Source organism: Vibrio sp. 1CM23M, from assembly GCF_023161755.1.
Classification (GTDB): Bacteria; Pseudomonadota; Gammaproteobacteria; order Enterobacterales; family Vibrionaceae; genus Vibrio; species Vibrio coralliirubri.
In genome coordinates this window covers 172,737-403,422 of the sequence record NZ_JALNTR010000003.1, presented here as the reverse complement: position 1 = coordinate 403,422, position 230,686 = coordinate 172,737, and the positions used below count along the sequence as shown (strand labels likewise).

The window sequence follows — 230,686 nt, the reverse complement described above, 5'->3', positions numbered from 1 at the left end:
CTTGGTCTGCGGTAAATGGCGTTTGTACGAACGCTGCATCACCAAACAAGATCAAACCGAGTCGGTCCCCTTTTCTGGTTTTCGCGAAATCGGCTAACACCTCTTTGGTCGCATCTAAACGAGAGATTTTATCGCCTTGCTGAGAGGTGAAATCTTGCTCTGCCATTGAGCCGGATAAATCGACCACCACCATCACATCACGACCTAATTGTTCGCGAATTTGTGGCTCACCAAGAATGGTTGGTTTCGCTAACGCACACACGACCAATACCCAAGTAATAATGAGCGTGGTTCGTTGCCACCAGCTTGGCGTTAACTGGCTTGCACCTTCTGACGGTGCTTCCCCAATCGCTTCAACCAATTCTCGAAAAAATGGCACCTTAATCGCCATTTGCTTAGTTCGATAAGCTGGCACGGCAAAGTAGACCAACAACGGCAGAGGCAGCGCGATAAACCATAGCGGGTGCGCAAATTCAAAGCTGGCAGATAAAACATCAAACATTATCTTGCCCCTCAGCCGTTACCTGTACATTCGGTTTCGCTTGTAGATCTGGTTTATGAAGTTTTAGCCACATCATCGCAGTTTGAATCACCTCTAAACGCTGTTCAAAGCTCAAACGGACATTAGGGTCAATTAAGCTCTGCATCCATAATTCCGAGACTTCATCAGCAAAGAACGCATTGCTGTTTTCACTCGTGTTAGCGCTAACAGGCAGGTAAGCGTTCAAACGGTTTACATAGGCTTGGCCAAACAGCTTGGCATTGCTGCTGTCTAGGTAACGAAGCACCACTTTCAGCACCTTGAAAGTTCGCTCGGTTGAGTTCTTGTCTCGTGCATCCAAAACCATGAGCTCTTGAAGCGCTTCTTTACGATAACGGTTATTCCACCATCTCTGCGCCAAACGATAAGCCAGATAGATAGCGACCAATAACAGAATAACGCCGAGGATCTTCCAACCAATGGTTTGCGGCATCCAGCTCACACTCTCGGGAATGGCGACATCGTGCAGATCGCGAAGAATATAAGTACTTGGGGGGGTATGTTCTACAGCCATCTAGCGCCCTCCCACCAGCTTTTGAAGCTGAGATATGTGATTGCCTGACGTGTCTAATTCGATATAAGGAAGGTTTTTCATCGCCATCAATTTAGCAAGCGACTGCTTCTGGAGTGCCGCTTTTTGGGCAAGGCTTTCACTTGCAAGGTTAACCTTAGATTGGCTATCCAGATTAAGTTGAAAGCGACCATCACCCACCACCCAGTTTGCGCTTGCCAGATCTTGAGGCAATGATTGTTCTAATGGATCGGTGACCATAATGGCTAAGATATCGTTGTGTTGTTGCAGTTGCTTGAGTCGGTCAAGGTGTTGCTCTTGGCAATCTCGCCAATCACTAATAAAGATTAAGGTCGATTGCTTCAATCTCATGCGCTTGATCAGTTCAATCCACTGGCTAAACCCAACACCTTCGCTGTCGCTCACACTGACACCTAAGCTTTGATTGGCTTTGGTGAGGTGTTTTAGTTGAGCCAATAAATCCGATTGAGAACGCTGCGCTTTAGTATGAAAGAGCTTTTGGTATGAGGCTAAAACGAAGCCAACTCGGTCACCATCTTTCAGCACTCGCCATCCACACAATGCCGCCACTTCGGCAGCCACAACGGATTTCATGGTGTTTTGAGAAGCAAAAAACATCGAACTGCGCTGATCAACACAGATCATCACATTACGGTCTTTCTCTTCGGTATAACTACGAACATGAGGTTTGCCTGTTCGCATCGTGACTTTCCAATCGAGGTTACGAATGTCATCACCAAGTTGGTAGTGACGTAGCTCCTCGAAATTCAAGCCTCGACCTCGGAACAATGAGTTGTGTCTACCCGACAGAACGCTGCCCGCCTTTAGGTGAGGCAGTAGAGAAAACGACTCAGCTTGAGCCTGAATTCGCACTAACCTTGAGTAATCACAATACAGTCGTGGATCAAGGCCTTGCGATCTGGGAGCTTGTGTTGGCTTCGCCATGACGCCCCCTAGTTATCCAATCTCAACATTATCGAGCAGTTCTTCAACCACTCTTTGATGGTCAACACCATCGGCCAATGCGTCGTAAGACAGCGAGAATCGGTGACCTAACACGGTTGGCAACATGGCACGCACATCGTCTAACGTGACGTGGTCACGTCCTTGTAGCCATGCATAAGCGCGAGCACATTTATCCAACGCGATGGAAGCACGCGGGCTTGAACCAATCTCAATCCATTTAGACAAGTTTGATTCTGGGTAACGCTCTGGCTTACGAGTCGCCATCACCAAGGCCACAATGTAGTTCTCAACTAAATCGGAAACGGCAATGTCTGGAAGTTGGCGGCGAGCCTCAAGCACCAACTCAGGTTCAATATGCTCCGGAGTGACTAATTCTGAACTGGTCTCGCTACCGAGTTCCTCACTGCGGACTAGTCGAATGATGTCACGTTCCGCTTCATCTTCTGGATAGTCGACCGTCACTTTCATAATGAAACGGTCCATTTGTGCTTCAGGCAGTGGATACGTTCCTTCTTGCTCAACTGGGTTTTGCGTAGCGAGGACCATGAACAGATCTGGCAGAATATGAGTTTGACCACCCACCGTAATCGTCCCTTCCGCCATCGCTTCAAGCAGAGCCGCTTGTACCTTTGCGGGCGCACGGTTCACTTCATCGGCTAATACAATGCTATTGAAAATAGGACCCGGTTGGAAATGCAGTTGAGGCTTTCCATCAAGCTCCTGATACACCTCCGTGCCCGTCACATCAGATGGCAGCAGGTCTGGCGTAAATTGAATTCGACCAAAACTGGTGTTCAGTAGATTCGCCAGCGATTTTACTGAGCGAGTTTTCGCTGTACCGGGAAGTCCCTCTAAAAGCACATGGCCATTAGTCAATAACCCTATCACCAGAGCCCGAACGACGTGGCTCTGACCGATAACACTTTTCTCTGTTTGTTCAATCAGTTGGTTTATTGCTTGTTGCGCATGGTTCATAGGTCTTCCCTTAATTCAATCTGGCTGCGTACATCCTACTCACAAGCCCCATAACTATTAGTTATAAACTCGATAGCCAAGCTCACCTTATCGCTTTATTTAAACCTAGCTTTCAATTGGTTAATGGCTTCCGGCGGTGCCACTTTGCTCAATGATAAAATACATTGCTCAAACGCCTTTGGTACGCCCGGTATATGACTGTTTCGCGCCAACACTTCACACTGGGCATACAGGTGCTGTGGGTTGCGGCTAAATTGGTAAGCCTTATGCAGTGATTGACTTGCCGCAAGCACATCCAATTTTTCCAAAGCCAATCCGTACACATACCAATATTGAGGGTCGGTTTGTGCAGTTTCAGCGGCTTGTTTAAGGTAGTCCGTTGCTTGTTCGTAATCTTTCACACGAAGCAGAGACAATCCTGTGCTGTATGGCAAAACACTCGATTTAGGCTGAGCTTCAATACCTTGCTTCAAGGTCGACAACGCTTTTGCTTCGTTACCTTGCGCTCGATACAAATCCGCCAAGTTGGCGTAGCTGTTTTCGAAGTAAGGCTCAATATCGATAGCACCTAAATAGAATTCAATTGCTTTATCGTGCTGACCTAAATCTCGGTAAACGTTGCCTAGGTTAGTGCGTCCAAACCCTCTGTCGGCATTAAATTGCTGTATCTCAATGTACTCTTGCAGTGCAGGTTTGATTTGGTCTTTCTGCAGAGGATTCATTTCTCCCCAGTAACGTACCAATGCACCTGCGGTTTCTGAACGGATCGACAATACAGGATCTTTCAGCAGCGGTTCTAGAATCTGCCAACGGTCGGTAAATGGGAAACCAGACGAGCCTTGCACCACACCCAAACGGATCATTTCATCATCGTGTTTCACCGCTCTTGCCAGCGAGATCAGCGTATTCTTGCCCGTATTACCGCCCAAACGTTCTAAGCTCGATGCTCGAATGATATTGCTTAAGCTGGAATCCTGAGCCGAATACGCCAACGCATCCTCTGCCCCTCGGTGCCCTATTGAGTCAGCATAAAAGGCAACGGCAAAATGCTGCTGGTTACGATACTTAGAATCTGGGAACCACTCACCGATTTGCTTATCTGCCCACTGGTCAGTTTGATCTTCATGACAGCTAGTACACACGTTCGGCGTTTTAATGTGTTGGCTAATATCAGGACGTGGGATATGCCAACTGTGATCACGTCTTGGGTCGACCTCCATGTAAGTCGTCTCTGGCATGTGACAAGTCGTACATTGTGAAGCCTCTGTATTCGCTTCGTGGAATGTGTGCTTCTCAGGCGTGTATTCTGATGCAATATGACATTGGCTACACACGGCTTCTTCCGCAATTTTTAGTTCAGCGGTATGGGGATCGTGGCAGTTAGTACACGTGACGCCTTTTTCAGCCATCACGGATTGAAGGAAAGATCCGTAGACATAATCTTCATCGTAGATTTGACCATCGTTATGGTAAAGCTCAGGAGTAATTAAGCTCAGGCGATACTTATCAAAGAATGACCCGTTCACGTGGTCGCCTGTTTCATTCAACTGAGTACGTCGGCTGTGGCATTGAGCACAGGTTTGAACTTGATTGGTATGGATGATGTCTTTTGGTTGCAGGGTTGAATTACCCTCTTGATAGATCCACTCTTTCACCGATTTCGACAAGTCACGGTCAAATCCGTAATGCGCCGAGACTGGAGCATCCTTTCCACCATTGGCTTTGGCTTTCTGGTGATTTGCTAACAAGGCCTGTTCAACGTGCTCGCTTGCAGGGCCATGACACGCTTCACAACCGACATTAATCTCCGACCATGTGGTGTTGTAGGTATTACTCGCGCTGTCGTAGTTTTTCTCTAGATTCGTAGAGTGGCAATCGGCACACATGAAGTTCCAGTTTTGACCGCTGTTGGTCCAGTAGAATTCATCAGTGTTGGTGGTGTCAGGATAGAGGTGATACCAGCGTTGGCCGCCTTCGCCTTCAGTTCGAGAGTCCCAAGCGAAAGGAATCAACTGTACACGGCCGTCTTCAAATTCAACCATGTATTGTTGTAGTGGTTCAAAGGCAAAGGTATAGCTGATTTTGTAATCTTTGAATCGGCCGTCTGGCCCTTCGATATTGACCCAGAACTCTTCGCCCTTGCGAAAAAATCGGTTGGGTTTACCGTCATGTGTGACTGTTTGATCGTTGAAGTCGCCTAATACCGATTCATCTGTAGCATGCTTCATCGCCATATCATGATGAGAGCCCTCCCACGCTTCGACTTCTGCACTATGACAATCAACACACGCTTTCGAACCGACATACGTGGCTTTAGAACCGATAGGTAAAGCGTCAGAGCTAACGTGTGAAGCTACAGAGTTGGCCTTTGAAATATCAAAGTTGATATTAGGATCTTGCTCGTTGGCATAGGCGTTCAAACTGAACAGCGACAACATCAGTGAAGACAAGATTGCGGATAATACTGCGACTCGCTGGTGTTTCAATCCGTTTACCAGTGAGCACAACCATGCAGACATAACATTCCTTGTTTTTATACATCCTTATGCTTAATAAGGTAGACGTAAAAACAACGAATTTACAATTATTTAGTGGCAATGAGCTCCATAGTTGTGACTCGTATTCACGACCGGGATTTACTCATCGATATGCGCATAAAAAAAGAGCTCCTAAGAGCTCTTCAATCTGTTCAGTCTCACTCAAACAATCACTTACTTGTTATGAGATTCCTGAAGTTTTTCCATTACCTGATCCAAGCTAAAGCTCGCGGCTTTTTGGCGTGGCGGGTATTCAGCAAAGGTTTCTAGGAACTTGCCTACATACGCTTGTGCTGGAACGAACATATAAGCATGGTCTAACAACCAGTCGTAGTATGTGTTCGATGTAATGTCTGCGTTTTCGTATGGATCCATACGCAGGTTAAACAGCTTAGGAAGACGTAACGTCACGAACGGTTCAGCCCAAATTTGCATGGTACCCGTTGCACGCTGCTCCATGAACACCGCTTTCCACTGGTTGTAACGAAGCGCCGCTAAATCACCATCATCGGTAAAGTAGAAGATCTCCGAACGACGGCCTTTCTCTTCTTCACCGGTTAAGTAAGGAAGGAAGTTATAACCATCTAAGTGAACCTTAAATGTTTTATCACCGGCAGTATGACCTTTGAGTAGTTTCTCTTTGATTTGGTCATCACCAGCAGCGGCAACGAAGGTCGGCATCCAGTCCATATGGTGCATGATTTCGTTGGATACGGTTCCTGGTTCAATCTTACCAGGCCAACGAACCATCGCTGGTACACGGTATGCGCCTTCCCAGTTGGTGTTTTTCTCACCACGGAACGGGGTTGTACCCGCATCAGGCCAAGAGTTCATGTGAGGGCCGTTATCCGTTGAGTAGAAAACGATGGTGTTGTCTTTGATTCCTAACTCGTCTACTTGCTTCAATAGTTGCCCAACGTGTCGATCGTGTTCAACCATACCATCAGCGTAGTTACCAACGCCGGTTACGCCTTTACTGTCAGCTTTCACGTGCGTTCTAAAGTGCATACGTGTTGCGTTCCACCAAACGAAGAATGGTTTGTCCGCTTTCACTGCGCGATCCATGAAATCAAGTGCCGCGTCTAGTGTTTCTTCATCAACCGTTTCCATACGCTTACGCGTTAGTGGGCCAGTATCTTCAATCTTGCCATCAGCAAATGACTTGATAACGCCACGAGGGCCAAATTTCTTACGAAATTCTGGGTCGGTTGGGTAATCTTCATTTTCTGGTTCTTCTTCAGCATTTAGGTGGTAAAGGTTGCCAAAAAATTCGTCAAACCCGTGTGCTGTTGGAAGGAATTCATCTTTATCGCCAAGGTGGTTTTTACCAAATTGACCTGTCATGTAACCCATAGGTTTCAGCATTTCTGCGATTGTCGCGTCTTGTGCTTGTAAGCCAATGTCTGCACCCGGCAAGCCTACTTTACTCAAACCCGTTCGTAATACACTTTGTCCCGTAATGAAAGTAGAGCGACCCGCAGTACAAGATTGCTCTGCGTAGTAATCGGTAAACATCATCCCTTCTTTGGCGATGCTATCAATATTTGGGGTTTTGTAACCCATGAGACCGAAAGTGTATGCACTCACATTGGATTGACCAATATCGTCCCCCCAAATGACCAATATATTTGGCTTTTCTGCCGCAAAAGTGGCGCTGGACGCGGCCATCATTGCTGTACCCAAAATCGCTAATCGACGTTTAGCGCCATATTTCGCTGTCATAGAAACCTCTTCGTAAGTTATTTGCATCCTGCCCTACAACGTATAGTCCATTTTTTGCACATGCGCGAGATTCCCTAAGCTATTAATCTTTTTGTCATTTTTATTGAGATACGGATACAGAAATCATCGATAGGGTTTACGCCAACAAACATGATAAGGATCACACATACAAACTAAGGCTTTATTCTAGGTACCCACTGGAGCTGATATTAATCAATAGGTTACCTAAGCATCATAACGATTGGTTATAAGCACTATAAAAGGACGGAACGGAATTTTGGGAATAACATTTGCTCATCGATGTGTTGTTCTAACGCATTAATCTTAAAAGTGAATCGGAGTCCTTATGGGTACTAAAATTAATAAACTAGCATTAGGTGTTGGCTTATTAGCAGCTTCTTCAGCGGCAACAGCAGCAGAAAAACCAAACATTCTTGCTATCTGGGGTGATGACATTGGTGTATTCAACATCAGTGCATACAACAACGGTATGATGGGTTACGAAACACCTAACATCGACCGTATTGCTAATGAAGGCGCACTATTTACTGACCACTACGGTCAACAATCGTGTACTGCTGGTCGTGCTGCATTCCTAACCGGTCAAGAACCTTTCCGTACAGGTCTACTGACTATCGGTATGCCGGGCTCTGACCACGGTATCCCAGATTGGGCTCCAACAATCGCTGACCTTCTTAAAGAACAAGGCTACATGACAGCTCAGTTCGGTAAGAACCACATGGGTGACCAAGATAAACACCTTCCAACGAACCACGGTTTTGACCAGTTCTTCGGTAACCTTTACCACCTGAACGCGGAAGAAGAGCCAGAGACATACTACTACCCTAAAGATCCTGAGTTCCGTAAGAACTTTGGCCCTCGTGGTGTAATCAAGTCGACTTCTGACGGTAAGATTGAAGATACAGGACCAATGACGCGTAAGCGTATGGAGCACGCGGATGAGGAGTTCCTAGAAGAATCTCTAGCGTTCATGGAAAAAGCAGTGAAAGCTGATAAACCATTCTTCATCTGGCACAACACGACTCGTATGCACGTGTGGACTCGTCTACAAGAGAAATACCAAGGTAAATCTGGTATCAGTATCTACGCAGACGGCATGCTAGAGCACGATGACCAAGTGGGTATCCTTCTAGACAAGCTTGATGAGCTTAAGATCGCAGACAACACAATCGTTATCTACTCGACCGATAACGGTGCAGAAACCGTATCTTGGCCTGATGGTGGTGCTACTTACTTCCACGGTGAGAAAGGTACAACTTACGAAGGCGGTATGCGTGTTCCTCAGCTAGTTCGCTGGCCTGGTACTATCAAACCGGGAACGAAGATCAACGACATCATGGGCCACCAAGACTGGATCCCTACTCTACTAGCAGCCGCTGGTGATGATAAAGTGGTTGAGAAGCTAGCATCTGACAAAGGTGCAACTTACAACGGTAAAAACTGGCGTGTACACCTAGATGGTTACAACTTCCTGCCTTACTTCCAAGGTAAAGAAGAGAAAGGCCCTCGTGACAGCATGCTTTACTTCTCTGCAAACGCTGAGTTAAACGCAGTACGTTGGAATGACTTCAAGATTTCATTCGCTGTGATGGACGGTAACATCACAGATGCCGTTCGCTTCCAAACAAACTGGCCTCAAGTAGTACACCTACGTGCTGACCCATTCGAAAAAGCACCACACGAATCTGGCATGTACCTACGTTGGATGGCAGACAACATGTGGCTATTCGTACCAGTAGGCGGCAAAGTACAAGAGTTCATGAACACGCTACCTGACTACCCAATGCAGCAAAGCCAAGTGCTGAACCCTGGTAACTTCAACCAAAATGCTTACATGCTTCAAGGTAAACTTAAGCAACTAGAAGCGGCAGCAGCGCAAGCTAAATAAGCCCCTCTAGACCATGTAATTCAAGTAGTTTAGAAAGTACATGATGTAATACCAAAGCCGTGGTCACTCTATGCAGTTACCACGGCTTTTCTACGTCTGGCACTTGTTTTCTGTATCTGTATCTTAAAATTCAAATTCTATACAACAAGGTCTTTTCGAATTCACCGTTAAGTCACTAACTTGCCCTACGTAACACGTTGTTTCTAACGATCCCTGCTCCTTGTCATTCAACGATTCAATGACTTCATCTTGCTCCTCTCCTCTTGTTACACCATCTTCTTGCAACATCACCACTATGAAACTAAGTTTATAAATATACACCTCTCATCCACAGGGTGAATAAGGTTTAAATCAGAAGGATTCTGACTTGCCCAAATTATCTAAACTAGATGGAACTGATGCTATGAAAACGCCATATTTAGCAGGAATAAGCATAACTGTCATTGTCGTTTCAGTCGCTATGCTAGTTTATGACGCGGCCTCTTCAAAAATGCACACCTCGTTCGAACACCAAGAAAATCACGTCCATGAAAGCGATCATGATGACTCTCATTCTTCAGGGCGCTCCGCCCATTCAGAAGAAAAGCACGCACATAAAACCGTCGCTTCAAGCCAGCCCATATCTCCGATTCCAAACTCTCCCGAGATAAATCATGAGATTGCCAAAATTGGTTGGGCGCTATTTAAAGACCCGAATCTCTCTTCTAATCGCAGTGTAAGCTGTGAAAGTTGTCATAGCCTGCAAACCAACGGTGCAGAGGTGATTCCTGTTTCGATTGGCGTAAACGGCGCAGGAATGAGAAATTCACTCACCGTTTTTAACGCAGTCTTTAACTATCGGTTCTTCTGGGATGGTCGAGTAAACAACCTCGGCGATCAAATTGATGGCCCAGTGCACAACGTCGATGAAATGGATTCAAACTGGCAACATATTACGGATTATGTGTCTCAATCGGAAACTTACATCGACTTATTCCAAGAACAATCAACGCCCATTGACGAAGCTTCAATTAAGGCTGTTCTTATTGAATTTATGCAGGGTTTGACCACACCAAATGCCCCTTTCGACCTGTATTTAAAAGGTGACAACGCAGCACTTTCTGAAACCGCCAAACGAGGTTGGGAAACCTTTCAAGAAGAAGGCTGTATTCGTTGCCACCAAGGTACCAACATTGGTGGAGGCATGGTGATGCGATTTGGTTACTTCGGGTTATCGAAAACAGGAGCCGAGCGAAGTGAAGACCAAGGTCGCTTTATGTTTACCGCTCAACCACAAGATAAGCATCTATTTCGTGTTGCTAGCTTAAGAAACGTGGCGATCACTGCACCCTATTTTCATGACGGCCAAACAGCCACACTCGAAGAGGCGATCAAAATCATGGGTGAAAGCCAACTCGGTAAAACGTTTGAAAAACAGACCATCAACGATATCAAGGTCTTCCTCGAATCCCTTACCGGTAACCGTCCTCAAATGTTAATGGAGTTTGAAAATGAATAAGATCAGACTCATATTTCTACTGTTTGTATCGCTTTTCATCGGCTTAATTAGCTTCATTATGCTGACCCACTCCGAGCATGAAAAGGTCACCGAATATGGAGTGCCTATTCGGGAGTTAGGCCACGAAGTATTAGAAATGCGTGATCACATCACCAATGCAGCGCTTGCGGGTATTTCCAACCCTTATCAAATGTCTGCAGATTTGGTGGCTTTAGAAAGAGAGTTACAACTGCTCAGAGAAAGTTATCAAAGCGAGAATATCCACTCTACGTTCTTTAAACACTTACCAACAGCGCAATTATTGGAGCGCTTCTACGATGCTTCAATGTCGAACTTAGATACGCTAGACAACCTAGTAGGACTTAGTGTGGCTCGTCAGTTTATTTTGCAATCTTTAACTCTACAACTCACAGAGAGCAGCTCAACTGATGCTGAGATAAACAATGCAAATATCGACATTCAAAGCGCGCTTCTTGCGAGTGTGTTGGTTGGGGGAATCGAAATTAACCATTCTGGTGTCAACTCCGAGCTGGCGAACCTTTATAAAACGTTTACCGAACTCAACCAGCAACAAAGTCAGCTGTTATCTCAAGTACTTTCAGCACACAGCATGGAGTACATTGAACATATTGAGCATGAGTTTACCGATCTGCAAGACCAACTTAAAAGTATCATCGTTAAGCTTATTATCGTTTTGGCGTTGCTGACTTTAGTGTTCTCATTCACCATGTTTTTCTTCCGAGTCTTCGAACTCAAAAGAAACAACCTCTCCTATCAAGAAGCCGCAGACAAAGCAGAAAAAGCCAGCGAAGCAAAATCTCTCTTTCTAGCGACCATGAGCCACGAGTTACGAACCCCAATGAATGGTGTGTTAGGTATCGCTCAAATCATAAAGGAAGACTCGCAAAGTTTAGATACTCGCAAACAGGCCCAAATCATCATTGATTCAGGACAACACCTTGTCACCATATTAAATGACATTCTTGACTTTTCTAAGGTGGAACAAGGCAAGATGGAGTTGGAATATAGCCCGTTCTCTGTCACCGACGTCGTGACACACCTTGATAAAACATTGACACCTCTTGCAGAAGACAAAGGCCTAGCTTTTATCATTAAAGATAACATTCCTACCAATATTCAGTTGATTGGTGACTCTGCACGTACCCGTCAGATCTTATTTAATTTAGCAGGCAACGCAGTCAAGTTTACTGAGTCAGGAAAGGTTGAAGTGGAATTCTTGATTGCACCGACAACCCCAACAAGCGTGAATATATTAGTGACTGACACAGGTATTGGCATTGCAGAAGACAAAATCGACCATATATTTACCGCCTTTGAACAAGCCGAGCTCTCAACAACCCGTAAGTTTGGTGGCACAGGGTTAGGGCTTTCCATTGTTCAGCAGTTAGTCGAACTGATGGGCGGAACAATTAAGGTTTCCAGCCAGCTTGGTTTGGGCACTCAATTTAAGATCTCTTTGCCGTTGGAAATGCATGAGCTTGAAGAACAAGTCATCGACCAAACGCCAACCAAAACCAATGAGACTCTCGATGACTTCTCAGTATTGTTAGTCGAAGACAACAAGATCAACGCAATGGTGATTAGGAAGTTCTGTGAGTCGATAAACTTAACGGTTGAGAATGCCTACGACGGTTTACAGGCCTTAGATAAGTTGGCGTCAAACCAATATGACCTGATCATAATGGACAACCATATGCCCAACATGAGCGGTATTGAAGCGATTCAAAAAATCCGTGGCGAACTCAAGCTGACTACGGTTGTTTTTGCATGTACCGCCGATGTATTCAAAGAGGCCCACGATGAATTCATCGAATCAGGCGCAGACTTTGTACTCACCAAACCGTTACAGAAAAACAGCTTACAAAACGCCATCAACGAGTTTCACCAACAGTTTGAGGTCAACCGCCATCACTCCGTTAACGCACACAATCTTCCAAACAAGGAAAAAAGTAACATCACGATGTTAACGCGTCACCCTAAGAACAAATTGCCACTCACAGAGGAAGAACTGTCGCGTAGCCAATTTTTAGCTAATGATGAGCTTAAAACAGACGAGAAGCTCAAATGCTTAACTTCTCTCGTTGATGAGCTAGAAAACGAAATCGATGAGTTGATAGAGCTATTTTCGGACGCTAAACAGGATGACCTATCCAGAACATTGAAGGCGGTTAAAGAGATTGCAGCAAGGTATGAAATGAACGAAGTGCTTGAACTCGCGAGCTCAGCCGAACAGATAGCCGATCAACACATCATGCCCGAAGCAGAATTACTTCAACAACTGATCAATCGATTGATGGTCAATAGTCATCAAGCCACTCGATTGATACACAAACTCCACCAGCAACGCAAAATGGGGTAAAGGAAGGTATCACATGATATGGAATTTGAACTTACCTAACACCGGCCCACACTTGTTCTTGGCTCTTGGTGCAACCATCATTTTTGTGGTCGACTATCATGTACCTTTGGGCATTGCTATGGCCGTTCCCTACGTTACGATAGTATTGCTTGCGGCAACAACGAAAGATCCAACCTCCACAGTGATGTGGGCTATCACCTGCACCTTGCTTACGCTCATTGGCTACTACCTATCTAGTACGGGCAGTGAAACCTGGTTCGTCGCCTTCAATCGCGTAATTACCATCTATGCTATTTGGATTTCGGCAATCGTTCCTATTTATGTCTCTTTAAAACCGCCTCAAGCGCCAACGAACGTCGATGAAGATGCTTTAACAGAAAATAAGGCAAGTCCACGCTCTCACCTGACTAGAAACCGCACAATAAACACGTTCAAAAACTAGGCTTAGGTTAAGTTTCGGTGAATTTTACCAAATCGAGACAAGGCAACTTGAAATACTTCTTTATGCATGCGAGTGTAGAACTACTCACCTAAATAACTGTATGACTATGAAAACATTACAATCCATTGCGCTGCTTTCGACAATTATCGCAGCACCACAAGTGTTAGCTGACGTAACAATTGAAGTTCCTTCTAGCGCAGATGCTTTAGTCGAAGTCTTAGCTGTAAATGAAGCTAAACCCGATCTTGACGGTGGTTTCTTCTCTTCGAGCAAAACGATCACCGTTCCAGATGGCGTAAACCAAATCGTTTTCAAATATCAACTTGCTTTCAGCCAAGGCAACGACCGTGAGTTTGTCGACAGCGATACCATCATTGCTACTTTTGACGCAGCAGACACCGCATTGACGTTCGACATGCCGAAGTTCCGTAACACCAACGAAGCGAAAAAAGGCCTTCAAAACTTAGATTGGAAACTGGTTGATGAAAACCAAAATGCAATCAGTGTTAAGCAAGATAAGCTAATCAAAGATGGCATGCAGATTGGTCGTAAGTACCCGCAAGAAGCGAAGGAATACAACCAGAAAGGTGGCATAGCTGCACTTACTGTAGGTGCTAGCGCGGGCGCAGCGGCTGCTGTAGTACAACCCGTAACGCTTCCAGCAAAGATTGACGGTAATGCAGCAAATACAGCTGAAGAGATGTTGTATTTCTGGTACGAAAAAGCGGATGCTGAAACGAAGCAGAAATTCAAAGACTACGTGAACAAGTAGATTTAATTACAAACAAGTAAACTAAGATCTCTCGTTCAAACGAAAGAAGCTGGCACTTTGCCAGCTTCTTGGTTTCTGTCTTTATCTAGCGAATTTAAGCTACGTAAACTAAACAGGCTCAGCCGATAACACTTTACCATCCACTTTAGTTGGCCATCCTAGCGCTTTATACTCAGCTGCTAGTAAATGGGCACAGCGGCTAGAAACCCTTGTTTTAATCCAGTCACCAAGTCCCAATACTTTATATTCCAATACAGCCATTTTCATAACAATTCTATTCCGCTCTAGTTCAATTTATAAATCTAGAGTGAACATTATAGATGTTCTCTTGTAATGTATGTTCCTAAAAGAACACTGTGCATAATTTTTTTAGATATCTAATAAACACTGAAAATCTAGTAATCCAAACGTTAGCTCGTAGTGTTAAAGATTCATGCCTTAATTTCAGCAACAGGGTCTCGTATCATCAAATTCATCGGTGAAATATGCTCATACAAGCCCTTAACATCGGTGATAAACACCTTTCCTCTTTGTATCTTAACCAAGCCTTGTTGCTCTATCCGTTTAAGAACTTCGTTTAGCCTAGGTCTTGATATGCCAGTTATCGAACTCAATTGAATTTGTGAAATATTAATGCTGACGGTTGCCCCCGCGATATTGGTCTGGCGAGCCGCAAGTTCCAACAAGACGTAAATGGTTTTCTGCTCTTTTTCATGAATCGAGGATAAGTAAGCCTGCATCCAAATAGATTGCGCTTTGGTTCCACAGTGAAGTAGCCATTTGTAAACCATGCACTTCCGCTCTGCGAGCTCTAATACCTTACTTGCAGGAAAAAGTACCATAGTGATAGGCTCTACTTCTTCTGCCACGGCAAAGAGGTTGTAGTCAGCATGTATAGACAAAGCCCCCATCCAATCTCCCCTTCCAATAACACCACCAGATAAGCTTTTCATGTTTTCTGTAGAAAAACAGATTCCAGCGGAGCCACTTAAAATATAAAAGACACCGGGCAAATTCTGAAACTTTTTTGTAATCTCAAAGCTGTCGACACCCGATTTAAAAACGGCAATATCAAGCAAGCTTTCTATCAAGTCCGCAGACAATTCACACGGCCATTGTATTTGTTCACTGATTGTTGGGTCTAACAACAGTTTGTTCCTCCTCAGACAATCTCTGTGTCTGCTTTTATACGCTTATGCTTAAGCTGATCTCTATTTCAATATAGCGTGACACTGTATATCTACACCTCGTTTAAATGTAGTTCATTAAAGCTTAAGACAAGATGTTTTTACCCAAATAAAATCATATTTCTTAATGTCTTAAGCCACTTATCTAGCTCAAAACCCGCTTGAGAACCAAAATAAAAACGACCAACACTTGTTGGCCGTTTAAGCTTTCTAAATCGCAGAATGCCGAGAGTTCGTTCGCATTCACCTATACCCTAAACTTCGCCTTTAGCTTCATACTGAAACTTTTGACTTTTGACTTAAGCGAGGTACGCCAAAACAACATCACGATATTGCTGTTTCAATGATTCTTCAATAAAGCTCGCTTCTATTGCATTTAAAGTAAATTGAGCAAGCTCTTGTTCCGTCATCTCATGAGCTTGGCTCACCGCGTTAAAGTTATCCGACATATAACCACCAAAGTATGCAGGGTCGTCCGAGTTAATCGTCACCGCTACGCCTCGTCTTAACAACTCAACAATATTGTGATCTTCCATCTCATCGAATACACGCAATTTAATATTAGACAGTGGGCACACGGTCAGCGGCATTTTGGTTTCAATCAATTCGGCTATCAGAGCTTCGTCGGTCATACACTGCACACCATGATCCACTCGGCTCACGCTGAGCATTTCAATCGCATCGACAATATTTTGAGCAGGCCCTTCTTCTCCTGCATGCGCCACCGTTAAGAAACCTGCTTGTTTTGCTTGTTGGAATACACGCTTGAACTTCTCTGGTGGGTGCCCTAATTCAGAAGAGTCTAGGCCAACTCCGATGATCTTGTCTTGATGCTTCAACACATCGGCGAACGTTTGAATGGCGCTCTCTTCAGATAAATGGCGCAGAAAACATGCGATGATTTGAGAGGTAATACCCAACTCTTTATGACCCTGTTCAAGCGCACGATGAATGCCGTTAATAGCGGTGTCGAATGCAATGCCACGATCGGTATGTGTCTGGGGGTCAAAGAAAATTTCAGTATGGATAACATTGTCGGCTTTACAGCGTTCTAGATAAGCCCATGTCAAGTCGTAGAAATCCGGTTCTGTGCGCAGTGCATCAGCACCTTGATAATAGATATCCAGAAATGACTGTAAATCATCAAATTCGTATGCGCGTCTTAGCTGCTCTGGGGATGAATAAGGCAGATCAATGCCGTTGCGTTGAGCAAGTTGGAAAAGTAACTCAGGTTCGAGCGAACCTTCAATGTGTAAATGCAACTCTACTTTTGGGAGCCCTTGAATAAATGCGTTCATATTTCACCTACTATGGATTTTAGGTGTGCACTTACTCTGAATAATAGACAGGAGGTTTTCTTGAACGCCATTACAAAGAGTAAGAACACAATTGTGATCTAAACCCTTCGTAATCAGCACTTTGCGGGAGCTGGTAGAGACCCCCAAACCATATCATTGGGGTTATACGAAGCAAACGGTTGCTACTATACAGAGTTCAGTGTGAATTTCACCAATCGTTTCTCCATAAAACTAATAAATTACTCAGTAGCATTTAAGAATACTCGCCACACTTTATTCAGAACATCATTCTAACATTAGGTTGACACACTTTAGCTATTGCCGCTATTTTGTCTAAAACCACAAAAGACGGTCAATATGAAAGATAACCAATTCGCGAGCTTTGAGGATCTCCTCTCTCACCAAACCAACACTTTGACCGCATGCCAACCCAAAGATTTCGATAGCACTTTTTTCTTACTGGCAAGAGAAGCGCTCGCTTGGTTTAAGCTCGACAGGCTTACCCTGTTTCCAAACTCAATGATTCTTCTGGATACAGGAAAAAGTATTTCCGTATCCCAAACAGATACTCCACCGCTTGAAATGGAACGCTTTCTAAAAGGTAATTATCTTGATTACCTAAAGCTTTTACGTTCAAAAGAGTGTTGGCAGTTATTCCCTGAGGAAACACTAAAGAACCATAAACTCGACCCGTTACGTGTACTTTATGAAGAAGGTGCTCATTGGCATGGGATTGTAAGCCTTTCGCTGTTTGGTCAACAGTGGGGAGCTATCGGCTTCTCACGGTTCAGTCGTTACGATAAGCCAATTGAAGAGGCTGACATGAAGCGAATCAAATTGCTGAGTGACATCTGGCTCTGTTTTTGGCAGCACTCCAAAATGACTCGTAGTGTCACCAGCGATGAAACCAATAATATTAACGAGAGTGAAAAGCTATTATTGCTGACCAAAAGGCAGTGTGCGGTTCTAACTCAATTGGCACAAGGTTACACCGCTAAGCAATGTGCGGAGATCCTCTTTTTAAGCCCTAGAACCATTGAGTCACACAAATACCGCATGTTGGATATTTTGGAACTCGACAACCATACCGAACTGATTCAATTTGCGCTGCGCAATGGTTTCGGTATCGACAACAAATAACGCTAGATTCGTATAAAAGCCCTCAAAAGCAATGATTTAAGGGCTTTGTTTAATCACTATCTTATTGGCCAATTTCAACTGAACTGAGTTAAGTCACTCTCAACGATAATCCGGTCGAATTCTCGACATCAGTAACATATCGATATACTTACCCGCTTTGAATGTACTCAGCCTTTTCGCGCCTTCTAACTGAAAACCTACTCGTTCATATAAAGCAATCGCGGAGTGGTTATCTGCATGGACCTCTAACTCAAGACGCACGAGGTTTAGCCAGTTATCGGCTTGATTGATCGCTTCTAGCATTAAAGCCTTACCGACCCCTTTGCCATGCATCTCCGGATTAATCGCTATCGCAAGACCAGCGCAATGTCTGTCTCTCACCTTCGTGGTCATGAATAAAGTAATGTGACCTACGACCTTGCCAGAAACCTCCGCAACTAAAGTGAAATGGTCTGAGTGACCAAACAGTCGCTCCACTTGATCAGAGCTAAGAAAAGGCTTTTGTGAGGTATTCTCTAATACTGACGAGTGTCGATAAATATCAAAAATATCTTGGTTATCGGTGGGTTCAAGATGTCTAATTTGTATTTCCAAAGCGCTTCCTTATCATATTATTTTTGTCCATAAGCTAATTTTCATATTACGGATAGCAACGAGCACCTACAACCTTTGAAGGTGTAAGTGCTCGAAATAATTAAACAAATAGAAAGGCTGCTCTTAAGCTTCTGCTTTGATTAGTTTTGTTGACGTAGTGTGAATATTAGAATTTGTAGTCAACACCAACACTCGCTAATGCTTGTTCAGAGCTGTAAAAGTCAATCTTAGAGTCAATCGACCTGACACCGAGTAATGAAATAAACGACCAATCTTCATAACCCATTAAGCCACCAAACTCATAAGCTAAGAATGCACCGAATTCATTCTCTTCACGTACTTGCCCGTAAATTGGATTCGACTCATCATATTCACGATCACTTGCATCTAGGGTAACAACAAAACCGTGGCGACCGACTCTCTTCGCGTAGTTTAATTCAATTCCATAACTATCGAAGCTGAGTGCTCCTCCTTCTGCGTCTGAGTGGAAATACACCATTGAAGGAACAAATAGACCTGCTTGGTTTGGTAAGATAAAGCGGTAACCTGCTTTGGCGTACACATAGGTTCTTTCCCTATCCAGCAGCACAGCATCTTCCGGAGATAAGACTTGGCTACCAGATAGCTCTTCATCAACATCAGATTGCCCAAATGCGAGATCCGTTCGAAAACCAGTTCCACCGATATTAGTGAGCTGCAGTCGTCCTACATTACCTTTCACATCCGTTTCATTTCGATTAACGCCAACAGCATACGGATCCGTCCAAGCCTTGCCCGAGATAAGCGTAGGAAGAACAGAAAAATCCAATATTGTGCCTCCAGATAGCTGATGTCGATAACCAATCTCAAAAGCAATGGTACCTGTTGCAATATCCTCTCGAGTGGTACCCGCATACACTTGATGAGTCAGTGACTCACCAAAGGTATATTGAACCGTACCCAAAAAGCCGAGTAGCCCTTGGTTTTCACTATCCCCCTCCTTGGTGTTGGTTACTTGATTCGCGTCTTGCTCGGTGCTCAAGTTACTGCTGTCAGAAGATACACCCGTCAAGACACTGAAGTTACCACTGAAACCTTCCGTTGGTGCAAGGCCACTATAAGCTGGCATTGAAGCGAATGCCGAAAATACAACTGGTAAAACAAACCTCATATTCACATCCATTAATTGAATAATCACCCGTTAACTATATGTATTAAATTGAAATTATAACAACTATTTAACGGAGACATTTATTCAACTGACGAATTGGGTATCTAAAAAATAGGTTCAAAGGTGCAATAAGTTGATCTATCGCTTTTAAGCTTTCGTAGTACTTCTCGAAAATAACGGACAAAACTCAAAGGAAGACAATATGTTTAACAAATTAATCAAAACCACATCAGTGCTAGTTGCGACGCTTCTTTTTACGGCTTTTGCTCACGCTAACCACCACGAGATGAAGAAAGACATCGTTGATGTTGCGGCGGAAAACGGCTCTTTCAATACTTTAGTGGCGGCAGTAAAAGCAGCGGACTTAGTTGATACATTGAAAGGCGAAGGCCCTTTCACCGTATTGGCTCCCACTGATGAGGCATTTGCTGCGTTACCAGAAGGAACGGTCGACATGTTGTTGAAGCCAGAAAATAAAGACAAACTAGTTGCAGTGCTCACATACCATGTAATACCAGATAAAATCATGGCAGCTGAAGTTATGAAGTTAAATAGTGCAGTGACGGTTCAAGGCAGTGCGGTAATGATAGCGATAGATGACGGCAACGTAATGATAAACAACGCCAAAGTTATTATGCCAGACGTTGAGGCTAGCAATGGTGTTATCCATGTGATTGACGCTGTGCTGTTGCCTAAATAAGAAATACAACATCAGTCAAAGGTTTTAAGAGGGTGCGACAGGTCACACCCTTTTCATCTTTTAATTAAAAAGTTAATAACGGTCTCCAGCCAACCGAGGCTGCCTTTATATCAACAAGAACTATATCGACAAGAACCCGAATTACACAAACAAGCGGCCGAATATTAGAAATGCCGCCATCGACACCACCTTCGTGAAGACCACCACCCAAATGCAATCACCAATACTAGAGTGCGTTGCTTTCCCGAGAAGGAACACAAACAGAATCAACCCCAACACCCAGCCCACTGTCGGAATCAATGACACCAAAGCAACGATTACAGCAATAGTAAGAAGGGATTTAAAATCTGCGACCACGAAAGACATTTTGGAGGCGATATACATGCAGCATGCGGTTATTAATGCGTCCATCACAAACGCTAAAGCTTCAATTCCCACGTGACTTCCTTCACTCAAATTAGTTGCAGTGAATATTATCGCTAAAGTGATGATGTTTCTTTAAGAAGAGAACCAAAAACAGGTGAAAACTGTAACAAAAATGAGATTACCGTTCGTCTGAAGACGCAGGTTTATTTGCTCGAGTCTTCTAAGCCTTTGACCAGTGCTCCCGACCGAGTCTGATTTGCTTTTTGATAGGCATCAAAGCCATCTTCGCGTTTACCTCCGAACAAACAAAGAAACGAGTTGATGACGAATGAAAAGAACGAAATGACGACAACAAAGAGAGGAAACAGCCCCGACACCCCAGCTTTTAAGGCTAGAACGCCAACACCGAAGGACAACATCGACATTAATGTATATAGTTTAGATCTACTCACATGACTCATGAACAACACTCCTTGTATTCACTCAATGTTTAGATTAGACAAATTATCTTGCACACAATTTGAACTCATCGACAATATCAATAGATCAGGAAAAGTTATCCTTAAAAAGGTTCATTAATATTTCAAACTCGGTTTCTGTATCCCTACGAACACTAGCCCGCCTATTCAACTACCTTTTCTATCTTCAACTACCTTTTCCATCACGTAATTGGTCAGCTTTACACCACGCATTTCGACTTCCTGTTCATTGACAACTTTAAAGCCAAGATGCTCATAGAAAGGCCTTGCGGTAATACTTACTTCAGAGAAATATCTCGATATACCACGAACTCGACCCACAGTGAAAACATGCTCCATCAAGGCTTTCCCTACCCCCTTCCCTTGATATTCGTGGTGACAGAAAAAGTGATCAATCAAGCCACTTGGTTGCAGGTCAGTATAGCCAACTACGCAACCATCGAGTTCAGCCACAAAGGGTTGTAACCCATTCATACGCTTTTGCCATAACGCAAAGTCAAAGCTACTGGGTGCCCAAGCTTCTACTTGCTGTTGAGAATAATCTCGAACATTCACGTTACGTACGGTATGAAAGAAGATCTCCCACAGTGCTTTATCATCACTCGCTTGATAGTTTCGAATTCTAACCACGACATACTCCTTTTTGTCTTAAGTTCTTTCAGAGGTGCAAATTGACAGCTGAATCAGCAGGCTCAATAGTCCAAGCTCAACAGGCTCTGTAACCTGTATTCAACAGCCTCAGCTTTAGAACAAGATATCAACGATAAAACACAGCCAACCAGATCGTCACCATGTCTTTGTCCGTACCAATGACCTTGTGCTTTTCTCGTGCAGCGATGTTGATGTAATCCCCTTTTGATAAAGTAACAACGCGTCCATCTTCAAACTCGATGACACCTTTACCTTCAATCACCATCACCCATTCATTCTCATCTTGGTCATACCAACCCTCTTCTGGTGAGCAATGTCCATGCGACAATATCCTTTCGATTCGAACACCGTCGTTGGCAATCAGGTCATTGAATATTTCATTGGGTATTGATGAAGGAACATCATTGTAAATGTTTGGCATCAAGCTCTCCTAGCTAACATTGAATTGATTGGAATTGAATTGATTAACAACCTGGGCCTTAGCTGCACTGTAAAACCTAAACAGCAGCACTCTTTCTGAAATAAAAACGGTAATAGCCCACCAAGTTGCTGCAGATAAACAGCGCTTCCATCAGAACCGCTGTTGGCGAGCCAACTAAGTAATTATGAACCAGCCAAAAACTGGTTCCGATGATCATCAATTCTCTTAATCGACGGTCATCTTTATTGAAGGCAGCAAAGGTTTGAAACACGGAAGCAAAACAACTCAATATGCTGGTCAGCCCCGAGTAAGTCACTGCAGTTGCGACCACCGACATCGAACAGAACAAATATTTAAACTTAGACGAGGTAGAAAATACGCTCGTCAAATAGCGTATCGTGGCAATCGTCATTAAGCTCGCCGCTGTCCATTGTTCGAGAAGGATAAAGTGACTCGAAATAAGAACGCCAGCAAAGAACAGACAAGTGACGATTTTCTTCCTTTCCTTGAATTGGAATGACAGAAGATCAAAACAAATGGCTATCGCGACTAATACTTGAGAAAGATAAAAGGCAGACACGGTGATTCCTTCAATAATACATTACGCCCTAACCGCCTCTTTTAACTGTGAACAGTCGAATAAAACGTACTAGGCGGTTCCAACGATACAGGTCAAACAGCGCTCTAAAGCTTCTATAGAGATCTAAAGCTTCAACACGCCACTAATCACAGTGGTCGCAGAACCGATTAACTTTATTCGCCCATTAGCTGAGAGCTCGGTCGACAGATAACCACCACGACGAGACGCCTGATAAGCACTGAAACTGCTTTTGTTGAGCTTATCTGCCCAGTGCTGCGTCAATGCGCAATGTGCTGAGCCGGTAACAGGATCTTCATTAACCCCAACCCAAGGTGCAAAGTAGCGAGAAACAAAATCAAGTTCCGTATTTGATGCCAGCGCTGTGACCACAACACCGCGACCTTGAATACCTTTTAACGCATCAAAGTTTGGTGAAAGCTCCAATAACACTTGTTCGTTGGAAACTTCGATTAACTGCTTAGAGTCAAACTCTTGGAATGATACGACTTGATGCGGCTCTAAACCTAGGTGTTCAAGCAGTGCGAGGTTGGGTTCAGAATCTAATGACAGTTTAGTGCTAGGAAAATCAAGCTCAATAGACGATTCACAAACTGCGGCAGATAACTCCCCAGATAAAGTGTTAAACACGACCTTATCACCAGTGTTGAGCAGCCCTTGTTCTTTCATTACATGAACAGTTGCCAGTGTGCCATGCCCACACAGCTTCACTTCGACTTCGGGAGTGAACCATTTAAGCGTCATCGTGTTAAGCGCAAGAAAAGCAGTTTCAGACACCGCCATCTCTTCTGCGATTGAAAACATTAACGACTCGTCCAACAGCTCTTTAGAGATACAGACCCCAGCAGGGTTCCCTTTAAACGCTTGAGTTGTAAACGAATCTACTTGATATATCTCTAAATCCACAATGGCTCCTAAATGCGAAACATTTCCCAAACCGGCAATCATGGCTCGTTGGGACATAACCTAGATACTGCTGACCACAATAAGCACAAACATCTTGTGCTACAAGTCTTTAGAAACAAATTTATCGATACTTACTCAGAAAAAAAAGAAATGATAAACAAAGAGTTATGAAAAGAATTGGTGGATAAAGCAAAAGGTTTAATATCGGGCAAGCACTAGATAAAACGTATCAGACAAGGCAGGAAACATACACACATTCGCGGCACATAAGCATTGTATCGTGCCACAAACGTGAGGTTACTCAGCAATAATGACTCAAATTGAACCTATTGACGTACTAGCGCAGATTTCACAATGGTCAAGCCAAGTAGCCCCAGCATTACTCCTGTCACTTTATCAATATAGTAAGCAACACGCGTAAACTCTTGACGTACTTTGGGCGCAGATAACAAGAAGATGATCGCCGCATCCCATATAAAGACAACCACCGTCATCCAAATACCTAGACCTAACTTAAACATGAAGCCCACCTCATTATTCAGTACAACCGTGAATAAGCTCAAATAGAACAAAAGGTTTTTAGGATTAAGGATTCCCGATAGAAAACCCGTAACAAATTCTTTAAGAAAAGTGGTTTGATTGGAGGCACCTTCTTCGTCAACATCGAAATTACTGTAATTGCTTTTTTTCGCTCTTATCGCTTGCAAAGCAAGATAAACAAGAAACACACCACCAATGATCTTGAGTGCAATCATAATAGAAACGGATGCTGCCAAAATCGAGCCTACACCAACTAGGCACAAAGTAATGTAAACCGCATTCGCACTGGCAATACCGAATGCAACGCCTAGTGCTTTTCTTCCCTTATTTCGAACAGCACTCTTCACTACAATCACAAAGTCTGGTCCGGGGCTCAACAACGCAAAAAAATGAGCAATCGCCACGGTAACAAAAATCCCAACTAAACCTGCATCCATAAATCAATGTCCTTATTGTAAAATTTAATGCATTATTATTGCATAATTAACTCATGGTTGGTTTTTTGGTTAATAATTAATGTTTCGATACTAAGAGAATTAGACAGACAACACGTTCTAATCAGCCTCATGAGGGAAAGACGACCTAAATTGCACGGTTTTCAATATTTAGATTGCTAAGCCATGATTTAACATAGTGTTTTTTATAAAGGCTCATTTACCCATAACTTGCGGGCCGCAAAGTACGTGTATGCATCAAATACATTAGGTTGCATTAAAATAAGAGGCGTAAATTTGAAGCAGGTCTCAAATTTTGGGCTACGATATAATTAAGCAAAGTAGGAAAGGAATCCGTCAGTGAAAGCATTTTATGTTTCAGTTCTTGCGTCAACATCCTTTTTAACTGGCACAGCCTTTAGCCAACAGAATGATATTTACCTCTACAATTGGGATGAGTTTCTATCCGATAACGTCGTGACCCAACTAAGCGACACGTACGGCATTTCTTTGAAGCAACAGTTCTTTTCTGACGAGTCGATCAGAGATGAAGTGTTATTAAGCGAACGTCGGGGGGCATTTGAGCTAGTGATTATAGAAAGTGTAAAGCTCAATGCGTTAGCCAAGCAGAACCTATTTCATAATCTCAGTGAGTTACAACAATCCATTGCAGGTAACATTGATTCGAGATGGGTTGATGGGTGTGGCGAATATGGCATCCCCTACGCTTGGGGAACATCGGGCATTTTGTACCGCAGTGATAAAATCAACACGCCAACTTCTTGGACAACCATTCTCGAACCTGATTCAAAGAGTAGTGGCCGCATAAGTATGTACTACGAACCAACGGATTTGGTGAGTACCGCATTGCTAGCTAATCAATTTGATCCCTTCACCAACAACGAGCAAGAACTTCGCCTCGCCTATAAAACTCTAGAAGCCCAAAAGCCTCATCTTGAAAGCAGTGAATACGTCATCGATTATATTCACCAACCCGAACGTCTCGCTAACATCGACCTCGCCTACGGGTATTCTGGTGACAGTTATCTACTCAATGATTTGGAGCCTGATGCCTCTTGGTCCTACGCTGTACCTCAAGAAGGCACCACGTTATGGTTAGAGTGCATTGCTGCAATTAATAACGGAGAGTTGTCTGCACAAGCAACAACGATTCTATCATTCTTGTCGCAACCCGAGATTGCCGCTCAAAATGCGATGGATTCATGGTTTGCGACACCAAGCTCAAAAGCAAAAGCGCTCACTTCTCTAGAGTATCAAAATGATCCTGAGCTTTTCCCTAGCAAAGAGGTATTAGAACGCAGTTATCTGTATCAGCAACTCGAACCCAATAGCATTCAAATTCGTAACCGTATTGTCGACAGTTTGAGATAATTAATGCCTGTATTGAAGAAGCTTTATTTTGTACTCATTCCCACGCTATTGTTCGTTTTTACAATTGGTGGGATGGTTACCTATAACTTAGCCTCTAACCACGCGAAACACATGTACTTAGATGAAGTGCAATCCGACGTAAATACAGCGCTAGTGGCGGCTGAGTACGAACAACTTGGTTTATCTTTGTTAGTAAAAGATATTGGTTCGTCACTGCAGTTCTTGCGATATATTCAAAACCCAGGTGACTACACCACCCTATCTCTATTAGAAAAAAGAGTGCTTCGAGTCTTAAACCAAAGCCACGTTAATCAATTTGGTCAACGTAATATCTATGTCGTTGACCCCAAGTTCACTCTCACACTTTCGACATTACGAGCTGACCCTTTCGAAGGCTTAAAGATCCCTGACAACATCTACGAGAAAGTCTTCGATATATATACCTCTCTGATTAATAAGAACGACTTATCCCAAGAAGGTTTCTCTTATATCTCGGTAAGCGGCGAACTAAGATACGCCTATGTCGCAGCCATCGACCCTTACTTACTCCCCCAAGACAAACGCGCAAACGAAAGCTTAAACCGATACATATTGATTGCAGATGGTCCGTTAAAACAGCTGTCTAACTTGCTTATAAAATACAACGATGATGACAATATGCAGCTTCTGATTGAACCTTCATCAGATACTGAACACATCGAAAACACTCAGTTCGTTATCAAGTCGTTTGAACAAACCAAAGACAGCATTAAAGTTGAGATGAACAGTCGCCACTTCCTTGCTCAAGTTAATATTCGCGAAAAAAAATTCAATGAAGAGAAATCGTCCATCGCTCAACAAACACTACTGGGAAGCTTCTGCACGCTTTTTACCATCATGTTGATTGTACACATGGTGGTGCGCTATCAATTAGTACGTCCACTCAAAGATTTGCTACACGAAATATCCATAGGTGGGCTTAAGCTGAGATATTTCAAACGTTCATCGGGGCAAAGTGAAATTGATGGCTTGAAGAACGCTTACATTGATTCACTTACGGAATTAAAGTTCGAAGCTGAGTTCGATCAGCTAACCAAATTAGCTAACCGACGCTCGTTCATCCGACACCTCGATGTGCGTTTAAAAAGCTCGATGAGCCCTCACTGCTATCTGGTTTGCTGGGACATCATTGATTTTCGTAAAATCAATGATTTATACGGTGCAAAAGTGGGCGACAATGTGCTGATGAGCTTAGCAAGGGCACTAAGGGAAACATTGCAGAACCAACAATCCTCGTTTGGCTTTAGTTACAGTGATTATTCACTCGCAAGGTTGGGCGGAAACCAGTTTATTACCATATTAGAAATAGACGAGCATCAGTCAATAAACGAAGAAATCGAAAACATTAACAACACTCTAACGGGGACAACATTTCTTGATTACTACGGTTTCAGGCTCTCGATTGCCACTGGTGTTTTGCCAGTCGACACCCCGAAATTTCAAGAAATATGGCACCGATGCATCGATGAGATGCTGATTAGTGCTAAAGCACACAGTGATGGAGAAAGCCGAATCGTTTACGGCGAAGAACTTCTCCACACACTAGAAAGACATGACGTTATTGAGAAAAGGCTATTGGAGTGTTGTGAAAGTGACAACTTTGAACTTCGCTTTATGCCTATTTTCAATGCTCAGACCCTGCAAGTCGATGGCGCTGAATGTCTCATTCGCTGCCCTGCATTGTTTGACATTAAAGCGGGCCCAGATGAGTTCATTCCAGTCGCGGAGAGGAGCAATCTAATATCCAAACTCGACATGTGGGTCATTAGCACAGCCATTAGGAGCTATAAAGAACTCTCCGAGATTCACAAGTACAAAGGTACTCTATCCATAAACATCTCAGCGATGGAACTCTACAATCGTAATTTTGCCGACAACATCCGCAAAGTGCTCGAACGTTATCAAGTACCACCTAGCAACATCATTATTGAGATTACCGAAACCAGTTACGTGAAAAGCACCAAACTGACCGTACAAACGATCGAGAGCATCCGAGCCCTGGGTTTAAAAGTGTCTCTCGACGATTTCGGTACAGGTTACACGGCCTTCAACCAATTGCTTCATTACCCTGTCGACGAACTTAAAATTGATAAGAGCTTTATCGACAATATCGTCGACGACAAAGCTGACCGCAAGATGGTTGAATCCATGGTTAACTTAGGACACTCTTGTAACACTTTCGTTGTAGGGGAAGGTGTAGAGTCTATCGAACAATATCACCATTTAAGAAAAGCTAACTGCGACCTTATACAAGGGTATTTCTTTAGCCAGCCACTAACATATATTGAGTTCATTGAATTCGTCCGTGACCATAACCCACAAGCTATCCTAGACCAGCAATTACTTTTAGAACCAAGCTCTAACGAAAGGATTGTTGCACTTAATCAGAAACAGTAGTCGTATCTAAGTAAACATGACTACTGAATAACCACGACCAAACTGCCTCTCTCTTATCATCTAAATAAGCCTCTGCAATGAACACAGATTCACCGAGGACGATTCAAATAACAATTCCTAAAGACAAAGCCAAATAAACAAAGGAAGGCCCCCTTTCTGCTCATAAGCCAACATATTAACGAGGGTAATAGCTAGTATGTTAGTTACCAACCTAATGGACTTAGCTGGGTCAGCTTCATTCAGGCTTATAACGTAGGAATTCAGGCGCCAGTAAGATGAGGTGTCAGTAGAGAGGAATTAAAACGAGACTAAGCCTTGTAGAAACTTAGCTTTGCATCGAGGTCAATAATTCCATCATATCTTGAGAACTTATGTTTTTCTTATGCCTTACTACGGCGTCAATCATCAACTCTAGGTTACCTGCAGAGATGTAATCACTGAGCACGTCGTTAAATTTTTCTTGAATTTCATCACTAGCGTACAAATCGTCAGGAATAAAAAATAAGAACTGACTTCCGCTACTGCGAAAAGAAATGGTGCTTTCTGGTATCTTAGCGGTCAGAGACTTTGCTGCCGAACTCACGACAAGATCCCCATATTCAAGGCCATATTTTTGATTAATTTCGGTAAGGTTTCGGATTCGGACAAAATAGAGGTCAAAGTTGTTGTCCTTCGAATAGCTATTCTTCACAAATTTCATCAATGAGATTCGATTGCGAAACCCTGTAATAAAATCCGTAGAGTAGAGTTTTCTTTTGATAGAGAAATCCACATAAAAAATAATCCCGGTCATCAACAAGATGACAACTAGAAACACGCTACTTATTCGATGGACGGTAACTAAGTTATCGACCATTGAAGTATTTTCTTCAATCACGGGGCTCTGTAAGCGAAACTTGTCGTTAATAAAATCTACAAGTGTTTGGTAGCAAATATCGACCTTTTTCTGCAATGACTCCTTAGTTAATAATCCTTCACTGACCAATTTTATCGAAGACTCCAAGCTCTTAAATTTATCAAATTCCGAAGTGAAATAAGGCTTAAAGTTTGCTGACTTGATGAAGTTAGAAGATTCAGTGCTATTAATCAATATATCAAAACGACTCCACGTAATATCGTACGCTAGCCATAACTCATCATAATCGATAGTTTCGGAACGACTTACCATCAGAAAATTGGCATATTCCTTTACTAACTGGAAAACAAACCAGGTGGCTTCATTTTGTCGAGTCGAAAAGCTTTTGTTAATGTCGTTAATGCGAGTGACACTGTAAATATTAACGGTGAGTACCACCGCAGCCAAAGATAACACGACGACTTTAATGACAGTCAACGACAACAGCTTTTTCATAGAGAACCTCTATAGGTGGATATCGCGTATCTGCCAGATCATCTTGGCGTGGAAGTCTGTGTTATCAATATCAGGCGTCGAGGAAAGAGGATATATCAACCAATAGGGCCCTTTGTCTCTAACCGACATAAATTGACCATTCTGTTTTATCGCAATGATCGGTTGGTAATCGTAAAAGTCTTCCTTAGGCACCGCAATTTTGTAGTCATTCAATGCTACGAAAGTTACTTGAGATGCAATAGGTAAGCCCATGGTTTCAAGCACTGTTTGCAAGGTAACCCCGCTATAGACTAGCTCTCCATCAACCCAAGGTAATGATGTAATAATCTCTTTTTGGGGAAGTTGTAACAGTTGCTCTCGGCTTAACTGGTGCTTTTGACCTAGATGGTCAAATACGGTGAGTTGCGATGCAGCGAAAATAGAAAATGAACACAATGAAAGCATAAACAACAGTGCAGTTCTCATTTTAAACTCCGTTTTAAAAAGGTTACTAATCTGAGTTTAGTCTATATTGGCCATTTGACTTGCTTGGACATTGCCTTATTTTCATTCATTCAACTCAACCCTGACTAAATGACATTTCAACCTTATAATCCAGCGCAAACACAACCTTTGCTCCTTCTCTGATAATCATTGGCTCACCTTATTTAGTAGAAACCTCTCTTTTTTAAACACCTTGAGTAATCCAATAAGCCCTATGAATACGTATCACACAACAAAATTAACAATAAATATGAGTAAGTAAGTAGCGAGAATGCTGGTTGCTGCATAACCTTTAATCGAACGTAAGCAGCTTTAAGAGACCTAATAACGAGTTCCAGTCGTTTCTACTTCACCAGTTGATCTCGTGCGTTGATCTTAAAAAGCTTACTCATTTCATAATCAAGGGAATCGAGAATGAGTTTGAATATAAAAAAATTTAACCCCATGGCGACACTTTCTACCCTGGTAATGACGCTGGTCATGTTTCCTGTTTCTGCCGAAGTTAACCAAGAACAATTCGAGTTAGGTAAACAAAAAGCCAAAGTGTGCATGACTTGTCATGGCGCTGATGGCATCTCAACACAAGATCCCTACCCGAACCTTCGCGGTCAAAAAGTGGGTTATCTCATCTCTTCATTGAAAGATTACCAGACTCGAGAAAGAACCAGTGGCTTAGCGATTCTCATGCAACAACAAGCCGATACGCTCTCAGACCAAGACATTCGTGACATTTCCTATTTCTATTCAGTGCTCGGCAACGAAGCAAGCTCGCTCAGCGATTCAAATTAAGTCAGCGATTCAAATTAAGTCAGCGATTCAAATTAAGTCAGCGATTCAAAATATCTAGGCAAGGAGCCTTGTTATGGAACAAGTAACAACGCAATACAGCATTAAGGTCGTGAAGTACTTCATTATCGCCTCCTTAGTGTGGGCGATTGTAGGTATGATCATCGGCGTGATTCTCGCCGCGCAATTATATTGGCCAGTCTTAAACTTTGATTCTCAATATTTCCAATTTGGTCGACTGCGTCCGCTACATACCTCTGGAGTGATTTACGGCTTCGTCGTGAATATCTTGATGGGGACGTCTTTATACATTGCCCAGCGAACAGGCCATTGTGACTTGTTCAATAAAAGCCTTTCATGGATGGTATTTTGGGGCTGGCAATTCATCTTGTTACTTGCGGTCATTTCCTTACCCGCAGGCCACACTACCTCAAAAGAGTATGCAGAGCTTGAATGGCCAATCGACTTAATGATTGTGTTGGTTTGGGTGCTGTATGCGGTGTTGTTCTTTGGCACCCTTGCTAAACGAAAGGTCAGCCATATCTTTGTGGCTAACTGGTTCTTTGCTGCATTCATTATCGTCGTTGCAATGATTTTCATCGTGAACAACCTCGCGATGCCAGTGCTAGCGATGAAGTCCTACTCTGTGTTTGCAGGCGCTCAAGATGCGATTGTTCAATGGTGGTGGGGACATAATGCCGTCGGCTTCTTACTGACCGCTGGTGTCATTGGTATGAACTACTATTTCATACCCAAAGCAGCGGATCGACCTATTTACTCGTACCGTTTGTCTGTGATCCATTTCTGGGGCTTGGTCGGCTTTTACACGTGGGCCGGCACGCACCATTTGGTTTATTCTTCCGTTCCTATCTGGATTCAGAACATCGGCATTGTGATGTCATTGATCCTGTGGCTCCCTTCTTGGGCCGGTGCGTTTAATAGCGCAATGACCCTTCTACAAAACAAAGAAAAGCTGAAGTCCGACTACATTCTTTTATTCTTTTTCTCAGCGATTCTTTACTACTGCTTGGCAACATTCGAAGGTCCGCTACTCGCTATTCGCTGGTTCAACATGGTGGCACACAACACCGAATGGATCATAGGACACGTACATTCCGCGGCTCTCGGATGGGTTGGAATGTCAGGGATAGCTGTTTTTTACTATTTCATTCCACGCTTATGGGGCCAAACCGATCTTTGGTCACGACGACTGATTAAATGGCACTTTTGGCTCGCTCATGCTGGCGTCGCCATTTATGCGATTGCACTTTGGATCGCAGGCATCGGCGAGGGGTATATGTGGCTCGCTCAAAATGAAAATGGCGAACTGATTTACAGTTTTGTAGAAGCTATGGACTTTAAAGCACCTTGGCTATTCATGCGCTTCTTCGGTGGTGCGCTGTTTGTACTTGGATTGTTCTTAATGGCTTTCAACTTGTACAAAACGGTTCGTATGCCCGCAGTACATGATGCTAAAACCACCGTTAATGAGGGGGCTTAAATGATGAGTAAAGACTTTACACATTCAATCGTCATTTTAATTTTGACCACTGTTGTCGTGGCTTCCTTCTCTTTATTGGTCTGGGTAGTGCCAAGCATTGTCCGTGGCGACGATATTGCCAAAGGCAGCTTAGCGATGCCACTCACACCAATTGAGTTAGCAGGCCGAGACATCTACATCAGTGAAGGCTGCCATGTTTGTCACACACAAATGGTTCGCCCTCTAGAGCCAGAGGTGAAACGTAATGGTCGCCCGAACCAAGAAGCAGACGATATCTATGAGTTTCCTAACTTGTGGGGCTCTAAACGTACTGGTCCTGATCTCACTAACTTAGGTAGAAAGTATTCTGACCAATGGCATGTTATTCACTTAATTGATCCTCGAAAAGTCGTACCGACCTCGATCATGCCCTCTTACCCGTGGCTATTTGAACAGACCCTGACTGGAGACGATATTAGCGCCAAAATGGAAGTGTTACGTACCTTAGGAGTGCCTTATACCGATCAAGAAATTGGTGACGCCCGTTTGCAAGTAAGAGGCAAAACCAAAGGTGAAGCGCTGATTCGCTATTTACAAAGCCTAGGTAAAGATACGTCACAGGAGGTATCAAAATGAGCACATTCTGGAATCTATGGGCGGTACTCTTAACCTTAATATTCTTTGTTCTGATGGTATCGGTTATCGTTAAATATTGGCGTAGCAATCATAAGGCCGATCACGACCACACCATTGGCACCTTTGATGGGATTGAAGAGAAAGATGCGCCTCCACCTAAGCTGTTATTTGTCAGCTATGCGGTCGCATTTCTTTTATCTGCAGGCTATTTGGTGCTCTACCCTGGGCTTGGCGAATGGGAAGGCTTAGTCGATTGGGAACAAAGCGACGATAAGCTCAGCTCACCATCCACCACTCTCAATGAGCAATTTGCACAAACCAGTGAAACCACGTTAGAGGGATTAGCTGCAGTCCCAGAGATCGTGAACAGCGGTAGAATTCTGTTCCAAACTCACTGTGCTGCTTGTCACCGAGATAACGCTCAGGGACAAAAGCACTTTCCTAACCTGATAGACCAAGAGTGGCTTTATGGTGGCAGTGATGAAGCTGTGATTCATTCGATCGCCAAAGGCCGGAACGGTGCTATGCCGGGTTGGAGTGAAATCATGCGCCCAGATGAGGTGGCAAAAGTTTCCTACTATCTAGCCTCTCTCAACCAACGTCATACCGATGTACCGGAGATTAAAGTCGAGCTCGGTAAAACCTTGTTCGTCCAATACTGTTCGTCTTGTCATGCCGATGGTGCTGTCGCTAATCCAGCGATTGGTGTACCTGATCTTTCCGATGACATCTGGCTTCACGGCGGCAGTATTGAAGAGATTCAGCACACTATCAATTACGGTTTGAACAACCTAATGCCTGCGTTTGATGAGCAGCTCACCGAGAACGAGATACTCGCGCTTGGGGCTTATATCCGACACGCTGGTGAAGTAGAACAACAAAGGCTCGCGAGTTTGAAAGCATCATCTGTTGAGCGCGGAGAATATCTCGCTTATGCCGGTGACTGTGTGGCTTGTCATAGTGCAGAAGGTGGCGAACCCTTTGCTGGCGGCCTACCGTTTGTGACCCCTTTCGGTACCGTGTATTCAACCAACATAACGCCACACACCACCGAAGGGATTGGGACTTATGACTTTGATGATTTCCGAGCCGCGTTAGTTGCAGGTAAAGGTAAGAATGGTTACCTGTACCCTGCAATGCCTTACACCTCTTATCAATACCTCACCGACCAAGACATGGTGGATTTATGGGAATACATGCAGTCAATCACCGCCGTGCCACGACGCAATGATGACAACAGCATGATGTTTCCATCCAATATTCGCTTAGGTTTGCTTGGCTGGAACATTGTATTCATGGATACCGACCCTATTGATTACGAAGTACCAGAGGAGCTCAAAGGAGAAATTGAGAATGTCGATAAGTGGCAACAAGGCAAATATTGGGTCGCAGGGCTTGGTCATTGTTCGGAGTGCCATACACCTCGAAACATTGCCCAAGCACTGATACCAGAACGTATTTTCCAAGGTAACTTGATCGACGGTTGGAACGCGCCTGATATTACAGCCAATGAGCTCTATATCGATGGTTGGGATGAAGCAACACTCACCGACTTTTTACACACAGGACATTCAGACAAAGGCACTGCTTTTGCGGGTATGGCTGATGTCGTGAAAAACAGCCTAAGCTTGATGACACGTGAAGATATCGAGTCGATGTCCTATTACCTACTCAGTGGGGATATCAACAACACCATTGCCAGTGATGCCGTTCAGTTACAACCTAAAGGGTTTGATGGAGCTGCGTATGCCAGTGAAATCTACACCACGTATCGTCAAACTTGTGGGGCGTGTCATGGCGACGATGGTAAAGGTCGTGACCCAATCGCGCCGACTCTGTTGAATAACGGTATTATCATGCACAGCGACCCATTCAACACCATTGCGGTAACCGTACGTGGCTTACAACCCACCTATCTCGACAAAGACCGAAACTTCATGCCGATGGCAAGTTTTGAAGATGTATTGTCGGATCAACGCTTAGCTGAGTTAATCACGTTTGTGCGTTTAAACCTTGGCGACCGAAATGAACCGGTCACGGCTGAGCATGTTAGAGAGGTACGAGAAACACTTGAAGCAGCAGGTTATGCGGGCGGATTACACACCACGCCTGAAATGTACGAAAATCGAGATAAGAACATTAACATACGATAGACGCTGTAGCTGTGCGTAGCCGATTGGCTCAATACGCAGCGAACAGCACGTACCTTTTATCTTTGCCTAACAAACCAAAAGGAGACCACAGTGTCTCCTTTTCTTTTGCCCAAACCCAAGTTTTCGATACTTTGCCGCACAACACAATTGTAACTAACTGATTACACAATTAAGCAGAGCTGCACATAATGCGATCAATCTCGCAGAACAAAGATGACACCAAGTGCATAATATGCAAAATTTTCTAAAGATGTACTAAGGACAGTTATGGATACAACTACACTCATCTACGATACGTTGGAAGGCCTATCGAGCGCAAAGCCACAGCAACACGCTCAAATCCGCCAAAATCTATATAACCAATTAGATTTATCATTTGAGAAGCAGTTGGCTTTGTATTCATCAGTTCTTGGTCCAGCAAGTGCTGGTAGATTGACCGATTTGGATAGTGCAGTGATGTCTGCACGCAAGATTGTTGGTTTAGAAAACAACTAAGCAATCTTCAACCTATCTCAACTTTAACGCTGCCATCGTGCAGCGTTTTTTTATGGATGTTATTTACGGTAAGTAAGGTTGGTTACGATAAACGCGGTTAAGAAGATAAGTGCAGTTGGGTCTGTTTTTCAAGTTACACGCATTCTCATTTGGTTAATCTTATGTTCCATTTTTAACAGGTGTGTAACCACAATAATGGCGCTAATGTTAGTAGCACGTTAACCACACATCGGATGGAAGAATCATGAGAGTACTAATTGAATATACACAAACAGGCAAATACCGTGATCATGCGTGGGAAGCACTAACTATTCGTTCAAAAGGCGAAATTCAAGCTGTGACTCCCTCTTATGCGGCTCAGCTTATCGAACAAAACCGCGCCAGCTTATCGACCACCGAAAATCAAGATATCGTCATCCAACCTTAATGGCTTCAAGGGCTACCCCTCCTAGTTCCTTAAATCGAATAGTTCGATGACATAAAAAAACGCTGCACGGATGCAGCGTTTTCTTGTTTCTGGCGTGCCTTGTCTCTAACGTAAAGAGCTTCTAACTTAGATAGCTTCTAACGTAGATAACCTACGCAGAGAATTTGATTATTTTGGCAAGTTTTCTAATGCATCAACCATCGTCATTAGCTTATCGACGATTCGCTCACCATCCACTCTCAAACCATTGTGCTCATACTCGTTGGTAATCCACGCTTTTGAGTTTGGAATATTAGCCAATGTTTCGCGGCTGTAATCCAGTTCTACGTACATGTCATCTGCGTAAACTGCACACGCCATCGGAACCGTATTCTTGCTCAGCTGCTCAGTGTTGTACAAAGTACCCCAATCCGATTTTTCAGCTAATAGATTGGCTGCTTCACGCAATGGCTTCAACGTTTCAAGTTGATCAAACATCCATGGGTAGACCATTTCTCCGGTAAACCAGAACTCACTACCCGATTGGTAGTTGAAGTGTGGGTACTGCTCACGAACTCGATGTGCAGACCAGTTAGACGCTGTACCTTGGCAGTAAATCGATTCATGCAGAATTGCGTAAATTGGGTTAGTTAAGTAACCCTGCTCTTGCTGCATTTGGTTTAGGAAGCTGTAGCTCAGCTGTCTGTTACCGTTCACTTCAACAAAAGCACTTTCCAGAGTGAAGTACATAGGAAGGTTCGCTTCACCGCCACCAAGGTTAATGCCAATAAGTTGAAATTGCTCAACCGTGAACACCTGTCCGTTTGGCAGTCTTACGTCGTTGTTAAGCAGGTAATCAGAGATCTCGCGGCACGTGGCTTGCGCTTGTGGGAACTGAGCAAAGAAGGCTCTGTTTTTGTCTTCCACACGCTTATATGTCGCACGATAAACATCGTCAGCTTCTCGCTCAATAGACGGAATACCACCCGTCACGTAGCAACGTTGCAAGCTCTGTGGGAACAGTGACAAATAGCTCAGTGTGCAGAAGCCACCAAAGCTTTGACCAATCGTAGACCATTGCTTAATACCAAACTGCTCACGAATCGCTTCAGCGTCTCGAACGATGTTATCCGCTCTGAAATGCGTTAAGTACTCAACCTGCTGTTCTGGTGACAAATGCGCCAAGGTTTCATGGCTAATCACTGTGCTGTTGCCTGTACCACGTTGGTCTAGAAGCAAGACACGGTAGTTTTGTAATGCACGCTTTAGCCAACCCGATTGACCACTCACTCGTGGAGAAGGAAAACCTGGCCCCCCCTGAAAGTAGATCAACCACGGCAGTTCTTGCCCATCTTTAGCGAGATCAACCAGCTCACGTGCGAAGACTTGGATCTGTTGTCCATCTTTTGCTTGATAATCGAGTGGCAACTCAAAAGAGTGCTGACGATACAGGGTGGTTCCATCAATAAAGTTAGCTTGCACGCTTCATTCCTTTTTTATCTGATTCTAAAGTCATCGGTACGAATAAAAACGGCGCCCTTTGGCACCTGACTTAGCAAGATACGCATACTAGCTTGTAAATGAAACCGTTTGTTTAACATGATTGTGAAGGTGCTTCATCTAATTGCTTAATTTACCTTCAACGCGTAACAACTTGCGTCAAAACAGAGAGTTTAAGGTGTGCTCTATTGAGAGGAAGAACAAAAGTAGAACACAAATAAAAAGAGCTTAACGAGGTGAGGATACGTTAAGCTCTTTGGTTTTATCTGTTATAGCGGGTGTTATCAATAATGCTATCGATTCAATAAGCACTAAGCACTAAGCACTAAGCACTAAGCACTAAATTATGAAGTCGTTAGCTCCCCTGCACCTTGAATCGAACGTTGGCTGCTTTCGACAAGAATGGCTGTTGCGGTTTCTTTCAACGCGCCCCACTCTGCCTCATCAACTTCAATGCCATCGTTCCACGCTTTCTCTTGAGTTTTAAAAAGCGCTTCCGACTCAATGTGTGTTTGGTAGCCATCTGACAAACGTTCGATATCGAAATCCTGGACGGAAAGTTCGATGGTCATATTGTGGATATGTTCGTCCGATGTCAGTGGCGAATCTGATAAAAACAGTTCTGGTGCAACGCAACCACGGTTAAGCACATACAAGGTGCTCTTAGGGTTTGAGCCATTATCCCAACGTGCGGTACACGCGATGCCTTTCGCTGCGAGTTTCACAAGCTCACTGTACGCTAACCAACGGTTATGGCAGTTGTTTAGCTCGATTTTCAGTGTCTTTTTGCCGACCATTTTTTCAATGGCGTAATCCATAACCACAGGAAGATGACACGCTAAGCTCGCCTTGTGCAGGTCCACTTCAACTGTGTTGTCGCTTGTCACTTGGATGTCTACAGGGCAATCGTCTTCTAACCCCATAAAGTTGCTCGCGTTGTTAAAATGACGAACACCATCCAAGCCAACCATTTGTAAATCTGCCACCATGTTCGCTATCACATCGGCTTCACCACATGTACGACGCATACCCAAAAAGGCTTTATTAACGGCCGCTACCAGTTCATTGTGAGAAACGATCATAACGATTTACCTCCATGTTGAGCGTTGATATGTGTAGGAACTTTATTTGAGTCAGCCATCTCCGCTTCACTTGGTAAGATTGGGAACACCCATTCGTCCTGATGAATTTCATCAAGCAGTGGTGCACCTTGGAAAAACGTCACTCGTACCCAACGGTCTGAGCGAGGATCAAACTTAGTCGCACCAAACATTGCTAGCTTGCAACGCAGCAAGTGCATTGGTGGTGAGTCTTGATGTAGCACATTCATTTGAATGTCGCCCATCGCCTTGTTACCTAGCGTCCATACACGCCGCGCAATGGCACGATGCTGCGGCTGCTTAACAAGAAACTCTGCCAATGAAAGCTCTGGCGCGAATTGCAATAAAGCATGGTACAAGCGGTAAGCTTGACGGCCGATATCCAACGGCAGTTCACGCTCTTCGCCGAGTTCCTCGCCTCGAACACCGAGTCTTGGCTCTTCTTTGTCTTGAGAGCGATACCAGAACCAGTAGTTATTTTCTGCTTTCGTAAAGTCAGTCGTAATCGCCCAACGGTACTTTTCTTCTAACACAACCAATAGGTCTTGGATCTTTTTGCCACTAGGAAGCGACAGTGTTTCACTGCAATTCATATGCTCTTGATGGGCGTCCACTAATTCTGGGTACAATTCCATCAAGCATGAGATAAGGATTTCTTGGGCTTCCATACTCATGTGCTTAGATTGTTCAACTAACTGCGCCCATGTATCGCAATGGTTCATAGAAGCTTCTAATGACTGTTCTGCGTGTTTTAACTCATCAACAGCGGTTTTGTTCAACTCTTGCTGGTTTTCATTGATGGTAACAACTTGTTCTAAATGACAAATCGCTTTTTTAACGTATCTACGTAGTGGCTCGATCAACGCCGTATCGGTCTGACTAGCCAACACGTCCGCCAATGCATGTTCACGGGTTGTCATCCATTGATCGACAATACTTGGGTGGTTAATAAGGTATGGCGCCATACCTAAACCAGTCGCATTACCAACACCAAGGTAACGTTGTAATCCTCTGTGCAAGGTAATAGCTTGTTCACCGCCCTGTTGCTCAGCTAGGTAATGAACCCAATCTAGGCTGAACTCACGCAGCATATAAACCGCACACATTTGCGCACTAAACGACTGATTAAAATCTTCATTTTTCTCTAAGATTTTAAAGTCAGCAATGCCAAATTTGCCATTACCGTATACCGCTGTCGTTCGCAGGATGTAACCCACTTCAGCCAGTTCTTTCGGCGTTGGTTGAACACCTTTAGCCAAGTGACTAACGATATGTTCAAACACACGTACGCTTTTGTTTGCACGCGCCAACACAAGTACGTTATTTGGATTACGGCCTGCTTCTTGAAGCGGTACATTCGCACGAAGTCTTTCAAGTAGGGCGACATCAACATCACCAAGAACAAGCGCAAACGTTACGTCCCACTTTTCAGCAATTACACGGTCATTTCGTTCGTCATCTGCAATCTCATCGCAGAAAACAACCAAATGATAAACATGGTTTGGCGTCGCAAGCTTATAGATAACATGACCAAAACCTTGAGCGTCTAATTGCCATTCATGTTTCGTCACTTTCCATTCTTGCTGAGCCATTTTACGAATCAGAGTTCTAACGAAGCTGATACGTGTTTGGTGCATTGCACCTAGCCTTTCCGGTGCCATGACGACAGTCGCGTCACGTAGTGCTGATTCAGTGTAGGTAGAACGATGTGCATCCATTTTGCTCACCACCTTATAGTTATAGGATTTTGCTAGCCATTCAGAACCGATCGTTGCCATCATTTGAAGCATTCGTTGTTACAGTGTGTTGGTTAGCTTTCACGTTATTTGGGGTAAGCGAGCTCACCCCTTATTATTTGTCCTGACTAGATCGATTGACCTAAATACGTGCCGCCCGATGTATCTTCACCAGTACGGTTTTTCTGTTCCTTTTGGAATCTTGCATCAGCCTTCTTTCAAAGGCTGATTCGTTCTTGTTTTACAGAGCCCTTTTGTTTAAAAACCCTGCTCTCTAAAAACCTTGCTCTTTTGCCATCTTGATTGCGATTTGAGGCGCGTTCCAAAGTGATGGCAGCAAGATTAAGGACACCGGTACCGCGGTGATAACAATGAAGGATTGCAGCGCTGAAATACCGCCAGAACCAAGGGAAATCAGAATTAACGCTGTTACCCCCATCATCACACCCCAGAAGGTACGAATAATTGCATTCGGTTCTGTCTCACCACTGATCACCACACTGATGGTGTAAGTCATTGAATCACCGGTCGTTACGATGAAGATCGTGGTTAAGATCAAGAACAGAATTGAGATAAGCATTGGCATTGGTAGCTGCTGAGTTACCGCCAGTAGCGCACCTGGTAAGTTAAAGCCTTCAAACGCTTTACTTACACTGCCTGGGTCTGCGATTTCGAACGCAAGACCAGAGCCACCAACAATCGTGAACCAGAAGCAAGTAACAAACGGTGCAATCAAGCTAATCGTTGATACCAATTGGCGAATACTACGACCACGTGAAATACGTGCGATGAAGATTGCCATCATTGGGCCGTAACCTAAGAACCAACCCCAGAAGAATACTGTCCACCAGCTCAACCAACCTTCGTCACCGCGGTATGTTGCCATCGGGATGAAGTTATCAATCATGCTGCCTACACCTTGGATGTAGCCATTGAAGATGAAGTTCGTTGGGCCAAAGATAAGGATGTAAACCATCAATGCCATCGCCAAAATTACGTTGTAACGGCTTAGCATTTGCATTCCGCGGTTAAGACCACTTAATGCCGACAGTGTGTAAAGAACGATAGCGAACAAGATGATGATCAGCTGTGTTGTGAAGCCATCTGGAATACCAAACAGTTCGTTCAGCGCGTAGCTCACTTGCAAGCCTAAGAAGCCGATAGGACCGATGGTGCCCGCCGCTACAGCGACAATACAACATGCATCAATCAGTGCACCTGTATGGCCTTTCAGTGCTCTTTCACCTAATACAGGGTAAAGCAGAATACGAGGTTTAAGCGGTAAGCCTTTGTCGTAGTGAAGGTGCATAACAACGATAGACGTTAAGCTGCCCACAATTGCCCACGCTAGGAAGCCCCAGTGCATGAATGACTGCGATAACGCGTTCACTGCACCTTGTTGTGCATTTTCTTGAGCACCATATAACGGTGGTGGATTAACGTAGTGTGCGATAGGCTCTGCTGCCGCCCAAAATACACCGCCACCCGCAAGTAGCGTACAGAAGATGATAGCCATCCAACGGAAGCCATCCATTTCAGGTTTAGCAATACCACCTAGGATAACCTTGCCTGTTCGCCCTGCCGCCAGGCCAAGACCAATAAGAAAAGTCAGAAGAAGAAGCATTTGCCAATAAGGACCGAATACTTTTACAGACCAAGCAAAGCCTGTGTTTACTAGGCTTGATAACAGCTCGCCATCAAATAAAGCAAGCGTTACGAACAGAGCGATAAAACCGCCGCTGTACCAGAGTGCTGGGTTGGTAAGTCCTAATTTGTCTGAAGTCGATTCAGACTGGTTTGTGTTACTTGTTTTATTACTTGTTGTGTGTGCTTGACCCGCATTTACGTTTGAAGATTTCACGCTATTGGTTAAATCAGACATACTCTGACTCCAGAGGTTTCTTTGCAGCTGTCATTTGAATGATGACTACAAGGGTGTATTTAACACCCGCCCTATTATTTTTGTGTTGGGCAGGCTAATCCATGTTTGGGTTACCGCGTTGCGAAATAGACCGTTGTTCCTTTTAAATAATGAATTTGATTAAAGCAGCACTGACTAAATGAAAGTCTGTTAGCAGGCTGCCTATTAGATGATGACTAGCGAGAAACGCTTAACCCTTGCTTTGCGGCTCTAAGCCATCTTTCAAGAAGTTAAACCAGTTTTCTCCCAAGACGTGCCCAGCTTCAGACTCACTGAAACCATGACGCATCAATCCGTTATAAATATTTTCCATGCCCGAACTACCACAGAACCAAGGCAGTGCATCTGGCCAACCTGAGTTGTTTGCAGAACCTTCGCCGTAGTCCATTGCCTTAGACCAACGACCATTTCGCATCCACTCTAGAACCGCTTGAGGCTGGTTTAAGCATAGGTCACTGCCAATACCGAGGTGCTCTACGCCGACCATGTCAGCCGTAGTCGCAACCATTTGGCAGAAATCCTCCAACGTACATTGGCTGCCGTTTGGTAGGTGGAATGGGTATAAGCTGAATCCGATTAAGCCACCGCGTGCGGTTAAGGCTTTAATCACATCGTTTGATTTGTTTCGTAGTGCATCATGAGCAAACGTTGGGTTCGCGTGGCTGATACAAATAGGACGAGAAGACAGGTCTATCGCTTCAAGCGTTGAACGCTCTGCACTGTGAGACATATCGATGATCATGCCCACTCGGTTCATCTCTTCGATAGCTTGTTTACCAAAGCGAGTGATACCGGTGTCGTTCTTCTCGTAACAACCCGTCGCCAATAAGCTCTGGTTGTTGTAAGTAAGCTGCATGATCAAAAGACCTTGCTTGCGCATCACTTCGATAAGACCAATCTCATCGTCGATTGGAGAACAGTTTTGAGCACCAAGGAAAATGCCGACTTTGCCGGTCGCTTTTGCAGTTTCAACATCAGCCATTGAATGAATCGGCATGATAATGTCTGCATTCTGCTCGAATCTTAAGTTCCACTCAGCAAAGCGAGATAAGGTTTCACGAGCTGTCTCGTGGTAAACCGCGGTAGCGTGAACTGCTGTAATGCCGCTCGCCTTTAGTGTTTGGAAATATTCTCTGTTCCAATTGCAGTATTGCAATCCATCTATAACAATCCGTTGCTGGTACATAACCACTCCTATTGAAAGCTCAGTGTTCTAGCTCGGTTTTGAAAACACGCTCAAATAACATGTTTTCAAAAATGGGTTAAATCACTCGTCTATGTTCGTTTGCTGCTTTGGTTTGGGTGTTGGCCTGACTCTGTGAATCAGGCCAATTCTTATTAATAGAGAGCTATCTAGTAAGGACGTTGATAAGCCGTCTTCACTACTGTGTAGAACTCTTTCGCGTATTGACCTTGCTCACGAGGACCGAAGCTAGACTCTTTGCGACCACCAAACGGTACGTGGTAATCAGTGCCTGCTGTTGGTAGGTTCACCATCACACAACCTGTTTGTGCTTGTTGCTTGAACATTGCGCTCGTACGTAGGCTTTGAGTAATGATGCCGCCCGTTAGGCCAAAGCGAGTATCGTTGGTTGTCGCAATCGCTTCTTCTAGGTCAGCCACTCGAATCACGCTTGCCATTGGTGCAAACACTTCTTCTTGGTTCACTTCCCAATCGTTCTTCGTGTTCAAGAACAGAGTTGGAGACATGTAGAAACCTTCGTGTTTCATGCTCAAGCGTTCGCCACCGAATGCCAGCTCACCGCCGCTTTGACGTGCTTTCTCAACCCAACCTAGGTTCGCTTCAAGTTGGTTGCCGTCAACAACAGGGCCCATGAACACGCCGTCTTCTAGTGCGTGACCCACTTTCAGCTCGCTCATACGTTTGATTAGTGCTTCAACGTATTGGTCGTGAATGCCATCCATAACCACTAGACGAGAAGATGCTGTACATTTTTGGCCTGCGCCAGAGAATGAACCTGCGATCGTTGCATCAACGGCTGTTTGGATATCCGCATCATCTGCAACCACTAGTGCGTTCTTACTGCCCATCTCGAGTTGGCAACGAACGAAGTTTGGCGCTGTAGCAGCGGCAACCTTACGACCCGTATCAACGGAACCTGTAAAGCTCACACCATTCACTTCTTTAGAGTTGATCAGTGCATCACCGACTGTTGAACCGCTACCTAGAACAAGGTTGAACGTGCCTGCTGGGATACCTTGACGGTGGATAATTTCAGTAAGCGCAACCGCACTTGCTGGTGTTAGGTTTGCTGGTTTCCAGATAACGCTGTTACCGAAAGCCAGTGCTGGAGCGATTTTCCAAGCTGCTGTTGCCGTCGGGAAGTTCCAAGGAGAGATGATGCCAATAACACCAACAGCTTCACGAGTCACTTCAACAGAAACACCTGGGCGAACTGATTCTGCGTTGTCGCCAATTTGACGAAGCACTTCAGCCGCGAAGTATTGGAAAAACTGACCTGCACGGTAAATTTCGCCTCGACCTTCAGCAAAAGGCTTACCTTCTTCACGAGAAAGTAACGTACCTAGTTCATCACAACGTGCAATCAGCTCATCACCAATTGCTTGAAGTAATGCTTGTTTACGCTCAATCGGCGTTTTTTCCCACTCTGGTTGAGCGTGCTTTGCTGCTGAAATCGCTTGTTGAACTTGTTCAGCACTTGCTTGTGCAAAGTTACCGATGTTTTCAGAAATATCTGATGGGTTAATGTTCGCTACGGTGCTTACACCCGCTTGCCATTCGCCGCCAATGTAAAGTGCGTTTTCTGCTTGAACATTCTGTAATTGAGTCATCATTCTGTCCTTGTAACGGTTAGGTTGCGGTTGAGTCTGGCAACCATCTGATTAATGAATAAAACGTTAATTTATATAAGTAATTACGTTTAAATCTTGTATCTAAAACTGAACCAAGTCGCTTGTATCAATAAACCGCTTTAATTCAAAACAGCTTTAATCCGCAAATTGCCTCAGTTCACAGTATCTTTATTCAGGTTGAGAGGCTGATGCGTAAACCACGAACTCAACCAACATCTCTTCTCTTGCTAACCCTGCAACGACGACCGCAGCACGATTTGGATAAGGTGCATTGAAGTATTCTCCATATACGCTGTTTACCGTTTTTAGGTATTCACGGTCTGTCACGTAAATTAGAACTTGCAGCACTGAATCCATAGATTCGCCTGCACACTCCAACGTATGAACAAGGTTGTTAAAAGTCTGACGCGTTTGCGCTTCAATACCGCCTTCTACTACTGCGCCAGTTTCATCAATTGGAATCTGCGCGGTGTATAGAGTGCCGTTATTAACGATTGCCCACTCTAGGGGTGCTTTTGAAGCGAAAAGCTCGGTTTTTACTGGGTGTTTTTTAGTTTGTGCGTTCACGATTCCATCCAACTTTGTAACAACTATGTTTCAAGATGGTTAAATACTGCACCTTGACGACTGATAAATCTAACGGTAAATTTTGTGCATTTGATAAATAAAATCTATCACCTTGCAAAAAGTAAGGTATAGCAAGGGCTAGAGAAGGATTCGCGCCATGAGTATTAAGCTACAACAGTTAAAACATTTTGTTTTGGTGGTCGAAGAAGGTGGATTTAGAGCGGCATCTCACCGTGCAAATCGATCGCAAGCGGCACTTTCGACTTCGATAAAAGAGTTGGAAAAAATACTCGGCCAGCCACTGTTTGAAACAGGCAACAAATCAACACTGACGCCTTTTGGAGAAATATGTTTACCAAAGATCATTCAATTTCTGAATGTTTACAAAGCATTAGACAATGATTTGCGCGCAGCGGCAGCAGGACAACAAGGAAGAGTTCGAATAGCGAGCGTGCCTTCGGTGGCCGCAAAACTAATCCCTAGTGTTTTAGGGGCTTTTTGTGAGCAGTACCCGAATGTAGAAGTGAGTTTGATTGATGATAATGCAGCAGGGGTAGAAGCAAGATTACTCTCTGGCGAGGTGGATGTTGCCCTCGGCAATAGCTCCCATTTAGAAGAAGAGAGCATCGACTTCACACCTTTGCTTTCTGATCCTATCGGTGTGGTGTGCCTCAAAGACAACCCTATTGCCTCTCAACGGGAAGGAATCGAATGGCAAACCTTGTTAAAGCAGCCCTTCATTCGTAACGGGACTTGCACCCTACTGGACCCAACACCTGCGCGAATGCTCAGCGAACAAGCCCTGTACTCTGTCGAGAACATTACCTCGCTGTTTTCGGTGTTAGAGCTCGGGATAGGCGTGACCACGCTACCTAAGCTGGCTTTCCCAACCAATGAAACCCGCTTGGTGTGGATTCCGTTAATTGACCCGCCCTTGCAACGACAAATCGGCATTTTCAGATTGTCTGATCGTACGATCTCGCCACAAGCACAGGCTTTTCATGACTTATGTATTCAATACCTCAGTTATGAAGAGTCATAACTGAGCCTAGATTAAGTAAATTAGGCAGCGTATTGCTGCCATTTACTTCTTCAAAGCTCGGTGTTTCTTCGCCACACCATGCTTCTCAAACACCCAGTCCCCCATTTCACTCCTATATCATCAACATTTAGGCGCTGAATTTTCACTCTCGCGCACGCAAATAGTGACAAGCTGACAACAATATAAAAAATATTCGCTTATTGATAAGGAGCGACGTACGTTTAATTTACCAGAAAAATGAGATCTTCCATCATTGCCTCAAACAAGCTTAACCCCTACCAAAATCACACTTCGCAATTCAGCTTGTAAATGAACCTAAGTGTTTGAATAGTCTTAATTGATAAGATAATAAGTTGATTATTTGGCTCGCTGAATCCGTCTAAAAAGACCCTCTTTTTCACAAGGATAAAGCATCTTAAATATTCATGAATAAAGTGATAGAACTATTACTTTCATAAATGAAAAACACTCATTTCAAAAATGGAATTATTGATGTCAATATTTGTCGTTTTGATCACATAATTTTAGGCGTAATTTATATTTTGTCGAAACGATAGTGAATTAGCTTAATTCGTTTCATTTCGTCAGGAGATATAAAACCAGCAAGGGTTTTTCTTTAAAGCAAATCAAGTGTTATTAACAAGTGAAATGTAGTAACAAGTTAAATTTAAACTGTGTTTTATATTAACTTACACTGTTTAGCATAAGGTTTTATTATGAGGCTTAATGGGATTAGTAGCGACATCCTTGTTGCCGCTAAAAGAGTTGTTCTCTGCCAAATAGTATTAGCCATCGGTGTAGTTTTATATGAAGTGTTTTTTGGTAATAAAGTAGATATGGAATCATCAGCTTTGGGCATCGTAATTGCAATGTTGCCTCCGCTGTTTGGATTTATATATGCAAGCCTAAAGGTGCGTAAGAATCCTAATTATAGTTTACGTGACTTAATGCAAATGAGTCGTGTCGTAAAAATAACATATACGTTTTTGATGTTTATCTTGGCGTTCCAGTTTTTCAAATTGGATAACCCAGTAATATTATATGCGTACATCTTTACTATGGTTGGATACTTCTTAACACCGTTTATTACCGCCTCTAATAGATCGGAGTACGCGTAGTATGGATCAAGTAACTACCGCTCACGAATACATAGAGCATCACTTAACCTTCTTAACTACAGGTGATGGTTTCTGGGCGTTTAACATTGACTCGATGTTGGTATCTTGGATTACAGGTTTACTTTTCATCGGTGCATTTCGCTATGTTGCCACTCGTGGCACTAGCGGCGTTCCAGGTCGTTTTCAATGTTTTATCGAGCTTGTCTTTGACTTTGTTAGTAATCTCGTCAAAGAGATTTTTCAAGCGGAAGATAAATTAATAGGGCCACTGGCATTAACCACTTTTGTTTGGGTGTTGTTAATGAATGCTGTCGACCTATTACCCATTGATTTAATCCCGGGGTTAACTCGAGCTGTGGGTCTAGAGCACTTTAGAGACCTACCAACAGCAGATGTAAATATACCAATGTCGATGGCACTCGGTGTGTTTATTCTACTGTTAACCTATACATTTAAAAATAAAGGTTTGAAAGGCTTTATCAAAGAGCTAACTACTCAGCCATTTGATAACCCTCTTTTATATCCTGTTAACTTAGTTCTTGAACTAATAACATTAATTTCAAAGCCAATATCACTAGGCTTACGATTATTCGGAAATATGTATGCAGGCGAGATGATATTCATCCTTATTGCACTAATGCCTTGGTGGATGCAGTGGGCACTGAGTGTACCTTGGGCCTTATTCCACATATTAATCGTATTCTTACAAGCATTTATATTTATGGTACTGACCGTTGTTTATTTAGGAATGGCAACAGAAGAACACCACTAATTAATAACTAAAAAATTAACTATCAAATTATTTTCGGAGATACAAATGGATATCGTAAGCGCAGTTTTATATGTAGCAGGTGCATTACTGATCGGTTTAGGTGCAGCAGGTGCAGCATCTGGTATTGGTAACTTAGCAGGTAAATACCTTGAAGGTGTTGCGCGTCAACCAGACCTTACTCCAATGCTTCGTACTCAATTCTTCATCATGATGGGTCTTGTGGATGCAGTACCGATGATCGGTGTTGGTATCGGTCTATACATCATCTTCGCCGTGGCTTAATCAAACCGCTTTGAAAGATCGATTTATACATAATCAAGATTTAGTGAGGAAGGTATGAACTTAAATGCAAGCATGTTTGGACAAGCAATCTCATTCGTGATTTTTGTTTGGCTCTGCATGAAATATGTATGGCCCCCTCTCACCGCGATGTTAGACGAGCGCCAAAAAGAAATCGCTGATGGTTTACGCCACTCAGAGAACGCTGCGAAAGAGCTAGAACTAGCAAAATCAAATGGCGCGCAACTCATCGAAGATGCAAGAAAAGATGTGACTGAACTGGTTGAACAAGGCCGAAAACGCCGCAATGAAATCATCAGCTTAGCGCAACAAGAAGCCGAGCAAGAAAAGGCACGCATCTTAGAACAAGGTAGAGCTGAGCTAGAAGGCGAACGCCAAAAGATACGCCGTGAACTTCAGGCAGATATGGCAGACGCAGTAATTCAAAGTGCACAGAAACTGATTAGCAAAAACCTAGATTCCGCAACGAACCGAGCGCTAGTTGACCAAATGATTAGCGAACTCTAAGGAGAGGCAATATGTCAGATTACACCAATATTGCTCATCCCTACGCCAAAGCATCGTTTGAATTTGCTTTAGGTGAAAACCAGTTACAAGAGTGGCAATCAATGCTGTCCATTCTTGTGGCTGTCGCGGAAGAAGAAACGATCGCTAGTCAGATTTCTTCAGCAGAAGGTGCTTCTACACACCAAACGGAAGAGCTGGCAAACCTCATCATTCACATTTGCCAAGGACTCGTTGATGACCACGTCATTAATCTTATTCGAGTCTTGGCCGAGAACGGCCGTCTATCTGTTGTAAGAGACCTGTTTGAATTGTACTGCGAGCTAAAGGACGAACATGAACGTGTAGTGCCTGTCACTGTCACCAGTTCAGAAATGCTGACACAAGATCAAGTTACGTCACTAACAGCTGCACTTGAGAAGAAATTAGAGCGTCAGGTTGAAATGAAGCAGGTTATTGATGACACGTTAGTAGGTGGAATGGTCATCAAAGCGGGTGAAACCGTTATCGATGGTTCTTTAAACACATCAATTGACCGATTGGCTCATCAACTTCACGCGAGATAGGTAACAATTATGCAATTAAATTCAAATGAAATCAGCGATCTAATCAAAGAACGCATCTCGAAATTTAATGTGAGCACCGAGGCTCGCAACGAAGGCACTATCGTATCGGTTCGTGATGGCATCATCACAATCAATGGCCTTGCTGATGTTATGCAAGGTGAGATGATTGAGCTACCAGGTGGCAAATACGCACTCGCACTTAACCTCGATACCCACTCAGTAGGTGCGGTGGTTATGGGTCCCTACACTGACCTCTCTGAAGGTATGAAAGTGAAAGGTACAGGTCGTATCTTAGAAGTACCTGTAGGTAACGGACTTCTTGGCCGTGTCGTGAACACATTAGGCGAGCCAATCGATGGCAAAGGTCCAGTGAGTTGTGACCGGCTCGACCCTGTAGAAGTGATTGCACCCGGTGTAATCGAACGTAAGTCTGTTGATCAACCTATTCAAACTGGCTACAAAGCGGTTGATACCATGGTGCCAATCGGTCGTGGTCAACGTGAACTTATCATCGGCGACCGTCAGACGGGTAAAACAGCGTTAGCTATCGATGCGATAATCAATCAGAAAGATTCTGGCATCAAATGTGTGTATGTAGCGATTGGCCAAAAAGCCTCCACTATCGCTAACGTGGTTCGTAAACTCGAAGACCACGATGCGCTTAAAAACACCATCGTCGTTGTTGCGTCAGCATCAGAGTCTGCAGCGCTTCAATACCTAGCCCCTTATGCGGGTTGCACTATGGGTGAATACTTCCGCGACCGCGGTGAAGATGCGCTGATCATCTATGATGACCTATCAAAACAAGCCGTTGCTTACCGTCAAATCTCGTTGCTACTGAAACGCCCACCGGGTCGTGAGGCCTTCCCTGGCGACGTATTCTACCTTCACTCACGCCTACTAGAACGTGCAGCACGAGTGAATGCAGAGTATGTAGAGAAGTTCACTAACGGTGAAGTGAAAGGCCAAACTGGCTCATTAACGGCGCTTCCGATCATTGAAACTCAAGCGGGTGACGTATCAGCGTTTGTACCAACCAACGTAATCTCAATCACCGATGGTCAGGTTTTCCTTCAAACCCAACTGTTTAACTCAGGCTTACGTCCTGCAGTAGACCCAGGTATCTCGGTATCTCGTGTGGGTGGTGCGGCGCAGTGCAAGATCATCAAGAAATTGTCTGGTGGTATCCGTACTTCATTAGCTCAATATCGCGAGCTGGCGGCCTTTGCTCAATTCTCTTCTGACTTAGATGAGATGACGCGCAAACAGCTAGACCACGGTGAGCGTGTTACCGAATTAATGAAGCAAAAACAATACTCTCCAATGTCAGTTGCTGAGCAAGCAACGGTTATTTACGCGGCAGAGAAAGGCTACTTGGTCGGTGTTGAGTTAAGCAACATTGCCCGTTTTGAAGAAGAGCTGATTGCTTACGCCAAAGGTCAAAACCCTGCGTTGTACGAAAAAATCAACGCGACAGGCGATTACAACGACGAAATCGACGGTGCTCTTAAAGAGATCCTAGAAGGTTTTGTTGGGATGAAAGCTTGGTAAGTGCTCCGGTTTGTTAGCTGGAAATCAAAACAAATAGGAGCAGATTATGGCAAGTACTAAAGAAATTCGCACCAAGATAGCCAGTGTTAGTAACACTCAGAAAATCACTAGCGCAATGGAAATGGTTGCAGCAAGTAAGATGCGCAAGGTTCAAGACAACATGACGCTAACTCGGCCCTACGCCGAGAACATGCGAAAAGTTATCTCTCATGTTGCATCGGGTTCACTGGAGTACCAGCACCCTTACCTGCAACAGCGTGAACCTAAGCGTGTCGCTTACATCATTATCTCGTCCGATAGAGGCTTGTGTGGCGGCTTGAACTCAAACTTGTTCAAGAAAGTGTTAGAAGAAATGGAGCAATGGCGCACCAAGGGAGTCGAGGTAGAAACAACCTTAGTGGGATCTAAGGCTATCTCGTTCTTCCACCGCGGCGGCAACGTTATTGCACAAACGTCAGGTCTTGGCGACACACCTAAGTTAGAAGACATCTTAGGTACGGTGAACGCGATGCTGGGGCATTACGACGAAGGCAAGATCGATAGCTTGTATCTCGTTTACAACCAGTTCGTCAACACCATGGTTCAAGCGCCAACGACCTTGCAGTTGCTCCCCCACCCTTCGGATTCTGAGGAAGGTGGTGAGCCTAAAAAAGCGCGTCGTTGGGACTACATCTATGAGCAAGCACCCAAAGACATACTCTCAGAACTGTTACATCGATACATCGAATCGCAAGTGTATCAAGGCATTGTTGAGAGCATTGCCTGTGAGCAAGCAGCCCGAATGGTCGCTATGAAAGCGGCGACTGATAACGCAGGCCAACTCATTGATGACTTGCAGTTGGTCTACAACAAGGCGCGTCAGGCTGCCATTACCCAAGAGCTGAGTGAAATAGTCTCAGGTGCCCAAGCTGTCTAGGGCTAGAAAAGACTGGGTCAAGAACAGAATTTGAGGATTTAAGAATGAGTGTTGGAAAAATAGTTAAAGTAATCGGCGCGGTGGTTGACGTCGAGTTCAGCGGCGGCAACAGCCCACGCGTTTATGATGCATTGAAAGTGACTAGCGACGAAGCAAGCTCGTTAGTATTGGAAGTACAGCAACAACTGGGTAGCAATATCGTTCGTTGTATTGCAATGGGTACTTCAGATGGCTTACGTCGTGGCCTAACGGTTGAAAACACAGGCTCTCCAATCACGGTTCCTGTGGGTGAAGAAACACTAGGCCGTATCATGAACGTGCTTGGTCAACCTATCGATGAGTGTGGTGAAATCGGTCAGAAAGAGAACTACGAAATTCACCGTGAAGCCCCCTCTTATGAAGAACAAGCAAACAGCACCGAGCTTTTAGAGACAGGTGTTAAGGTTATTGACCTTATTTGTCCGTTCGCTAAGGGTGGTAAAATCGGTCTATTCGGTGGTGCCGGCGTAGGTAAGACTGTGAACATGATGGAGCTTATCAACAACATCGCTAAAGCTCACTCAGGTCTTTCTGTATTTACTGGTGTAGGTGAGCGTACTCGAGAAGGTAACGACTTCTACTACGAGATGAAAGAAGCGGGTGTACTAGACAAAGTAGCCATGGTTTACGGCCAAATGAACGAGCCACCGGGAAACCGTCTACGTGTAGCACTTACAGGCCTTACTATGGCTGAGCGCTTCCGTGATGAAGGTCGTGATGTACTGTTGTTCATTGATAACATTTACCGTTATACGCTTGCCGGGACTGAAGTATCAGCACTGTTAGGTCGTATGCCTTCAGCAGTAGGTTACCAACCAACACTGGCTGAAGAGATGGGTGTGCTTCAAGAGCGTATTACTTCGACTAGACAAGGCTCTATCACGTCTATCCAAGCGGTATACGTACCTGCGGATGACTTGACTGACCCATCGCCAGCAACAACCTTTGCTCACTTAGATGCGACCGTTGTACTGTCTCGTAATATCGCGGCCTTAGGCCTCTACCCTGCGATTGATCCATTGGATTCAACCTCTCGCCAGTTGGACCCGCTTGTGGTTGGTCAAGAGCACTACGACATTGCACAAAAAGTACAAACAACGCTGCAACGCTACAAAGAGCTAAAAGACATCATCGCGATTCTTGGTATGGATGAGCTGTCTACTGAAGACAAACAGACCGTATCTCGCGCTCGTAAGATTGAACGTTTCTTAACTCAGCCTTACCACGTAGCCGAAGTGTTTACCGGTCAGAAAGGTGTCTTTGTACCGCTAAGCGAAACACTAAGAGGCTTTAAAGGTCTGTTAAGCGGTGAATATGACGATATCCCAGAGCAAGCGTTCTTGTACTGTGGCTCTATCGACGAAGTGCTTAACAAAGCAAAATCACTCTAAGAGGTAGGTGCACCATGGCTATCGGAATTACAGATAATACATTTCAACTTAATATTGTAAGTGCGGAAGGTACGCTGTTTTCAGGTCCAGCGTATGCCCTAGCCGTTTCTGGCGCTGACGGTGAGTTGGGGATTCGCCCCGGTCACTCTCCGCTTCTCAGTAAGATCAAACCGGGCGTGACCGTGTTTGTTACAGACCCTAAATCAGAAGGCCAAGTGCTGTATGTCTCTGGTGGGATGCTGGAAGTTCAGCCGGATGTGGTTACGTTATTAGCCGACACGGCCTTGCATGGTAAAGACATTGACCGCGCTCGCGCAGAAGAAGCGAAATATGCCGCTCTAGAGAACATCAACAAGGGCAACATAGACATTAACTTTGCACAAGCTCAGCTAGAATTAGCGAAAGCCGTTGCTCAGTTACGTGCATCAGAGCTAACCTCTTCTCACACAAGACACTGAGAATAGAACTTAGATGCTTAGTGCTTATGGCTTAGTGCTTAATGTGTAAATAGTCTACCCACTTAAACATGATTTAAGTGGGTAGACTACATCAGGAATCCTCCTCCTCTCTTTCAACTTCCCCACCCTTTTAACCGCTACTAATACATCCTTTTTCTCCCGAGCTTACAACATTACTTCTCTGCAAAGCGCGCTTGGTGCGGGTCAAGTTCATGACCTAGCGGCTGCGTCAGTGAATGATACAGTTCAGGTTTACGACCACGAATCCAGCGCCTGCCAGTACACATCTCCAACTCTTGCGCTTTCAGATTCGCAATCACCATATCGTTATCAACGCTGTCCGTCTCGGTGATGATTTCCCCATAAGGGCTTAGGATCATCGCGTTGCCTGTTCTCACTTCATCCATATCAACGCCCACACCATTACTGAACACCACAAACATACCGTTATCGTGTGCTCTTGCAGGCAACCAACGCATTAGCCACTCGCGACCATTCTTGCCCTGCATTTCAGCACGAATCGCTTCTGGGTTTTCATCTCGGTTAAACCATAAATCTGGGTCAATTCGCTTCATCGCATTGGGGCTACGTGACTGACAACCGCCCGTTTGGTGTGGCGCAATCAATATATCAGCCCCTTTCAAAGCAGTGATTCGGACGTTCTCGACCAAGTTGTTATCCCAACAAATCAAGATACCAACTTTGCATCCATGCGGCGTATCGAACACCGTGTATTGGTCGCCGCTACTCATATGAGGGCTCACAAAGGTGTGCAGTTTACGGTGTTTCTGAACTTCACCATTAGGCATGGCGAATACGTAGGTGTTGTATAACTCGCCATCCACACCCTGCTCTATCAAGCCTGCGCCAACACTCATTCCAAATTGTGCTGCCAGTGCAATCAGCTTTTGAGTCGATTCACCACTCGGCACAGGTTCCGCTAGCGCTTCAATTTCATCTCGCGCCAAAGCAGACACATGCCAGTAGCCAGTGATGCACATCTCTGGGAAGCTGATGATCTCCACACCACTCTCTGAAGCTTGTCGAACATATTCTTCTATCACAGATAGGTTATACGCCTTGTCACCTGCATGGTGGTTGAATTGAACCGACGCTACTTTAATATCTCTCTTCATGATTCGTCCTCGATTTCGCTTAATCTGATTGGGTATGAACTCAGTATAAAAAATCGATTCAATTCCATATAATGAAAGATATTCTTAATTCAATGAGCATTTGGAATGGAATTTGATTTACTGAAAGCATTTTGTCAGTTGGCTAAATCGGGCAATTACCGTTTGGCGTCAGAACAGCTATACATCACTCAGTCAGCTCTCACTAAAAAGATTCAACGACTTGAATCCAATATTGGAGCGAGTCTGTTTTCTCGTGGTAGGAATGGCGCAGAGCTAACGCACGCAGGCAAAACGTTACTGGCAGAAGCCCAACGTTTAGTTCATTCAATGCAGGCGTTTGAGCAGCTTTCAGGCTCTGTGGTGAAAGGAACTCAGGGACATTTGAACATAGGCTTTGGTGTGTCCACTTATCATGAAGCGCCCAAGCTTATTGCGGCTTATAAACAGCAATACCCAGACGTTCATGTCACTTTAAATGACACACCGTCTAAGCAGCAGACAGACGAGTTATTGAGCCATGAACTCGATATCAGCTTCAATCGAATACCCGACTCCACGGATTTAGATAGCCTAACCCTATTCAATGATTCCCTTGTAATAGCGATACACAAAGATCTTCTCAAACAAGCGCCAGGTAACGATCAGGTTCTCTTTGAGTTATCGAAATGGCCTTATTTAAAGCTCGCCCAACATCGCGGCCCCGGATTAGACAGACAGATTCAACAATATTGTCTTTCCAATAAAATCGACCTATCAAAAACACAAGAAGCCGACGATATTCTGACTCTGCTTGCCTTGGTTTCTGCCAATATCGGTTTCACCATCGTACCCAGCAGTGCGCAGTTCATTAGTAACACCGATGTGGAATTCATTGCGTTAGAAGGTGAACACGCCACTTGGCCTGTCGGGTTGATCTGGAATGGGAAGAGTGAAAAGCCACTCAGGGATAGGTTTGTAGAGTTTGTGGCTCATCAAGCTAAGCAAACATAAAGCCAAAGAGACAAGTAGAGCAAAAGTTAGGGCAGCAGTTGGTTGAGTTAAAACAGCAGTTAGTTGAATTAGAACAAATAAGGCTCTTGATGACTATGCGAATCGCACACCAACCAAGAGCCTAAGATTGTTTCTCACATCAAGTGAAGTTACTCGTTACTTGATCGGCAACGCAATAACACTGCCTTCAGAGCCCTCACCAATACCAACCGTAAACGGGAACGCGACATAGTGGAAACGTGTTGTTGTTTCGCCATCGTGAATCGCGATGTTCATGTCATAAGTGCCGCCAATTTCCATGATTTTATCATCTTCGGGGTGGCCAGTGTTCAACTTACGTTTGAAGATAACCGTGTATTTACCGTCTTCCCATGAAGAGAATACTTGGTTGTTATCACCTGCAGAGCCAGCACCCTCTCGGTTTAATCGTCCTTGAAGATATTGACCTTCTTCAATTTTACTTGCGTCGTAAGGCATCACGTTAACGCCTTCGACCATTGCAATCTTCTTGTTGAGGTCGTTGAAGTCTTCTTTATTCAACGCATAAAAACCGGTTACAGACTTATCGTACATATACTTAGGTAGGCCTGTTTTCTTGTCGAAGTTCCAAGTAAACACAGTAGTGCCTTTATCGTTCAAACGATACTCAAAAACATAACCATCATCAGCACTGTTGGTGGGTGCAGAACGCGTCGAACGCCATTGCATCAAATCAACAAACTGCCCTTCCGCTTTCAGCTTATCGATTTCTTCTTGTGGCTTCACTTTGTCCCAGTTTACACCGTAACGCTCAGTGCGAGACTCAGGAAGGTACTTACGAATGTCTTTCTGATCTAAGCCAAACGCGCCAACCACATCCAATGCTTGAACATCTCTCGCTGTTGCTTGGCCAATGTCTCGCGCACCACGGTGGCAAGACATCCAACAACCTTGTTCGCGGAACTGCAATACAGAGCCATCGTCAATCATCAACGAGAAGCGGTCTTCATAGATGGGAGTGTAAGGGTTTTTGCCTCGGTCACCGCCAATGATTGTCCATTTGCCTTCTTGGAAAAGAAGCGTGTCATGTAAGCGTGCTGGGAAAGGCGATTCCGTTTTCCACGTTCCTTTCACATAAAGATGTTCATCATCGTGTGCAAACTGGAACTCGGCAGGAATCGAGCCTTTCTTATCTGGGAAGTTACCTAGCCTGTCATCTTGCACCAACATTTCACCAAGGCCTTCTTCCTCCCCTTGGTGGCAGCTCGAACAGGTTTTGGTTTCAAAGCCTTTTTTGAGCGTGCCTTTATGCGCTGGTGAATTGATCCAATCGAAGGTCACTTTACCCGGGAAAAACATGGTTTTCTCAACCACAGGAATGTCGCTCCAATCGACGTCTAATTCCGTGTCATAGATACTCATATTGTAAGCATTGGCACTCAAAGACAGACCACTCAACGCAGCAAGTAAAACGCTATTTCTTATAGAGAACTTTGTCATATTATTTCTTCCCCATCATTCGGCTAAGGGTTTCATCTTTAAGGATAAAGTGGTGATAAAGCGCTGCACCAACGTGCATAGCGACCAGCAGGTAACAGATGATTTCTAAGAAAGAGTGGAGACCAGAAGCAAAATCGATCAAACCTGAATTACGCTCCGCAAGTCCAGGAATGGTGAATAAACCGAACACAACGGTATCTTTGGCTTTTGCCATCGCGATAAGCAGGCCAGATAACGGCATCAGAATCAAAATGCCATATAAGGCTAAGTGAGCCATGTGCGCCATAAATTTTTCGAACTTAGTACCAAGCGCATTCGGCTTTCCCGCCCAGTTCATCCAAACAATACGAGCCAAATACAGCACAATAACCAACATGCCCAAAGATTGGTGAACACCAAAAGCAAATGAATCAGGGTCTGGCGCAAGCAGCATGATCAACAGCGCACCGATAAAGGCAACGGCGGAGACGATGTGTATAAACTTACTGACAGGACTGAAATGCTCGGTAGGGACAAATACCTTCATAATTAATTCCTAAGTGTATCGTTAATAAAGAGAAAATTTTATTGATATGATTTTTATTATCTTCAGCAGCTAATACCACTAAAGTACTAATATTATATTTTCTACTCACACTCAGGACTTTTGATGACGGTCAATTTCCTTTCCGGACAGACGTTAATCTCCAACAAACCATTGAAATAGCTTAATATATCGATGAGAAACTGCAGATTAGAGTTATGTAAAAAAACAAGATAAATTTATTTATCAGATTTAATCTAGGCTGCTAAACATTGTTATCTAGAGGAAATTAATTTGAATTGAAGAGGAAGGGTTTAAATTGTAATAAGAGGGTTTTTCAACAATAAAATCTATTCAGAAAAAGAAAAGATGAACCTAACATGAGTAAAAATATTAGGTTCATTCATTGAAGCTAATCAATGCTGAATAATAATTAGCTATCCAAATTTCCTTACAGGAAACTCGTTAGCACTCAACCAGTCAGAGATGAATTTCGCGACCACCTTAGGCTGCTCCATTGTCGACAAATGGCCACAATCAGGAATGACGTGAAGCGATACCTGTTTGATGTGCTTTGCCATTAACAGGTGATTATCGATTGGACATAACAGGTCGTCTTTGCCTGTGATGATCAACGTCGGAATCTGAATGTCGGCCAGCAATGGTCTAGCATCGGGGCGAGTCGCTAGTGCTTGAGCGTGAGCCTCAAACCTTTCAACACCAATATTATTCGCCATTTGTGTGATTCTTTGAGTCAGTTCTTGGCTCGCTAACTGGTTCGGATGAATGAGCACTGGCATTAAGATGTCAGGGGTTATTGACTCAAATTCCCCTGCTTTTGCTTTATCGACCAAGGCGTTTCTTTTCTCCGATACCTCTGACTTTTCATCTGCGGAATTGGTGTCCATTAAGATCAAACCTTTCACGCGTTGTGGTGCCTGTCTAAACACTTCAAACGCTAGAATTCCCCCCATAGACAAACCTCCAAGCACGAAAGTTGCCGGTGCGTTCTCTAACACTTTACTCGCCAAGGCTTGCATGGATGTTTCCGTTCCTAAATCACAAGTAAAAGGAGCCACCCAATTGGGCAGCTCTTTATTGACGTCTTGGAACAACGTTTCATCACACAACAAACCAGGTAGCCATAACAGTGGTACTTCTGGTTTCATCATTCGTTACCCTATAGAGTTTGTGGCTGGTCAGAACCAAGAACAACGTAAGTAAAGCTAGTGCCTCTCAGGTTTTCAAGGCTGTATGAGGCGCCATCTGGAACACTGAACACATCACCAGTGGTGAGCACGACTTGCGCCTGCTCACCGTCTTGAACGATGTTTAACAATGTATCACCTTCAAAGTTAATCAGTACCTGCTTCTCACTACGTTTGTGTACTGGGATGCTTGCACCTTCAGTCAACTCATAAGCCATGATACTGACGTCATCAACGCTTTTAACTTGGAAGTCGTAGTCAGATGATGGGTGCCCTGTTAACGCAAACTGTTTAACGCCCGGCTTATCAAAATCACCAGAAACCTCTCGGTAATCCTTTTTCAGCGCAACAAAAGGCATCATCTGCTCAGCCGTGTAAGTATCAAATTTGCTCAACTCTTCGCTCGTTAGCAGAGGCATCAGCTCAGACTCATTTGGAATAGCATCGCCGTCAATGGTATCAACCAATGTACCGTCTGCTTTTAGGTATAAGCCGTAACCTTGGCTATCCGTAATTACGCTTGGGTGCCAAACCACACCACCACCAGAGTTATCGCCACCTAAAACAGAGTACATAAAGCCGTAATCACGCCCTACTACCTCAAAGCCTCTAAAAAGATTGGTCGGAATAGAGATGACATCACCGTGTGAAAGCACCGCTTCGTGTTCACCTTCGTTACCCCAATAGAATCTAAACTGACCTTTGAAGACCACGAACAGTTCAGCAGTGTGATGAGAGTGCAGCGAGTTCTTAATGCCAGGAGGCTGACCAGCAGCACCTATGTTAAAACCAGCCGTTTCACGAATATGAACGTGCTGACGGCTGCTTTCAGCCACACCAGCACCAATGATGCAGAAGTTATCTTTTAGATCGCTGCCTGGAGTACGTGCATCAATGAAAGCACTTGTACCTGGGATCAGCTCCATGTAACGAACGAGATTATTATTTATTGTATTTTGTAGAGTCATTCTAAATTCCTTCTTACCTAACCTAGCGGCCTGCCACCATCCACTGCGATGGTATTACCCGTTGAAAATGTCAGTAGTTCCGCAGCGGCATAAACAGCGTTGGCAACCTCTTCATCACTGGCTAATCGCTTTAGTGGTGTCGATTGCTCTTGTGCATTACGCCATTCATCATCTAGCCCTTTGACAAATTCGGTATCCACTAAGCCTGGAGCGACAGCGAGCACTCGAATGTCAGGAGACAACGCTCGACCTAATGATCGTGTCATATTCTCGACTGCAGACTTACTCGCACAGTAAGCCACGTTACTGCCCATTGCGGTTTGCGCTGCAATTGAGGTGATGTTCACCACGCAACCTTTAGCGCTACGAAGTAAGGGTTCAAACGCACGAACCATGGCGAATGGAGCACGAACATTGACGCGGAAGATCTTATCTATCAACTCATCATTCAAGGATGCTAAGTCACTGTGCGCGACAAACTTTGTCATGCCTGCACAGTTAACTAATAAGTCTAAAGAAGCTGACGACTCTTTAACTTGGTCCGCTAATGCGCCAATCGCAGAGCTGTCTTCAACATTAAGTTGATACATGGCATGACCTGAGCCTTGCAAAGTATCTAAGATAGTTTGAGCTGCGCTTTCATTACTGTTGTAGGTAAACACAACGCGGTAACCAGATTGCGCGAGCTTGTGACATATGGCGGCACCAATGCCGCCACTGCCGCCTGTAACTAAGGCGATTTTTGTCATGTTATGCCTCTACCGATTTTTCTTTGTAACGACGTACACGAATGTCTGCTTGCTCTTTATGGCCAGCGAAACCTTCTAGTGCACATAGGCGTGAACAGTACTCACCTACTTTTAGCGAAGCTGATTCCGTTACGCGCTGGTAAGTACATGTTTTAATGAATTTACCAACCCACAGACCACCGGTGTAGCGTGCAGCTTTATTCGTTGGCAATGTATGGTTAGTGCCGATACATTTATCGCCGTAAGAAACGTTGGTTTCACGACCTAAGAACAACGCACCGTAGTTGGTCATGTTATCTAGGAAGTACTTAGGATCTTTTGTCATTACTTGTACGTGCTCAGAAGCAAGATCATCGGCCACTTCAACCATCTCTTCGTAGCTGTCACAAAGGATAACTTGTCCGTAATTTTCCCAAGCCTTACCTGCGATTTCAGCGGTAGGAAGAATAGTCAGCTGACGCTCAACTTCTTTTACCGTCTCTTTTGCAAATGTTTCACTGTTCGTCAAAAGAACAGCTGGAGAGTTATAACCGTGTTCAGCCTGACCCAATAGATCCGCTGCTGCTAATTCAGGGTCACAACCTTCTTCATCAGCAATAACCAATGTTTCTGTCGGACCAGCGAACAAATCGATACCAACACGACCAAACAATTGACGTTTTGCTTCTGCGACAAATGCGTTACCCGGACCAACGATCATATCTACTGGAGCAATCGTTTCTGTACCAAGTGCCATTGCACCTACCGCTTGTACGCCGCCAAAACAGTAAATCTCATCCGCACCCGCCATCGCCATTGCCGCAACAATCGCCACATTTGGTTGGCCGTTAAAAGGAGGAGCGCAAGCAATAACGCGTTTCACACCAGCAACCTTTGCAGTAAGTACACTCATGTGCGCTGATGCAACCAATGGGTACTTACCACCTGGGATGTAACAACCAACACTGTTTACTGGTACGTTTTTGTGGCCCAGTACGACACCTGGCATGGTTTCTACTTCAACATCGTGCATTGAGTCACGTTGGATTTGAGCGAAGTTACGAACCTGTGTTTGTGCAAATTCAATGTCGTGTTTGGTTGATTCGTCCAATGCGTCCACACAGGCCTGAATTTGCTCATCTGTTAAGCGAAACTGCTCCGGAGACCAGTTATCAAATTTTTCTGAAAGCTCACGTACTGCACTGTCACCTTTCTTTTCAATGTCAGAAAGAATGTTCTCTACCGTTTGGCGCACTTGCGCGTTGTTTGATGCTGATGCTTCTTCAGTGATGCCGTGTTTTAGAATGCGAGCCATGCGTAATTCTCCTTGTGGCGTATGCCTAGTGTTTGCTGATTATTGGTTTTAACAGAGTTTATTCTTTGTTTTTGTATACTTTTGGATACGAATGCAAAATAAACATAAACATTTTTTTAACACTTGGCAAATCAAAGAGAAAATCAAACAAAAATCACATAAGCCTCTGTTAAATAATGACTTTAACCAAAAACACCATCAACACGGCATTCATTAATCGCAAAAAACAATCATATAATGTTGCATTGATCACATAGTTTTTACTCTTTTTTTACAACAACACATGTTAAGTTTTGCATACCTTTGCAATGGAGAGATAAAAAGAAATGGATAACTTTAAAAACACACTAAACCACGCAGAACTGCTCGGCACATTTGTCAAAACGCCCCACCCACACATCATTGAAGTGCTTGCGCTAGCAGGGCTGCCTTTCGTTGTATTGGATGCTGAACATGCACCTTTTGATCGTTCGACTCTGGATGCTTGTCTACTTGCTGCTCGTGCCAACCAACTGCCTTGCGTTGTTCGAGTCCAAGATAGCCAGCCATCGACCATACTGAATGCGCTAGATTGCGGGGCGACTGGAATTCAAATCCCACACGTATGCAGTGCAGAACAAGCAGAGAAACTGGTGAAGATGTCTCATTACGGTGAAGGCGGCCGAGGTTATGCCGGTTCAAGCCGAGCAGCAAAGTACGCAACTAAACCGATGGCAAACCACTTAGAAGATAGCCAAAATAACACCGTTGTAATTGCACAAATAGAAGACCCGGAGGGGGTGATAAATGCTGAATCTATAGCAAAAGTTGAAGGCATTGATGCATTGTTCATCGGTCAAGTTGATTTAGCCGTATCTTACGGATCAGCGAGCGTTAACGAAGAGTGCGTACGTGAAGCAAGCATCAAGATCATTGAGGCGGCTAAAAAAGCAAACAAACCTGTAGGTATGTTCGTCGCAAATGCTCAGGCTGCGCGTGACTGGAAAGAGCTTGGCGTGTCCTTCTTTTGTGTGGGTTCTGAACACAAAATGATCATTGATGGCTTTCGAAATGAGCAAGCCGTCATGAATTCATAATTTTTCTTTGTGATTTCAACGGTTACACGTATTGTAATTATCAAACCAGACTCATTGACTATGACGTTGCGCTTGGATTTATCGCGTTATAAGGAGATTCACCATAAAAGCGAAAGTTACTTCTATTGATGTCGCCAAGATGCTTGGCGTATCTCAATCTACCGTTTCTCGGGCATTTAGCCCGACTGCAAGTATCAGTGAGAAGAAGCGAAAAATGGTGATGGATGCCGCTACCAAGCTTGGCTATACACCCAACGCTATTGCTCGTAGCTTGATTTCTAATCGCTCAGGACTTGTAGCTATCGCACTCGATAGTGAATCGAACCCAATGTACGACTTGCAATCTCGTGCGCTCGCGATGGAAATTCAAAAGCGTGGCGGTCAAGTTGTACTCTGCCCTATCGACAAAGATGACCTCGATCTGGCTATCTCACGTGCAATTGAATATCAAGTTGATGGTTTAATCATCGCCACCAGCCGTCTCACCTCCCGAGCGTTTGCACAATGTGAAAAGTTTGGCGTTCACTTAAGCCTGATTAACCGCTATACAGAAAGCATTAATGCGAACAGCGCTGGTTTAGACAACCAGCAAGCTGGCACACAAGCGGCTGATTATTTACTTGATAAAGGCTACCAACAGCTGGCATACGTAAGTGGTGACGCAGGCTCCATGACCAGTGACAAACGTTGGTTAGGCTTCTCTGAAACCGCAAAAACACGTGAAGCGGCCTCCCCTATTTTCATCAACGCAAAATACAGTTTTGAAGCAGGATTAGAAGCAGCCAAAGAGCTGATGGAACACACATCAAAACCTGACGCCGTGTTCTGTGCCAATGATATTCTCGCAATGGGCGTTATGGATGGTTTAAGAAAGCTTGGGTGTAACATCCCACAAGACTTCGCAATCATGGGCGTGGATGATATCCCTATGGCAGCTTGGCCGAGCTATGACCTCACCACCATTGCCCAGCCTATCGATAAAATCGTGAAAAGTGCCGTCGAAGACTTGATGCAACGAATTAACGACAATGAAGATGCGAAGGGCGAGTACCTACTTGAACCCGGCACCATCATAGAGCGCGGTAGTACATCATTAAGTTAATAGAGGGTTTGGCTGACATGACCTACATTCAGCCTTATGAAAGTCTCTATTTTCCCATCAATAAAATCCATTCAATTTAGAGTAGAAGCCCTAATATCATATTAGGGCTTCTTTCTGTGATCTTGTCTAAAATTTCATCGATTCAAATTAACTTCTTTATCACTTTTACGGATTTGTTATTGACTTGTTAGTTGTGTGTTTATATTTTGGATTCGTATGCAAAATAAGGATATGAAGTGCGGAATAACAACCCACTGACCAACATGGCTCTAATGAATGCACATAAAAAGTCATGTGATGAATAAGGAAGAACAATGAAACGCGCAATCTTTACCTCGATAACTGCCCTCGGCTTAACCCTATCTAGCATGAATACGTTTGCAAGCAACGTGATCCGCCTTGCTCACGATAGCCAAGAAACATCACCCGTGCACAAAGCTATGCTGCACTTTGAAAAAGAGCTTGAAGCTCGATCAAATGGCGAACTTGAAGTAGAAATCTACCCAGCACGACAACTCGGCGACGTTCGTGAAACGACAGAACTCGTACAACAAGGCAACTTACAGATGACTTTTGGGGCATCGGTTTTGCTGTCGCCTTACGTACCAGAGTTCAACGTGCTTGACGTTTTCTACCTGTTTGAAGATGAAGAGCAAGCACACAAGGCATTGGACAGCGATAAAATCGGTAAACCACTTCTTACGTCAATGGAATCAAAAGGCTTTCACGGCTTAGGTTTCATGGAAGTTGGCTTTCGTAGCATCACAAATAACAAGCAACCTATCGAAACTATTGAAGATCTTAATAGTTTAAAAATTCGTTCAGCGTCAAACCCAACACAAATCAGTGCTTGGAAATCAGTGGGCACAGCACCTACACCACTCTCTTGGGGTGAGATCTTCACTTCGCTACAGCAAGGCTTAATCAATTCACAAGAAAGTGCAGTTTACTCCATCTATGCAGAGCGTTTTTACGAAGCTCAAGAGTACCTGTCACTCACCAATCACATCTACACCAACTACGTGTTGTTCATGAATAAAGAGTTCTGGGATTCTCTACCGAGCGATCAACAAACTCTTATCAATGAAGTGAGCCAAGAAACCATTGCAGTACAGCGTGATCTCGCGGCGAAGCAGAACCAAGAAGTCATTAAAGAGCTTGAAGCCAAAGGAATGACAGTGAATGTGGTACCAACCGACGTTCGAGCTCAGATGAAAGAAAAAATGAATGCCGCCGTTTACCAAGAACTGCGTAGTAAAACAGGTGAAGAGCTATTCGACAGCGTGATTACTGAGATTGAGCATCTGTAAATAGCGCCTCGTTTCATCGATTACCTGTCACCGACAAATAATTTTAACGATCTCACCATCGTTATCCCAGGTCTTGAAGGGCATTCTATAAACGAGTGCCCTAAAGCCTATTTAGTCGTGTATTCATTGGCATTCAATGCCCTTTTCAACATCTCCTAGGAGTGACGTATGAAATGGTTTCGCCTGTTCGACCGATACTTCGAACCAACACTTATTGTGTTCTCTATTTCGTTAATGACCGCTTTATTATGCTTACAGATTACATTGCGCCTATTCGACGCCTCAATTGCATGGGCAGAAGAGCTCGCTCGCTATCTTTTCGTTTGGGCAATGTACTTAAGTATCAGCTACTGTATTCGCGATGACCGACATATTCGTATTCGTCTATTCATCGACAAACTACCGGGGAACTTAACCCACTACAGCTTGATCCTTTCAGACCTTATTTACCTAGCTTTCAGTTGTACTGTGGCGTGGTTTGGTTTCAAGGTTATTGGTCGCAGTTTAAAGTTGGGCCAGATAGCGCCAGCAATGGAAATTCCAATCGCATGCTTATACGCATCAGTCCTTGTGTGTGCCGTCTTGAGTTCCATTCGCTTAGTGGTCAGTATCAACAAGCGTATTTCAATCATTGCTTACTCGCCAAAACCCATTCGACTCACTCAGCATCGTTACCGTCACTTGAAAGCAAAACATCGCACTTCTAATCGTTTGTTGGAGCTAAGCTTATGACCTCTGCTCTGTTATTTGGTAGTTTCGGATTACTGCTTCTTATTGGGGTTCCCGTTGGTATAGCACTCGCTGGCGCAAGCATGCTCGCTATATTGAGCCTCCCCTTCTTAAATGTTGAGTTTTTAGTTCAAGGGTTAGTCACAGGGCTAGATTCTTTCCCTCTATTGGCTGTTGTACTCTTTACATTGGCCGGTAACCTAATGAGCCAAGGCGGCATATCCAAACGCCTTCTCCATGTTGCTGAAGTCTTCTTTGGTCACTTCACTGGTGGTTTAGGTATTGTCGCAATCGTAGCGTGCATGTTCTTCGCATCGATTTCTGGTACTGGCTCGGCAACCGTTGCGGCTATTGGCTTAACAATGATTCCATCTATGGTCAAAAAGGGCTACGACCGCAGTTTTGCCGGCGCACTTATTGCCTCTTCAGGTGGCATAGGAGTGATTATCCCACCATCTGTGGTGATGATCGTCTACGCAATCACCGCCGAAGTATCCGTCACTAAAATGTTCATGGCGGGAATCGTACCCGGGCTTGTGGTTGGTTTAGTGTTAATCGGCTACTGTTTGATCGTATCCAAAATTCGCGGCTACAAAGGCAACGAAACAAAAGCGACATGGCCGGAGCGAATTACAGCATTAAAAGAAGCGATATGGGCAATGTTACTGCCTGTCATCATTCTTGGTGGTATCTACTCTGGTATCTTCACGCCCACCGAATCAGCCGCTATCGGTGTGTTGTATGGCTTGTTTTTCGGCATGTTTGTCTACAAAGAGTTGGATTACAAAAAGGTCGTGAAGATCATTTTAGAATCCTCGCTACTGGTTGGTGCCGTACTTGTTATTGTTGGCGCTTCGGTCACCTTTGGTCGAATCCTAACGCTTGAACGCCTGCCAACTGAAATCGCACAGTTCATCTTGTCGATTACAGACAACAAGTTACTTATTTTGCTTTGTATCACTGCATTGCTGCTGATTGTTGGCACCTTCATGGAAACGCTCGCTGCGATTGTTATCTTGACTCCAATCCTGTTGCCTATCGTTACAGCATTAGGAATGGATCCAATTCACTTTGGTATCGTGATGATAGTGAACTTGGCCATAGGCTTCGTGACGCCTCCACTTGGAGCCAACCTCTTTATGGCTAGCCAAGTCGGTAATGTGCCCATTGAATCCTTGTCTCGAGCCATAATAGGATGGATTGGTGCTCTACTAGTGGCTTTGATGATAATCACCTTTATTCCAGCCATATCACTGTTTCTTCCGGAGTTATTGTCTTAAACGTTTCCGAGAACAAAGCCACTTGATATTCACCTTTGAGTGGCTTTTTCAATCCAATCATTCTCAAACTTATTGTTGCATGCGAATTCATTCGCAGCCAGATAACATTAAACAAACAATTAACAACTCAAGTCAAATCTCATCAAAATAGAATCATTACTCTAAATTTCTTCTCGTCATCACGTCGATATTATAAATCGTCACAGAGCATTATCTAATTTGATACCCACTTCTTCACGAAAATTAAATATCAATTAAATACAATAAGTTAAATAATAAAGCGCTGTCTTTAAACCCAATTATGTTGTTCATATACACTCGTTCAATAATTAATATTCATTCAATTTATTTTAAGAGAGCTGTATTTAGTGAATTGTTAGAAAACAGATCCAACCCACAATAAAGAAACATATGCAATACACCTCATTGACACAATAGCAACAAAAGGCAATATTGGATACGTAACCAAAACTAATTCAATAACGAAACTTTTGACGCATCAGGAGGCGATAAATGGCTATGGTTGGCTTTGATTCTAAATGGCAAGATTTTCCAGACTACATATTAGGTATCACTAAAGAAATTTGGGAAGATCGAGGTCTGAGTACCCTGCATAACTATTACTCACCTGACATTATCGTCCGTACACCACTCTCCATCACAAAGGGAAACGAACAGGTCATTAGCGCGACCATGGGCACGCTAGCCGAGTTCCCAAACCGTACCTTATTGGGTGAAGACGTTATTTGGTCAGGAACTCCTGAGCAAGGCATGCTTTCATCACATCGAATCATTTCAACAGCAACTCATACTAATGATGGCGTGTTTGGTAAAGCCACAAACAAAACACTGAAGTTTCGAATTATCGCAGACTGCCATGCCATCAATAATCAAATCAATGATGAGTGGATGATCCGAGACATCGCTGCGATTGCAAACCAACTGGGTATGACCTCAGAAGAGTACGCCCGTCAACAAATTGAAATTGAGGGTGGCGTTGAACAATGCTCATACCCCTTCACTCCCCAAGACGACATACAAGGCCCTTATCTTGGCGTAGGTAATGACAGTGAATACGGTCAGCGCTATGAAGACATACTGCGACGTGTAATGAATGCTGAGTTCTCAGTAATACCAACAGAATATGACCGCGCATGTATCGGCGAATACACGGGTGGGCAAACAGCTCTCTCTCATAATGAAATAGACCAGTTTTGGATGTCACTTCGCTCTTCATTTCCGAACGCTGAGTTCAAAATTCACCACCGCATTGGTCGCAATGACGAAATGATGTCACCACGTGCTGCTATTCGTTGGTCGTTGCAAGGCAAGCATGAAGGCTACGGTATGTTTGGGAAGCCTACAGGAAAAGACGTTTACATCATGGGGATCAGCCATGCAGAGTTTGGACCCTGGGGTCTACGCAGAGAGTTTACGCTACTTGATGAAAGTGCGGTCTGGAAACAGATTTTAATCCAAATCGGTTAACTATATAAGGAAGTATTATTTTGAACAGCTTGATTGAGAATTTCTACAAAACGTATTTTAACGCTCACTCATCAGAACGTACTCAAGTAGTCCACGAGATGCTAAATGCTGATGTTAAATGGTGTGTCGCTCATCCGATTAATGACGTCTCTGGTGTCAAGGCGACCGAGCAAGCATTCCTATTGCCGCTAGTAAACTCACTACCTGATGTTGAACGACGCCCTTCAATCGTTATGCAAGGTGAATACGAAGGCCGCACTTGGGTAAACTCTACGGGTTATTTTGTCGGCACATTTACACAACCGTTATTTGGTATTCCCGCAACAGGAAAAACGCTCTACTTGCGCTACACCGAAATGATTTGCATCCAAGACGGTCAAATTGTTGAATCTTATCTAATCCCTGATTTTATTGATGCAATGAACCAAGCTGGCGTTAATCCGTTACGCAAAAGCCTAGGTCATGCTGGATTAGTCCCTGCCCCAGCGACTCAAGATGGCATATATACAGTTAACGTCGACACTGAAGAGAGTGAGAAAAGCCAAAAGTTAGTCCTAGATATGTTGGCTTGCTTGGGTCGATTTGACGGAAAGCGCCTTGACTCAATGGATCTAGAAAACTACTGGCATGACGATTTTATGTGGTATGGACCGGCTGGGATCGGTACGACACGTGGAATTCAAGGTTTCAGAGACCACCATCAAGGACCATTTGTATTTGCCTTCCCTGATCGAAGTGTCGATATAGAGCTCAACATTTTGTCCAAAAATGACTACGTATCCACAGGTGGTTGGCCACACATGCACGGTACACATACTGGTAGCAGTGGCTGGTTAGGTTTAGCACCTACAGGCAAGCACATCGAACTTCGTGTTATGGATATCTGGCGACGCGAAGGAGAATTACTCAAGGAAAACTGGGTCGCTATCGATATAGCACACATATTAAAACAGCTTGGTTACGATCTGTTTGAGCAAATGGATGAACAATTAAAAGGACGTGAGCATGTATGAGTTTGGAGCTTTAAACTGGACAATTCTTGGTACTTATATCGTCCTTACTTTAGTTATGGGTGCACTCGTTGGTAGACGTGTCACTTCCGCTAACCAATTTGCATTAGGCGATAAAAATATTCCATGGTGGGCGATCGGTATTTCCGTAGTGTGTACCTATGTCAGTGCTATGTCTTTCTTAGGAGGACCAGCTTGGTCTTACAAAGAAGGCTTATCAGTGATCGCTATCCACTTAAACTACCCGTTAGTGATCTTCTTTATCGTTGCTGTGTTTATGCCGTTTTTCTACAACAACGGTCTAACCTCAATTTATGAGTATCAAGAACGACGCTTTGGTAAAGCCTCACGTATCACTCTGTCTTTGATCTTCTTAATTAAACAAGCAATAAGCTCAGCTGCAGTCTTGTATGCAACCTCACTAATCCTCGAGTTCATTACCGGTATCGACGTTACTTACTGCATCGTCATTGTTACTGTTATCGCACTGATTTATACCGTAATGGGGGGAATTGCCGCCGTTATTTGGACAGATGTAATCCAAGCAGTCATTCTGTTTCTTGGCGCATTTATCATCATTGAAGCCGTCTGGAATGGCATGCCACAACCCATGACCGAAGTGATGCAAGATCTCAAGTCACAAGGCATGACGAATGCACTACAAACCAATTTAGATTTAAGCCAAGTGACTACTGTCTGGGCTGGCGTTATCGCAATGACAATGTTCCACACCACTGTGTATGGCGGTAACCAAATGATGGTTCAACGCTGTATGGCGGCTAAAAACATGGGTGATGCTAAAAAAGCGATGCTAATGATGGGTTACGTTGCTTTCTTCATCTACTTCGTATTCATTCTGTTAGGCGTGTTATTCAACGCTTATTACGATGGCAAAGAGTTCGAAAATGGCAATACCATTATCCTGCACTATGCCAGCGAATATGGTATGCCAGGCCTGATGGGAATCATCGCGGCAGCTATTCTGGCAGCAAGCATGTCTAGTCTAGATTCCGCTTTTAACTCTATGGCTACCGTCTCTGTTTCTGACTTCTACAAACGCTTTTACAAGAAAAACGAGTCAGAGGAACATTACCTCAAAGTATCGCGTTTCTTCACGGTTATGTGGGCGTTATGTATCATCATTCCAGCCTTCATGTTTGCAACCAGCACCGGCTCAGTTTTAGAAATATTAAGTAAAGCAGGTTCCTATTTTGTAGGTGCAAACTTCTGTATGTTCGTGCTTGGTTTTTATTCTAAACATATTACAGAGAAGGGACTATTAATCGGTGTTGCTGCAAGCTTCTTGGCGATTTGGTATGTTGCTGTTGCGACTGATATTGCTTGGCCTTGGTACTGTGTAATCGGTGTGTTAGTCAATGCGACTGTCGCGTACGCTGCAAGCTTGTTGCTAACCGGTAAACAGACAGAAATGCACCTCTACACCGTCAAAGGTCAACAAGCAGAATATGCTCGTTTGAACAAACCGCTCAAAGAAGATGGTTGGTATGTTGTGCCGGGTAAAGTCGATGCACCTTGTTGGGGGCTACTCATCATGTTTGTATTCTCTCTCGTTTTACTTTGGGGAATTAACGAGTTTATTGAGAACGCACCGATGTTGATTAACTTTATCCGAATCTGCTCTGTTATTGTTGCTACAAGCGTCATCGGTTATATGATTTACGCGTTCAAGCGCTCTAAGCAATCAAACAAAGTAGAACAAGTCAGTTAGGGTTCTATTTAAATTCAACCTAGCTCATTCAAAAAAGGCTCACTAAATAGTGAGCCTTTTGATATCTGCTTAACGTAAACCTAGGTCTAACCTTGCTTGCGTTTTGAAAGAATAGTTTTAGACCAGTAGTTTAGAGCTGTACTTTAGAACTATAACTTAGAAGAACTCAATCGAGTTACGGCCGCTTTTGTCGTCACGTGTTGGCTTCGGCGTGTCCGCTTTCTTTTTCGGTTTCTTCTCTTTTTTCTCTTTCTTTGGTTCAGCCTTTGCGCTTAGCATTTCTGCTTTGCTTTTCTTAGATTCTTTCTTCTTAGAATCCTTTTTAGACTGACCTTTCTTCGCCTTGTTCTCTTTTTTAAGCGCTTCTTTCTTTTTCGGCTTTTCTGATTCTTCTTGCACTGGCTGATCACACACCACTACATAGTATTCTTGGTTGAATTCAAAGAAGTCGCCATCGTACATTTTACGACGCTTACGGGTTTCTAGCTCACCATTTACCGCTACGTAGCCTTCAGAGATGATGTGCTTAGCTTCACCGCCACCACTCACTAGGTTAGCAATTTTAAACACTTTGTAGAGCTCGATTGGCTGTGATGAAACATCAATACCAATTGCTTCAATTTCAATCTCTTCGCCTTCTTCGCCCAGCTCTTGACCTTCGTAATCAGCGTCTTCGTAATGTTCTTGGTCCATGGTGACCTCTACCTAAATATGTACTTCTGAAATATTGGGCGCAGTGTAATCTTAAAACAACGAAATGACCATGTTGAATTATGGTTCAAGCATCGAGTTAACTGGATTAAAGCTATCTTTAACGCCATAAAACAAAAGAAGAGACCTAACATCATTAGCTCTCTTCTTATTTAAACCATAGCTCAGTTATCGCTTGTTAGGTCGCTAAACCATAGATAGTTAAACCATGGCTAGTTGAACCATAATTAGCTCACTCAGGTGTTTTAAAAGAACCACTTCACGCCGACTTCTGCTTTTAGCTCGTAGTCACCTTCTAGCGTAACGCCTGTTGGTAGAGTGACATCTGCAGATGCATATTGCAGTTTCGTCATTAGCCACTGAGTTCGGTCTTCCTTAATAGGAGCGTTCATCATGATGTTGAAAGACGTCGATTCAAGTTCCACTGTATCGCCAGAAACGTTCATGTACTCAGGCCATGCTTGAACGAACGCGCCAGAATCGCCCATTGGGATAGTAGCAAACAGGTTTAGCATGTAGCCGTCTGCCGTTTCACCAAACACTTCACCGATGGTGTAGTTTACGTTTGGAAACAGCATTGCACCGCCGGTATAAGCAGGGTTAATCAAGCCAATAGCACCGACAGACATCAAGGTATTGTCATCCAAGCCCAATGCCGAGTTCTTAGTGTGAATGAAGTCCGCCATGAAGCCAACACGTGGCATCAATGAGCTATCAATTGCTGATACTTGGAAATATTGAGCTCGGCTACCAAGGTAGTCAACGCCCATTGAATCTTTGCCCGGCTTAGCATCTGAGTCGCCAAAGTTACCTTCGATAAAGCCACCGAACTGAGTCGTTTCAGTCCATGATCCGGTTAGCATTGAAGACAAACGGATATCAGCGTCAGAAGTAACAAAAAAAGCAGCTTGTGTATAAACACGAGTTAGATCTGATGGATCAATCACTTGGCTTTCTTCTTCATTCGCAAAAGCAGTACCAGACATTGCAGCTAACATTGAAGCGGTCAGTAATAGTTTTTTCATGTGTAAACCTTATTCTCATTGGAGCCATAGCCGCTTCCGTACTCACATGGCTCATGTTTAATAACTTGGTCAGAGAAATACTCCCTGCCTCCCTCAATTATCAGACGGTAAAAACAATCTTTAAATTTCATAACGAGGGGTAAAAACCATCAATAAAGCAACAACACACCTTTGCCGTCACTTTATTGAGGCTATGGGTTACTGTTGTTTCGTTTTCAGCTTTTCACGGAGTGTTTGGAAAATGGCGTAGAAGCCCGGAGTCATCATCGAACCGACCATCAGCACCATCAACATGCCACCCAGTAGTGCCAATCCAGTGGTGTTCTGAGAGATAGCCCCTGCACCATTGGCAAACACCAAAGGCAAGATGCCAAGGATGAATGACCATGACGTCATGTTTACGGCTCTAAAACGCATCTTACCGCCTTGGATTGCTGCCTCTTCGATGCTTAAACCTTGAGTTTCACGCTTCAGCTTTGAGAACTCGACCATCAGAATCGCGTTCTTAGCTGCAAGGGAAATCAATAGAATCAAGCCAATTTGACCGTAGATAGACAAGGCCTGCCCACCCGCTAATAGCGCCGCGAAGGTACCCACAGCCGCGGTTGGAGCCACAATAATGATCGCAGCAGGCAGAGCCCACGATTCGTACTGAGCAACAAGGAACAAGTAGATGAATACCAGTGCTAAAACCAGAGCGATTTGAGCCGTGTTCCCCGCCAACTTCTCTTGATAAGCCATGTTGGTCCACTCATAGGTGTAACCCTGAGTGAGAACTTCCTCGGCGATACGCTCCATTGCATCAATCGCTTCACCAGATGAGAAACCTGGAGCTGGATTTAGCTGCAAACGTGCCGCAGGTAACATGTTGTAGCTTGTAACTAGGTCAGGTTCTAATGTCGGTTCGATCGTTGCGACAGCAGACAGCGGAACTTGTTCGCCAAGCGCCGACGGGACATGTATGCGTAGCACATCAGATAGATCATTTCGTTGTTCCCCTTTAGCTTGAACAAAAACTCGGTAGCTTCTTCCGTTTAGTGCAAAATCATTAACGTATGAAGACGCTAGATGTGTCGCCATCGCATCGTTAATTGCACTGAGTGGTACGCCTAACTGACGCGCTTTCTCGCGATCAATTTCGACGTTGTAATGTGGAACATTGGCACGATAAGTCGTCATCGCATTGGTGATTTCTGGCGCTTGATTGGCCGCTGCCATCATTGCGTAAGTCACTTGCGCGAGTTCTTGAGCAGTGCGTCCAGACGTGTCTTGCACCATGAACTCAAGTGCATCACCGATACCAATACCTGGAATAGGTGGTAGACCCATAGCGATGCTCATCGACTTATCAATGCCATACAATTGCATGTTGATGCGCTGGGCAACCGCAGCTTGTGTATGGTCGCCATCCATTGCAAGACGCTCATCCCAGTCTTTCAAATTGACGAACATGGTCGCTGAGTTAGCGGCAACACCACCGGTCAGAGCATTGAAGCCAATCGCACCTGCGAAGTCTTCAATTGCTGGGTCTTGGTTTAATACTGCTTCAGCTTGACGAATCAAGTCATGAGTACGCTCTTTCGATGCGTTATCTGGCAAGAACATCGCGAGCGCCAACACGCCTTTGTCTTCAGCTGGAACAAATGCCGTCGGTAGCTTGTCATTCATCGTCACCATCGCAGCAATAGCCACTGCGAACGAAACCAGAAGCACAGCTGATTTACGCACCAATAAAGAGACTGCTTTGCCATACGCGTTTGTTACTTTGTCGAACATTGCATTGAATGCCACAAACCACTTAGCAGGCTTAGGGTTACGCTTCATAACCATTGCACATAATGCAGGTGACAAAGTGAGTGCATTGATAGCGGATAGCACCAAAGCAATACAGATGGTGATAGAGAACTGAGCAAACATCAGCCCCGTAATACCTGGCAGCAATGCCACAGGAATAAACACCGCAAGCATTACCAATGTTGACGCGACAATCGGGCCGGTGACTTCTTTCATCGCTCGATTGGTGGCTTCTTTGGCATCAATGGTTTGGTTTTCATTGAGAATGCGTTCTACGTTCTCAACCACCAAAATGGCATTATCCACCACGATACCAATCGCCAGAATCAAGCCAAATAAGGTAACGGTATTGATACTAAAGCCACCCATTTGCATGAAAGCAAAAGTACCAATCAAAGACACAGGAATCGCAATCACAGGTGCAAGTGTTGTTCTGACATTACCTAAGAACAGGTAAGTCACCGCAATCACAAGCCCGACAGCAACAATTAAGGTTTCGACGATACTGCGAATAGACGCTTCAACCGATAATGTGGTGTCGTATGGGATCGCGTAAGTCATACCGGCAGGCATGATGCTTTCGATGTCTTCCAATACCGATTTAACCGCAGCGCCTGTTTCCAAAGCATTGGCATCTGGGTTAGCCTGCATTGCGACTAGAGCAGCATCTCCGCCATTGTAGGTTGCGTAGGCATCATAGAATTGGCTGCCAATCTCTACGTTAGATACATCTTTCAGATAGATTTGATTGCCGTCTGCTAACGTTTTTACAATAATTTGTTCAAACTCTTCTGCACTCGACAGTCGACCTTGAGTGATCAAGTTAAACTGCAATGCGGCATTTTCACGACTTGGACCTTGGCCAATTCGCCCTGCAGGCACTACTGCATTTTGTTCACGAATCGCGTTCTTCACATCAAACGTTGTCACACCTAATGACGCCATGCGGTCCATATCAAGCCACACTCGCATGCCATAGGTCGCACCAATCAAATCGCTGCTCGCCAAGCCAGAGATACGAGCGATACGCTCCATGAAGTTTGCTTCAACCCAGCTGTTAAGCTCTAGCTCTGACATCGATTGATCTTCAGAGTAGAAAGCAATCGCGAGCAAGTCATCCGGCGCGGCTTTACGAATACGCACACCACGAGCACGAACTTCAAACGGCAACATGTTTTCAGCAACAGCAACGCGGTTAGATACGTTAACCATCGCCATATCGGCATCAACACTGTTATCAAAGGTAATATTTAAGAAGTAACGGCCATCGTTGGTTGAACGCGACTGCATGTAAACCATGCCATCAACACCGTTCACTTCCTCTTCGATTGGATTACCAATCACCTCTTTTACAGTTTCAGCACTGGCACCCGGCATGAACGCGACGACACGAACTTGCGGAGGCGTCACGCTTGGGTACTCTGAAATCGGCATGGTTTTAATCGCAATCAAACCAATCAAGGTCAGGAAGATCGAGATAACAAACGCAAATTTCGGTCGGTCGATAAAAAATTTACTGATCATAATCTATTACTCCGCAACTGAAACAGGAGCACCAGGACGAATACGTTGCAGTCCGCCAACAATCACTGGTTCACCGGCGTCCAAGCCATTTGCGACGAAAACATCTTGTCCAATTCGATCACCTACAACGACATCACGACGTACCGCGTTGCCTTCTTCGATGGTAAGTACATATTGAGCGAGCTGATCTTGATGGATCGCTTTATGAGGAATTTGCACGCCGCTTAACGGTTCTGCACTCGTTAGACCAACACGAACAAATTGATTCGGCAGCAGACCCGCTTCGCTGTTATCAAAAGAGGCAGAAATCGTCACCGTACCGCTGGCTGCATTCACTTTGTTATCAACAAAAGCGATGTTGCCTTGGTAATCCGTCAATTGACCATCACGCTCAAGCAGTACTGATGTTGCTTGCTTACCTTGAAGCTGATATTGACTCAGTTCGCTTTCTTTAATCGAGAAAGTGGCATCGATCGGATCCATCTTAATAAGGTCAATCAATGGGCCAAAGTTAGGTCCTACCATGTCACCGATAGAGAAGTTACTTTTCCCTAACTGACCTGAGTACGGTGCTTTAACTTGAGTTTGGTCTAAGTTGTCTTGCTGAACTCTTACGTTTGCTCGCGCAGATACCACTCGAGATCTCGCCATCTCTAGCTCCGCAATACTCAAATCGAGCTGCGACTGTGAAATACCGCCCGACTTCAACATCTGAGTGGTTCTTTCATGGTTTAGCTGAGTCAAGCTCAGCGCCGATTGCGCTTCAGATAAGGTTGCTTTTGCTGCATCAAATGCCGCTTGGTATGACGTAGGGTCAATTTCAAAAAGCACAGCGCCCGCTTCAACAAAGGCACCATCATCAAAGAGTTTGTTTAACAAGAAACCACTGGTTCTTGGTGTCAGTTGAGCAGACTCAACCGCCTCCATTCTTCCTACATGGTACTGGATTGGCGAATGTGCCATTTCCTCTGCAAGCACCACAGTTACCGGTGTACTAGGTACTGGAGCTGCAGTTTGCTCCGTAGGTTGTGAATTACCACCACAGCCTGCAAGTAAGATACTTGCGGTTAATAACGTTATTGTTTTTTTCATCGTGTGTTCTCTACAAATACGTCGATACATTGAGTGACCGCATCCTGGATTCACTCTGAGGTTTAATCTCAGGTGCCATCACATTTGATCTGTTTTCTATTCGGCGCTTGCGCCATGATTTCGAGCGAGCGCTTTAACCCGCTTTTCGACTAGCGTTTCAAACCAGCGTTAATCGCACTGATGTCTTCAGGTAAAAGCTCGCCACCCAAGAACTTGAGCTGCAGTGACACCAAAATGAAATCAATTTGCGCTTCAGTCAGGTCTTGCTTCGCCGAATAGAGCTGACGAGTTCCGTTCAGCACATCGACAATCGTTCTGCTGCCAATTTCAAAACCTTGTTGAGTCGCAACAAGTGAACGTTCGGCAGAATGAACAGAGTTGGCATAGGCTTGCTGAGCACTAATAAGGGCATTGAGGTCTTTTTCTGCACCGCGGATTTGACGCGTCACGCTTCTCCAAGATTGCTCTTGAAGCTGAAGGGCTTGTTGGTATTGAACTTTGGCTTGTTGTACTTCGTTGCTGGTTGCCCCGCCTCGGTAAACAGGCAAAGTCATTGCTACACCTGCAAACACGGTTGAGTTGTCATCAATGCTATTAAACTGCTGTTTTGACTGACCCATCTCGGTTCTACGAATCTCGCTCGCAAACGTATAACGGTACTCAGCAACCAAGCCTAACGACGGTTGATGCCCTGCTTGCGCCAGTTCAATCTGCTGCTTGCTTAGCTCAACCAGTTGTTTCTGAATTTGCATCTCAGGGTTAAATTGCTGCGCTTTTTCCTGCCATGTCAGCGCATTTTCTGGCGTTGGGATATTGGCGTCGTAACGTTCCGTATTCAGTGGATAAACCGACGTAAACTCATTGCCAGACAGCTCGTAAAGCACGTCCAATGATTTCTCAACTTCGTTTTCAGCCACAATCACCGATGCAGAAACCAAATCGAACTGAGCGCGCGCATCAATCACGTCATTTTCCGGAATCATCCCCAATGAAAATTGACGTTCGGTTTGCTTAAGCTGCTCTTCGATCGCTTCTTGTGTCGCTTTGGTTTGCTTTAACGACTCTTGCGCTTTAAGGGCATTGAAATAACCCACCACGACTTGCAAAGCGAGGCTCTCTAACGCGACTTGGTGTGAGACTTGGCTGAGCTCAACCTGTTGATTACTTAGCTCATTTGCCGCGTTCAGTTTCGCGTTATAAAGATTTTGCCCAACAGAAATAGACGCCTGTGCCGCGTTGGTGTCTATCTCGTTGAGTGTGGTGTAGCTGTTACGAAGCACACCATACGCAAGGTTTGCATCAACCTGAGGTAAATACGCGGCACCTACTTTGTCTGCACCATAAGTCGCACTATCAATGGCTAGTGCTGCACTTTTTAACGCAGGGTTATTGTCGAGAGATTGCTGATACAGCTCACTTAAGCTGACACTTTCAGCCAAGGCTCCGTAGCTCGTTAATGCTCCGGCCACCAGCACAGCTAACGCCGAAATCTTCATAGAAGATCTCGGCGTTCTGCGATTAACGGCAACCGTACTTGGAAGCATTGAAGTTTGTTTTTTCATGGAATGACCCACCAACACATCAAATGGATGAACGGACTTGCGCCCTTTTGAGTCAAGTTTTGCGATTTAGGGAGTTGAGCTGTAGCGCCGTCGGAATCAAACTTGTTCTAAGTCATGATTTACTGGTAAATACCGAGGGTTTTGTGTCGGGTTCCACATAGAATTTGGATTTAATTAATTACTTATTAAATAGATTTAAATCAAAATTAGTCATAGCACCCACTGATAGAATCACCTCATTACCTATTCACTGAGTTAATCTCGTAAATGTCCGATTTGATTTGCACTCGTGGCTACATCACTTGGTTTAACCTAGAAAACGGATTTGGTTTTGCTAAACCTGATCACGGTGATATTGATGTACTCATTCACATCAGTGTCATTGAATTTGATGGTGAAATTAACTTAGAGGAAGGTCAGAGAGTTTATATGGAGCTTGAAGAAGTAAAAGATAAGCCCCACTGGAATGCCGTCAAAGTGCTACCTCTGGCAAAACCATTCTCTGCATTAGAGTCAGTATGATGAATACTAATCAACGAGGTCGCCCTACGCTGTCGCCAGTTGTGAAGCTTGCTAAACACATTGTGAAAGACTATCAAGATTACGTGAGCCTTAACCTTCGTTACCAAGCCCAGCTTCGTCAACACTACCCAGAACACAATGCAGAACAGGTAGCTGTCATTAACGCCGACATCATCAGCACCTCCGAGGAATATAAAATTTGGAGCAGCATTGATAACCTGATGCTATCTGCGCAACGTCATTCTAATCCGACCCAGCAATGGCAAAGCATTCAAGAGAAAGTATTAGACAATGTGCAGCAGCTTATTAGCCTGTACCAACTTCGGATTAGGTCGCTTCCGTCACAGCCAAGGTCAATACTTGTGTGTGATTTCGCGGATCAACTTTGGCTCCATGAGCAAGCTTTCTCACAAAAAGAAATCTCGCAAAAGGGAACCTCTCAAACAGTAATCTCGCAAACGTTAATTTCGCAAACAGTGAACCCTTGGCTCAAAAGTACATTAGTTGAGGCGACTGGCTTTCAACAAGATGATTGGTTCTATACCGTCACTGAAAACTTCAAATCAAGCATCAGAGAGCTCAACGGAGCTTTATTGAATGGTTCAGAGAGTCTCAGTCATTTCTGGAGTGACGACACTTCGTTTGTGCTTGAGCGCATCAAGTATCATAGAAAGGTCATTCGCTTACTGATGCTGCATATTATTGACAACAAAATTGATTCACTGCTACCAAGGCAAGCCCAAAGCAGCGCGGGCAGGCCAGCACTCCCCTTGTCTGTGCAATTAATGCGACAAGAGCAAGCGCTCCAAGATACGTACCTCGAATACAGACACGCGTGTCATGCACACAATCAACCGGCACTAGGTATCGAAACACTGGCCGCCAAGGCGCTCGAAGAAAACAGCAAAGCAACAACCCAAACAAAAGCCGGTAGAAAACCGATGAGCGAACTGCAAAAACTCGTCAATCAGAGCCTAGTATTAGAAGACCAGATACTGTGCCAAGAGCACCAACTTAAAGAGCGCACCATCGATTGTTCAAAATTGAAATCTAACCAAAGTAGCGACGTTGAAAGTGGCTCGGCCATAGATAAACCCGTTAAGAGAGGACGCCCCACACTCTCGCCTCAAGACCAAATAGCTCGATTAAAAACCAAATTCGACAACATAAATCAAGCCATTGAACAGTTGAAATCAAAAACTAAGTCAGCAAACGCTGATACGATAGAGAGAAATATTTTGCAGTATCAAAGCCTTTGGCTGACCAATAAAATAGCGCACGCTGATCGCATATTGGTGAAACAAGAGAGTCCACTTGAGCTTGCTCGGCGTCGCAAGTGGGCTCAAAAGTTACTGACGATACGATCCACCTTAAGTAAGATTTAGACTTAACCTTGAGTGAGCTACGATGAGTTTCTACCTATTAAATCAAAATCTGCTTTATAACAGTCAAAGCGGAAAGCTGTTAAACCTGGCGTCTTTGCAAGAGACGCAACTGCGTTCCAATGAGTGGAAATTGCTATCACTTTTCATTGAACATTCAGGTTCTGACCTCACATCAGCGTTTATTCTTGAGGCTATTTGGGAAAGTACGCGTGCAAAATCGAGTGTCGCCACCGCGGTAAAAAACTTGCGTGCCCAACTGGGAGATTCGAGCGAACAACCAAAGTTCATCCAAACTCAAGTGATGAAGGGCTACGCCTACATCGGAGAAACTCAAGCGCTCACTGAAACAGAATACCAATCATTGATTGCTCGCCACGCTTCATTATGGTCAAAAACAGCAAACTGGGTTCAACATAACAAAACCTTTTTTATTCATAATCTTATCAGGTTCGCATGTGTTCTGTTTATCGGCTGGAACTTAGTCGGCTTATACCACAATGGCGCATTCAGTCGCCTAATCGCAGAGCCGACCATCGCGCCACCTATCCCGATGTTAATCAATCAAAACGCTGAGATGCCAAGTGATCACGACATTCAAATCTGCCAATCACTACTGATTGAAGCGCAGCAGAGCGCACTCTTCGATACTTTACCGTTACATCGTGAAAGCTCTGCACCAACACTGCCGAGATTGTTCTGGCGAGATCACAATAAGGAGGTGCTTGTATGTCATCTATCACCACTAAAATAATCACAAGCGGTTTCATTATTGTGGCGCTGATGTCTTACGTCATCAAAGACATCTACATTTCTCAATACAGCCCAGAATCGGTGTTTGTCGATCAGTATTGGTCTTATAAACACAGAAGATACCCAGGTCAATTTGGTTACTTGGCTCAATTATGGGATATACGCGTCGTCGAGACGGAGTCTGAGGTCCTCATGACTAAAGACAAGTCTTATCACGCCATGCACTTCAATTTTTTCGACCCGTCAGGTTCCGTTGCTCAGGTGACAGTGAAGTTCGACACTGAGTGGCAACGCTTTGAAAACAACCATATCCAGTTTGATGTGATTGCAGACTCAATTCGTTTAGAAGAAGCATCAAGGAAAATTGATCAAGAAAAATTCCACGCATTCTCAAGAGATATAATCCTCCGTATGTTCTCAACGCCAAGAAAAATCATCTCTGTATCGTCACATGAAATCATCACTGAATTGCCGTATATAGGTTTGGTAAGGCAGATAAAAATAGACACACCGCATTTGCTTGAAGCGCGTTAATCGAACTCGAAAAATAAACACCTAGTATTGATCACATTTTCATCTCATTACCGAAGATAAAATTTAGCGAATTCAACATTAATGCGGGATAATTTCCATCATAAGGTCTGGGTTTACTTTCTATTGAGGTTTGAGCATGTTTTCTTATGAGCATCTATTGGCATTTTGCACCACGTACGAAGCATCTTCATACAGCGCAGCTGCCAAAAAGTTAGGCAAAGACCGCACCACAATACGAGACCAAGTAAAGGCCGTCGAAGACTTATATGGCGTTACGCTATTTGAAATCATCGGAAAGAAAGCAACACCGACTCAAGCGGCCGATCATATCTATCAACGCTCCAAGGTTGTGTTGAATAACACTGAGAAGCTCAGCACCTCATTAGAAAACATCTATATGGATGAGATGCTGACGCTCAATATCTATCACGACATTTCGCTACCACTCAATTTAGCCGTTAAAATCGAGCACGCTTTACAACAAAAATGCCCTGAACTTCGTGTGCATTGGCTACACCGTAATCGTGAAGAAGTCTTTGATAGCATTGAATCTGAAGCAAACAGCATCGCACTGATGCAGCATAAAAATATGCAGCGCTTTAGTAAAAACATCGAGTTCTTCTCTTTGGGTTATGGCGAGTTAGGTATGTATGCAGGAAGAAGAAGCAAACTCCCTCACCTTAATGCGCTCTCTATTGAAGACTTAAAGTTAGACAAGCAGTATGTGAGCGAAAACCATTTCAACACGCTACCAGAGCTCTATCTCATTTCGCCTCAGTACCACCTCGTCAGCAACAACGACCTGTTATTAGAGTTAGTAAAACATGATGGTTGGGCGATCATGAGTACCGACCTTGCAGAGCCTTTAGTACAACGCGGCGAGTTAGAGACGCTCCATATACAGCAGATCGCAAATCAGTTTCACTTTGGACTAACCTTGTATTACCCAGTATCAATGGGTAACAAAGAACCACTACCGACCATCAAAGCGATCACTCAAGCACACTTCGCCCCATAGCTATATTAGTGTATTACCTAGAAATATTGATGGATCTTAACCCGCATACTTGAGTTTTTCGTTTCTAGATTCAATGCCATGATGGTTGTGTCCCCAAATTACAAAGGCATTCATCATGAATAAGAAGATTCTATCTACCGCTATTATTGCTACCTTCTCTATGGGCGTTGTTACTGCCGCCGAAGCTTGCACCCGCTTACTTTGGGATACACAAGATCAAGGCACATTCGTTTCGCGTACTCTGGATTGGTCAGAGCAAACGGATGTGCACCTCGTTAACATTCCAAAAGACAGCACTTACGTTACCCACTTAGATAACACGAACCAAGTGACCTCTAAATACGATGTCACTGGATTAACGACTTATGGCCAAATCACTGATGGCATGAATAACGCAGGGCTCAGTGGTAATGTTTTGTACGACCGAGGTATGAATACAGAAGAGTCCACTCAAACTGACGATTTAGGCACACTGACCTACCTTAAGCATGTTTTATCTCAGTTCAGTACCGTTGAAGAAGCCGTTCAATTCGTTGAAAAAACGCAGCCTGCTACTGAATTTGTACCCGGTGTTCCCGTTAGAATCGCACTGCACATTAGTCTTCAAGACACATCGGGTGATTCAGCGATTATAGAGTTTAGAGCGGAAGGTCCGCGAATCTGGCATGGCGCGGAATACACAGTGATGACCAACCAACCGGACTACGACCAGCACTTGGCAAACGTAGAGCGCTCTAAACGCGGTTGGGGCCCACAAGAAGCCCAATACTCACAAACCAACTTAGGCACAGGTGGCAACGCCAACCCAGAAGACAGATTTGTACATTCAAGCTACTACATGGGACACCTTACCGAGCCGAGCAGCGTGATCAATGGCATGGTCAAACTAGATTCGATTACTTACAAGATCCCACATGATGCGCCAAACGCGCCCATTGATGGTGTGATGGCTGGTTATGCGACAGAATACGCGGTTAACTATCACCTACAATCAGGTGAAACATTACTTCGCTACCAGTGGGGAGATGACTTCACTCAGCTTCAATACAACATGCGAGATATCCAAGAATCTGGAAAAGCGATCAACTTCCAGTTAATCCAGCCGGGTTTGATTGGAGATGTGACTGAAACGATCATTAAATCTGCAAACTAATCAAACTAAGCACGCGTAAACCTGAGACAAAGGCCACTTGGCCTTTGTCCTATTCATAGTCAACACTCCGCTTCAACCAGAGTGCATCTACCGCGCTCTCACTCTCAACTTATATTAAGTACCTTTCAAAGCGATACTAAAGGTGGGTCTACAAATTCTTAGTTGCGTAACCCTTCAGTACTTCAACCAAACCTTTATACACACTGGTATTTTCAAAACTCGTTGGATAGAAGAATGAGAGCCCGAACTTCGCGCTGTGTGAAAGCAGCTCATTGAACTCTATTCGGCGTAGTTGCTTCGTATTCACCGCTTCGGTCGCTAAGCTTTTTGGAAGTAACGCCCAGCCATTCACTTTCACTAACTCCAGTAACATATCGTTATTGCTTACCGTGCGAAAATACGGTGATACCCCCAACCACTCTGGCATGGTTTTGCTTTGGTTTTCACTGATGTACTGCGTTTCTAATTGCAAATCTTCAAGTCGAATCTCACCGATTTTGAACAAAGGACTATCAATCCGTGCGTAGGCAGCAATATCACCGTCACCAAGTTTGATGGCGCTGATTGGGTATTCCGACATGTTTTCCATTCGGTGCTGCATGATCGCAACTTTGTTGTGCGCTTGTGTCACATCAACCAAGATCTCATCTCGATTTCGATGCAGCCAATTGAGCACCATGTCTGGGTGAGCCTTCAAAACATGCTGTTCTATCTCCACCACTAAATCGTTGGGCATCAGAGTATCGTGATAGAAATCTAAACGGGTCAGTTCTTGTTGGTAAGCATTCATCATTCTTAGATGCAATCGCTCACTGTTTTGCACCAACAATTTTGACTGCTTATAAATAGAACGTGCAAAGCTGGTTGGTACCGCCTTTTTTCCTTCAATCGTAAATAAAATGGTTCGATAGCTGTCTTCTAACGCTTTCACTTGTTCTCGAATGGTTGTTCTATCTTTACCAAGGACTCTCGCAGCCTTGCTATAGCTCTGTTCGTCATACGTCGCACAGAATGAGTTTAAGTGTTCATAAGAAAACATCCCCACCGCCTTAGATTATTAATGTTTGGTTTTACCTATCATTATGCGTTATTAGAAACGTAATAACACTGCTAAATTAGCAACAAATGTGAGGCGAAGAGAGTTTTCACTCTGTATTTGAACGATAAAATTCGCTTCTCTATGTATTGGCAGTAAGCCCAGAAGTTAGCTATACACACTTATTTGAACAGAGTTACGCATTGCTAATTATGGGTTTACCGCCTCTCTTTTCTTATCACTTATCCGTGAATACAAAGAACTGACTTTCTAAGCGCTCACAGGAAGATTGATTTTCCAAAGCGCGATGGTCGACTGAATCCTCTCATAAAACAAGGTCGTTAGTTGAGAGCAATAGGATCCATTATGAAAAAGCTACTTCTCTCAACGGTTATTGCTGGCCTAGTCGCCACACCTGCTTTCGCCGAAACCTCTACTAGCCCTATCACGCTCTATGTATCGAACGACATCATTACTCTTTCAGATCACGATCATAGCAACGTAGACGCTATCGCAGTTCAAGACGGTAAAATCCTCGACCTTGGCGATCAAAAAACACTCACCACTAAGTACCAATCTAAAGATGGTTTTACGATTAATAAATCATTTGAAGATCGCGTTCTTACACCGGGCTTCGTTGAACCTCACGTTCACCTTTGGCTGATGGCGTTGTTGATCGGCACAGACTTTATTACTCCTGCTGATTGGGATTTACCGTGGGGCAACGTTGAAGGCGTAATAGGCCATGATAACTACTTAGCCCGTTTAACAGAGTTAGAAAGTGAACTGGCAGAAGGCGAACCATTGGTAAGCTGGGGCTACCATCACTATTTCCACGGCAATGAAATGAGCCGTGAGTTGCTGAATAACATTTCTGAAGACCGACCAATTATCATTTGGCATCGTAGCTTCCACGAATTGTTCTTCAACGATGCAGCGATGGAAATGCTAGGTTGGTCTGAAGAAGACTGGACTGGCGAAGGCTATAACTACGATCAGCTAGACTGGGAACGAGGCCATGCTTATGAAGCTGGAGCTAAAATCCTTCTCAATGATGTAATGGGGTTCTGGGTAAATAGCGGCATTTTTGCAACCGGGATGGAGCGAACCAAAGATTACATCCACTCTGGTGGTATTACTACCGCGATTGACCCAGGTGTTGTTGCAACACCTGAGATGTTCGAGCAAGTAGTCGACATTCTTGAAGACGGAAACTTCCCAATGGATTACTGGTTAATGCCAGCGGGTAACTTTACCTACATGATGGCAGAAAACGACCCTGCCAAAGGTAAAGCGATTGCCGAAGGTTTGACTCAGCACCCGTCTTATCAAGGCGAACAGATCAGATGGCTACCTAAATTCGTTAAGTTGTTCTCAGACGGCGCAATGTACAGCCAGTTAATGCAACTTAAAGATGGTTACACCGATGGTCACTCAGGTGAATGGTTGCAAGAGCCTAAAGATCTTGAAGCAAGTATGCGTCCTTACTGGGAAGACGACTACACGATTGTTATCCATGCCAATGGTGATCTAGGCTTTGAGACTGCACTGAACATTGTCGACAAGCTTAACAAAGAAAAAAGCAGAGACGATCACAGAACCAGCTTCCATCACCTAGGTATTACCGATAAAGACGACATCCCTAAAGCCGTTGAACTTGGCGCAAACTTTAGTGTAAACCCTTACTACACACATATTCTGGCTGAGCTTTACTCTGAACAAGGTATCGGTCAAGAGCGTGCAGAAGTGATGGCGCGTGGACGTTCATTCATCGATGCGGGTGGTATTTTATCATTGCACTCAGATTCACCAATGGCACCAGCGCAACCACTAGGGTTAGTTTGGGCCGCTGTAAATAGAATTGGTCTGTCTGGCAAAACGGTAATGGGACCTCAAGAGCGTATTACGGTTGATGAAGCAATGCGCGCAATCACGATTGATGCAGCATACACAGCACGTCTAGAAAATGAAGTGGGTACCATTGATATCGGTAAAACCGCTAACTTTACGGTACTCGACGACAACCCATACACGGTAAAACCTGAAGACATCAACAAGATAAAAGTTGAAGCAACGATTTACCAAGGTATCCCTGCTCCTGTAAAAAACAGTAACTCTGGTTTAGCCATGACTGAGCAAAATATGAAAGTTGTGAATGTAATCAACAGATACCACAACGCTCACGGTCATCACCACCATCATGATCATGACCACGATGTGTGTGCGACAAGCTTGTACTTCCAACATGCTCTTACGGCGATTCAACAAAAATAACGTAGGTACAAAACGATGAACATTCCTCTAAGCTGAGCGAAAGTATCTCAATAGCTTGACCTTCATCGTTCTCAAAAAGTGATAGTGTGACCTCAGCGTCCGCTATCACTTTTTCTTTTTATGGTACATGTTTACCGATTCCGCGATACAGAAATCCCTATATTCAGATATCTCTATACAAAGATCTCAAACTCAATTCGACACGCTCTCACACCTTCAATCCCCTATCTCACTGCTTTCCACATCACAACCAAATATCCCAACACTTCACAGTCCATCGAGGACATTTGCTGTTTGGTGGTGCAATTATTAGCCACAACATAGCTCAACAAGTGCAGCTTTCTAAATACTGGCTCTAGCGAATAGGGCTTATGCCGTGAACAGATGTATTCGTCGTTCCTGAAACTTGGCACTTGGCACTTGGCAGGGAGAGATAAAGCGCCCTGCAACTCCTCATCAACAGTGACACCTTATTACATCCTTGCAGAACCAAAGACTTTTGCATCACAGATAATTCGCAAGATACGTAGCTCATTAGTCACCTTCCCTCTATGTCCGGTCGAGTACACACCTTCTCATTTTAACTGGCTAACCTCTTTCGTGTCATCTCACCTCGCCTTATCAAAGCCACACAAATCTGATTTAATTACGCTGTTTACCACCATAACTGCGCCATTCTTCATCAGCCAATCTTCTCTTTTGTTCTCCTTTGATGACACCGGTATTGAAACGTCTATCAAACAGATGAAATGCAATGAAAAATCAATAAATACAATAGCTTAATTAAAACATAAAAACTTCAAAATTAGTTTTATCATCACCAAAATCGATAACATGACCCGGTCAATTACAACTCAGGTCAATACTATGTCTACCATTTGGGAATTAGATATGGGTTATCTAGAGTCACTTGGCAAGGAGCTACGCGGATACATTAAGGATGATGAAGTGACGGTATTACCCCAGCTTAGAACGCAATATCTTGCCGAGCTAAATGCAGTTATTGAAAAGATGGTTTCGTCTTCAGCGAAAACAGATCAAATGGAGGCATTGGTAAAAGTTTGCCAGCATATTGCGACAACAGTGAACACCTCTCGCTATCACCGACTTAGCCAATGTATTGAGCGTATTCACTCACTCGTCAACAAGTTGCGTCACCAGCAAAATGCGGACTCGCAACCTCTTAACGCGGATGCATTGTTTTTACTCGCGCAAAACCATGGCATTGCGATCTCAAGACACGACCTCAACGACGGTAAAGCAAGTTCGGTTTCCTTCGCTTATCAGCAAGGGTATCTGTCCATTTCAGAAGCGTTTGATGCATTGAGTGCACTGTTTAAACATCAACGTCATTCACAACTGGCCAGCACGCTAAACAGCCCTGCTTATCTATCTCAATGCGCTTAGCCAGATTACGTTCTAACAATAAGATTTAATTATGAAATTTTTATCATTACCCTTTTGTTTAGCTCCACTTTTTTTATCGTCTTTAGCTAATGCAAGCCAACCATACTCTGATACATTAACCGGTGATTGGGGGGGAAATCGTAGTCACATTAAAGACAACGGACTCTCGCTAGATGCTGAATACACCAACGTTTACCAATCGGCGTTTTCTGGCTCACCATCAAATTCAAATGAGTTCACACACCGTTTTGATCTGTTTGCAGCGCTTGATACCGAAAATGCTGGCCTATGGAATAACGGCACCTTTCGCACCCAGTTGATCTATCTAAACGGAGATGCGAACGACTTTGGCTTCTCCAGTTTGTCAGTACCGAATTCAGCCCATTACTCAGACAGCAGCAGCCCTTTCTTTTCATCCTTGTATTACACACATAAATTTGATGACAACACCAACCTACTTTTTGGCAAGATCGACGCGTTTGAGCTACTACGAAATGCGCCATTCTACGGTGGTGCAACTCGTCATGGATTCATGAACATTGCCTTCTCTGCTCCACCAAGTGGCGTGACACCACCATCATTTATTGGCGGTATTCTGAACCACACCATCGGCGATACTCGAATCACAGCGATGATTTATGATCCAAGAGATCGATACGATGACAACTTAGGGTTCAATGATTGGTTTGATGATGGCGTGAACTTTTCATTAGGTGCAACTCACTCATTCAAATTGTTCGATAGAAGTTCTACGTTTGGTATGTCTGGTACATACAGCACTGAAGAAGGGGTCGATTACTCGTCTTTGGGTGAGACCGCAAAATATAAGTACAACATTCGTGCTCAAGCGACACACAATATCTACGAGAACAATGACGATACTATCGCAGTCTATCTAAGAGCAGCAGCGGCAGACGGTAATCCAAATATCATAGATGGAACGTTTGTTGGCGGCCTTGGAGGCAACGCTTTCTTCTTCGACAGATCTCAAGATCAATGGGGCGCGGGCTACTATTACTACAACTTGTCTAATGCGTTACAAAACAGCATTAGCGATTTGCCACTCGGAGCTGAATTAAAAGACGAGCAAGGTTTTGAGATCTACTACGCTTTCCAAGCAACGCCATGGTTAACCTTTACCGCGGATGCGCAATACGTCACACCCGCAGTCAGTACTCAAAGCAAAGTCGCGTTGTTTGGCCTAAGAACGAATATCGTTTTCTAACTATGTAGGAGATCGCGCACTAGCCGCTATTTTTCCTAACGCACTCAATAAAAAAGCTCATGCGCAGTATTAACGGCGCATGAGCTCGAATCAGATAAAGATCTTAGTGATTATTTATACCAAAAACTACGATAGTTTGATAACAGGAGTAAATTTGAACATGTCTTGGAAAGTACAAAACTCTACAGGCCCATGAATCAAAGAGCCAAACGATTGAGCGATACGCTCACCAATACGCTTCGCAGTCTGTTGTAATTCAATTTTATCTTGCTCTTCCAACTCTATAACGCGATAGCTCAACGTAATATGAAAGTGATAGTCATCGAAATCAGGCATATTGATACCTGTGGCTGCTTTTAACGCTTCACGACACTGCTTAAGTGCTTGAGTAGACTGCTCGTTAGCTGGTTTAATACGAATAGCAGTACCGCCAATAGGGCAATTGTAAACGTAGTCGAACATCATTTCAAAACCACCTTGAGCGCCTATCTGGCTTGCTTCTGTCGCAAACAAGTCGGTAGTTGCCGATAGTTCAGCGTCTAGGTTGAGTTTCGTCGTCCATTTATGAGCTTCTCGAATTTGATCACAAACCCCTTCAAATACCGTCATGTGCATACTTGAAATAGGCAAGAATGAGAACTTGCTGCCACAGTCCATTGTTTTTAACTGATCTTGCGCCCAACGTAATTCACCAATCAAAGGGAGCGATTGATCTAAATGACAAATAAAAGTGTTGCCAGGGAATGCTCTTACGCTTCCATCTTCATGGAACTTCACACCCACACTTGGTGCATATTTCATAACAATTATCCGATGTTTTATTAAATACCTAGCGTGCGAAATACTGGGAACATACATGCCCCATAGGTATTTAGCGACGATCCAATTTTTGAAGGAGAGAATTGAGCCATTGCATACGAGCGTTCAGCTTCTTCCCAAACCTTGTCTAATGCGATTTCATCAATAATTGCTTGGCTGATATGTTGAGGGCAAGAACCACCAATAACGATACAATCTGGGTCGAACCATCCTAAAGTGACGACTAGCATGGGCTTAAGCTGAGCAGCGGCAAAACGCACCCATTTTGACACTACAAGGTTATCTAATCCTGGAATATCTTCAGGACCATCCACTTCCAGTCCTGATGCCACCAATTGATCCAACAATCCACGAATAGTAGGCTTGTTTTCTTCACCAAGCAGGTTGAAATATGTTCCTATTTCGCCAGCATTATGCCGACTTCCACGGTAAAGTTTGCGATTGATGATCACACCGCCACCAACACCATGACCAAGCTCAAATAGAACCATGTTTTTGACGTCAATCCACTTACCAGAATAAAACTCACCAACAACTGCAACATTACAATCATTATCGATCCAGACTGGCCATTCAAATACATCTCCAAAGATGCTTGCTAAATCGACACCTCGCCAATGTTCCATCTGAATGATAGTGCGAATCGACTTGCCGTCACCTTCAGAAGGCCCGGGCATTGACACACCAATACCTAAAATACGCGCATTCTGAATTTTATGTTTGTCTACCAGCGAGTCTATTTTCTGTTTGATGCTCGATAGCACTTCTGAAATTGGCGAATCTTCTGCGTAATCCATGATTTCAGTATCGATCACTTCCCCACAAAAGTTTGCTAATGCGACTTCTATACGATGAATATGAAAAGCAATACCAAATGAAAATGCTGCATATGGATTAAGCTGTAATGGAATGATCGGTTGCCCTCGCCCAACTTTTTCACGAGGCCCTTCTTTAATCATATTCATAGCCAACAGTTCTTTCGAAATACTGGTAACAGAACCGCTGCGTAAGCCCGTTTGCTCTACTATTTTAGCGCGTGGAACCGCGCGATGTTCACGACAAACCGCCAGTAGTTTTTTCTGCCCTGGTGTTAATTCTAGTTGTAATGGTTTTGTCGGCGTCAACATGTTCGGTGGTTCTCTATCTAATGGTTTTAGTTTTACTTTTTAACTCTAGGAAATGTAAGCGATTAAATCGCATCCATACCGGACTCTTGTACTAACTCTTTCAACATATCAATATCGTCATGGCTAATCATATCAACGAGTCCAAACCTCAACCATTGAATAATTTCACTATGTGCATCGTAGCCATAATATTGGTTAAGCCATTGTGTCGGTTTCATATTTTTATCTTTATTCGGTAAATACAAACGCGTGGTCAAACCCGATTTTTTGTACTCTTCCAACACCGCTTGAGTCGTATATGGGTATTCAACACAAACTGCAGAAGCATTCGATTCAAGCACTGCATTTAACTGGTTTTGGTAGTGCGCAAGCGTTACAACTTGTAATTGAATATTTGGCAAACGCTGTTTCACAAGGTTAACTAAGGTATGGTCAAAGCCTAGCAATTGGATATGCGCAAGAGCATTGGGTGTTTGTTCTATCAAAGCAGTAAACTGCTCAGCAAATCGGTAATGGTTACGCCTCTGTTTTGCCTCAACAATCAACCCAAGTTGATGTTTAACCGCCCATTCAAGCACTTCACTAAATGTGGAGATTGACGTGTTTTCAAATGACGGGTGAAACCAGCTACCGAAATCCAACGCTTCTAGCTCAGATAACGTCATTTGCTCGACATATCCACTTCCATTAGACGTACGGTCGACACTTGGATCATGAATAACGACCAACTCTTCATCCGCAGTCATAGCAATATCAATTTCTATACAGCTGGTACTACGCTCTACAGCACTTATAAAAGCAGGCATAGTATTTTCTGGGCAGCGAATACAGTCACCTCTGTGACTATTTACAAGAATCTGCCCTTTTTTCGCCACATCAAAAGTAAACATAAATCGCCACCAATTAAACTACCCCAAAAAGTTTAATACAGAATACAGAGCAATTCAGCTTTATGTCAACCTAGAAATACACACCAAAAACCAGAAATAAAAACAGCCAAAAAACAATAGCTTATTAAACTTTCCGTGATCGAAGAATGATTTCTGTGCGAAAAATATCGATCGTTAATAAAACTGAAATAAACTGTAAATAATCTAACTCGAAATTTAAACTTTTAAAAAAAGGTTAATCATGGCAATTTTGGAACTTCGTTCTGTGACGAAAACTTATGGTGACTTTTACGCATCAAAAGAGATCTCATTCTCTGTAGAACAAGGCGAGTTTGTCACTCTACTTGGACCAAGTGGTTGCGGTAAAACAACATTGCTGAAAATGATTGGCGGATTTCAAACACCTACATCTGGAGAAATCCTGATGAACGACCGTGTTGTGAACCAGATCCCGCCAGAAAAACGTGAAACAGCAATGTGCTTTCAATCTTATGCGTTGTTTCCACATTTAAGTGTTTCTCACAATATCTGCTTCGGCATGGTTCAGCAGAAGATCGACAAGAACGAACAAAAACGCCGTTTAGCAGAGATTTTGTCTCAGGTTGGTCTGATTGAACACAAAGACAAATTGCCAGCACAATTATCAGGTGGTCAACAGCAGCGAGTCGCTCTAGCTCGTGCAATGGTGACTCGCCCTGACATCATCCTATTTGATGAACCTTTATCTAACCTTGATGCAAAAATGCGTGAGGGGGTACGTTTCGAAATTAAAGAACTGCAACGCCAGCACAACCTAACATCTATCTATGTCACACATGACCAAGCTGAAGCGCTAGCGATGAGTGACAGAATTGTCGTGCTTAACGGCGGCAACATAGAACAGATTGGCACACCTGAAGACATTTACTATCGTCCAGCTAACCGTTTTGTTGCCGACTTCATCGGTGCTGCAAATATCCACAAGGCGTATGTGGAATCAACGTCGGAAGACAACCAGTACCGAGTGAGTTGTAACATGGCTGAATTTGTCGTTGAATCAGCAGAAGCACCACAAGCTAGTGAAGTTTTTGTTTGCTGGCGTCCTGAAGATGCAGAAATTTGTAAAAAGGATGAAGCCAATAGCTTTGAAGTTAAAGTCGAATCATCAGCTTTCCAAGGTAATAACCTAGATGTGTTTGGATGGGTAGGTACCGAGATTCCTCAGAAAATTCGCTTACAACTGAATGGTCGAGTTTCTGCTCAAAAAGGTGAAACTATTCATGTAAAACTGCCTGAATTTGGAATTCGCTTCCTAGAGGGAGTAGGCGCATGAATCTCAAACCCTACTTATTGCTGATTCCGGGAGTTGGCACCATTGCCTTACTCATGGGAAGCGCGCTCTATGTGGTGGTCGCGCAAAGCTTTGGTATGTTCAGTGTAATGGGCGAAACCAATGCAACTCTTGAATATTGGCAAGCGACTCTAAGCGACCCAATTTTATGGCGCTCAGTAACTTACTCGCTAAGAACTTCAGTACTCGGTACATTAGGCGCTGTCATACTGGCCTACCCTATTGCACTTTGGTTACACAAACCTATCCCGGGTAAACCTGCCATTATCGGTGTTCTCCGTGCTCCTATGTTTGTCCCGGGGCTTGTTGCTGCGTTCTTATTAATGAACGTGATTGCTTACCACGGTATTTTCAACGAATCATTATTGGCATTAGGCATTATTGATAAGCCCATGCGTATGTCTAACGATAAGTTCGGTTGGAGCATTGTAGTGCTGCAAGTTTGGAAAAACTTACCGTTTGCCCTAATCCTGATCAGTGGTTCAATTGCCAGCATTCGTGGAGATCTAATGGACGCTGCTCTAGACCTCGGCGCGACTCGCTGGGCAAGATTCTGTCAGGTGATTTTTCCGTTAACAATTCCAGCATTACAGGCTGCATCTATTCTGATTTTCATTGGCGCACTTGGTGATTTCTCGTTTGCTTCCGTAGCAGGTTCTCGCAGCAGCTACTCACTGGCTATGTTAATGAACATTACCGCAACCCAATATTACGAATGGGAGAACTCAGCAGTGATCGCTATGGTCATCATGCTTCTCGCAGGCTTCTCCGCTGTCGTTCTTACTTTACTAACTCAACCATTTCTTACACGTAAAAGCGTTGTTGTTGATATGGAGAAAGCATCATGAGTCGCCTACGCAACTTAACGAATACCCAATGGGTTATGTTGATCTCAATTAGCTTCTTTGTGCTAGTGAATTTTCTTTGGCTGGGTGTGCCATTTGCTATGGCTATCATTTGGTCCCTAGTCGATCCAAACCACCCATGGAGTTACCCAGACTTATTCCCACAAGTTCTCTCTTTTGGACGTTGGGTTGAAGTGTGGGAAAACACTTCCCTACCAGAAGCACTACGCAACAGCTATTCGGTTGCGCCAGCGGTAGCTATTTTGACCATCACTTTAGCAATGCCGACAGCCTATGCCTTTGGTCGCATGGAGTTTCGTGGCAAAAAGCTTGCTGAAATGGTGTCACTGCTGCCGATGGTTATGCCTTCAATGATCTTGGCTGTCTTTTTCAGTGCCATGCTCCTTGAACTAGGTCTAACTGATCCATACGTCAACATTGTTATTGCGCATACAGTATTGGCCCTGCCTTACGCAATTCGTATTTTGTCGGCAGGTTTTAAAGCCATTCCACAAGATTTGATTGATGCATGTTCAGATATGGGCGCGGGTAAGATTGGAACTTTTAAGCATGCATTCTTGCCTATGCTCAAACCAAGCTTACTTGCATCGTCAATCTTCTGCTTGGTGATCAGTATTGAGGAATTCAATATGTCCTACGTACTTGGTGCACCAGATTTTATTACTGTTCCAACCATCTTATACTCGTTTTTGGGTTATTCATTTATCAGACCTGATGCTGCCGTTGTATCTCTGATCCTTGTGATTCCAAATGTACTACTGATGTTACTAATTGAACGTTTATTGAAAGGAAACTACTTGTCTCAATCGACAGGTAAAGCTTAATTTCGTGAGGATACAATGAAAAAAACTCTACTAGCAGCACTACTTAGCGCCACAGCATTTTCTAGCTTTGCATACGATGTAAACACAATGACGTGGGATGAAATTGAAACTCAAGCGAAAGAAGAAGGCTCAGTAACTTTCTCAGTTTGGTATCTTCAACCTGGTTTCCGTAAGTTTGTAAAAAGCTTTGAAGAAGAAACGGGCATTAAAGTTCGTATCCCTGAAGGCACTCACGATGGTAACCGCAACAAGCTTCAAGCTGAAAGCCGCCGTGATGAAGGTTCTATGGATGTAGTGGCTCTTGGTCCAACAGCATTGAATACGTTCAAACTAGAAAACACTCTTCTAAATTTAAATAAGCTTCCAGAAATTCAAAAGCTGAATCAAACAGCAGAAGGGATCAACTCTAAAGGTTATGGCGTGACCTTCTGGGGCAACCAAACTGGCCTTGCTTACGATCCTAGCCGTATCAAAGAGTCTGATTTACCACAGACCTTTGAAGAAATGGAGAGCTACATCAAAAGCAACCCAATGGCATTTGGTGTAAATGATCCAAACGGTGGAGGAGCTGGTCAGCGCTTCATCGAGTCAAGCATTCGTCACCTATCAGGCGAGTTCGATATGACAGAAAAGCTTGATAAGAAAGTCGTAAAATCGTGGGCACAAACTTGGGATTGGTTTCAAACGAACGAAGAAGATATGCTAATCACAGCGTCTAACGCAGACAGCCTTACACGTATCAACGATGGTGAAATTACACTTGCACCTGCATGGGAAGACCACCTAGCGGGTCTACAAAAGCGTGGCGCGATTACTGATCGCATCAAGTTCTACATCCCTGAATTTGGCATGTCAGGCGGTGGTAACTTTGTAACAGTGGCTAAAAACAGTCAACATCAAGCTGCATCTCTAGTATTCATTAACTGGTTAACATCAGCAAAAACGCAAACGGCACTAAACGCAGAGTTTGGTACAGCGCCACAGCACCCTGAAGCAGACTCTTCTAACGCGCTGATCTCACAAGATATGCGAAACAACTCAACCGAACCGTTTAACTCTGAGTACAGTTCCTACCTGAAGAAGCAATTCACTCGTAATGTACTGATGCGTTAAATTAAATCTTAACTACTCATGCTCGGCCTTACACCAGTAGTTAAAACAAAAAGAACGATATGTTGAGTATCGTTCTTTTTTATTAAGCACCGTAAAGTATGAATAAAATCAGCTTATATTTGATAGCGAAACTAACTGCTTGGTGTAGTCATGCTGCGGATTACCAAACAAAGTCTCAGTGTCACCTTTCTCTATTACCTCGCCAGCTTTCATGACGATGGTGTAATGACACAAGGATTTCACGACATTCAGATCATGACTGATAAACAAATAGGTCAGGCCATACTTTTCTTGAAGTGACTTCAGTAAATCCAGTACTTGAGCTTGAACGGTTCTGTCGAGTGAAGATGTTGGCTCATCAAGCAAGATAAACTCTGGCTTTAAAATCAAAGCACGAGCAATCGCAATACGCTGCCTTTGTCCGCCAGAAAACTCATTAGGGTAACGGTGACGAGTGTCAGGATCGAGGTCAACCTCTCTCATTACGTCACAGATGCGTTGGTCGAGTTCGTGCTCATCCAATTGTTGATGCACTAACAAACCTTCGCCAATCACCTGAGCGACCGACATTCTCGGGTTTAGCGCAGAAAACGGGTCTTGAAAGACCACTTGCATACGGCTTCTAAACGGAAGCATCTGTTTTCGATCTAAACCTTGAAGCTGTTCACTCGAGTAGGTAATTGACCCTTCGCTATCCACCAGCTTAAGTATCGCCATACCGGTCGTCGATTTACCAGAACCACTTTCGCCAACCAAACCGATTGAGTGCCCTTTCTTCAAAGTGAACTCCATGTCGGTTACGGCTTTGACATGAGAAATGGTTCGCTTGAATAAACCGCCCGTGATCGGGAACCAAACACGAAGTTGATTTACATCGAGTAGCGGTTTGCTGTCGGGTGATACAGGGACAGGCAAGCCCTTCGGGTCAGAGTTGATAAGCTTTTGCGTATAAGGGTGAGCAGGCGCATTAAACAGGGTATGACAGTCGTTACTTTCAACCAAGCGACCATCTTTCATTACCGCTACTCTGTCGGCAATCTTACGAACGATGCTTAAGTCATGAGTGATAAAAAGCATCGCCATACCCAGCTCTTGTTGCAGGTCTTTCAACAAATCCAAAATCTGCGCTTGTACCGACACATCCAATGCGGTTGTCGGTTCGTCAGCGATAAGCAGCTCAGGTTCGTTGATCAATGCCATTGCGATCATCACGCGTTGGCGTTCTCCACCAGATAGCTCGTGCGGATACGCTGATATCTTTTGTTCTGGGTAACGAATCCCCACCTTGGATAGCCACTCTATCGCTAAGGCTTGCGCTTTGTTGGTTCGCATACCTCGGTGAATCGCGAGGGTTTCAACAAGCTGTTTTCCGACTCTATGAAGCGGATTCAGCGACACCATGGGCTCTTGAAAGATCATGCCGATGCGACCACCACGAATCCCGCGCAGTTGCCTTTCAGAACAACTCAGAATATCGGTACCAGAGAAGTTAATCTTACCGTTCAAGTAATGCGACGAGCCTTTAGGCAGCAGTTTTAACACTGAATTAGCGGTAACCGATTTGCCTGAACCACTCTCTCCTACCAGTGCGAGTGTCTCACCTTTGTATATCTCCAACGAGACATCATGAGTCACTTGTTCTATCGAATCTTTTCGCCCGAAACCGACCGACAATTTATCGATGGTCAAAACTGGAGAAGCAGGCATTGTATTTGAAGTCATAACCTATCCTTACTTCTGTTGATGTGGGTCGAAAGCATCACGTACCGCTTCACCTACGAAGACCAGTAACGTCAGCATCAGAGAAAGCACGACGAAGGCCGAAATGCCAAGCCAAGGCGCTTGCAAGTTAGCTTTGCCTTGCGCCAATAGCTCACCTAATGACGGCGAACCTGCAGGCAAACCAAAGCCCAAGAAATCTAACGACGTTAATGTGGTGACCGAGCCTGAAAGGATAAACGGCATCATGGTTAACGAAGCCACCATCGCGTTAGGTAGCATGTGACGAAGCATAATGCGTTTGTCGTCAACACCCATCGCTTGCGCGGCACGTACATAATCAAAGTTTCGACAGCGTAAGAACTCGGCTCGAACGATACCAACTAAACTCATCCAACTGAACAGCACCATTATTCCGAGCAGCCACCAGAAGTTTGGCTCGATAAAACTCGACAAAATAATCAGCAAGAATAGGGTCGGCATGCCAGACCAAACTTCAATGAAGCGCTGACCAAACAGATCCACCCAACCACCGTAGTAACCTTGGGTCGCCCCAACAACCACACCAATCACGCTCGATACAATCGTCAGAATAAAGCCAAAGAGCACAGAGATACGGAACCCATAAATGATACGAGCTAATACATCTCGCCCTTTATCATCGGTTCCTAACCAGTTCACTGAATCAGGCTCCGACGGCACCGCGCCTGAAATATCGAAGTTGATGGTGTCGTAGCTAAACGGAATGATGGGCCACACGATGTAACCGCTGTCTTCAATAAGTTCGATAACATAAGGGTCTTTGTAATCGGCTTCTGTTTCAAACTCGCCGCCAAATTCAGTCTCGGCATACTCATTAATGACAGGTACAAACCACTGATTATCATAAGAAACCAATAAAGGCTTATCGTTGGCAATGATCTCAGCGAACAGGCTCAGTCCAAACAGAATGGTAAATATCCAAAGGGAGATAAAACCACGCTTGTTTGCTTTAAAACGTAACCAACGAGCTTCAGCTAAAGGGTTGTTAAACATTTATTATCAATACCTTTTTATTCATTCGCCATTAACGCGCTTCAAAATCAATTCGAGGATCAACCCAGGTATACGTCAGGTCGGAGATAATGCTCAGCACCAAGCCAAGCAAGGTCATGATATAGAGAGAGCTGAACACCACTGGGTAATCTCGCTGAATGGTCGACTCAAAGCCAAGCAGACCGATGCCTTCAAGTGAAAACATCACTTCAATCAACATAGAACCCGTGAAGAAAATACTAATAAATGCACTCGGGAAACCGGCAATAATGATCAACATCGCGTTACGGAAAACGTGCTTGTAGAGAATGCTGCTCTCGTCCAAACCTTTCGCTCGCGCGGTCACCACATATTGCTTATTGATTTCATCAAGGAAGGAGTTTTTGGTCAGCATGCTCAGTGTGGCAAAGCCACCGATAACCATCGCAAAAATAGGCAAAGCTAAGTGCCAGAAGTAGTCGCCAATTTGTTGATACCAGTTGAGCTGGTCGAAATTACTCGACACAAGACCACGCAATGGGAACCAACTGAAGTAGTTACCACTCGCGAACAAAATAATCAGGATAATCGCAAACAAGAAGCCCGGAACGGCATAACCGACAATCACGACCGCGCTCGACCAAATATCGAAGCGAGAACCGTGATGTATCGCCTTCATTATGCCTAAAGGTATCGAAATCACGTAGATGATTAAGGTACTCCATAACCCTAAGGAGATGGAAACAGGCAGTCGCTCGATGATGAGATCAATAACGTTGCCGCCTTTAAACAGGCTTTCACCAAAGTTAAAGGTCGCGTAATTTTTCAACATGTCGAAGTAGCGAACGTGAATCGGCTTATCAAAACCAAACTGCTTTTTGATCTCTTCAACCACTTCAGGATCAAGCCCGCGAGAGCCTTTATAGCCACTGGCAGACGCTTGGTCACTTTCGCTTAAATCAACTTCTTGTCCACCACCAGAAAAGCGCTCCATGATGCCAGAGTTATGCCCTTCTAATTGAGCAACGGCTTGTTCTACCGGACCTCCTGGGGCAATCTGGATGATGAAAAAGTTGATGGTGATGATCGCCCACAGCGTGGGGATCACCAACAATAAACGTCGAAATATATACGCGGCCATGCTAACTAACTCCTAGCGACGTTTTTCAGGAAGCAATGCCGCCTTCTCTTCTGAAATCCACCATGTATCGATACCTAAATCGTATTTAGGCAATACATCTGGACGCTCAAACTTGTCCCACATTGCTACGCGGTACTCGCCAACGTGCCATTGCGGGATGTTATAGAAATTCCACTGCAATACTCGGTCAAGTGAACGACCTAGTGTAAGAAGCTTTTCAGGATGCTGTTGGTTACGCGCAATTTCTTCTGTTAACGCGTCAACCACTGGATCGATAACACCTGCAGTATTGTAAGTAGAATCAATGTAGTTAGAGTTCCAAACGATCATTAAGTTCGGGCTAGGATAAGGGTTTGCGGAAAATGACGACGAAACCATATCGAAATCACGATCACGCAAGCGCTTGATGTATTGAGTGGTATCGATGGTACGGATCTTCATCTCGATACCCATGCGCTTAAGGTTCTTTTGAACCGGCGTTGCAATACGTTCCGTGGTTGGGCTGTAAATCAGCAACTCAAATGACATCGGCTTGCCCGTCTTTTCGTTGGTCATGACTTTGTCTTTCAGCACCCAACCCGCTTCTTTCAGCAATTTGAAAGCGGTACGCATCTGGCTACGAATACGGCCGCTGCCATCGGTGACGGGAGGTTGGAATTCTTCGGTGAAAACTCGCGGTGGAATCTGATCTTTATACTGAGACAACAGCTCAACTTCAGCTTCGCTTGGTAAACCTTTCGCTTCATAGTCAGTATTTTGGAAGTAGCTACGAGTACGCTTGTACTGACCATAGAACATGTTCTTGTTCATCCACTCAAAGTCCATCGCGTAGGTTAACGCTTCACGCACTTTAGGATCCGAGAACACAGGAGATTGGATATTAAAGACGAAACCTTGAGTCGTTTCAGGCTTCTCGTGGTTAATCTCTTCTTTAATGATGTAGCCTTTATCGAAGTTCGCGCCCGTATAAGAGTTGGCCCAGAACTTAGCCGAGTTCTCGGTTCGAAGATCGAACTCCCCGGCTTTAAAGGCTTCCAACATTACAGTGTCGTCACGGTAGTAATCGTATTGCACCTGCTTGAAGTTATTACGGCCAACGTTAACTGGTAGGTCTGCTGCCCAATAGTTTTCATCTAAGCCGTAGGTAACACTTTGGCCTGATTTGTAGCTGATGATCTTATAAGGGCCACTACCGACTGGTGGCTCACTTAGAGGCTCAGACAGTTTTCTGTCTTTCCAGAAATGTTTCGGCAATACACGAGTGCTTTGCGCGAAGCTAAACAGTTTTTCGCGGTTTGGACTGTTCATTTCAATACGAACAACCAAATCAGAGACCGCTTTTACTGACTTAATCTCTTTGTAATACACACGATACTGAGGCACGCCCTCGGTTGAGAACTTGTCAAAAGTGAAGGCAACATCATGCGCGGTGATAGGCTCGCCATCTTGGAATTTAGCATTTGGGTTGATGTCGATTTCCATCCAAGTGAAATCACTGGCATAGCGAACCTTTGAAGCAATCAATGGATAGTACGCATCAATCTCGTCGCTCGGAGAAAACATCAAGGTATCGTAAATCTCTCCGGTATAACTTGCAGCAACGCCGCGGGAACCGAATCGATTAAAGCTATCGTACGTACCTATGCTGCCATAGGTCACTTTACCCTGCTTTGGCGCATCAGGATTAACGTAATCGAAGTGAGTAAAATCGGCTGGATATTTTGCTTCACCAAAACCAACCAGTTGTGTGGTTTCAATAACGGTGACAGCAGGAGTTGATTGGGTTTCAGAAGCGTAAGTAACGGAGGGTTGTAAAGCAATAAGCGGCAACATGATTGCACATGACTTCAATTTAAACCTGAAAAACTGAGTGCGTTGCGAGGCTTTGCGTCGAAAAACTGTTCCCATTTGACTCTCCCTTCAAATGTCATGAATTCTATATTCAAGTTGATTTATCGGCTTTGAATGCATGCCGTTAAATCAAGTATAGGTTCAAATCTAACATCATGTAATAACTAATAAAACCATCAGCACTCTATCTCTGACGGTTTATTTACAATTAACTCGTCACCGCTCGAAGTTATTGGATGCAGTGAGCTTTGATTGCTCTAGCCTGAATGACACAAGCCTCAACGGCTAAGATTCCTTGGGTTGGCTTCTAAAGTGAAATTTAGGCTCTAAATAATCAACAAACTATACTTTTACTGGAGTATCCTTGCAGCCTAGGTCTAAATGGAATGACACTTTGAACAAACCAAACCAAATAACATTCGCAACGTTCAACCTTCTGAACTATCTCGAGCCACCGAATGCTTATTATGATTTTGAGAACATCTACAGCTTCGAAGAATGGCAGAAGAAGCAACATTGGATGGCTGAAGCGATTCGTTCATTAGATTGCGATGTGATTGGCTTCCAAGAGATATTTAGCCCGCAGTCTTTAGAGCAATTGATGAACGAGCTAGGTTATCCATACTTTGCGGTAGTCGATAGCGCACACGTTGAAGATGATTACCTATACACCTCACCTGTCGTTGGTATTGCTTCCCGTTACCCAATTGAAAACGTACAGCCTGTTACGCCAGATTCGACGTTACTGAAAGCATTCAACCTTGGCGATAAATTCTCATTCAACAGAACGCCTGTTCACGCGACGATTACGTTACCCCATTTAGGTTCGACCGACTGTTATGTGGTGCACTTCAAATCACAGCGTCCGACAGAACCAAAAGCAGAACCTGTCGATTCGGACAACGCACTGCAAGGTGAAAAACCACAAAGTGACACGCTCACCCGCTTCCACCAAGAACAGCTTGGTTCTTGGCTATCGAGTGTCCAACGCGGTCTAGAAGCTCAGATGTTGCATCAGTACATCACCCATCAACGTTACCAAACCGATCAACCTGTTGTGTTGATGGGTGACTTTAATAAGCCTCTATTCAACGACGAGTTTAAAGGGCTGTTGAGTTACTCAATCAACCGAGACGAAAACAGCAAGCATTGGCTATCCCACTTTCGCTTGAAAGACAGCTGGGATCTTTACCATCAGCTACATGAAGAAGACTTGCTTGAACAGCGTAAACCAACCCATTACTACGGCGCTTCTGGGTCTGTACTGGACTACATTTTGATGTCGAACGAGTTTGATTGTCAGAACTCGTCTAGCTTAATGGAGATCTCTAACTACACAGTGTTAGACCATCACCTCATCAATCCAAGTTTTGAGCATGACCAATTCAGTACCGACCATGCCATCGTGTCTGTCACCGCTCATATTCGTGAAGCCTAGAGTTAAACATAAAAAAGCCGCAGTCAAAAACTGCGGCCTTCCACTTTAGCTAAACGGGTTGAGCCAACCGACGCCCCATTTAGAAACCGATTTACCGTTTAGCAAAGTGTGAAAATTAGAAGTTATACATTGCGCCTAGGTAGAATGAATCGATCACGAGATCTTTATCATTTTCAAAAGCTGAATCGCTCTCAATCACAAATGCATCCGCTTCATAACCTAACCTAAAGCTAACGTTTCTAGCCTGTTTCGGTGTGTACTCCACTCCGAAACCATAGCGAATACCCTCACCACTATCGTCATCAAGCACTGGCAGCGACTGGTCTAAATCAATCGTCGACAAGCCAATGATGCCAAAAGGGCGAATGCCATTATCAAATGTGTAACCGAGGTTTGCCGTTACCGAAAAGATCTGAGGTGTCCAAGTGAAAACCTTATTACCAGATTTCGTTTTCAGGGCTATATCACCAAAATCTGTGTATTGAGCTTCAACCGAAACAATACGGTTAAATTTGTAACCAGCAATTAATCGGTAAGTATTGTCTTCGGCTTTAAAAGTAATAGGCTCATTGATCGTGTCAGTTAGCCCGCCATCATCAATACCAGATGTACCGATTGCACCGCCTAGGTAAAAACCACTGTCTGCTGCCATTACATTGTTTGCTGCAAATGCTGACATCATCGCGATACTTAGAATAAATTTGTTGTTCATTACTGCTTGACCTTACTTAGTGCAAATCAAGATTGTTACGCCTTCCTGTGCTGCACAATCTTGTTAGAGTTATCCGACACCCCGTCGAATTGGCAAGCAGGTTAATCTCACAGAAAACAAAAAAATAAATAAAAATATAATCACTTTGTAACTTCAGCCAACATAACCAGTAAAAACCAAATAACCCACTGAATAAACTAGAAATAAAAACCTGTCATTTATTCAGAATAACCTTCCCTCCATTTTTCAAACCATCCCATTTTTAGATTTTATTCTCATGAGCTTACGCAGGCTTACTTTCAAGCGTGGTGTGATTTTGCATAATCCGCCCACTTCGACCATTAGCACACTTAACTAGTTACCCGCTCCAACAGCAGGCCAGTTTTGCTCAATCTCCACAATTCAGAATAAGACGAACAGAAAACACGATGAACCACACAATAGACTTCAACGGCTTAATCATTGATATCGACGCTCGAACGATTACCAATCAGCAAGGAAACAAAATCACCTTGCGCCCTCACCTATTAGCAGTGCTCTGCTTGTTATTGGAAAATGTGGGAAGACCGATTTCAAGAGAGCATATTGTTGATGTGTGTTGGGACGGGCAACTCTCGTCACCGCATGTTCTTGCTAACGTCGTCTATAACCTACGCAATGTGTTCGCGCGATTAAGAGCACAAAACGTCCATATCATTACCATCAGTAAGTTTGGATATGCGCTATCGATTGAACCCACATAAAGGATTTATGCAATCAATGGCGGTGACTAAGATCACCAAAAAACGCCCCATCGAAACGTTTCGATGATCATTATCACACTCTAAAACAATCAAACGTGCAAATGATAAATCAGACACTATTATCACTATCGAAACGTTTCGATGGCTTTTCTTGAGTTGTTCTCAACCCATCAAGCGTTATTTTTCGATAGGTCGTGATATGAAAAAAAGTACTCTAATAAACTCTGAACTCTCTTACCTAGTGGCGACTCTTGGCCACACAGATGAAATCACGATTTGTGACGCGGGCTTACCAATTCCAGACCACGTAACTCGTATTGATCTTGCTTTGACTCACGGTGTCCCAAGCTTTCAGCAAACGGTAAAAACCATGCTGGATGAATCTCAAATCGAAGGCGTTGTGATTGCAGAAGAGTTTGCGAAAGTAAGCCCAGAACACCACGCTGCGCTGATTGATTTAATCAAGACTGAAGAAGCACGTTGTGGCAAATCGCTTTCGATTACTTACATCACTCATGAAGAATTCAAACAGCGAACGCATGAAAGCCGCGCGGTAATTCGCACCGGTGAATGCACGCCATACGCAAATGTTATCTTCCAAGCTGGCGTAACCTTTTAGCTCAAGCAAAACGCAACGACAGCTCAGTGTCATCACTGAACCAAAACAATGCATAGACAGAACAATCAAATACAACTGGCCCCGAGTAAAGGAACCGACATGACTCAAGCCATTTTAGAACTTAGCTCAATTGAGAAAGCCTTCCCTGGTGTTAAAGCACTGGATAAGGCAAGCCTCAACGTTTATCCAGGACGCGTAATGGCGTTAATGGGTGAAAACGGTGCAGGTAAATCAACGCTCATGAAAGTGCTGACAGGTATCTACCACTTGGACGGCGGCACTATCGCCTACCAAGGAAAACCTGCTGCATTTAAAGGACCGCGTGACTCTCAGCAAGCAGGCATTAGTATCATTCACCAAGAACTGAACCTAATTCCTGAGTTAACCATCGCCGAGAACATCTTCTTAGGTCGTGAAATCACGGGCACCATGGGTCGCATCTTGTGGAACGAGATGTACCAAGAAGCCGACAAGCTACTTAAACGCCTTAACGTAAAACACAGCTCGAAAACACCTTTAGGCCAGTTGAGCCTTGGTGAGCAGCAAATGGTAGAGATCGCGAAAGCCCTATCGTTTGAATCTAAGGTCATCATCATGGATGAACCAACCGATGCGCTAACCGATACCGAAACTGAATCTCTGTTTAAGGTGATTAACGAACTGCGCGATGAAGGCTGTGGCATTGTTTACATCTCTCACCGTTTGAAAGAGATCTTCGAGATTTGTGATGACATCACTGTACTGCGTGACGGTAAGTTCATTGGTCAGTGTGAAGTAAAAGACACCGACGAAGATGGCCTAATCGAAATGATGGTTGGTCGTAAGCTAGACGAACAGTATCCACGTATCGGCCAGAGCCATGGTGAAACTTGTCTTGAAGTGATTGGCTTAACTGGTTCTGGTGTTCACGATGTGAGCTTTACGCTAAAACGCGGTGAAATCCTGGGTGTATCTGGCCTAATGGGCGCAGGTCGTACCGAGCTGATGAAAGTGATTTACGGTGCCCTTCCAAGTGAACGCGGCGTCATCAACTTAGAAAACAAAACCATCAACCCTGTAAGCCCGAAAGACGGCTTGGCCAATGGCATTGCTTACATCTCTGAAGACCGAAAAGGCGATGGCTTAGTTCTAGGGCTTTCTGTTAAAGAGAACATGTCTCTTTGTTCACTTGACCTACTAACAAAGAGCGGTCAAATCCAACATAAAGACGAAGTGATCGCAGTTGATGACTTCATCAAGTTATTCAACATCAAAACCCCGACTCGCGAGCAAATCATTGGCAACCTTTCTGGTGGTAACCAACAGAAAGTGGCTATCGCTAAAGGCTTGATGACCAAACCAAAAGTACTGATTCTCGACGAGCCAACGCGTGGTGTCGATGTCGGTGCTAAGAAAGAGATTTACCAACTCATTAATAAATTTAAAGCCGATGGCATGAGCATCATCTTAGTCTCATCTGAAATGCCAGAAGTATTAGGAATGAGTGACCGCATCATGGTGATGCATGAAGGCCGTGTAAGCGGTGAATTTGATGCTAAAGAAGCAAACCAAGAATTATTACTGGCGTGTGCGGTCGGTAAAAAGATCAACGAGGACGCAGCATGAGTACTAAAACCATGAGCAAAACAACTGAAGCTCCAAAGAAAAAACCGTTAATCAGCAAAGAGTGGCTGATTGATCAAAAGTCATTGATTGCTTTGATCTTCCTGATTGTTGTCGTTTCTTTCTTAAACCCGAACTTCTTTACTGTCGACAACATCCTAAACATTCTGCGCCAAACCTCGGTTAACGCAATTATCGCTGTGGGTATGACTCTGGTTATCTTAACCGCGGGTATCGACTTGAGTGTTGGCTCTGTACTGGCACTTTGTGGTGCATTCGCAGCCAGCATGATTGGCATGGAAATCCCAGTGATGATCGCCGTGCCAACCGCTCTAGTAGCCGGTGCAGCATTGGGTGCTATCAGTGGTGTGATTATCGCCAAGGGTAAAGTACAAGCCTTCATCGCAACGCTTGTAACCATGACTCTATTGCGCGGCGTGACCATGGTTTACACCGATGGTCGTCCTATCTCGACTGGTTTTACTGACACAGCAGACGCATTCGCTTGGTTCGGTACAGGCTACGCAATGGGCATCCCAGTTCCAGTATGGATCATGGTCGTGGTATTCGCAGCGGTATGGTACCTACTTAACCACACCCGCTTTGGTCGCTACGTTTACGCATTGGGTGGCAACGAATCTGCAACTCGCCTATCAGGCATCGACGTAGACAAAGTAAAAATCGGCGTTTACGCAATCTGTGGTCTGCTAGCAGCAGTGGCAGGCATCATCGTGGCATCTCGTTTGTCCTCAGCTCAACCTACCGCAGGTATGGGTTATGAATTAGACGCCATTGCAGCCGTAGTACTGGGTGGCACAAGCTTAGCCGGCGGTCGTGGTCGCATCATGGGCACATTGATTGGTGCTCTGATTATCGGTTTCCTAAACAACGCCCTAAACCTATTAGACGTATCTTCTTACTACCAGATGATTGCAAAAGCAGTGGTTATTCTTCTGGCGGTATTGGTCGACAACAAAAACAAATAAAACCTATTCACACTCTAGGTTAATACAAGTAACACCCTGTTTTACCTTAAAATATTAGAATCTATAAATAATGTAACTACGAGCTAGGACTCACCTCCTAGCTCACCCTACACAAAGGACTTACACCATGAAAAAATTAGCGACTCTTATTTCTGCTGCTCTTCTTTCTACAACGGTATCTGTGTCTGCACAGGCGCAAGATACAATGGCAATCGTTCTGTCTACATTGAACAACCCATTCTTCGTAACCATGAAAGATGGCGCAGAAGCGAAAGCGGAAGAGCTAGGCTACAAGCTTATCGTTCTGGATTCTCAAAACGACCCAAGCAAAGAGCTTTCGAACATTGAAGATCTAACCATTCGTGGTGTTAAAGCAATCCTGATTAACCCAACGGATTCAGACGCTGTATCTAACGCTATTCGCATTGCTAACCGTTCAAACATCCCTGTACTAACGCTAGACCGTGGTGCAAGCCGTGGTGACGTAGTGAGCCACATCGCTTCTGATAACGTAATCGGCGGTGAAATGGCAGGTCACTTCATCATGGAAAAAGTGGGTGAAAAAGCGAAAGTAATCCAACTTGAAGGTATCGCTGGTACTTCTGCTGCTCGTGAACGTGGTGAAGGCTTCATGAACGCAGTAAACGGCAGCGACCTTGAGCTTCTTGCAAGCCAACCTGCTGATTTCGACCGTACTAAAGGTCTGAACGTAATGGAAAACTTGCTTGCCGCTAACCCAGACGTACAAGCAGTATTCGCTCAGAACGATGAAATGGCACTAGGCGCACTTCGCGCAGTTCAAGCTTCAGGTAAAGAAGTGATGATCGTTGGCTTTGATGGCACTGAAGACGGCATCGCAGCAGTTAACCGCGGCCTACTTGGCGCAACAGTTGCACAACAACCTGACCTAATCGGTTCTCTAGGTATCGAAATGGCAGACAAAGTACTGAAAGGCGAAACAGTAGACGAGTACGTACCAGTACCTCTAAAAATCATCGCTAAGTAATCGTTACTAAGTAACGCGATATAAAGCAGGGGTCCCCTATCCCCTGCTTTGCTTAACTCATTAGCTCACTGACTTAACATAAAAGCAAAACCCCGACAGTGCATCGCTGTTTCTCATAAGCCGCTGATAAGGCTAGCAATCAACGTAATGTGAATTAACGTAATGAGAAAGACCCATGCATTTTCAAATACGATATATCATAAGGCTCGTATCATGACTCAACTGATTGTTTTAGGTAGCGTTAACGCTGACCACGTACTGCAAGTTCCTTCGTTCCCTCGTCCGGGTGAAACCTTGATTGGCGGTAACTATCAGGTCATTCCTGGCGGCAAAGGCGCAAATCAAGCCGTAGCGGCAGCAAGATTAAACGCAGACATTGGCTTCATCGCCTGTGTTGGTGACGACCCATTTGGCATCAACATTCGTCAAGATTTTGCTAAAGATGGTATCAACATCGACGGTGTGATCGTTGCAGACAAGACGCCTACTGGCATAGCGATGATCCAAGTATCAGCAACAGGCGAAAACAGTATTTGTCTTTCTGCGGAAGCCAACGACAAGCTGACTTGCGATCAAATCGAGCCGCATCTAGAGAAGATTCGCGATGCTAAGTACCTGCTGACTCAACTTGAAACGCCAATTGAAGGCATTGAATACGCAGCAAAAGTAGCAAAAGAGAGTGGCACGCAAGTGATTCTAAACCCGGCACCTGCTCGTCCATTATCGGATTCGCTGCTTGCTTGTGTTGACGTGATTACACCAAACGAAACCGAAGCTGAAGTGCTAACGGGCATAACCGTGACGGACAACGCGTCTGCTCATCAGGCTGCGTTGGCTCTGCATGCTAAAGGTATCGAAACGGTAATGATCACGCTAGGCGCGAAAGGCGTTTGGGTGAGTCATCGCGGTCAAGGCAATGAAGTCAGCGAAGGTGAATTAGTCGCAGGCTTTCGTGTTGAAGCAACAGACACAACTGCCGCTGGTGACACTTTCAATGGCGCGTTGGTGACAGGCTTGCTTGAAGACATGCCACTTGAGCGTGCGATTAAGTTTGCTCACGCTGCGGCGGCAATTTCAGTAACTCGCTTTGGTGCTCAAACATCGATTCCAAGCCGTGCTGAAACTGATGCGTTTTTGGCAGAGCAACTGTCCGCTTAGCTTGATACCTATTTGAAGGCTTAACTCCTGAGCTAAACCGTGGTTAACGGATGTTAGCCTTCAAATTCGGTAACAACAAATAACAAGCATAAGCCCCTGTTTTCAGGCAGAATATCGCCCAACGTGGAAGGTTATTCCCACAAGGATTTTTTATGGCAACAATGAAAGACATCGCACGGCTCGCAAAGGTTTCGACTTCTACCGTGAGCCACGTGATCAACAAATCACGCTTTGTCAGTGAAGAGATTGCTGAGCGTGTTAACAGTGCGGCTAAAGAACTCAACTACGCACCGTCTGCATTGGCTCGCAGCTTGAAAATGAAGCAAACCAAAACCTTGGGAATGCTAGTGACCACATCCACCAACCCCTTCTTTGGTGAAGTGGTAAAGGGTGTGGAACGTCGTTGCTACGAAAAAGGCTACAACCTTATCTTGTGTAACACCGAAGGCGATAGCGAACGCATGAAGTCCTCTATCGATACTTTGCTGCAAAAGCGTGTCGATGGCTTGATGCTGATGTGTTCAACGCTTGAAGGTCAACATATCGATGTGTTCGAGCGCTACCCAGAGTTACCTGTCGTGGTTATGGACTGGGGTCCAATGCTGTTCGCAAGTGATAAAATCCAAGACAACTCGCATCAAGGTGGCTACATGGCAACTAAGCACTTGATAGATAACGGCCATTCTCAAATTGGTTGTATCACAGGCCCACTGCACCGCAATCAAGCTTCGTCTCGTTATCAAGGCTTCAAGCAAGCAATGGAAGAAGCAAATTTAGAGATCAACCCTAAGTGGATTGTTGAATCCAACTTTGAATGTGACGGTGGTTTTGACTCTTATCAGACATTGAAAACTCGTGGCGAAATGCCGTCTGCCTTGTTCGTAAGTAACGATATGATGGCGATGGGCGTGATTCACGCTGCGGCGCAAGATGGCACATCGATTCCGAATGATCTGTCTATCATTGGCTACGATGACATCCACCTGTCGAAGTACATGACCCCCGCGTTAAGCACTGTCCACCAGCCAAAACATCGTTTGGGTAAAGCCGCAGTCGATACCTTACTAAGCAGATTACAAACTCCAGATGCTTATCCGCAAGTCGTTGAACTTGAACCTACTCTTGTTGAACGAAGCAGTGTAAAAGCGATTTAGTACTCACCACACTCATCACACCATTGAAAGCTAGCTTATTGAGCTAGCTTTTTTGTCTTTGGAACATAATAACGCCACTTACTCGCCCCTAAAATGCCGTTAATATTCAAAACTTACACGCTAAAATATGCATTTGCGCACTCAGCAACTATTCACGCAATTAACGACTAATTCATCTACACTAATATTAAATAACAACGGCATGGAGAGCGTAGTTGTATGATCGCAGGTTGGTTTGACAATATATCCCTACAAAAAAAGCTATTAGTCAGCTTTTTAATTCCTATCACTTTGATGGTCATCGTCTCTTTCTCTGTGTATGAAAACACCCAATCTATTGTGAAAGATAACCATTGGGTTGTTCACACTCACAAAGCCATAGCCCGAGCTCAAGAGCTGCTTAACCTAATTGTGGATATGGAAACCGGACAACGCGGCTACCTAATCACTGGCGATCCCGTATTTTTACAGCCCTATCATCTGGCACTGGATGTTTGGCGTCAAAAAATGCAAAGCCTATCAACTCAAGTGAGTGACAACCCCCCTCAAGTTGAACGCCTCAAAAGAATCGATGATATTCATAAGACATGGCTAAAGGAGTCGGGCGAGAAAGAGATCATGCAACGCAACCTCGTCAATAAGGGCGAAGCGGACATGCAAAGTGTCGTCTACCTCACTCAACAACAGACCGGAAAACAACTGATCGATAAAATCCGTAAAGAGATCGCTCAATTTATCGATATTGAACAGCAACTTATCAGAGTCAGAGTCGATAAGTCCGTTAACTCCGCCAACCAAACCACTTACGTACTGGTTGTCAGTACCCTATTTTCAGCATTTATCTCATTGCTTGTGGCGGCGTGGTCATCAAACCGCATTAAACGAAGAATAGACATACTACTCGCAGCCGCAAACCAAGTTGCTGCTGGCCATTTAAAAGAAGGGGCATCGACCCTCAAGCTTTACTCAAACATTAACGCTCAAGACGAAGTTGCTCACCTCAGCCATAGCTTTCAAACAATGGCAACAAACCTGGTAAAAAACGACAATGAAATGCGAGCGAAAAATCAGGAGCTAATCGCTGAACGAACCAAAGCTGAAGCCGCAGTAAAAGCTAAGGGCGATTTTCTGTCTACCATGAGCCACGAGATCAGAACGCCAATGAACGGCGTTCTTGGAATATCTCAAATCATTGCAAGCCAGACCCAAGAACCCGAAACAAAAGAGAACATCAACATCATTCTCGATTCTGGTCACCACTTGATGACGATACTCAACGACATTCTTGACTTCTCAAAAGTCGAAGAAAACAAGCTTGAGCTAGACGTGGCTCCCTTTAATTTTATTCAAGTCATGCAGCCTGTATGCAGCGCACTAAAACCCTTAGCCGATGAAAAAGGCATTCGCCTGTTGATCGAAAATAACATACCGAAAAACATCCAACTCGTCGGAGACTGTGCAAGGCTACGCCAAATCATGTTCAACTTGGGTGGCAATGCGACCAAATTCACCAAAGAAGGTCATGTGTCCATACAAGCTGACCTCAATCGCCCCAACAACCAGCTGATTCTCACCGTGACAGACACCGGGGTTGGTATCCCGAAAGATAAGCACGAGCAGGTATTCAATTCGTTCGAACAAGCAGACACTTCCACAACAAGGAAGTTTGGCGGAACAGGGCTTGGCCTCGCAATCGTCAAGAACCTAGTCAACCTCATGAATGGAGAAATCACATTAACCAGTGCAGTTGGGCTTGGTACAAAATTCCAAGTCTCTCTGCCTATCACATGGCAAGAAAGCAAAACAAAAGACATCGCGACCCATACTGTCGATGCAGAAACTCTCAGCTTTGACTCGTTAAGTATCCTGTTGGTGGAAGATAACCGTATTAATGCCATTGTTGCACAAGGCTTCTGTGAAAAACTCGGCCATCATGTTGAGCATGCGGAGAACGGTAAATTGGCGATTGAACGCCTCAAAACCACTCAATATGACCTTATCTTGATGGACAATCATATGCCTGAAATGAACGGGGTCGAGACAACAAATTACATCCGCGAAAAACTGAAACTCGATACCTTGATATTCGCTTACACGGCCGATGTATTCCGTGAAGCGCATGACAACTTTATTCAGGCAGGTGTCGACCACATTCTGACCAAGCCTCTGCAGCAAGAGAGTTTCTTCGACGCCCTACAACAGTTCTCAAGTCGATTACCGAAACAAACAGCAGTCAAAGGTTCGAGTGAGAATGAAAACATTGTTGAGCTTCATCGTAAGCCTATTGAAACGTTAAGGTTAACGGAAGAAGAGATCAGCCATTCAGAAGTGATACAAATACTGAAAGATGACAAGGAAGGGTTCAGCTTACTCATCGACTCAACCATTATTGAGTTCGAACAGTCAGTTGATCGCGTCATCGAATACTATTTAGCGAAAGAATTAGAGCCACTTTGTCGCACCCTGCACTCCATTAAAGGCATGTCACTGAACTTAGGTCTTAACATGCTTTCTAAGCAGGCATTGGAGCTAGAAGTCGAAGCCAAAAATCAACAATTGCCGGATATTGAACGACTGCAAAAGCTGCTCAATCGCCTTATGGTCAATATCCATCAAGCGCAGCGGATGAAAAACGCTCATTCAGTCGAGCATCTGAATCAAATGAACGATCAAGCTTAAGAACGCTTCGTTCCCAAGCTAAAACGCAAGGCTTAATCACCTTGCGTTTTTCGATCTTATACCGCGCTAGTCTCTGTTCTAGCGATTTAACGGTTTAGCGGTTTAAGAGAGCGGTCATTTGCTGCATCTCATCTTCAACATCAACGCCATTGTATTGCGGCGCAATCGAGAGATCTTGAATACTTACGGTTTCTACCGATTGCTTGTCGTTGAGCTGAGTCATTAACTCCCCTTTTGGTGAGTAGACTCGGCTGTTACCACAATACGTCGCGGTAAACGCATCAACCACATCCTGTCCAACCCGATTACACGTCACGACATGACACCCCTCTTCTAAAGCCCTTGCTTGAGCAATAGCAAAACTGTGCTGCCCGCCGAAATTGGCAGGGTGAAGAATAACGTCGACCGACTGATAGGTTCTCATGATCTCCGGGAACCAAATATCAAAGCAAATCGCGACACCAAACTTTAAGCCTTTGTGCTCAAACGTGAGGCGCTCGTCCCCTCTCGAGAAATACTGCTTATCGAATTTAGTTTGACTGATTTTTCTGTATTTGTGTCGTAAACCGGAAGCATCCACAACCACCACACTGTTGTAATATTGGTCGCTATCTTTCTCGGCAATGCCTGCAACAATCAAGGTGTGATGCCTCGCTGCAAGCTGCGTTAATGAATCAATAGTACTGCTGTCGGCGAAGTCTTCCGCCAATTCGTGAATTTCTTCAGCGTCATTAAAAATATACCCAGTCGTGAACAGTTCAGGCAGTAATGTAATATCCCCGACTGACGGCTCCGCTTGCAAAAGATCAGAGACCGAATCAATATTCTTTTGTTTGTTCTTGTATTCAACTTCAAGCTGAATAAGCGTGATACTGACATTATTCAATAATCGAATCCTTGCTAGGTAATACTTCAAGCTATAATGCTTCAAGCTGGAGACTAAGAACGAAAGAGTAAAGCAATCCCCTATCGTTTTCTTATTCGCCCGCCAAAGGTTGAAGCAGGTGCACAGTGCTGTACGTATTTTAAACCTGCCTACGGCCCTAATTTAGGCTCTGGTAAAACCGGAGGCGTGCTGTCCATATAGGTTAAGAAGTTTTCCCACACCTCATGCGTGCGCTGCTTGGTTAACGTCGTCTTGCAGGAAAGCGCCATAACCCCTCGTATTGAACCATCACGCCATTGGGTGTACACAGAGTTACAATGAGCCGACATGTACGCCTGCCAGCTGTCTTGAGCCACCTTGATTGAACTGACCAACTCCGCATCATATGCATTGTGCTCAAAGCTGGCTGCAAGGTATTTATCCAGTTCCGCTTGTGCAGATTCCAACTCAATTGCCGCACAGTGATTAATCTCTAGCGTGTTCATAGCATTCTCGCAATCGACTGTCTTTTCAACAGCGAGCACAGAGCACGAGAAGTAAGCCAAACCGAACAGTGTTATCACTCTTTTCATAAAAATCCTTGATTCTGTCATCAATAATCTGTGTTTCGGTTAACTGAAACACAGATTATTGAGTCAATTTCCTTCAATATCCTAATCGTTTATAACTCTAGTCTTTATAGGGTTATAAATATCTTTTATTCGTATTAGTACGGCAAAGCCAAGTAAAATCCACAAAGAAAAATCGGCTAAACATCAATATGTTACTGGTAAAATCGAAAAAACATTATCTTTATCAATAATTCATGCGTTCATTCACAATATTTATCATTTTCCTTGCTACCTAATCGTTAAATTTATAAATTAAATCGAATGCTCACTTAGATCGGTAGTCTTACTCCAACTATGGATATCAATTACCCGAATATTGCTAAAACATCTTTATGCTTCGTTGTTTCCTTTTGTATATCAATGGCAATGCTCATTCCGGCTACGCCTTTTCATTACCAAACGTTGACTGAAGACTCATCCAAACAACTAGAGCAAAAACTGAGGCACATTCAATCTCAATTCGATTACTTTTTGACTGAGGTTGAGCACGGGCAATCATGCGAGTCCGTGGTTACTCGGCTGAGACAAACGGTTTTTGATACCGACTGGATTAAAGAAGCGGCGTTGTTTAATAAAAATGACCAATTTTATTGTTCAACAACAGAAGGTGACGTCTCATTCCGTCTCTTTAAATCCATCAGAGAGCGCTTGAATTCCGATCCCAACATGACGACGTTGTCTTATACCAATGCTGCGATCACTAAAGTCAATTCCATCATGCTCATTTCTTCTAACGAAGATAATGCGGGAATTAGCTTAATGATCCCTCCTCATTTCCTGTACGACATAGTAAATCGAAATCTATCCAATTTTGGTATCGAATCAAAAGTAAAAGTAATTGATAAAAATATATCCTTACCAAACGAAGGGACATATTTACAGAAAGTAGTCATTGTTTCTGATAAATACCCACTAACCGTTACATCATATATTGGGTATCAGTATTACTTTAATTACCTCTTACGTTACTCTTGGTTCGGTTTCCTATTTGCAGGAATCGCGACAATTATCGCCGTGTCTATCAGGCACAATAAACAAAACCACAGAAGCTTAGAGTATTCATTATCTGATGCGTTAAGAAACGATCACTTGCATGTCCACTTGCAGCCCATCGTTAACCATAATACTCATGAAATAGTCGGTTGTGAGTCTCTGTTGAGGTGGCATGACCCAATTGAAGGTAACGTCTCTCCCGCAATATTCATCCCTCTTGCAGAAAGCTTAGGGTTAATAGAAGACCTCACGTACTTCGTGTTACGTGAAGTATTAGCCATGATCAACAGCAACCAACACCTGTTTCAATCAAGGTATGTCAGCGTCAACATAAGCCGGAATGTGCTATCAAATAGCAACTTCGCAAGCAAGGTGAGTCATATATACAAGAAGAACCCAGGCATTCTCAAGCAGGTGGTATTTGAGGTCACAGAGGATGGTGAATGTTCTGATGCCGATATGATTAAGATTAAAGACAACCTAACCAAACTATCGAATATGGGCGTAAGAGTTGCGATTGATGATTTTGGTACAGGCTACGCAGGGTTAGATTTCGTAAGGCAGTTCCCGTTCAGCATTCTCAAGATTGATCGCGTGTTCGTGAAAAACATATCCGACGAATCCAGCTTTGGTCTCCCTTTGCTAGAGTCCATGCTTCAACTATCACGCACCTTAGGCATGCAAGTCATCGTCGAAGGTGTCGAGTACGAATCCCAAGTAAAAATCTTATCTAAGCTCGGTGTCGACTACATCCAAGGCTACTATTTTTACAAGCCGATGCCGATAAACCTGACTATCAGCTTACTCAAGCAACAGCATTTTGAGTCCGATAACGTTGAGGAACAAACCAACCAGACATTTCCTGTTACATAAGAAACTTAACGCTTGCTTAGTAAACAATATGTGATCCAAACTCACCCGGTTTCTTTGTCAATGAAGAAACCGGGTCTTTTTTTCGATTCAATATAGGTTCGCCCTACATACTCTCCTATCACACCTAAACTCATTAACTGAACCCCACCAAGAAAATAAATTGAAGTGATCAAAGATGTCCAACCATCAATAGCTTCACCTGTAAACTTTATATAGAGAGAGTTTATGCCAGCAATAAAAGAAAAAAAAGAAATAACAAGCCCCAAACACGCAATTACACGTAAAGGTACAATTGAATGAGAAGTTATAGCATCAAGGGCTAAAGAGATCATTTTCTTTAATGAATACTTACTTTTACCAAAACTACGTTCATTTCTTACATACTTTACTATGCTCGAGCTAAAACCAATCTGACGAATGAGTCCCCGTAAATATAGGTTAGATTCTCGATGTTCCAGTAACGCACTAGTGACTTTGCGCGACATCAAACGAAAGTCCGCATGATTTTCAATATGATGAATTCTTAAAAATGAGATCAATTTATAAAACAATCTTGCAGAGGTCTTCTTAAGCCACCGATCTGAGTCTCGGGAGCTTCGTACACCAAATACGACATCAAAACCTTGTCGATAACTTTCTAGCATAGATTTAATGATGTAAATATCATCTTGAAGATCAGCATCGAGGGTCACTGAAATATCACCATCTATGTATGACAGTCCTGCAAAAAGTGCTTTTTGGTGTCCGACGTTGCTTGCTAATTTAATTCCTTTCACCAAGAAATCATCTTTACTTGCTTTAAGTATTAACTCCCAAGTTCTATCTCTACTTCCATCATCTACAAATAAGATATAACTTGAAGTAGAAATCATCTGGGATTCAATCAGTTCCAACATTAAATCACTAACACAATTCAATGTGTAACTAAATATATCCTCTTCATTATAACAAGGAATCACGACACACAATTTAGGAATCAACAAAGCCTTTCACCTCTAGTTATTAACTATAATTAGCAACCCACTTATTATTAATATTAAACCAAAAATATCATACTTATTTACACTTTCGCCTAAAACAAAGTAACCAAAGAAATAAGTTATAAAGAACGTAAGCGCAGTAAAAGGAAATACCTTTATTAGGTCTTCTTGTGATAAAGCATAAACCCAAAGTATAGCACCAATAACATAACATATTATCCCAAAACTTAACCAAACATTGAGAAAGCACTTTGTAAAATTCATATTTATTGCGCCAACTTTTAGAAATAGCTGTCCTAATGATGCAAAAGCCACACTGGTTAACACAATAATTAAATTAATATGAGACATTTAGATGTCTTTTTATTTTATAAATAATTACAAATATATGTTTTTTGAAAATTGCTATAAATGTCATAATTCTAACCGGAAATAATCTTATAAAAAACTTAATAGATCTATTTGTTAATGATGCGTAATCTTTAATGTCATCATCTGACTCTACTTTAAAATCGGATAAAATATTACTGTATTTCGTTCCATTCTTTACAAAAATAAATATATTATTTTTATACCATACCTCGACTTCATTATGTTTAACCAACCTCGACCTAATCGGATCAAACATATCATAACCATTACTGTGGAACTTATTTTTCCAGTAAGAATATGGTTTTTCATTCACATGATTTTCCCCACCTTGCCCAACAGAAGCGGCAGAAAAAAGTACGACATCTGAATGTATGCATAAGTTTCTAATTAGCGTATCTGAATATTCCTCTTTAATATGTTCCGCAACTTCAAGGCACTGACACAGTGAAAACCTCTTATTAAGGTCAAATTTTTCAGAAACATCAATTGAAAAAAAATTTCTTTCATCAATCATCAGCCTTTCACTATTGACATAACCTCCATCCAAACCAACAACTTCAATATCATCTTGGTCTTCCCAGATACTTAGCCAAGCTCCTTGCCCACAACCAACATCAAGCACGCTGCTAACATTTATAATTTCGGAAATATAAGGAATGACAACTCGTGCCGATTTAACAGAACCAATATTTATATATTCATAAAAAACATCGTCGTAACTATGCATTAAACATTCCTTATTAAAAGAGTCCAACAACCTATTGTCTTACCGATAACAAAGCTTCCTTTAGGAAGCTCCCTAGATATGCCATTATCTAAAAATGAACAGTCTCTAATTAAAACATAGTCGTAATATGTATAATTTTCCCATTTTACTTCAGGATAATCATACCTTGTTCTGGATGAAAAATTCTTAACATTGTTATCAACCTCATTAGAAAATCGAACCATTTCAGGGTGAAAGTATGCAAAATTGAAATCTATCTCTAGCTCTTTTTTAACCACTAACATCTGAGGGATCCACAAAAAATATGGTTCAGGAAGAATTTTATAATCACTTGATGAATAGTCATTATTATTGGATAAGAATATTAACCTCGATCTATCGTCGATAAACGCTTCAAACTTATAAACCACATTTAAGTTTTCGTTACTCTCAATGACACGATTAACTCTTGGTATGACACTTAGAGCAACAGCAATAGACGTCAGTAAGTAAAGTTTTCTTTTAGATTTTATTTCAGATATAGAGAGGGCAAAAAAAACAGGTAGTAATATCAATAATCTATCTGAGAAAAAACCTGTTGATACCAACCTATTCGGTAAAATTAAAAATATAATAACAGATAAACAGGATAATTTTGCATAAATATTCCCTTTCAATTTAAATAAAAAACACTCTCTTATTAGATAGTAGATAATACAGAATTTAATAAAGCCAAAAACTTTATCATTCCCCATAAGATTGGCACCAATTAAGCTAAAAAATCTATACATGACAGAATGGTATGTGAAAAGATCTTCATCCATGTTTAAACTAGCATCACTTTTCAATGAAACCAACCAGATTATAATAAACACTAGGGGAGATAATATCTTTAAAATCCCTTTAACTAGATACAAGTTAAACCCATCTTTAAAGCAAATAAAAAATATATACACCATAATCAGGCCCCACGCTATTGCATGAGAGTAAATAATAAAAAACGAAAAAATAATATTAATAAAACTGTTAGGGTTGTTATCGCAGACTATAAAGTAGTACAACCAAATTACACTAAAACCAATAGCTATTAAAAATGGTATAAACCCCCAATTAAATGGGAGACAATAAAGAAATGGTATAGTTAAGATCCTTATATCTTCCTGTTTGTTTATTTTCTTCGCAATTAGCCCGGTAAATAGAGGGATGGAGAATAAATAAAATGTAATACCTATCTTAAGAGCAATGACAGGAGAAAAAACTAAAGTAAAAAACAACAAAAATAGATTGGTTATAATATACGGCGTGAACCAATTTATTTTATATAAATCACCATAAAAATCATTACCAAAAACGAGCGCTTTTAAAACTGAGAGCTGGGCTATATGCTGAGGAAAATCAATCATCGCAGGGAATTCATATAACCATACTGGTAATATAGTGAATATCATTAACACATAAAAAACAAAATCCGATAACTTCACGTGAGGAAAAAAATAAGCAATGTTCATAAACACCCTTGAAGTTATGTATTTTCTATAGTCGGAACCTAGCTAGTAAAATGAGGATTTGATGCCGGATGTTTATAAGTATGGAACATGGCTTAAAATATTCAAGAAAACTGTGTACATTCCTTAGAATTAGCGAGTACTTCGCACATCACGTATCTATCTAACCAAGCTATCGAACATGGGCGTAAGAGTCGCGATTGATGATTTTGGTACAGGCTACGCAGGGTTAGATTTCGTAAGACAGTTCCCGTTCAGCATTCTCAAGATCGATCGTGTGTTCGTGAAAAACATATCCGACGAATCCAGCTTTGGTCTCCCTTTGCTAGAATCCATGCTTCAACTATCACGCACCTTAGGCATGCAAGTGATCGTAGAAGGTGTCGAGTATGAGTCACAAGTGAAAATCTTATCTAAGCTAGGTGTCGACTATATCCAAGGCTTCTATTTTTATAAACCGATGCCAATCAACCTGACTATCAGCTTACTCAAGCAGCAGCATTTTGAGTCCGATAACATTGAGGAACAAACCAACCAGACATTTCCTGTTACATAAGCCACTGAAAAACTGCGAAAGAAAACGCGAAGGCTATGGGTCTCCTTTGATGAACATTTAAATCATCGCATCATTGAATGCATCACAAGGGATATCATGGAAAAGACACTTCAAACCAAACTGGCGACTAGCCTATTACTGCTGAGAATCGGCATTTTTATCGTCTTCTTGTTCTGGGGCTTGGATAAGATTCTTGTCCCTGAGCACGCGACAAAAGTACTGTCTGGCTTTTACGGCATCGACATCTCGAACAATGCGATGATGGCTCTGGGTGTCGCGCAGCTCGGATTTTTAGGCGCATTCGTTGTAGGCATGTGGAAAAAGTACACCTACGGAGCCATTTTAGTTCTTCATGCAGGCTCAACCTTTTCCTCTTTTGGAAAATACATGGACCCGTTCAACAACCTTCTATTCTTCGCTTCTTGGCCAATGCTCGCAGCGTGTGTCGCAATCTTTTTACTGCGTGACTACGACACTTATAGCGTTTCCAACTAACACAAAGGGCGCCGTTATTGGCGCCCTGTTTGGTTAGCTTTCAACAACAAAACAACCCCAACACTGGCATAAAATGCCAAGTGTTGGGGTTTCTGATTTAGTTGTTTGTTTTTTTGAAATCGTACACTGGATATTTGATGATGTGGGGTTTAGGCTGACTCTTAGGTACTTGTTATAGGCGCGTTTAGTCTAACAAAGAACCTCTAGCCAAAGACTTCGTTACTGCCAAGTTTTGATACCAGTTGTTAAACACCAGTTCAAAGTCTTTCAGTACGATGCTACCGAAATCATAATTTCGATACTGCTGACACAACCTAAAAAGCTGCCGACTATCACTAATTGGAACTCTGAACCGAATTAATGAACTGTGCGCTGTAACCAACTTATAACGGCTGTCAAAAGTTACCCTTAACCCCGCTTCGCTTAATTGAGTTCTAAGTTCATTTCTAAACTGTTCCAAAGAATCACTGACAGGAAAACCTTGCAGTAGAATGCAATTGGGGGACGCACTAACACCTTGATATTTTATTTCTATCTGTTGATTTGAACTCAAGACCGAACGAAATATTTCGGTATAAGAATGAATATTGATTTCGCTGAGTTCAAACTCTGGTGCGCATGAAATTACCGACAGAACGGTTAGGTGCAGTTCTTCAAGCGGATGGTAGTATTGGTTGGGTTCTATTTCACATACTGCTTTCTGAAAGCTCATGATTTCATCAAGAACAGAACGATTAGCATGCTTTAAATATGCCAAAGCTGTAATCCCCCTTCGGGTATCACTAGCAATATCTAATAGATTCGAGTCTAGCTCATAATCGTTGTGAGTTGATGCTAGCTCAAACCTTTGCCACATCTCATCATAAATACTCTGAATCATTAGTTCCTCAAAGCGTATAAATACCAATTTAGGTGCGAACAATGCTACCACCTAACCTAAACCAATGCGCCGTAAACACGAAACTCAGTAATGGAATATCAGATGCTAGGCGTTAGGAGTCACGACTTAAGTTCTTCGTTAGAATAATTCTATCTAAACGACAAAAAGTTACTTTTGAACTCTAATTTGAAATCAATAAGATGCACGCTCACTAAAATTGAATATACACCGATATTTATTAGACCAATGATTAAACATATTAAAAACCTTGTAATCTTTCTTACAGTAATTTTAGCAGGATGCGCTCGCTTTCAAGGCAACCAAACACCTACTCACGAAGCTCCCAGCAATACCATTGGAGAGTTCACAACTGTTACTTACCTAATTAGAGGAAACGTCGAAAGTAAAGACGAACGACTTTTAAAAGAAATAATGTACAGCTACGGCATTAAATTGGAATGGGGGCAGATTCGCGAGGACGGCACACCTCATCTTGATATCGACTTTTCTTTTAGACGCAATGGAGCTGCCGTAGTTCCAGCCATAATTACTGGTGCCACATTCTACTTCGTTCCATCATGGCAGACTCAGTACTACACACTGACAACGCACTTAAAGAATACTGAAATCGACTATAGTTTTAGAGCTAAAGACCACACCGTTTTAGTCCAATGGCTACCAATGATTATTGCATTTCCTTTTGCTGATCCATTTACAGCTGAAAGTAAATTGGTAGAGAAAGTCTACACTGACTTAGCATTCAACATTAGTGAACAACTCAAAAACAACAAATGATATTTTGGCTTGGTGCACGAGAGATTGTACGCCACGTCAAGTTATTCTAACGAATGACATGGACTCCCCCTCCCGAGGATCTGCCACACTTGTGTGGTACTTAAATGCATCGGAGGCACCATGTCTGATTATTCTTATTTCTGCGGTATCGACCTAGCTAAAAACCACTTTAGTCTTCATGCCGTAGACCAAAATGGTAAGGTCATACTTCATAAGTCGGTAACTCGCTCTAAACTACTGACTACAATAGCAAATATGCCACTCATGCGTATAGGCGTTGAAGCGTGTGGTGGTGCACATTATTGGGCAAGAACACTCAATACACTCGGTCACGACGCCCGTATTATGGCTGTTAAATACGTAATTCCTTATCGAACTAAGGGGAAGAACGACCTTAATGATGCAGTAGCTATCTGCGAAGCTGTTCAGCGTCCATCAACTCGCTTTGTACCCATAAAATCCCCCGAGCAACAAGCCATCCTATCGGCACATAGAATAAGAGAGCATTGGGTTCGTGAACGCACCGCGCTTATGAATCGCATGCGCGCCCTACTCTCTGAATTCGGGTTGATCATTCCTGTTGGCCGCTCTTCGTTAATAAAACACGTTCCCTTGATTCTGGAAGACGCAGAAAATGAACTGCCACACCTTGCAAGAACAGTGATTGCCAATGCTTATCACCACCTTGGAGAATTAAATCAACGTATCGCCGATACTGAACAAGTCTTCGATTCTTTTGCTAAGGTCAGCACTAATGTTCAACGAGTGATGAAGGTTCGAGGTATCTGGCCGCAAACTGCAACCGCGATACTCGCTTCGATAGTTAATGGCTCTCAATTTGATAAAAGTCGCGATTTCTCTGCTTGGCTAGGCTTAGTACCAAAGCAATATTCGAAGGGAGGAAAGCCTCGCTTAGGCCGGATAACCAAACACGGCGATAAATACTTACGAACACTATTAGTTCACGGAGCAAGGACCGTGATTGCCAACCTTGGCGACAAGCAAGATAAGTTAAGTCAGTGGTGCAGAGGCGTTCTAGAACGAAGAGAAATGAACCGAGCGATAGTGGCACTTGCCGCGAAGAACGCACGAATTATATGGTCGCTTTTACACAATCAAACCGAATATGAAAACTATGCTGCTTAAGTAGAAACCTAAGCAGCATAAAGAGTTAAACCCACCGGGTCATTGCAGACGCTAATGATGGAGATAGATTAAGACCACTTGCGGAGAGCCTGTTAATGCGGCGGACACACTAGATGTCATCTAACGAATAAGGCACCGCAGTCGCGCAAGTCATCAGGGCCACGACGTATGCGAATCGTCGGTAAGTAGGCCGAATGTAGAGCGGCAGTCCAAAACCCATCAACATAAGTTTAGCGGATGTTTGACAACCGGGGGAATCCATGTAGCCCTGTTAAGGTGTGAGCAACGCAATACCAAAGCCATCGCAACCACCTTAAACACTAAACGCAACGCATAGTAAAAATGCCACGCGTTGTGAATCAATCTTAAACAGATTGTTATATTTATTTTTTCTTGTCTGTCCCTGCCGGTTTTCGGTTTCCTATTACAGGCTTCATTCTTGAAGCTCCATCGACACTACCTTTTACCTTGCTAGTGTCATTGTAATCTTGTGGTTTTTGGTTAGAGCCAGAGTAGTTGTTAGCCATTACGTTTGTTCTCCACGTTCGGGGTTTTTGCTGTGGTATTTTGTGCGGATTGATTTGGTTTTGATGGTTTCGGTTTCATTGCGGATAAACCAGAGAAGCTTTCATTCAACTTTGACATTCCCGCAAAACTATCGTTGATTTGCACTCTAGTGGTTTGACTAGTTTTATTTTTATCTGACATTTCCTGCCCTTTTAATTGTGATTGAACCGAGGTAGATATACCTAGCACGAAGGATAATAATATACCCAAATAAAATGAGTAAATTGCTCTTTTATCATATTTCCGAAGCTGCACTTCAAGTTCACTAGCCTTGTCTGAATCAGTAGTGACTTCGATGATATACAATGCATTTTTTTCAAAAATGGTTATGACGTTAAATACACAAAATAAATAAGCTAACGCAGCTAGGATAAATGCCACATAAGCAAACGTACCCAACTTTTCAGCAAAGTTAGTAAAGGTAATCAAAAAGCCTAGCCCAGCAACAGACAGAGTTAAGATACTTTTGTCTTTTTCTAGTTTAGTATTATAAAATGACGCATAAGATTGACTATTGAACTCAACGTACTTTGCAACTTCGATTTTATCTGTTTCTAGCTGAGCATAGTCATCTTCAATTTGCGATTTTTGTTGTTCTAGCTGCTGTAGTTGCTGATCAAGCTCTCTTCGAATACGAAGTAACTCGGACTTGCTCCGAGATTCTCTAAGTTGTTCAATTATCTCTTGCACTATTAACTCTTACCTTGATACTCAACTAGAAATATAACGCCCATATTAAGCGGACGAGAATAGTTGGCTAAAATGTGGAGCGAAGCGAAACTGAGCCAACTGTTTGAGTTCCGCTTAAATGACTTGTTATATGCCTTAACGCAAATGCTGTCGCAACCTCTTTGAAAACACTTCTTTAAATTTCAGTAAGTTTTTGATGTGCCAATTATTTATTTCTTCTAATTGTTCATCGGCAGTAATTGAACCTTCACGATAGATAGCTATACGAGAAGCTCTTTTCCCATCAATAGGCTCCCACGATAATGGTATACCAAACTCAACTTCAATCTCAGACTGGCTTTCTTTTAAGTGCTGTAAGCATTCTTCATTTTGCTCCGAAGTGCCAAAGTCTATATAGAGCTCTGTACGAACTTTGTTGCCTTGACAGAAGTTTGCTCCATAATTGACTCCTGATATCCCTGATGCGAATGCGTACCAATTTTGAGGCTGACCAGCCTTTGCAGATGTAAAACGATGTTCCGTTCTCAAACTGTCAATTAAGTTTTGAAAATAGTTACGATATTTTTCTGATTTGGCACTCTGCTGCTGAGATGTATTATTTTTAGATTTGCTCTTTTGCCATTCATTCGGGAATACTACAGGCTTTAAATTAAACGCTGGCTTTGAATCATCAATTTGGATCACCTCAACAACTACAGCAAAGAATTGTGTTTCGCTGTCAGTGCGATGGTTTAACCAATCCAAAGCTTGACGATGTTCATCCCTAATTGTTTCCGCAACCCAAATAACATAAGAAGCATCAAAACCTGCTGCATATGTAAGTAACTTACCTAAATGATCGTGATCAGTTTGAGAAAACTGGTTTTCAATAATTACATTTTCAGCAGAACCAAGATCTTTAGCTAATATATCTAAAGAAAAATTACCAACGCTAGCCTCTTCCTCAACTAGTTCTAACTCTAAACCTACAGCTTCACCCAATTTCTCAATATTTTCAGCCAACCATGGAGTAAAATCTTGTGCTTCATGTGCCCAAATACTTCTAAGCGGTACCCTCTTTATTTCGCCAAACATTAATTTAAACTCCTATGTATGAAGGGCAACTAACAGCTATATTAGACAGAATAATTCTGCATTTTGTCCCTGAAACCATTCTGTCTAGTAATCTAAACAGTTCAGGCTCTGTCTAATAACCCATTTAATAACATCATCTTACCTACTTATCTTCGTATCAAACATGACTAAAAGCAGAAATTTTCCATATAGTTTCTGCAAAATGCAGAAAACTCGCAAATGTGTGAGTAAACCGCAGTTCAGGCAATGAAGGTTTTATCTTGGAAGTTGTATTCTCAAACAAAAACGCCGACATGATTGTCGGCGTTTTTGCTATAGGTATGGTGAGTGAAAGGTAATAACTACTTCGCCATGGTACTCAAAAACTCGGCTTCGAACTCTTCATCGGCTTCTCGGGTTAGGCATTCCACCAGCCAGTCGATGCTTTGGTGGTCTAGCTTACTGTTCACCACAAAGGCTTGCTTTACACCAGAGAGACCCAGCTTGGCAGAGCCGTAGTTCTTGAATGATTTATTGCCGTGGTAATGGAGTGATTTGATCGCTTCTGCGTTAGGTTCTGGCAAGGCATCGAGGGTGTTGGCAAGCTGAATCACCAGCTCCATTGGGTTCTTAGAGGAAGATATTCGATACAGAAAACCGCCCTCCACTCTTTGGCGCACCCAGTAATCAAATCCGCTGCAATCCATCACCTTATCACTGACCAAGGCGGCTTCACTGCGATAACCACAAGGCTCCACCACTACTGGGGTATGTTTGAATTCTGGCTGACCAGAGGCTGCATCGGTATGAGGCAAGATCAAGTCACACGGCTTGCTGTCTTTGGCGGTCGGTGCGTTCCAGTGGATAGGCATGAAGACTTGCTCGCGGCGCATCTCTTTGGTTACCACTAAGCGCGCTTGGCACTCGCCTTGTGCGCTGCGCACTTTCACCACTGGGTTTATAGTCGCGTGGTTGAAGGCATCTAGCCCAAATTCATCTAAACCAAGCTCTGCAACCGTATCTGGGTGCATGGCAACAAACGGCTCTGGGGTGTGCTCACCTAAACCCGCAGCCAAGCCTGTGCGGCTCATGGTGTGCCATTGATCTCGAATTCGCCCTGTGTTCATGATTAGTGGGAATTCAAGGCTGGTATCGGCAATCGGTTTGTCGTGCTCGACTGCAATAAACTGCGCTTTGCCAGATTCTGTAAAGAACTCGCCATTGGTAAACATGCGCTGCTCAATGATCTCTGGTTGATACTCTAGTACTGGCCATTGCTGTGGAGTGAGTTCGCCATAACCTTTCTCATCCAGTTGCGTGAGTCCAATTAAGCACAAGTCACGCGCTTTACCTGTTTCATTGCCGAGCGCTGTCATCTCGCAATATTCTTTGAAGATCTCACCTTCATGGCGGAACTCAAATTGCTCGTTGAATCCCATTTTTTGTGCGACTTCTTTTAATATCCACCAATCGGGTTTGGCTTCGCCTGGGCTTGGTAATACACGGCGTTGGCGTGAGATTCGGCGCTCAGAGTTGGTCACAGTACCCGACTTCTCGCTCCACCCTTGCGCGGGCAGCACCACATCGGCCAAGCGAGTGGTTTCCGTATCAGCAATACAATCAGACACCACCACAAACGGGCACTTCTCTAATGCGGCTTTGATCTTTTCACTGTCAGGCAAACTCACGACTGGGTTGGTCGCCATGATCCACACGGCTTTGATTTTGCCTTCATTCATGGCATCAAACAGGTCAATCGCTTTTAAACCGGCATGTGTGGCTAAGCTGTCGGTTTGCCAGAACTCACTGACGGTTTGGTGTGATTGCGGGTCACCAAATTCAAAGTGCGCCGCTAAGGTATTGGCTAAACCGCCCACCTCACGCCCACCCATCGCGTTCGGCTGGCCCGTTACGGAGAATGGCCCCATGCCCGGTTTACCAATTTTCCCAGTGGCTAAATGGCAGTTAATAATGGCATTCACCTTGTCACACCCTTGTGTCGATTGGTTCACGCCTTGGGAGTAAATGGTCAGCACCTTCTCGTTCGATGCAAACAAACTGTAGAACTGCTTTAGCTGTTGCTCTGTTAACCCTGTGAGCTCAGGAGCGCTTTTGTCGCCCCAGCCTGACTCGGTATAACGATATTGAGTCGCAGATCGAATCGATTCAGTAAAGCCTTGAGTGTGGTTTTCTATGTAGTCTGCATCTAGCTTGTCGTTATCGTCGAGGTAACCCAATAAACCATTGAACAACGCGACGTCTGAGCCTGATTCCAATGCCAAGTGAATGTCTGCAATTTCACAGGTGTCGGTATAACGCGGGTCGATGACGATAACTTTCAATGCGGGGTTGGCTTGTTTCGCGGCTCTTAGCCTTTGGAAAAGTACCGGGTGACACCATGCGAGGTTTGAGCCTGTAATCACGACTAGATCAGCTTGCTCGAGATCTTCATAGCACACCGGTACTGTGTCTGCGCCAAATGCTCGCTTATGCCCTACCACGGTTGAAGCCATACATAGCCTAGAGTTACTGTCGATGTTGCCACTGCCGATGAAGCCTTTCATCAGTTTATTGGCAACATAGTAGTCTTCGGTAAGCAGCTGACCAGATACATAGAACGCAACCGAATCGGCCCCATATTCTTCGATGGTTTGATTGAATTTGTCTGCGACCAACTGAGTGGCACTGTTCCAATCCAGCTCTTGTTTTTGCTCGTTCTGAATATAAGCAGGCTGTGTAAGACGACCTAAAGGCGTGACGGTGTCGCCGAGCGCAATCCCTTTAGTACAAAGCTTTCCATAGTTTGATGGATGATCTTTATCACCACGTACTTCTAGTTTCCCTAGCGATGTCGGTCTCGCTTCTATTCCACACCCTACACCACAATAAGCACAGGTCGATTTTATCCAGCCGCTGTTTGAATCGGTCATCCGTTTCTCGCTCAATTATCCATAATTGTAATAAGTAAAAACAAGCAAATAACACGCCACTTAATAGCAGCCGATGAATTGCAAATATTTTCATTTAAAAACAATAAGTTAATAAAGATACAAATATCAACAACGAACCAAACAGAACTTAACCAAGGTCGAAACTTAATTTTTGCACCATCTTGCAGAAAGTTGCACCACAAACGCTCATTTATATAAATCTAACAAAAAATTTACATACCACTTTAGGGGTAATTGCGTGCTACCTCGATTTTTTAAACCACTGAAAATTATAAATTAATTTTTATTTAAATGAACGAACCGTAATCTGGCATCCTCCTTGCTCCACTAAAAACCAAGACTTAGAAAAAACATTTTTGTTTTTCTTGATGATTATGAATTGAGTGGAATCTCAACCCGGTATTCATCTGCTAACGACTAGAAATTAGATGCTAGTAATGGTGACGCCGAGAATAAGGAATGGATTATGAGCAAGAAGAAAATCGTCGTTGTTGGTAACGGCATGGTTGGACACAAATTTATCGACAACATCCTGCAATCAGACAGTGATGAGTTTGATGTGATTACTTTCAGTGAAGAGCCAAGGCTAGCCTACGACCGTGTTCAGCTAACGGCTTACTTTAATGGTAAAAGCGCTGATGACCTGTCATTGACCAGTGAAGAATATTACCAAAGCAACGGCGTGAACTACTTGTTGAACCAGAAGGTTGCCAAGCTAGACACCGCCAATCAACAAGTCATCACTGAAAGTGGCCATGTTGAAAGTTACGACAAGCTAATCTTGGCGACGGGCTCTTTCCCTTTTGTTCCCCCTATTCCCGGTAACGACCAAGAACACTGTCACGTTTATCGCACCATCGAAGACTTAGACGCCATCGAGCTTTCAAGCAAAGGCAGCAAATCTGGCGTGGTGATTGGTGGTGGTCTGCTTGGTTTAGAAGCCGCAAACGCAGTCAAAAACCTTGGTTTGGAAACCCATGTAGTTGAATTCGCGCCTCGCCTAATGGCCGTTCAATTAGATGACGGTGGCGGTGCCCTACTGCGCAGAAAGATTGAAGACCTTGGTGTGCAAGTTCATACCGAGAAAGCGACCTCTGAAATAGTCGACGGTGAAAACGCTCGCTACCGTATGAACTTCGCCGATGGCACCCATTTAGAAACCGATATGATCGTATTCTCTGCCGGTATTCGCCCTCAAGATGAGTTGGCAAGAAGCTCTGATGTCGAGATTGGCGAACGTGGCGGTATTGTCATCAACAACCACTGCCAAACCAATATCGAAAACGTCTACGCAATTGGTGAATGTGCGCTTTGGGATAACAAGATCTTCGGCTTAGTGGCTCCCGGTTATTCGATGGCGAAAATCGCGGCTTCGCATATTGTCTCTGACGGTACTGACGACGCTGCATTTACGGGCGCTGACATGAGTACCAAGCTCAAACTGCTTGGCGTCGATGTTGCCAGTATTGGTGAAGTACATGGCAAGACGGAAGGCGCTCAATCGTATACCTACAACGATGAAATTGAGCAAGTTTATAAGCGCCTGATCATCTCGGCTGACGGCACAAAGATTGTCGGTGCAGTATTGGTCGGTGATGCAGAGGCTTACGGTTCGCTACTGCAAATCAAACAAAACGATATGCCCCTTCCTGAAAACCCATCGGTATTGATTTTACCTAACGTGGCCGATGATTCAGGTTCGGCAATGGGTGTTGAAGCTCTGCCGGATAGCGCTGTGATTTGTTCATGTTTCGATGTGACCAAAGGCGACATTAAAGACGCCGTTTCAGCAGGCTGCACCACGATGGCTGCATTGAAAGAAACCACTAATGCTTCAACAGGTTGTGGTGGTTGTTCTGCCCTTGCTAAACAGGTTCTCGATAGCGAGCTAAGTAACTTGGGTGTGGAAGTCTCTAACGATATCTGTGAGCACTTTGCTTATTCTCGCCAAGAGCTGACTGACATCATCCGCGTCAACAAAATCAAGACCTTCGATGAGCTGTTAGATTCTCACGGCAACGGATTGGGCTGTACTGTGTGTAAACCGGCAGTCGGTTCGATTCTGGCTTCGTACTGGAACGATTACATCCTTGAAGATCAACACATCGAGCTGCAAGACACCAACGACATCTACCTTGGCAACATGCAAAAAGACGGCACCTACTCAGTGGTTCCGCGTATTGCTGGCGGTGAAATCACTCCAGATAAATTGATCGTTTTAGGCGAAGTCGCTAAAGAGTTCGACCTCTACACCAAAATCACGGGCGGTCAGCGTGTCGACTTGTTTGGCGCACAGCTTAACGAACTGCCAATCATCTGGAAAAAGCTGATTGATGCAGGTTTTGAAACGGGCCACGCCTACGGTAAATCGGTTCGTACCGTGAAATCGTGTGTCGGTAGCACTTGGTGTCGATACGGTGTCGATGACAGTGTTGGCTTAGCGATTCGTCTTGAGAACCGCTACAAAGGCCTGCGTTCACCACACAAGATCAAATTTGCGGTTTCAGGCTGTACTCGTGAATGTGCCGAAGCGCAATCGAAAGACATTGGTGTTATCGCCACCGACAAAGGTTGGAACTTATACATCTGTGGTAACGGCGGTATGCGCCCTCGCCATGCCGACCTATTCGCCACTGATTTAGACGAAACCACACTCCTTAAATACATCGACCGCGTTTTGATGTTCTACACACGTACCGCAGACCGCCTACAGCGTACATCGGTTTGGATGGAGAACCTCGAAGGCGGCATTGAATACCTCAAACAAGTCGTGATTGAAGACAAGCTCAGCGTAGCTGAAGAGCTCGAAGCAGACATCGCACTCAACATCGAGAAATACCAGTGTGAATGGAAAACCACCATTGAAAACCCTGAGAAGATGAAGCGCTTCCAGCACTACATCAACAGTGAAGAAATGGACACTAGCCTCTCTTTCATCAAAGAGCGAGAGCAACGTTTTCCTAAGCCGAGCTTGAGTGATGCTTCGAATTCAAAACGCGATGAAAAGCTCGCTAAAGCAGACCAAATCGAAGTGACTGAGGTTTCATAAATATCATCAGGTTCATCAATAAAAATATAAAAACTCAATTTTAGACTAGGAGAAAGTCATGGAAAATTGGACAACCGTATGCAGCACCAGCGACCTAACCCCAAACGGGGGAATTTGCGCCAAAGTAGACGATAACCAAGTGGCTATTTTTTACTGCAAGCGCAGCGACACGCTTTATGGGCTCTCTAACTACGACCCAATCGGCAAGGCGAATGTGATGTCACGTGGTATAATTGGTTCATTAAGCGGAGAACCTTATGTGGCCTCACCCTTATACAAGCAGCATTACCACTTAGAAACTGGCGAATGTCTTGAACAGCCTGAGCTCAAGCTCGTGAAATTTGAAGTTCGCAAGCAAGGGGAACAAGTTCAAGTTCTCGCGCCGCTTGCTATCGCCAGTTAACTAAAACGCCGACACCATCATGCAAACGCTTATTGGCGTGCGCAATTTCGGCACAAGGTTTATGCACATTAAAGCGTTCGAAGTTCGGAAGTAACGCAGATGCACAAACCAGGTAATTTTCCAGATTTAAAGGATTTAAACCATGGATAACACTAAATTTTCGCTGCTTTCATTTACGGGTAAGATGAAGGTCTTACACCTAAGCTGGATGGCCTTTTTCATTACCTTTGTTGTGTGGTTCAACTTTGCCCCACTACTGCAAATGGTAAAAACTACGCTTGGTCTTTCTACTGAAGAGATCAAAACCCTCCTGATCCTCAACGTTGCATTGACCATTCCGGCACGTGTCGCCATAGGCATGCTAACCGATAGATATGGCCCAAGGTTGGTCTACTCTTCGCTACTCGCGGTCTGTTCGATCCCTTGTTTCATGTTTGCTTTGGCAGACTCTTTCATTCAAGCGGCAATTGCTCGTTTCCTACTAGGCTTCATCGGTGCAGGTTTCGTTGTCGGTATTCGTCTTGTGTCTGAATGGTTTCCACACAACGAACTGGGTACGGCAGAGGGTATTTACGGCGGCTGGGGTAACTTCGGTTCAGCGGCAGCAGCGTTTACCCTTCCAACTCTCGCTCTAGCGTTTGGTGGTGAAGACGGCTGGCGTTATGCGGTTGGTATTACTGGCGTAATGAGCTTAGCGTTCTCGTTTATCTTCTACAAAAACGTGTCAGATACACCAAAAGGTTCAACTTACTTCAAGCCTGCTCAAGTAACAGCAATGGAAGTGACATCAAAGGGTGACTTTTTCTTCCTACTTATTATGAAGATCCCTATGTATGCCGCTTTAGCGCTACTGACTTGGAAGCTATCACCAACCAACATCAACATGTTGTCTGACATGGCGGTTTACTCTGTGTATGCAGGTTTAGCAGCACTTTACGTGTACGAAGTGTCGCAAGTTTGGAAAGTAAACAAGAACGTATTTAAAGAAGAAGTGCCAGAGATTCACCAGTACAAATTCAAGCAAGTTGCGGTACTGAACGTATTGTACTTCGCAACATTTGGTTCTGAACTGGCTGTTGTTTCTATGCTGCCACTGTTCTTCTCTGAAACCTTTGAATTAACACCGGTTCTTGCAGGTATGGTTGCATCGGCTTATGCCTTTATGAACCTAATGTCTCGCCCAGGTGGTGGTTGGATTTCAGATAAATTCGGTCGTAAACCAACACTGCTTATTCTAACGATTGGTCTTGCTTTGGGTTACTTCGCAATGGGTCAAGTAGACAGCACATGGCCTGTATGGCTAGCGGTTGTCGCAGCGATGGCGTGTTCTTTCTTCGTGCAAGCGGGTGAAGGTGCGGTATTCGCAACGGTTCCTCTAATCAAGCGTCGTATGACAGGTCAAATTGCAGGTATGACGGGCGCTTACGGTAACGTGGGTGCGGTAGTTTACCTAACTGTGTTGTCATTCGTGAGCTACCAAACCTTCTTCTTAGTGATTGCTGCAACAGCGGTACTTGGCTTTGTAACTCTACTGTTCATGGAAGAGCCTAACGGTCAAATCGCCGAAGTAAACGACGATGGCAGTGTCACGCTGATTAATGTTTCAAGCTAGGAAGCATTGATATTATTGAATCGGGAGAAGCACCTTAGCGGATACATCAATGCTAGGTGCTTCGTTCAAAGGCTCTAAGTTCACTAGGGCTTTTGTTCTTCCTAGGATGTTCTGTCAAGGAAGCGGGAAGAAGAGCAGTTAAGAAGAAGACCAGTTATGACAATTTCATTCAGCCAAGGGCAAGTCATCGCGCCAGAATCCAACAACCAGTTAACGCTTAAGTTTGGTGGTTATTCGAATCAAGGCGTACGTGATGAAAACCAAGACGCCATCATTGTAAAACACCCCAAAACTCGCGCAGAGCAAGAGTTGAAAGGCAGTGTTGCTTGCATAGCAGACGGCGCAAGTTGCAGTGAACATGGCCAGAAAGCCAGTCACACCAGCGTGATGCAGTTTATCGACGACTATTACGCTACTCCCCAAAGCTGGAGCATCCAACGTTCGGCGCAAAAGGTCTTAACGTCCCTCAATTCTTGGCTCTTCAACACGTCTGTTTCTAATATTCATCCCGCGCAACAAGTGAACCACAATGCCCTCGTTTCGACGTTCAGCAGCGTGATATTAAAATCGAACACCGCACATATATTCCACGTTGGCGACAGCCGTATCTACTTACTCAGAGATGGAGAATTACGCCAACTGACCCGCGACCACACGCGTAAAAATATGGGGCAGAAGCATTATCTAACACGCGCCTTAGGCATGGATAACCAACTCAACGTTGACTATCAAACCTTGCCTATCAAGAAAGGCGACTGCTTTATCCTGACATCTGATGGCGTGCACGAGTTTGTCTCTCCCAACACCTTCAAGGAACACATCGACAAACCCGGAGCAGATTTCGAATACGCAGCGCAAAGCATCTGTAACACCGCTTTAAGCCACAATAGCTCAGACAACGTGAGCTGTTTGATTGTGCAAGTCAGCCATCTGCCTAAACCTTCGTTGATTGAATTCCATGAAAAGCTGGCTAAACGTGCCATCCCACCCGCTTTAAAACTCGGGCAAAGTATCGACAACTTCATGGTGATTGAGGTGTTGTATGCAGGCTCTAGAAGCCATGTGTATCGTGTGATGCAGAAAGAGACACAAACCGAGTTCGTGTTGAAAGTCCCTTCCGTTCAATATCACGATAGCCCTTCGCAACTCAGAGCTTTCTTTAATGAACAATGGGCGGGGATCCTGTTAAAAAACAAGAGAGTCATGAAGGTTTACCCTACGCCAGAGAACTCGCAATTCTTATACCAAATCTGCGAATGGGTAGAAGGCATCACGCTAAGACAATGGATGTACGACAATCCAAAACCGTCACTCAATGAAGTACGCGACATACTAGAAAAGATCACTCAAGGCATCCGAGTATTACAACGTGCAGACATGGTGCACCGAGACTTAAAGCCCGAGAACATCATGATTCAACGTGATGGTGAGGTAAAAATCATCGACCTTGGTGCGGTGTTAGTGAGAGGCCTTGAAGAGGGAGAGCTCACTGACAAGGACGACACACCATTAGGCGCGGTCAATTACATTGCACCCGAGACCATCAAGCACAACAGCGCGACCACCAGCTCAGATCTGTTCTCTATCGCTGTGATCGGCTATGAAATGCTAACCGGCGAACTTCCCTACTCTGAAATGACTGCCCAATCGCTTAAACAATCTCGCCACCATCAATGGGAATACCAACCCATCACTCAGAAACGAGTGGACTTACCCAGTTGGGTCGATTTGGTGTTACAAAAAGCCTGCGCGGAATCGCCAAGCGAACGTCATCAAGTGTTGGGAGATTTTGTGGCAGACCTTTACACACCAAACCAAAGCTTGGTCAAAAGCAAAGCCAAGCAACCTTTGATAAACCGAAACCCAATCCAGTTTTGGAAAGTGTTGGCCTTGTTGCTCGGCATTGTTGCCATTGTAGAAATGGGCTTATTGCTTAGCTCGAGTTAATTACAGGTTCGAGCTAAGTGCCCAAGTCCAACCTAGCTTGTGTAAACTAACTGGAATTAGCCTCGTTTTACTAAGCTTCTTGGTACTAACTCGATACCCGCTTGGTAACGTTTAGCAGACGCGTTCAAAGCAAGTGCAAAGGCGCTGTCTGCAATCACTTCAAATTGCTGTGGCAGTGAATGGACTTTAAAAGGTAAGAAATCCAATAAACGGTTATCACCAAAGGTTGCCAGCTTTACTTGGCTGATCAGCTCTGGTTTTTCGACCATCACATCCAACACACCTTCTAGTAAGGTATAAGACATAGTGACAATTGCATCAGGCACTGTGCCTTTGGCAATCCAGCCCTCAAAAATCTCACGCCCTGATTCTCTGTCAAAGTGCTCACCATAACCGACAACCATCGGCTTGTTTTCGGTTAGCCCTGTTTGTTGAGTATGTGCTTTATTCGCCGCTTCAAAACCCAACTGACGTTCTCGCGAAATGTTCAGATCAGGCAATGCGCCAATAAGACCAACACTATGAATGCTGTCATCAAGAATCGAGTGCGTCAGTTCAAATGCAGCCTCGAAATCTTCACTGATCACGCAGGCAAAGTGCTCATCATCTAAAGGACGGTCTATCGCAATAACGGGTGTGCCTGAGTTTTGCAACTTCAAGTAGAACTCATTGGCGTCTGGCATTGAGCTCGCCACTAGCAAGGCATCGATACGACGGCTAACAAGCGCTTCCGCAACTTTACGTTCAGTTTCAGCGTCATCATCTGAGCAACCAATCAAAATTTGATAACCCACTTTACGTGAGTTCTGCTCTATCAACTTTGCTAAACGCGCGTAACTGCTGTTTTCCAAGTCAGGAATAATCAAACCAAATGAACGGCTATTACCAGCGCGCAATGACGAAGCAGCATGGTCTGGTCGGTAGTTATACTCTTCCACCACTGCCATGACTTTCTGCTGTGTCTTTTCACTGATTCTGTATTTCTGCGCCTTGCCATTAATCACATAGCTGGCTGTGGTTTTCGACACACCGGCTAGTTTGGCAATCTCATCTAGTGTCATATGGGTGACCTGTATTTTGTGCGTAGGATCATATAACCAATCTTCTGATCCTTGGATTAGTTGAATTATATGCTGAATCGATTCAGTATAAAAGCTGAAAGGATTCAGCAAAATCTGAAAAGTGACTTCAATCATCCTTTTGAATGGATTGAGCGTCATTTGTCGTGATTCAGCTTCTTGTTGTTAACGAAACTGAAATTACGACACGCAGCAAAACTATTTTGAAAATCAAAATCGGCTTTGCTGAATTTTTTTACACTGAATGCTGAACCGATTCAGCCAATATAAAACAAAGAGTTAAGCAACGAGTTAAGCTCCATGAATCTTGCTCTAGACTGAATCGTAGCGATACACAAATTCTCAAGCGATACGCTAAAGAGGCACCATGCTTAAATTATCAAAATCTGACATCACTCTAGGCCAAACTGCCGAAGACAAATTCAAAGCAATCCAAAACATTGCTGGCGACCTGACAGCTAAAGGTTTAGTTGACTCTGGTTACGTTGAAGGAATGCTGAACCGTGAAAACCAGAACTCTACGTTCCTAGGTAACGGCATCGCGATTCCTCACGGAACGACGGATACTCGTGGCCTAGTAAAAGAGACAGGCGTTGCAGTACACCACTTCCCTGAAGGTATTGATTGGGCAGACGGCAACCGTGTTTACGTAGCAATTGGTATTGCAGCGAAATCTGACGAGCACTTAGGCATTCTTAAGCAACTAACAAAGGTTCTAGCGGCAGACGGTGTTGAAGAGAAATTAAAGCAAGCGAAATCAGAAGACGAAATCATCGCCCTACTTAACGGCGAAGTTCAGTTAGAAGCCGACCTAGACGCTTCTTTAGTTCAGCTACTGTTCCCTGCGAGCGACATGATTCAAATGTCTGCAGTTGCGGGTGGCCTACTTAAGAACACAGGTTGCACAGACAACGCATTCGTTGCTGACCTAGTAACAAAAACACCAACTCACCTAGGCCAAGGCCTTTGGTTGTTGGGCAGCGACAAAGGCGTAACACGCACTGGCGTATCTTTCGTTTCAACAGCGAACCATTGTGAATACGAAGGCACACCAGTTAAAGCATTGGTAGCATTCGCAGCTTGCAACAGCGCGCACCAATCTATTCTGGCAAACCTAAGCAAGATGGTTTTTGAAGGTAAACAGCAACAACTGTTAATCGCTGACGCAGCGCAAGTGATTGGTCTTCTGAAAGGTGAAGCGGTTTCTACAGCTTCTCAAGACGATGACAACTGCGCTGTATTCAAAATCAAAAACGCACACGGCCTACACGCTCGTCCAGGTGCAATGTTGGTTGCTGAAGCGAAGAAATTCGAATCAACAATCCGCGTGTCAAACCTAGATGGCGACGGAAAAGAAGTGAACGCGAAAAGCTTGATGAAAGTAATCGCTCTTGGCGTTAAACACGGCCACCAGCTTCAGTTTGTTGCTGAAGGTGACGATGCAGCACAAGCACTTGAATCGATTGGCAAAGCTATCGCTTCAGGCCTTGGCGAAGGTTAAGGAGTCGATATGTCTGATAAACAAATCAAAGCAGTTACCGTTACGCTAAACCCAGCTCTAGACCTAACTGGCGCTATCGACGCACTTAATGTGGGTTCAGTGAGCCTAGTAAACAAAGGCTCTCTGCACGCAGCGGGCAAAGGCGTAAACGTAGCAAAAGTACTTTCAGAGCTTGGCGCGAAAGTGACCGTAACAGGTTTCCTTGGTCGCAATAACGAAGAAGCGTTCTGCCAACTGTTCGAACAAATGGGCGCAGCTGACCGCTTCATCCGTGTTGATGGCGCAACTCGAATCAACGTAAAACTGGTTGAAAACTCAGGCCAAGTAAGCGACATCAACTTCCCAGGTGTTCCTGTTGATGCTGACGCAATTAAAGCGTTCGAAGAAACCCTATTAGAACTTGCTGAAACGCACGATTACTTCGTGATTGCAGGCAGCTTGCCACAAGGTATCTCTCCTGAGCTTTGCGCTTCTTGGGTTCAACGCTTACACGATTTAGGTAAGAAGGTGCTATTTGATAGCAGCCGTGACGCACTTAAAGCCGGTATCAATGCGCAGCCTTGGTTAATTAAGCCAAACGATGAAGAGCTGTCTCAGCTGTTCAACGCTGAACTCACCACACGCGACCAATGCCAACACGCGGGCCAAGCCCTAAGTGAAAAAGGTATTGAGAACATCGTGGTGTCACTTGGCGCAGAAGGCGTGATGTGGCTTAACCAAGGTGAATGGTTACATGCTCAACCGCCGCGTATGCAAGTAGTGAGCACAGTAGGTGCAGGCGACACCTTAGTTGCTGGCCTATGTTGGGGTCACATGCAACAGATGCCAAAACCAGAACTTATTAAATTCGCAACCGCCCTATCTGCTCTAGCAGTTTCACAGGTAGGCGTGGGCATCACCAGCCAACAAGAGCTGGATTCAGTACTACAAAATATCCAATTACAGTCGCTTAGTGCTCCAACTAGCCAGTTAGACACAAGCAAATAGGACAAAAGGTTTATTATGAATATTACCATTATCACAGCTTGCCCTAGTGGCGTAGCAAACAGCATCATCGCAGCAGGCTTGTTAGAGCAAGCGACAAAAGCACTGGGTTGGAACGCCGCTATTGAATGTCAATCAAGCGTGTTACCTGATTCAACTGTATCGCAAGACGCTATCGACAGCAGCGACGTTGTGGTTATCGCAGCCAACACCAACGTTGATAAAGCGCGCTTTGTCGGCAAGAAAGTATACCAAGCGGCTATCTCTGAATGCACTGCTGATGCAAAAGCATTCCTAGAGAAAGCGGTAGCAGAAGCAACAGTATTAGACGCTTCACAAGTTGAAAGCGCTGTTGAAGTAACTGGTACGTCACCTGCTACAGGTAGCAAAAAGATCGTAGCGATTACGGCTTGCCCAACGGGTGTTGCACATACCTTTATGGCCGCTGAAGCGCTTGAAGCTGAAGGCAAACGCCTAGGTCACCAAATTAAAGTGGAAACTCGCGGCTCTGTAGGTGCGAAAAACCAACTAACAGACCAAGAAATCGCAGACGCTGATCTTGTTATCATCGCAGCAGACATCGACGTTCCACTGGATCGTTTCAACGGCAAAGCGCTATACAAAACGACAACGGGTCCTGCGCTTAAGAAAACAAAGCAAGAGATGGAAAAAGCATTCGCAGAAGCTAAACCATACCAACACACTGCTTCTTCAAATTCAGCACCTGCTGACGAGAAGAAAGGCGTGTACAAGCACCTAATGACAGGTGTTTCTCACATGCTTCCAGTGGTAGTTGCGGGTGGTTTGATTATCGCACTCTCTTTCGTATTCGGTATCGAAGCGTTTAAAGAAGAAGGCACACTAGCAGCAGCATTGATGACTATCGGTGGTGGTTCTGCATTCGCACTGATGATTCCTGTTCTCGCTGGTTTCATTGCATTCTCAATTGCTGACCGTCCGGGTCTGGCTCCAGGTCTAATTGGCGGTATGTTGGCTAGCTCAACGGGTGCAGGTTTCCTAGGTGGTATCGCAGCAGGTTTCATTGCCGGTTACGCAGCGAAATTCATTGCCGATAAGGTTCAACTTCCACAATCCATGGAAGCCCTCAAGCCAATCCTGATCATTCCGTTTATCGCGAGTTTGTTCACTGGTCTTGTGATGGTTTACATCGTGGGTGGCCCTGTTTCTGGCGTGATGAGCGCAATGACAACTTTCCTAAACAACATGGGAACGTCTAACGCGATTCTTCTGGGTGTGATTCTAGGCGCAATGATGTGTTTCGACCTTGGTGGCCCAGTAAACAAAGCGGCTTACACATTTGGTGTTGGTTTACTGGCTTCGCAAACTTACGCACCAATGGCAGCTATCATGGCAGCAGGTATGGTTCCAGCTCTAGGTATGGGTCTTGCGACTTTCCTAGTGAAAGACAAGTTTGAAGCGGGCGAGCGTGAAGCGGGTAAAGCATCATTCGTTCTTGGCCTATGTTTCATCTCTGAAGGTGCAATCCCATTCGCAGCGAAAGATCCAATGCGTGTTATCCCAGCTTGTATGGCAGGTGGCGCACTAACTGGCGCTCTATCAATGATGTTTGGTGCACAGCTGATGGCTCCACACGGCGGTCTATTCGTACTACTGATTCCTGGTGCTATCTCTCCAGTACTGATGTACCTAGTGGCGATTGCAGCAGGTACAGCAGTAACAGGCTTTGGTTACGCGGCTCTTAAAAAGATGAGCGATTCTAAAGCAACTGCAGAGGCTTAATCCCCCAAGCTCTTTAATTTAGAGCGCTCCTGATGCATTGATAATTTCAATGCAACAAATAAAACAAAGGCTCCTCATTTGAGGAGCCTTTTTTAATGAATCACCAATACTCTCTGACTAAAACAATCCCCCACGGTTACCTTTTGTTTACCTTGGCTCCTTTACTGTCCTTGATAAGAAAAATGAACAACAAGGAAAGAGCATGAAATTATTCGCTTCAATACTCACGACTGTCGGTATTACTGGCGCAGTTTGGGGGCTATTACATATTCAGCCTGCGATTGCGGATGCATCGACAGCGCAGCCAATAACTAAGTCATCAACGAACAAGTCATCAATCGACAAACAGCCAAAAAACAAGCCCGTTGAGATAAAACAACAAGCGACTGCATACTCAACCTATCTACAAGGCTTAAGCAAAACCATTTCTTTAGAGGATGTGCCTGATCTGTGGGTCGATTTCTATCAAAACCTAGAAGCAAATGATAAGGAGATCGGACAGCAGCAGAAAGTCATCGTCGTCTATCAAGAGATCAGCTCTGATTTCAGCGAAGCAACGATCACCATTGGCTTCCCAACTCAGCAATCAATATCAAATAAAAACAAGCCCTTAATTAATATTCCGAGCAAAGCCGGAGGTACGCTTCTGCTAAGTAAAGGTGAACATACAGAACTAGAATTAGCGCAAGCTTGGGAAGGTATCGCGATTTTAAAAGAAGTGGACATGGTCATAGAACACCACCAACTGAATCAGCATGGGTTGCCAGATTCTAGCGAGTTATACGTCTACTATAAGAATGGTCAGTAAAGGATTAAGTTATGGATTTCACTATGGATAGCATTGGGAATTTTCTCTCTCAAACATTCACAGAAACAAGCATCATCCTTACCGAGACTTGGGTAGATGATAATTTTCTACTGCTTGCTTTGGCTCTGTTTATCTTTGAGCTTATCCGCTATGCCTTTAAGAAAAAGCTCAGCTGGAATATGTTGGGTGACAGCACGACCAATTTAGTCACCTTATTCTTCTTATTGGTTACTGTCTTCTTTGTCGGGTTAGCTTATGTTGGTGCTTTTGTTTACGCCTACGAGAATTTCAGTCTGACTCAATTGCCAATATCCGGTTGGACAATTCTTGGTTGCTTGATCTTGGCCGATCTCGCTTACTACTGGGAACACAGGTTCTTACACAGTAATGGCTTAGCATGGGGAACGCACTCAGTTCACCATAGCTCGCCTTACTTTAATATCTCGGTTGCTTACAGGTTTGGGCCTTTAGATTGGTTCTTCCCATTCTTCTTTCACTTGCCGTTGATTCTGCTTGGTTTCAATCCGTTTGTGGTGCTGATGTGTGAAACCTTTGTTCAACTGTTTCAGACACTGCTGCACACTGAAACCGTCAAACGACTACCCCGCCCTATTGAAGCCGTGTTTAATACGCCTTCACACCACCGAGTACATCATGCGACCAACAAGCAATATCTTGATAAAAACTATGCTGGCATCTTCATTATTTGGGACAAGATGTTCGGTACCTTCGCTAAAGAAGAGGAAGAAGTCAGATATGGCGTGTTCCCTAGAATCAACTCTGTGAACCCATTTAAGGTATATTTCCACGGCTACGTTAAACTGTGCCAACAGTTATGGCATGCGCCAAATTGGAACTACCGATTACAACTTCTTATCCAGCCGCCTATCTGGGCTTGGAAAAGAGAACGAGAAACAAAGTAAGGACACTTATGAGCATTAATGCCCTGTTGATTGAAGACGACAGCGACTTAGCAGAAGCCATTGCAGACTACATGGAGCTCGACGGTTTCGAATTCGATTTTGCTTACAATGGCAGTGCTGGGCTCAATCTTGCGCTAGAGGGGCGTTATGACATCATCTTAACGGACATAAACATGCCCAAAATGGACGGACTTGATGTCTGCCAATCTCTTCGACAACAAGGCGTTACCACCCCGATTCTCATGCTGACGGCGAGAGACACGCTACAAGACAAAATCGCCGGGTTCGAGGTAGGTTCAGATGACTATCTAGTGAAGCCTTTTGCAATGGAAGAGCTAAAAGTACGGTTGATGGCATTAGTGCGGCGCGCTCAAGGCTCTGTAACTTCGTTGTCTGTGGCAGACCTCAAGCTGGACTTAGACAAGCACCAAGCTATTCGAGGCGGTAAACTACTGAAGCTATCTCCAGTGTGTTGGCGAATGCTCGTAATGTTAGTGCGAAACAGCCCTAACGTGGTGAGCAAAGCCAAGCTTGAGGAAGCATGGGAAGACGAAATGCCAAGCTCTGATAGCATGAAAGCACACCTGTTTAAACTACGCCAAGTGGTCGATGCACCCTTTGATTCAAAGCTAATCCACACGGTTCATGGCATTGGTGTTGTTTTACATGGGGAGTCATCATGAAGCACCCGAACATGAATCGAGTAAGTATCAAGCGTGATATCTACCTCTACCTGTTTGGCATCGTCGTATTACTCACAGCCATCTACAGCTTGATGGTGTCTCAGAGCTATCACATCGGTCTCAATGAATCGGCAAAATATGGATTCTTATATGAGTTGGAAGTCGCAGAGCAGCAATACATCGAAACAGGGCAACTGCCAGACTACCAAAACCCAACATTCCAAGCCTTTCTAAGCTATTCAGATCTGCCCGCTAAGTTCCAACAAACTTTTGATTGGAAAGCATTTGATAACGATGCAATTTATGAACACTACGAGCTTTCATCGAACAGCGAGTCAGGTCAGTACCTCTACGCAGCCAAGCATCCGATATCAGGTAGCGAAGAAGCGCTATACATCATTTCTGAATATGATGAAGCGATCTACTTGAATCTGTTCGAGCTGAATCCACCTGATTCTGTCGCTCAAATTAACAATGCCTTTATCGCTATCGGTGCCCTTTTACTCTTGGTATTTTTGATCATTCGCCTTCTGATACATCGAGTCACCAAACCCATTATTACCCTATCAAAATGGTCTGAATCTCTGGATGTGGGCAACACAGAAGGGCTGACTCAATTTCGCTATAAAGAAATCGACCAATTAGCTTCACAACTGGTTAAAAGCGTACAAGGTGAACGCCAAGCTAATGAGCGTGAGAGCTTTTTCTTAAGAGCCGCAAGTCACGAGCTAAGAACACCGATTGCCACCATTTCAGCCAGTGGCGATATGCTGGTTCGATTGTCTGAAAGCATTCCCAACAGCGGCCAACGAGCGGTCGCAAGAATCCAACGTTCAGCCTCCAACATGAAAGCCTTGGTAACAACACTGCTGTGGATGAGTCGCAATAGCGAGATAGAAACCAACTACGAGCAAATCAAACTAGAACCTTTGATCGATAACATCATCGAAAGCCAACGTTACCTTCTAAAAAACAAAGAGGTAGAGGTCTACACCAAGGTCGACCCAGGCGAACACTCACTTCCCAGCGAGTTAACCGAGGTTGTGCTCACCAACTTGGTACGAAATGCATTCCAACACGGCGGTAGCGGAGATATCAGCATCACGCTTGCAGCAAACCAGTTTGAGGTGAGTAATCGTTTGGAAGATAAACACATGGCAAACGACTCTGATCAACAAACCTCATTTGGAATCGGCCTAGAGCTAATAGATCGCGTTTGTCAGAACCAAGGTTGGCAGTTTACTCATGAAACTCACAACAATGAGTTCGTCGTTAAAGTCATGCTGTAGCAATTTTCTGAAAGGTTAATTGATGGTGACCAAAAGTTTACCTTGGCTTGGTTATGCTAGTCGCACAATCTAGTAAGGAGTTATGTTATGGGCACTTGGATTTTAGAAACACTATTGTGGGCAGTGGTAACCGTGGCGGTTTGTGTCGCGATTTGGGGACTGTACTTACCTAATATCTTAATCGCATTAGGTGTGTCGGTAGCAGTATCACTGTTATTGGGTAATAGCTGGAGAAGCTAATTATTTAAGGAAGAACATAGTTCAAAACGTTAGTGAGTATTGGCACACCCGACAGCAGCGATATTGACTAAGTGCGTTGATTAGGCACGTACTGTCGGGCGCGAATTAAATTAGCTACTTAGTGTTTCTTCAAAGACACCCAGTTCACGACCAAGCCATGTCGCTCTTACTGTGTGATCCAAAGTTTCTTCACCGCCAGTCACAGGGTGAATAAGCACCGACATATCACCGCGTTCTTGCTCAAGCCATTCAACAATACCCGACTCTTTGTTAGCAAAGTGAATCTCAAACATCGGCATCTTATGTGGACCAACCAAACGATGTATTAATGGGAAAACCTCTAATACATCTTTACGTTCCGATAGAATTTTCTGACGCAGTGTTTCTGCCTGCTCTGCAAAACGCAGAGGGAAATAGATATGACCGTGGTACATGGCACCATCCTTTAGAATTATGATGTCGCGATTTTATACCTAAACCGCATTCAATAGCTAAGTCTTAATAGATGAACTTGATTGGTGAGGGTCGATAAGAGAGAAAAACTAGAGTCTGTTATTCGAAGTAATCAAAAACAAACTCTAGTTATGTACAGCGAGTTAGTTTTCAAGCGACTAAGGCTTAAGCTTTAAAACTCGGTCAATATCTTCTGCAGAATGACGCTCTGGTACTTGCTCCCACTCTTCGCCAAATGAACGGTTAACCACTCGGCCGCGTTGGAAACCTTCACGCGCTTCTAGCTGCTTCGCCCAGCGCACAACGTTGGTGTAAGACTCAACTTGTAGGAATTCGGCTGCATCGTAAATTTTGCCTAGCACAAGGTTGCCATACCAAGGCCAAATCGCGATATCAGCGATGCTTAGCTCGTCACCCGCCACAAATTCGTTATTTGCTAACTGTTTGTCTAACACGTCTAGCTGACGCTTAGCTTCCATCGCAAAGCGGTTAATTGGGTACTCTTGCTTTTCATCCGCGTAAGCATAGAAGTGACCAAAACCACCACCTAGGAATGGTGCAGAACCTTGTGCCCAGAACAACCAGTTAATTGTTTGTGTTCTTGCTGCCCCCTCTTTTGGTAAGAAGTGACCAAATTTTTCAGCTAGATGCATCAAAATAGATGCCGATTCGAAAACATTAACGTCTTCGTCACCAGACTTGTCGACAAGTGCTGGTATTTTAGAATTTGGATTCACGCCAACAAAGCCAGAAGAGAACTGATCAGCCTCACCGATGTTGATCAAGTACGCATCATATTCAGCTTCTTTAACACCCGCCGCTAACAACTCTTCCAGCAAAATAGTGACTTTTTGACCGTTAGGTGTGCCAAGAGAATACAATTGAAAAGCATGGTCACCAACAGGAAGCTCTTTATCAAAGCGAGCTCCAGATTCAGGACTATTGATGTTTGCCCATTTGTTACCACCAGCAGTATCGTTAACCCAAACTTTTGGCGGAGTGTATTGTTCTGACATGATATTTCCTTATTAATATAGGGTCTCACAAACTGATATTAGGTCACATGTCTGCGGTTAAAACCCCTGAATACGATTTATTTTCAAACTGTTAAGCATGGCTTATTCCAGAAAGACATAACCCGCTTAAGCGTTGGTGTGTGTAAAAGATAAGTCCGTATTCAAACTTCAGTCTAATATCGGAAAATCCCCCGCATCATTTAACAATGATTTACGAACGACATACCGACAGCTTCAAGAAAGCTGTGATAAAATCGGGATATTACAATTGATAAGGATTTGGCAATGTCTTCTGATTTCACAGGTTCGAGTGCAGCGTATGCTCGCCAAGAGAAAGGCTACCGTGAAAAAGCACTAAAACTGTACCCTTGGGTTTGTGGGAAATGTGCGCGTGAATTTGTTTACTCAAACCTCCGAGAGCTTACCGTTCACCACGTGGATCACGACCATACAAACAACCCTGAAGATGGCAGCAACTGGGAGCTACTGTGCCTGTACTGTCACGATCATGAGCATTCAAAATACACTGACCATGAGCGTTATGGTGTGGATGCAAAAGCGAGTTTAGATGATCATCAGTCAGCGACACACAACCCGTTCGCCGATCTCGCCAAGATGATGAAGAAGTAACACACCTTCAGAGTTGCCTTTGGTAGATGGTAACTGCTAGATAATAGATAAATAACAAGAAACCCCAGCATGTCACCATGCTGGGTTTTCTTTTATCTGCCGTCATAACCAAATAATAGAGTTCAGATAGGCAGGATCAAAAAAGCCTTCCGAAGAAGGCTTTTTAAGAATCAAATAGAATTATGCTGCCGCTTGCTTGCGAGACTCTTCTACCTGCTTAGCGCGTTGTTTTAGCGTCAATTTATCGCGGTATGCAAACCAAACGTAAGACACAACCACTAAGAAGAACAGGTATGACAATGAGAAAATGAACGGCGATTGAATGATATCGTTCGAGATACCCCAAGAAACACCGATAACAGTCACTGCAATTTTCGCAAAAAAGCCACACATCAATAGCACTAATGCCAACTGTGGGAAACGCGTACTGCGGAATGCAAGCCAGTAGCAACTACCAACTGCTAGAGCCGCAACATAGAAGCCGAATAGGAAAGAGTGAATATGGTCAGCTGCCGCTACACCACCAGAAATTGACATCAATAAAATTAAAAACAGTTTCATAATACTCGCCTCACCATAAGTTGGAAACGCATCCTTTCAAATTTGGAATCTCAGTTTGCGTACTATTTTCCCACTTTTTACGGACAACACAACCCCTCCAATCGAACAAAATGTAAGCAAAGGTGCTAACAAAAAGCACCCTTAACAATTGCGTAACATTCTGTTTTTAATAAAACTCCGTTACTCCTTGTCTCATATGAACAAAGCGCTATTTCGATTTATTTTGTTACACAAATTTAACCTTGGAAATTAATTAAAATTATTTGTAACTCTGTGATATCCGCACGGAATACGTGTCTATTCAAAAACCATCACCTCAAAATCCCTGAAATAATAAGAAAACAGAGCGAAAAAGAACAAAACAGAAAGGTGTTGAATACATTTTAAAAACCAATAAAAAACAACTCATTAACAAACTGAATTTAATTTACCGAAAATGGAAAAAGAGATTCCAATCACATTTTTATTGGTTATAATCCGCGCTCTTTTGCGCTATCTGTTGATAAACGCAAACTAATTTTGAAGAAACAATCACAATAACCCGTCTTTAGTTAAGTGGCTCTCCACTAACCGATGACAAAACTGAGAATAAAAATGAGCAAGATTGATAAAGCAACACGTATCCTGCTAGCAGGCTTCTGTATCAACCTTTGTCTTGGCATCCTGTATGCTTGGAGTGTATTTAACAAAGCGCTAGTAACTGAAGCTGGTTGGAGTGCTGCTGAAGCATCTTCACCTTACGCTATTGCAACTATCACATTCTCTGTTTGTCTTCTTGTTGCGGGCATCCTACAAGACCGTATGGGTCCACGTAAGATCCTTATCCTAGGTACAGCGCTTACAGGCCTAGGCATGATTGCTTCTGGTTTCGCTACAACACCTATGATGCTGAACATCACGTTCGGTGTTATGACAGGTGCTGGTATCGGCTTCGGTTACGCATGTCTTTCTCCATCTGCAATGAAGTGGTTCCACTCTTCTAAGAAAGGGATGGTTAACGGTCTTATCGCAGCAGGCTTCGGTCTTGCGGCTATCTACCTAGCACCAGTAACTTCTGCGCTAATCGACAGCATGGGTATCCAAACTAGCTTTATGATTCTTGGTGTTGGTGTACTTGCAATCGCAGTACCTCTAGCAGCAACAATCAACAACCCACCAGCGGATTACACGCCAGCTGAGCCTAAAGTAAAAGCAGGCCAAGCTCCTAAAGCGGTTAAGAAGACTGAAGACCTAACTTGGAAAGTAATGCTGAAGACTCCTCAGTTCTACTCTCTATGGATCATGTACGCATTCGCTGCATCTGTTGGTCTAATGATCATCGGTAACATCACTACGATTGCTAGCGTTCAAGCTAACCTGCCAAACGCAGTTTACCTAGCGTCTATCCTTGCAGTATTCAACTCAGGCGGCCGTGTTGCTGCGGGTATGCTTGCAGATAAAATCGGTGGTGTACGTACTCTACTTCTAGCGTTCATCCTTCAAGGCGCGAACATGGCTCTATTCGCTACGTTCAACTCTGAATTCACGCTAATCATTGGTACGGCTATCGCAGCTGTTGGTTACGGTACGCTTCTAGCAGTATTCCCAACACTAACTGCTGAGTTCTACGGCCTGAAAAACTACGGTACTAACTACGGCGTGCTTTACACGGCATGGGGTATCGGCGGCGCTATCGGTGCAGCAGTTGTTGGCTTCTCAATGTCAAACGGCGAAGGTTACGGCCTAGCTTACACAATCTCTGCAGTTATGATGGCAGTGTGTATTGTTCTAGCAATCATCACTAAGCCAATCTCTGAAGCTAAAGTTGCTGAACTAAAAGCATCACAAGCTTAATCAACAGAAAAGATTGAATTTGTTACTGAAGAGCTTAACCTTAGGGTTGGGCTCTTTTTGTATCAAGCGACTTCTCCATTGACCACCGAAACCACTGTTCAGCTCTCCCCTACTTATTATCTCGACAACTTCAATCGACTGGTTGAACACGCTCAAACGCTCTACCCCGATCTTCTGAGTGATGATGAATGTCGTTGGTTGTCCGCATACAAACGTCTTTCTGTTTCAAGCCAATGCTTAATGGTTCGTTTGCTTTCTCGTAAAGGCCGTTGGTTTCGCAGCGATAAACTCAACTATGTTGAAATCCATGATTTGAATACCGCACTACAAGAGCTAAGCTCCGCAGGTTTTATTGCGTTAAGTCATCCTACAGAACAGCATGACCTCGCCATTAGTGAGGTCGAGCTCGGGTTGCACTTGCTCACCAAACCAGAGCTGTTGAGTGTATTCCCCGCCCTTAAGAGCCATAGAACTGCCAAGAAAGACGAGCTGTTGTTACTGCTTGATAAGCAACCTTTTGATCAATTTCAAAGCCTAACCTTCGACTGTATTTACGTCATCGAATCTCAAGTGATTGATGTATTACTGTTGCTGTTCTTTGCCAACACCTATCAAGACTTAAGTCAGTTCGTGTTAAGCGACCTTGGGCTCAACACCTTTGAGAACTACCCATTAAGCAAGCAACGCCGCTTCTTCACCTCTAGAGATCAACTCAATCAATTACTCCAGATGCGCGATATTCAACGCTTGTATTCAGAAGGTAACCGCAAAGACGGTGACTTTCTGGAACTGCTTTTAAACTCGATTCCTGAAGAATCAGAACACAGAAGCATTGCCAGAAAACGATCGCGTTTGATCAATGATATTGCTCGCGATCTAGAAAGGCTTAACCTAAACGACCAAGCTATCTTTTGGTTCAGGCAATCGGAACTTACTCCTAGCAGAGAGCGACTTGCGCGCATCTATGACAAGCAAGGTGAGTTAGACTTAATGTGTGACATTGTCACGCAAATGAAGGCTACTCCATCGGATGTGTCAGAGTTGGAAGTCGCTATTAAGCTTGAAGACCGGCTGCTACGGAAACAGGGGCACAAAGTTTCACGAACCATAAAGCCGAGCTGCAAAGAGTTAAAACTGGAATTAGACCTCAGCCAAACGCGAGTCGAGCTTGCGGTAAAGCAGCATTTTGAGAACCAAGGTTGGGACGTCTACTTTTCTGAAAACAGTTTTCTGTGTGGCTTGTTTGGTTTGGCTTTCTGGGATGTCATTTTCGCAGACGTTGAAGGCGCCTTTATCAATCGATACCAACATCGACCATTGGATCTGTACCATTCAGATTTCGCAGACAAGCGAGCCGAACAGATTGAAGCCTTGTTTCAGACGATATCCAAACTTGGGCTGAATCATTTGCTTGATACTTACGATGAAAAGCAAGGTATCGCGAACCCCTTTGTTCATTGGAATCATTTCCCTAAGGCACTCATCGAACACAGCTTGGCTTCGATTCCAAATGCTTTAGTTATCGATCTCTTCAAAGTGTTATTGAGTGACTTAAAGCTATTTAGAACCGGGATGCCCGATTTGATTGCGTTCAAAGACGAACGGTTTCATTGGATTGAAGTCAAAGGCCCAGGAGATAAGCTGCAAGACAACCAGTGGCGCTGGCTCAAAGAGTTTGAGCGATTGTCTGTCCCTTTCTCTGTTTGTTACGTCAATCAATGAGTCTTACTCTTAGCTCATGGCTGTTAGCTCTTAGTGCTTAATCTGGCTAGGTCTAAGCCCTAATTTATGAGCAAAAGCGAGTGACTTGCATCGACAAGTTACTCGGTTCCATCAAGATCTTATCTATAAGATTGTTAGAACATGAGCATTTTCAATCATTTTCGATATAATTAGAGAAAATGCTTAATATATAAATACGTATGAATTTGAAAAAACTCTTCATTTTAGCTTTTGTTAGCGTCTTCTCAGGTTGTGCCGTCTACGCGGGTTTAAACTTCGACGAGTTGTTTGGTGAGCAACAAGTACGCGATCGCCAAGCCCCTATTCTTTCGGCTCAAGCACAGCACTTCATTAACGAAGTAAAACCCATCATTGATAACCGATGCGTGGTTTGTCACGCTTGTTATGATGCGCCCTGCCAGTTAAAGATGTCTTCAGTAGAAGGTATAGACCGAGGTGCAAGCAAAGCACTCGTTTATCAAGGTACCCGCTTAACGGCATCTGCCCCTACTCGCTTGTTTGAAGATGCTATAACCACACAAGAGTGGCGTGATGCGGATTTTCATCCTGTCCTCAATGAGCGCATGCAGAACTCAACGGCTAACCTCGATGCTGGCCTTGTTTCTCGTATGTTGATCCAGAAAGAGAATCACCCTCTGCCCGATCAAACCCAGCTTGAAGGTTTCGACTTTTCAATCGATCGCGACCAACAGTGCCCAACGATTGAAGAGTACGCTCAATACGAGAGAGATTACCCAACTTGGGGGATGCCTTATGGGATGCCGAACTTAGACAAAACAGAATACGCGACTTTAATGAGTTGGTTAGAAAATGGCGCGTTAATGAACGACCATATTCCGCTGAATGATGCAGAACAAGAGCTCGTTAATGTCTACGAAAGCTTTTTAAATAAAAGTGACAATAAGAGCCAACTTTCAGCTCGTTACATCTATGAGCACCTGTTTTTATCTCACGTCTATTTTTCTGATTTAGCTCAACCCACACGTTTCTTCACTGTTGTTCGCTCTGCAACACCACCAGGTGAAGCGGTAAAACGCATCACGACTCGTCGCCCTTATGACGATCCAAAAGTAGACCGTGTTTACTACCGCCTGATTCCAGAGCAAGGCAGCATCGTCGACAAAACGCACATGCCTTTCGCACTTAATAAAGAACGTCTACAAAAGTGGAATAACTGGTTTGTCGATGCGAATTACTCAGTAAAACAACTTCCTAGTTACAACATTGATGTTTCTGCTAACCCAATGACTTCGTTTGAAGCGCTGCCAGTAAACTCGCGCTTCCACTTCATGTTGGACAATGCTCAAAACACCATCATGGCCTTTATCAAAGGGCCAGTGTGTCGAGGTCAACTTGCTCTAAACGTGATTAACGATCGTTTTTGGATTTTCTTCATTGACCCTGAGAAAGCCGACTTACCAGAAATAAACGCCTTCTACGCGAGCCAAAAGAAAAACTTAAAGCTACCTAGTGAGCTAGACAGCAATACGGTTCCTGTCACTAATTGGGTAAGATACGCGAAGCAACAAGCACGATACCTAAATGCCAAATCAGACTTCACCAACCAATGGTTTGAGAGTGGCGTAAACCTGGACACTGACATCATTTGGGATGGCGATGGCGTCAACCCAAATGCAGCCCTCACCATCTTTAGACATTTTGATAGCGCATCTGTTGTGCAAGGGTTAGTTGGCACGCAACCTAAGACGGCATGGATTCTTGATTATGCTCTTTTAGAACGCATTCATTATCTTCTCGTCGCAGGCTTCGATGTCTACGGTAACTTTGGCCACCAACTGATTACACGCATGTTCATGGACTTCTTACGCCTTGAAGGTGAGAGTAATTTCTTAACCCTTCTTCCTAAAGACGTGCGACATATTGAACACTCAAGTTGGTATAAAAACCAAAGCACACAATTGAGCGACTACTTGCAGCGTAATATTGCACCTTTTGAACAACCAACCAGTGTGGTTTACAAAACGGCCGATCCTAAGCGTGAACTGCTTAACATGATCAAAGATAAGCTCGCACCTGTCCTCGATAATCGCTTTGATATTGTTGAAACAGGTTTTGGTAAAAAGAATGAAGCACTGCTTAATCAAGTGAATTTGATTAAGGGAGAAGGCCTACGTCATGTACCTCAATTAGTCATGATAATGATTGAAGGCGAAAACGGCGAAGAGCAGCTGTTCACCATGATTCACAATAACGCTCACAGCAACATTTCTAGCCTTTTTAATGAAGAAGGTAACCGCGATTATGCCAATGATGACCTTACGCTCGTACGAGGCGTTGTCGGTAGCTACCCTGCGGCTTACCTGTCATTAACTGAGAACGAGATTCCGACTCTGGTTAAAGCGCTACAAAACTTAAACACAGAAGAAGACTACGTGGCGTTGCTAGACAAGTTTGCGGTACGACGCAGTTCTAGCGAGTTCTGGCCATTCAGTGACCGAGTGCATCGTTGGTATCAACAAGACCAACCAATTGAGTTTGGTTTGTTGGATTACAACCGCTTTGAAAATAGATAATAAGTAATAAGCATTGGTTTTAGTTCTAGCTCTTGGGAGAGATTAGTTTTAAGAGGCTAGTCGTTCTCAAAGAAGGCTCACTTGCTCGATACAAAAAATCCTCTGACGATATTCGTACAGAGGATTTTTTGTTGGTCTTGCTGATTGGGTATTGCTTAAAACAAACTTACACCATTAAGCAGAAATATAAGGGAGGAGGGCCTCTAACGAATCTTTAACCAATTCGGATAAAGCTTGGTCGTTATCTCTGTACTGCAGTAATGGGGCTTCACTTGCTTCAATGCTCTGACATAAACTGTACAGTGCTGATAAACCCAAGCTACCTGCAGATCCTTTAAGCTTGTGCGCCAAAGACTTCACTTCTCGTCCATTATCGGCTTCACTCGCCTCGACTAATTCATTCAAAGTAAGGTTGCTGCTCTCCTCGAAAAGCACAACGATTTGCTTCATTTTCTCTAAACCAAGAATCGATAGGTCACCCTCTATCACTTTGGAATCAATCAGTTTCACCGGAGCGTCTCCTTCATCTTGAGAGTCAGTTATAGTAGTGTGCTTAGCCAAAAGTTCAACCATCTGTGTCGAGTACAATTCATCACTGTTCCCCTTAATAACACGGTTACCATTTTGCTTACACACAGCATCATTTGGATCGGGCTGTGGCAACAATAGTTTTTTACCATCGAGTTGAGCAACGATGAGCTGAGAAAGTGCTTCCTTTTCTAGCGGTTTAGGCAAGAAACCATCAAACCCTGAGGCTAAATAACTCTCGACTTCCTCGTTGAACACATGAGCCGATACTGCGATCATTGGTGGTACTTCACATATCACGCCTTCTTCATTTTTCTGCTGGTTCGCATCGTCTTTGAGCTGTTGAATTAGCTCGACGCCATCACAGTCCGGTAAGTTAATGTCCACCAGCGCAATATCAAACTCTTGCTCACTGAATATGGCTCTCGCTTCTTGTCCCGTTGTCGCTATCACAACATCGTGCCCCAGGTTATTCAAAAAGCCTTCGGCAACAATACAGTTCACAGGGTTGTCTTCAATCAGAATGACCTTCGCTCGGATGCAAGCTTCAATGACCGTTGCTTTCGTTTCAATTTTCTCACCTACTTCAAGTGGCAATGAGAACCAAAACTGACTGCCCTCGCCTTCTTCCGAATGAACGCCAATATCCCCATTCATTGCCAACATGATGCTTTTACTGATCGCCAATCCAAGCCCTGTGCCGCCGGTTTTGTTACGACCACTGTCGGTTTGGGTAAAGGCATCAAACAGACAAGCTTGCTCGCTTGTGTCAATTCCGACACCAGTATCTGACACTTCAAACATCACTCGATTTTCATCTTCGATATCTAAGCTGATAAAGATATCGACCGAGCCACTTTCCGTAAACTTAATCGCGTTACCGACCAAATTATTCAAGATTTGGCTGATTCGAGTTACGTCGCCACGCCAATAGCGTTGCACGTCACTTTCGATATGGAAATCAAAATTTAGCTTCTTCTCAGCAGCTCGCCCTTCCATTAATTGGTAGGTGTCTTGAACCATCTGATGGAGATCAAACGAAGCTGTACGTATTTCTAAATGCCCCGCTTCTATCTTGGAATAATCCAACACATCATTCAAAATCGCGAGTAGGTTCTTACCGCTCCGGTTAATGATGTCAGCATAGCCGGATTGCAATGGATCTAACCCGGTATCTTTGAGCAATCTTGCGGTACCTAACACGCCGTTCATCGGCGTTCGTATTTCATGACTCATCGTCGCAAGGAAAGCGGATTTCGCTCTGCTTGCTTGTTCTGCGGCGTTGCGAGCTTTAGCATGGTTCCCTACCTCGATATTCAGCTTCTCATTGGTCTTCTGCAGCTGATAGGTTCGGTCTGTGACCAACTCTTCTAAGTGTTCTTTGTGCTCTTCAAGTTCGCGTTTCGCCTTTGCTTCACCCACCGCAACGACTTGCAGCGCCTGCGCGGTATTTCTGGCAGTGATGATCGCCTCGCCCATATGAGCCAACTCATCATTACCCTTAACCGAGATATCAATATTCAGGCGACCTTGTGCGATAGACATCAAGGCCGATGAGTATTCAGTAAGGCGTTTCACGACCGAGATATACACCACTCGCCACACGATAAATGCGACGATAACCAAGCCAATAACCGAAATCACAGACAGCGACCATTGAGCCAAATTCAACGTGCTCGTCAGCTCATCAACCGCTTTTTTGGTGCTGCGGTTTGAATCATCAACCAGTTGGTTAACCGTTGTATTCAACTGAGAGAACAACTCCAGTGTATTTTGCATCAGAAACTCTGACTTTTTGGTGTTCTCATATTGTTCTAACGAAATATCAAACACGACTTGGCGTTTTCTGAGCTCTTCAAGAAGCTGAGACATCTGCGCTGAACGAGTAGGATCTTCGACCGCTTTAACGCGGCGTGCCATGATTCTTAGATTGGATTCAAACTCAGATTGGATTTGATGAATACGTTCTACGTTGGTGACAGTCTGTGTCTCTTCTATTTGATTGAGCATTTTGAACGCCAGCAAATGCAATTCATGTAGACGCTCTGACAAATCAAGATCAACCTCTACAAGCGCATCCAGGGCTTGGTAGGCTTTATCCGTTTCTTTGGTTTCTAGCAGGTCATAGATGTGCGTTACGTTAGCAACCGCGATGGTAGCCGTGTTCAAAACTTGGGTTCGCGTCAGCTGCTCTAGCTCTTCGGCAAGTAAGCGCATCTCTTCGACACGAGACGACAGCTCTTTGTTTAACCAAAGCTTACGCTCAACCGACACACCCAACTCAGCCAGTGTGTTAATAACGCTTTGAACATTATTTTCGAGTTTATTAAGAAGTTGAGAATCGAAACTATCGACACCAAGATCTTTGATATGCTGAAGAAGCGACTCAAGTTGGTCGAATAGTACTGTGCCAGCCTCTTTTCTTTCTGCTTCATTTCTCGCATTAGAAAGCGTTTGTACTGACGAAATAATACGGTTGCTCAACTCAGAAACCTGACGAGCTTCGATCATGGCAGGAAGCGCCGAATCAACGACGTTTCTTTCGGTTTTTGCTACAAAGCTAAAACCAGAAACACCAATCAATGCAGACAATAGAACCAACAGTGCCATCACTAAGAATGAGGCCAGCAGCTTGCGTCCAATACTCGCTGAAGCTAACAACATAAACTCTAAACCTTAAAACGTTCTTCTTTACCCATGCAGAATACGCTATATTTTGCAGTGTTTCTTATCTAAAACCAATAAAACGGCAATTCATGCTATCTAGATCTTTCGCTTCAAAAATTCTTTTCTCACTAGTGGCCTCAGTGACTACTGTCGCAAGTGCTAGCGAGCCTTTGAGCCCAATAAAACCCGCCGAAGCCACATCACACAAAGAGAAAATTTGTGCCATTTATCCGCACCTCAAAGACTCTTATTGGTTGTCGGTAAACTATGGAATGATCTCTGAAGCAGAAAAGCAACAAGTGGAACTAAGAGTTTTGGAAGCAGGCGGTTACCCCAACGTGGCCAAACAAGCCTCACAACTGGTACTTTGCACGCAATGGGGAGCCGATGCCATTATTCTTGGCACAGTTTCACCTGATGCTTACCATGACAACCTTACTGATTGGGTTGGCTCAACGCCTGTGTTTGCGACGGTCAATGAGTTAACCGTCAATGAAGAGCAACAAAAGGTATTGAAAGGCACCGTCGGTGTCGACTGGTATCAAATGGGGTTTCAAGTCGGCGAGTTTTTGTCGAAACGACACCCGAAAGGATCTGGCGAAACGCCTATCGCCCTGCTACTTGGCCCGCAAGCAAGTGGCGGCACTAAGCCTGTTGCACTTGGCTTTTATGATGCGATCAAGTCGAGCGATATCAAAATTGCGATCAGCTATTGGGCAGATAACGATAAAGAACTACAGAGAAACCTAGTACAGCAAGTCATTGAGCAGCCGGATATTAAATATATTGTGGGAAGTGCGGTCGCAATTGAAGCTGCGATAAGTGAGCTGAGAGCGGCCGGTAAAACCAAAGAAATTGGATTAATTTCAAGCTACCTAAGTCACGGGACCTACCGCGGCTTGCTTCGTAACAAGGTGCTTTTTGCACCAACAGATAAAATGGTTGAACAAGGTCGCTTGTCAGTAAAACAAGCCACCAGTTACTTACGCGGCCAACCTTACGAGAAACACAGCGCACCAATTATCGAAGCGCTGACACCAGCAACACTCAAAGATCAAATTATCGCCGACTCATTGTCACCTTCTGAGTTTCGTCCGGTATTCAGTGTGAATCCTTAGTGCTATATTGGCTGAAGAACTCAAAACAATAAAAACGAAACAACAATTTAGGGAACATTCATGCAAAAAACGACGCGCACTATGCCAACACACAAGCATATCGCTTTGGTCGCTCATGACCACTTCAAACCTGAGCTACTAAGATGGGTCAAAGAGAACAAAGAAAAACTACAAAAGCACTTCCTTTACGCAACGGGCACGACTGGTTCTCTACTCAGTAAAGAGACAGGCCTAGCAATCAAGAGCATGATTAGTGGCCCTATGGGCGGTGACCAACAACTTGGCGCGCTTATCTCTGAAGGCAAGATCGATATGCTGATTTTCTTCTGGGATCCACTTAATGCTGTACCACATGACCCAGACGTAAAAGCACTGCTTCGTATCGCAAGTGTTTGGAACATTCCTGTGGCCACTAACCGCGCTACCGCTAATTTCTTGTTTAACTCTTCACTGCTTGAAGAAGAAGTAATCATCGAGATCCCAGACTACGAAGCGTACCTAGCTGAGCGCACGTAATCGCACGTTAAATGTGCTCTCTACTGAACAGACTAAAAAGCCTGCATTTTATCGCAGGCTTTTTTATGTCTCGTTTTCAGACATTAAACAGTTCAATCATAAAACAGTGCGAGAGTCTCTCTATTTATCACTCCACACTGCCATCTCGTTACCACTTGGCTCTTTAAAATGGAAACGTCTGCCGCCGGGAAAGCTAAAGATCTCACGGTTTATCTGACCACCAGCATCAATTACATCGCGCTCGGTTTGCTCAAGATCTTGGCTATAGAAAACCATCAGCGCCGCGCCGTTATCCGTATTCGACGCCAGATCCGCCAAATAGAACCCACCCATTAAGCCTTTACCTTCAAAAGCAGAATACTCAGGGCCATAGTCTTCAAAGCTCCAAGCAAACACTTGGCTGAAAAACGCCTTAGTTGCGGCGATGTCTTTCGCAGCAAATTCAATGTAGTTAATAGAGCCGTGTTCCATAGCAAACTCCTTATGCTTTATGCGTCTGCCTTGTGATATTAAGGCAGGGCTTGAAGATCTAATCTTAGGCAATCAAGTCAAGTAACATCACTTTTTACGAACAACTGGGTAATCAGAACCATGCAGCTCCTGCACAAAGCCAGACCCGTCACCGCTGTGCGTGATCCATACTTTCTCTTTTGCTCGCGTCATTGCTACATAGAACAAACGACGCTCTTCCGCATAAGGGAACGCGTCTGATGATTCAGTCAATGCGCCATCAATATGCAGCTGTTTCTTCTTGGTCGGGAACTGTCCTTCGTCAACACAAAGAATAATGACAAAGTCCGCCTCTTTACCTTTACTGCCGTGGCAAGTCATGAACTTGATATTAATTGAAGTGAAGATCTTCTTCCAGTCTTCCAACAACTCTGGCTTGTGGTAATGATTACGTCCAAGTAGCAGCACCGATTTATTGGTTTTGCCTTTAGATTGGCGGTTCAATTGGTCGAGGATCTTCTCAACTTCTTTACTTGGCGCACTGTACACCGCCTTCTGCTTCTGTTGCTTGAAACTGTTCAGTTCTTTCGGAATCTGAATTGGGTTTTCTTGTACAAAGCGATTAGCCACCGCACCTAACTGATTGTTAAAGCGGTAAGTCGTATCTAGGTGATGAATGGTCGAGCTTTCAAAACGATCCTTAAAGCCCGTGGTCAAATCCACATCCGCACCCGCAAACTGATAAATCGACTGCCAGTCATCGCCTACTGCAAAAATAGAGGCTTGATGCTCGGCTTTAGACTGATTACAAAGAGCTTCAACCAAGGCAAGACGATCAGGTGAGATGTCTTGATACTCATCGATCATGATGAACTTCCAAGGTGAGATAAACTTGCCCTTCTCGACATACTGAGTCGCTCGGCTGATCATGATTGAGAAGTCGATATGGTTCTGTTCTTTCAACTCCTTTTGCCACGCGGTTACACATGGCCAACACAGTGACAGTTCGCTGTTGAGGCGCGTATAGTCTCGATGATCAATCAGCTGTTGCTGTACTTCTTTTTTCGTTAAGCCCGACGCATTCAACTGTTCAAGCTGCTTTTCAAGCCAACCGATCAATTTGAGGTTTGAAACATGGCTACCAAGCTCATCATCTCCGGTTAAATAAGCGATTGGCCATTTAGACAAGTGCTTTTGCCAACGTTTAAAGTTGGTCGGTGTCATCCAGTGCTTCTTCAACCAATCAATGCACCATGCTTGGCGTTGGTTGTCATCGAGCGCTAAAGGAGAAATAACCACACGTTCGGGTTCAACTTGATTCAGTATCTTTAAACCCAACTGGTGGAAAGTGCTGACTTGCACCTTCTCTGCTGATAAACCAATTTTGCTGTCGAGACGTTGCTTCATCTCTTCTGCCGCTTCACGACCAAAAGCGAGCAATAGCAACTCTTCAGCTTGAGCTTGATGGCTTTGCAGTAAGTACGCGACGCGAGCCGTTAGAACGCTGGTTTTACCCGAGCCTGCGCCCGCTAAAATAAGGTTGTGATCATCATTCATCAACACCGCATATTGCTGCGATAAGTTCAGTGGTGACGACTCACATTGCGCAAACAACACTTCCCAGTTCTTTCGCTCGGTCTCTAGCCATTGCTGGTTTCTTTCAGCTTGCTTGATTTCCGTTTCAGACAACCATGGCTGCATTCTTGCGATGCGATTTGGCATGCGCTGCGCGGCCTCTTCTAGCGTCATCGTCATACTTTCTAGGCCTGAGTTGACCATATCAACCCAAGTATTGACCTTAGAATGCGGTAGAAAAGCAGGGAGTTGCTCAAGGCGTGTTAATTCAGCTTCCCATTGAGGAACGTGTTCCTCCAATTGTTGACACTGGGTGTCGTGCCACTTCTGATAAGCCGCCACTGACGCGCGTGCAAATTGACGGCATTGATCCCAAGGTAGGCCTTGTACTAACCAACTGCGCTGCATTCCATCTTGTTGATTAGCAAAAAATTGTAGCGATCCCCAAAACAATCCGCGCTTTATCGCGATCTTGCCACTCCAAATAGTAAATGGGATACGCTCTTCACTGCCTACTGAAGATAACAGCAAGCGTGGACCATCAAGTTCAACCTGATGATATTCATTTTGAATAAAAAACTGTGCAGTCTTGTTAGCGCTTAGCTGCATTGGAGTGTGCTCTTAATTGGGAATATTGAATTTATATCATGATGCAATGAGAATTAATAATATCTCATATCTTATCGACGCTTTCATGACCACCTACGGGCAATTATGGATAAGTATCAAATTCTTGTGCTTGATTTCTGTTAGGATTATGGTTTTTAGTGTGTCAAGTGAGCGACTGTGGACTTCTCAGCCAAATTACGCCTCTATTGGGCGAATAAAACCATAAATTACAGCATATTAATTCTCATCACTCTGCTCGGTGTGGTGGTGCCTGCTTGGTATTATGGACAAAACACACTGATCACGCCTTTGATCTTAGGCGTTATTGCTGCGGCTCTTGCGGAAAGTGATGACAGCTTTACCGGACGCTTGAAAGCACTCACGCTGACCTTTATCTGTTTCGCGGTTGCGGCTTTCTCTATTGAACTTCTCTTCGATACGCCTTGGCTGTTCGCGATCGGGCTTTTTGTTTCAACCTTCTCTTTTATTATACTCGGGGCAATTGGCCCTAAATACGCGAGTATCGCGTTTGGTTCTCTCTTGGTTGCCATCTATACCATGCTTGGTGCACACGAGAGCACCAACCTTTGGTTTCAACCGCTTCTACTGTTAACTGGCGCCGCTTGGTACTACTTCATGTCGATGATTTGGCAGATAGTGTGGCCAATGCAACCGGTGCAGCAAAACCTAGCCACGGTATTCGATCAAATCGGTAATTACATCGATTCAAAAGCGGAACTCTTCTACCCCGTTTCAGACTTGATTCCCCAGCCACACCGAATCATTGAAGCCAAACTCAATGCGAGTACCGTTAACGCACTCAATATGTGCAAAGCGACGCTGCTTAACCGCTCTAAGCGCGGGCACATTGACGGCCCTAGTGACCGATTTCTTAACACCTACTTCATCGCACAAGATATTCATGAACGCGTAAGCTCTAGCCACTATCGTTATCAAGAGCTAGCAAAACACTTTGAACGCTCTGACGTGTTGTTTCGATTTAAGTATCTACTGGAAGCGCAGGCAAGAGCTTGTAAAGAAGTGGCAAGCTCATTGAAAGTTGGCGCTGAATACCAACATGGTGACAAGTCTGTACTGGCACTTGATGAGCTGATGTCTTCGCTCAATCACCTGCACCAACAGAACAACCCTGAATGGAAATCACTGCTGAACCAGTTGGATTACTTATTCAATAACCTAGCAACCGTTGAAAAACAGCTTTCGAATATCAGCAACCCAGATGCAGAGAAGATTGAAGAAGGTGTATTGGACGATACCAATCCTCATACTTTGACGGCAATGTGGCACAAGATCAAAGCTAACTTGCACACCGATTCAATGCTATTCCGCCACGCGATTCGCATGGCGATCACTTTGACGCTAGGCTACGGGATTATCCAAGGGTTTGATATTGAAAGAGGTTACTGGATTCTACTGACAACGCTGTTTGTGTGTCAGCCAAACTACAGTGCAACCCGTCAAAAACTGACGGCACGTGTCATTGGCACGGTCGCAGGCTTGTTGATCGGAGTACCGTTACTGACTTTCTTCCCGTCGCAAGAGAGCCAATTAGTGTTCATTGTGATCAGTGGCGTGATGTTCTTTGCGTTTCGAATCAATAACTACGGGTTTGCGACCGGCTTTATCACACTGCTTGTACTCTTCTGCTTTAACCAATTAGGTGAAGGCTACGCGGTAGTATTGCCAAGGTTAGCGGATACCTTTATTGGTTGTGCTCTCGCCGTGCTTGCTGTCATTTATGTGTTGCCTGATTGGCAATCGAAGCGACTGCACAAAGTGATGGCGGATGCGCTCGATTCCAATAAGAACTATCTCGCTCAGATCATCGGCCAATACCGTGTTGGTAAGAAAGATAGCCTTAACTATCGTATCGCTCGACGTAGTGCGCATAATAATGATGCAAACCTGACTGCCGCCATCAGTAGCATGTTGGTTGAACCGGGTAAGTACCGTACCTCTGAAGATGAGAGCTTCCGATTCTTAACACTCAATCATGCTCTACTTAGCTATATCTCGGCTCTGGGTGCTCACAGAACGCGTATTGATGATGAAGCGACACACAAACTGGTGTTAGATGCGCACAGAGTAATCCACGAGCATCTCGACGCTCTAAATGATCAACTCTATTCTCATAAAGAGCATTGTGAAGTGAAAAACGCTTATGACCCTGAGTTGGATAAACGTTTGAGTGAATGGCGAGAAGAAGATGAGAATTCTGTCAAAATGGTTCTACAACAGCTCCATTTGATCTATCGAATGCTTCCAGAACTGCATACCTTAGCAACCAAGTTTGCCGTTAAGGTTAAGATCGATAAGCCGTTTGAAACGGAAGCTTCTTGAGCAACAAACAAAATACCGTAAAAACAAAAAGATAACGCCAACTGCTTATCTTTTGATCATCACAAATATTTATACATTGCTTTACCTATACCCCTAATTGGGTAGAGCAATTACTTACCTACCCTTGCGCTACAAGGGTTGCAGGCGTTTTTACATTGTGGGAATTTTCTGACTTTGATTGACCAAGCCTTAACTTTGCCTAACATTTCTCGGACAAAAAACGACCACAGGAATTTATAGTTGTCTTAGTTTCAAGAAACTTCAAACATCATTTAATATTCACTTAATCTTGTTTGATTTCCTGAATCAGTAGGCTATGCTCTAAAGAGCATATGGATTTGAACAAAGGTCACACTATGAATACACAGCAATTTGAAGCATTTAAGCAGCAAATACAGCTTCTTAGCCCACAACAATTAAAAGCACTTCAGGGTGAGATCGACGGCAACCTTGAAACAGAGAAGCCTTCTTTGCTTACTGATGAAGAGTTAAACGCGCTAAATGACCTGTTCAGTTAATAGACAGACATCACTATTTTAGCCTAAGTTCACATTTTCACCGTAAATTTCATCTGTTCACCATTGCGCTCAAAATATCGTCCGCCTAGACTCATTTCATACGTCAATAAAAGGTTCTGATATGTCGATATCTGGTATTCAATCTGGTTACGCCATTATTCAGCAATCCACTAACATGGCTGAAGAAGCCGCAATCGAGCTCAACCAAGCCTCCAAACACGCTCTAGATTCCGACGACACTTTCCAAACTAGCGATCTCAGCTTTAATCAAATAGAGCCTGAACAATCCATTTCTTTTAAAGACAAAGAACCTGAACCTGCTTCATCTTCAACCGATTCCCTGATTAAACTGACACAAAGCGCAAGTTATAACCGCGTTGGTGCGAGTGTGGTTGATCGTCAAAACGAAGCCATCGGTAGCCTTCTCGACATTCATATCTAAATTTCGCTCAAATACAGCCTATATTTCGCGAAACTTCGCTGCTTTTTGCTTCAACAACCACACAAACTGTAACTCATTATATCAGGCGCTTGTTTCTGGTTTATTACTCGGTAGAATCAGCGCAAACCAATTTGCTGCACAAACTTTACTTCATACTATTTATGCCAAAACTAAATCTGCATCGCCGTGACTATGTTTCTATTTTAGGAGGCGACATCTCCGCAGACGAATTAGAAAAAAAGCTTCAGCCTCATTTTGAAAAGCCAGTAAATAAGCTGACACCTAGCCCCTACCTGACAGAAAAGAATCTCACTCGTCGCTGGACAGCGCTCGATAATGCAGATTCACAGCAAGAACTGCTCGACCCTCATACACAAAGCCAGATCCAAGCTTATGAGAAAAACATTGAGCACTTTATTGGTACAGTTAAAGTCCCTGTCGGTGTCTCAGGCCCACTAAGAGTTAATGGCCTATTTGCTACGGGCGATTACTTAGTACCACTCGCGACCACAGAAGCTGCGCTTGTCGCGTCTTACAATCGTGGTTCTAAGCTGATTACGGCTTGTGGTGGTGCAAGTGCTATGTTGCTCAATGAAGGCGTAACACGTACTCCTGGCTTTGCATTCCAAGGATTAGTTGAAGCCGGACAGTTTGTGGCTTGGGCTGTGACTCAGTATGACCAGTTCAAGATCTTGGCAGAATCAACAACATCACACGGCAAGCTGACCGACATTAATATCAACATCGAAGGTAACCATGTTTACTTGGTGTTCGAATTTCTAACCGGAGACGCTTCTGGTCAGAATATGGTGACCATCGCAACCAATGCCGTGTTTGAGTACATCATCGAAAATACGCCAGTTAAGCCTGACCATGCTTTCCTTGATGGCAACTTGTCAGGCGATAAGAAAGCCAATACCCAAACCTTGCGCAGCGTTCGTGGCAAAAAGGTAACTGCTGAGGTTAATATCCCTGCTGAGCTTGTCGCGAAGTACCTACACACGACGCCTGAGAAGATGGTCCTGTTTGGTCAAATGACCACAGTCGGTGGCGCTTTGAGTGGTACTATCGGTATCAATGCTCATTATGCGAATGCGCTGGCGGCACTTTATATCGCTTGTGGCCAAGACGCGGCCTGTGTCGCTGAGTCAGCGATTGGTATGACGCGTATGGAGCTCAACAAAGAAGGCGGTTTATACGCGAGCGTAACACTGCCTAACTTAATGGTGGGGACTGTCGGCGGTGGTACCGGCTTGCCAAGTCAAAAAGCCTGTTTAGATTTACTTGGGCTGCATGGCAACGGTAAATCACAAGCCCTAGCTGAAGTTTGTGCTGCATTGTGTTTGGCGGGTGAGCTATCGATTGTAGGCGCATTTTGTGCCGGCCACTTTTCACGAGCGCACCATAAGCTAGCTCGTAAATAACCTTTATCCAATTTGGCTTGTTCGATTTTGTCGTTCATGCAAAATCACAAGCCAATCTGAATGCGTGAGTCACAAATGGATTACTTACACTTATCTAGGGTGAGCCTTAAGCACCTCACTGCGCTGCATATTATGCTCAACACCCACAGTGTCACTCAGACCTCAGAGCAACTCTGTGTCAGCCCTTCGAGTGTAAGCAAAACCCTGTCTCAGCTACGTGACATCCTGAATGATGAGCTTTTCTATCGAGATGGTACCAAGCTTATCCCGACTCCCTTTGCTCTCAAGATAGCGCCGACGGTTCATGCAATTCTTTCAAGCATGAACGGACTGCTTCATCAGAAGAGTTTTACCCCTCATGAGTACCAAGGCAGCTTTTCACTTTCGATGCGCGAAAGTACCTTCGAAGTATTTGCCTCTAAGATAAGTAAAATCACCACTGAACTCGCGCCAAACGCGAAGCTCAACATCTATTCGAAACAACAGCTCGGCTTCGATGCTTTGCTCAGTGGCAAGGTCAATTTGATCTTACTGCCCCATGATATATCTCAGCCGCCCACCGATAACAAAGAGCTGGTTTGGGAAACAATTCTTCCTGATGAAATGGTTTGTTTGATGGGCGCACACCACCCTCTTGCTCAGCAAGAACTGACGGTAGAAGGCTACTTAGATTACAAGCACATTGGCATTTTAGATAACGAACTGTCTCAGCCCTACTTTGAGCAAAACTTGGTTCAATGCCACCAGCCAAGAGAGATGGCAATATCGGTCGCGGACTTCGGCGCTGCGGCAGTGTTGTGTCACCACACACCTTTCCTGTTCACTTGCTCTAAACAGTGGGCTGAGCATGCTAAACAAGCTCAGGGCTTAGTGAGCAAGCCCTTGCCTTTTGATTACGGTAAGGTGGCATATAGCTTGGTGTGGAACAAGCCCAACATGAATGATCAAGCGATCAAGTGGTTGTGTGACCTGTTTTTAGAAGCCTGATTGACCGTCTAAGCAACATACAGGTTAGGTATAAACCTCAGGGGTTTGCATCGGTCTTTGTACTATGGTGTAGAGCTTATCGTGAAAGCTCTGCATCTGTTGTTTGGTACATTTCGGCCAATCTAACGCTTCGCCAATGACACCATGATGTTGAAACGCATTCAGTCGAATTCGAACATCACTTGGTAGAGTCTTCAAGTAACGCCCCACCTGTTCAATTTCATCTTCAAGATCGCTTTTATTTGGGATATGCAGCAACCTAACTTCATGCAGTTTTCCTTTACCTGCTAAGTAGTTAATGGTTTCAAACACCCTATGATTACCTCTGCCCACTAACCATTGATGTGTTTCCGATTGCCATGATTTTAGGTCAATCATCGCACCATCGAGATAAGGCAACACCTTGTCCCACCCTTGCAGTGACAGCGAACCATTACTATCAATAAAGCACGTGAGATGCGCTAGCTGTGGATCACTTTTAATCGCCTCAAACAGTTCTATGATAAATGGCAACTGCATAGTCGCTTCACCGCCAGAAACGGTAATTCCACTCAAGAAAAACTGATTATGTCTGACGAGTTCAATCACCTCTGAGACCGTCATTGTGGTAATTTTCGGGCTCGACTTATGGTCGCAGGCATCAATGCACTGATCGCAGTTAGTGCAAGCTGCTGGGTCCCACTTCACTTTGCCATCAACCATACTTAAAGCACGGCTTGGACAGCCGCTAACGCAGTCACCACAATGGTTACAATGATTGATTGTGTGGGGGTTGTGGCAGGTAATACAGTCAAAGTTGCAGCCCTGAAGGAATAGCACTAAGCGGTTTCCCGGGCCGTCAACACAAGAAAAGGTCAGCACACGGCTGACCTTCGCTTGTTTTTCTGTCTTATTATTTTTAACCCTAGCCATTTGAGTTGTTAGATCAGAAATTTTCATAATTCACATTGTTCGTATTCGAAACGCATCACACACGTTAAAGCTATTCGTATGTCGGCGACATCTCTAAGCTCGCCACGCGTGGTTTACGCTTTAATATGCCCGTGTTCTTCGCAGCTTCAGCACCTAAGAAGGTGGTATTGGTGCGTGAGCCTTGCTCGTCATATTTGGCAATGTCAGACAGCTTAATCATGTAACCCGTCACGCGAACCAAATCGTTTGATGCCACGTTAGCCGTAAACTCACGGTAACCCGCTTGAATCGCACCTTTACACAAATTGAACATCGCTTCAGGGTTAGATTTCACTGTTTCGTCGATGGTCAGAATGTCACTGATGCCTGAGGTGTAGAACTTATGGTGACCCGCAGTTGCGCGAACGTAAGATACTGGATCCGGCTCGGTACCATAAGGAATACGGACACCCGGGGTCACATCTTCATCTAGACTAATACCACCTTGAGCATGCAGCAGAGCTTTACCTTCTAACCCATACTTCACTTCAGAGCGTTCAACGATCTCAGCCAGCTTTTCAGAGATACGATGACCAAGCTGATTCGCCTGTTCATCGTGACCATAACGCCCTGCTTGGCCCTCTTTCTCCATCAAGATGTTAACGGCTTCCGCCATGCCATAAATACCGAACATTGGCGCAAAGCGATCTTCTTCGATCAAACCTTCTTTGGTTAAAAAGCCTTCGAAGAAGTTAGACTCTTCATGCAAGAAGCGGCTTCGAGCGTTCATCAACTCAACCATGATACCACTGTAGTTCGGCAATACTTGTTGTAAGAAATCAGCACTGTCCTCAGACTTCAACGCCACTTGCTTAAGGTTCATACGCACCAAGGTGTTTGAACCACCCGCTAACGGCAGAGAGTTGTAGCAGCTCACAATACCAAAACGCTTATCGCCGTAAGCCTCGGCATGCGCTGGATAGTTTGCAATATGTGGTTTACTGCATTCACAGATGTTGCTCGCCGCATGACGAAGTAGATCATCAGGGGTCACGGCTGGGTCGTACATAAAGGTTAAGTTTGGCGCGATCTGCTTCAATTCAGCGTCTACATGTAAAATCGTACGGCAGATAATGTTGTCCTTCGGGCCGATATTCACATGCATAAACGCGTCTGGCAGTGTGCGATCCAACATGATCCAGAAGAGTTTAATCTTTTGGTATACCTGCTCTTCCGTTAAGTCGCCAACGAAAGGCATCAACACATCATCCAACTGACCTAGGTAAACCGGGATTGAAGTGACAGAAGGAACATGGTGGTAAAGGATGGTAAGCATGTTCAATGCTTCATCGAAGTTGGTTGCCGCACTAAGCTCTAAATACTCTGAGCCTTGATGTAAGTATTTAGAATAATCTGGAAGTACATAGCGCGGCTTAAATGGGGCGTGTCCTTCAAACATGTCACACAGCACACCTTGTTGTAAGGCTTGCTCTACTTCTTTGTTTACCGGCATATACGGCAGGCTGGCTTCAGCTTCTAATGCAAGATAGCTCGACTTCTGTTTTGGTGACAGTTTGGCATCTGAAATGATATTGCTAAAGCGTTGTTGTTGCTCTGAAAGTGGTGAAGAAGTAGATGACGCAGATTGGTGGCTCATGATTAAACCCTTAATGTTATTATGGGCTTATTTTATATCTCACCCTTATATTTCCACTAATGAAATGTATGCAAGACTACATTTCCAAAATGGAAATAAGTAATTTGTAAATTAGCGGTGTTGAGTTTTCTATGAGCGAGATGGGAAATAGGGAAACCAGAGTTAATAGTGAAGAAATGAGAAAGCGCTAACTCGTTCTGTTTAAAACAATAGCGCCAAAAAGAGAAAACCCACATAACTGACTTAAAGTCGTTAATGTGGGTTTAGTAGTTTAAATGAGCATTCTGAATGCTAGCTCAAGGCATACACACGATTACAGATCTGGAAGCGCTTGTTTACGTCCAACACCCATTAATACCTTTAACTCTCCTTGTGGAGTGTCAATCAAGAACGGTGTAGAGACCTCAACCACTGCAAAGCCCGCTGCACTCAATACATTTTCTGAGCGCTGTTGGCTTACACCGTAGTCTTCAGTGTCGCTTTCCAAGTACCAATCCCAGTGTACAAACGTACCGTCGTTTTCAAGCAGCGTGTAAATCAGACTGACTGTGTCTTGTAGGTTCGGGATAAAACCACACACCGAAGAGGCTACCACTAGGTCAAACTGGTTTCTGAATGCTGGATGCTGCGCTGCAAGTCCGCGCGATAAAATATCAACTACCGGTTCAACGTTAGGTAACTCTTTCTTATCTAACTCTTCAATCATCCCTTCAGAGATATCAAGTGCGATGATCTCTTTTGCTAAAGGAGATATTTTCTGGCTGAGTAGTCCTGTACCACAACCAAAATCAAGGACACGGGTTCCGTTTAAATCAACGAGCTGTGTTAACTGGTCAAATACGGACTGTGCGAATACTGCGGTCGCGGGATCTTTATCCCAATCAACGGCGTATTCGTCCCATTGTTTCGCCATCATGGCCTCCATCTTTACTTCTTGTAGGTTCGGAACTTCCCCAGAGTAAACCAAATTAGTCAATTCGTCATAGAGTTATCATGCAAAGATGGACTATTTCTAAGATAGTCAGCACAATATTCAGATAATATGCACCGACCCCCGCTCAATATGGAAATGAAATGAACCTTTCTCAAGTCCAAGCCTTTTGTTCCGTTGCTGATTTAGGATCAGTTTCTGAAGCCGCACGCCAGTTAGAATGCAACCGAACCAAACTCAGCATGTCGATTAAAGCCTTGGAAAAAGAGTTAGATGTCGAGCTGTTCGTCCGCAGCGGAAACCACGTTGAGCTTTCAGAAGCGGGTAAAGCGATTTACAAGGATTGCGAAGGCATGTTGGTGACAGCCGCGCGTATTAAACAAACCTGCTTGCATGTCTCGGGCGAATTCAACGCGGAGATTTGGATAGCACGAGATGACTCCCTACCCGATGAAATGTGGCAGGACTTATCTCACGCCTTAAACAACAAATACCCTTCTACCTCGTTCAACTTCGTTCTCGCGTCAAGCGGCGATTTAGCGAACCTAGTTGAAACTCAGCAAGTCGACTTCGCATTTGGTGTCGACTACGAACGTGTCGATGACCCAAGAATTATCTACAATCCGCTTGGTAAGATTCGAATGATGTCTGTGTGTAAGAAAGGGCATGATTTGAGTGCGATGCGACGAGTGTCTGATGAGGTACTGAGAAATTCGATGCAAGCGACCATGGTTTATCTTAATGAGAAGGATAATCCTGAGCTTGAGCCCTTTTCTCGTCGTTACATTGGTTTCTCTAGCTTTGACTTTATGTTGGATACGATTTTACGTGAAGAGGCGTGGGGCGTAATGCCAGAGCCATTGATTCGCCATTTACTGCGTGAACAAGAGCTTGCCGTGATCAAACACACCTACGGCTTAACGCAAGAAGACTACTGTATGTTTACCGCAGCTGGTATGGCAGAGCACCCAGGAATGAATTGGTTAGCCGACCAGCTTAGTGATTATTTGTTTGATTTCTAGCTCGCGCTTATTGCTTATCGCCTATAACAAAGGACAAAATCACAAACAGCACTGCTCCTAAAAAACCATCACGTGATCCACTAAGTAGCGTCCGTCTTCTTCAACCAATACCATTTCGGCGACAAACTCACCTTTGGCGATGGTGTAAGCTTGTTTCCACACAAAAGCGATGGAGTCTGAACGTCTAAACAGCGCAACTGGCTCACGCTCAGCAAAAAAGCCATTACTGTGCTGATAATGGTGACACACCTTCTCTAAATAATCTGGTGTAACAATGTCTTTCATCCTTTGAGTAAAGTCTCGACAGTGCTGCTCATGATCAACCTTGGTTGAACCATCCATCAGATTATCCATGATCGGGTTAGCAATCGCCCACAACTCGTTATCACTGATATCGTCAAACTTCATATTGATTCACTCCTTGTCCATCGCAGTCGCAGTCGCAGTCGCAGTTCAATCTAGAAGACCAATAAAACCTTAGCGACTAATGTGTTTTATTAATCATAAACGATCCTATTTCAGTTGCATAACATCCCCAAAAAACACTCAACGTCAACTTTATTGACACCTTAAATTTAACTTAAGCCACTGAATTTAATGCATTTATACATTTTACTTAAATAGGACATATAAACGTCATCAGATAAAGTTTGTAAAGTTAGCTCAATATTAGAACAATGAAGTTATCAAAAACATCTGGAAAATATTATGTGTGACAGGAAAAGCCAAAACGAAAATCGAGTACTATTGTTCTCAGCCCTTTTAGCATCAGGCTTCGCAATTGGCGGATTGGTGTTGGGTCTTCTCGTTGGCTCTCTGGTCATAGTATTTGACGGTGTCTATTCTCTTATCAGCTTACTGTTAACTTTATTGTCACTAGCTGCTTCAAAATACATTAACCGCCCTTCAGATAGAGAGTTCCCGTTCGGTCGAGCTATCATCGAGCCGATTGTGATTGCCATCAAAGCCGTTGTGATTCTGCTTGTGGTTGGTTATTCACTTTACTCTGCGATTGGTGCCTTAATGACGGGTGGTCGTGAAGTTGATGCTTCTATTGCAACTCTGTTTGGTATTTTCAACGTGTTGGGTTGTGGTTACGCTTGGTGGTACATCGCGAATAAGAGCAAACGTATTTCTTCAGGTCTGATTCAGGCTGAGTCTAAACAGTGGCAGATGGATACGTTATTGAGTGTAGCGGTAACAGCGGGTTTCGTAGCAGCTTGGTTTATTACTTTTTCTCCGCTTGCAGAATACGCGGTGTATGCCGACCCAATGATGATGTTGCTAATGTCTTTCTACTTCATCAAAGTGCCTTTCGACATGTTACGTGAAGCCATGCGCGAACTGCTTATGATGTCGGCAAACAAAGATATTTGTGATGCGGTAGATAAGAACGTTGTCGCGGTAGACAAAGAAGCGGAGCAAGATTTGGAGCTGATGGGTGTGACTAAGGTTGGTCCAGAATTACGTATCAATGTTGATATTCATACCAATAACCAACAAGCGATTGCAGTCGATGATATTGAACGTACGCGCCGCCAACTTAAGCGACGCCTATCGAAGATGCCTTATGAGCTGCAATTAAACCTCAATGTCGCGAGCTAAGCTTTCACCTAGCAAATGACGCTGGAACACAAACGCAAATTACGACTGAGATTGAACCTTTTTAGAAGCCGACGCCTTTGCCGTCGGCTTTTCTCTTGTTACCCACCAGCAAGCCAGTGAACCAACGGTTACCATACATACGCCCTGCCAAAACGTCATGGTCAATGACAAGCCCAAAATCACCGAGGAAAGTAGCGTCGCGAAGATTGGCGTAAAGTACGACATGGTTGCCAAAAACACCATGTTGCCACCAAGAATCGCCGTGTTCCAAAGTGCGTAGCCTGCGCCCATACAAGCGCCAGCTAGCGCCAAATCAATCGCCGCACTCGTTGTCATCACCATGCCGGTTTCATCACTCAATGCGTATTTGATCCACAAAGTGATCGCCGTAGCGATAAAGAAAAGCACAATCGCATTCTGCCCTTTCGCGACACGCTGGGTGTAGTTGCAGTAAACGGCCCAAATAATCGCACCGAAAAACGCCATAGAATAGGTTTTAGGGTTGGTCGCAATATTGGCAGCAATCTGGTCGACAGAGAGACCTTGGTCACCGCTGATGCTCCAAGCCACACCAAAGAATGCCAAGAAGATACTTGGATAAACCAGCCAGTTAATCTTCTTGTCGCTCAGCAGCACCGCAAATAACACCGTCAGTGCTGGCCATAGATAGTTGATTACCGCCATCTCTATCGCTTGATGTCGGCTGTTCGCCATTCCCAACGCCAAAGCCAAAAAGATCTCATAACAAACGAACAAGGTGCCGCCAATCAGCAAATAAGACTTAGAAAAGCGTGACAGCTTTGGTAGACCCATAACACAGATCAACAACAGCGCACTCACCGTGTAAAGGCTGGCCGCACCACCAATTGGACCTAGCTGTTCTGAGACACTACGAGACAGAGCAATCAAGCAGCTCCATAGTAAAATGGCGATAATACCGTAGCAGCTATAACGATGAGATTTCAGCACACCTTTTCCTTTATCTGTTTTGATGGTCACTCTATGGTAAAACCAAGTTCAAAATAATTGGCCGAGTACATTTTCGTACTCGGCCATCAACACTTTGTTTACAAAGTATCTATCAATCTACGAAGCATCAATCAATTTAACAAATCATTGGTCAATTAACGAAACGCCAATCAATTTACAAAGCATTGGTCGATTAAAGAAATCAACCGATTATGATTGTGTATTCGCTAGTGGCGGTCAGTTGTTAACTATTCACTAAGCCAGCAGTAGAGCTTGCAAGTCAGCCAAAGACTTCACTTGGTAGTGAGGATTGATACCCGCTGGAGTTGCCTTTTCTTGACTGTTTAACCAACAAGTTTCGATGCCAAAATCGAGTCCACCTAGAATATCGGAATGTGGGTTATCCCCGACCATCAATATTCTTTGCTTCGATGGCAATCCAACCAGCTTATGCGCATATTCAAAAATCTCGGCATCCGGTTTGGCTACCCCTACTTCTTCAGAAATGATCACGTGCTCAAAGTAATCCGTCATTCCTGTGCGATCTAAACGGATTGACTGCAACTCTGTAAAACCGTTAGTGATGATGCCCATGTTCACCTTGCCTTGTAACGATTCCATTAACTCTTTAGCACCCGGGAGCAGAGAACAGATATCCGCCATTGCTGTTAGAAATGCGCTGTTTAATTCTGCAGTTGTTGTTTCTAACTTCTCAGCCCAACTTTCGAAACGTGTGTGTTTCAGTTGATCAGCCGTAATTCGGCCATCTTGGTAATCGACCCAAAGTGGCAAGTTAACCTTTTGATAAGCCGTATAATCTTGTTCGTTAAAGTCCACACCAAAGCGAGAAAACATCAGCTTCATTCCTTGATAAGCATCAAAATGGAACAAGGTTTCGTCTGCATCAAAGAATATCCAATCGTACTTCATTATCTGTCCTATTATTCGCGCTATCTAGCCGTGTTATTTTTGTTCTTTCTTAGCCTCAAAGGCTAAGTGTTCATTCTACTACCATTTTTGTGAGCCTGAATATAGTTCTAAGAATTTATAGAAAACAAGCAACAAGTCATGATGTATCGCAAATTTTGCCAAATATTAAACCAATACCATACAAGAAACACACTTAGGTACCGGGAGGTATTATGAAGCACTTTTTACCGTCATCTGTCATGCTCACCCCTTTTCTTGTCAAATACTATGACGAAGAGCCAGAAGACATCCTTGGTTCTGAAGAGTCGCAAAATCCTCAAATTGAATGCAGTGATGACTCCGATAACACGTCGACACCTGCCTAACCAGATCAACTTTCAATGAAAAATCTTAATTTTCATTGTTATAGAGCACCATTCTGCTCTTGGTGGAGCCAATTTATCACGATCCATTAATGACAAAGAGCACAGCCAAAAAACATGAAAACGATTGCTATATGAGCCCTATCACAACGACTAGCCACAAAGTGGTAGTTCGGAATCAAAGTTGTTCCAGATCAATGGTCGACCAGTTGATTGCCGACAACATATAGGAAATTAAAAATCATAATTAACGGAGTTTTCCAATGCCTACTGCATTTTATATCCCTACAATCAACTTCATGGGTACAGGTTGTTTGAAAGATGCTGCTGATAGCATTCAGTCTCAAGGCTTCAAAAAAGGTCTGATCGTTACGGATAAGATCCTTAACCAAATTGGTGTGGTTAAACAGGTACAAGACCTACTTAGCCAACGCGGCGTGGACGCAGTTGTATTCGACGGCACTCAACCAAACCCAACCATCACGAACGTGAACGATGGTCTTGAATTGCTGACTGACAACGATTGTGATTTTGTTATTTCTCTAGGCGGTGGTTCTCCACACGACTGTGCAAAAGGCATCGCTCTGGTTGCTTCTAACGGCGGCAAGATTGCAGATTACGAAGGCGTAGACCAATCTGAAAAGCCAATGATGCCATTGATCGCTATCAACACCACGGCTGGTACGGCATCTGAGATGACACGTTTCTGCATCATTACTGACGAAGCTCGTCACATTAAGATGGCTATCGTTGATAAGCACACAACACCGCTTATCTCAGTAAACGATCCTGAGTTGATGCTTGCTAAACCTGCATCATTAACTGCTGCAACTGGTATGGATGCGTTAACGCACGCAATCGAAGCTTACGTTTCAATCGCGGCAACGCCAATTACAGACGCTGTAGCAATTAAAGCGATCGAACTAGTGCAAGCGCACCTAAGAACAGCAGTATCGCACGGTGAAGACATTGAAGCTCGTGAGCAGATGGCTTACGCACAGTTCATGGCAGGCATGGCGTTCAACAACGCTTCTCTTGGCTATGTTCACGCAATGGCGCACCAACTGGGTGGTTTCTACGACCTTCCACACGGTGTATGTAACGCTATCCTGCTGCCGCACGTTCAACGCTACAACGCACAAGTTTGCCCTGAGCGTCTACGTGATGTGGCAAAAGCAATGGGTGTGAATGTTGAAGGCATGACGGCAGAACAAGGCGCAGAAGCAGCGATCAACGCGATTGTTCAACTTGCAAATGACGTGAACATTCCAACTGGTATCGCGCAACTTGGTGCGAAACTAGAAGATATCCCAACGCTGTCTGATAATGCACTGAAAGATGCTTGTGGTTTCACAAACCCTAAACAAGCAACTCACGAAGAGATCTCAGCAATCTTCGAGGCGGCAATGTAATCTAGGTTCTAGAAACCAATCGATACCAACACAAACGGACTCACCTTGTGAGTCCGTTTTCTTTTTTCTATCCAATCCCTTTCAAACCTTTATCTTCCTCGCTAATCACTAAAAAGTCGCATTGTTGCAATCGCTTGGTTATAGTCAAACTATTGATATATAGAATAACAAACAGGTTCCATTGAGTCGTAGGATAGCTAGCACCTCATTATTGGCGTCACTCATTTCATACTCCGTTCAGGCAGAGGAACAGAATGAGTGCCACAGTCAGCCGTTAGAAGACGTCCCTGTCGAAAAGGCTTACCATTTTCTGAACAGTAAATTTTGCCAACCTGCACTCTGGTTCGATAGCTTCTTTGTCGATGATCGAATAACTGAAGATGCCAGAGCTGGCACATCTGTGCGTTGGTATAACGATTTTATTTATTCAGAAGGCGGGGAGCTCGACTACTCGACCAAGCTCAATGCGCGTCTGCATCTTCCTTTTGTGAGTAAACGCCTAAAATTGATCTACGAATCTGTTAGTGATGAAGAGTTCTTGGATTTTTTTCCAAATGATTCCGATGAGTTGGAAAGTGCATTAGGCCTGCGTTACGACGCCTATGCCAAGGGTTATAGCAGCTTCAATATTAAGGCAACATTGCGACCGCGCATTGAAGCTCGTTACCGTTTTACCTACCCTCTCACAACCGATGCGGTATTCAGGCTTACCCAACGTGTATATCAAGAAAAACAAGAGACTGGCGAAATCACTGACATCGATTTTGATCTTTCTTTGAGTGATGATTTCTTAGCTCGATGGTCAAGCTTTGCAGGATATAACGACGACCTTAAAGGTTGGAACTATGGTACAGGGCTAACCTTGTATCACTACCTTGCCCAAGACCAAGCACTTCAATATAGCGCCACGATTAATGCAACGGATGAGCCTGATAATCATTACGAATACGCTCAGGTTTCGGTTACCTACCGACAAAACGTATGGAAAGAGTGGCTGTTCTACGAACTCATCCCTCGTTATCAATGGGAACGAGAATCCTATGAGAAACACACCGAAGAAGCCAACATCACCCTGCGGCTTGAAGTCCTATTCAACAATGTGTAGCTCAATAATGTCTAGCTCAACAACGTCTAGTTAGTATTTATGAGATGAGTATCGAAAGATAAGAACAGAGGCACAAAAAAGCACATCATGCGATGTGCTTTTCAGTTCAATCAGGCTGAGAGTGTAATCTTAACCTTTGTAATTTCTTACTCGCGCCGCTTCTGCTTCACGTTTATCGACAACCGTCTTACCGATTGGCGCCAGTGAGATAACCGCTAGCTTAAGGTGTTGAATCGCGAACGGAATACCGATGATAGTAATGAAACACGCCACAGCTGACATGATGTGACCAATCGCAAGCCAGATCCCCGCAAATAAGAACCAAATCACGTTACCAATCACGCCTAGCGGGCTCGTACCGATGTCTATTTCATTGGTTAGCTCGTCACGTGAAATCGCTTCCTGACCAAATGGGAAGAATGAGAAGTTACCCATAACAAAACACGCTCTACCCCATGGAATACCAACGATGGTTAGGAATGCGAGCAGTCCGAAAAACCACCAAGCCAGTCCCATAAATACGCCACCGAACAGAAACCAAATGATGTTTCCTATTGTTTTCATTCTGTATTCTCCAAATCTTTGAATGCTGTTTATTTCATATGCCAAGTAAGGCAATGCTTGTTCTAATAGGTTCATTATTGTTGAACCTTTATGAACCGTTTATGAATCACTTACATTTTATGTGATTGATATACACCACGGTTCTCTAAATCTACATAGGGCTAAACCCATTTCTTTGATACCATACACTTAGATTTTTAGTACCAAAAAGCTAAACAGACTCAACAACGAATTTAAGGCCGAATTTATGAATAACACTGAGCAACCTAAAAAGAAAATCAAAAACTGGGTGCCAATCGTCTTCTTCGGACTTCTCAGCACGGTTCCAGTGTTCATGTTCTTAGTTGATGTGTACATCAACCAGTATATGTAACAGAGCCAGTCATCCTAGCTGCATAAATGGATACCGGACCGATTTCCTGTATCCATTTCCATTAGCTCCGTTCTTCTGCTGTCCGTTCTTCTGTAATCAACTCAACTCTTCCGCAATCAAATTAACCCTTAGTTAATCAAATCAGCTCTTCGTTAATAAAATCAAGAATGTCGATCAGCTCATGATCAGGCAAATTAAGTAAGTTATCACCTACATACCATTCAATCTTACATTGATTTGGCAGTTCGCTGATCGCTGGGTTTCCTATCCAAACCTTGTGTTTCTTCGCGATGTTATCTCTCACGATAATGCCGTTTTCGTAGCTCACAGGTAAATAGAGGTGAAGCATGTTGACCTGCGGTTGTTGTGGGTTAACCGTAAACTGAGGGTAATCTTGTAGGATTTGATAAACCTGTTTGGTTCGTTCGTATAAAGCAGGCATCAGTTCTAATCGCTCATCAAACTGCATTGCTGCTGAAACCACATAAGGCGTTCGGTGATAAACATTGCCACCTTGGCGCTTCATCCACGCCGATGCTTTCGCTACAAAGGCTTTATCGCCCAATAATAACGAACCACCAAGGCCATTGAGACCTTTATACAGCGAAACATAAGCACTATCGAAGCCCTGAGCAATCTCGCTGTATGGTTTCTGGTAATACGCGCCGCACTCCCACAAACGTGCACCATCCATATGAAGGTGAATCGATTGTTCTTTGCAGTACTGCTTTATAGCTTCAAGCTCTTCCCACTCTGGCAATTGACCGCCAATTTCGCGCATCGGTAATTCATACAGAGCGGCGGCGATCTCATCAGGCCACGCCTTTAAGTCATCAACATTCCAAGTGCGAAATACGTTGCCGACTGGAAGCACGTTGAAACGATTTTGGAGCTGGTACCCTTGGCGTTCATGGCGAATGATATGACTCGATTCATGCATCGCTACTACCGGGTTTCTTTTCTCTTGGCACGCAATTTCTAATGCTGTGGGTTGGTTCATCGTCCCGGTAATAACAAACACGGCAGCTTCATAACCAAGCAGCTCTGCGACCTTGTTTTCAAAGCTCTCGATAAACTCGCCATCACCGTAGCTATCATGGCTCACATTGTGTGTTTCACACCATTCAGCCATCTGAGCGAATGTTTGTGCTGGTGTCGGTTCTAGATGACCGGAAAGCAACAAATCACATTGTTGACGCAAGTCCATGCTCATAGTTTTTCCTTTATTCATTATCGTTCTATGTAGGGTTATTGGATTATTTACGTTACCCGCCAACGGTGACATAAAATGCACCTATTCGCTTTTATTATTAGCGAATAATTAGTTTTACGCAGTCATCGGCTGCGTGTGCCGGAAATACTCAAATTGACGGGTGTTTTATATAATTAAGTCCCTAAAAACACGCGTATCTAACTAGATAAGTATGGGCTAATTCGTTGTTGTTCAACCATTCTTCTATTATTGTATAACTATAATTCCAATAAATATTATTCGTTAATGAACAAAGAGGGCTATATGTCGAAAAATCGAGTCTTGGTGCTATTCGCCCACCCTTCTCAACATCGTTCTGAAGCAAACAAACCCTTATTTGAACAAGCCAAACGCGTTGACGGTGTTACCTGCGTCGATCTCTACGCTGAATACCCAACATTTAAAATCAACATCGACCGAGAACAGAAACGCCTGTTAGACCATGACATCATCATTTTTCAGTTCCCACTATATTGGTACTCAACACCGGCAATTCTTAAAGAGTGGCAAGATCTCGTTCTAGAATACGGCTTCGCTTACGGCACCGACGGCAACGAACTACAAGGCAAGAAATTGTTATGTAGCATTACTGCAGGTGGCAAAAAAGACGCCTACCAAAGTGATGGTTATAACCATTTCACGATTCGAGAACTGCTTCATCCAATCGAACAAACCGCTTCTCTGTGTGGGATGAACTATCTTGCACCCTTTGCGTTATTTGGCTCGCGTACCGCGTTGGAAGAAAACCGCATTCAGGAGCATGTCGATAGCTATAAAGTGCTGTTAGAGGCGTTAGTTGCCGGCAAGATCAATATCAAGAAAGCCAGCAAAGCAGAAAAACTCAACCACTACGTAGAAGAACTAATGGCAGAGGTTAAATAATGACGGGATATTTTCTACAAGCTTTTATCTACTTGGTCGCAGCAGTTATTGCCGTGCCTATTGCCAAAAGACTTGGTCTTGGTTCTGTATTGGGTTATCTCATTGCTGGTGTTGTGATCGGTCCAATCATTGGCCTAGTTGGTGAAGAGACCACAACCATTCAACACTTTGCCGAGTTCGGTGTGGTTATGATGCTGTTCTTAGTCGGTCTTGAACTTGAACCTAAGATGCTTTGGGCAATGAGAAACCGACTTATGGGGCTGGGTGGCCTACAAGTTGGTGGCACGACCGCGATTGTAATGGGTATCGCCCTTTTCTTCGGACAACCTTGGACCATTGCGCTGACTATCGGTTTGATCTTCGCACTGTCATCTACCGCGATTGTTCTCCAAACCTTTAACGAAAAAGGGCTATCCAAAACAGAAGGCGGAAAGAACGCTTTCTCAGTCCTACTGTTCCAAGATATTGCCGTCATCCCTATGTTGGCATTTATCCCTCTTTTAGCCTTGCCAGAATTAATCGAAGCTGCACAAAGCGCGGTCGCTTCGGCTTCTGATCACCATGAAGAGTTAAGCCTTGTTGCTGGCCTACCCGGTTGGGCATATGGCCTTGTGATCACAGCATCTATTGCGATTGTTGTGGTCGGCGGACACTTCTTGAGTCGTCCACTGTTCCGCTTCGTGGCAAGCTCAGGCCTGCGTGAAATATTTACTGCAACCGCACTGATGTTGGTGATTGGTATTGCTGCACTGATGAGCCTAGTCGGCCTGTCACCGGCTTTGGGTACCTTCCTTGCGGGTGTGGTTTTAGCGAACAGTGAATTCCGCCACGAACTTGAGTCTAATATCGACCCGTTTAAAGGGCTGCTACTTGGCTTGTTCTTCATCACCGTAGGTGCAGGCATCAACTTTGATGTTCTATTCAACGACTTTGGTTTGATCATTGGCCTAACCCTTGGCGTTATGCTTCTTAAAGCCTTGGTGCTATTTACGTTGGCATTGATCTTCAAAATCAAAAACAGTGACCGTTGGCTGTTTACACTGAGCTTGGCGCAAGCCGGTGAGTTTGGTTTTGTACTACTAAGCTTCTCAGCTCAAAACCACGTATTACCTGCTGACATCGTCCAAACACTGTCGCTGGTTGTGGCACTTTCAATGTTCCTAACACCAGGGCTGTTCATTCTGTTTGATAAAGTGATTCTTCCTCGTTACGAACAAAAATCTAACGACCGCGAAGAAGATACCATCGAAGAGAAAGGTACCGTTATCATTGCGGGCATTGGTCGATTCGGTCAAATCGTTAACCGCTTGCTGGTGTCGAACGATGTCAATACTGTGGTTCTGGATCACCAAGCGAACCAAGTAGACTTACTGCGCTCTATCAATATCAAATCTTACTTTGGTGATGCGACTCGTCACGACTTATTGCATACCGCCGGAATCGAAGAAGCCGCGATGCTAGTGGTAGCAATCGATAACCAAGACTCAAGCGTTGAGTTAGTGAAGTACGTTAAACACACCTACCCTAAAGTGAAAATCTTAGCCCGCGCATTCGACCGTGGTCATAGTTATCGCTTACGAGAAGCAGGTGCAGACTTCGTGGAATCAGAGACCTACCATTCTGCTCTTGAAATGGGCGCACAAGCCTTGCGCTCTTTAGGTCATCACCCATTCTTCGTCGAGCAGCAAAAATCGACGTATCAACGCGTTGAGAGTCGTAAGTCTGAGAAACTTTACCAAGCTTGGTCTGAAGCGGAAGAGAATCCACGCTACGACAACAACTACCGACAAATCTTCATTCACCTTGAAGAAGCAATGAAAGAAGACATGAAAAAAGACCGTTCAGACAAACACTCTCGCTCTGAGCGTGGTTGGACACCGCCACCAAAAGGCTATGCAGATGGCTTTGAGGAAGAAGAGTCTTAAGCAGAATCTAGACTACAGATCTAGATAACCATGCTATTCAACCATCAAAAGCGGCTATTTAAGCCGCTTTTTCTTTCATTTACCTCCTACAAAACGTCAACTCAGCACAAGTCTCAGGAGCTGAAACTCATAATCCGAGAGATTTGTGTGATCTAGCTAAAATTTTTAATTTCTGACCACATAGCAAAAGTGGATTCAATTTTTACATTATTGAAACATTCCAACCCTGCATAAACCACACCATAAACATGGCTATATATGCACTCATTCCTGCCATTCAAGCACCCACCCAATTCATAGCGACCACTCGCTAAGGCTTGAATTACATTGCATATATCGAAATACTTCGCAAAAGCCCCAACAAACCCATTCATCAATCAAATAAATAACGCACGACATTCACAAACTCAAACCATCAAAATTAACATAAACATTTCAAAGTGTGTCTATCGTTACAATTTGTAACGAATGGCGGTTGTCGGTATAGTCCTGCAATTCAAAAAGTGAGACCTTTGCGCTCACCTTAAAGGAGATATAATAATGATTACTAATGATGCTGTAATAATGGGCATGTTAGCTGTTATTCTTGGCGGTGTTTTTATCACGGAAAGTAGCCAAAATAGCGCACTGAAAAAATTCTACTCGTTCGTTCCGGGTCTATTGCTCTGCTACTTTGTTCCTTCTCTATTGAACAGCCTAGGCATCATCGACGCATCAAACTCAAAGCTGTACTTTGTTGCAAGTCGCTACCTATTACCAAGCGCACTCGTTCTACTGATCATCTCAGCTGACTTACGCAAAATCTTCGGCCTTGGCTCAAAAGCCGTCATCATGTTCCTAACGGGTACTGTCGGCATCATCATTGGTGGCCCTTTGGCGATTTTAATTATCGACCAAGTTAACCCTGACCTCGTATCTGGCGATGTATGGCGTGGCCTTACAACTGTCGCTGGTTCTTGGATCGGCGGCGGTGCGAACCAAGCAGCAATGAAAGAAGTGTTCGAGGTTGATGATCAACTATTCTCTGCAATGATTACGGTTGATGTTATCTGTGCGAACATTTGGATGGCCGTGTTACTTATCATGGCAGGTCGCCAGAAGAAAATTGATGCATGGTTAAAAGCAGACACATCATCTATCGAAGAGCTAAAAGAGACGGTATCTAAATACCAAGAAGAGAACGCTCGCCCAACAACAACAACCGATCTTATGAAGATCACGGCAATTGCTTTCGGTTTGACGGGTTTAGCTCACTTATTCAGTGACATGATTGCACCATGGATCTCAACCAACGCGCCAGAGCTTGCGAAATACAGCCTAACATCTGGCTTCTTCTGGCTGATCGTAATGGTGACAACGTTCGCGCTGATCGCTTCATGCTTCAAATCTACACGCAGCCTTGAGCACAGCGGCGCGTCAAAAGTCGGTTCAGCGTTCATCTACATCCTAGTTGCAACCATCGGTATGCAAATGGATGTGACAGCTATCTTAGACAACCCAGGTTACTTCTTCATTGGTATTACATGGTTAACTATTCATGCCCTTCTGATGATTGTAATGGCGAAGCTAATTCGTGCACCATTGTTCTTCATGGCTGTAGGTAGCCAAGCTAACGTAGGCGGCGCTGCATCGGCACCTATCGTCGCGGCTGCATTCCACCCAGCATTGGCACCAGTAGGTATCCTAATGGCGGTATTGGGTTACGCTCTCGGTACATACGGCGCTTACATCTGTGGCCTCATCATGCAAGTTGCTGCTGGTTAATACGACTAGCGCCAACAATCTGCTGAATTTTAAATCCGATATTGGTTTGCCAATGTCGGATTTTTTATACGCGTTATAAAGAGGTAATGAAACAGCAATTAAAACTTTAAGTTCATACTTATATTTAATGATTAGAACCTACCAAACAACTATTTCTACTTCCTTCATAAACCACACTCGATTAATTACTATATTTCTACTGTCTTGGCATTGTTAACATTCAAAGAAATTTAACATCGGTTAAATTTATACATACATCTGTCATATTGCGTAGCAAGCCGTATGTGTTTAGCATCTACCCTCATAGAGAAAACGAAACTTAGAGATAGAACCCCCACGAAAAGGAAAGTATGGCGACAAGCCAAGTCCTGCAAGATTGAAAGTCGCCATACTCCGAAACCGTATAACAATAAATATATGAATGGTTATAGAATAAAGTTATCCCAAATGACTTATCTCAAAGAACCGAACACTCCCACAAAGAACATTTTCCTATAGGAGTAGAGATGAAGAATTGGAAAGTAAAATCGACAAAGCTAGTTAAAGGTCAGTACCTAGATTATCGAATCAGAGCGCAAAGCATAAACATTGACGCGAATGGGCTGTTAGAGTTTTACGACATGGGCATCGTTGTATCTAGCTTTAGCAGTGACGAATGGTTTATCTGCTACCACACCAATGTATTTGGCTACACCAAGAAAAGCTACTGTAACCCGTTTCAATTTGCTCACTGTAAACAACTCAAAGAGATAGAAGAAGCAAGGCAAGAGATTGTCACGAACTCGCCATTAGCGCTGTTTATTAAAAACCGAAAATGTAGACCAAATCCGGTTGGTAGAAAACCAAATTTTTAGTGAGTTTAAGTTACGAGGAATATACAGAATGAGAAATATCCTTGATAAATTTAAAAAAGACATTGGTGTTTGGTTATTTTTAACACTCATCTTTGGTTATTTTATCTACGCTTCATTCAATATATGTTGGAGTGACATATTCAGCTAATTGGCTAAAGCCATCCCAATTAATATCAAGCTTTAGCCTATTTAATATCATAAGGGAAATACAACTAGTCAAATAAAGACGCCAATTTATTTTCCACCACAGGGCTGATATTAAAGCTCAACATAAAATCTGGATGCACTTTTTCGTCTTTCTCAAGGTAATAGTTCGCTTCAATGCCAAATTTCCAAGGGCGTCCATTCAGAACCGTTGTTTTACTAACACTGATGTTTAACGGAATTTCCGCCTGATCCTTATTCCAGTCATAGGTGAATGTCGGCGCAGAGCCAACCGTCCAACCACCACCTAATATCTCTACCCAAAACACTTGTGTCGATGTCTTGTTGATTCGAGTATCAGAATGGTTGGCTCCGTCTCCAGAAACGCCATACAAGTGGTTGGGGAACATACCGACAACTCGTTCACTACTCGCCTTCCCGACCATAAACTCTGGCCCGACTGCAAATTGATCCGCCGTTAAGTCACTACTGCCCGTTGGCAACGAAGCAAAGAGACCAAACGCGACAATAGTACCGCCCTCCATTTTAGGCGCATAAGCTAAATCAAATGAGATGTCTGTAAAGCCTGACTGATCCATACGCTGCGAGCTTGCTGGTGTGTCCACATGGAAATCGTTCTGTACGTAAGAGATAGCCGGGCGGAAGATCACTTTGTCGCCGTTATCCATGGGGAAAGGGAGAGTTGGTTGTAATACTGTAGCGAAACTGTCCCCTCCACCATCGTAACCACCTGAATATTGCAGCTTTAGATTGAGGCTAGCGTAAGCTGTATTTGGGTTTGCAAGTTCCTTTGCTGCCTGTTCTGCCGCTTGATCGCTTTCAGATTTAGAAATGTCGACCTTAGCGCTAGCAAAATTCGGCGTTAATAATAGTCCAGTGATTATCAGTGCAAGTGGTTTACAAGCCATGAGCCCTCTCTTCAATAGTAAAACAATAAGATATAACTGCTTATTGAGTATTTTAGAGATTACTGGGCAGTAAAATGGCCATTAAGTGACAGAGAGATAAGTTAACCCTTGGTAAAATTTGGATACAAAAATGCCCCAAATCGCTTTGAGGCATTTTCAATTAATCAGGAAGCTCGGGAGTGTTTACTCGTTTGGCTTATTCCCAATCAAGAATTACTTTACCAGACATACCAGAGCGCATCATGTCGAAGCCTTTCTGGAAGTCGTCCACTTTGTAGTGGTGTGTAATGATTGGTGTTAGATCTAGGCCAGATTGAATCAAAGAAGCCATCTTATACCAAGTTTCGAACATCTCACGACCGTAGATACCTTTGATAACCAAACCTTTAAAGATAACTTGGTTCCAGTCTACTGCCATATCTGATGGTGGAATACCTAGTAGAGAGATCTTACCGCCGTGGTTCATGTTAGTCAGCATGCTGTTGAACGCAGATGGGTTACCAGACATTTCTAGGCCTACATCGAAGCCTTCAGTCATGCCAAGATCAGACATTACGTCTTCAAGCTTCTCTTCCATCACGTTTACTGCGCGAGTCACACCCATTTTCTTAGCAAGATCTAGGCGGTATTCGTTTACATCAGTGATTACAACGTGACGAGCACCAACGTGCTTAGCAACAGCTGCAGCCATGATACCGATTGGACCAGCACCAGTAATTAGCACGTCTTCGCCTACTAAGTCGAAAGAAAGCGCTGTGTGTACTGCGTTACCAAACGGGTCAAAGATTGAAGCGAGATCGTCAGAGATTTCTGCAGGGATCTTAAATGCGTTGAACGCAGGGATCACAAGGAACTCAGAGAACGCACCAGTGCGGTTAACACCAACACCTGTTGTGTTACGACAAAGGTGAGTACGGCCGCCACGACAGTTACGACAGTGACCACATGTGATGTGACCTTCGCCAGATACACGGTCGCCGATTTCAAAACCACGAACTTCTTGGCCGATGCCAACAACTTCACCCACGTATTCGTGACCCACTACCATAGGTACTGGGATTGTGTTTTGTGACCACTCATCCCAGTTGTAGATATGTACGTCAGTACCACAAATTGCGGTTTTCTTAATACGGATAAGAAGATCATTATGACCCATTTCAGGTTTTTCAACCTCGGTCATCCAGATGCCTTCTTCAGGCTTAAGCTTAGAAAGTGCTTTAATTTTCATAATGTTACCTAGTTCATCTCGCCTAACTGTAAGGCGAGAATCAAAAATCTATATGTTCTACTGGGTGTTGCTCTATCTAATTAAAGGATGCTCGTGGCACCCCTTTAAAATTAGATGATACCCATGTCTTTACCAACTTGGATGAACGCATCGATTGCGCGGTCTAGTTGCTCACGAGAGTGTGCAGCAGACATTTGCGTACGGATACGAGCTTGACCTTTTGGTACTACAGGGAAAGAGAAACCTACAACGTAGATGCCTTTCTCTAGTGCGCGCTCAGCGAACTCAGCCGCTACTTTTGCATCACCAAGCATAATTGGGATGATTGCATGATCTGCACCACCCATAGTGAAGCCAGCTTCTTCCATGCGAGTACGGAAGTGAGCAGAGTTTTCCCATAGTTGAGTACGTAGGTCGCCAGATTCCGCTAGAAGATCTAGAACGCGGATAGACGCAGATACGATTGCAGGTGCAACAGAGTTAGAGAATAGGTATGGACGAGAACGCTGACGTAGCCAGTCGATCACTTCTTTCTTACCAGAAGTGTAACCGCCTGAAGCGCCACCCATTGCTTTACCTAGCGTACCAGTGATGATATCGATACGGTCTACAACGTTGTGGAACTCGTGAGTACCCGCGCCGTTTTCGCCCATGAAGCCCACTGCGTGAGAGTCATCAACCATTACTAGTGCGTCGTACTTGTCTGCAAGGTCACAGATAGCAGGAAGGTTAGCCACTACGCCGTCCATTGAGAACACACCGTCAGTTACGATTAGTGTGTGACGAGCGCCAGCTTCTTTAGCAGCGATAAGTTGCTGCTCTAGCTCTTCCATGTTGTTGTTCGAGTAACGGAAACGCATTGCTTTACACAGACGAACGCCATCGATGATAGATGCGTGGTTTAGTGCGTCAGAGATGATTGCGTCTTCTTTACCTAGAATTGTTTCGAATAAACCAGCGTTTGCATCAAAACAAGATGTGTAAAGGATAGTGTCTTCTTTACCTAGGAACGTAGAAAGCTTTTGCTCTAGTTCTTTGTGAGAATCTTGAGTACCACAGATGAAACGTACTGAAGCCATACCAAAACCGTGCTGATCCATACCATCTTTAGCTGCTTCGATAAGAGCTGGGTGGTTAGCAAGACCTAAGTAGTTGTTTGCACAGAAGTTTAGTACTTCTTCACCAGTCGAGATAGAAACCGCTGCTTTTTGTGCAGAAGTAATAATGCGCTCAGACTTGTAAAGACCTTCTTCTTTAACTTCTTCGATTTGAGTTTGAATCTGTTGGTAAAATGCAGAAGACATTGTCTCATTCCTTCCTAGTTATTATTTCGCAGCATCGCGCGCCGCTTTATGTAGGGATGCAAACGATCTCAACACGATCATTTACACTGTAAAACTTATGCCTATATTCTAGTTGAACATCCCCGTTCCGATTATCCCTTTAGTTGGAAAAACATTAATGAACCACAGGCATGAATAATAGTTCATCCCAGTGACACAGGGCACATTAACGCCCTTCACTTGCTCTTTTAAACGCCAAATCACCTTTAATTTCCGTCTAATTTCGCTTTCATATCAAATCTCAATTTTTCATCTCAAAACGATATAGTGATGAATGCCCGCTTCTCTCAGAATGCGCACCAGCAACGCCGCTATACAAATGAAACACGATGAGAAGAGAAACCAAACACATGAACCTATCAGACCACATCATTCAAGAAGCCTTCGAAAACGACTGGCACACCTGCTTTTATCAGCCAAAGGTTGAACCTAGTATCGAGAAAGTGACTGGGGTTGAAGCGCTGTTTCGTTTAGATATTCCAGAAGAAGGGATTTTCTCTCCAGGTGTGTTTATTGATCGTGCGTTTGCATTGGGTTACGAGGCAGAGATCTTCTTTAGTGTTCTTGAACAGTCACTGACAGAGGTAAAATCTCTCTCATCTCACTTGAACTTGGCGGTTAATATCAGCAAGAAGGTGCTGGCTAACCCTGATAACGTGGAAAAGGTTCGTGAATTGCTTTGGAATACCTCGTTCAAAGCAAAGCAGCTTACTTTTGAACTCAGCGAAAACGATCAGTTGGATGACCAACTTTGTGAGCAGATTAAACGCTTTCAATCTCTTGGCATTAAAATCTCAATCGACGATTTTGGTATTGGCTATTCAGATATGAATAAAGTGATGAGCCTTAATGTCGATGAAGTGAAGTTTGATAAATCAATCGTGAATAGCGCAGAACCAGCACGTTCGGACTTGGTGAAGCGCACGTTGGCGTACTGCAAAGAGTCTGGAATTGAAACCGTGGCAGAAGGTGTTGAAGATACGGATACACATCAACTCGTCCACCAGCTAGGTTTTGATAGCTATCAGGGCTTTCTATATTCAAAGCCACTGCCTTTGACTGACCTTAGACTTGTCATGTAAGAGTGCGAACTCAAGCAAGGTTAACTTAAGACAAACTCGACGCTTTTCTTTTTCTGCTTAAGGTCATGATATCGAATGCATTTGAAGTAAATATCGTGTTTGTTTTGGATGTTCTGAGAGAATGGGTTATTCACCACTTTCTTTATATCAGCCTTGAAAAATGGCATGCCGAGTTTGCTCATGTACGGCTCTAAGTAGAGATCATAAAGAAACTGGGACATTGCAGGGTCAAGAGTCGGAAAACGAAATTCAGTGCCAGCCAAATTATCTGCCATGTAATCGAAGATCTTACGTCGGATCACGACGCTGACTGCACCAACACTGCAAAGCATTTTGCTGAGGCCGTCGTAAACCACATGCCCGATAATGACGCCCTCGAACAAGAAGCAAAGCACCTGCATATCTTCTTTTCTCACCCCGAGATACTGAGCAACCTCGATAAAGTCTTTGCCATAAGTTTTGAGGTGCATCCCTTGTATAGACTTAATCCTTTTCGCAGGAAGCGAACCCATGTTGTATGACTCTACGCTGGTAACCTCATAGTCGTAACCGATCTCGGCACTAAACGGACGTTCCATATTCTTGGTTGCAGCTTTGACTTGAACCATCTCTTCCACTGAAAAGTCATACTCCACCTGAAAGAAGCTTGCGATACCAAGGCGACGAACAAAACTAGGCAATGTCTTTGCCCTTTCCCACTGGCTCACCATCACCTGATTAACACCGGAAAATGCTCGATGAGAATGGGAAAGTAACTCTGCAAATTCTTCTTGAGAAATTGAGGTTGCTTCGCGGAGCCTTTTTAACTCTTCTGAAAAATTCTCTTTATTCATCGGTCACTTACCTAGCTTTTTTATCAGTGTAGTTCACTTAAGCTCGTTAATAAATGAAGCCTTCAACATCGCCTTACCACGTCAGTTAATTAATGAAATTGATTCACAAATCAAAGTAAATCGCTCACAATTACCATTAAGTTCATCGTTGAAACTCGCTTAACTGGATACTTATGATTAACCCAAAACTCATCGCCCTGCTTCCGGATCTCGCCTCGTTCATTTTGGTGGTTAACGAAGGTAGTTTTACGGCTGCAGCAAAACAGTTAGGCGTGACACCGTCAGCCTTGAGTAAGCTCATCACTCGCTTGGAAAAAGCGCTATCGGTGAAACTGTTTGAGCGTACCACTCGTACCCTTATCATCACGCAAGCGGGTCAATTGGTTTACGACCAGAGCGTGGTGATGATCAACGCAGCTCAACAAGCAGTTGAACTGTCTACCTCCGACCATACCGAACCTGCAGGCTCGATAACGGTAGCGGCACCAGAAGCCTTCTTGAATTCGGTTTTGCAGCCCTTTATTGTGCCTTTCTTAAATCAGTATCCAGAAATCCAACTTAAATTGAGAGCGGCTGATGGCGACATCGATATTTTACGGCAAGGTATCGACATCGCATTCCGCCTGACAGATAAACCCGACGAAAGCTTAGTATTGAAAGAGTTAGGCAAAACAAATCTCGTGTTGTGTGCAAGCCCTGACTATTTAGATGCCAAAGGGATTCCTCACCACCCTACCGAACTGTCTGAACACGACTGTTTATACCTTGCAGAGACAGACAAAGACCACATTTGGGACTTCCTTAAAGATGATGAATTTCACACGGTACCTGTCAGTGGGCGTTACGCAGTTAACCACTCGCAGATGCGACTAAAAGGTGTAAAAGAAGGTCTCGGCGTCGGTATTTTCCATGACTTCGTGATTCAAGATGCGTTAGCTGAAGGGTCTGTAGTACAAGTGTTGGAAGATTGGACCATCAAGAGTAATTACCATGGTGCGATTGCGATGCAGTTTGCTCAAACCAAGTACATGCCCGCTCGACTGCGTGTGTTCATTGATTACGCCATGGAGCACTTAGGTGACAAGTTGGCAGGAGAAATAAACTGATGCTGAAAGGAATACACCACGCGGCCATAATCTGTTCAAACTACGACGCGTCGAAACACTTTTACACTGAGATTTTGAAACTCGAGATAATTGCCGAAAACTATCGAGAGGCTCGCCAGTCGTACAAACTTGATTTAGCGCTACCTAATGGTGCTCAGATAGAGCTATTCAGCTTCCCTAACGCACCAGAAAGACCTAGCTTTCCTGAAGCTCAAGGGCTAAGACACTTAGCCTTTTGTGTTGATGACGTTCAACAAGTCAAAAGCTATTTGGAAGGACAAGGAATCGAAGTCGAACCGATCCGAGTTGATGAGTTTACAGGTAAAACATTTACCTTTTTTGCCGATCCTGACGGGCTTCCGTTAGAGCTTTACCAAATATAGAGCTTTATCAAGTCTAACGTCTTCTTAATAAACAGAGCATGTCATCTGATTAATGAAACTGACCTCCTCAAACAGAAGGTCAGTTTGTGTATCAATTAACTCAATGCCGTCTTGAATTTCTCGACACGCGAGAACAGTAACCAATCCAATAGCATGGCTGTCACGATCGTCGCACCCGCCAGTGGAAACAGCGCTGAAATAACTATCACCGTCACTAAGCCTGCTTTCCAAAGCCCTGCATCACCAAACTTCGGTGGCGAGCCAAGCTTTCTTTGACCTGAAGGTCTGCGCATCCACCACATCACACCGCCAGTCACAGACACAACAATGAACGCCAAGCAAAACAAGGCATTTAGAAGCTTATTGATGATGCTGATGTCACCTTGGTGCAATGAAATACCAACCGCTAACGTCTTGGCAATGAAGTTATAATCTTGCCATGTCACCTCACCCAGAATACGACCAGAATATTGGTCGAGGTGCGTGGTACGATCCTGCGTTGGATCGATGATATCACCACCCATTGTATTGGCTGTGACCGTGTAAACGCCCGTTTCTGAACGCGGGAAATTGACCTTGTATTGCGTAAAGCCAAGTGAATATGCTTTTTCAGTAACGTCATCAATGTCGAAGTTGCTTGCTGACAACATATGTTGAGAGTGCTCTTCACCCATCTTAGAGTGGTCGTGAGGTTCCGTAGCCTCTTCCACATGATGAACGTGTTCTGCTGGCTTATCTTGAGACAAAGGCAATGGTGTTTGCTCCAAGTTCCAAGGGAGCTCTTCTTCTGAACCATGGTTAAGAGACGCATGCGTCTTATCTGATAATGGAATATCGTCCCACATTTGAGCAGGGAAAGTGCTCCATGCTTGAACAAGCTTACCGCCCCAAAAACCTGTCCATGCCAATCCAGATAGAATAAACAACAACAGAATAAGCGATAAGGTACCACCGATGTTCGCATGCAGATCACGCATTAAAATACGCGTTCCTGAACCAAATCGAAGCTTAAGAAAACCAGCTCGGCTCGCGTTATCTCTCGGTAACCATAAGTAAATGCCACTGACGAGCAACAGAATAGACAAGCTTATTGCGACTTCAATCAGGTAATCACCCCAATCACCAATCAACAAAGTGCCGTGGATGTCATTCGCGAGTTGGTACAGGCTGTCGCTACGCGGAATCTCTCCAACCACTTCGCCAGTGTATTGATTCACAGTGGCGAAAACAGACGTTCCGTCTTCAAATGATACCGAAAAGCGGTTAGCGAGATCAGGCGCTTTGCTCGGAACAAACTGTGTCACCGAACCTTGTGGGTATTGAAGTTGTACTGCAGCTAACTGTTGTGACACTTTAATCGGCTCGCCCGATGCAACAATCTCGATCGCATCGTGATGAAAAGCTAACTCGATTTCATCATCAAACAGCATCACCAAACCTGTAATACTCAGCATTAACATAAACGGGATAACGAATAGGCCAGCATAGAAGTGCCAGCGCCATGTGAGGAAATAGAGGGTTTTATTGCGGTCTTTGCTTTTTATATTGGTTTTCGAACCGGTTGCTGCACTGCTTTTAGACTGCGAAGTTGCTTGTGCTTTCGCAGGGGTTTGAGATTCATTTCTCAACATTATAATTTCCTTTGACACACGCAAACATACCTTCTGAAAAATCAGAAAGTAATCTGAGCATGTTTAACTTTACTTAATACTTTATTTTTTAATTATTTTAATGGGTTAGGTTTAAGCAATAACAAAGGGAGGGCCGCGTGGGGCTTGCCTCGTGTAGCGTTCGCTTAGAGCCAAAAAAGCGTAGCTGTCGGAGACAATAGAACTCAGTCGAGTTGTCAGTAGTGTAGTGGGAAGTTCATCTTGGTGAAACGTGGAAAAATGGCTAAACGGGCACGGCTTTCCTTTGTGAGTATTAGGTTCACCTTCTTCGATTTGAACCAATTCAAAGCCATTGACCGTACATAACGACGCCCATACTCCCGCACTATTACCATGAGCATTGATAACAGGCATTAATGTCACTAGCGCCCAGCTTAATGCTGTTGCAAGTAACATGGAGAAGTTGAACGAGGTTCGGCGCATTATTCCAAGTCTTTATAAATTTCCCTTATTATGAGCGACTTGGAATCTAGGTAAACGTAAAGATTAACAGCAAGTTAAAAAATTGAAGCTAACGCACACTCTTTTTCGTTAAATACTGGTTACAACACTAAAGTTAAGAAAGTATTACTCATCTCTTTGCAGCAGACTTTCGATAAAAGAGACAATAAAAAACGCCGCCTTACACCTTCCTCTAAAGAGGGGAAAGTAAGGCGGCGTTTTAGAGATCGAATCTTGAGGTTTGCTCTTTGTTACCTATCTAGCAAACTCATGATTAACGAATTAACCGAAGATCTTGCTCCAGATGCTTGGGTTACGCTTCTCATGGTACTCTTCACGAAGGCCGTCAATAGTACGAAGTTCTTGCTGTGCCGACGCTAAGTCACCTTGGTCTAGCTTCTGCTCAATGCTATCCAGTGATGCACTGATCTTTTTGAAACCTTCCATGAAGTTGTCTTCTTTCTCGACTGGGTAAACACCCGTTTTCAGTTCTGCCACTAGCGTATCTAAACGAACGATAGGCTTTTGCATCTCTTCAATGCTTTGAGCTTCTGCCGCTTGTTTGAACGCAAGCTTCATTTCTTGCATGTTTTTCTTAAGGTCTACATTAGCAAATGCGTTGCCAGACAATACTGAAGCAGCGATTAAGCCAGATAAAAGGATTGAGCGAGTTTTCATTGTTTCTCCAAGTGAAGCGGTGTCTTTGAAGTTAGAGCCATCATTACTGTGGCACTTCGACTTTATTATTTTCGGCTAGTGTATACAAAAATCTGTCAGGCACAAAAATTGATTGTGTCGAAATGCAAACCCGCCGACATTCTCTTAAACAAGTTCTGAATATTCTGGGATTTCATTACGACCGCGCAAGGCCAAAAAGGCTAGGAACTGCTTTGGCGAATGAGTGATCACTTTACTCGAATCTACACCCACTTCATCTAACAATGCTGCGACTAAGTCTAAGCCACCGACATCTAAACAGAAATGCGCATCGCTGCCTGTTGTAATAAATGCACCCTTCGCTTTCGCTATTCTTGCAATCTCATAGCAGCGGTCAACACTGCCAACTCGGCTATTGCCTTTGAGTGTGGTGTTATTGATCTCAATCGCCACGTTGTTCTCAACCGCACATTGAATAACAGCTTCAAAATCGAAATCAAAATTAGGATTGCCTAAGTGACCAAGCGCATCAATTCGACCGCCCTTAATCACATTCATGAGAGCCTCTGTATGGGTAGTGACATCCGATGGACGAAAAACGGGCTCGTGGAAGCTTGCAATCACCCAATCCAGATTCTTATCAACGCTCGGATGAATATCGATTTCACCTTGAGTGTTCATGATGTTCGACTCAACGCCACGGATGATGGCAACCTCTTCGATAAAACGAGGAAGTACACGTTGGTTACTGAAGAACCAATAGTGTGGAGCGCCCGGCATTGATTCTGAATGGTCAGTGGTACAAAACATGGCTAAACCATTTTGCTTTGCCGACTTGGCGTTTTCGATCAATGTGCTGTAAGCATGACCACTTGCGTATGTGTGGGTGTGAGTATCTACTTTGAGTTCCATGAATCAATGCCCTCTTCGCTCGGTCAAAATACGTTTTTCAGAAAGTAACTCTGAATCTCTTTCAGGAAAAGAATGCTTCAGAAGATGAGTGCCTAATGACAACAATTCGACCAGTTTATCAGCTGAAAGTGACAATTAGCACCCAAACATAAAGGTTTATTACTGGTTCATTTACACAACACAAGAATACGTCGCTAACCGAACCAGCCAACACTTGGTCTTATCTAAGTAAAACCGTACACACTCGGTAATTGCGCCAATTTTTTGCAACCTACCCAAGTTCGTCAATACTTAAACCAGTCTACAAACTGGAGTGTTAGATGAGAAGAAGACGATATCCGCTGAGTATCCACATCACTAGCCTTTTCCTAATTTTGACAACACTTGTCGGTGCGGTATTGATTTCGATAAGTTATCGGCACTCTCAAGAGTTGCTGTTAGGCACAGTGCGCGAGATCAGTAATGAGCATCGCGACAAGCTGGAATCAGTATTTAAACAAGCCATTGCCCCTGTAATCACAACCTTAAATGTGATGGCGGTGAGCCCGTTTGTTGCTCATCAAACTTCCGCTGTCGAAAAAGACTCTTGGCTTGCTTCAGTCGATATCATCTTCAAGAAAAACACCAATTTGATCGCTCTATTTTATGGTTCTGAAGATGGTGACTTTAGAATCTTTCGTCCATTAAGCACCAATAAACAGAGAGCCGAAAACAACGCCCCCGCTAAAGCGACCATGATGGTCAGCAGCACCAATCTAGACGGTGAAAACTTTATTTCCTTCCTTGATGGCGCACATCAAGTGATCAGTACTAGACAAGCAGAGAGTAAGTTCAACCCCACCACTCGTCCTTGGTTTCGTAACGCAAAGCCTGACGGCTCAATACAACTCTCTGAGCCCTATCTGTTCTATTTCCTGCAAACCAATGGCATTACACTCTCTAGGCGTTCTGCCGATGGCAAGCATGTGGTTGGTGCCGACTTTACGTTGAGTTCGCTCTCTTCTCAGATCAGTGAATTGGCTTATTCTCCGCAAACCCGACTCGCCCTGTTCGATCAACATTTTAACCTTCTCGGCCAGCATCAACTTGAGTTATCAATACCCAAGCCTAACTCCCAGTCTGATGACACAAGTAAAACTGAGCAAACGAACAACCAAACGAGGGGAAAACTCTCTGGCAGTGAGCAAGACCAAAGCTTCTTTAATGTGCCCAAACGTGAACAGATGGAAGCATTGAAAGCGTCCGTCATAGCGCCGCTTATCTCTGATGAAGAGAAGTTTAACCTCAATCTAAAAAACGTTGAGTACAACTTAAACACTTGGGCATTAACGCTAACGCCAGTTCAACTGACTCAAAATGTCACCTTATACTTGGCAGAAGCGACGCCACACAATGAGCTGCTCGCTGATCTTATCTCGATGCGAGATAAACAAGTTGCGGTCGCGATTGGGATGCTGTTCATCTGTTTCGCTATCGTATGGTTTGTTGCTAATCGCTTGTCTCAGCCACTCAATACGCTGATGCAACTCACCGACAACATCGCTCGGTTCGACTTCAGGCGTACTCATTATCCCAAAAGCATGATTCAAGAAGTGGCTAACCTCGCCCACTCGATTGAGCTAATGGAACACACGCTTCATGATCTGATTACCCTACTTCGAGACACGGCCGGGAATCAGGAGTTTTCGATCTTAGCCAAGAACATTGCTCATCAAAGCTATTTAATTACCAAAGCAGAAACCATTGTCCTCTTCACTCAATCAAAAGAGAAAGACGTGTTTGATACGGCGGCCAACCTTGCCATTCTGCCTTTTAAGGCCGACATCAATGACTTCATCAAACACACGCCTTGGTTGCTGTGTCAGCTTAAGTCTGGCGAGACAATCCATTTAAACCGAGAAGACAATGTTCTCAACTATTACCAAGATTCGATCTTCAATTCAGACCTGTACCTATTTCCACTATTAAACCGAGAGAAACTGTTGGTAGGGATTGTGGCAATTGGCTATGAAAGACCGATCACCAAGATGCAGGCAGACAAGCACGCCTTTTTACGAGAGCTGCTCAGCTTTGCGGAAATAGCGAAAGACAACATTGACCAGATGCAGCAACAAAAAGACATGCTTAACGCCTTTATTGAGCTGATTGCGTCGGCGATTGATACCAAGTCACCTTACACGGGTGGGCATTGTCAACGAGTGCCTGAGCTCACCAAATGGCTAACTCAAGCAACCATAGATGATGACCGCTATTACCCGCAATTCTCATTGGACAGTAAACAGTGGGAAGAGTTGATGCTCGCCGCTTGGCTTCATGACTGCGGCAAGGTGACCACGCCTGAATATGTGGTAGACAAGGCAACAAAACTGGAAACGATTTACGACCGAATCCACGAAGTGCGAATGCGTTTTGAGTTGTTGAAACAGCAAGCGGAAACCGACTACTGGAAAGCCATGGCAAACGGTGCGCTTCAAGAAGAACAACTCAAAATACTCGAACAAAACCTGGCTGAACTGGATGAGGAGTTTGCCTTTGTTGCTGAGTGTAACCTTGGTGGAGAATCTATGACGGAAGAGCAGCTAGAACGCTTAGATCAAATAGCCAAACGCCAATGGAAACGCACACTGGATGATCAATTGGGGCTATCTTGGTCTGAAAAAGAGAGGTTCAACACTCCAAAAGATGGGGTTGAGAAAGAGAGAACGGAACCAACAAGTCAGGAAAAGGGTTTGCCTGTCATGGAGCCTCTGCTTGCTGACAAACCGGAGCATAAAATACCTTGGGACAATGGCTTTAACCCTGCTGATGTATGGCAAGAAGCGTTTGTACTTAAGCCCGGAGAAGTTAAATACAACCAAGGTGAACTGCACAATTTGAAAGTACGCCGTGGTACGTTAAATGATGAAGAACGTTTTATGATCAACGATCATATTATTCAAACCTTCACCATGCTCAATAAGCTGCCTTACCCGCCTTACCTTCAAAACATTCCGGATATCGCCAGCGGTCACCACGAGCGTATCGACGGCAAGGGCTACCCAAGAGGCTTAAGCGAAGACCAATTGCCTCTTCCGTCCAGAGCGATGGCCATTGCAGATGTCTTTGAAGCGCTCACCTCGAGTGATCGCCCGTATAAGAAAGGTAAACTCTTAAGCGAATCACTCAACATCATGACCGACATGGCGACCAGCGGTCATATCGATCCCAAACTGTATTTGCTGTTCTTAGAAAACAAAATCTACGACAAATACGCTGAGCGATTCCTAGAAATGAACCAACGCTGCGAGATTGACCCGAACGAACACATAAACCGAGTAAAAGAGTACATACGCTCATTGTTCTAAGTTTTAAGTTAACCATTCAGAGGATAAGCCATAGCTCAATGGTTAGCTTTTAGCTGCCGAGTCCAATACCGCAACGTCCACTACAGTCGCAACAGCCACTGTGGTGTGCGGTTTTTGTTTGGCTTTCGCCTTGCTGTGTCTTTTTGCCAGCAATGTATTGGTGATGCTCGCCACGACAATTAGGTTAATGCCAATCATCTGCTGTGTAGAAAACACATCATCAAAGAACAAACCCTGCCAAAGCGCGCTAAACAGCATGTTAGTAAAAATCAGAGGTGCTAATTGGGAGCCACTGTCTGCGAGCTTATACGCCTTAGAACGGAAGATTTGGGTATTGATAGTAAACAGTGCAAGGCCAAGTGCTCCGAGAGCAATCCAGCGTAAATCGTCAAAAGACAATAAAGCCGACAAGGTTCCTTTCTCTGCACTTTCAAGTACATCAGGCACCGCAGAAACAGAAGTAAACACCACCATTGGTATCACAATAATTGCCGCAACTAAAAAGGTCCACGCGTTAAGCTCTGCTGGTGTCAGGCTAGTTTTAGACGCTCGGTACAAACTCACTTGCGAGCCAGAATTAAATACCCCCGCGAGAAGCCCAAGCAGAAGCGCAGGTCTAAAGAACTCCGAACCAAACTCAAACTGCGACCAATCCCCTGCCATCATCACTACGCCAACAAAGGTAACAGCTAAACACACTATCGTCGTTGTATGAATCTTGGTTCTAAATATTAACTTTTCTAACAATGGAATAAACAGAGGACCCGTACTGAACAACACAACCCCTTCAACCAGCGTTAAGGTTTGCAGTGAAGTAAGGAAACACCACTGACACGCCACCATAAAGATCGCCCGCATCACCAAAGGTTTCCACATTTCTCGTGTCGGCTTGCTGATTTTGTAAAAAGTCAGAAAAAGAAATAAGAACAGACTGGGTAACAAAAAACGCACAAAACTGAGTAACGAAGTGGGCATCACTTCAGATAGATACTTTGCCATCAAGCCGCTTAAAGACAAACTGAACGTCGACAACAACATGAAAGTCGTCGCCTTGGTAATATCAGACATAATTATCACCTCCTATGACATCTATTTTAGAGGCGTGACGTAATGAAAAATAGCGAGTAATATTAACCATAACTGTAAGGAAAACTTACCAATGAAAAAACTCGTTCCGCTTAAATCCGTTTACGCTTTCATTGCTGTCGCTGAGACTGGCAGCATGACCGACGCCGCTCGGGTGCTGTACGTCAGTCACTCTGCGGTAAGCCAAGCGATCAAGTCGTTAGAACAACTGGTCAACAAGCCTCTGTTTCAACGAGTCGGTCGTCGTGTTGTTCTGAATGCCGCAGGTAAGCGATATTACCGAAAAGTCGCGCCCGCACTAGAGCAAGTGATAGAGGCGACCGAAGAGCTTGCCAGAACGCCTAACGACCACCGCATTACCCTCAACATGGTCAATTCGCTCGCGATGCACTGGTGGATCCCACGAGTTCCCGACTTCCAAGCCTTCGCTCCCTCACTTGATATCCGTATTTCGACGCTAACAGGCCCTTTCGATATTGAGCAGGAAGGGGTCGATGTTGCGCTCGTACATGGCAAACCCAACGAATGGGAGCAATATTACAGCGAGAAACTGGGCGACGATGATTTGGTCTTGGTGTGCAGCCCTACTCTATTAAAAAACCAGGCCGGATTGAGCGTTGAGCAACTCGTCAAACAAAACCCAACCATTGGCGTTTTTAACCTCAGGCGACAACACGACTGGCAAGTGTGGTGCGACAATTACCAAATCCCAATGCCCACATTCCATAGCAATCTGACGTTCGATGTCTCCATTCAAGCGGTGCAAGCTGCAATTCGTTCGTTAGGCGTACTAGTAACGCATCGCTTGTTTGTGAAAGATGACATCAGCCATGGGATGCTTGTCGAATTGGGTAAACCGGTTGCTAACCCGCACCAAGATTTTTACTTTGTTTGCCCGAAAAACAAATTAAAACAAGAAAGTGTGCTAAAACTGAGAACATGGTTAAGACATGAATTCACACGCTCAGAGACAGCACTGAACGATGACATTCAGGAACAAGACCAAACTATCAATCAATAAGCGAGTGACAGCTCAGCAAGCTTACAAGAGGCCATTATGATTATTACCACCACACAATCAGTCGAAGGCAAGCGCATTGTCGATTACAAAGGAGTTATTGCCGGGGAAGCCATTCTAGGGGTGAACGTTTTCAAAGATATGTTTTCAGGAATTCGTGACTTTGTGGGTGGGCGTTCTGGCACCTACGAGAAAGAACTGGAAAAAGCACGTAACTACGCATTCAAAGAGTTAGAACAGAAAGCGATTGAAGCAGGTGCCAACGCGGTGGTGGGTGTCGACATCGATTATGAAGTCTTGGGTACAGGTAATGGCATGTTGATGGTGTCTGCTAGTGGCACTGCGGTGGTGGTTGCTTAGCCAGTGGCAAACCCATCGCTCAATAGCTCTATCCATCGAATAACGGATTCATTCGCTTAATCGTGTGATTCTCTAAAAATGCCCCTTAGCTAAATCGCTAACTAAGGGGCGTGATTATATGCGTTGCCAAGTTAGATTTAAATATCTCTAACTCGCGCGATCTGTGTGCTCAGAACGCATGGCATCAAAAGAGGCAATTCGAGCCAAAAACTCTTTTCTATCTCTAGGCATAATTGAGCTTGCCATTGGTAAGTTAGCCTTCATCGCATCGACGGCGCGACCACGAACCAATACCTCAAAGTGCAAGTGCGGGCCAGTAATACGACCAGTAGCACCCGATAACGCAATTTTCTGACCTCGCTTAATTTGCTGACCTTTCTTAACTAAGAAGCGGCTCAAGTGAAGATAACGCGTCGTATATACGCTGTTGTGTTCAATCACCAAATATTTACCAGCATACGGGTGGTCACGAAGTGCCACCACACGACCATCACCTGTTGAGTAGATAGGTGAACCAACAGGTGTCGCAAAGTCAGTACCATTGTGCGGTGAGATTCGCCCAGTTACTGGGTGTCTTCGTGTCGGATTGAACGAAGAAGTGATTCTTCGGAATTTTCTGTCGACTGGGTATCTATCAAAGGCTTGCTCTAGACTATTTCCCTCTCTGTCATAAAAAAGACCATCTGGTGCTAGAAAAGCTGCGACTTCTCGGTTTCTTAATTGAATAGAGATACCTTGAATTTCTGTTTTGCCCGTTAGGTGATCATCCGTGTACTGCTCTTTGACCAATACATTAAAGCTGTCATCTGCTCTCAGCTCACGAGCGAAGTTAACTTTATCTTTCAACGTGCGAGTAATATTGGCTATCTGAGCTGTCGTCAGCCCTGCTTTGTATGCCGATGTTGAAAAGCTACCGTGGACACTACCCGCATAGAGTTTTTCTTTCCATTCGCCTGGGATCTCGTGGAATTTATAGGTAAAGCTACCATCATCGTTTCGAGTAAAAGCAGCTTGCTCAACCAGACTCTCGTGATAAATCAGCTCCACAAGCTGTTTTGAGTCACTATCCAAAAGCAACTCTAGATGGTCACCAGGCTTTATTGTGTCGAGTTTCAAAGACTCCAGATCCGCTTCCATCACCTTTTGAACGGTTCCATAAGGCAGTTGCCATGACGAAAAGATGTTGCTTAGTGTATCGCCAACTTTCACAAAATAATGGACTTTAACCAAAGAGTTGGGAGTCGCTTGCGAGTCGATAGCTGCCTCATCATTCGGTTGAGAATCTTGATAAGGTGTTATTTTTATAGAGATTTCTGGTGCTGGTTCGGAGTGAAAAGAGAGCAAAGCAGCAAGGGAAAATGCGCTGATCGCAGTAACGATCAGACCAATACGGAGGAACTTCATAAAATACTTAGCGGTTATAACGAGGAACTTAGAAAGTGTTATAACATAACAATTCAATCAAAAAAATAAATGAAATGTAAGAAACCATAGCGCAATAGGTGTGAAAGTATGGTGAGCATGCAAAGCCCACCACCTTAGTTAACACGGATCTTTACCTAATATTACTCTTCACGAAGTGCTTCGAAGCGTTCTAAGCCGCGCAGCATCTCAAAGTCAGGTTCATCAGCTAATAGCTCTCGCATTGAACCACTGGCTTCGATAGAGCGCTCTAAGTCATCGATCGCTTGACCTTCAGCACCTAACCTTGCGTAAGCACAAGCACGTTGATACAAGGCGTGAGCGTTTTGATCGTCCACTTCTAACACGCGATTACATAAGCTCATCGCCCAGTGGTATTCCTGCATGTCCATTGCGGCATCAGCTTTGTAAGTTAGTGCTTCCAAATCACCCGGGCGAACTTTTAAGATCTCATCGTAGATTTCAATTTTTTGCTCGGCAGTTTGAACATTCTGAGCCCTCAACCACAAGTTGTGAATCTCATTGATGATTTCGATTTCTCGGTTGTTCTCTGAGATGATTCGAGTCTTGCGCTTAAGATCCCTTTCAAGAAGGTTAAACTTCTTCTCATAATCTTGGGCAATGTCGTTGAGTCGTCGATCTGCCATCTCTTTAGTGGTGTGTTTCAACTCTTTGAGCGATTGCCAACCCACCAGTGCAATTAGGGAGGCAACACCGGCAATAATGTAGAAGAAGTAGGTTACGGTTACATTGGCGTAATTCAGAGACTTGTCTGCCACAGTCAGTTCCCGGTCAGTCATCTGAATGGTCAAGCGTCTTTCAAGATCCTGCTGTTCCATTCGAAGCTGCTTCAACTCATCCAAGATATAGCGTTCCATCAGCGGTCTATCCAAATACTCTTGTTCCGAGTACTTAACCTCTTCGCTTGCAAAACTCATCGTGCTGAACACCGAGATAACTGCAATCAATAAGATTCGAAGCATTATACATTCCTTATATATTTATCTTTAGACTAACTGTATCTCGTAATAGGCATACAAGCTAGGAAGTCGACAAGTTTGCTATGTCCATATTGGAATTAACACTCTAAAACATCATTGATAATTATAAAACACCTGAAGCAACATCATTAATTTCTAAATTATAAAAATACCGCGTAATACTGTTCTATATAATTAATTCGCGATGCGAATATACCGAGAATTGATTTATTGCATCGAGATGAATCTTATATTAATAACGATCAGAACGAGGTTAATTTGAATAATCCACGATACGATTTAGTAAGCCGTGTACTGCACTGGGTAATGGCTTCCGTAATCATCTATGCAACAATCGCAGGATATGTGATGCACTATGTCACCAATCATCCAGAGCTGTTTTCTTTTCTGTCAGTGCTCAACATGTCATTGGCGACCGTTGCGACGCCACTGCTTGTGGTTCGTTATATCTGGAGCCACTTTCGCTCATCGCCAAGCATGCCAACCTCTGTGCCTGAAGGGCAAAAATGCGTTGCCAAGCTTGCACACTCTTTGATGTATCTTGTGATGTTTATGGTTTTCAGCACCGGCTACTTAATGCTAAAAGAACCGTACTCTTTATTTTGGTTAGTGAGCGTAAATAATCTAATTACCGACTCTGCAATCAACGGCTTCTTTTTCTATTTACATCGTGCCAGTTGTATTGCCCTAGCCTGTTTAATTGTGCTGCATATCAGTGCCGCACTTAAACACCACTTTGTCTCTAGGAACTATGTATTGAAGATGATGCTCTAGATTCAGAGAATTCAAGACGGTTTGCACAAACAAAAAAGCCATAGCATGTTCGCTATGGCTTTCTTCTTTCAATTTGATTACTTGTTGTGAGTATCTATCATCACTTGCCAATATTCGCATTTGGCTAAGAACTCTTTTAAATAAAGTTCTGGGTTAGTAAGCTTCTCACCGCCTTTAACATCAGCGCCAGTCACACGCCAAAATCCACGAGTCACAAGATTTCTGTGGTAGATAAAGTCGTTAATTTCGTTTGTTTTTAACGGAAGCTGTTCACCAAAGGTTTGATCGTACAAGCTCAACGTAGCAGCTTGCTCACTTGGCTTCTCCCTTAAAAAGGTATCCAAATCCAAACCTAATGACTGTTGCTGCTCTTTAGATAGGGCTTTAGCTAATTTAGAGATCACACTGAACAGAGCCAACTCAACTTTTTGAGACGCTAATAACGATGCACCTAAAAGCGCATATTCATTGGAAATGTGTTGTTCTGTTGATGAAACGGTTGCTGTTGTCACTGTGTTAACCTCAAATAATCATAACGGGTGTTACTGAACTGGATAGAGTCTTTTCACTAAGCTGAATCTTATTCTTGTCATTAAGAAGAATCTTACAGTTAAGCAGAGTCTTTCAGCAGAACACGGTCAGCATCAATAATGGTGAAGCCCGATGCATCTTCATTCTTTTCGACTTGCACTAAACCTTTAAAACCAATCTGCGACAACTTCTTCGCAAGGTGATCCGGTGCTGTTTCAAAAACAACATTCATAAAAGGTAAAGACTCAGCATCAACAAAACCATGCTCGTTAAACAGTTCCATTGCTTGAGATAAATGGTCTGAGTCGGTTAATTCGATAATTTCTACAACTTCTTCCAACAACATCTTCGATTCCATATTCGCCAGAAAGTGACTGACACAAGCACTTAAGTTTTGCTCGCATACATCCCGATGCCCGAAGGCACCCCTTTAGTAGTAGGGAGATCATAACATATTAATAATCGAAAAATATGTTTAATTTCCCTAACCTATTGGGAATATTAGAAAACAATAGAAATTGATGAAGCATAGACAAGACCAATTCGTCTTTTCGAAAGCAACAGCCTGATTTGAGGTAATCAGGCTACCGTAGCTTGAGGATCGCCCGTTTCTACAATCGATTCTTGTAACAAGCCAGCATAAATACCATTGTGCGCCACCAGCTGTTGATGATTACCTTGCTCAACAATTTCACCCTTTTCCAACACCAAAATCGTATCTGAGTGACGAACGGTACTCAAACGGTGTGCAATCGCAATCACGGTTTTTTCCTTGAAAAGGCGCTGCATTGCTTTTTGAATCAGGTCTTCGGTGATTGAATCTACCGAACTGGTCGCCTCATCAAGCATCATCAATTGCCCCCCCTGTGCAACCGCTCTAGCGAACGAGATGAGCTGCGTTTGCCCTACAGACAAGTTAGAGCCGTTCTTTTCCAAGTGGAAGTCATAACCTTGTGGCAATTGTTCAATAAACTTATCGGCATAAACATAGCGCGCTGCCTGTTCAACCTCAGTTCTAGATAGATGCGTTTTACCCAGCGCGATATTGAATTGGATGGTCTCTTCAAATAAGTGCACGTCTTGCATCATCATTGAGAACAAATGAGCCGAGTCTTCACTTGAGATCTGTGACAGCTCTATTCCATTCAACAAAATGCTGCCTTCATATTCTTGGTAGGTTTTAGAGATCAGACGCAGAATCGTCGACTTGCCCGAGCCCGTCGAACCCACAAGCGCGATTTGATGCCCTTTCTCCAATACAAACGAGACATTCTTTAGAACGTAGGGAGAGTCGTCTTTGTAGCGGAAGCTTACGTTCTTAAACTCTAGGCTCACAAACTGTTCAAGCTGCTTCTCAACCTTGTTAGATGACAACAGGTTGCGCCCTTCTTCTTCAGTCGGCTCAACAAACAGCTCTTCAATATGGTCAAACGCTGCAAATGAACTCTGAATCGAAGCGATCTGCGAAGTAAAGTCACGAATCGGAACAAACACTTTCTCTAAGGTGTTGATGAACGCAATCAGCACACCCAAGGTGAGCGCCCCTTCTAACACTTGCTCAGAGCCATACCAGATCATAATCGCGATGGTGATAGAGGTGATGCCGGAGATAAACGAGAACAAAATCGCATCGTATTTATTGATCTTCTTCTGCGCTCTTAAAAACTCATCGGTATAGCCTTGGTAGCGTTGCTCGACTTGCTCTTCTGCTCGGTACATCTGAACGGTTTTCATGCCAAATAAGACTTCTTGCAAAAAGCCAATACCGCGAGCGAGAGAAGAACGAGTCACCTTATAGAGAGCACGAAGTCGGTTTCTCACATACACCGTCAAATACATCACTGGCGGCATAATGATCAATACAATCATCGTTAACTGCCAATCAATGAAGAACATCATCACCAACAGAGCAATGGTATTGATGCTGTCTTTAACTAGCCCTACAACCGACTGAACAAACGTCTCGCCGATGGTTTCCAAGTCACTGGTTAATCGTGAAAGCGTTACGCCAATCGGTGTGTTATCAAAATAGCTGCGCGGCAGTTTAAGCACGCGAGCAAACAACACTGAGCGCATGTCAGTTATCGTGTATTGCCCGGTTTTACGCAGGTTGTACGAATAGGTGGTATCCACCACATAACTCGCCACCAGCACGGCAACGAGATAGAAGACATACTCGAGCAGTCCATCCATATCCCCGTGACTCAGGTGAACATCAATAACTTGAATAATCAACCAAGGAAACAACAAACTCGTGATGACAGAAAGAGGAAGCATAGCGATACCCAGAATCGCAGAGCCTTTGTATTTCTTAGCAAACTTAAAAAAGTGCTTGAGGTACTTGAGATCAACACCTTTTAACATGCCACTACCTCCGTTTCATTCTGCTGTAGTTGCCATGTATCGTAATAGTAATCACAGGTTTTCAATAACGTGGCGTGGTCGCCCTTCGCGATCACTTTCCCTTCATTCAACACGATGATTTCATCCATATATTCAAGAGCATTAACGCGGTGTGAAACCACAAGAACCGATTGATTTTCCAAACGCTTAAACAAGCCTTCCAAGATCTTACGTTCTGTTTCATAGTCGACAGCCGATAGAACATTATCCATGATGATCAGATCGGTGGGTTGCAATAAAGCACGCGCAATACTTAAGCGCTGCTTCTGACCACCAGACAACATGATCCCTTTCTCACCGACTAAGGTTTGATCGCCGTGTTCAAAACGCGTCACATCACTGGCCAACTGGCTGAGCTCTAGCACTTCATCAACCTGACTCTTTGCCAGATCGGTATCCAAGCTACCAAAGCGGATATTGTCTTCGACGGTTGCTGAAAACAGGTAAGGGTCTTGAGTCACGGTTTTCACGTAACGGCGCAAATCACTGCGCGAGAAGCTAGTGACATCTCTTTCACCAAGGAAAACCGAACCTTCTGGTACATCTAAGTGATGATTTAAGCAGTTCACTAATGTCGTTTTACCCGCTCCGATCCCGCCTAACACACCCACTTTCTTACCTGCTGGAATATCAAAGCTGATGTCATCGAGAATCACGCGTTCTTCACCTGAATAGCTGAAGCTGAGATTGCGAACGGAAAACGTTTTTCCCTTCAGCGATTCAACATCTAATTCAGTAAGCTTATCTTCATCTAGCTCTGGTACTTTGGCATTAAGAATGGTTTGTGCACTTTGAATCGCGACCATGCCTCGCTGATAAATGGTCGCGATTCTGCCAAGTTGCATCAATGGCATAGCGAGCAAAACTGAGTAAGTCAGAAAGGCGGTAATCTCACCAAGTGTGAGTTCCTGTCTCATTAACATGTAGCCACCAAGCCCAAGAATGATGATTTTCATCAGGTCATTAGCGTAGTCGAGTACCGGCATAAAGAAGACTTGAATGCGTGTAATTTTAAGGCGGCATTCCAGCAATAACTGGTTCAGTTTTTCAGTTTCAGCTTTCACCCAAGGTGACATCTGCTGGCTCTTAATCAGATCAATCCCAGACAGGTAACTCATTAGCTGAGCAGACAGATTTTGTAGGCGCTTCATGTGCTCTAAATGCAGTATTTTCATACGCTTGAAGCCCACACGGAAAATCACAAAAGCGATTGAGATAGGAATGATCGAATAAAGCGTTAATTCTGGTGAGATACGCCACATGTAAAGAGGCGTCAGCGACAACGCAAGCAACGCATTGAAGAACTGCAAAAAGCCGACACCAAACAGCAGTCGAATACCACTAAGGTCATTGTTGATAATCGAGATCAGTCGACCCGAAGCAAAGCGTTCGTGAAAGCTGCTTGGTAAGCGATTCAGCTTTTGTAAAAGGGTACTTTTGAGTGCAGCCTCTGTAATTCGCCCCGGGTTAAGCGCATAAATACGAGACAAAATTCTCACCACCACCATGGCAACCGACATCCCGACCACAATCCAAACATAGGTTTGAAGCTGTTGATGGCCAGTTAAAGAGGCATCATCAATCAAATCTATCGCCAATTGGATATAGCGAGGGATCTCTACTTGTAACCAGTTGACGAGAAAGATGAACACAATCGCCAATAAGTACGAGGTGCGATTCATGCGCAGATAATGGGCAATAAACTGTCTTTTATTCATAGTATTCTTTGTTTAGGGCAGGCTCACAGCGAGATTTAACGATATAACCGGGCAGTTAAGCTAGATAGGTTCATCGCTGAGGTAAAGATACATCAAAAACACTTAGTTGACAATATCAACCATATTCAATAATTAGTTTTGGGTATTAAATTTAAGCATTGCTAGAAACAACTTTGCCGCCAAAAGTGGCGGCAAATAAATAGCTTAGCAGGCCTGGGGCTGTTGACCTTTCGTGGTTGAGTTTTGTTCGATATAAAATCGTTTTAGGCGCGGCGAAGAGTATGTAGCCTAGTCATTCTAAGCAAATATTCTTCAACAAAGCATAAAACGATTTTTGTGGGGGCGCCTAGCGCGAACCCTTCGGGCAGCTCTTGTGGTTCATTTCTACTGCGTTATCGGCTTTTCATGTAGGCCAACTACACGTCAAAACCTCTTCCTTGTATAAATTTCCCACAAGATGCTGCAAAACCCAGCTCGAAAGGTCAACAGCCCCAAGTATTGATAACGGCTAAAGCATCTCTTTGGCAATCAAATGCAGCAGAAACGTTTCCCGCTCAATGCTCATGCCCTTTTTAGGGCTCTCTGCCATCGTCTTTTCGTTATGAGCGATCGCTTCATGGATATTCATCCAGACCGGTTTCATCCCGTTTTTCACTTCATAATCTTCGTAAGCCGTTTCACCAAGCTCACGATCGATCTTGCATGAGTAGCAGTAAGAAATCATGTGCATCATGTCTGCATCGTCTTTGTACCAAGGACGAAACTCTTCAAAAATGCCGAACGGCTTGATGCTATGAATATTCTTCGCGCCAGTCTCTTCTTCGAGTTCACGAACCATACCTGCGATCACATCTTCCCCTTCATCCAAACCACCACCAGGAATGGTGTAGTCGTGATAACGCTCTGTATACAGCATCAGAATGTCTTCACCATCTAATACAATGGCACGGGCAGCGTTGCGCTTATAGACCGTTTTATTGTCTAGATGGTCGATATCAGGGTGGATGGTTGTTTTTAGGTGTCTCATGATTCTGACTGCTCTACTGAATTTGGCGGCATCATATCATAATCATCAATAGATTCGAGGTTCACAACCGCCAACAAGAACTGATCGGACGGGGATATTCCAACGGTAACTTGAATCCACTTAGCTTGATCTAACACTCAAAAAATTGTTAAACATGAAGAAATATCAACCTATTTCAATATCTTGACTAAATTAGGACAACCTTTTCTGAAATCTAAAATATACTAATTTCATAGAGCTTCTCATTTGGTTCTGTAGAACTTAACGCATTCGATTATAGAGTTATCACGTAGGAGATAGACATGAAGAAAATTGGTTTGATGGCTGTATGTGCCGTTGTATTAGGCGGTTGTGCAAACGACTATGCAGAATATAGCGAAGGCCAACGTGTTTCAGTCGCTAACCCAGCAGCGGTTTATTGTGTTCAACAGGACGGTGAATTAGACACGGTTACTGAAAACAATCAGCGTACAACTTACTGTGTATTCGATGACGGCGAGCGCATTGAACAGTGGGAGTACTACCGCAATAACCATGAGCAAGAAACTGAAAAGTAATCACTTCTATTACAAGTTTCCAATCTCAAAGCTTTAAAACCCTCCCCCTAAAAATTCAATTATGTTACGTAAACTGTCTGCCATAAGGCAGCGGTTTACCGTACATACACACCAATTGAACACTGTTTTATTCCTGACATAGCTCTGACATTAGCCTAACCTAGGCCGATAGAATGCCCGCCTGTTACAAAATTTTACACATAGAATTATTATGAAAAGCCAATCAAAAACGAAAGAACAAACTCAAATGTCATTTGAACTGCCTGAGTTCACCCTTTCTCAGTCGACATCTCAAGTGATCTACAAACGCTGCCAAACCGCTCTCGTTGTTTTAGCGATTGGTATTGTCGCAAATCTTGCGCTTCGAATTGATTTTGTATTGTTGAATGGCAATGTTGGTGAGGTCTCGGTGACTGAGATGCTGCAACAGTTACTGCTTATTATCGCGTCTGGGTCTTTTGCTTATCTATCAAGAGAGAAGCGTGAAGTTAAGCATGCAGCTATGCTCATCAATGCATTTTTCGGTGTGATGTTTATTCGTGAAATGGACTTTTGGTTCGACAAGATTGTACATGGCGCTTGGGTTGTCCCTGCCCTATTAGTTGCTGGTAGCGCAATCTTCTACGCGATTAAAAATGGTAAACGAACCATTGATCAGCTTGCGCTTATTCTTGCATCCCCACACATGAACTTGCTAGTAACAGGCGTGATGCTTCTGTTGGTGTTCTCTCGCCTATTTGGCATGGGCAGCTTCTGGCACAATGTTATGGGCGATGATTACGTTCGAGCGGTTAAAAACATCGCTGAAGAAGGCACTGAGCTTCTAGCTTACTGTCTGATTGCCTTTGCGAGCTTAAAGACCGTTATTGGCATCACGAGAAAGAAATAATCACCTATCGCCACCAGCGATGTGTGAGATCCGATTCCGGGTCTAAATAACGATTCAATAAAGTCAGGTTAGTATCTAGTAGAGCTAGGTATTCCCTGACTTTTTTTACATCGGTACCCGCTGAAGTCTGCTGGATACAGCGCTCCAATGCTGGGAGTAAACTATCCACAATGTCAAAGTCAGATGAACGTCCAACGAGCTCCTTGGCAGTTATCAATGCTTCCAAAGACAGTCTTTCTGGCTCTCGTCTAACCAAATCTAAATCTCGCTTAAATGCGCCCGCACAAACACCTTCAAGATAAACTCGGTAGGTCGTCAGTACGTCCATCAACAGAAACAATTGCCCTTGAGCACTTTGATGTGGGTATGGCACCGCAACATGAGCCTCCAACCTGCGATCTATTTGCAGATCCACCCCAAGTGCGGAACACTTCTCGATGAGAACTTTAAGCAAACCTTGCTCGTCCATGAGCGATTGAATCTCGAATATACGTTGTAAGTGGTAGTCATTAGAGACGAATGTCACCTGCACACTCTGCCCGCGAGTAAACAGCCCGCTTTTAATCATCTCTGAGGCCAAGTTCTGTATGTTCTCGACAGTATTGGTCGAATGCTGCTCGAGTAAAATCGCCCCTAAGGAAAACGGATGTTCTCGCTGATTTTCAAGCTTCCTAAAATATTGGTGCATCGCATCGGCTTCAGACAGTGTTTGCCCTTTTGTTACCCCACCACAAAATGCTACCGCAGTTTGCTGATTCGACTCTTCTGCCAAAGGCTCCGCCAGATACTCAACCAAAGCATCAACTCGACTGGTCCCTTCATCAGTCAATTTATTCTCATTAAGTCGCTTACCCAGCACAATAAGGAGGTGATTAATGCTCATTTTATGTTCAAGTCTCGTTTTGGGGATTGGATGGAGTGAATTATGTATACAATACTTGTTAACAAAAGTATTTTGAAATTCTTATATGTTGCTCGCAATAATGCTCACTATTGATAGCGACATCTTAGGCAATACAAGAATAGACGTGTCGCTTTACAGCAAACATAGCACGCTCTTGTATTTCATCGCTCTATGCTTGTTAGCACTAGTCGATAAAAGAGCCCTTTCAATCAATGAATACGCTCAATCGAATAACTGTTTCAACCAAAGAACAGGTTCACTCAAAGAAGTGAAACTAACTAAATACAAATTTTACACAGAGTTCGTCCATCGAACCGTCTTCACAGGAAGTTACTATGCTGTCTATTTTTGATATCTACAAAATTGGGGTTGGGCCATCCAGCTCCCACACAAATGGACCAATGATCGCTGGGTTTAACTTTACCCAAAAAATTGATGCTCAGCTTAAGCAAGTGAAGCGTATTCAAATCGACTTATACGGCTCGTTATCATTGACGGGTATTGGTCACCACACAGACAGAGCGACCTTGTTAGGTTTGCTAGGTAACCGCCCCGACACCATTAAAATCACCAGTGCTAACCAAGCAATGCGTAAGGCGATTGAAGATAAATCTCTATTGGTTAGCGGTAACCATGAAATTCATTTCGATGTAGAGAGCGACCTTCTCTTCCACAAAACTAACCTTCCGTTGCATGAAAATGGCATGACTATCTCTGCCTTTGACGAAAGCGGCAGTCTTCTGGATATGGAAACCTACTACTCGATTGGTGGTGGCTTTATCGCAACCGCTGATGAGCTACAAAACGGCAAACAGGAAGCAGAAACACAAGTTGAGTTCCCTTTCTCTTCTGCTGATCAGTTGCTTGAACTATCCGAACAACAAGGACTGAGCCTTGGTGGCTTAATTCTGCGTAACGAAGTGTCGTTCCAAGGTATGGATGTGATTGACCAGAAAGCCGACCAAATTTGGAAGGTGATGTCTCTGTGTATGCAGCGTGGCTTTGACACCGAAGGCATTCTTGATGGCGGCCTAGAAGTCACTCGTCGAGCACCTGCTCTGCTTAAAAAGCTGGAAGCAAATGCCTCAATTGAAAACGATCCAATGGAGATCATGGATTGGATTAACCTATTTGCCTTTGCCGTAAGTGAAGAAAACGCAGCGGGCGGTCAGGTTGTCACATCACCGACCAACGGTGCTGCTGGCGTTATTCCTGCGGTATTGATGTACTACCATCGCTTCATCAAAGAGCTAGACACTAAGCAGCTTAAAGACTTCTTGGCAGTCTCTGGAGCAATCGGGATCCTTTACAAAACCAATGCTTCGATTTCTGGCGCAGAGGTAGGTTGTCAGGGTGAAGTCGGCGTTTCTTCATCAATGGCTGCTGCTGGCCTAACTGCCCTACGTGGTGGTAGCAACGAGCAAATCTGTATTGCGGCTGAGATCGCGATGGAACACTCACTGGGCATGACATGCGATCCGATCGGTGGCCTTGTTCAGGTGCCATGTATTGAACGTAATGCTATGGGTGCAATGAAAGCGATCAATGCATCACGTATGGCGTTGAAACGTACCAGCAAGTGTCTTATCTCGTTAGACAAGGTTATCGAAACCATGTACCAAACAGGTAAAGACATGAACAAGAAGTACCGTGAGACTTCTCTAGGCGGCCTAGCCGTGATCCACATGGCACCACCGTGTGAATAACAGACAAAGACACGAGTGGAGAAAGCCTCTATAGAGACGGCATTCTTGTAAACTTAGTTTTCAATATCTCAACAAAGCCAGCCACCACGCTGGCTTTTTTATTGGCCAAAGCCCAACAGCCAATTAAAAGTGATACTCATTCAAAATCATTTACAGAATGATCATCGCTAACTTTCCCTTTATTAGTTCATTACTTAGCCACAAATGATGATGGCTAAATTTCACACCGCTATGCATCCACTAGCAAAATCTAACGTTGCAAATTTCATTCATGAGAAATATGAATGTACTCATAAGAAAAGATATATCGAGTAAAGTTCTGTTTGGGACAGATGTTTCAGTTTATGTATTACTGCTAATGATATTATAATCGGGTAATTACACTACATATTAATACAAACGTGAGAATAAAATAATGTGGAATAGATTAAACAAATCAATGATGTTCTGCCAAATGATGTTCGGACTTTCGTTCTATGGCGTCATGGTGATCTTGACTCGTTTCTTCCTTGAAGATCTGAACTACAATGAAGCCGACACCATGATGGTTGTTGGTGCTTTCTCTGCAATCGGACCGCTATTTGCTATCGCGGGTGGCTTTATCGCCGACAAGTTTTTAGGCGCTTACCGATCTTTAACCATTGCCTTCCTAGGGTTCGCAAGTGGTTACGTTCTACTGGTACTTGGTGCAGCAGCAACCAATGTTCCGATGGCATTATGTGGTATTGCGTTAGCAAGTTATGCACGTGGTTTGATGTCCCCTTCTTACCCAAGTCTTTACAAACGCACGTTCAAAACTCAAGAAGATTTTGAGAACTGCTACCCAATCAACTACTCAGTAAACAATATTGGTGCTCTGTTAGGCCAATACCTGTTCCCAATGCTAGTGCTTGTTGTTGGTTTCCACGGTGGTTTCCTTCTTTCAGCGGTTCTAGCCGGTGCTGCGCTTCTGATGATGATCTTTGTTCGCAAAGGCCTTGTTGAAGCAAGTGCTGAAATCGACCAAAAACCAGTAAGCACTAAAAACTGGGCAGCCTTCCTTGGTCTTTCTGCAGCAATGATCGGCTTGGTGTTCTTCATGTTCTCTAACATGGATATTGGCCAAAACATCGTATACGCAATTGGTGGTGCAGCGATTATCTACTTTGTCTCTTTGATGATGAAATCGAAGAAATCAGACATGCTAAAAATGGGCACTATCTTAATCATCACATTCCTGACGACATGTTTCTTCGTGTACTACGGTCAGATGATGACTTCGATGACAATGGTAGCGATCAACACAATGCGTGGCGATTTATTTGGCTTCATCCCTGTCGCACCTGAAGCTTCAATGGCAATGAACCCACTATGGTGTATGGTTGCTGGCCCTATCATCGCGGGTATCTTCTCTAACCTAGAAAAGAAAAACATTAACTTCTCAACTGCAACCAAAGTCGGTTTCTCTTTCATCCTTACGGCTATCGCTTTCGGTATCCTTACGATGGCAGTAACGACAGTTGGTGACGATGTTCTGATCCGCCCAGAAGTTTTCCTAGCGATTCACTTCTTCCTAGCATTCGGTGAAGTGATTGTAGGTTCAATGGTTGTAGCCTTCATCCTGTCTGTTGCGCCTAAGCACATCGAGAACTTCTCAGTAAGTTTGTTCTCTGTTGCTATCGCACTGTCAGGCATTGTTGGTGCGGTATTCTCAACGTCTATTGCACTAGAGAAAGGTCAAGAGATCACACAAGAGATCGTGCAAACGGTTTACGGTGATTACTTCCAAATGCTGACTGTTCTTGCAGTCGTGATGGTAGGTATCGCAATGGCAGCATCGTTCATTATTCGTAAGATGCTAGAAGCTGCAAAAGCTGCTGACGAAACGATTGAACTAGAGCAAGCAAACAGCTAATTCTGTTCGCTGAGTCAAACCAATCCTAAGAGCCCTTTAGTTTTCTAAAGGGCTCTTTTTTTGTCGGTTCTATTTCTTAATAGGATCTGCCGTATAAGTAGGTAGTACATGTGTAAATCAAAGTAAATGATAACTATTAGTATTGAGTGTTTTTTAGTTCAGGATTATGATGTGGAAATCAAAATCTAAGAGAGCCTTATATGAGCAAGCCTAGCCCTATCACATTAACCGTTACTCAAACCTCAACAATTACTCCAAACATGCAGCGCATAACGCTTAGCGGTGAGGGATTAAGTAAATACCCAACAGAATGTGCCGGCGGCTACATCAAGCTTTTATTCTCGCCACTCGGCACAACTGATTTAAGCCAGCTAAACGAAGGTGAGCGCCCAACCATGCGCACTTACACCATTCGTCAGTACAATCCTGTAGAACAATGGATTGAAGTTGATTTTGTTCGCCATATCACTACAGATTTGCAATGTGGTTTTGCTGCTCGATGGGCAATGAATGCAAAAGTGGGTGACACGGTTTCAGTGGCTGGCCCAGGTTTAATTCAAGGTCTTAATCTAGAGTCAGACTGGTTCTTCTTAGTTGCAGACATGACTTCCCTACCTGCGCTTTCTGCAAAAGTAAAAACGCTTCCAGAAACAGCAACGGGTCACGCTGTCATTCAGATCAACTCAGCGGCAGATAAACAAGCACTTGAAACCCCTCAAGGCATCAAAGTAACCTGGTTGATTGAAGATGAAACCTCAGAGTCACTTGCACAAACCGTGCGCGACACAGAGTGGTTAGAAGGCCAAGTGTCAGTGTGGACAGCGTGTGAATTCGAAAGCATGCGCGAGCTGAGACAATACTTCCGCAACGAAAAAGAAGTTGCAAAAGAGAACATCTACATCAGCAGCTACTGGAAACGTGGCGTCACTGAAGATGGTCACAAAGTGTTGAAACAGCAAGATGCTCAAGATTTAGCGGGTTAAGCCTGTTACGCCATACATCTTCTTGCTAGAAAATAGAAAACGCCCTTAACAAAGTTTGTTTCGCTAAGGGCGTTTTTTGATTTAACTTAATAGAGATACCTATTCACAAATCCCCAATCACTCAGGCGATCTTTTAAGTCAATGAGATAACTAAGCCAGCAATAATTAGAGAGACGCCTACACCGCGAGTCGCGTGCCACTTTTCCTTTAAAAAGTAGATCCCCATCACTACGCCGAAAATGATACTCACTTGCCTAAGTGCAACAACCAAGCTGACGTTCTCTGTCATAGTCATCGCAAACAACACTAAGCCATAGGTCGAAGCCATCATAATGCCCGCAAGTGTTGCTCTTTTACGTAGTAACCAAGCGTTATGAAATTCGATTCTTTGATTCGACACGAGCAACCACAGGCTCAGTGGAAGCACAATTGCCCAAAACTGAATACCCAAATAGAAAATCGCCGTGTGTTTATTGGTAATGCTAGGTGTGCTTAAGGGCTCTAATAATAGAAGCGCCTCTTTATCAATAATCGAATAACCCGTAGTACCGATGGCCGCGATTAACGCCCACAGTACGCCAAGATTCAGGTAGGCCTTGAGCCTTAGTTCAGAAAATTGCTTAAGTGGGACAAACAAACAACCTAATGTGATCAATGCAAAACCAAGCCATTGATTAAGCGACAACTCATATCCAATCAACACCGTACCTAAGCCAACCATCAACACAGGCAGTGCTCGTGCCATTGGGTAAATCACCCCAATATCGGCCTGCTTGTAGGCTATACCTAAGCCGATTAAATAGATGATTTGGCAAATACCACTTAAAAGAAGTAGCTGCCAGAATAGGAGCGTGATGTTCACAAAGCCGACACTGTAAACGTACCAAATCAAATAGGGAGTCAAGATCGCGGCAGCGGCAAAGCCAGAAGCAAGGAAAAAAGACGACCCCGAACCTTGATTAGATTTACCTAGAACATTCCAACCCGCATGAAGCAGAGCCGAAATTATCACGATGACGATGGCAGAAAATTCCATTTCATTCCTAACTTATTAACTGACTTATAAAAGCCGTCGCTGAAAACGGGTGATAAAAAAGGCCTCTTGGTAAGAGACCTTTGATCGATTCAATTGGGCAAGCCCAAAGAGTTACAGATATGTACGCGTTCTAACGTATGACTAGCGCTCTAGCTGCGCGATTGACTCAATACTGATCGCATCATGACGCCAATACTCAATATCACAGTCAATCAGATCGCCGTTTTGATTGTAGTTAACACGCTCAACAACCATTGCAGGTGAGCCAGAAGTCGCACGTAGGGCTTGCGCTGTCTCGCCAAGTAAAGACGTTGTGCTCACTCGGTAACGGATCTTCTGATACACCACACCAAAATGCTCACGGTAGATGTCCGTCAACGATTTAGACAAGTCATAATCAAGCAAGTTAGGGAACAACTCAGGTCGAATGTAGTTGGTCACATACACAACCGGCCTATCTTCAAGGTAACGAACTCTGTCTACTCGATAAACGTCCGAGAAAGGTTGTAACTCAAGAAGTCTAGTCGCCTCCTTGGTTGCTAACATGCCTTTCGCCGCCACCAACTCTGTTTTCGGCTTACGATTCTGCGATAGAGCCATGTTGGTGAAGTTCAGCGTTTGTGTTGGATCATAACGAAGCGGATCAGGAGAGATAAACCAACCACGTCGGTCTTCTCGATAAATGCGCCCTTCCGCTTCAAGTGAAGACAAGGCTTCGCGTAAGGTAACTCGAGTCGTATCAAACGATTCAGCCAGCTTACGTTCTGCAGGCAGCTTCTGTCGTGGTGTTAACATCCCCGACTCTATCTGCTCTACGATGACATCTTTGATTTTTACGTACTGCACTTCATTTCCTTTCATTCTTGTTCTTGTCGCCAGCCACTCCTTGGCCAACTGAAATATAAATGGTTCGCTAGCGTTTACGCCAAGCTTGGGTGCGCTTCTCAAATAACTTGTTGATTAACATATGAATCAACTTCGCACTCGCTGCAGATATCATTATCATCACCGCCATGGCTGCTGCTGCACCGGTTTGACCCGCATCGTCCATATTCAGTACTGATACTGACGCTGGAATCGTATTGGTAGAATACAAGAATACTACCGCAGATGTCGTGGTAAGTGCATTAATAAACAGGTATGTCGCAATATCTAAAATCGCTGGCAGACAAACGGGTACCGTCACCTTAAAGAACAGCTTGTATTGCGGTAAGTTTACCGAAGCCGCCGTTGCCTCCATTTCCGAAGGCAGCTGTTTCAATGCCGTTAACGCAGTCATGTGCCCTACCGTGTAGTAGTGAACCACGGTATTAATCACCAAGAACGCCATCGTGCCATACAAGAAGTTGAGTGGATTACTCAAATCATTGAAGTAAAAGATATACCCCAAGCCCAGCACCATACCCGGAACGGCCATCGGTACAACACTGAGCATTTGCATCGCTTGACGAACAGGACCGAAGGCGCGACCTTTCTCAATACAGTATGCACCTAGGAAAATCAGAACAGTACCAATTATCGCAGTCCAAGCACCAAGCGTTAAAGAGTTGAAGAATGGCGCCCAACCATAAGTACTCATTTCTGCGAAGTTGTAGTTGTTTAGCGTTAGCGCTTTGTTCCAAGGCCAGAAGGTGACCATAGATCCATATATCGCCATGCCCAACACGATAACCACAGCAGCAGAGATGATGGTGCAATAAAGGAAACATAAGCCATCACGTAGCGTGCTAGGTTCAGGTTGGTACGCGACAGAACGAGTATCAAACAAGCTCTTCTGTTTCTTTTGAACCCAGCGGTCAACGGTAAACGCAAGCAACGCAGGCAATAGCAGCAAGATACTGGTTACCGCACCCATAGAGAAATTCTGTTGACCAACCACCTGCTTAAAGATGTCAGTCGATAACACGTTGTAGCTACCACCGATCACCTTTGGCACACCAAAGTCACAAACCACCAGCGTAAACACAACGATCAGGGTGCTGATCAAGCCGTATTTTGCCGCAGGTAACGTCACCATGAAAAAGGTTTTTAACGATGAAGTATTGAGTGCACGTGCTGCCTCATAAAGGCGAGCGTCAGAGGTTCTTAATGAGGTGGTCAGAATCATCAAGGCGTGTGGAAACGTCCAGAATATCAAGCCCAGTGAGATACCAATCAAGCCATAAACCGAGTTGCCACCCAAGACTTCTTTAGCGATACCTTGGTTACCAAATAAGAATATAAGACTGATTGCGGGAAGCAGTGACGGAGCAAGAATAGGCGCAGAACCCAGTACTTGAAAAAATCCTTTAAAAGGCATGCATGAACGAGTTAGCGCATAGGCATAACCAAACGCTAAGACACCCACAACAACGGTCACTAACAACCCGAGCGTGAACGTATTACCTACCGACTGCCATAGGCTTTGAGACGCAAAATACGTTGCGAAATTCTGTAAACCTACAAATTCACCGTCTGCGTTCTGAACACTCTTTTTCAACATCGCCCACAGTGGCATCAGGATAAACAACGTCATAACTACAGACAAAAAGGCCAACAGCCCAAACAGAATTACGTTGTCTTTGCTTAACCGAGCCAGAAAAGGTTGTACTCGTCGTTGAATTAGCAGCTTAGATTGCATCATTTGAGTCGATTCCATGATTGTTTACGCCGCCTCGTCTTTCATCACTTGCAGGCTTTTCGATGGGTAAGCTCTAAGGCCTTCTTGATCAAACGCCACGTAACGAATATCACTGCGACGCAGCTTCAATCGGTTGAACTCTTTGACGGGTACATCAACGATGATCTCTTTCGCCGTTGAGTCATGTTGCAATTGACACTCAACACGATAAAACGCCCCTAAGAATTCACTTGATACGATTCTCACAGGTAAGGATTCACTAAAACGATCAACAAACTGGATTTGCTCTGGACGAACGGCAATATCGAAAACATCCCCCAGATTTGGCGTGAGATTATCTAAGCCAGGTAACGGCAGCATTGACTCAGCAATGCGCATCTTGCCTTGAGCTGCAACAGAAGCTTGAATGAAATTCATACTGCCGACAAACTCAGCCACAAAACGACTGACGGGTTTTTGGTAGATCTCTTGAGGAGCACCCACTTGCTCGATAACACCGTGATTCATCACCACAATGCGGTCTGCCATCGTTAATGCTTCATCTTGGTCGTGCGTCACCATAATAGTGGTGATACCCAGCTTACGTTGCAGTTGGCAGATCTCATCACGTAGGTGTGTTCTTACCTTCGCATCCAACGCAGAAAGCGGTTCATCGAGTAGCAACAAGCCTGGAGAAAGAGCCAATGCGCGAGCAAGAGCAACACGCTGCTGCTGTCCACCAGATAGCTGATTTGGAAATTTCTGACCAGACGTTGGTAAGCCGATCGTCTCTAACCAAGACTCAACCGTCTCAAGGGCTTCTTTGGTCGACATGCCTTGGTTTTTAAGACCAATCGCAATGTTTTCTTCCACAGTGAGATTTGGAAACAAAGCGTAAGACTGGAACACAATGCCGAAGTCGCGCTTTTCTGGTGGTAAGAAGGTCGTGTCATTACCATTTTGCTCGATAGAGCCTGATGTTGGTAAATCTAAACCTGCAATCGCACGTAATAAGGTGGTTTTTCCACAGCCAGATGGGCCAAGGAAGCAGACGAACTCGCCTTTATCTATCGATAGGGAGATGTCTTTTAACGCTGTAAATTGGCCAAATTGCTTTACAACGTTTTCAATATTCAAATAAGTTTGGTTGCTCATACTACAGCACTCTCTATATGGTATATACCAAATTTAAACTGAGAATATTGCAGTTGAGTGACAAATTTATAGTAGCTAAATGACAGTTATATTGCAGATATAATAAGCATTAAAGATTGCTATTTGTTCAGCATTAACAGTTCGTTCAACGTTGTAAGCCCTCAGTGACTTGCCCATAAATCACTGAGAGCCTAAATGTAAACTTCTAATTTAAACGCTAGATTAATCTATGATTCAACCTTGTCGGCTTTGCCCGCCGCACCTGCGAGTTTGGATAACTGTTTATCTAGCCACAATGGCGTGTCACCCGAATCTTCCGCGTTCTCTTTTCTTCGTACCGCATCACGAACCATCATCGCACCTACCCAACGGAATGGCTCTGGCGGGAAGTGTCCTAATGGGCCTTTAGTTAAACCGCTTCGTGTCCAAGCATTGTCGATATCGAGTACCATTGAAGACAAAATTTTGCCTCCCATGCGAGTTTGAGCAACACCATTACCTGAGTAACCAAGCCCATAATAGATGTTTTTTTGCCCTTTTAGATTACCGAAAAATGGCAATCCTGTTACCGATCGATCTGAGCCACCCGACCAGTTGTAATCGAATTCACTTTGTTCCAGTTTAGGGAACAGTTTTTGGAAAGATTGATAGAGAATCGGCAGGTAGTTGGTCGTTTGGTTAAACATGCTTTCAACTTGATTGGCAAACGAGAATTTATTGCCGCCTTTGCCCAACATGAGTCGTCCGTCCTGGGTATCTCGGTAGTAGTGGACAAAGATACGCGAATCCACCACCGCCGCCCCTTTCTCTGGGCCAAATTGCTTGAGCTTTTCAGGAATAGGCTTGGTCACTACCATATCTGAAGAAACAACCACTATACTGCGTTTGAACTCTTTAAAGTGATCGAGCATCCATGCATTGAGTGCCAAAATCACTTTGTCGGCAAAAACAGAGCCACCTTTGGTTTGGATTCGAGCCGGGGCTCCATAATCAAGTGATGTCATCTCTGTGTTTTCGTGAATTTCGACACCCAGTTCGAGCGCCACTCGGCGTAAACCTCTAGCCAATAACGCTGGCTGCACACTACCCGCAGCTTCTGAGTAGTAACCCTCAATATGGCGATCAGATCCCGCTTTATCAGCTAAAGAATTGTCGCACTTCTTCCAGCTATTGATACCCTGCTTAACCAGCTCATTAACAACTGGCTCCATTCCACCCTTCTGAGCTTCATTGGTCGCCGTGTAGTAAGTTCCGCTGCGATATAGATGCGCGTCAATCTTGTGTTCGTTACAGAAGGCTTCGATCTCGTATATAACCTTTTCCGATTCCTTAACCAACCATTTCGCTTGTTCTTTTCCATAGAGCTTTTTCAGCGTCGGATACTTAGTTGACCACGTCAACATGCAACCGCCGTTCGCACCAGAAGCACCGCTACCACATAGGCCTTTTTCAATCACGACAACATGTTTTTCGGGTTGCTGTTGTTTGATTAAAATCGCCGTCCATAAACCCGTATAGCCACCGCCAACAATGGCGGTATCACAGTTGACGTCTTTTTGGAGCGGCTTAGCCGAAACTAGCCCCGCATTGATATTGCCAAACTCTTGTTCCAACGCTTGCTTGAACCAATATGAGTAGTGCTTTGTCATTTGTTGTACCTTACTTAAAACCTAAAGGCGTAAAACTAAAAAAGGAAGACCGAAGCCTTCCTTTGCTGATTTCTAACTTCTAATGAACTAAATAGTTAAGTAACTGAATAGGTCGTCAGATTAAGATTTTGGCTCTGATTTAGCGTCAAACTTCTCAGACCATGTTTTAAGAACGTCAGCACGTTCGCTGCCCATGCGAGCGAAGTCCATTTTTGCCATGTTCTTTTCTACATTAGGGAAGTTCTCTGCTTTGCCTGTCACATCTTTGTGACCAACAACTGGGTACATTTCGATGTAAAGCTCATTTGCCGCTTTAGAAATAGACCAATCGATAACACGTTGTGCTGCATCAGAAGGCTTAACAAGGCCTACCGCTTCAGATTCCCAGCCGATGCCTTCAGGCGTAATCACTGAAAGTGGAGCGCCTTGAGTTTTCAGCTTAGCGCCACGGCTCGCCATAGAAATACCGATAGCGACTTCGCCCATGCCCGCTTGAACACATGGCTTAGAGCCTGAATGCGTGTAGTGAGCAATGTTTTGATCTAGCTTCTGCATGTAGTTCCAACCTTGGTCTTCACCCATGTTTTGTAGCCAAGCCGAAACCTGCATGTAGCCTGTACCAGAAGACGCTGGGTTTGGCATAGCAATGTGGCCCTTGTAGATAGGCTTCGTTAGGTCATCCCAAGACTTAGGTGCCGGTAGGTTCAATTGCTTAGCCACCACTTCGTTAAAGCAAACTGCATTGAAGAATGCGTCATTGCCATACCAAGCTTGAGTAGACTGTGGGTCGTTAAGGTTAGCGCGTAATGCTTCTACACCTTGAGGCGTATAAGGTTTCAGGATGCCCTCTTCTTTAAGCAATGCCATTGAAGAACCCGCAAGACCCCAAACTACCTCTGCGCGAGGGTTGTTTTTCTCAGCCAATAATTTTGCCGTCATGATCCCTGTTGAATCACGCACCCACTTAATGTTGATGTCTGGGTTTTCACTTTCGAAAGCATTTTTGTATTTAGCTAAAATGTCAGTTTCAAAAGCAGTGTAAACCGTCACTTCCTGTGCTGCATAAGCGTTACCAGCTAGTAGAGTTACTAAAGCTGCAAGTGATCCTTTCATAAAACGGTTTTTCATCATTTTCTCCAGTCAGGCTCAACTCTAAAGTGAGAAGTTGCCAAAATTAAAAGTTATCGAGGTTTAAAGCTGCCTAGGTTTAGAAGCAACCAAGGTTTAACGTTTCTTAAATTAGAAGCCTCATCAAGAGGCGCCTATATCCATAAATTCATTTAGGTTGTTAGTACACGCCTTTACATTGGTATGTACCAGATGACGTGTATTAACCTAATCGACTTTTATGACGGTTAAATGAACAAAAAATGGCAATTTAAAGATCGGAAAATTTCTCAACACAAGTGACAAATTTGAATATGAAGCTTTTGTGAAAATAACGTTTGGGCTATTTACGACCGTTTAAATTGGTTGTTAAAGTAACCGCAAATACTGGTATAGTCCAAAATACAAATCACGAGAATTGAACATGAGAAACGAATACCTACTACTGACACCGGGTCCTCTATCTACTTCTGAAACCGTTCGCCAAGCGATGCTAAAAGATTGGTGTACTTGGGATGATGAATACAACAAAGACGTTGTTGAAGTGATTCGTAGCAAGCTAGTGACTTTGGCGACTAAGCAAACGGGTTATACGAGCGTACTAATGCAAGGTAGCGGCACCGCTTCAGTTGAAGCAACAATCGGTAGCGTTATCTCAAAAAGCGGCAAGCTTCTTGTTGTTGACAACGGTGCGTATGGTGCTCGTATTGCTCAAATCTCAGAATACTTAAACATTCCATGCCATGTCGTTTCCCCAGGTGAAACATCACAGCCTGACTTGAACGAAATGGAGACGGCATTGGCTATGGATTCAGACATTACTCACGTTGCGATTGTGCACTGTGAGACTACTACGGGTATGTTGAATCCAATCGAAGACATCGCCAAATTGGCAAAACAGCACAACAAAACCGTCATTCTAGATGCGATGTCGAGTTTTGGTGGCATCCCTATGGATATTGCTGACTTAGGTATCGATTACATGATCAGCTCGGCGAACAAGTGTATTCAAGGTGTACCTGGATTCGGCTTTGTTATTGCGAAGCAATCGGAACTGGAAAAATGCAAAGGCCAAGCTCGTTCATTAAGCCTTGACCTGTTTGACCAATGGCACTGCATGGAAAGCAACCATGGTAAGTGGCGCTTCACCTCTCCAACTCATACAGTGCGTGCTTTCTACCAAGCTCTACTTGAATTGGAGCAAGAAGGTGGTATCGAAGCTCGTCATAATCGCTACCAAACCAACCAAACTACCTTGGTTGCAGGTATGCGCTCTCTTGGCTTTGAGCCACTGCTTAATGATGATCTTCATTCACCTATCATTACTTCTTTCTATTCTCCAACTCATAGCGATTACCAATTCAAGGAATTCTATGACCGCTTGAAAGAACAAGGTTTTGTGATTTACCCGGGCAAGGTTTCAAACGCAGACTGCTTCCGAATCGGTA

At 44.0% G+C, this 230,686-nt stretch carries 203 protein-coding genes, 1 pseudogene and 1 riboswitch (2 of these 205 only partly in view); of the genes and pseudogenes, 107 read left to right on the top strand and 97 right to left on the bottom strand.

Annotated elements, in window-relative coordinates; genetic code table 11:
* The 6 genes from MSG35_RS12780 to MSG35_RS12755 form a co-directional block, all read right to left on the bottom strand.
* On the bottom strand, window positions 1–502 hold the 5' end (the start) of the coding sequence (locus MSG35_RS12780; RefSeq protein WP_248384114.1) for a VWA domain-containing protein. 578 nt of this gene lie to the left of the window's left edge; only the first 502 of its 1,080 coding nucleotides appear in the window; the start codon lies at window positions 500–502; its stop codon lies beyond the left edge, outside the window.
* Window positions 495–1,055: a DUF4381 domain-containing protein gene (locus MSG35_RS12775; RefSeq protein WP_248384113.1), complete on the bottom strand. Its 561-nt coding sequence runs from the start codon at window positions 1,053–1,055 to the stop codon at window positions 495–497. Before MSG35_RS12775 ends, MSG35_RS12780 begins: the two co-directional genes overlap by 8 nt.
* Window positions 1,056–2,018, bottom strand: coding sequence for a DUF58 domain-containing protein (locus MSG35_RS12770; protein ID WP_050643890.1), 963 nt, complete (start codon window positions 2,016–2,018; stop codon window positions 1,056–1,058).
* Between the two features lie 12 nt (window positions 2,019–2,030).
* On the bottom strand, window positions 2,031–3,014 hold the full coding sequence (locus MSG35_RS12765) for a MoxR family ATPase (protein WP_050643891.1): 984 nt from the start codon (window positions 3,012–3,014) through the stop codon (window positions 2,031–2,033).
* 95 nt (window positions 3,015–3,109) lie between these two features.
* The gene (locus tag MSG35_RS12760) at window positions 3,110–5,533 is read right to left on the bottom strand and encodes a tetratricopeptide repeat protein (RefSeq protein WP_248384112.1); all 2,424 of its coding nucleotides are present in this window, start codon (window positions 5,531–5,533) and stop codon (window positions 3,110–3,112) included.
* Window positions 5,534–5,725: 192 nt separating this feature from the next.
* Window positions 5,726–7,273: an arylsulfatase gene (locus tag MSG35_RS12755; protein WP_248384111.1), complete on the bottom strand. Its 1,548-nt coding sequence runs from the start codon at window positions 7,271–7,273 to the stop codon at window positions 5,726–5,728.
* 346 nt (window positions 7,274–7,619) lie between these two features.
* Between MSG35_RS12755 and MSG35_RS12750 the strand changes: the two genes are divergently transcribed.
* The 5 genes from MSG35_RS12750 to MSG35_RS12730 all read left to right on the top strand — a co-directional run bounded on the left by MSG35_RS12750 (window position 7,620) and on the right by MSG35_RS12730 (window position 14,274).
* Complete coding sequence (locus MSG35_RS12750) at window positions 7,620–9,182, top strand: arylsulfatase (protein WP_248384110.1); 1,563 nt, start codon at window positions 7,620–7,622, stop codon at window positions 9,180–9,182.
* A 403-nt stretch (window positions 9,183–9,585) separates the two neighbouring features.
* Window positions 9,586–10,680, top strand: a complete 1,095-nt coding sequence (locus MSG35_RS12745; protein ID WP_248384109.1) for a cytochrome c peroxidase — start codon at window positions 9,586–9,588, stop codon at window positions 10,678–10,680.
* On the top strand, window positions 10,673–13,060 hold the full coding sequence (locus tag MSG35_RS12740; RefSeq protein WP_248384108.1) for an ATP-binding protein: 2,388 nt from the start codon (window positions 10,673–10,675) through the stop codon (window positions 13,058–13,060). Before MSG35_RS12745 ends, MSG35_RS12740 begins: the two co-directional genes overlap by 8 nt.
* Before the next feature lie 13 nt (window positions 13,061–13,073).
* Complete coding sequence (locus MSG35_RS12735; RefSeq protein WP_248366887.1) at window positions 13,074–13,502, top strand: hypothetical protein; 429 nt, start codon at window positions 13,074–13,076, stop codon at window positions 13,500–13,502.
* A 106-nt stretch (window positions 13,503–13,608) separates the two neighbouring features.
* The gene (locus MSG35_RS12730) at window positions 13,609–14,274 is read left to right on the top strand and encodes a DUF2057 family protein (RefSeq protein WP_248384107.1); all 666 of its coding nucleotides are present in this window, start codon (window positions 13,609–13,611) and stop codon (window positions 14,272–14,274) included.
* 108 nt (window positions 14,275–14,382) lie between these two features.
* Here MSG35_RS12730 and MSG35_RS12725 read toward each other — a convergent pair whose 3' ends face one another.
* From MSG35_RS12725 to MSG35_RS12715, 3 genes are all read right to left on the bottom strand, one after another.
* Window positions 14,383–14,541, bottom strand: a complete 159-nt coding sequence (locus MSG35_RS12725; protein WP_017085149.1) for a hypothetical protein — start codon at window positions 14,539–14,541, stop codon at window positions 14,383–14,385.
* A 164-nt stretch (window positions 14,542–14,705) separates the two neighbouring features.
* Complete coding sequence (locus MSG35_RS12720) at window positions 14,706–15,422, bottom strand: Crp/Fnr family transcriptional regulator (protein ID WP_248384106.1); 717 nt, start codon at window positions 15,420–15,422, stop codon at window positions 14,706–14,708.
* 338 nt (window positions 15,423–15,760) lie between these two features.
* On the bottom strand, window positions 15,761–16,759 hold the full coding sequence (locus MSG35_RS12715) for an adenosine deaminase (protein ID WP_248384105.1): 999 nt from the start codon (window positions 16,757–16,759) through the stop codon (window positions 15,761–15,763).
* Between the two features lie 90 nt (window positions 16,760–16,849).
* Window positions 16,850–16,949: riboswitch (purine riboswitch) on the bottom strand.
* 167 nt (window positions 16,950–17,116) lie between these two features.
* Here MSG35_RS12715 and MSG35_RS12710 point away from each other — a divergent pair.
* Window positions 17,117–17,899 carry a LuxR C-terminal-related transcriptional regulator gene (locus tag MSG35_RS12710; RefSeq protein ID WP_017080125.1) on the top strand — a complete coding sequence of 261 codons (783 nt, stop codon included), beginning with the start codon at window positions 17,117–17,119 and terminating at the stop codon, window positions 17,897–17,899.
* A gap of 99 nt (window positions 17,900–17,998) precedes the next feature.
* Here MSG35_RS12710 and MSG35_RS12705 read toward each other — a convergent pair whose 3' ends face one another.
* The gene (locus MSG35_RS12705) at window positions 17,999–18,493 is read right to left on the bottom strand and encodes a GNAT family N-acetyltransferase (protein ID WP_004730462.1); all 495 of its coding nucleotides are present in this window, start codon (window positions 18,491–18,493) and stop codon (window positions 17,999–18,001) included.
* Between the two features lie 166 nt (window positions 18,494–18,659).
* Window positions 18,660–19,643, bottom strand: a complete 984-nt coding sequence (locus tag MSG35_RS12700) for a DUF2860 family protein (protein WP_017085153.1) — start codon at window positions 19,641–19,643, stop codon at window positions 18,660–18,662.
* Between the two features lie 202 nt (window positions 19,644–19,845).
* On the opposite strand from MSG35_RS12700, the gene MSG35_RS12695 reads away from it, so the two are divergent.
* Entirely contained in the window at window positions 19,846–20,343 is a 498-nt protein-coding gene (locus MSG35_RS12695) for a fasciclin domain-containing protein (protein ID WP_248384104.1), read from the top strand.
* 141 nt (window positions 20,344–20,484) lie between these two features.
* Here the strand turns inward: MSG35_RS12695 and MSG35_RS12690 are convergent, their stop codons facing one another.
* From MSG35_RS12690 to MSG35_RS12660, 7 genes are all read right to left on the bottom strand, one after another.
* A complete protein-coding gene (locus tag MSG35_RS12690) occupies window positions 20,485–20,781 on the bottom strand; it encodes a hypothetical protein (protein WP_004730457.1) in 297 nt (98 codons plus the stop codon).
* A 131-nt stretch (window positions 20,782–20,912) separates the two neighbouring features.
* Complete coding sequence (locus MSG35_RS12685) at window positions 20,913–21,170, bottom strand: hypothetical protein (RefSeq protein WP_017085155.1); 258 nt, start codon at window positions 21,168–21,170, stop codon at window positions 20,913–20,915.
* Window positions 21,171–21,335: 165 nt separating this feature from the next.
* A complete protein-coding gene (locus MSG35_RS12680) occupies window positions 21,336–21,818 on the bottom strand; it encodes a GNAT family N-acetyltransferase (protein ID WP_102339241.1) in 483 nt (160 codons plus the stop codon).
* 127 nt (window positions 21,819–21,945) lie between these two features.
* On the bottom strand, window positions 21,946–22,260 hold the full coding sequence (locus MSG35_RS12675) for a cupin domain-containing protein (RefSeq protein ID WP_248384103.1): 315 nt from the start codon (window positions 22,258–22,260) through the stop codon (window positions 21,946–21,948).
* Between the two features lie 76 nt (window positions 22,261–22,336).
* Window positions 22,337–22,840: a YgjV family protein gene (locus MSG35_RS12670; protein WP_248384102.1), complete on the bottom strand. Its 504-nt coding sequence runs from the start codon at window positions 22,838–22,840 to the stop codon at window positions 22,337–22,339.
* A 123-nt stretch (window positions 22,841–22,963) separates the two neighbouring features.
* On the bottom strand, window positions 22,964–23,806 hold the full coding sequence (locus MSG35_RS12665; protein WP_082242933.1) for a PhzF family phenazine biosynthesis protein: 843 nt from the start codon (window positions 23,804–23,806) through the stop codon (window positions 22,964–22,966).
* Between the two features lie 284 nt (window positions 23,807–24,090).
* Window positions 24,091–24,741, bottom strand: a complete 651-nt coding sequence (locus MSG35_RS12660; protein ID WP_248384101.1) for a LysE family transporter — start codon at window positions 24,739–24,741, stop codon at window positions 24,091–24,093.
* A gap of 357 nt (window positions 24,742–25,098) precedes the next feature.
* On the opposite strand from MSG35_RS12660, the gene MSG35_RS12655 reads away from it, so the two are divergent.
* Window positions 25,099–26,130: an extracellular solute-binding protein gene (locus tag MSG35_RS12655; RefSeq protein WP_248384100.1), complete on the top strand. Its 1,032-nt coding sequence runs from the start codon at window positions 25,099–25,101 to the stop codon at window positions 26,128–26,130.
* A gap of 3 nt (window positions 26,131–26,133) precedes the next feature.
* Entirely contained in the window at window positions 26,134–28,566 is a 2,433-nt protein-coding gene (locus MSG35_RS12650) for a bifunctional diguanylate cyclase/phosphodiesterase (RefSeq protein ID WP_248384099.1), read from the top strand.
* 325 nt (window positions 28,567–28,891) lie between these two features.
* On the opposite strand, the gene MSG35_RS12645 is transcribed toward MSG35_RS12650, so the two are convergent.
* Together MSG35_RS12645 and MSG35_RS12640 are read right to left on the bottom strand one after the other, a co-directional pair.
* Entirely contained in the window at window positions 28,892–29,917 is a 1,026-nt protein-coding gene (locus MSG35_RS12645) for a GGDEF domain-containing protein (RefSeq protein ID WP_081229815.1), read from the bottom strand.
* 9 nt (window positions 29,918–29,926) lie between these two features.
* The gene (locus MSG35_RS12640) at window positions 29,927–30,382 is read right to left on the bottom strand and encodes a molybdopterin-dependent oxidoreductase (protein WP_248384098.1); all 456 of its coding nucleotides are present in this window, start codon (window positions 30,380–30,382) and stop codon (window positions 29,927–29,929) included.
* Between the two features lie 432 nt (window positions 30,383–30,814).
* Between MSG35_RS12640 and MSG35_RS12635 the strand changes: the two genes are divergently transcribed.
* The 6 genes from MSG35_RS12635 to MSG35_RS12610 all read left to right on the top strand — a co-directional run bounded on the left by MSG35_RS12635 (window position 30,815) and on the right by MSG35_RS12610 (window position 36,377).
* Entirely contained in the window at window positions 30,815–31,189 is a 375-nt protein-coding gene (locus tag MSG35_RS12635; RefSeq protein WP_059018733.1) for a cytochrome c, read from the top strand.
* 73 nt (window positions 31,190–31,262) lie between these two features.
* Complete coding sequence (ccoN, locus tag MSG35_RS12630) at window positions 31,263–32,687, top strand: cytochrome-c oxidase, cbb3-type subunit I (protein WP_248384097.1); 1,425 nt, start codon at window positions 31,263–31,265, stop codon at window positions 32,685–32,687.
* Window positions 32,688–33,302, top strand: coding sequence for a cbb3-type cytochrome c oxidase subunit II (locus MSG35_RS12625; RefSeq protein ID WP_050650523.1), 615 nt, complete (start codon window positions 32,688–32,690; stop codon window positions 33,300–33,302). It abuts the gene before it with no gap.
* A complete protein-coding gene (locus MSG35_RS12620) occupies window positions 33,299–35,455 on the top strand; it encodes a cytochrome c (RefSeq protein ID WP_248384096.1) in 2,157 nt (718 codons plus the stop codon). Before MSG35_RS12625 ends, MSG35_RS12620 begins: the two co-directional genes overlap by 4 nt.
* A gap of 267 nt (window positions 35,456–35,722) precedes the next feature.
* Window positions 35,723–35,950, top strand: coding sequence for a PAS factor family protein (locus MSG35_RS12615; protein ID WP_048613371.1), 228 nt, complete (start codon window positions 35,723–35,725; stop codon window positions 35,948–35,950).
* 244 nt (window positions 35,951–36,194) lie between these two features.
* Window positions 36,195–36,377, top strand: a complete 183-nt coding sequence (locus tag MSG35_RS12610) for a hypothetical protein (RefSeq protein ID WP_004730424.1) — start codon at window positions 36,195–36,197, stop codon at window positions 36,375–36,377.
* Between the two features lie 168 nt (window positions 36,378–36,545).
* On the opposite strand, the gene MSG35_RS12605 is transcribed toward MSG35_RS12610, so the two are convergent.
* From MSG35_RS12605 to MSG35_RS12575, 7 genes are all read right to left on the bottom strand, one after another.
* Window positions 36,546–37,838, bottom strand: coding sequence for an alpha/beta fold hydrolase (locus tag MSG35_RS12605; RefSeq protein ID WP_248384095.1), 1,293 nt, complete (start codon window positions 37,836–37,838; stop codon window positions 36,546–36,548).
* A 362-nt stretch (window positions 37,839–38,200) separates the two neighbouring features.
* Window positions 38,201–38,938 carry a DUF3726 domain-containing protein gene (locus MSG35_RS12600; RefSeq protein WP_048608575.1) on the bottom strand — a complete coding sequence of 246 codons (738 nt, stop codon included), beginning with the start codon at window positions 38,936–38,938 and terminating at the stop codon, window positions 38,201–38,203.
* Window positions 38,935–40,737: a hypothetical protein gene (locus tag MSG35_RS12595; RefSeq protein WP_248384094.1), complete on the bottom strand. Its 1,803-nt coding sequence runs from the start codon at window positions 40,735–40,737 to the stop codon at window positions 38,935–38,937. Before MSG35_RS12595 ends, MSG35_RS12600 begins: the two co-directional genes overlap by 4 nt.
* A gap of 229 nt (window positions 40,738–40,966) precedes the next feature.
* A complete protein-coding gene (locus MSG35_RS12590; RefSeq protein WP_048608577.1) occupies window positions 40,967–42,574 on the bottom strand; it encodes a BCCT family transporter in 1,608 nt (535 codons plus the stop codon).
* A gap of 229 nt (window positions 42,575–42,803) precedes the next feature.
* A complete protein-coding gene (locus MSG35_RS12585) occupies window positions 42,804–43,799 on the bottom strand; it encodes a membrane dipeptidase (protein ID WP_248384093.1) in 996 nt (331 codons plus the stop codon).
* Window positions 43,800–43,966: 167 nt separating this feature from the next.
* The gene (locus MSG35_RS12580) at window positions 43,967–45,427 is read right to left on the bottom strand and encodes an aldehyde dehydrogenase family protein (protein ID WP_248384092.1); all 1,461 of its coding nucleotides are present in this window, start codon (window positions 45,425–45,427) and stop codon (window positions 43,967–43,969) included.
* Between the two features lie 189 nt (window positions 45,428–45,616).
* Window positions 45,617–46,015, bottom strand: a complete 399-nt coding sequence (locus MSG35_RS12575; protein WP_004730412.1) for a RidA family protein — start codon at window positions 46,013–46,015, stop codon at window positions 45,617–45,619.
* A gap of 157 nt (window positions 46,016–46,172) precedes the next feature.
* Here MSG35_RS12575 and MSG35_RS12570 point away from each other — a divergent pair, with 157 nt between their 5' ends.
* The 10 genes from MSG35_RS12570 to MSG35_RS12525 all read left to right on the top strand — a co-directional run bounded on the left by MSG35_RS12570 (window position 46,173) and on the right by MSG35_RS12525 (window position 54,672).
* Window positions 46,173–47,057 carry a LysR family transcriptional regulator gene (locus MSG35_RS12570; protein WP_017060836.1) on the top strand — a complete coding sequence of 295 codons (885 nt, stop codon included), beginning with the start codon at window positions 46,173–46,175 and terminating at the stop codon, window positions 47,055–47,057.
* A gap of 716 nt (window positions 47,058–47,773) precedes the next feature.
* Window positions 47,774–48,175, top strand: a complete 402-nt coding sequence (locus MSG35_RS12565; protein WP_048608582.1) for an ATP synthase subunit I — start codon at window positions 47,774–47,776, stop codon at window positions 48,173–48,175.
* 1 nt (window position 48,176) lies between these two features.
* Window positions 48,177–48,947 (top strand): F0F1 ATP synthase subunit A, encoded by a 771-nt coding sequence (atpB, locus tag MSG35_RS12560; protein ID WP_248384091.1) that lies wholly within the window; start codon window positions 48,177–48,179, stop codon window positions 48,945–48,947.
* Between the two features lie 45 nt (window positions 48,948–48,992).
* Complete coding sequence (gene atpE / locus MSG35_RS12555) at window positions 48,993–49,229, top strand: F0F1 ATP synthase subunit C (protein WP_004730405.1); 237 nt, start codon at window positions 48,993–48,995, stop codon at window positions 49,227–49,229.
* A 54-nt stretch (window positions 49,230–49,283) separates the two neighbouring features.
* Window positions 49,284–49,754, top strand: a complete 471-nt coding sequence (locus tag MSG35_RS12550) for a F0F1 ATP synthase subunit B (RefSeq protein ID WP_017060839.1) — start codon at window positions 49,284–49,286, stop codon at window positions 49,752–49,754.
* 11 nt (window positions 49,755–49,765) lie between these two features.
* Complete coding sequence (locus MSG35_RS12545) at window positions 49,766–50,317, top strand: F0F1 ATP synthase subunit delta (RefSeq protein ID WP_052879684.1); 552 nt, start codon at window positions 49,766–49,768, stop codon at window positions 50,315–50,317.
* Window positions 50,318–50,326: 9 nt separating this feature from the next.
* Window positions 50,327–51,868, top strand: a complete 1,542-nt coding sequence (gene atpA / locus MSG35_RS12540; RefSeq protein ID WP_052879685.1) for a F0F1 ATP synthase subunit alpha — start codon at window positions 50,327–50,329, stop codon at window positions 51,866–51,868.
* A gap of 46 nt (window positions 51,869–51,914) precedes the next feature.
* Window positions 51,915–52,784 (top strand): F0F1 ATP synthase subunit gamma, encoded by an 870-nt coding sequence (atpG, locus tag MSG35_RS12535; protein ID WP_052879686.1) that lies wholly within the window; start codon window positions 51,915–51,917, stop codon window positions 52,782–52,784.
* A gap of 44 nt (window positions 52,785–52,828) precedes the next feature.
* On the top strand, window positions 52,829–54,214 hold the full coding sequence (gene atpD, locus MSG35_RS12530; protein WP_019820615.1) for a F0F1 ATP synthase subunit beta: 1,386 nt from the start codon (window positions 52,829–52,831) through the stop codon (window positions 54,212–54,214).
* Between the two features lie 14 nt (window positions 54,215–54,228).
* The gene (locus MSG35_RS12525) at window positions 54,229–54,672 is read left to right on the top strand and encodes a F0F1 ATP synthase subunit epsilon (RefSeq protein ID WP_017060844.1); all 444 of its coding nucleotides are present in this window, start codon (window positions 54,229–54,231) and stop codon (window positions 54,670–54,672) included.
* Window positions 54,673–54,845: 173 nt separating this feature from the next.
* On the opposite strand, the gene MSG35_RS12520 is transcribed toward MSG35_RS12525, so the two are convergent.
* Window positions 54,846–55,808: a nitrilase family protein gene (locus tag MSG35_RS12520; protein ID WP_248384090.1), complete on the bottom strand. Its 963-nt coding sequence runs from the start codon at window positions 55,806–55,808 to the stop codon at window positions 54,846–54,848.
* A 105-nt stretch (window positions 55,809–55,913) separates the two neighbouring features.
* Between MSG35_RS12520 and MSG35_RS12515 the strand changes: the two genes are divergently transcribed.
* Window positions 55,914–56,798, top strand: a complete 885-nt coding sequence (locus MSG35_RS12515) for a LysR family transcriptional regulator (protein WP_248384089.1) — start codon at window positions 55,914–55,916, stop codon at window positions 56,796–56,798.
* A 156-nt stretch (window positions 56,799–56,954) separates the two neighbouring features.
* Here MSG35_RS12515 and MSG35_RS12510 read toward each other — a convergent pair whose 3' ends face one another.
* The 6 genes from MSG35_RS12510 to hisD form a co-directional block, all read right to left on the bottom strand.
* Window positions 56,955–58,277 (bottom strand): ethylbenzene dehydrogenase-related protein, encoded by a 1,323-nt coding sequence (locus MSG35_RS12510; protein ID WP_048608588.1) that lies wholly within the window; start codon window positions 58,275–58,277, stop codon window positions 56,955–56,957.
* A gap of 1 nt (window position 58,278) precedes the next feature.
* Window positions 58,279–58,803 (bottom strand): cytochrome b, encoded by a 525-nt coding sequence (locus tag MSG35_RS12505; protein ID WP_048608589.1) that lies wholly within the window; start codon window positions 58,801–58,803, stop codon window positions 58,279–58,281.
* A gap of 434 nt (window positions 58,804–59,237) precedes the next feature.
* Window positions 59,238–59,972 carry an alpha/beta hydrolase gene (locus MSG35_RS12500; RefSeq protein ID WP_157373143.1) on the bottom strand — a complete coding sequence of 245 codons (735 nt, stop codon included), beginning with the start codon at window positions 59,970–59,972 and terminating at the stop codon, window positions 59,238–59,240.
* An 8-nt stretch (window positions 59,973–59,980) separates the two neighbouring features.
* On the bottom strand, window positions 59,981–60,976 hold the full coding sequence (locus MSG35_RS12495; protein WP_050650535.1) for a cupin: 996 nt from the start codon (window positions 60,974–60,976) through the stop codon (window positions 59,981–59,983).
* Window positions 60,977–60,993: 17 nt separating this feature from the next.
* Window positions 60,994–61,725: an SDR family oxidoreductase gene (locus MSG35_RS12490; protein WP_017080156.1), complete on the bottom strand. Its 732-nt coding sequence runs from the start codon at window positions 61,723–61,725 to the stop codon at window positions 60,994–60,996.
* Between the two features lies 1 nt (window position 61,726).
* Window positions 61,727–63,019 (bottom strand): histidinol dehydrogenase, encoded by a 1,293-nt coding sequence (hisD, locus tag MSG35_RS12485; RefSeq protein WP_050650536.1) that lies wholly within the window; start codon window positions 63,017–63,019, stop codon window positions 61,727–61,729.
* A 326-nt stretch (window positions 63,020–63,345) separates the two neighbouring features.
* On the opposite strand from hisD, the gene MSG35_RS12480 reads away from it, so the two are divergent.
* The 8 genes from MSG35_RS12480 (at window position 63,346) to MSG35_RS12445 (ending at window position 72,743) form a co-directional block, all read left to right on the top strand.
* Window positions 63,346–64,095, top strand: a complete 750-nt coding sequence (locus MSG35_RS12480; RefSeq protein ID WP_122080828.1) for an aldolase/citrate lyase family protein — start codon at window positions 63,346–63,348, stop codon at window positions 64,093–64,095.
* 139 nt (window positions 64,096–64,234) lie between these two features.
* Window positions 64,235–65,197, top strand: a complete 963-nt coding sequence (locus MSG35_RS12475) for a substrate-binding domain-containing protein (protein ID WP_248384088.1) — start codon at window positions 64,235–64,237, stop codon at window positions 65,195–65,197.
* 314 nt (window positions 65,198–65,511) lie between these two features.
* Window positions 65,512–66,507 carry a TRAP transporter substrate-binding protein gene (locus MSG35_RS12470; RefSeq protein WP_122080827.1) on the top strand — a complete coding sequence of 332 codons (996 nt, stop codon included), beginning with the start codon at window positions 65,512–65,514 and terminating at the stop codon, window positions 66,505–66,507.
* A gap of 168 nt (window positions 66,508–66,675) precedes the next feature.
* The gene (locus MSG35_RS12465; RefSeq protein WP_122080826.1) at window positions 66,676–67,239 is read left to right on the top strand and encodes a TRAP transporter small permease; all 564 of its coding nucleotides are present in this window, start codon (window positions 66,676–66,678) and stop codon (window positions 67,237–67,239) included.
* Window positions 67,236–68,516 carry a TRAP transporter large permease gene (locus tag MSG35_RS12460; protein WP_017080162.1) on the top strand — a complete coding sequence of 427 codons (1,281 nt, stop codon included), beginning with the start codon at window positions 67,236–67,238 and terminating at the stop codon, window positions 68,514–68,516. Before MSG35_RS12465 ends, MSG35_RS12460 begins: the two co-directional genes overlap by 4 nt.
* 513 nt (window positions 68,517–69,029) lie before the next feature.
* Complete coding sequence (locus MSG35_RS12455; RefSeq protein WP_050643928.1) at window positions 69,030–70,004, top strand: ester cyclase; 975 nt, start codon at window positions 69,030–69,032, stop codon at window positions 70,002–70,004.
* A gap of 14 nt (window positions 70,005–70,018) precedes the next feature.
* Window positions 70,019–71,017: an ester cyclase gene (locus tag MSG35_RS12450; RefSeq protein ID WP_348983484.1), complete on the top strand. Its 999-nt coding sequence runs from the start codon at window positions 70,019–70,021 to the stop codon at window positions 71,015–71,017.
* A complete protein-coding gene (locus MSG35_RS12445; protein ID WP_248384086.1) occupies window positions 71,010–72,743 on the top strand; it encodes a sodium/solute symporter in 1,734 nt (577 codons plus the stop codon). The genes MSG35_RS12450 and MSG35_RS12445 overlap by 8 nt, the downstream gene beginning before the upstream one ends.
* A gap of 156 nt (window positions 72,744–72,899) precedes the next feature.
* On the opposite strand, the gene MSG35_RS12440 is transcribed toward MSG35_RS12445, so the two are convergent.
* The 5 genes from MSG35_RS12440 to MSG35_RS12420 form a co-directional block, all read right to left on the bottom strand.
* Window positions 72,900–73,436: an RNA-binding S4 domain-containing protein gene (locus tag MSG35_RS12440; RefSeq protein ID WP_136974998.1), complete on the bottom strand. Its 537-nt coding sequence runs from the start codon at window positions 73,434–73,436 to the stop codon at window positions 72,900–72,902.
* Between the two features lie 263 nt (window positions 73,437–73,699).
* The gene (locus MSG35_RS12435) at window positions 73,700–74,479 is read right to left on the bottom strand and encodes a hypothetical protein (RefSeq protein WP_012600785.1); all 780 of its coding nucleotides are present in this window, start codon (window positions 74,477–74,479) and stop codon (window positions 73,700–73,702) included.
* Between the two features lie 198 nt (window positions 74,480–74,677).
* Window positions 74,678–77,797 (bottom strand): efflux RND transporter permease subunit, encoded by a 3,120-nt coding sequence (locus MSG35_RS12430; protein ID WP_248384085.1) that lies wholly within the window; start codon window positions 77,795–77,797, stop codon window positions 74,678–74,680.
* Between the two features lie 6 nt (window positions 77,798–77,803).
* Entirely contained in the window at window positions 77,804–78,889 is a 1,086-nt protein-coding gene (locus tag MSG35_RS12425; protein ID WP_041473119.1) for an efflux RND transporter periplasmic adaptor subunit, read from the bottom strand.
* 149 nt (window positions 78,890–79,038) lie between these two features.
* Complete coding sequence (locus MSG35_RS12420) at window positions 79,039–80,451, bottom strand: TolC family outer membrane protein (protein ID WP_248384084.1); 1,413 nt, start codon at window positions 80,449–80,451, stop codon at window positions 79,039–79,041.
* A 267-nt stretch (window positions 80,452–80,718) separates the two neighbouring features.
* Between MSG35_RS12420 and MSG35_RS12415 the strand changes: the two genes are divergently transcribed.
* The 6 genes from MSG35_RS12415 to MSG35_RS12390 all read left to right on the top strand — a co-directional run bounded on the left by MSG35_RS12415 (window position 80,719) and on the right by MSG35_RS12390 (window position 85,813).
* A complete protein-coding gene (locus tag MSG35_RS12415) occupies window positions 80,719–80,973 on the top strand; it encodes a cold shock domain-containing protein (RefSeq protein ID WP_248384082.1) in 255 nt (84 codons plus the stop codon).
* Window positions 80,970–82,358: a hypothetical protein gene (locus MSG35_RS12410; protein ID WP_248384080.1), complete on the top strand. Its 1,389-nt coding sequence runs from the start codon at window positions 80,970–80,972 to the stop codon at window positions 82,356–82,358. Before MSG35_RS12415 ends, MSG35_RS12410 begins: the two co-directional genes overlap by 4 nt.
* A gap of 22 nt (window positions 82,359–82,380) precedes the next feature.
* Window positions 82,381–83,109, top strand: coding sequence for a helix-turn-helix domain-containing protein (locus tag MSG35_RS12405; RefSeq protein WP_248384079.1), 729 nt, complete (start codon window positions 82,381–82,383; stop codon window positions 83,107–83,109).
* Entirely contained in the window at window positions 83,085–83,642 is a 558-nt protein-coding gene (locus tag MSG35_RS12400) for a hypothetical protein (RefSeq protein ID WP_248384077.1), read from the top strand. Before MSG35_RS12405 ends, MSG35_RS12400 begins: the two co-directional genes overlap by 25 nt.
* Window positions 83,643–83,778: 136 nt before the next feature.
* Window positions 83,779–84,660: a LysR family transcriptional regulator gene (locus MSG35_RS12395; RefSeq protein WP_248384076.1), complete on the top strand. Its 882-nt coding sequence runs from the start codon at window positions 83,779–83,781 to the stop codon at window positions 84,658–84,660.
* Window positions 84,661–84,775: 115 nt separating this feature from the next.
* On the top strand, window positions 84,776–85,813 hold the full coding sequence (locus tag MSG35_RS12390) for a linear amide C-N hydrolase (protein ID WP_050650548.1): 1,038 nt from the start codon (window positions 84,776–84,778) through the stop codon (window positions 85,811–85,813).
* Window positions 85,814–85,961: 148 nt separating this feature from the next.
* On the opposite strand, the gene MSG35_RS12385 is transcribed toward MSG35_RS12390, so the two are convergent.
* Complete coding sequence (locus MSG35_RS12385) at window positions 85,962–86,852, bottom strand: LysR family transcriptional regulator (protein ID WP_248384074.1); 891 nt, start codon at window positions 86,850–86,852, stop codon at window positions 85,962–85,964.
* Window positions 86,853–87,215: 363 nt separating this feature from the next.
* On the opposite strand from MSG35_RS12385, the gene MSG35_RS12380 reads away from it, so the two are divergent.
* From MSG35_RS12380 to MSG35_RS12370, 3 genes are all read left to right on the top strand, one after another.
* Entirely contained in the window at window positions 87,216–89,123 is a 1,908-nt protein-coding gene (locus MSG35_RS12380) for an amidohydrolase (RefSeq protein WP_248384073.1), read from the top strand.
* An 867-nt stretch (window positions 89,124–89,990) separates the two neighbouring features.
* Window positions 89,991–90,530, top strand: coding sequence for a hypothetical protein (locus MSG35_RS12375; RefSeq protein ID WP_228012653.1), 540 nt, complete (start codon window positions 89,991–89,993; stop codon window positions 90,528–90,530).
* Window positions 90,531–90,561: 31 nt separating this feature from the next.
* Window positions 90,562–91,755, top strand: a complete 1,194-nt coding sequence (locus MSG35_RS12370; RefSeq protein ID WP_248384072.1) for a carbohydrate porin — start codon at window positions 90,562–90,564, stop codon at window positions 91,753–91,755.
* Window positions 91,756–91,881: 126 nt separating this feature from the next.
* Here the strand turns inward: MSG35_RS12370 and MSG35_RS12365 are convergent, their stop codons facing one another.
* The 3 genes from MSG35_RS12365 to MSG35_RS12355 all read right to left on the bottom strand — a co-directional run bounded on the left by MSG35_RS12365 (window position 91,882) and on the right by MSG35_RS12355 (window position 94,591).
* Window positions 91,882–92,556, bottom strand: a complete 675-nt coding sequence (locus MSG35_RS12365; protein WP_172379158.1) for a DUF1868 domain-containing protein — start codon at window positions 92,554–92,556, stop codon at window positions 91,882–91,884.
* 20 nt (window positions 92,557–92,576) lie between these two features.
* Complete coding sequence (locus tag MSG35_RS12360; RefSeq protein ID WP_248384071.1) at window positions 92,577–93,701, bottom strand: ROK family protein; 1,125 nt, start codon at window positions 93,699–93,701, stop codon at window positions 92,577–92,579.
* A gap of 62 nt (window positions 93,702–93,763) precedes the next feature.
* Complete coding sequence (locus MSG35_RS12355) at window positions 93,764–94,591, bottom strand: glycerophosphodiester phosphodiesterase family protein (RefSeq protein WP_248384070.1); 828 nt, start codon at window positions 94,589–94,591, stop codon at window positions 93,764–93,766.
* 241 nt (window positions 94,592–94,832) lie between these two features.
* Here MSG35_RS12355 and MSG35_RS12350 point away from each other — a divergent pair, with 241 nt between their 5' ends.
* From MSG35_RS12350 to MSG35_RS12335, 4 genes are read left to right on the top strand one after another with little or no spacing between them, the layout of a single operon-like run.
* The gene (locus tag MSG35_RS12350) at window positions 94,833–95,903 is read left to right on the top strand and encodes an ABC transporter ATP-binding protein (protein ID WP_248384068.1); all 1,071 of its coding nucleotides are present in this window, start codon (window positions 94,833–94,835) and stop codon (window positions 95,901–95,903) included.
* Entirely contained in the window at window positions 95,900–96,769 is an 870-nt protein-coding gene (locus MSG35_RS12345) for an ABC transporter permease (RefSeq protein ID WP_172379162.1), read from the top strand. Before MSG35_RS12350 ends, MSG35_RS12345 begins: the two co-directional genes overlap by 4 nt.
* A complete protein-coding gene (locus MSG35_RS12340) occupies window positions 96,766–97,611 on the top strand; it encodes an ABC transporter permease (RefSeq protein ID WP_172379163.1) in 846 nt (281 codons plus the stop codon). The genes MSG35_RS12345 and MSG35_RS12340 overlap by 4 nt, the downstream gene beginning before the upstream one ends.
* Window positions 97,612–97,626: 15 nt before the next feature.
* Window positions 97,627–98,724: an extracellular solute-binding protein gene (locus MSG35_RS12335; RefSeq protein WP_172379164.1), complete on the top strand. Its 1,098-nt coding sequence runs from the start codon at window positions 97,627–97,629 to the stop codon at window positions 98,722–98,724.
* A 108-nt stretch (window positions 98,725–98,832) separates the two neighbouring features.
* Here MSG35_RS12335 and yejF read toward each other — a convergent pair whose 3' ends face one another.
* Genes yejF through MSG35_RS12315 form a run of 4 tightly spaced genes read right to left on the bottom strand, consistent with a single transcriptional unit; the run spans window position 98,833 to window position 104,506 of the window.
* Window positions 98,833–100,446 (bottom strand): microcin C ABC transporter ATP-binding protein YejF, encoded by a 1,614-nt coding sequence (gene yejF, locus MSG35_RS12330; protein WP_248384066.1) that lies wholly within the window; start codon window positions 100,444–100,446, stop codon window positions 98,833–98,835.
* 9 nt (window positions 100,447–100,455) lie between these two features.
* Window positions 100,456–101,478, bottom strand: a complete 1,023-nt coding sequence (locus MSG35_RS12325; protein WP_048608646.1) for an ABC transporter permease — start codon at window positions 101,476–101,478, stop codon at window positions 100,456–100,458.
* Between the two features lie 31 nt (window positions 101,479–101,509).
* Window positions 101,510–102,598: a microcin C ABC transporter permease YejB gene (locus tag MSG35_RS12320; protein ID WP_004730359.1), complete on the bottom strand. Its 1,089-nt coding sequence runs from the start codon at window positions 102,596–102,598 to the stop codon at window positions 101,510–101,512.
* Window positions 102,599–102,610: 12 nt separating this feature from the next.
* Window positions 102,611–104,506 carry an extracellular solute-binding protein gene (locus tag MSG35_RS12315; protein ID WP_048613443.1) on the bottom strand — a complete coding sequence of 632 codons (1,896 nt, stop codon included), beginning with the start codon at window positions 104,504–104,506 and terminating at the stop codon, window positions 102,611–102,613.
* Between the two features lie 337 nt (window positions 104,507–104,843).
* On the opposite strand from MSG35_RS12315, the gene MSG35_RS12310 reads away from it, so the two are divergent.
* Window positions 104,844–105,887 (top strand): endonuclease/exonuclease/phosphatase family protein, encoded by a 1,044-nt coding sequence (locus MSG35_RS12310; protein WP_248384064.1) that lies wholly within the window; start codon window positions 104,844–104,846, stop codon window positions 105,885–105,887.
* 115 nt (window positions 105,888–106,002) lie between these two features.
* On the opposite strand, the gene MSG35_RS12305 is transcribed toward MSG35_RS12310, so the two are convergent.
* On the bottom strand, window positions 106,003–106,599 hold the full coding sequence (locus tag MSG35_RS12305) for a porin family protein (RefSeq protein ID WP_248384063.1): 597 nt from the start codon (window positions 106,597–106,599) through the stop codon (window positions 106,003–106,005).
* Between the two features lie 428 nt (window positions 106,600–107,027).
* Between MSG35_RS12305 and MSG35_RS12300 the strand changes: the two genes are divergently transcribed.
* The 8 genes from MSG35_RS12300 to MSG35_RS12265 all read left to right on the top strand — a co-directional run bounded on the left by MSG35_RS12300 (window position 107,028) and on the right by MSG35_RS12265 (window position 116,546).
* Window positions 107,028–107,342 (top strand): winged helix-turn-helix domain-containing protein, encoded by a 315-nt coding sequence (locus MSG35_RS12300; RefSeq protein WP_019823680.1) that lies wholly within the window; start codon window positions 107,028–107,030, stop codon window positions 107,340–107,342.
* Between the two features lie 199 nt (window positions 107,343–107,541).
* Window positions 107,542–107,961 (top strand): D-ribose pyranase, encoded by a 420-nt coding sequence (gene rbsD / locus MSG35_RS12295; protein WP_017060853.1) that lies wholly within the window; start codon window positions 107,542–107,544, stop codon window positions 107,959–107,961.
* Window positions 107,962–108,060: 99 nt separating this feature from the next.
* Complete coding sequence (gene rbsA, locus MSG35_RS12290; RefSeq protein WP_009844906.1) at window positions 108,061–109,566, top strand: ribose ABC transporter ATP-binding protein RbsA; 1,506 nt, start codon at window positions 108,061–108,063, stop codon at window positions 109,564–109,566.
* The gene (gene rbsC / locus MSG35_RS12285; protein ID WP_017082395.1) at window positions 109,563–110,549 is read left to right on the top strand and encodes a ribose ABC transporter permease; all 987 of its coding nucleotides are present in this window, start codon (window positions 109,563–109,565) and stop codon (window positions 110,547–110,549) included. The genes rbsA and rbsC overlap by 4 nt, the downstream gene beginning before the upstream one ends.
* A 127-nt stretch (window positions 110,550–110,676) precedes the next feature.
* On the top strand, window positions 110,677–111,555 hold the full coding sequence (rbsB, locus tag MSG35_RS12280; RefSeq protein ID WP_081230700.1) for a ribose ABC transporter substrate-binding protein RbsB: 879 nt from the start codon (window positions 110,677–110,679) through the stop codon (window positions 111,553–111,555).
* Window positions 111,556–111,768: 213 nt separating this feature from the next.
* Window positions 111,769–112,713 carry a ribokinase gene (gene rbsK / locus MSG35_RS12275; RefSeq protein WP_248384062.1) on the top strand — a complete coding sequence of 315 codons (945 nt, stop codon included), beginning with the start codon at window positions 111,769–111,771 and terminating at the stop codon, window positions 112,711–112,713.
* A 152-nt stretch (window positions 112,714–112,865) separates the two neighbouring features.
* The gene (locus MSG35_RS12270) at window positions 112,866–113,867 is read left to right on the top strand and encodes a substrate-binding domain-containing protein (protein ID WP_248384060.1); all 1,002 of its coding nucleotides are present in this window, start codon (window positions 112,866–112,868) and stop codon (window positions 113,865–113,867) included.
* Between the two features lie 219 nt (window positions 113,868–114,086).
* Window positions 114,087–116,546: a CHASE3 domain-containing protein gene (locus tag MSG35_RS12265; RefSeq protein ID WP_248384059.1), complete on the top strand. Its 2,460-nt coding sequence runs from the start codon at window positions 114,087–114,089 to the stop codon at window positions 116,544–116,546.
* 94 nt (window positions 116,547–116,640) lie between these two features.
* Here the strand turns inward: MSG35_RS12265 and MSG35_RS12260 are convergent, their stop codons facing one another.
* Together MSG35_RS12260 and MSG35_RS12255 are read right to left on the bottom strand one after the other, a co-directional pair.
* Entirely contained in the window at window positions 116,641–117,432 is a 792-nt protein-coding gene (locus tag MSG35_RS12260) for a carbon-nitrogen hydrolase family protein (RefSeq protein ID WP_248384058.1), read from the bottom strand.
* A 149-nt stretch (window positions 117,433–117,581) separates the two neighbouring features.
* Window positions 117,582–118,004, bottom strand: a complete 423-nt coding sequence (locus MSG35_RS12255) for a lysozyme inhibitor LprI family protein (RefSeq protein WP_248384057.1) — start codon at window positions 118,002–118,004, stop codon at window positions 117,582–117,584.
* A gap of 333 nt (window positions 118,005–118,337) precedes the next feature.
* On the opposite strand from MSG35_RS12255, the gene MSG35_RS12250 reads away from it, so the two are divergent.
* Window positions 118,338–119,909, top strand: coding sequence for an EAL domain-containing protein (locus tag MSG35_RS12250; RefSeq protein ID WP_348983482.1), 1,572 nt, complete (start codon window positions 118,338–118,340; stop codon window positions 119,907–119,909).
* A 41-nt stretch (window positions 119,910–119,950) separates the two neighbouring features.
* Here the strand turns inward: MSG35_RS12250 and MSG35_RS12245 are convergent, their stop codons facing one another.
* From MSG35_RS12245 to MSG35_RS12230, 4 genes are read right to left on the bottom strand one after another with little or no spacing between them, the layout of a single operon-like run.
* The gene (locus tag MSG35_RS12245) at window positions 119,951–120,892 is read right to left on the bottom strand and encodes a glycosyltransferase family 2 protein (RefSeq protein WP_248384055.1); all 942 of its coding nucleotides are present in this window, start codon (window positions 120,890–120,892) and stop codon (window positions 119,951–119,953) included.
* Between the two features lie 12 nt (window positions 120,893–120,904).
* Window positions 120,905–121,240: an EamA family transporter gene (locus MSG35_RS12240; protein ID WP_248384054.1), complete on the bottom strand. Its 336-nt coding sequence runs from the start codon at window positions 121,238–121,240 to the stop codon at window positions 120,905–120,907.
* Window positions 121,227–121,988 carry a methyltransferase domain-containing protein gene (locus MSG35_RS12235; RefSeq protein ID WP_248384053.1) on the bottom strand — a complete coding sequence of 254 codons (762 nt, stop codon included), beginning with the start codon at window positions 121,986–121,988 and terminating at the stop codon, window positions 121,227–121,229. The genes MSG35_RS12240 and MSG35_RS12235 overlap by 14 nt, the downstream gene beginning before the upstream one ends.
* On the bottom strand, window positions 121,988–123,475 hold the full coding sequence (locus tag MSG35_RS12230) for a hypothetical protein (protein WP_248384052.1): 1,488 nt from the start codon (window positions 123,473–123,475) through the stop codon (window positions 121,988–121,990). The genes MSG35_RS12235 and MSG35_RS12230 overlap by 1 nt, the downstream gene beginning before the upstream one ends.
* A 160-nt stretch (window positions 123,476–123,635) precedes the next feature.
* Here MSG35_RS12230 and MSG35_RS12225 point away from each other — a divergent pair.
* Together MSG35_RS12225 and MSG35_RS12220 are read left to right on the top strand one after the other, a co-directional pair.
* Window positions 123,636–124,028: pseudogene (locus MSG35_RS12225) on the top strand (EAL domain-containing protein); the annotation flags it as partial.
* 96 nt (window positions 124,029–124,124) lie between these two features.
* The gene (locus MSG35_RS12220) at window positions 124,125–124,523 is read left to right on the top strand and encodes a hypothetical protein (RefSeq protein WP_048613463.1); all 399 of its coding nucleotides are present in this window, start codon (window positions 124,125–124,127) and stop codon (window positions 124,521–124,523) included.
* Between the two features lie 184 nt (window positions 124,524–124,707).
* On the opposite strand, the gene MSG35_RS12215 is transcribed toward MSG35_RS12220, so the two are convergent.
* Entirely contained in the window at window positions 124,708–125,403 is a 696-nt protein-coding gene (locus MSG35_RS12215; protein ID WP_248384366.1) for a hypothetical protein, read from the bottom strand.
* 246 nt (window positions 125,404–125,649) lie between these two features.
* On the opposite strand from MSG35_RS12215, the gene MSG35_RS12210 reads away from it, so the two are divergent.
* Together MSG35_RS12210 and MSG35_RS12205 are read left to right on the top strand one after the other, a co-directional pair.
* Entirely contained in the window at window positions 125,650–126,198 is a 549-nt protein-coding gene (locus MSG35_RS12210) for a hypothetical protein (RefSeq protein ID WP_248384051.1), read from the top strand.
* 120 nt (window positions 126,199–126,318) lie between these two features.
* Window positions 126,319–127,344, top strand: coding sequence for an IS110 family transposase (locus MSG35_RS12205; RefSeq protein ID WP_248384050.1), 1,026 nt, complete (start codon window positions 126,319–126,321; stop codon window positions 127,342–127,344).
* A 383-nt stretch (window positions 127,345–127,727) separates the two neighbouring features.
* On the opposite strand, the gene MSG35_RS12195 is transcribed toward MSG35_RS12205, so the two are convergent.
* From MSG35_RS12195 to MSG35_RS12180, 4 genes are all read right to left on the bottom strand, one after another.
* Window positions 127,728–127,871, bottom strand: coding sequence for a hypothetical protein (locus MSG35_RS12195; RefSeq protein WP_248384049.1), 144 nt, complete (start codon window positions 127,869–127,871; stop codon window positions 127,728–127,730).
* Window positions 127,864–128,601 carry a hypothetical protein gene (locus MSG35_RS12190; RefSeq protein ID WP_248384048.1) on the bottom strand — a complete coding sequence of 246 codons (738 nt, stop codon included), beginning with the start codon at window positions 128,599–128,601 and terminating at the stop codon, window positions 127,864–127,866. The genes MSG35_RS12195 and MSG35_RS12190 overlap by 8 nt, the downstream gene beginning before the upstream one ends.
* Before the next feature lie 135 nt (window positions 128,602–128,736).
* Complete coding sequence (locus MSG35_RS12185; protein ID WP_248384047.1) at window positions 128,737–129,675, bottom strand: DUF4268 domain-containing protein; 939 nt, start codon at window positions 129,673–129,675, stop codon at window positions 128,737–128,739.
* 341 nt (window positions 129,676–130,016) lie between these two features.
* A complete protein-coding gene (locus MSG35_RS12180; RefSeq protein WP_248384046.1) occupies window positions 130,017–132,599 on the bottom strand; it encodes a nitrate reductase in 2,583 nt (860 codons plus the stop codon).
* A 472-nt stretch (window positions 132,600–133,071) separates the two neighbouring features.
* On the opposite strand from MSG35_RS12180, the gene nirB reads away from it, so the two are divergent.
* From nirB to MSG35_RS12160, 4 genes are all read left to right on the top strand, one after another.
* Window positions 133,072–135,654 carry a nitrite reductase large subunit NirB gene (nirB, locus tag MSG35_RS12175; RefSeq protein WP_248384045.1) on the top strand — a complete coding sequence of 861 codons (2,583 nt, stop codon included), beginning with the start codon at window positions 133,072–133,074 and terminating at the stop codon, window positions 135,652–135,654.
* A gap of 58 nt (window positions 135,655–135,712) precedes the next feature.
* Complete coding sequence (gene nirD / locus MSG35_RS12170; protein ID WP_012600889.1) at window positions 135,713–136,057, top strand: nitrite reductase small subunit NirD; 345 nt, start codon at window positions 135,713–135,715, stop codon at window positions 136,055–136,057.
* A 142-nt stretch (window positions 136,058–136,199) separates the two neighbouring features.
* Window positions 136,200–137,669 carry a NarK family nitrate/nitrite MFS transporter gene (locus MSG35_RS12165; protein WP_248384044.1) on the top strand — a complete coding sequence of 490 codons (1,470 nt, stop codon included), beginning with the start codon at window positions 136,200–136,202 and terminating at the stop codon, window positions 137,667–137,669.
* A 156-nt stretch (window positions 137,670–137,825) separates the two neighbouring features.
* A complete protein-coding gene (locus tag MSG35_RS12160) occupies window positions 137,826–139,616 on the top strand; it encodes a bifunctional protein-serine/threonine kinase/phosphatase (RefSeq protein ID WP_248384043.1) in 1,791 nt (596 codons plus the stop codon).
* A 56-nt stretch (window positions 139,617–139,672) separates the two neighbouring features.
* Here the strand turns inward: MSG35_RS12160 and cra are convergent, their stop codons facing one another.
* Window positions 139,673–140,677, bottom strand: coding sequence for a catabolite repressor/activator (gene cra / locus MSG35_RS12155; RefSeq protein WP_050654049.1), 1,005 nt, complete (start codon window positions 140,675–140,677; stop codon window positions 139,673–139,675).
* Window positions 140,678–141,062: 385 nt separating this feature from the next.
* Between cra and fruB the strand changes: the two genes are divergently transcribed.
* The 8 genes from fruB (at window position 141,063) to MSG35_RS12115 (ending at window position 148,884) form a co-directional block, all read left to right on the top strand.
* Window positions 141,063–142,196: a fused PTS fructose transporter subunit IIA/HPr protein gene (gene fruB, locus MSG35_RS12150; RefSeq protein ID WP_248384042.1), complete on the top strand. Its 1,134-nt coding sequence runs from the start codon at window positions 141,063–141,065 to the stop codon at window positions 142,194–142,196.
* A 9-nt stretch (window positions 142,197–142,205) separates the two neighbouring features.
* Entirely contained in the window at window positions 142,206–143,183 is a 978-nt protein-coding gene (gene pfkB / locus MSG35_RS12145) for a 1-phosphofructokinase (RefSeq protein WP_248384041.1), read from the top strand.
* Window positions 143,184–143,198: 15 nt separating this feature from the next.
* Window positions 143,199–144,941, top strand: a complete 1,743-nt coding sequence (fruA, locus tag MSG35_RS12140) for a PTS fructose transporter subunit IIBC (protein ID WP_050643963.1) — start codon at window positions 143,199–143,201, stop codon at window positions 144,939–144,941.
* 202 nt (window positions 144,942–145,143) lie between these two features.
* Window positions 145,144–145,749: a hypothetical protein gene (locus MSG35_RS12135; RefSeq protein WP_248384040.1), complete on the top strand. Its 606-nt coding sequence runs from the start codon at window positions 145,144–145,146 to the stop codon at window positions 145,747–145,749.
* 11 nt (window positions 145,750–145,760) lie between these two features.
* On the top strand, window positions 145,761–146,672 hold the full coding sequence (locus tag MSG35_RS12130) for a sterol desaturase family protein (protein WP_248384039.1): 912 nt from the start codon (window positions 145,761–145,763) through the stop codon (window positions 146,670–146,672).
* 8 nt (window positions 146,673–146,680) lie between these two features.
* On the top strand, window positions 146,681–147,355 hold the full coding sequence (locus MSG35_RS12125) for a response regulator transcription factor (RefSeq protein ID WP_050712434.1): 675 nt from the start codon (window positions 146,681–146,683) through the stop codon (window positions 147,353–147,355).
* Window positions 147,352–148,644, top strand: coding sequence for a HAMP domain-containing sensor histidine kinase (locus tag MSG35_RS12120; protein WP_248384038.1), 1,293 nt, complete (start codon window positions 147,352–147,354; stop codon window positions 148,642–148,644). The genes MSG35_RS12125 and MSG35_RS12120 overlap by 4 nt, the downstream gene beginning before the upstream one ends.
* A gap of 87 nt (window positions 148,645–148,731) precedes the next feature.
* Entirely contained in the window at window positions 148,732–148,884 is a 153-nt protein-coding gene (locus MSG35_RS12115; RefSeq protein ID WP_009844874.1) for a hypothetical protein, read from the top strand.
* 110 nt (window positions 148,885–148,994) lie between these two features.
* On the opposite strand, the gene MSG35_RS12110 is transcribed toward MSG35_RS12115, so the two are convergent.
* Both MSG35_RS12110 and yghU read right to left on the bottom strand, forming a co-directional pair.
* Window positions 148,995–149,318, bottom strand: coding sequence for a DOPA 4,5-dioxygenase family protein (locus tag MSG35_RS12110; RefSeq protein WP_248384037.1), 324 nt, complete (start codon window positions 149,316–149,318; stop codon window positions 148,995–148,997).
* 177 nt (window positions 149,319–149,495) lie between these two features.
* On the bottom strand, window positions 149,496–150,353 hold the full coding sequence (gene yghU, locus MSG35_RS12105) for a glutathione-dependent disulfide-bond oxidoreductase (RefSeq protein WP_050633091.1): 858 nt from the start codon (window positions 150,351–150,353) through the stop codon (window positions 149,496–149,498).
* Window positions 150,354–150,638: 285 nt separating this feature from the next.
* On the opposite strand from yghU, the gene MSG35_RS12100 reads away from it, so the two are divergent.
* Entirely contained in the window at window positions 150,639–150,983 is a 345-nt protein-coding gene (locus MSG35_RS12100; protein ID WP_017060876.1) for a YajD family HNH nuclease, read from the top strand.
* Between the two features lie 180 nt (window positions 150,984–151,163).
* Here MSG35_RS12100 and MSG35_RS12095 read toward each other — a convergent pair whose 3' ends face one another.
* Window positions 151,164–151,544 (bottom strand): hypothetical protein, encoded by a 381-nt coding sequence (locus MSG35_RS12095; protein ID WP_050652201.1) that lies wholly within the window; start codon window positions 151,542–151,544, stop codon window positions 151,164–151,166.
* 594 nt (window positions 151,545–152,138) lie between these two features.
* On the opposite strand from MSG35_RS12095, the gene MSG35_RS12090 reads away from it, so the two are divergent.
* The 3 genes from MSG35_RS12090 to MSG35_RS12080 all read left to right on the top strand — a co-directional run bounded on the left by MSG35_RS12090 (window position 152,139) and on the right by MSG35_RS12080 (window position 157,654).
* Window positions 152,139–153,377: an OFA family MFS transporter gene (locus tag MSG35_RS12090; protein ID WP_048608721.1), complete on the top strand. Its 1,239-nt coding sequence runs from the start codon at window positions 152,139–152,141 to the stop codon at window positions 153,375–153,377.
* A 57-nt stretch (window positions 153,378–153,434) separates the two neighbouring features.
* Window positions 153,435–155,099 (top strand): VRR-NUC domain-containing protein, encoded by a 1,665-nt coding sequence (locus MSG35_RS12085; RefSeq protein ID WP_248384036.1) that lies wholly within the window; start codon window positions 153,435–153,437, stop codon window positions 155,097–155,099.
* A gap of 200 nt (window positions 155,100–155,299) precedes the next feature.
* A complete protein-coding gene (locus tag MSG35_RS12080) occupies window positions 155,300–157,654 on the top strand; it encodes a fatty acid cis/trans isomerase (protein ID WP_248384035.1) in 2,355 nt (784 codons plus the stop codon).
* Window positions 157,655–157,828: 174 nt separating this feature from the next.
* Here MSG35_RS12080 and torS read toward each other — a convergent pair whose 3' ends face one another.
* Window positions 157,829–160,846 (bottom strand): TMAO reductase system sensor histidine kinase/response regulator TorS, encoded by a 3,018-nt coding sequence (torS, locus tag MSG35_RS12075; RefSeq protein ID WP_248384034.1) that lies wholly within the window; start codon window positions 160,844–160,846, stop codon window positions 157,829–157,831.
* 92 nt (window positions 160,847–160,938) lie between these two features.
* On the opposite strand from torS, the gene torT reads away from it, so the two are divergent.
* Together torT and MSG35_RS12065 are read left to right on the top strand one after the other, a co-directional pair.
* Entirely contained in the window at window positions 160,939–161,967 is a 1,029-nt protein-coding gene (gene torT / locus MSG35_RS12070) for a TMAO reductase system periplasmic protein TorT (RefSeq protein WP_122080774.1), read from the top strand.
* Between the two features lie 60 nt (window positions 161,968–162,027).
* Window positions 162,028–162,483: a methylglyoxal synthase gene (locus tag MSG35_RS12065; RefSeq protein ID WP_017064778.1), complete on the top strand. Its 456-nt coding sequence runs from the start codon at window positions 162,028–162,030 to the stop codon at window positions 162,481–162,483.
* 120 nt (window positions 162,484–162,603) lie between these two features.
* On the opposite strand, the gene MSG35_RS12060 is transcribed toward MSG35_RS12065, so the two are convergent.
* Window positions 162,604–162,954, bottom strand: coding sequence for a VOC family protein (locus MSG35_RS12060; protein ID WP_050651441.1), 351 nt, complete (start codon window positions 162,952–162,954; stop codon window positions 162,604–162,606).
* 87 nt (window positions 162,955–163,041) lie between these two features.
* Window positions 163,042–165,117 carry a DNA helicase IV gene (gene helD / locus MSG35_RS12055; protein WP_248384033.1) on the bottom strand — a complete coding sequence of 692 codons (2,076 nt, stop codon included), beginning with the start codon at window positions 165,115–165,117 and terminating at the stop codon, window positions 163,042–163,044.
* Window positions 165,118–165,294: 177 nt separating this feature from the next.
* Between helD and yccS the strand changes: the two genes are divergently transcribed.
* From yccS to MSG35_RS12030, 5 genes are all read left to right on the top strand, one after another.
* The gene (yccS, locus tag MSG35_RS12050; RefSeq protein ID WP_248384032.1) at window positions 165,295–167,478 is read left to right on the top strand and encodes a YccS family putative transporter; all 2,184 of its coding nucleotides are present in this window, start codon (window positions 165,295–165,297) and stop codon (window positions 167,476–167,478) included.
* Window positions 167,479–167,810: 332 nt separating this feature from the next.
* Entirely contained in the window at window positions 167,811–167,996 is a 186-nt protein-coding gene (locus MSG35_RS12045; RefSeq protein WP_029235859.1) for a hypothetical protein, read from the top strand.
* Between the two features lie 121 nt (window positions 167,997–168,117).
* The gene (locus tag MSG35_RS12040; protein ID WP_248384031.1) at window positions 168,118–168,438 is read left to right on the top strand and encodes a hypothetical protein; all 321 of its coding nucleotides are present in this window, start codon (window positions 168,118–168,120) and stop codon (window positions 168,436–168,438) included.
* Window positions 168,439–168,599: 161 nt separating this feature from the next.
* Window positions 168,600–169,862: a hydroxymethylglutaryl-CoA reductase gene (locus tag MSG35_RS12035; RefSeq protein WP_248384030.1), complete on the top strand. Its 1,263-nt coding sequence runs from the start codon at window positions 168,600–168,602 to the stop codon at window positions 169,860–169,862.
* A 75-nt stretch (window positions 169,863–169,937) separates the two neighbouring features.
* Window positions 169,938–170,849, top strand: a complete 912-nt coding sequence (locus MSG35_RS12030) for a LysR family transcriptional regulator (RefSeq protein ID WP_248384029.1) — start codon at window positions 169,938–169,940, stop codon at window positions 170,847–170,849.
* A 24-nt stretch (window positions 170,850–170,873) separates the two neighbouring features.
* On the opposite strand, the gene MSG35_RS12025 is transcribed toward MSG35_RS12030, so the two are convergent.
* The 3 genes from MSG35_RS12025 to MSG35_RS12015 all read right to left on the bottom strand — a co-directional run bounded on the left by MSG35_RS12025 (window position 170,874) and on the right by MSG35_RS12015 (window position 174,310).
* A complete protein-coding gene (locus tag MSG35_RS12025) occupies window positions 170,874–171,788 on the bottom strand; it encodes a YjjW family glycine radical enzyme activase (RefSeq protein WP_248384028.1) in 915 nt (304 codons plus the stop codon).
* 43 nt (window positions 171,789–171,831) lie between these two features.
* The gene (locus tag MSG35_RS12020; RefSeq protein WP_248384027.1) at window positions 171,832–173,397 is read right to left on the bottom strand and encodes a YjjI family glycine radical enzyme; all 1,566 of its coding nucleotides are present in this window, start codon (window positions 173,395–173,397) and stop codon (window positions 171,832–171,834) included.
* 313 nt (window positions 173,398–173,710) lie between these two features.
* A complete protein-coding gene (locus tag MSG35_RS12015) occupies window positions 173,711–174,310 on the bottom strand; it encodes a methyltransferase (RefSeq protein ID WP_248384026.1) in 600 nt (199 codons plus the stop codon).
* Window positions 174,311–174,471: 161 nt separating this feature from the next.
* On the opposite strand from MSG35_RS12015, the gene MSG35_RS12010 reads away from it, so the two are divergent.
* Window positions 174,472–175,350, top strand: a complete 879-nt coding sequence (locus MSG35_RS12010) for a LysR family transcriptional regulator (RefSeq protein WP_016797108.1) — start codon at window positions 174,472–174,474, stop codon at window positions 175,348–175,350.
* Between the two features lie 57 nt (window positions 175,351–175,407).
* On the opposite strand, the gene MSG35_RS12005 is transcribed toward MSG35_RS12010, so the two are convergent.
* Window positions 175,408–175,758, bottom strand: a complete 351-nt coding sequence (locus MSG35_RS12005; RefSeq protein WP_248384025.1) for a hypothetical protein — start codon at window positions 175,756–175,758, stop codon at window positions 175,408–175,410.
* Between the two features lie 300 nt (window positions 175,759–176,058).
* Between MSG35_RS12005 and MSG35_RS12000 the strand changes: the two genes are divergently transcribed.
* Window positions 176,059–176,955, top strand: coding sequence for a cation diffusion facilitator family transporter (locus MSG35_RS12000; RefSeq protein WP_248384024.1), 897 nt, complete (start codon window positions 176,059–176,061; stop codon window positions 176,953–176,955).
* Window positions 176,956–176,994: 39 nt separating this feature from the next.
* Here MSG35_RS12000 and yddG read toward each other — a convergent pair whose 3' ends face one another.
* Both yddG and yjjG read right to left on the bottom strand, forming a co-directional pair.
* Window positions 176,995–177,924, bottom strand: coding sequence for an aromatic amino acid DMT transporter YddG (gene yddG / locus MSG35_RS11995; RefSeq protein WP_248384023.1), 930 nt, complete (start codon window positions 177,922–177,924; stop codon window positions 176,995–176,997).
* Between the two features lie 255 nt (window positions 177,925–178,179).
* Entirely contained in the window at window positions 178,180–178,854 is a 675-nt protein-coding gene (gene yjjG, locus MSG35_RS11990; RefSeq protein WP_248384022.1) for a pyrimidine 5'-nucleotidase, read from the bottom strand.
* Between the two features lie 212 nt (window positions 178,855–179,066).
* Between yjjG and MSG35_RS11985 the strand changes: the two genes are divergently transcribed.
* The 3 genes from MSG35_RS11985 to MSG35_RS11975 all read left to right on the top strand — a co-directional run bounded on the left by MSG35_RS11985 (window position 179,067) and on the right by MSG35_RS11975 (window position 181,733).
* On the top strand, window positions 179,067–179,219 hold the full coding sequence (locus MSG35_RS11985; protein ID WP_248384021.1) for a hypothetical protein: 153 nt from the start codon (window positions 179,067–179,069) through the stop codon (window positions 179,217–179,219).
* A gap of 260 nt (window positions 179,220–179,479) precedes the next feature.
* On the top strand, window positions 179,480–180,628 hold the full coding sequence (gene yiaY, locus MSG35_RS11980) for an L-threonine dehydrogenase (RefSeq protein ID WP_248384020.1): 1,149 nt from the start codon (window positions 179,480–179,482) through the stop codon (window positions 180,626–180,628).
* A 181-nt stretch (window positions 180,629–180,809) separates the two neighbouring features.
* A complete protein-coding gene (locus tag MSG35_RS11975) occupies window positions 180,810–181,733 on the top strand; it encodes a hypothetical protein (protein ID WP_248384019.1) in 924 nt (307 codons plus the stop codon).
* 129 nt (window positions 181,734–181,862) lie between these two features.
* On the opposite strand, the gene MSG35_RS11970 is transcribed toward MSG35_RS11975, so the two are convergent.
* Window positions 181,863–182,297, bottom strand: a complete 435-nt coding sequence (locus MSG35_RS11970; protein WP_052880048.1) for a YccF domain-containing protein — start codon at window positions 182,295–182,297, stop codon at window positions 181,863–181,865.
* Window positions 182,298–182,544: 247 nt separating this feature from the next.
* Here MSG35_RS11970 and MSG35_RS24040 point away from each other — a divergent pair, with 247 nt between their 5' ends.
* Entirely contained in the window at window positions 182,545–182,670 is a 126-nt protein-coding gene (locus MSG35_RS24040) for a hypothetical protein (protein WP_017075772.1), read from the top strand.
* 136 nt (window positions 182,671–182,806) lie between these two features.
* Here MSG35_RS24040 and MSG35_RS11965 read toward each other — a convergent pair whose 3' ends face one another.
* Window positions 182,807–183,883, bottom strand: coding sequence for a beta-eliminating lyase-related protein (locus tag MSG35_RS11965; RefSeq protein WP_248384018.1), 1,077 nt, complete (start codon window positions 183,881–183,883; stop codon window positions 182,807–182,809).
* Window positions 183,884–184,186: 303 nt separating this feature from the next.
* Between MSG35_RS11965 and MSG35_RS11960 the strand changes: the two genes are divergently transcribed.
* From MSG35_RS11960 to MSG35_RS11945, 4 genes are all read left to right on the top strand, one after another.
* Window positions 184,187–184,804 (top strand): NAD(P)H-dependent oxidoreductase, encoded by a 618-nt coding sequence (locus MSG35_RS11960; protein ID WP_061038431.1) that lies wholly within the window; start codon window positions 184,187–184,189, stop codon window positions 184,802–184,804.
* Window positions 184,804–186,729, top strand: a complete 1,926-nt coding sequence (locus MSG35_RS11955) for a monovalent cation:proton antiporter-2 (CPA2) family protein (RefSeq protein WP_048663377.1) — start codon at window positions 184,804–184,806, stop codon at window positions 186,727–186,729. Before MSG35_RS11960 ends, MSG35_RS11955 begins: the two co-directional genes overlap by 1 nt.
* Window positions 186,730–187,269: 540 nt before the next feature.
* Window positions 187,270–188,493, top strand: coding sequence for a DUF819 family protein (locus MSG35_RS11950; RefSeq protein ID WP_046223963.1), 1,224 nt, complete (start codon window positions 187,270–187,272; stop codon window positions 188,491–188,493).
* 506 nt (window positions 188,494–188,999) lie between these two features.
* Window positions 189,000–189,347 (top strand): hypothetical protein, encoded by a 348-nt coding sequence (locus MSG35_RS11945; RefSeq protein WP_048608772.1) that lies wholly within the window; start codon window positions 189,000–189,002, stop codon window positions 189,345–189,347.
* A 212-nt stretch (window positions 189,348–189,559) separates the two neighbouring features.
* Here MSG35_RS11945 and MSG35_RS11940 read toward each other — a convergent pair whose 3' ends face one another.
* The 3 genes from MSG35_RS11940 to MSG35_RS11930 all read right to left on the bottom strand — a co-directional run bounded on the left by MSG35_RS11940 (window position 189,560) and on the right by MSG35_RS11930 (window position 192,952).
* Complete coding sequence (locus MSG35_RS11940) at window positions 189,560–190,420, bottom strand: transporter (RefSeq protein WP_248384017.1); 861 nt, start codon at window positions 190,418–190,420, stop codon at window positions 189,560–189,562.
* Between the two features lie 196 nt (window positions 190,421–190,616).
* A complete protein-coding gene (tdh, locus tag MSG35_RS11935; protein WP_017059546.1) occupies window positions 190,617–191,648 on the bottom strand; it encodes an L-threonine 3-dehydrogenase in 1,032 nt (343 codons plus the stop codon).
* A 110-nt stretch (window positions 191,649–191,758) separates the two neighbouring features.
* Window positions 191,759–192,952, bottom strand: coding sequence for a glycine C-acetyltransferase (locus MSG35_RS11930; protein ID WP_017064793.1), 1,194 nt, complete (start codon window positions 192,950–192,952; stop codon window positions 191,759–191,761).
* 368 nt (window positions 192,953–193,320) lie between these two features.
* Here MSG35_RS11930 and MSG35_RS11925 point away from each other — a divergent pair, with 368 nt between their 5' ends.
* Window positions 193,321–194,073 carry an EAL domain-containing protein gene (locus tag MSG35_RS11925; RefSeq protein ID WP_248384016.1) on the top strand — a complete coding sequence of 251 codons (753 nt, stop codon included), beginning with the start codon at window positions 193,321–193,323 and terminating at the stop codon, window positions 194,071–194,073.
* A 20-nt stretch (window positions 194,074–194,093) separates the two neighbouring features.
* Here MSG35_RS11925 and MSG35_RS11920 read toward each other — a convergent pair whose 3' ends face one another.
* Window positions 194,094–194,906, bottom strand: a complete 813-nt coding sequence (locus MSG35_RS11920; RefSeq protein WP_061038434.1) for a helix-turn-helix transcriptional regulator — start codon at window positions 194,904–194,906, stop codon at window positions 194,094–194,096.
* 173 nt (window positions 194,907–195,079) lie between these two features.
* Here MSG35_RS11920 and MSG35_RS11915 point away from each other — a divergent pair, with 173 nt between their 5' ends.
* Together MSG35_RS11915 and MSG35_RS11910 are read left to right on the top strand one after the other, a co-directional pair.
* Window positions 195,080–196,012, top strand: coding sequence for a LysR family transcriptional regulator (locus tag MSG35_RS11915; RefSeq protein ID WP_017071151.1), 933 nt, complete (start codon window positions 195,080–195,082; stop codon window positions 196,010–196,012).
* Window positions 196,012–196,395, top strand: coding sequence for a VOC family protein (locus MSG35_RS11910; protein WP_248384015.1), 384 nt, complete (start codon window positions 196,012–196,014; stop codon window positions 196,393–196,395). The genes MSG35_RS11915 and MSG35_RS11910 overlap by 1 nt, the downstream gene beginning before the upstream one ends.
* A 95-nt stretch (window positions 196,396–196,490) precedes the next feature.
* On the opposite strand, the gene MSG35_RS11905 is transcribed toward MSG35_RS11910, so the two are convergent.
* The 4 genes from MSG35_RS11905 to MSG35_RS11890 form a co-directional block, all read right to left on the bottom strand.
* Window positions 196,491–198,026 (bottom strand): PepSY domain-containing protein, encoded by a 1,536-nt coding sequence (locus MSG35_RS11905; RefSeq protein ID WP_248384014.1) that lies wholly within the window; start codon window positions 198,024–198,026, stop codon window positions 196,491–196,493.
* A gap of 111 nt (window positions 198,027–198,137) precedes the next feature.
* Complete coding sequence (locus MSG35_RS11900; RefSeq protein WP_048612954.1) at window positions 198,138–198,488, bottom strand: hypothetical protein; 351 nt, start codon at window positions 198,486–198,488, stop codon at window positions 198,138–198,140.
* A 300-nt stretch (window positions 198,489–198,788) separates the two neighbouring features.
* Window positions 198,789–199,184 carry a cytochrome b562 gene (locus MSG35_RS11895; protein WP_017059534.1) on the bottom strand — a complete coding sequence of 132 codons (396 nt, stop codon included), beginning with the start codon at window positions 199,182–199,184 and terminating at the stop codon, window positions 198,789–198,791.
* Between the two features lie 144 nt (window positions 199,185–199,328).
* The gene (locus tag MSG35_RS11890) at window positions 199,329–200,075 is read right to left on the bottom strand and encodes a phosphatase (RefSeq protein WP_248384013.1); all 747 of its coding nucleotides are present in this window, start codon (window positions 200,073–200,075) and stop codon (window positions 199,329–199,331) included.
* 320 nt (window positions 200,076–200,395) lie between these two features.
* Here MSG35_RS11890 and MSG35_RS11885 point away from each other — a divergent pair, with 320 nt between their 5' ends.
* Window positions 200,396–203,419: an HD domain-containing phosphohydrolase gene (locus MSG35_RS11885; RefSeq protein ID WP_248384012.1), complete on the top strand. Its 3,024-nt coding sequence runs from the start codon at window positions 200,396–200,398 to the stop codon at window positions 203,417–203,419.
* 42 nt (window positions 203,420–203,461) lie between these two features.
* On the opposite strand, the gene MSG35_RS11880 is transcribed toward MSG35_RS11885, so the two are convergent.
* A complete protein-coding gene (locus MSG35_RS11880; protein WP_248384011.1) occupies window positions 203,462–204,487 on the bottom strand; it encodes a DMT family transporter in 1,026 nt (341 codons plus the stop codon).
* A gap of 91 nt (window positions 204,488–204,578) precedes the next feature.
* Here MSG35_RS11880 and MSG35_RS11875 point away from each other — a divergent pair, with 91 nt between their 5' ends.
* Entirely contained in the window at window positions 204,579–205,526 is a 948-nt protein-coding gene (locus tag MSG35_RS11875) for a LysR substrate-binding domain-containing protein (RefSeq protein WP_061038439.1), read from the top strand.
* A 36-nt stretch (window positions 205,527–205,562) separates the two neighbouring features.
* The gene (locus MSG35_RS11870) at window positions 205,563–205,883 is read left to right on the top strand and encodes a heavy metal-binding domain-containing protein (RefSeq protein ID WP_004730185.1); all 321 of its coding nucleotides are present in this window, start codon (window positions 205,563–205,565) and stop codon (window positions 205,881–205,883) included.
* A gap of 147 nt (window positions 205,884–206,030) precedes the next feature.
* On the opposite strand, the gene MSG35_RS11865 is transcribed toward MSG35_RS11870, so the two are convergent.
* Window positions 206,031–207,287: a peptidoglycan DD-metalloendopeptidase family protein gene (locus MSG35_RS11865; protein WP_248384010.1), complete on the bottom strand. Its 1,257-nt coding sequence runs from the start codon at window positions 207,285–207,287 to the stop codon at window positions 206,031–206,033.
* Window positions 207,288–207,448: 161 nt separating this feature from the next.
* Window positions 207,449–208,288, bottom strand: coding sequence for an alkyl sulfatase dimerization domain-containing protein (locus MSG35_RS11860; RefSeq protein WP_048612948.1), 840 nt, complete (start codon window positions 208,286–208,288; stop codon window positions 207,449–207,451).
* A 276-nt stretch (window positions 208,289–208,564) separates the two neighbouring features.
* On the opposite strand from MSG35_RS11860, the gene MSG35_RS11855 reads away from it, so the two are divergent.
* Window positions 208,565–209,080, top strand: coding sequence for a cytochrome b/b6 domain-containing protein (locus MSG35_RS11855; protein ID WP_282449874.1), 516 nt, complete (start codon window positions 208,565–208,567; stop codon window positions 209,078–209,080).
* A 77-nt stretch (window positions 209,081–209,157) separates the two neighbouring features.
* Here the strand turns inward: MSG35_RS11855 and MSG35_RS11850 are convergent, their stop codons facing one another.
* From MSG35_RS11850 to MSG35_RS11830, 5 genes are all read right to left on the bottom strand, one after another.
* On the bottom strand, window positions 209,158–209,592 hold the full coding sequence (locus MSG35_RS11850) for a hypothetical protein (RefSeq protein WP_248384009.1): 435 nt from the start codon (window positions 209,590–209,592) through the stop codon (window positions 209,158–209,160).
* 98 nt (window positions 209,593–209,690) lie between these two features.
* Complete coding sequence (locus MSG35_RS11845; RefSeq protein ID WP_017082440.1) at window positions 209,691–209,957, bottom strand: hypothetical protein; 267 nt, start codon at window positions 209,955–209,957, stop codon at window positions 209,691–209,693.
* Window positions 209,958–210,190: 233 nt separating this feature from the next.
* Complete coding sequence (locus tag MSG35_RS11840) at window positions 210,191–211,975, bottom strand: ABC transporter ATP-binding protein (protein WP_248384008.1); 1,785 nt, start codon at window positions 211,973–211,975, stop codon at window positions 210,191–210,193.
* Window positions 211,969–213,732 (bottom strand): ABC transporter ATP-binding protein, encoded by a 1,764-nt coding sequence (locus tag MSG35_RS11835; protein ID WP_248384007.1) that lies wholly within the window; start codon window positions 213,730–213,732, stop codon window positions 211,969–211,971. The genes MSG35_RS11840 and MSG35_RS11835 overlap by 7 nt, the downstream gene beginning before the upstream one ends.
* 508 nt (window positions 213,733–214,240) lie before the next feature.
* Complete coding sequence (locus MSG35_RS11830) at window positions 214,241–214,759, bottom strand: NUDIX hydrolase (RefSeq protein WP_017059522.1); 519 nt, start codon at window positions 214,757–214,759, stop codon at window positions 214,241–214,243.
* Window positions 214,760–215,061: 302 nt separating this feature from the next.
* Between MSG35_RS11830 and MSG35_RS11825 the strand changes: the two genes are divergently transcribed.
* Window positions 215,062–215,316, top strand: a complete 255-nt coding sequence (locus tag MSG35_RS11825) for a DUF333 domain-containing protein (RefSeq protein ID WP_017079683.1) — start codon at window positions 215,062–215,064, stop codon at window positions 215,314–215,316.
* 211 nt (window positions 215,317–215,527) lie between these two features.
* Window positions 215,528–216,205 (top strand): hypothetical protein, encoded by a 678-nt coding sequence (locus tag MSG35_RS11820; protein WP_248384006.1) that lies wholly within the window; start codon window positions 215,528–215,530, stop codon window positions 216,203–216,205.
* Between the two features lie 4 nt (window positions 216,206–216,209).
* Here the strand turns inward: MSG35_RS11820 and MSG35_RS11815 are convergent, their stop codons facing one another.
* Complete coding sequence (locus MSG35_RS11815; RefSeq protein ID WP_248384005.1) at window positions 216,210–217,088, bottom strand: YdcF family protein; 879 nt, start codon at window positions 217,086–217,088, stop codon at window positions 216,210–216,212.
* Window positions 217,089–217,444: 356 nt separating this feature from the next.
* Here MSG35_RS11815 and MSG35_RS11810 point away from each other — a divergent pair, with 356 nt between their 5' ends.
* The 3 genes from MSG35_RS11810 to MSG35_RS11800 all read left to right on the top strand — a co-directional run bounded on the left by MSG35_RS11810 (window position 217,445) and on the right by MSG35_RS11800 (window position 221,692).
* Complete coding sequence (locus MSG35_RS11810) at window positions 217,445–218,815, top strand: L-serine ammonia-lyase (RefSeq protein WP_048612939.1); 1,371 nt, start codon at window positions 217,445–217,447, stop codon at window positions 218,813–218,815.
* Between the two features lie 415 nt (window positions 218,816–219,230).
* Window positions 219,231–220,709, top strand: coding sequence for a peptide MFS transporter (locus MSG35_RS11805; protein ID WP_048616933.1), 1,479 nt, complete (start codon window positions 219,231–219,233; stop codon window positions 220,707–220,709).
* A 200-nt stretch (window positions 220,710–220,909) separates the two neighbouring features.
* Window positions 220,910–221,692 carry a siderophore-interacting protein gene (locus MSG35_RS11800; protein ID WP_248384004.1) on the top strand — a complete coding sequence of 261 codons (783 nt, stop codon included), beginning with the start codon at window positions 220,910–220,912 and terminating at the stop codon, window positions 221,690–221,692.
* A 133-nt stretch (window positions 221,693–221,825) separates the two neighbouring features.
* Here the strand turns inward: MSG35_RS11800 and MSG35_RS11795 are convergent, their stop codons facing one another.
* The 6 genes from MSG35_RS11795 to MSG35_RS11770 all read right to left on the bottom strand — a co-directional run bounded on the left by MSG35_RS11795 (window position 221,826) and on the right by MSG35_RS11770 (window position 229,262).
* Window positions 221,826–222,728, bottom strand: a complete 903-nt coding sequence (locus MSG35_RS11795) for a multidrug transporter (RefSeq protein WP_248384003.1) — start codon at window positions 222,726–222,728, stop codon at window positions 221,826–221,828.
* Between the two features lie 141 nt (window positions 222,729–222,869).
* Window positions 222,870–223,574, bottom strand: a complete 705-nt coding sequence (gene phnR / locus MSG35_RS11790; protein ID WP_102433816.1) for a phosphonate utilization transcriptional regulator PhnR — start codon at window positions 223,572–223,574, stop codon at window positions 222,870–222,872.
* A 67-nt stretch (window positions 223,575–223,641) separates the two neighbouring features.
* Window positions 223,642–225,366, bottom strand: coding sequence for a putative 2-aminoethylphosphonate ABC transporter permease subunit (locus MSG35_RS11785; RefSeq protein WP_248384002.1), 1,725 nt, complete (start codon window positions 225,364–225,366; stop codon window positions 223,642–223,644).
* Window positions 225,367–225,372: 6 nt separating this feature from the next.
* On the bottom strand, window positions 225,373–226,482 hold the full coding sequence (locus tag MSG35_RS11780) for a putative 2-aminoethylphosphonate ABC transporter ATP-binding protein (protein WP_048608831.1): 1,110 nt from the start codon (window positions 226,480–226,482) through the stop codon (window positions 225,373–225,375).
* A gap of 227 nt (window positions 226,483–226,709) precedes the next feature.
* Window positions 226,710–228,131, bottom strand: a complete 1,422-nt coding sequence (locus MSG35_RS11775; protein ID WP_248384001.1) for an FAD-dependent oxidoreductase — start codon at window positions 228,129–228,131, stop codon at window positions 226,710–226,712.
* A gap of 120 nt (window positions 228,132–228,251) precedes the next feature.
* Entirely contained in the window at window positions 228,252–229,262 is a 1,011-nt protein-coding gene (locus MSG35_RS11770; protein ID WP_017079669.1) for a putative 2-aminoethylphosphonate ABC transporter substrate-binding protein, read from the bottom strand.
* Between the two features lie 400 nt (window positions 229,263–229,662).
* Here MSG35_RS11770 and phnW point away from each other — a divergent pair, with 400 nt between their 5' ends.
* Window positions 229,663–230,686, top strand: partial view of a 2-aminoethylphosphonate--pyruvate transaminase gene (gene phnW / locus MSG35_RS11765; RefSeq protein ID WP_048608835.1) — the 5' portion only. The gene runs 80 nt beyond the window's last position; 1,024 of the gene's 1,104 nt are visible here — the first part of the coding sequence; its start codon is at window positions 229,663–229,665; its stop codon lies beyond the right edge, outside the window.

Excerpts from the sequence above, each read along its gene's own strand:
- MSG35_RS12775 (WP_248384113.1), bottom strand. The coding sequence starts at position 1,055 with ATGGCTGTAGAACATACCCCCCCAAGTACTTATATTCTTCGCGATCTG.
- MSG35_RS12770 (WP_050643890.1), bottom strand. The coding sequence starts at position 2,018 with ATGGCGAAGCCAACACAAGCTCCCAGATCGCAAGGCCTTGATCCACGA.
- MSG35_RS12765 (WP_050643891.1), bottom strand. The coding sequence starts at position 3,014 with ATGAACCATGCGCAACAAGCAATAAACCAACTGATTGAACAAACAGAG.
- MSG35_RS12760 (WP_248384112.1), bottom strand. The coding sequence starts at position 5,533 with ATGTCTGCATGGTTGTGCTCACTGGTAAACGGATTGAAACACCAGCGA.
- MSG35_RS12755 (WP_248384111.1), bottom strand. The coding sequence starts at position 7,273 with ATGACAGCGAAATATGGCGCTAAACGTCGATTAGCGATTTTGGGTACA.
- MSG35_RS12750 (WP_248384110.1), top strand. The coding sequence starts at position 7,620 with ATGGGTACTAAAATTAATAAACTAGCATTAGGTGTTGGCTTATTAGCA.
- MSG35_RS12745 (WP_248384109.1), top strand. The coding sequence starts at position 9,586 with ATGAAAACGCCATATTTAGCAGGAATAAGCATAACTGTCATTGTCGTT.
- MSG35_RS12740 (WP_248384108.1), top strand. The coding sequence starts at position 10,673 with ATGAATAAGATCAGACTCATATTTCTACTGTTTGTATCGCTTTTCATC.
- MSG35_RS12735 (WP_248366887.1), top strand. The coding sequence starts at position 13,074 with ATGATATGGAATTTGAACTTACCTAACACCGGCCCACACTTGTTCTTG.
- MSG35_RS12730 (WP_248384107.1), top strand. The coding sequence starts at position 13,609 with ATGAAAACATTACAATCCATTGCGCTGCTTTCGACAATTATCGCAGCA.
- MSG35_RS12725 (WP_017085149.1), bottom strand. The coding sequence starts at position 14,541 with ATGAAAATGGCTGTATTGGAATATAAAGTATTGGGACTTGGTGACTGG.
- MSG35_RS12715 (WP_248384105.1), bottom strand. The coding sequence starts at position 16,759 with ATGAACGCATTTATTCAAGGGCTCCCAAAAGTAGAGTTGCATTTACAC.
- MSG35_RS12710 (WP_017080125.1), top strand. The coding sequence starts at position 17,117 with ATGAAAGATAACCAATTCGCGAGCTTTGAGGATCTCCTCTCTCACCAA.
- MSG35_RS12700 (WP_017085153.1), bottom strand. The coding sequence starts at position 19,643 with ATGAGGTTTGTTTTACCAGTTGTATTTTCGGCATTCGCTTCAATGCCA.
- MSG35_RS12695 (WP_248384104.1), top strand. The coding sequence starts at position 19,846 with ATGTTTAACAAATTAATCAAAACCACATCAGTGCTAGTTGCGACGCTT.
- MSG35_RS12685 (WP_017085155.1), bottom strand. The coding sequence starts at position 21,170 with ATGAGTCATGTGAGTAGATCTAAACTATATACATTAATGTCGATGTTG.
- MSG35_RS12675 (WP_248384103.1), bottom strand. The coding sequence starts at position 22,260 with ATGCCAAACATTTACAATGATGTTCCTTCATCAATACCCAATGAAATA.
- MSG35_RS12665 (WP_082242933.1), bottom strand. The coding sequence starts at position 23,806 with ATGATTGCCGGTTTGGGAAATGTTTCGCATTTAGGAGCCATTGTGGAT.
- MSG35_RS12660 (WP_248384101.1), bottom strand. The coding sequence starts at position 24,741 with ATGGATGCAGGTTTAGTTGGGATTTTTGTTACCGTGGCGATTGCTCAT.
- MSG35_RS12650 (WP_248384099.1), top strand. The coding sequence starts at position 26,134 with ATGCCTGTATTGAAGAAGCTTTATTTTGTACTCATTCCCACGCTATTG.
- MSG35_RS12645 (WP_081229815.1), bottom strand. The coding sequence starts at position 29,917 with ATGAAAAAGCTGTTGTCGTTGACTGTCATTAAAGTCGTCGTGTTATCT.
- MSG35_RS12640 (WP_248384098.1), bottom strand. The coding sequence starts at position 30,382 with ATGAGAACTGCACTGTTGTTTATGCTTTCATTGTGTTCATTTTCTATT.
- MSG35_RS12635 (WP_059018733.1), top strand. The coding sequence starts at position 30,815 with ATGAGTTTGAATATAAAAAAATTTAACCCCATGGCGACACTTTCTACC.
- ccoN (WP_248384097.1), top strand. The coding sequence starts at position 31,263 with ATGGAACAAGTAACAACGCAATACAGCATTAAGGTCGTGAAGTACTTC.
- MSG35_RS12625 (WP_050650523.1), top strand. The coding sequence starts at position 32,688 with ATGATGAGTAAAGACTTTACACATTCAATCGTCATTTTAATTTTGACC.
- MSG35_RS12620 (WP_248384096.1), top strand. The coding sequence starts at position 33,299 with ATGAGCACATTCTGGAATCTATGGGCGGTACTCTTAACCTTAATATTC.
- MSG35_RS12615 (WP_048613371.1), top strand. The coding sequence starts at position 35,723 with ATGGATACAACTACACTCATCTACGATACGTTGGAAGGCCTATCGAGC.
- MSG35_RS12610 (WP_004730424.1), top strand. The coding sequence starts at position 36,195 with ATGAGAGTACTAATTGAATATACACAAACAGGCAAATACCGTGATCAT.
- MSG35_RS12600 (WP_048608575.1), bottom strand. The coding sequence starts at position 38,938 with ATGATCGTTTCTCACAATGAACTGGTAGCGGCCGTTAATAAAGCCTTT.
- MSG35_RS12595 (WP_248384094.1), bottom strand. The coding sequence starts at position 40,737 with ATGATGGCAACGATCGGTTCTGAATGGCTAGCAAAATCCTATAACTAT.
- MSG35_RS12590 (WP_048608577.1), bottom strand. The coding sequence starts at position 42,574 with ATGTCTGATTTAACCAATAGCGTGAAATCTTCAAACGTAAATGCGGGT.
- MSG35_RS12585 (WP_248384093.1), bottom strand. The coding sequence starts at position 43,799 with ATGTACCAGCAACGGATTGTTATAGATGGATTGCAATACTGCAATTGG.
- MSG35_RS12580 (WP_248384092.1), bottom strand. The coding sequence starts at position 45,427 with ATGACTCAATTACAGAATGTTCAAGCAGAAAACGCACTTTACATTGGC.
- MSG35_RS12570 (WP_017060836.1), top strand. The coding sequence starts at position 46,173 with ATGAGTATTAAGCTACAACAGTTAAAACATTTTGTTTTGGTGGTCGAA.
- MSG35_RS12565 (WP_048608582.1), top strand. The coding sequence starts at position 47,774 with ATGAGGCTTAATGGGATTAGTAGCGACATCCTTGTTGCCGCTAAAAGA.
- atpB (WP_248384091.1), top strand. The coding sequence starts at position 48,177 with ATGGATCAAGTAACTACCGCTCACGAATACATAGAGCATCACTTAACC.
- atpE (WP_004730405.1), top strand. The coding sequence starts at position 48,993 with ATGGATATCGTAAGCGCAGTTTTATATGTAGCAGGTGCATTACTGATC.
- MSG35_RS12550 (WP_017060839.1), top strand. The coding sequence starts at position 49,284 with ATGAACTTAAATGCAAGCATGTTTGGACAAGCAATCTCATTCGTGATT.
- MSG35_RS12545 (WP_052879684.1), top strand. The coding sequence starts at position 49,766 with ATGTCAGATTACACCAATATTGCTCATCCCTACGCCAAAGCATCGTTT.
- atpA (WP_052879685.1), top strand. The coding sequence starts at position 50,327 with ATGCAATTAAATTCAAATGAAATCAGCGATCTAATCAAAGAACGCATC.
- atpG (WP_052879686.1), top strand. The coding sequence starts at position 51,915 with ATGGCAAGTACTAAAGAAATTCGCACCAAGATAGCCAGTGTTAGTAAC.
- atpD (WP_019820615.1), top strand. The coding sequence starts at position 52,829 with ATGAGTGTTGGAAAAATAGTTAAAGTAATCGGCGCGGTGGTTGACGTC.
- MSG35_RS12525 (WP_017060844.1), top strand. The coding sequence starts at position 54,229 with ATGGCTATCGGAATTACAGATAATACATTTCAACTTAATATTGTAAGT.
- MSG35_RS12520 (WP_248384090.1), bottom strand. The coding sequence starts at position 55,808 with ATGAAGAGAGATATTAAAGTAGCGTCGGTTCAATTCAACCACCATGCA.
- MSG35_RS12515 (WP_248384089.1), top strand. The coding sequence starts at position 55,914 with ATGGAATTTGATTTACTGAAAGCATTTTGTCAGTTGGCTAAATCGGGC.
- MSG35_RS12510 (WP_048608588.1), bottom strand. The coding sequence starts at position 58,277 with ATGACAAAGTTCTCTATAAGAAATAGCGTTTTACTTGCTGCGTTGAGT.
- MSG35_RS12505 (WP_048608589.1), bottom strand. The coding sequence starts at position 58,803 with ATGAAGGTATTTGTCCCTACCGAGCATTTCAGTCCTGTCAGTAAGTTT.
- MSG35_RS12500 (WP_157373143.1), bottom strand. The coding sequence starts at position 59,972 with ATGATGAAACCAGAAGTACCACTGTTATGGCTACCTGGTTTGTTGTGT.
- MSG35_RS12495 (WP_050650535.1), bottom strand. The coding sequence starts at position 60,976 with ATGACTCTACAAAATACAATAAATAATAATCTCGTTCGTTACATGGAG.
- MSG35_RS12490 (WP_017080156.1), bottom strand. The coding sequence starts at position 61,725 with ATGACAAAAATCGCCTTAGTTACAGGCGGCAGTGGCGGCATTGGTGCC.
- hisD (WP_050650536.1), bottom strand. The coding sequence starts at position 63,019 with ATGGCTCGCATTCTAAAACACGGCATCACTGAAGAAGCATCAGCATCA.
- MSG35_RS12480 (WP_122080828.1), top strand. The coding sequence starts at position 63,346 with ATGGATAACTTTAAAAACACACTAAACCACGCAGAACTGCTCGGCACA.
- MSG35_RS12475 (WP_248384088.1), top strand. The coding sequence starts at position 64,235 with ATGCTTGGCGTATCTCAATCTACCGTTTCTCGGGCATTTAGCCCGACT.
- MSG35_RS12470 (WP_122080827.1), top strand. The coding sequence starts at position 65,512 with ATGAAACGCGCAATCTTTACCTCGATAACTGCCCTCGGCTTAACCCTA.
- MSG35_RS12465 (WP_122080826.1), top strand. The coding sequence starts at position 66,676 with ATGAAATGGTTTCGCCTGTTCGACCGATACTTCGAACCAACACTTATT.
- MSG35_RS12460 (WP_017080162.1), top strand. The coding sequence starts at position 67,236 with ATGACCTCTGCTCTGTTATTTGGTAGTTTCGGATTACTGCTTCTTATT.
- MSG35_RS12455 (WP_050643928.1), top strand. The coding sequence starts at position 69,030 with ATGGCTATGGTTGGCTTTGATTCTAAATGGCAAGATTTTCCAGACTAC.
- MSG35_RS12445 (WP_248384086.1), top strand. The coding sequence starts at position 71,010 with ATGTATGAGTTTGGAGCTTTAAACTGGACAATTCTTGGTACTTATATC.
- MSG35_RS12440 (WP_136974998.1), bottom strand. The coding sequence starts at position 73,436 with ATGGACCAAGAACATTACGAAGACGCTGATTACGAAGGTCAAGAGCTG.
- MSG35_RS12435 (WP_012600785.1), bottom strand. The coding sequence starts at position 74,479 with ATGAAAAAACTATTACTGACCGCTTCAATGTTAGCTGCAATGTCTGGT.
- MSG35_RS12430 (WP_248384085.1), bottom strand. The coding sequence starts at position 77,797 with ATGATCAGTAAATTTTTTATCGACCGACCGAAATTTGCGTTTGTTATC.
- MSG35_RS12425 (WP_041473119.1), bottom strand. The coding sequence starts at position 78,889 with ATGAAAAAAACAATAACGTTATTAACCGCAAGTATCTTACTTGCAGGC.
- MSG35_RS12420 (WP_248384084.1), bottom strand. The coding sequence starts at position 80,451 with ATGAAAAAACAAACTTCAATGCTTCCAAGTACGGTTGCCGTTAATCGC.
- MSG35_RS12415 (WP_248384082.1), top strand. The coding sequence starts at position 80,719 with ATGTCCGATTTGATTTGCACTCGTGGCTACATCACTTGGTTTAACCTA.
- MSG35_RS12410 (WP_248384080.1), top strand. The coding sequence starts at position 80,970 with ATGATGAATACTAATCAACGAGGTCGCCCTACGCTGTCGCCAGTTGTG.
- MSG35_RS12405 (WP_248384079.1), top strand. The coding sequence starts at position 82,381 with ATGAGTTTCTACCTATTAAATCAAAATCTGCTTTATAACAGTCAAAGC.
- MSG35_RS12400 (WP_248384077.1), top strand. The coding sequence starts at position 83,085 with ATGTCATCTATCACCACTAAAATAATCACAAGCGGTTTCATTATTGTG.
- MSG35_RS12395 (WP_248384076.1), top strand. The coding sequence starts at position 83,779 with ATGTTTTCTTATGAGCATCTATTGGCATTTTGCACCACGTACGAAGCA.
- MSG35_RS12390 (WP_050650548.1), top strand. The coding sequence starts at position 84,776 with ATGAATAAGAAGATTCTATCTACCGCTATTATTGCTACCTTCTCTATG.
- MSG35_RS12385 (WP_248384074.1), bottom strand. The coding sequence starts at position 86,852 with ATGTTTTCTTATGAACACTTAAACTCATTCTGTGCGACGTATGACGAA.
- MSG35_RS12380 (WP_248384073.1), top strand. The coding sequence starts at position 87,216 with ATGAAAAAGCTACTTCTCTCAACGGTTATTGCTGGCCTAGTCGCCACA.
- MSG35_RS12375 (WP_228012653.1), top strand. The coding sequence starts at position 89,991 with ATGTCTACCATTTGGGAATTAGATATGGGTTATCTAGAGTCACTTGGC.
- MSG35_RS12370 (WP_248384072.1), top strand. The coding sequence starts at position 90,562 with ATGAAATTTTTATCATTACCCTTTTGTTTAGCTCCACTTTTTTTATCG.
- MSG35_RS12365 (WP_172379158.1), bottom strand. The coding sequence starts at position 92,556 with ATGAAATATGCACCAAGTGTGGGTGTGAAGTTCCATGAAGATGGAAGC.
- MSG35_RS12360 (WP_248384071.1), bottom strand. The coding sequence starts at position 93,701 with ATGTTGACGCCGACAAAACCATTACAACTAGAATTAACACCAGGGCAG.
- MSG35_RS12355 (WP_248384070.1), bottom strand. The coding sequence starts at position 94,591 with ATGTTTACTTTTGATGTGGCGAAAAAAGGGCAGATTCTTGTAAATAGT.
- MSG35_RS12350 (WP_248384068.1), top strand. The coding sequence starts at position 94,833 with ATGGCAATTTTGGAACTTCGTTCTGTGACGAAAACTTATGGTGACTTT.
- MSG35_RS12345 (WP_172379162.1), top strand. The coding sequence starts at position 95,900 with ATGAATCTCAAACCCTACTTATTGCTGATTCCGGGAGTTGGCACCATT.
- MSG35_RS12340 (WP_172379163.1), top strand. The coding sequence starts at position 96,766 with ATGAGTCGCCTACGCAACTTAACGAATACCCAATGGGTTATGTTGATC.
- MSG35_RS12335 (WP_172379164.1), top strand. The coding sequence starts at position 97,627 with ATGAAAAAAACTCTACTAGCAGCACTACTTAGCGCCACAGCATTTTCT.
- yejF (WP_248384066.1), bottom strand. The coding sequence starts at position 100,446 with ATGACTTCAAATACAATGCCTGCTTCTCCAGTTTTGACCATCGATAAA.
- MSG35_RS12325 (WP_048608646.1), bottom strand. The coding sequence starts at position 101,478 with ATGTTTAACAACCCTTTAGCTGAAGCTCGTTGGTTACGTTTTAAAGCA.
- MSG35_RS12320 (WP_004730359.1), bottom strand. The coding sequence starts at position 102,598 with ATGGCCGCGTATATATTTCGACGTTTATTGTTGGTGATCCCCACGCTG.
- MSG35_RS12315 (WP_048613443.1), bottom strand. The coding sequence starts at position 104,506 with ATGGGAACAGTTTTTCGACGCAAAGCCTCGCAACGCACTCAGTTTTTC.
- MSG35_RS12305 (WP_248384063.1), bottom strand. The coding sequence starts at position 106,599 with ATGAACAACAAATTTATTCTAAGTATCGCGATGATGTCAGCATTTGCA.
- MSG35_RS12300 (WP_019823680.1), top strand. The coding sequence starts at position 107,028 with ATGAACCACACAATAGACTTCAACGGCTTAATCATTGATATCGACGCT.
- rbsD (WP_017060853.1), top strand. The coding sequence starts at position 107,542 with ATGAAAAAAAGTACTCTAATAAACTCTGAACTCTCTTACCTAGTGGCG.
- rbsA (WP_009844906.1), top strand. The coding sequence starts at position 108,061 with ATGACTCAAGCCATTTTAGAACTTAGCTCAATTGAGAAAGCCTTCCCT.
- rbsC (WP_017082395.1), top strand. The coding sequence starts at position 109,563 with ATGAGTACTAAAACCATGAGCAAAACAACTGAAGCTCCAAAGAAAAAA.
- rbsB (WP_081230700.1), top strand. The coding sequence starts at position 110,677 with ATGAAAAAATTAGCGACTCTTATTTCTGCTGCTCTTCTTTCTACAACG.
- rbsK (WP_248384062.1), top strand. The coding sequence starts at position 111,769 with ATGACTCAACTGATTGTTTTAGGTAGCGTTAACGCTGACCACGTACTG.
- MSG35_RS12270 (WP_248384060.1), top strand. The coding sequence starts at position 112,866 with ATGGCAACAATGAAAGACATCGCACGGCTCGCAAAGGTTTCGACTTCT.
- MSG35_RS12265 (WP_248384059.1), top strand. The coding sequence starts at position 114,087 with ATGATCGCAGGTTGGTTTGACAATATATCCCTACAAAAAAAGCTATTA.
- MSG35_RS12255 (WP_248384057.1), bottom strand. The coding sequence starts at position 118,004 with ATGAAAAGAGTGATAACACTGTTCGGTTTGGCTTACTTCTCGTGCTCT.
- MSG35_RS12250 (WP_348983482.1), top strand. The coding sequence starts at position 118,338 with ATGGATATCAATTACCCGAATATTGCTAAAACATCTTTATGCTTCGTT.
- MSG35_RS12240 (WP_248384054.1), bottom strand. The coding sequence starts at position 121,240 with ATGTCTCATATTAATTTAATTATTGTGTTAACCAGTGTGGCTTTTGCA.
- MSG35_RS12235 (WP_248384053.1), bottom strand. The coding sequence starts at position 121,988 with ATGCATAGTTACGACGATGTTTTTTATGAATATATAAATATTGGTTCT.
- MSG35_RS12230 (WP_248384052.1), bottom strand. The coding sequence starts at position 123,475 with ATGAACATTGCTTATTTTTTTCCTCACGTGAAGTTATCGGATTTTGTT.
- MSG35_RS12220 (WP_048613463.1), top strand. The coding sequence starts at position 124,125 with ATGGAAAAGACACTTCAAACCAAACTGGCGACTAGCCTATTACTGCTG.
- MSG35_RS12215 (WP_248384366.1), bottom strand. The coding sequence starts at position 125,403 with ATGATTCAGAGTATTTATGATGAGATGTGGCAAAGGTTTGAGCTAGCA.
- MSG35_RS12210 (WP_248384051.1), top strand. The coding sequence starts at position 125,650 with ATGATTAAACATATTAAAAACCTTGTAATCTTTCTTACAGTAATTTTA.
- MSG35_RS12205 (WP_248384050.1), top strand. The coding sequence starts at position 126,319 with ATGTCTGATTATTCTTATTTCTGCGGTATCGACCTAGCTAAAAACCAC.
- MSG35_RS12195 (WP_248384049.1), bottom strand. The coding sequence starts at position 127,871 with ATGGCTAACAACTACTCTGGCTCTAACCAAAAACCACAAGATTACAAT.
- MSG35_RS12185 (WP_248384047.1), bottom strand. The coding sequence starts at position 129,675 with ATGTTTGGCGAAATAAAGAGGGTACCGCTTAGAAGTATTTGGGCACAT.
- nirB (WP_248384045.1), top strand. The coding sequence starts at position 133,072 with ATGAGCAAGAAGAAAATCGTCGTTGTTGGTAACGGCATGGTTGGACAC.
- nirD (WP_012600889.1), top strand. The coding sequence starts at position 135,713 with ATGGAAAATTGGACAACCGTATGCAGCACCAGCGACCTAACCCCAAAC.
- MSG35_RS12165 (WP_248384044.1), top strand. The coding sequence starts at position 136,200 with ATGGATAACACTAAATTTTCGCTGCTTTCATTTACGGGTAAGATGAAG.
- MSG35_RS12160 (WP_248384043.1), top strand. The coding sequence starts at position 137,826 with ATGACAATTTCATTCAGCCAAGGGCAAGTCATCGCGCCAGAATCCAAC.
- cra (WP_050654049.1), bottom strand. The coding sequence starts at position 140,677 with ATGACACTAGATGAGATTGCCAAACTAGCCGGTGTGTCGAAAACCACA.
- fruB (WP_248384042.1), top strand. The coding sequence starts at position 141,063 with ATGCTTAAATTATCAAAATCTGACATCACTCTAGGCCAAACTGCCGAA.
- pfkB (WP_248384041.1), top strand. The coding sequence starts at position 142,206 with ATGTCTGATAAACAAATCAAAGCAGTTACCGTTACGCTAAACCCAGCT.
- fruA (WP_050643963.1), top strand. The coding sequence starts at position 143,199 with ATGAATATTACCATTATCACAGCTTGCCCTAGTGGCGTAGCAAACAGC.
- MSG35_RS12135 (WP_248384040.1), top strand. The coding sequence starts at position 145,144 with ATGAAATTATTCGCTTCAATACTCACGACTGTCGGTATTACTGGCGCA.
- MSG35_RS12130 (WP_248384039.1), top strand. The coding sequence starts at position 145,761 with ATGGATTTCACTATGGATAGCATTGGGAATTTTCTCTCTCAAACATTC.
- MSG35_RS12125 (WP_050712434.1), top strand. The coding sequence starts at position 146,681 with ATGAGCATTAATGCCCTGTTGATTGAAGACGACAGCGACTTAGCAGAA.
- MSG35_RS12120 (WP_248384038.1), top strand. The coding sequence starts at position 147,352 with ATGAAGCACCCGAACATGAATCGAGTAAGTATCAAGCGTGATATCTAC.
- MSG35_RS12115 (WP_009844874.1), top strand. The coding sequence starts at position 148,732 with ATGGGCACTTGGATTTTAGAAACACTATTGTGGGCAGTGGTAACCGTG.
- MSG35_RS12110 (WP_248384037.1), bottom strand. The coding sequence starts at position 149,318 with ATGTACCACGGTCATATCTATTTCCCTCTGCGTTTTGCAGAGCAGGCA.
- yghU (WP_050633091.1), bottom strand. The coding sequence starts at position 150,353 with ATGTCAGAACAATACACTCCGCCAAAAGTTTGGGTTAACGATACTGCT.
- MSG35_RS12100 (WP_017060876.1), top strand. The coding sequence starts at position 150,639 with ATGTCTTCTGATTTCACAGGTTCGAGTGCAGCGTATGCTCGCCAAGAG.
- MSG35_RS12095 (WP_050652201.1), bottom strand. The coding sequence starts at position 151,544 with ATGAAACTGTTTTTAATTTTATTGATGTCAATTTCTGGTGGTGTAGCG.
- MSG35_RS12090 (WP_048608721.1), top strand. The coding sequence starts at position 152,139 with ATGAGCAAGATTGATAAAGCAACACGTATCCTGCTAGCAGGCTTCTGT.
- MSG35_RS12080 (WP_248384035.1), top strand. The coding sequence starts at position 155,300 with ATGAATTTGAAAAAACTCTTCATTTTAGCTTTTGTTAGCGTCTTCTCA.
- torS (WP_248384034.1), bottom strand. The coding sequence starts at position 160,846 with ATGTTGTTAGCTTCAGCGAGTATTGGACGCAAGCTGCTGGCCTCATTC.
- torT (WP_122080774.1), top strand. The coding sequence starts at position 160,939 with ATGCTATCTAGATCTTTCGCTTCAAAAATTCTTTTCTCACTAGTGGCC.
- MSG35_RS12065 (WP_017064778.1), top strand. The coding sequence starts at position 162,028 with ATGCAAAAAACGACGCGCACTATGCCAACACACAAGCATATCGCTTTG.
- MSG35_RS12060 (WP_050651441.1), bottom strand. The coding sequence starts at position 162,954 with ATGGAACACGGCTCTATTAACTACATTGAATTTGCTGCGAAAGACATC.
- helD (WP_248384033.1), bottom strand. The coding sequence starts at position 165,117 with ATGCAGCTAAGCGCTAACAAGACTGCACAGTTTTTTATTCAAAATGAA.
- MSG35_RS12045 (WP_029235859.1), top strand. The coding sequence starts at position 167,811 with ATGGATTTGAACAAAGGTCACACTATGAATACACAGCAATTTGAAGCA.
- MSG35_RS12040 (WP_248384031.1), top strand. The coding sequence starts at position 168,118 with ATGTCGATATCTGGTATTCAATCTGGTTACGCCATTATTCAGCAATCC.
- MSG35_RS12035 (WP_248384030.1), top strand. The coding sequence starts at position 168,600 with ATGCCAAAACTAAATCTGCATCGCCGTGACTATGTTTCTATTTTAGGA.
- MSG35_RS12030 (WP_248384029.1), top strand. The coding sequence starts at position 169,938 with ATGGATTACTTACACTTATCTAGGGTGAGCCTTAAGCACCTCACTGCG.
- MSG35_RS12025 (WP_248384028.1), bottom strand. The coding sequence starts at position 171,788 with ATGAAAATTTCTGATCTAACAACTCAAATGGCTAGGGTTAAAAATAAT.
- MSG35_RS12020 (WP_248384027.1), bottom strand. The coding sequence starts at position 173,397 with ATGAGCCACCAATCTGCGTCATCTACTTCTTCACCACTTTCAGAGCAA.
- MSG35_RS12015 (WP_248384026.1), bottom strand. The coding sequence starts at position 174,310 with ATGGCGAAACAATGGGACGAATACGCCGTTGATTGGGATAAAGATCCC.
- MSG35_RS12010 (WP_016797108.1), top strand. The coding sequence starts at position 174,472 with ATGAACCTTTCTCAAGTCCAAGCCTTTTGTTCCGTTGCTGATTTAGGA.
- MSG35_RS12005 (WP_248384025.1), bottom strand. The coding sequence starts at position 175,758 with ATGAAGTTTGACGATATCAGTGATAACGAGTTGTGGGCGATTGCTAAC.
- MSG35_RS12000 (WP_248384024.1), top strand. The coding sequence starts at position 176,059 with ATGTGTGACAGGAAAAGCCAAAACGAAAATCGAGTACTATTGTTCTCA.
- yjjG (WP_248384022.1), bottom strand. The coding sequence starts at position 178,854 with ATGAAGTACGATTGGATATTCTTTGATGCAGACGAAACCTTGTTCCAT.
- MSG35_RS11985 (WP_248384021.1), top strand. The coding sequence starts at position 179,067 with ATGAAGCACTTTTTACCGTCATCTGTCATGCTCACCCCTTTTCTTGTC.
- yiaY (WP_248384020.1), top strand. The coding sequence starts at position 179,480 with ATGCCTACTGCATTTTATATCCCTACAATCAACTTCATGGGTACAGGT.
- MSG35_RS11970 (WP_052880048.1), bottom strand. The coding sequence starts at position 182,297 with ATGAAAACAATAGGAAACATCATTTGGTTTCTGTTCGGTGGCGTATTT.
- MSG35_RS24040 (WP_017075772.1), top strand. The coding sequence starts at position 182,545 with ATGAATAACACTGAGCAACCTAAAAAGAAAATCAAAAACTGGGTGCCA.
- MSG35_RS11965 (WP_248384018.1), bottom strand. The coding sequence starts at position 183,883 with ATGAGCATGGACTTGCGTCAACAATGTGATTTGTTGCTTTCCGGTCAT.
- MSG35_RS11960 (WP_061038431.1), top strand. The coding sequence starts at position 184,187 with ATGTCGAAAAATCGAGTCTTGGTGCTATTCGCCCACCCTTCTCAACAT.
- MSG35_RS11955 (WP_048663377.1), top strand. The coding sequence starts at position 184,804 with ATGACGGGATATTTTCTACAAGCTTTTATCTACTTGGTCGCAGCAGTT.
- MSG35_RS11950 (WP_046223963.1), top strand. The coding sequence starts at position 187,270 with ATGATTACTAATGATGCTGTAATAATGGGCATGTTAGCTGTTATTCTT.
- MSG35_RS11945 (WP_048608772.1), top strand. The coding sequence starts at position 189,000 with ATGAAGAATTGGAAAGTAAAATCGACAAAGCTAGTTAAAGGTCAGTAC.
- MSG35_RS11940 (WP_248384017.1), bottom strand. The coding sequence starts at position 190,420 with ATGGCTTGTAAACCACTTGCACTGATAATCACTGGACTATTATTAACG.
- tdh (WP_017059546.1), bottom strand. The coding sequence starts at position 191,648 with ATGAAAATTAAAGCACTTTCTAAGCTTAAGCCTGAAGAAGGCATCTGG.
- MSG35_RS11930 (WP_017064793.1), bottom strand. The coding sequence starts at position 192,952 with ATGTCTTCTGCATTTTACCAACAGATTCAAACTCAAATCGAAGAAGTT.
- MSG35_RS11925 (WP_248384016.1), top strand. The coding sequence starts at position 193,321 with ATGAGAAGAGAAACCAAACACATGAACCTATCAGACCACATCATTCAA.
- MSG35_RS11920 (WP_061038434.1), bottom strand. The coding sequence starts at position 194,906 with ATGAATAAAGAGAATTTTTCAGAAGAGTTAAAAAGGCTCCGCGAAGCA.
- MSG35_RS11915 (WP_017071151.1), top strand. The coding sequence starts at position 195,080 with ATGATTAACCCAAAACTCATCGCCCTGCTTCCGGATCTCGCCTCGTTC.
- MSG35_RS11910 (WP_248384015.1), top strand. The coding sequence starts at position 196,012 with ATGCTGAAAGGAATACACCACGCGGCCATAATCTGTTCAAACTACGAC.
- MSG35_RS11905 (WP_248384014.1), bottom strand. The coding sequence starts at position 198,026 with ATGTTGAGAAATGAATCTCAAACCCCTGCGAAAGCACAAGCAACTTCG.
- MSG35_RS11900 (WP_048612954.1), bottom strand. The coding sequence starts at position 198,488 with ATGCGCCGAACCTCGTTCAACTTCTCCATGTTACTTGCAACAGCATTA.
- MSG35_RS11895 (WP_017059534.1), bottom strand. The coding sequence starts at position 199,184 with ATGAAAACTCGCTCAATCCTTTTATCTGGCTTAATCGCTGCTTCAGTA.
- MSG35_RS11890 (WP_248384013.1), bottom strand. The coding sequence starts at position 200,075 with ATGGAACTCAAAGTAGATACTCACACCCACACATACGCAAGTGGTCAT.
- MSG35_RS11885 (WP_248384012.1), top strand. The coding sequence starts at position 200,396 with ATGAGAAGAAGACGATATCCGCTGAGTATCCACATCACTAGCCTTTTC.
- MSG35_RS11880 (WP_248384011.1), bottom strand. The coding sequence starts at position 204,487 with ATGTCTGATATTACCAAGGCGACGACTTTCATGTTGTTGTCGACGTTC.
- MSG35_RS11875 (WP_061038439.1), top strand. The coding sequence starts at position 204,579 with ATGAAAAAACTCGTTCCGCTTAAATCCGTTTACGCTTTCATTGCTGTC.
- MSG35_RS11870 (WP_004730185.1), top strand. The coding sequence starts at position 205,563 with ATGATTATTACCACCACACAATCAGTCGAAGGCAAGCGCATTGTCGAT.
- MSG35_RS11865 (WP_248384010.1), bottom strand. The coding sequence starts at position 207,287 with ATGAAGTTCCTCCGTATTGGTCTGATCGTTACTGCGATCAGCGCATTT.
- MSG35_RS11860 (WP_048612948.1), bottom strand. The coding sequence starts at position 208,288 with ATGCTTCGAATCTTATTGATTGCAGTTATCTCGGTGTTCAGCACGATG.
- MSG35_RS11845 (WP_017082440.1), bottom strand. The coding sequence starts at position 209,957 with ATGTTGTTGGAAGAAGTTGTAGAAATTATCGAATTAACCGACTCAGAC.
- MSG35_RS11840 (WP_248384008.1), bottom strand. The coding sequence starts at position 211,975 with ATGTTAAAAGGTGTTGATCTCAAGTACCTCAAGCACTTTTTTAAGTTT.
- MSG35_RS11835 (WP_248384007.1), bottom strand. The coding sequence starts at position 213,732 with ATGAATAAAAGACAGTTTATTGCCCATTATCTGCGCATGAATCGCACC.
- MSG35_RS11830 (WP_017059522.1), bottom strand. The coding sequence starts at position 214,759 with ATGAGACACCTAAAAACAACCATCCACCCTGATATCGACCATCTAGAC.
- MSG35_RS11825 (WP_017079683.1), top strand. The coding sequence starts at position 215,062 with ATGAAGAAAATTGGTTTGATGGCTGTATGTGCCGTTGTATTAGGCGGT.
- MSG35_RS11820 (WP_248384006.1), top strand. The coding sequence starts at position 215,528 with ATGAAAAGCCAATCAAAAACGAAAGAACAAACTCAAATGTCATTTGAA.
- MSG35_RS11815 (WP_248384005.1), bottom strand. The coding sequence starts at position 217,088 with ATGAGCATTAATCACCTCCTTATTGTGCTGGGTAAGCGACTTAATGAG.
- MSG35_RS11810 (WP_048612939.1), top strand. The coding sequence starts at position 217,445 with ATGCTGTCTATTTTTGATATCTACAAAATTGGGGTTGGGCCATCCAGC.
- MSG35_RS11805 (WP_048616933.1), top strand. The coding sequence starts at position 219,231 with ATGTGGAATAGATTAAACAAATCAATGATGTTCTGCCAAATGATGTTC.
- MSG35_RS11800 (WP_248384004.1), top strand. The coding sequence starts at position 220,910 with ATGAGCAAGCCTAGCCCTATCACATTAACCGTTACTCAAACCTCAACA.
- MSG35_RS11795 (WP_248384003.1), bottom strand. The coding sequence starts at position 222,728 with ATGGAATTTTCTGCCATCGTCATCGTGATAATTTCGGCTCTGCTTCAT.
- MSG35_RS11785 (WP_248384002.1), bottom strand. The coding sequence starts at position 225,366 with ATGGAATCGACTCAAATGATGCAATCTAAGCTGCTAATTCAACGACGA.
- MSG35_RS11780 (WP_048608831.1), bottom strand. The coding sequence starts at position 226,482 with ATGAGCAACCAAACTTATTTGAATATTGAAAACGTTGTAAAGCAATTT.
- MSG35_RS11775 (WP_248384001.1), bottom strand. The coding sequence starts at position 228,131 with ATGACAAAGCACTACTCATATTGGTTCAAGCAAGCGTTGGAACAAGAG.
- MSG35_RS11770 (WP_017079669.1), bottom strand. The coding sequence starts at position 229,262 with ATGATGAAAAACCGTTTTATGAAAGGATCACTTGCAGCTTTAGTAACT.